The sequence below is a fragment of the Pseudomonas nicosulfuronedens genome, assembly GCF_005877905.1.
Lineage (GTDB): Bacteria > Pseudomonadota > Gammaproteobacteria > Pseudomonadales > Pseudomonadaceae > Pseudomonas > Pseudomonas nicosulfuronedens.
The window spans coordinates 1-222495 of sequence record NZ_SWDV01000002.1 but is presented as its reverse complement, the minus strand read 5'-3'; the positions used below and the strand labels follow the sequence as shown (position 1 = coordinate 222495).

Below are 222495 nucleotides of genomic sequence, written 5' to 3'. Positions count from 1 at the left end.
CTGCTCGACGTTCTCCCGGGCCTTCTGCGCGTCCAGTACCCAGGTGCGGTAGAAGTCGAACGGACAGTCCGCCACCCCCTTGTCGCCGTCACCGGAGTTGTAGACCCCGGTGTAGCCGCGGTGCAGCAGCTTGAACAGGTGGTTCTGCGACTGGTCGTTGGCCCGTGCATCGCGGATCTGCGAGACCGACAGCTGGGCGTACTGAATGCCCATCTCCTCTTCCCCGCATTCGCCGAGGGTGCGGCCGTCGAAACCGATGATCGCCGAGTGGCCGAAGTAGCTGTAAACGCCATCGAAGCCGGCAGCGTTGGCCACCGCCACGTAGCAGTTGTTGGCCCAGGCCATGGTCTTGGACATCAGCACCTGCTGCTCCTTGGCCGGGTACATATAGCCCTGGCAACGCACGATCAGCTCGGCGCCCTTCATCGCACAGTCGCGCCAGATTTCCGGGTAGTTGCCGTCGTCGCAGATGATCAGGCTGATCTTCAGGCCCTTGGGGCCTTCGCTGACGTAGGTGCGGTCGCCCGGGTACCAGCCCTCGATGGGGCACCAGGGAATGCACTTGCGGTACTTCTGCACGATCTCGCCCTGGTCGTTGATCAGTACCAGGGTGTTGTAGGGCGCCTTGTGCGGGTGCTCTTCATGGCGCTCGCCGGTGAGCGAGAAGATGCCCCAGGTCTTCGCCTCGCGGCAGGCCGCGGAGAAGATCGCGGTTTCCTCGCCGGGGATGGTCGCGGCGGTCGCCATCATCTCCTCGGGGTCGTACATGATCCCCATGGTGCTGTACTCGGGGAATACCACCAGGTCCATGCCCGGCAGGCCGAGCTTCATGCCCTTGATCATCTCGGCGATCCTGCGGGCGTTGTCCAGCACCTCGGCCTTGCTGTGCAGGCGCGGCATCTTGTAGTTGACGACGGCGACGCCGACCGTATCGGGGCTGCTGGAAATATCGCCATGGCGCATCGGGTGACTCCTTGGGAAACGGGCTGACAGGCAGCGCTGCGCGCGCCCATCGGCAGAGGGGGATTAGTGGCTGATCATCCAGGGCCGGGCCGCCGGGCTGGCCTTCAGTCCATGGGGGTTGGCCTTGGTGCGCTGCACCGGCTTGCTTGGCGCGCAGCAACTGCAACCAGCGCCGTGCTTGCGGTTGGCCTTGTACTCTTCGAGGGTCTGCGGGGCATGGCGCGACCGCTCGTTGGCTTCGTTGGCGCGGCGCTGACTGCCGGGCAGGGTCGCCAGACCCGGGGCGCTGAAGATCGCCCGTGCACTCTGCGTCTCGCAGTAGGGGCAGACGCAGGGCTGGTCGCGCTCGGACATGGGCCGCAGCAGGGTGAAGTCACCGCAGTTCGGGCAGTCATATTCATAGATCGGCATGGCGTGCTCCTGGCGACGAGGCGCGACCGTGGGCGGTCGCGCCCTGGGCGTCACTTGTCGTAGGCGATGGGCATGTCGATGCTGCCGTCCAGGTAGCGGGTCGGACCGGCGGCGCTGGGGTTGATGTCGAACTCGAAGATGTCCGTCGGCAGCCAGAGGGTGGCGCAGGCGTTGGGGATGTCGACCACCCCGCTGATGTGTCCCTGCACCGGCGCCGAGCCCAGCAGCGAGTAGCCCTGGGCGCCGCTGTAGCCGAACTTCTTCAGGTACTCGATGGCATTCAGGCAGGCCTGCTTGTACGCCAGGTTGACGTCCAGGTAGTGCTGCTTGCCGTCATCGTCCACCGAGATGCCTTCGAAGATCAGGAAGTTGTTGTAGGTGGGCACGATGGGGCTGGGCTTGAAGATCGGGTTCTTGATCCCGTACTTGGCCATGCCGCCCTTGATCAGCTCGACCTTCATGTGGACCCAGCCGGCCATCTCGATGGCGCCGCAGAAGGTGATCTCGCCGTCGCCCTGGCTGAAGTGCAGGTCGCCCACCGAGAGGCCGGCGCCGTCAACGTAGACCGGGAAGAAGATCTTCGATCCGCGGGACAGGTCCTTGATGTCGCAATTGCCGCCATGTTCGCGCGGCGGCACGGTACGTGCGCCAGTGGCGGCCGCCATGTCTCGCGAGGCGCCGGTCATCTTGCCCATGTGTGCGGTGCTGGCGAACGGCGGGTTGGCCAGTGGCGGCACGCGGGTCGGGTTGGTATCGATCAGTTCCTGCTCGCGGCGGTTCCACTCGGCAAGCATCTTGTGGTCCGGCAGGCAGCCAATCAGGCCGGGGTGGATCAGGCCGGCGAAGCGCACGCCGGGAATGTGCCGGCTCCGGGTGAACATGCCCTCGAAGTCCCAGATCGACTTCTGCGCGGACGGGAAGTAGTCGGTCAGGAAGCCGCCGCCGTTCTGCTTCGAGAAGAAGCCGTTGAAGCCCCACTGCGAGTCGGCCTTGGCGCCGATGTCGAGCAGCTCGACCACCAGCAGGTCGCCGGGCTCGGCGCCTTTCACCCCGACCGGGCCGGACAGGTAGTGCACGGTGGACAGGTCGACATCGCGCACGTCGCTGGCGTCGTCGTCGTTCCTGATCGCGCCGCCGGTCCAGTCGTAGGTCTCGAGGATGAAATCGTCCCCCGGCTTGACCCAGCAGGCCATGGGAATGTCCGGGTGCCAGCGGTTGTGGACTTGCTCGTTCTCGGTGGCGGCCTGGTTGAGGTCGACCTGGATCAGGGTGTCGGTCATCGCGCGGCTCCTTGCTGTGCCGGTTGCGGGAAGGTTCCGGGCCAGTCTCGGGGCTTGTATCGGCGCTGCAAATACGTCGGATAACGTATGCCGGAAGCCAGTGGTTGCACGGTCTCCGGCCATTTCCGCCCGGCGTGCGGAAGCGGCCGCCACGCTGTTGCATGGCGGCCGCCAGGAAGCGCTGCTCAGACCGACAGGTAGCGGCTGATGGTGGCCTCGTCGACCTTGTCGCGGGTCTCCTCGACCACGAATCGACCCTTCTCGATCACCAGGAAGCGGTCGGCGATGTCGAGGGTGAAGGACAGCACCTGTTCGGAGACCACGATGGTCAGGTCGCGCATGTTGCGGATCTCCTTCAGGGTGCGGGCGATGTCCTTGATGATCGACGGCTGGATGCCTTCGGTCGGCTCGTCGAGCAGCAGCACCTTGGGGTTGGTCGCCAGCGCGCGGGCAATCGCCAGTTGCTGCTGCTGGCCGCCGGAGAGGTTACCGCCCTTGCGGCCGCGCATTTCGTGGAGCACCGGGAAGAGTGCGAAGAGATCGTCCGGCACCTGTCCCTTGGCCGAGGCCGGGAGGCCCGTCTGGATGTTCTCCAGCACCGTCATGCTGGGGAAGATCATCCGCCCCTGGGGCACGTAGGCGATGCCGCTGGCGACCCGCTGGTGGGTCTCCTGGGCGGAAACGTCGCGGCCATCGACGCTGATCGAGCCGGCCCAGGTCGGCAGAATGCCCATCAGGCTCTTGAACAGGGTGGTCTTGCCCATGCCATTACGGCCCATCACCGCGACGATCTCGCGCTTGGCCACGTCCAGGCTGAGCTCGTGGAGGATGCGGCTCTGGCCGTAGCCGGAGACCAGGTTGCTGATCTGGAACATGCGGAACTCCTTGTGCCCGAAGCCGCTTGGCGCGGGTGGGAAGCCGTGCCACCGGCGGCGGCACGGCAGGCGATGGCGTCAGTGGCCGAGGTACACCTCGATCACCTTCGGGTTGCTTTGCACCGCTTCCATGCTGCCCTCGGCCAGCACCTTGCCCTGGTGCAGCACGGTGACACGGTGGGCGATGCTCTTGACGAACTCCATGTCGTGCTCGATGACCAGCACCGAACGACCCTGGCTGATGCGCTTGAGCAGTTCGGCAGTGGCCTGGCGCTCGGCCACGCTCATGCCCGCCACCGGTTCGTCGAGCATCAGCAGCTGCGGGTCCTGCATCAGCAGCATGCCGATTTCCAGCCACTGCTTCTGCCCGTGGGACAGCAGGTCGGCCTGGCGCTGCAGGTGCTCGCCCAGGCCGATCTCGGTCGCCACCTGTTCGACCCGCTCGATCACCTCTGCAGTGCGCTTGAAGAAGAGCGCGCCGAACACCTTGCGCCCCGCCGGGTAGGACATCTCCAGGTTCTCGAACACCGTCAGGTTCTCGTAGATCGAGGGATTCTGGAATTTGCGCCCGACGCCGGCCCGGACGATGTCGTACTCGCGCATCTTCGTCAGCTCGCGCCCCTCGAACTGGATGCTGCCAGCGGTCGCGCGGGTCTTGCCGCAGATCAGATCGAGCACGGTGGTCTTGCCGGCGCCGTTGGGGCCGATCACCACCCGCACCTCGTTGCGGTCGACATACAGGTTGAGGTCGTTGACGGCCTTGAAACCGTCAAAGGAGACGGTCAGGCCCTCGATGGCCAGCACCGGCTTGGGACTTTCGAAACCCGTCGGGGTCATGGCGTGGTCTCCAGCTCAGGGGATTTGCGCTCGGCGGCGGCCGGCGCGACCGGCTGCACCGCAACGGTCATGGCTTTGGGCTTGCGCCGAGCGAAGCGCGCCAGCCACTGGCGCCCGTGGCTGTCCCAGAGCCCGGCGAGGCCGTTGGGGAAGTACATGACGACCACGATGAAGAGCCCGCCCATCAGGTACAGCCACAGCTCCGGGAAGGACTCGGAGAAGTAGGTCTTGCCGAAGTTCACCAGCAGTGCACCGTAAACCGCGCCGAGCAGCGACAGGCGCCCGCCGACGGCAGCGAAGATGACCATCTCGATGGAGGGCACGATGCCCACGAAGGACGGCGACATGAAGCCCACCTGCAGGGCGAACATGGCGCCACCGATGGCCGAGAAGGCCGCGGCGACGCAGAAGACGAAAATCTTGAAGCTGGCCACGTCGTAGCCGGAGAAACGCACCCGCTCCTCCTTGTCGCGCATGGCCACCAGCAGCCGGCCGAGCTTGGACGCCAGCACGAAGCGGGCGAGCAGAATGCAGCCCAGCAGCAGCGCGGCGTTGACGAAGTAGAGGATGACCTTGGCGCTGTCCGGGCGGATGTCCCAGCCCAGCACCGTCTTCAGGTCGGTGATGCCGTTGACCCCACCGGTCAGGCCCTGTTGGCCGATGATGAGGATCGTCAGGATGGCAGCGATGGCCTGGGTGACGATGGAGAAGTACACATCCCCCACCCGGCGCTTGAACATCGCCAGCCCGATCACGAACGCCAGCAGCGCCGGTACCGCGACCACCGCCACCAGGGTGAAGCCGAAGCTGTGGAACGGCTGCCAGAGCCAGGGCAGTTCGGTGATCTGGTTCCAGTCCATGAAGTCCGGGATACCGGGAGTGGACTGGATCCTGGTGCTCTCCGGGTCCGAGGCCTCCAGCTTGAGGAACATCGCCATGCAGTACCCGCCGAGGCCGAAGAAGATGCCCTGGCCGAGACTGAGGATGCCGCCGTAGCCCCAGCACAGCACCAGGCCGACGGCGACGAAGGCGTAGGTCAGGTACTTGCCGACCATGTTCAGGCGGAAGGTGTCCAGCGCCAGCGGGAACACCACCAGGATCAGCGCGGCCAGCAACAGCAGGCCGATGGCGCCCTGCCTGCCGCCGAGCAGGTTGTCGATTGCCTTGTTCATTGCGCGCTCCCTACTTGCGGACTTTTGCCGAGAACAGCCCCTGGGGCCGCATCATCAGGATGAGGATCACCGCCGACAGGGTCAGCACCTTGGCCATCGAACCGGAGAGGAAGAACTCCATGATCGATTGCGCCTGGGCGATGCCGAAGGCCGAGGCGATGGTGCCGAGCAGACTGGCCGCGCCGCCGAAGACCACCACCAGGAAGGTGTCGACGATGTACAGCGAGCCCGAGGTGGGGCCGATGGAGCCGATGGTGGTGAAGGCCGCGCCGGCCACGCCGGCCACGCCACAACCGAGGGCGAAGGTCATGCGGTCCACGCGCTTGGTGTTGATGCCCACCGCACGGGCCATCAGCCGGTTCTGCATGGTCGCGCGAACCTGCAGGCCCCAGCGCGAGCGATAGAGCATGAGGAACAGGGTGATGGTCAGCAGCACGGTCAGGGCCATGACGAACAGGCCGTTCTTGGGGATGTCGATACTGTTGGAGGGGCTCCAGGAGCCCATGACCCACTCCGGCATCTCGGCGCTGACCTCACGGGCGCCGAACACCGAACGAAACAGCTGCTGCAGGATCAGCGACAGCCCCCAGGTGGCCAGCAGGGTATCCAGCGGCCGCTGGTAGAGGCGGCTGATCATCGCCCACTCCACCACCCAGCCAATGGCGCCGGCGACGAAGAAGGCGAGAATGATCGCGAAGAAAAAGTAGTACGGCTGCAAGGCCGGGAAGTAGTGCAGGGTCAGCGAAGACATCACGTAGGTGGTATAGGCCCCCACGGCGAGGAACTCGCCATGGGCCATGTTGATCACCCCCATCTGCCCGAAGATGATCGCCAGCCCCAGTGCCATCAGCAGCAGCACGCAGAACACCGACAGGCCGTTGAAGCCCTGCATCACGGCGATCGCGCCGAACTCGGATAACCATTCCATGAGGGTCTCCCGCAAAGGTGATGGGGCCGCCACGCCAGCGGCGGGCGGCCCCGGTCAGGCAAGGCTTACTGGTAGCCCTTGGGGAAGGGGTTAGGTTCGATCAGGTCGGCAGACTCGTGGACCACCTTGAAGGTGCCATCCGGCTGGACCTGCCCGATGCGCGAGCGGCTCCACAGGTGATGGTTGTCGTGGACCTTCACGTAGCCTTCCGGGGCGGTCTTGAGCTCCAGGCCCGGCGAGGCCGCGACCACCTTGTCGACGTCGAAGCTGCCGGCCTTCTCCACCGCCATCTTCCACAGCAAGGGGCCGAGGTAGGCGGCCTGGGTCACGTCGCCGATCACCGCGTCCTTGCCGTACTTGGCCTTGAACGCCTCGACGAACTTCTTGTTGTTGTCGTTATCCAGGGTCTGGAAGTACTTCATCGAGGAGTAGAAGCCGGCCATGTTCTCGCCGCCGATGCCGAGCATTTCATCCTCGGTCACCGAGAGGGTCATCAGGGTCTGCTTGGACGAGTTGATGCCGGCAGCCTTGAGCTGTTTGTAGAAGGCCACGTTCGAGCCACCGACCACCGCGGCGAAGACCACATCGGGCTTCTTCAGCTTGATCTTGTTGGTCAGCGAACCGAACTGGGTACCACCCAGCGGGTAGTACTCCTCGCCCACCACCTCGCCATGCAGCACGTTCTCGATGTGCTTGCGCGCGATCTTCATCGAGGTGCGCGGCCAGATGTAGTCCGAGCCCACCAGGTAGAAGGTCTTGGCACCCTTCTCCTTGGCCAGCCAGTCCAGCGCCGAGAGGATCTGCTGGGTGGCCTCCTGGCCGGTGTAGAAGACGTTCTTCGACTGCTCCAGGCCCTCGTAGAAAGTCGGGTAGTAGAGCAGGCCGTTGTCCTTCTCGAAGATCGGCAACACCGCCTTGCGCGAGGCAGAGGTCCAGCAGCCGAACACCGCGGCGACCTTGTCCGCCTCCAGCAGCTTCTTGGCCTTCTCGGCGAAGGTCGGCCAATCGGAGGCGCCGTCTTCCTGGATGATCTTGATCTGCCGGCCGAGCACACCGCCCTCGGCGTTGATCTGCTCGATGGCCAGGCGCTCGGCCTGGATCGCGCCGGTCTCGGAGATCGCCATGGTGCCGGTCGCCGAGTGCAGTTGGCCGACGGTCACTTCCTTGTCGGTCACCGCCAGGCCGGTGGTGTTGGCGGCATCCGCCATCCCCCCCTGGCTGAACACGCTGGCCGCCAGCAGGGACAATGCCGCGGCCCCCAGCGCCAGGCGCCGGGGAAGGCTGGGTTTCACAGCCGATGGTCTGTGCATCTTCTCGCTCCTCTAGGTGATGTACCGGTCGCCCCTTGTGGCCGGGGCTGCGGGGGTTCGCTGCGGAGAAAGGATGCGTCGCGGGCCGGGCGGCAGAACATACGCAGGATGACGTAACGGCATACGTCATCTGACGTACAGCTCGCGGCAACGGACTGGGGCATGCTCTGCCCATCACGCGCCCGCGCGGAGCAAGGTTGACGGGGTAGCGCGCTTCGAGGTGTCTGGCCCGGCCCCCGTGTGGGGGCACGGAACTTGCCTGATGCCCTTTTCCGCCACACCGCCAGGAGCGCCACCGTGCAGCACACCGGGACGCAACGCATCGCCAAGATCCGCCGCGACTACAACAGCTGGGTCGCCGACGAGACACTGGAGGACTACGCCCTGCGCTACACGCCCAGGTCGTTCCGCAAGTGGTCGGAGTTCCGTATCGCCAATACCGCGCTGGGCGCCGTCTCCTTCCTGGCGCTGGAAGCCATCGGCGGCGCCCTGGCGATCAGCTACGGCTTCACCAACACCCTCTGGGCGGTGCTGGCGGTGAGCCTGGTGATCTTCCTCACCGGCCTGCCGATCAGCTACTACGCAGCGCGCTATGGCGTGGACATGGACCTGCTGACCCGCGGCGCTGGCTTCGGCTACATCGGCTCGACCATCACTTCGCTGATCTACGCCAGCTTCACCTTCCTGTTCTTCGCCCTGGAGGCGGCGATCATGGCGCTGGCCCTGGAGCTGTACTTCCGCATCCCGCTGGCGCTGGCCTACGTGATCTGCTCGATCATCGTCATCCCGCTGGTCACTTACGGCATCACCCTGATCAACCGCCTGCAGATGTGGACCCAGCCGATCTGGCTGATCCTGCTGGTGCTGCCCTACGTCTTCGTCGTCGCCAAGAACCCCGGCGCGCTGGCTGACTGGACCACCTTCGCCGGCCGCGAGGGCGAGGCCGGGGCTTTCAACCTGCTATCCTTCGGGGCCGCCTGCACCGTGGGCCTGGCCCTGGTGACCCAGGTCGGCGAGCAGGTCGACTATCTGCGTTTCCTGCCGGAAAAGACCGCCCGCAATAGCCGCCGCTGGTGGGCAGCGCTGCTGATGGCCGGCCCCGGATGGATCATCCCCGGCGCGCTGAAAATGCTCGCCGGCGCCTTCCTCGCATTCCTCGCCCTGCAGCACGAGATCCCCATGGAACGCGCCGCCGAACCGACCCAGATGTACCTGGTTGCTTTCGGCTACGTGTTCGCCTCCCCCGCCTGGGCCATGGGCGCCATGGTGCTGTTTGTCATCGTCAGCCAGGTGAAGATCAACCTGACCAACGCCTACGCCGGCTCCCTCGCCTGGTCGAACTTCTTTGCCCGCGTCACCCACAGCCACCCCGGACGCGTGGTGTGGCTGGTGTTCAACGTGATGATCGCGCTGATGCTGATGGAGCTGGGCGTATTCGAAGCCATCGAGGAAGTCCTCGGGCTCTATGCCAACATCGCCATCGCCTGGATAGGCGCCGTGGTCGCGGACCTGGTGATCAACAAACCCCTGGGCCTGTCGCCCAAACACATCGAGTTCAAGCGCGCCCACCTGTACGACATCAACCCGGTGGGCGTCGGCGCCATGCTGCTCGCCTCACTGCTCTCCGGCCTGGCCCACGCGGGGCTGTTCGGCGCACTGGCACAGGCCGCTTCACCGGTGGTGTCCCTGGGCTCCGCGCTGGTCTGCGCACCGCTGCTGGCGTGGCTCACCGGCGGCCGCTACTACATCGCCCGCACCAGTGTGCTCAAGCTGGAGCACCCGCAGCAGACTCACCTGGATTGCGTGCTCTGTGCCAATGCCTTCGAGCGCGAGGACATCGCCTTCTGCCCCGCCTACGGCGCGCCCATCTGCTCGTTGTGCTGTTCACTGGACGCCCGTTGTGGCGACCTGTGCAAACCCAAGGCGCGCCTCGCGGCGCAGTTCGACGCCCTGCTGCGCTGGCTGCTGCCCAACACCTCGGTGCCGCACTTGCACACCCGCCTGGCGCACTACCTGGGCGTCCTCATCGTCATGGTCGGCCTGATGTTCTGCGCCCTGGCGCTGATCTACAGCCAGGTCTCCCAGGGCCTCCAGGGTGACGAGCGCCACCTGCTGTACCAGGGTTTCTTCAAGGCCTTCATGGTCCTCACCCTGTTCGCCGCGGCGCTGGCCTGGTGGGTGGTGCTGACCCGCGAAAGCCGTCACGTGGCACTGGAGGAGTCGAACCGGCAGACCGCCCTGCTGATGCAGGAAATCCAGGCCCACCGCAAGACCGACGAAGCCCTGCAGAAGGCCAAGGAAGCCTCGGAAGCCGCCAACGCCGCGAAGAGTCGCTACGTCACCGGGCTGTCCCACGAGTTGCGCACGCCGCTCAACAGCATTCTCGGCTACACCCAGATACTGCAGCGCGACCCGGCCAGCAGCAGTCGCCAACAGGAGGCCCTGGCGACCATCTACCGCAGCGGCTCGCACCTGCTGTCGCTGATCGACGGCCTGCTCGACGTGGCCAAGATCGAGGCCGGCAAGCTCAACCTGGAACCCACGGAAATCCCCTTCCCGGAGTTCCTCGAGCAGTTGCAGCAGATGTTCGCTCCCCAGGCCGGGGAGAAAGGCCTGAGCTTCCGCTTCGAATCCCAGGGGCGTATCCCGGCGGTGGTGCGCGGCGACGAGAAGCGCATCCGCCAGATCCTCATCAACCTGCTCGGCAACGCGGTGCGCTACACCGACCGCGGCGGCGTCACCCTGCGGGTGACCTATGCCCGCGAGACCGCTGCCTTCGAAGTCATCGACAGCGGTATCGGTATCCCCGAGGAGCAGCTGGAGCGCCTGTTCCAGCCTTTCGAGCGCGGCGACCCGTTGCGCCAGGACAGCGGCCTGGGCCTGGGCCTGACCATCACCCGCATGCTGGTCGCGCTGATGGGCGGCGCCCTGGACGTCAGCAGCAGGCCGGGCCAGGGCACCAGCTTCGTGGTCCGCCTGTTCCTCTCGGAAGTCCGCGTGCCGCAGGCGCTGGTCCACGTCGACCACAATATCGTCGGCTACCAGGGTCCACGGCGCCGGGTGCTGCTGGTGGACGACCACATCGAGCACCGCCGCGTGCTCGCCGGCATGCTCGAACCGCTGGGGTTCGACCTGGCCGAGGCCGGCAACGGCCAGGAAGCCATCCGCCAGGTGGCGCTGCTGCAGCCGGACCTGATCCTCATGGACCTGTCCATGCCGCTGCTCGACGGCCTGGAGGCCAGCACCCTGATTCGCCGCAACGGCCTTTCCACAGCCCCCATCATCGTCATCTCCGCCAACGCCTTCGCCGACGACCGAGAACGCAGCGTTGCCGCCGCCTGTGACGACTACCTGGCCAAGCCGGTGCACGTTCCCCGACTGCTGGAGAAGATCAGGCAACAGCTGGACCTGGAATGGCTGGAGCGCCATGACGAGCCTCCCGCCCCGCCGCCCGCCCGGCTGCAGGCACCGAGCGCGGCCAGCCTCGCCGAACTCCACGAGCTGGGCGCGCTGGGCTACGTGAAAGGCATCCTCGAGCGCCTGGACCGCATCGAGGTCGAGGAGCCGGCGAGCGCTGCCTACGTGGATACGCTGCGCAAGCTGGTCAAGCGCTTCCAGCTCAATGAGTTCAACCGTCGCCTCAAGGACACCCAGCAGCCAGCCGACCTGCCCCTGGAAGGAGAAAAACCATGAACGCCGCCCTGCAACCCGCCTCGACCGGCGTCGTGCTGATCGTCGACGACACCCCGGACAACCTGGCCCTGCTCTCCGACGCCCTGGACGCCGCCGGTTACATGGTGCTGGTCGCCATGGACGGCGCCAGCGCCCTGGAGCGCATGCAACGCCGCCGTCCGGACGTGGTCCTGCTGGATGCGGTGATGCCTGGCCTGGACGGTTTCGAGACCTGCCGGCGGATCAAGGCCCAGGCCGAGATCGCCGACATCCCGGTCCTGTTCATGACCGCCCTGACCGACAGCGAACACGTCGTCGAAGCCTTCTCCGCCGGCGGCATCGACTATGTCACCAAGCCCCTGAAGACCGACGAAGTGCTCGCCCGCGTGGCCGCGCACCTGAGGACCGCCCGTGAGCTCCAGGCCGCCAGGAGAACCCCCGCCAGCCGCCCGCAACTCACCGGCGAGCAGAACCTCAAGGCCCTCAGCAACCGCTATCAGCTGACCAGTCGGGAAGTCGAAGTCCTCCACTGGGTGACCTGCGGCAAGACCAACCGGGATATCGGCGACATCCTCGGCATGTCACCCAGAACGGTGAACAAGCACCTGGAACACGTCTACGTGAAACTGGGCGTGGAGACCCGCTCCGCTGCCGCCGTGCTGGCTATCGGCGCCTGCCGGTGAGAGGGGCCGGCTCCTCCGGGGCATCAGCACGTGCTCAAGCGGCCGCTGCCCGCCCCCTTTCAGGCTCCCGTGTCAGGGCATGGCTGACTGGCGGCTCCATCCCCGCCAAGCGTCCCGCCAGACCGCTCGCCGGCCAATGCGCCGCTGTCACGGGCCAGGCATAAGATCGGACTATTCCTCCGCCGGACCGTCGCCATGAAATGCTCGTCGCTCCTCCTGCTCGCCTTGGTGCTTACAACGCCTGCGCTTGCCCACGCGCAAGCGGCGGACTGGAAGCTCGCCAAGGACGAGGACGGCGTGCGCGTCTACCTCAGCGAAGTGCCCGGCTCACGCTACAAGAGCTTCCGGGGTGTCACCCTGGTGAAGGCCGATGTCGCCACCCTCGGCCACCTGCAGGAGAATCTGCGCGTCTCCTGCGCCTGGCTCTATGCCTGCGCGCAGATGCGCCTGCTCAAGTACAGCGACGAAGCCATCTGGGTCTACCTCGATACCAAACTCCCCTGGCCCGCCGCCCCGCGCGACCTGGTGCTGAAGGTGAGCACCGAGGAAACTCCCGACGGCGGCATGATCCGCCACCTGCAGGCCGCTCCGGACTACGTCCCACCGGTCAAGGATCGCATCCGCGTACCCAGCGTCTCCGGCACCTGGCAGATGGTCCCCAAGGGCCCGAGGCTCACCGAAGTCACCTACGAGATGCGCGGCGAGCCGGGTGGCAGCGTACCGTCCTGGCTGGCGAACCAGTTCGTGGTGGACGCTCCCTTCGAGTCGCTGCGCATGCTGAAAGTGGTGGCGGAGCACCAGGGCGTCCGCGACGGCGGCTACTAGGGCAACCGGCCGGAAGGCGCCGACTGCGGCGCTTGCCCGGACACCCGTCAGATGACCGAAGATTTGCCCGCAAAGCCCGTCTCTGCTAGTGTCGCGAGGTTTCCGAATACCCCCGCCGAGATGTCCGCATGGCCCGCAAGAAAGCTTCCCTCGACTTCGAACAGTCCCTCGCCGAGCTGCAAACGCTGGTGGAGCGTCTGGAAAGCGGCGAGCTGTCGCTGGAGGACTCGCTGGGTGCCTTCGAGCAGGGTATCCGCCTGACCCGTGACTGCCAGGCGGCGCTGACCCAGGCGGAGCAGAAGGTGCAGATCCTGCTGGAACGCGACGGCGAGCTGAGCGAAGCGCCCTTCGACCCGGAAGGCGAAGACGCATGATCTCGGCCTACCAGGCGCGCTGCCAGGCGCGTGTCGATGCTGCGCTGGAAAAACTCTTCGTCGCCCCCCGTGAAGAACTCACCCGTATCTACGCTGCCATGCGCTACAGCGTGGTCAACGGTGGCAAGCGCGTGCGCCCGCTGCTGGCCTACGCGGCCTGCGAAGCCCTCGGTGGTGAAGTGGAGCGTGCCGATGGCGCAGCCTGCGCGGTGGAGCTGATCCACGCCTATTCCCTGGTGCACGACGACCTGCCCGCCATGGACGACGACGATCTGCGTCGCGGCCAGCCGACCACCCACATCGCCTACGACGAAGCCTGCGCGATTCTCGCCGGTGACGGCCTGCAGGCGCTGGCATTCGAGGTGATCGGTAACGCACAACTCAATCCGCAGGATGCCCAGACCCGTCTGGACATGCTGATGATCCTCACCCGTGCCGCCGGTTCTGCCGGGATGGTCGGCGGGCAGGCGATCGATCTGGAATCCGTGGGCCGCAAGATCGACCAGGCCGCGCTGGAAACCATGCACCGACACAAGACCGGCGCGCTGATCGAAGCCAGCGTTCAGCTGGGTGCCCTGGCCAGCGGTCGCGCCAACGCCGATGCGCTGGAAGCGCTGCGCCGTTATGCCGAGGCCGTGGGCCTGGCGTTCCAGGTGCAGGACGACATCCTCGACGTGGAAAGCGACACCGCCACCCTGGGCAAGACCCAGGGCAAGGACCAGGCCCACGACAAGCCGACCTACCCCGCCCTGCTCGGCCTCGATGAAGCCAAGGCCTACGCCGTGGCCCTGCGCGACCACGCGCTGGCTGCGCTGGAGGGTTTCAGCGATAACGCCGAGCCGCTTCGCGCCCTCGCCCGCTACATCGTCGAACGCCGCAACTGATCCCCCGGCACGCGCATTGCGTGTGCAAATCCCGTGAATCACCCATTGCGATGAGCGCTGGCCGGTGCTTCACTGCACAACAGGGATTTCGTATACCATATCCGACACTAGCCACCTGACCGGACTGCATCGTGCCGCTACGCAACGCCCCCAACCTGGGTATCGTCCCCTCCGCCTCGGAGACCATCGCCAAGCACCTGCGCGAGGCGATCATTTCCGGCCAGATGGCGGAACACGAGCCGATCCGCCAGGACGACATCGCGCAGATCTTCAACGTCAGCAAGATCCCGGTGCGCGAGGCGCTCAAGCGCCTGGAGGCCGAGGGCCTGGTGGAGTTCCAGCGCAACAAGGGCGCGCTGGTGACGAAGATTTCCGAGCCTGAGCTGGCGCAGATGTTCGAGGTGCGCGTGGTCCTGGAAGTCCAGGCGCTGCGCCTGGCAATCCCGAACATGAGCGACGCAACCTTCGCCCGCGCCGAGAGCATCTGTGCCGAGTTCGTCGGCGAGGACGACATCGGCCGCTGGGCTGAGCTGAACTGGGAACTGCACGCCTGCCTCTACGAACCGGCGCAGCGGCCGTACCTGGTCGGGCTGATCCGCTCGATCCACGACAAGGTAGAACGCTACCTGCGCCTGCAGATGAGCATGTCCGACGGCAAGGAACGCGCCGACCACGAGCACCACGACATCCTCGACGCCTGCCGCGCCGGCGATGCCGACCGTGCCGCGCGCCTGCTGGAGGAACACATCAACGGCGTCTGCCGCACGCTCTACGAGCACCTGCCGAACCGGCCCACGCCGAGCTGAGCAAAACCATCCGCTGTGCCGATTTCATCATCGGCCCGGCGGAAAACCCTCAAGCTCCAATCCCCGCCCCGCGCCACCCTAGGGTCAACAACAAGACACCCCAGGGGGCAGCATGAAACGCATCCAGGTTCTCGATTCCCACACCGGCGGCGAACCCACGCGCCTGGTGCTCGATGGCTTTCCCGATCTGGGCAGGGGCAGCATGGCCGAACGCCGCGCGCTACTGGCCGAGCAGCACGACAGCTGGCGCGCCGCGACCGTGCTGGAGCCACGCGGCAGCGACGTGCTGGTCGGCGCGCTGCTCTGCGAGCCGGTGGACCCGAGCGCCTGTGCCGGCGTGATCTTCTTCAACAACACCGGCTACCTGGGCATGTGCGGCCACGGCACCATCGGCCTGGTGGTCTCGCTGGCGCACCTGGGCCGCATCGGCCCGGGAACGCACAAGATCGAGACGCCGGTGGGCACCGTCGAAGCAACCCTGCACGACGACCGCTCGGTGAGCGTGCGCAACGTCCCCTCCTATCGCTACCGCAAACAGGTGCCTGTCGACGTGCCCGGCCAGGGCCGGGTGCACGGCGACATCGCCTGGGGCGGCAACTGGTTCTTCCTGATTTCCGATCACGGCCTGCGCGTCGCTGGTGACAACCTGGACGAGCTGACCGCCTATACCGTCGCCGTGCAGAAGGCGCTGGAGGACCAGGGCATCCGTGGCGAGGACGGCGGACTGATCGACCACATCGAACTGTTCGCCGACGATCCCGACGCAGACAGCCGCAACTACGTGCTCTGCCCCGGCAAGGCCTACGACCGTTCGCCCTGCGGCACCGGCACCAGCGCCAAGCTGGCGTGCCTGGCCGCCGACGGCAAGCTCGCCTCCGGCGACAGCTGGCGCCAGGCCAGCGTGATCGGCAGCCAGTTCGAGGGCCGCTTCGAGTGGATCGGCGAGCCGGCCGAAGGGCGCATCATCCCGACCATTCGTGGCCGTGCCAACATCAGCGCCGAAGCCACCCTGCTGCTGGAAGAGGACGATCCCTTCGCCTGGGGCATCCGCCCGTGAGCGATGCCGACATCATCGTCATCGGCGCCGGCATCGTCGGCGCCGCCTGCGCCAATGCCCTCGCCCGACGAGGGCTGGACGTGCTGGTTCTGGATGCGCGCCTGCCCGGCGCCACTGCCGTCGGCATGGGCCACCTGCTGGTGCTCGACGACAACGCCGCCGAACTGGCGCTGAGCGACTACTCGTTGAAGCGTTGGCGCGAGTGGGGGCGCGACATGCCCGCCGAGTGTGCTTACCGCAGCAACGGCACGATGTGGCTGGCGGCCAACGACGAAGAAATGGCCGAAGCCGAGCGCAAGTTCGCGGTGCTGCGTGCCCACGGTGTGGCCGCCAGGCTGCTGAACAGCGCCGAGCTGCTGCGCGAAGAACCCGAGCTGCGCAGTGACCTGCACGGCGGGCTGGAGATCACCGGCGATGGCATTCTCTACGCGCCGCGCGCCGCCGCCTGGCTGCTGGAATCGGCACCGAAACCGATCCGCCAGCATCAGGCGAAAGTGGTGGAAATCGATGAACCCCGCGTGCGCCTCGACGACGGCCAGTGGCTGAGCGCCAAGGCTATCGTCCTGGCCAACGGCATCCAGGCCACGCAGCTCTGCGCCGACCTGCCCATCGAACCGAAGAAGGGTCACCTGCTGATCACCGACCGTTACCCCGGCAAGGTGCGCCGCACCCTGGTCGAGCTCGGCTACGTGACCAGCGCGCACAACGCCAGCGGCCCCTCGGTGGCCTGCAACATCCAGCCACGCCCGACCGGGCAGCTGTTCATTGGCGCCTCGCGGCAGTTCGGCACCACCGACCCGCAGGTGGAAGGCTGGATGCTGGCGAAGATGCTGCGCCGCGCCGTGGACTACATGCCCGGCCTGGCCAACCTCAACGTCATCCGCAGCTGGGCGGGCTTCCGCGCGGCCAGCCCGGACGGCATGCCGCTGGTGGGGGAACACCCGCAGCGCCCCGGCCTGTGGTTGGCGGTCGGCCATGAAGGTCTGGGCGTGACCACCGCCCCCGGAACCGCCGACCTGCTCGCCGCGCAGCTGTGCGACGAGCCACTGCCGCTGCCGGCCGAACCCTATTCCCCACGCCGCTTCCTCGGAGCCACCGCCCATGCCTGAGCTGATCCTCGATGGCCTTCCGCTGCGCGTCGCCGCTGGCACCACGGTCGCCGCCGCGCTCGCCCTGGGTGGCGACGGCACCTCGCGCACCTCGGTCAGCGGCCAGCGCCGCGCACCGCTGTGCGGCATGGGTGTCTGCCAGGAATGCCGGGTGACCATCGACGGCCAGCGCCGCCTGGCCTGCCAGACCCTGTGCCGCGACGGCATGCAGGTGGAGACGCATCCATGAGCGAAACGGCCGATATCGTCATCATCGGTGCCGGGCCGGCGGGCCTGTCCGCCGCTCTCGCCGCCGCCCCCAGCGGCGCGAGCATCGTCATCCTCGACGACAACCCGCTGCCTGGCGGGCAGATCTGGCGCGATGGCCCCAATGCCCACCTGCCCCGCGCTGCCATCGAGCTGCGCGAACGTGTCGAAGCCTGCGCCAACGTCCAGATTCACAACGGCACGCGCGTGGTGGCCTTGGCCGGCGAGCGCGGTCTGTTGCTGGAAGACTTCGAATGCGGCTGGCGGCTGGACTACCGCAAACTGATTCTCTGCACCGGTGCCCGCGAGCTGTTGCTGCCGTTCCCCGGCTGGACGCTGCCCGGCGTCACCGGTGCAGGCGGCCTGCAGGCGCTGGTCAAAGGCGGCATGCCGGTGGATGGGCAGCACGTGGTGATCGCCGGCAGCGGCCCACTCCTGCTCGCGAGCGCCGCCACTGCCCGAGCCAACGGCGCAACGATCCTGCGCATTGCCGAGCAGGCATCCTGGCCGGCGCTCGCGCGTTTCGCCCTGAAGTTGCCGCGCTGGCCGAACAAGCTGTTGCAGTCGTTCGGCCTGTACGACCCGGCCTACCGTGCCGACAGCCATGTAGTTGCCGCGCTGGGGACCGATCACCTGGAAGGCGTACGAATCAACCAGGGTGGCAAACTGAAGGAAATCGCCTGCGACCGGCTGGCTTGCGGCTTCGGTCTGATTCCCAACGTGCAGCTCGGCCAGGCACTGGGTTGCACGCTGGACGACAGTGCGATCCGCGTCGACGCCTGGCAGGCAAGCAGCCGCGACGGTATCTATGCCGCGGGCGAATGCACCGGTTTCGGCGGCTCGGAGAAAGCGCTGGTGGAGGGTCGCATCGCCGGCCACGCCGCCGTGGGGGAACACGACCGCGCCCGCGAACTCTGGTCGCAGCGCCAACGCTGGCAGGGCTTCGCCGTCGCACTGAAGCGCGACTTCGCCCTCGACCCGCGCCTGAACCAGCTGGCGCAACCGGACACCCTGGTCTGCCGCTGCGAAGACGTGCCCTACTCGGCGCTGGCCGGCAAACCGGACTGGACTGCCGCCAAGCTCGCCAGCCGCTGCGGCATGGGTGCCTGCCAGGGCCGCGTTTGTGGCGCGGCGGCCAAGCAATTGTTCGGCTGGCAACCGCCAACGCCGCGACCGCCCTACAGTCCGGCGCGGGTGGAAACCCTGCTGCAGCTCGCCGAAGACTGAAAACACAGGCCACGGATGGCGGATAACGCTTACGGCGTTATCCGCCCTGCGTCTGCCTCACACATCGCACCGTAGGGCGCATAAAGCGGCACGCTTTATCCGCCACCATTGCCCCGCTGACTGATTCGCCAGAGGCGTTGCGCGCCCTACGAGTTGACAGCGCCCCGCCACCTCGCCACTTTGCACGCTACCTTCCGCCATGTTCCGACAGCCGACCCGCTTGCCGATGCACGACCTGATCCCCCAGGGCGCCCGCGACCTGGACAGCCTGCTGCAGACCCTCGCGCAGATTTCCCCGCTGCTCGATGCCATGCCCGGCGTGGTGTTCTTCATCAAGGACACCGCGGCGCGCTACGTATTGGTCAACCAGACCCTGGCGCGGCGCTGCGGCGTGAAGGATGCCTGCGAGTTGCTCGGACGCACGGCCGAGGAGGTCTTCCCCTCGCGCTTCGGGCCGATCTACACCGAGCAGGACCGCCGCGTGCTGGAGACCGGCGGGCAGCTCAGCGACCAATTGGAGCTGCACCTCTACCCAGGCCGCCAGCCGGGCTGGTGCCTGACCCACAAGCTGGCATTGCGTGATGCGGAAGGTAACGTCATCGGCATGGCGGGCATTTCCAGCGACCTGCAGGCGGCACAGTCCACGCATCCGGCGTACCAGCGCCTGGCGACGGTGGATGCCTACATCCGCGAGCACTTCGACAAGCCGATCAATCTCGCCGAACTGACCGAGCTGGCCGGGTTGTCCGTCGCCCAGCTGGAACGCCACTGCAAGCGCATCTTCCAGCTCACCCCACGGCAGATGATCCACAAGGCGCGCCTGGGCGCGGCCACCCGCCTGCTCGGTGAAGACCTGCCGATCACCGAGATCGCCCTGCGCTGCGGCTACACCGACCACAGCGCCTTCAGCCGGCAGTTCCGCGCGCTCACCGGGCTGTCACCGACGCAGTACCGCGAGTCGCAATCCGCGCCCAACTGACAAGCCCCTGCACGCGAACGCTGGCATGAGCCGGGCACATCCGCCTCTCCTGCCAGATCCCCTCTCCCTAACCCTCTCCCTGAAGGGAGAGGGGACTAGATCGGAGCAGGTTGATGCCTCGGTGTCAGTCGGCACGGACAGCTCCCTCTCCCTTCGGAGCGGGGCGCGCAGCCAGGGCGGGGGAGAGGGAAATCCCAGGCACAGGCTTTCAGGGGAAATCAGCCACACACGGCGTTTTCCGCCATTAGCCGAGGCACGAATACGTAACCGACGGATAAAGCGTGCCGCTTTTTGCGCCCTACGGGTCTCCACCATCCCCGCCAAGTGCTCCCATTCGGGGCAGCGAAACGCGTTCCTGCTTCATTTGGTAACAGCGTTCGGAACATGGCTACAGGCAGTTCGGAACGCCCTGTAGTCCCCATCCCCACAACAGCGGGGCTCGCGACCGATTGGTCATGTCCGGGCCATTTCTGGCACATGCCTTGCTCATGAAAATATCGTATACGAAATCCATAATACAAAAATCGCTGCACAACACTGACTCAGAGAGGCCCCCATGAAATTCTCCCGAATTGCGCTAGCCCTCACCGCTGTGTTCCTCGTCGGCCAGGCCCAGGCCGACAAGCTCGACGACATCATCGAATCCGGCAAGCTGCGCTGCGCCGTGACCCTGGACTTCCCGCCCATGGGCTCGCGCGATGCGCAGAACAACCCGGTCGGTTTCGACGTGGATTACTGCAACGACCTGGCGAAAGTGCTGGGTGTTACCGCCGAAGTCGTCGAGACGCCCTTCCCGGATCGTATTCCCGCGCTGGTCTCCGGCCGCGCCGACGTAATCGTCGCCTCCACCTCCGACACCCTGGAGCGTGCCAAGACGGTGGCCATGACCATCCCCTACTTCGCCTTCCAGATGGTGGTGCTGACCCGCGAGGACACTGGCATCACCAAGTACGAGGACATCAAGGACCGTCCGGTGGGCAACACCAGCGGTACCTATGAAGCCATCGCGCTGGAGAAGGACGTGAAGAAATGGGGCGGCAAGGGCAGCTTCCGCGCCTACCAGAGCCAGAACGACACCATCCTCGCCGTCGCCCAGGGCCACATCGACGCCACCGTGGTCACCAACACCGTCGCCGCTTCCACCCTCAAGTCCGGCAAGTACAAGGGCCTGAAGGTCGTGGGTAACGCGCCCTACGTGATCGACTACGTGTCGCTGGCCGCCGCGCGCAACGAGTACGGCCTGATCCATTACCTCAACCTCTTCGTCAACCAGCAGGTCCGCACCGGCCGCTACGCCGAGCTGTACGAGAAGTGGGTGGGCGGCACCCCGGTCGATCTCACCGTTCCCCACGTGTACTACTGACAGCGGGTGCGACATGTCTTCGATGCAGGCTTCAAGGGTGCAGGACTCACGCCTGACAGGGCGGGTCCTGATGGGGGGTAGCGCCGAAGGGGCGCTACTGCCCGCCGACACCGGGCTGAGCTTCTGGGGTGGCGTCGAGCCCTTCAGCGGCGAGGTCATCGACCGCCACCATCCGCTCTCCGGCAGCTTCCTGCCCGGACGGGTGCTGGCGATTCCCAGCGGACGCGGCTCCTGCACCGGCAGTAGCGTGATGCTGGAGATACTGCTCAACGGCCACGCGCCGGCAGCGCTGCTGCTGGCCGAGCCGGATGAAATCCTCACCCTCGGTGTGCTGGTGGCGCAGGCGCTGTTCGGCCGCTCCATCCCGGTGCTGTGCGTAGGACGCGAGGGCTTCGAGCAGTTGTCTGCGGGCGGCTGGGCCCGCATCGAAGGCGATACCGTGACACTTACGGCCCAGCGCCCTGCCGATGGCTGGCAGGGCGTGATGGCCAGCGACGCCGGCCCACTGCCGGAAGGCCTGGCGCTGAATGCGGGCGATCATGAGCTGCTCGACGGCAAGCACGGCAAGGCTGCACAGGCCGCCATGCAGATCGTCCTGCGCATGGCCGCGCTGCAAGGCGCGAAGGATTTGCTCGATGTCGCCCAGGCGCACATCGACGGCTGCATCTATACCGGCCCCGCGAGCCTGCGCTTCGCCCGCCAGCTGGCGGACTGGGGCGGCAAGGTGAAGGTGCCGACCACCCTCAACTCCATCTCCGTGGACCATCGCCGCTGGCGTGAGCTGGGCGTCGACAAGGCTTTCGGCGAACCCGCTGCCGCCCTGGGCGATGCCTACATGGAGATGGGTGCGCAGATGAGCTACACCTGCGCGCCCTACCTTCTGGACAGCAAGCCGAGCCTCGGCGAACAGGTGGTCTGGGCCGAGTCCAACGCCGTGGTGTACGCCAACAGCGTACTCGGCGCGCGCACCCTGAAATACCCGGATTATCTGGACATCTGCATCGCCCTCACCGGGCGCGCACCGAACGTCGGCAGCCACCGCGACGAAGGCCGGCTGGCGACGCTGCGGATCGATGTCGAGCTGCCGGCCGAGCACGACGAGTCGATCTTCCCGCTGCTCGGCTACCACATCGGCGAGCTGTGCGGCTCGCGCATCCCGGTGGTCGACGGCCTGCAGCCGCTGGCGCCGGACAGCGATGCGCTGAAAGCCTTCGGCGCGGCCTTCGCCACCACCTCCGCCGCGCCGATGTTCCACATTGCCGGGGTCACGCCGGAAGCGCCGGACACCAGCACCGCCCTGGGCGGCATGGCACCGCAGCAACACCTGCGCGTCACCCCGGCGGACCTCATCGCCTCCTGGCGCGAGCTGGACCACGCCAGCGAACCCGGCGTGCAACTGGTATCCCTGGGCAACCCGCATTTCTCCGCCAGCGAATGCGCCGACCTGGCGAAACTGCTGGCCGGGCGCCGCAAGCATCCGGACGTCGCGCTGGTCATCACCCTCGGCCGCGCCGTGCAGGAAAAGGCCCGCGCCGCCGGCGACGTGAAGGTGCTGGAAGACTTCGGCGCGCAACTGCTCAACGACACCTGCTGGTGCATGATCGGCGAGCCGGTGATCCCGCCGCAGTGCACCACGCTGATGACCAACTCGGCGAAGTACGCCCACTACGGTCCGGGCCTGGCCGGGCGCCAGGTGCATTTCGGCAGCCTCGCCGCCTGCGTCGAAGCAGCCTGCAGCGGACGGGGTGACGGTGGCGTACCGCGCTGGCTGAGCGAGGGGGTACGCTGATGTTCAACTACAGCTTCCACTGGCGCTCGGCGTTCAAGGCCCTGCCGGACATGCTCGGCGGCGCCTGGGTGACCCTGGAGACGGCCGCGCTGTCGATGATCCTCGGCGTGCTCATCGCGCTGCTGTTGACCGTCATGCGGCAGATGAAGAACCCGCTGCTCAAGGGCTTCGCCGACACCTGGGTGTCGATTGCGCGCAACACCCCGTCGCTGTTCCAGATCTACATCCTGTACTTCGGCCTGGGTTCCTTCGGTCTGCACGTCAGCTCCTGGGTGGCCCTGCTGGCGGGGATCACCTTCAACAACGCCGGCTACCTGGCGGAGAACTTCCGTGGCGGCCTCAAGGCCGTGCCGGACACCCAGATGCGCGCCGCGCGGTCACTGGGCATGAGCGCCTTTCAGGCGTACCGGATGATCATCGTTCCGCAGCTGCTGCGCATCGTCTATTACCCCCTGACGAACCAGATGGTCTGGGCGGTGCTGATGACCTCGCTGGGCGTGGTGGTGGGCCTGAACAACGACCTCACCGGCGTGACCCAGGACTTCAACGTGCGCACCTTCCGCACCTTCGAGTACTTCGCCCTGGCGGCGGTGCTCTATTACCTCATCGCCAAGGTCATCGTGGTGGTCGCCCGCCTGCTGAGCTGGCGACTGTTCCGCTACTAGGAGAAGCACGCATGTTTTCCACGAGCTTCACCGCAGGCGACCTGATGTTCCTGCTGCAAGGGGCCTGGGTCACCGTCAAGCTGACCGTCGGCGCGATGCTCATCGGCACCCTTGCCGGCATCGTGCTCGGCTGGCTGCGCGCCACCTTGCCGCGCGCCACGATGCCGGTCGGCTGGTTCCTCGACATCTTCAGAAGCGTGCCGCTGCTGATCCAGTTCGTGCTGTTCAACTCGCTGAAAAGCATCGTCGGCCTGAACTGGAGCGCCTTCACCGTCGGCTGCCTGGTACTGGGCGTCTACGCGGCAGCGTTCTGCACCGAGATCATCCGCAGCGGCATCCTCGCCGTCGGCCCGAACATCCGCCGCGCCAGCCGCTCCCTGGGCCTGACCTACTGGCAGGACCTGCGCTACATCGTGCTGCCGCTGGCGGCGCGGGTGGCCTTCCCCGGCTGGCTGAACCTGGTGCTGGGGGTGATGAAGGACACCGCGCTGGTCATGTGGATCGGCATCGTCGAACTGCTCCGCGCCTCGCAGACCATCGTCACGCGCATCCAGGAACCCCTGCTGGTGCTGTGCATCGCCGGGGTCATCTATTACCTCATGAGTTGGGTCGTGGCGCGCCTCGGTGCCCGGCTGGAACAAAGGTGGCAGGAAAATGATTGAAATCGACAACGTGCACAAAGCCTACGGCGATCTGGAAGTGGTCAAGGGCGTGAGCCTGACCGTGAAGAAGGGCGAGGTGGTCTCGATCATCGGCGGCTCGGGCTCGGGCAAGTCCACCCTGCTGATGTGCATCAACGGCCTGGAACCGATCCAGCGCGGCAAGATCCGCGTCGACGGCATCGAGGTCCACGCCAAGACCACCGACCTGAACAAGCTGCGGCAGAAGATCGGCATCGTCTTCCAGCAGTGGAACGCCTTCCCGCACCTCACCGTGCTGGAGAACGTCATGCTCGCCCCGCGCAAGGTGCTCGGCCTGTCCAGGGACGAGGCCGAGGCCATGGCAGTGAAGCAGCTCAAGCACGTCGGCCTGGGCGACAAGCTCAAGGTATTCCCGCAGAAGCTCTCCGGCGGGCAGCAGCAGCGCATGGCGATTGCCCGTGCGCTCGCCATGTCGCCGGACTACATGCTGTTCGACGAAGCCACCTCGGCGCTCGACCCGCAGCTGGTGGGCGAAGTGCTCGACACCATGCGCCTGCTCGCCGAAGAGGGCATGACCATGGTCCTGGTGACCCACGAGATCCGCTTCGCCCGTGACGTGTCCGACCGCGTGGCGTTCTTCCGCGACGGGCTGGTGCACGAGATCGGCACGCCGGACCAGGTGATCGTCAACCCGCAGCGGGCGGAGACGGCGGAGTTCCTCCGCTCGGTGAACTGACCGCGCATCCATTGGCCCATTCGCACAGGAGACAGACATGCGTTCGAGCAAGATCATCCACGTGGTCAGTTGCCACGCCGAAGGCGAGGTCGGCGACGTCATCGTCGGCGGCGTCGCCCCGCCGCCCGGCGACACCGTGTGGGCACAGTCGCGCTTCATCGCCAGCGACAACGTGCTGCGCAACTTCGTCCTCAACGAGCCGCGCGGCGGCGTGTTCCGCCATGTGAACCTGCTGGTACCGCCGAAGGACCCGCGCGCGCAGATGGCCTGGATCATCATGGAACCGGCCGACGTGCCGCCGATGTCCGGCTCCAACTCGCTGTGCGTCAGCACCGTGCTGCTCGACAGCGGCATCCTGCCGATGCAGGAACCGCAGACGCGCCTGACCCTGGAAGCACCGGGCGGTCTGATCGAAGCCGTGGCCGACTGCAAGGACGGCAAGGTGCAGCGCGTGGAAGTACGCAACCTGCCCTCCTTCGCCGACCAGCTCGACGCCTGGATCGAAGTGGAAGGCCTCGGTTCACTGCAGGTGGATACCGCTTACGGCGGCGACAGCTTCGTGCTCGCCGACGCCCATGCCTTGGGTTTCACCCTGCATGCCTCGGAAGCCGCCGACCTGGTCGCCACCGGCCTGAAGATCACCCAGGCGGCGAACCAGCAACTGGGCTTCAAGCACCCGGAAAACCACGACTGGGCGCACATCTCCTTCTGCCAGCTGACCGCTCCGGTGGAACGCATCGACGGCGTGCTGCACGGCCGCAACGCCGTGGTCATCCGCCCCGGCAAGATCGATCGTTCGCCCTGCGGCACCGGCTGCTCGGCGCGCATGGCAGTGCTGCATGCAAAGGGCCAGCTGAAGGACGGCGAGCGCTTCGTCGGCCATTCGATCATCGATTCCAAGTTCCACTGCCGCATCGACGGCCTCACCAGCGTCGGCGGCAAACCGGCGATCCACCCGTGCATTTCCGGCCGCGCCTGGATCACCGGCACCCACCAGCACCTGCTCGACCCATCCGACCCCTGGCCCGAAGGCTATCGGCTGTCGGACACCTGGCCGAACGGTTACTGACGCTTCCCAAATTCAACCCTGATTCGCCGCGTAGCGGCACCCGACGACGAATTTTCAGGGAAGCCTCCCGGAACTTTCGTATACGAAATACGACAATTGGAGAGAAACATGAGCAAGAAGGTCAATTGGAGCGGCGTGTTCCCCGCGGTCACCACCCAGTTCAACGACGATTTTTCGGTTAACCTGGAGGCCACCCACCAGGTGATCTCCAACCTGGTGCGCGACGGCGTGTCCGGCCTGGTGGTCTGCGGCAGCGTGGGCGAGAACACCTCGCTGTCCATCGAGGAGAAGATGGCCGTCACCGAGGTCGCCAAGGACGCCTCCGGTGGCCGCGTGCCGGTGATCTGCGGCATCGCCGAGTTCACCAGCCATGGCGCCTCGCAAGTGGCCAAGGCGGTACAGAAGGTCGGCGTCGACGGCATCATGGTGATGCCCGCGCTGGTCTACTCCTCCAAGCCGCACGAGACCGCCGCGCACTTCCGCAGCGTGGCCACCAGCACCGACCTGCCGGTGATGGTCTACAACAACCCGCCGATCTACAAGAACGACGTCACCCCGGACATCCTCATCTCCCTGGCCGACTGCGAGAACATCGTCTGCTTCAAGGACAGCTCCGGCGACACCCGCCGCTTCATCGACGTACGCAATGAAGTGGGCAACCGCTTCATCCTCTTCGCCGGCCTCGACGACGTCGTGCTGGAAAGCATCGCAGTGGGTGCCGAGGGCTGGATTTCCGGCATGTCCAACGTCTTCCCGCAGGAAGGCGAAACCATCTTCCGCCTGTGCAAGGCCGGCCGTTATGAAGAGGCCATGCCGATCTACGAATGGCTGATGCCGATCCTCCACCTCGACGCCCGTCCGGACCTGGTGCAGTGCATCAAGCTGTGTGAGGAGATCGCCGGCCGCGGCACCGCCCTCACCCGCCCGCCGCGCCTGGCGCTGCAAGGCGCCGACCGCAAGCACGTGGAGACCATCATGGCCAAGGCGCTGGCGAACCGGCCGAAGCTGCCGGATGTCGGGCTGTAATCGCGACTTCCGGAAAGAGGGGCAGTCGGCGCGAACCGAAACTCCAAGGTTCACCCGCGCGTTCGATGCCCTCTCCCTAACCCTAGCTGCGCGCCCCGCTCCGAAGGGAGAGGGGACTGGTTCGGCGTGAGGGGGCAGAACGTAGTCCTCCTGACACCTTTCCTTCAGGAGTACTCGACAGCTCGAGCCACTCGGACACTCCCTCTCCCTTCAGGGAGAGGGCTGGGGAGAGGGGCTCTTCGCCGTACCGAAATCCAGCACCAGAGAGCCCGCCCATGACCGCCCAGAACTTCATCGCCGGCCAGCGCGTCGGCGCCGGCAATGTCCGCCTGCAGAGCCTCGACGCCAGCACCGGCGAAGCCCTGCCCCGTGACTTCCTCCAGGCCACCGAAGCCGAAGTCGACGCCGCCGCCCGCGCCGCCGAAGCGGCCTTCCCGACCTACAACGCCTTGTCGCCGGAACGCCGCGCACAGTTCCTCGACGCCATCGCCACGGAGCTCGAAGCCCTCGGCGACGACTTCATCGCCACCGTCTGCCGCGAGACCGCGCTGCCCGCCGCACGTATCCAGGGCGAACGGGGCCGCACCGCGAACCAGATGCGCCTGTTCGCCAGGGTGTTGCGCCGCGGCGACTTCCTCGGCGCGCGCATCGACCGCGCCCTGCCGGATCGCCAGCCGCTGCCACGCCCGGACCTGCGCCAATATCGCACCGGCGTCGGCCCGGTGGCCGTGTTCGGCGCCAGCAACTTCCCGCTGGCCTTCTCCACCGCCGGTGGCGACACCGCCGCCGCCCTCGCTGCCGGTTGCCCGGTGGTGGTGAAAGCCCACAGCGGCCACATGGCCACGGCGGAATGGGTCGGCGAGGCCATCATCCGCGCCGCCGAATCCACCGGCATGCCGGCCGGCGTGTTCAACATGATCTATGGCGCCGGCGTCGGCGAACCGCTGGTGAAGCACCCGGCGATCCAGGCGGTCGGCTTCACTGGCTCGCTCAAGGGCGGTCGTGCACTGTGCGACCTGGCGGCCGCCCGTCCGCAGCCGATCCCGGTGTTTGCCGAAATGAGCAGCATCAACCCGGTCCTCGTGCTACCCGCTGCCCTGGAATCTCGCTGCGAAAAGATCGCCCGCGAACTGGCGGATTCGGTGGTGATGGGCTGCGGCCAGTTCTGCACGAATCCCGGCCTGGTGATCGGCGTCGCCTCGCCCGCGTTCAGCCTGTTCGTCGCCAACCTGATCGCCGAGATCGGCCAGCGCCCGGCGCAGACCATGCTCAACGCCGGCACGCTGAACAGTTATGAAAAGGGCGTCTCCCGCCTGCTGCCCCATCCCGGCCTGCGCCACCTCGCCGGGCATCCGCAGGAAGGCCGGCAGGCATTCCCGCAACTGTTCCAGGCCAAGGCCGAGCTGCTGCTGGAGGGCGAAGAGCTGTTGCAGGAGGAAGTCTTCGGCCCCACCACCCTCGTCGTCGAAGTGGCCGATGAAGCCGAACTGCGCCGCGCGCTGGACGGCCTGCACGGCCAGCTCACCGCCACGCTGATCGCCGAACCGGACGATCTCTCACGCTTCGCCGCCTTGGTGCCAGTACTGGAACGCAAGGCCGGACGCCTGCTGATCAATGGCTACCCCACCGGCGTGGAAGTCTGCGACGCCATGGTTCACGGCGGCCCCTATCCGGCGACCTCCGACGCGCGCGGCACATCCGTCGGCAGCCTGGCCATCGACCGCTTCCTGCGTCCGGTGTGCTACCAGAACTACCCGGATGCGCTGCTGCCCGAGGCGCTGAAGGACGCCAACCCACTGGGTATCGCGCGGCTGGTGGATGGCGAGACGACACGCAACGCGGTGACTCGCTGAAGGTTCGTCGGCGCGGGAGTGAACTGTCGGCCAGTCCCGCGCCGATGCTCAGCCCCGGCCTTGCGCCGGGGCTTTTTTATTCGCGAAACGCCGCGAGGCATGGCTTTTCGCAGGGCGCATAACGCGCCAGCGCTATCCGCTACGAAGCCAGCGGCGGATAACCTGTTCCAGGTTATTAGCCCTACGTCCTGCCTACTCCAGCAGCTTGCGCAGATCGGCATACAGCGAATCGCTGATCTCCACGCCCTCTTTCAAGCTGCGTTCGCGCGCCGCGAAACGCCGCTGAGACGGCAGGCGCGCGCCCATGTCGACGATGGATTCGAACAGGGTTTCCGCCCGCGCCAGGTGCTGCGCAGCATCCGCACCGAGGAAGCGCGCCGGGTCGATGGCGATCAGCAATTCACCATGATACGGCGAAGACTTCGTCCCGGCGTCGAAGACCGTGGACTCGGCACTGGTCAGGTCGCCAATCAGCGGGCCGGCGATCAACTCGACCATAGTCGCCAGCGCCGAGCCCTTGTGCCCACCGAAGGTCAGCATGGCGCCGTCGAGCACGGCGCTCGCATCCGTACTGGGCTGACCTTCTGCATCGATACCCCAGCCCAGCGGGATGGACTTGCCCTCGCGCTCGTGCAGCTGGATTTCCCCGCGCGCCACGACGGTGGTGGCGAAGTCGAAGACGTAGGGATTCTGCCCGGCACGCGGCCAGCCGAAAGCGATGGGGTTGGTACCGAACAAAGGCCGCGTCCCCCCTGCCGGTGCCACGTAGGCCTGGGCCGGAGTCACCGCCAGCGCCACCAGACCCTGGGCGACGATCCGTTCGATCTCCACCCACAGCGCCGAAAAGTGCACGCAATGGTTGACCGCCATTGCAGCAATGCCCTGGCTCCGCGCCTTCTCCACCAGTTTCGGCAGCCCGAGGTCAAAGGCGCACTGCGAGAAGCCACCCTTGGCGTCTACCCGTACCAGCGCCGGGGCAGGCTCCGACAGGTGCGGCACGGCATCCAGCGAAACCTTTCCGGCACGCGCCGTATGGATGCAACCCAACAGCCGCCACACGCCATGGGAAGTGCAGCCGTCGCGCTCGCCGGCCAGCACCGTCTCGGTCACGCCCTGTACATGGGGCTCGCTGAAACCGTGGCGACGCAGGATCGCTTCGGACAATTCGCGCAGTTCTTCCAGGCTCAGTCGGGTCACACCATCCTCCTCGATTGCTACAAAAGACTGCGGCAATCCGCCGCTGGTCATCATCCTGCCTACAGTGGCGGCTGCCTCCAAGGCTCGCTTGCGTGCAATCGTCGGAAGCAACGACGATTTCGGCACAGCCTGACGACCGCATCCCGACCATCCGGTCGTCCAAAGGATTGGCCCTACGTTGCTTGGGCCAATCCGGAGCTTCGGGTAAACTTCCGCATCTTTGCCTCTCATAACGATCAGCCTGATGCCCACGACGTTCCACGAGATTCCCCGCGAGCGCCCTGCCACGCCCTTGCTCGACCGCGCCAGCACGCCGGTCGAACTGCGCCGGCTCGGGGAAGCGGAGCTGCTGACCCTCGCTGACGAACTGCGCCAGTACCTCCTGTACAGCGTCGGCCAGACCGGCGGCCACTTCGGCGCAGGCCTGGGCGTCATCGAATTGACGGTCGCCCTGCACTACGTCTTCGACACCCCGGACGACCGGCTGGTGTGGGACGTCGGCCACCAGGCCTACCCGCACAAGATCCTCACCGGTCGCCGCGAGCGCATGGGCAGCCTGCGCCAGAAGGACGGCCTGGCCGCCTTCCCGCGTCGTTCGGAAAGCGAGTACGACACCTTCGGCGTCGGTCACTCCAGCACCTCCATCAGTGCCGCCCTCGGCATGGCCATCGCCGCTCGGATGCAAGGTTCCAACCGCAAGTCGGTGGCGGTGATCGGTGACGGCGCGCTGACCGCCGGCATGGCCTTCGAGGCGCTCAACCACGCGTCGGAAGTGAAGGCCGACATGCTGGTGATCCTCAACGACAACGACATGTCGATCTCCAACAACGTCGGCGGCCTGTCCAACTACCTGGCCAAGATCCTCTCCAGCCGCACCTATAGCAGCATGCGCGAAGGCAGCAAAAAGGTGCTCTCGCGCCTGCCCGGCGCCTGGGAGATCGCCCGCCGCACCGAAGAGTACGCCAAGGGCATGCTGGTCCCCGGCACACTCTTCGAAGAACTGGGCTGGAACTACATCGGCCCCATCGACGGCCACGACCTGCCGACCCTGATCGCCACCCTGCGCAACATGCGTGACCTCAAGGGCCCGCAGTTCCTCCACGTGGTGACCAAGAAGGGCAAGGGCTTCGGGCCGGCCGAGATCGACCCGATCGGCTACCACGCCATCACCAAGCTCGAACCCGAAGGCGCTCCCGCCCACGCCGTGCCGAAGAAGGCTGGCGGGCCGAAGTACTCCAGCGTGTTCGGCCAGTGGCTGTGCGACATGGCTGCCCAGGACCCGCGCCTGGTCGGCATCACCCCGGCGATGAAGGAAGGCTCCGACCTGGTGGCCTTTGCCGACCGGTTCCCGGACCGCTACTTCGACGTCGCCATCGCCGAGCAGCACGCCGTGACCCTGGCGGCCGGCATGGCCTGCGACGGCGCCAAGCCCGTGGTGGCGATCTACTCCACCTTCCTGCAACGCGGCTACGACCAGCTGATCCACGACGTCGCGGTGCAGAACCTCGACGTGCTGTTCGCCATCGACCGCGCCGGACTGGTGGGCGAAGACGGTCCGACCCACGCCGGCAGCTTCGACCTCTCCTACCTGCGCTGCATCCCCGGCATGCTGGTGATGACCCCCAGCGACGAGAACGAACTGCGCAAGCTGCTCACCACCGGCCATCACTTCGAGGGCCCGGCGGCGGTGCGTTACCCGCGCGGCACCGGCCCGAACGCCACCATCGAGGCCGAACTGGCTCCGGTGGAGATCGGCAAGGGCGTGGTGCGCCGCGAAGGCAAGGCCGGCAAGGTCGCCTTCCTGGTGTTCGGCGTGCAACTGGCCGAAGCGCTGAAAGTGGCCGAGCAGTTCGACGCCACGGTTGCCGACATGCGCTTCGTCAAGCCGCTGGATGAGGAACTGGTACGCCAGCTTGCCGCCAGCCACGAGCTGCTGGTGACCGTCGAGGAGAACTCGGTGATGGGTGGCGCCGGCGCCGCCGTCAGCGAATTCCTCGCCCGCGAGAACCTCCAGCAGCCGATCCTGCACCTGGGCCTGCCGGACTACTACGTCGAGCACGCCAAGCCGGCGCAGATGCTCGCGGAGTGCGGTCTTGACGCGGATGGCATTCAGCGCGCCGTCGAACAACGCCTGAACCTGCTGAACCTCAGCGCCAGCCAGCAGCGCTGAGAGTCAGCCTGACGCTCCTCAGCCGAGGAGCGTCAGGGTATCCACAGCGATCATCTCTTCCTCGGCAGTCGGTACGACCAATACCCGCGGACTGCCAACCGCCTGAATCGCTCGCCCCTGGTTGCCCCGAGTCTGGTTGGCGCTCTCGTCCAGAGCAAAACCCAGAACCCGCAGATGCCCCACGGTCAGGCTACGGATCAGCGCCGAGTTCTCACCGATCCCACCGGTGAAGATCAGGCCGTCGATACGAGGCAGCGCACAGCTCATCGCTGCCAGCGACTTCGCCAGCCGATAGCAGAACACCTCGATGGCCAGGGTCGCTCCCGGGTGCCCTTCGGCTCGAGCCTGCTCCAGCGTACGCATATCGTTGGACAACCCGGACATCCCCAGAAGGCCACTTTCCTGGTTGAGCAGGCGATCGATTCGCTCGATCGACCAGCCCAAGGTACGCATCAGATGAATGTGCAGGTTGGGGTCGACGTCTCCGCTGCGAGTCCCCATCGCCAATCCCTCCAGCGGTGTCATGCCCATGCTGGTGTCACGGCTGCGACCGTCGACGATGGCGCAGGTCGAACTGCCATTGCCCAGGTGCGCCGAGAGCCAGCAGCTGTCGTCGATGGGCAGGTCGCAGAGCGCGGCGGCGCGCTGGCTGACGCAGCGGTGGCTGGTGCCATGAAAACCGTAGCGCCTCACTCCGTGCTCGCGGTACAGCTCATCCGGCAATGCATAACGGTAAGCGTGCTCGGGCAACGTCTGATGGAATGCCGTGTCGAATACCGCCACCTGCGGCATCGAGGGAAACAGCTGCAGAACCGCCTCGATGCCTGCCAGAGCGCCGGGATTATGCAAGGGGGCGAGGCCAATGGTGGCGCGGATGGTATCCACTACCTGGGGGTCGATTCGGCACGCCTGGGTGAAGTGCTCGCCACCATGCACCACGCGATGCCCCACGCCATATAGCTCACCTCCTGCAGCCAGGCGTGCCAGCGGCAATAGCCGGGCGAGGGCTTGTGCATAACCGGCGTGGGGAATCGGCAGGCAGTCTTCACTTTCGCGGTCACGCACCCGCAACAGCGCCTCTGCCGAGCCCAGTCGCTCGGCAATCCCGGACAGCAGAAAGTGGCTGCGGCCCTCCCCGATCAGGGCGAACTTGATGGAGGAGCTTCCACAATTGATGACAAGGACGTTTCTCTGGGACATCGTTGATTCCTGGGTAAAAAGTGCCCGTCGCGCCTGCGCTGCAGGCACGAACGGAACGATGGAGTGATTGACGGGAAGGCTGGCGGCTACCAGGCCGTACTGAGCCGCGCGCGCTCGGCGAGGGTGTGCGAAGGCCGGGCGCCGAAATGCGTCAGGTAGTCGCGTGAAAACTGACCCATGTGCCAGAAGCCCCAGGCCATGGCTGCATCCTGGACGGTGTTGAACGTTGAATAGGGGCTGCCCAGCTCTCGGTGCACGGCATTCAGGCGCACGGCCTTGAGGTAGTTCATCGGGCTTCTGCCGATCACCTCGAGGAAGCAGTTCTGCAGTGTGCGCTGGCTGACGTGCAGGCGCTGGCAGAGATCCAGCACCGTCACGTGATCACTGGGATTGTCGAGCACGTACTCGCGCGCCCGCGAGACGATCTGCCGCTTGCGCAGTGAAGTCACGGAGCAGTCCAGATCGACTGTCTGGGCTCCCTGCAACGCTGCCAGCAGGACCAGCAGCAACTCATGGCTCAGTTGCTTGCCGACCGCCGGTGTACCCATGCTTGCCGGGGCCTTGGCGGCGACCTCCAGGGCCTCGTCGATGTACATGCACAAGCGTTGCTTGTGGGCGGCATCCAGGTGCAGCACGGTGTGTTCTTCCAGCAGGCACAACGTCTGCGCCTGCCCCTGGAATTCCAGTTGTTCCTGCAACAACCCTCTGTCGACTACCAGGCCGAGGATGCCGTAGTCGTCCGGGGTGCTCAGCTCGAACTCCCGACCACCGGGCCTTACCGCAATGGACTCGGTGTCGATCTGCCGACGACCAATGTAGCCCTGGGCCTGTGTCGCGAAAGGAATGCCAAACCAGAAGGCGCCCGGCCAAACCATGCAGGACTGGTGCAGGGCGTGGCTGGTGCGTTCACGGAAGAACTGCAGCCCCTTCAGCCAGACCTCGTCCAACTCCCCCTGGAATGCCCCCGGCCTCAACTGGTCGTAAAGCTGCTGCCAGGCGGTGATGTGACAGGCATGGGCATAGACGTCCTCCGTACGACGCAGGCGAACACACTCGCTACGCCCCAGTGGCTCCTGGGCCGGGCCCCCCGTTCCTTGCTCCTGCCACAAGTGATGCAGGTCGATCTCGCGCTTTTTACTGCTCATGCTTGCCTTGCCACACCCCGACGGGGTCCACGACCAAATCTGGCGCTGAACGCCAACTTCATCTGCAAGGCACAACATTTCTTACTTGGATCAGCGACTCTTCGGTCGCCTGACAAGACTGTTTCAGTCAGCTAGAGCAGGTGCTGCCACAGGTCAACGTGCGGCCTGGGAACCGTCATGCTGTGAACCAGCAGACCCTTCTCACCGGCACTTTGCGACGCGACCTTGACCGCGGTCTCCACGTCGGCGACGTCGCCGGTCACCACCAGGTAGCATTTGCCGCCAATGCCGAAGGCCATGTGTACGCGCACCAGTACCACGTTGGCCGCTTTCACCGCGGCGTCCGCCGCTTCGATGCAGGCTGCCACACTGAAGGTTTCCACCACGCCCAGCGCCTGGGTGCGCTCCACCCGGGTCACGCCGCTGATCGCCGGCAACACCGATTCGTGGATATTGGGCAGAACGAAGCGATCGACCACCATGTGGCCGCCCGCCTCTTCTCCCGTGGCAACGGCCTGCTGCACCGCAGCGATCTGTCCGCCGACCATGGCAATGTACTTGCCGGGACAGATGGTCTTGGCCGAGAGCAGTTGCACATCGGCACTCTTGAGCATCAGGTCGGCGACCTGGACGCCACGGGCAATGCTGGTCAGCTCGATCAGGCCGATGGCGTGATACATGGAGATTCTCCTTGGGAAAGTGTGTCCGCGGTGGAGGCTGCAATGCGGATATGGCTGATACCGACCTCGATGACCTGGCCATCGATACTCGCGTGCAGCGGAACACCCAGCTGCCCTTCAGGGATGCTGGCGATGCATTGGCCGGCAACCACCGTCTGGCCCACGCCAACGCAAGGCTCGGCTGCAACGCCGATGTGCTGGCGCAACGGCAGGCTGACCTCACGCGGGGCGTCGTCCGTGACCTGCATCGGCGCCTTGTGGTTGAAGGCTTGCAGCTCCAGGCGGGAAATCAGCCGGCTGACCGGCAGCAGGCGGTACTCGGCCATCGGGTCGGCCGCGCGCAGCTCGCCTTCGTAGCGGGCGCCCTCGGCGCGCAGACGGCCCTTGAGCGCCTGATTCAAGCGCATCGGCGATATCTCCACCGGGCAGGCATAGGCCTCGCAGATACCGCACTCGGAACAGGTCAGCGCCGACAGCAATACACTGGGCTGGGCAATGTGCTGGTAATTGGTGGCGCGCACGATCAGGTGCGGCGGCAGTTCGTGACCGATCATGTGCCGTGGGCAGAGTTCGGTGCACAGCGTGCACTGCTCGCACACCGAACGTGCCATGGCCAGCACCGTGTCCATGCTCTGCCGGCGACGGCGGATCAGCAGGTGATCCTCGGGCAGCACCAGCAGGCCGCCGGTGGTCTTGGTCACCGGCTCGTCGAGGTCATCCAGCAGGTGCCCCATCATCGGCCCGCCATTGATGAAGGCGGGATTGCTCACCGTGCAGCCGCCAGCCAACGCCAGCGCCTCGCGCAGCGGCGTACCCAGCGGCAGGCTGAGCGTCAGCGGCTGGCGCACCGCGCCGTTCACCGTCAGGGTGCGCTGGGTGACCGGCTGCTCGAGCTCGACCGCGCGGGCGACGTTGATCAGCGTCTGCACGTTGCTCACCACCACGCCGATGGACAGCGGAAGCTGCGCCGGCGGTACACGCCGGCCAGTGGCCAGCCAGATGGTGATCACCTCGTCGCCGGCCGGATAGATGTCCGGCAGGATGTGCAACCGCACGCGCTCGGGGAGCAACGGCGTCAGGCGATCGATGGCGGCCTGGTATTTGGCCTTGAGCGCAATGATGCCTTCAGCGGCGCCGGTCGCAGCCATGCCGTACAGCAGCCCCTTGATCAACCACTCGGCCTGCTCATCGGCCATCTGCTGGTCGACCTTCAGCAAAGGCTCGCACTCCGCGCCGTTGACCAGGTAGATCTCGGCGCTGGCATTGAGCTTGACGTGAGTCGGGAAGCCGGCGCCGCCGGCCCCGACCACACCTGCCGCCGCTACCCGGCGCCGGATCAGCCCGGCATCCAGGTCGAGGATGCGGGTCATGTCGCACTACCTCCCGCACGCCGGTAGCGGCTGCCGCGCTTGCGCAACTTGCCGCTGACGCAGAGTTGCTCCAGCCAATCGCGAGCCACCTCCACTGGCACCTCGAACGCCGCCGACACCTCACTGGCACTGCAGCCGTGCTTGTGCTGCGCCAACAACGGCAGAAGCCCTTCCGGCACCTCGATCGGTTCCTCGGCAACGACCGCCGGCGCGCTGGCGCAAGCGGTTGGCGGAGGCGGAGATGGCTCCGCCAGCAGAGTGTCCAGCAGGTAGGCCGTGTCGTCCTCCGGCCGGCCGATTTCCTTGCGGCTGACCAGCGCGTTGGCGCGCAAGGCTACAGCTGCGCCAGCATCCAGTGCAGCGCGGCAGGCTGCGAGATCGCCCTCCACCACCAGGCTGACCAGCGCAGGATTGGTGAGTGCCTGGCGTAGCAGGCGAACCGAGGCCGACTTGAGCATGGCGTCAGCGGCCTCGATCCCGACGACCAGGCCACGAACTTCCAGCAGACCGATGGCGTTGAGCATTCCGCGTTCCTCCTCAGCGCAACTGGACAGGCTGCCGCGCAACGTCCAGGACGGCTTCGCGGAAGGCGTTGCAAGCGGCCAGGCAGGCCGCCTGGCTGCCACTGAGGAACGCGGCCGAGTAGTTGGTCTCCGAAGGCGGCGGTACGTAGGTCACCAGTTGCACGTCGGCAGCCTTGAGCGCCGCGTCGATGCCAAAGGTCGCTTCCAGCGGAGGCGCCACCAGGTAGGCGATGGGATCGCCCTCGGTGATCCCCGCGGTCTGCGCCAGGTAGCTGCCGGTGCGCGATACCACATGGGCGAGGAAGGCGATGTTCTCGGCATCGTTGGCCCAGCGGAACGCCGGGCCGTTCTCGATGGTGGCGACCATCGCATCGAGGCCGGCGCGCACCTCGGCAGGGTTCGGCCCGCCGAGCATGATCAGTACTTCGCCGGCGGTGGACGACGGGCCGTTGGCCGCGCCAGCGTAGAGCGAGCGGCCATAGACCACCTGCACCAGCGCCTGCTTGGTGGCTTCGTCGGCGGCGATGTAGGCCACATCGTCGGAGTCGACGCTGATCAGTCCGAGGCTGCGGATGTCATCGGGGAGTTTCAGTTCGCGGCGGAAGTCATCCTGCAGCGAAGCGATCAGGCGCATGGCCGTGACGCTGGGTTTGATCGGATCGAGCATGCTCATCGAATGTCACTCCCTTAACGGTTCAGTGCGATACCGGAGGCTTTCTTCTCCAGCATCCGCTTGGCCAGATCGACAATGACCGCTGCCGCTTCCACCGGCGGGGTGCCGCCGCGGTGGATGTTGGAGATGCAGGTACGGTCGGCTTCCACGGTGCCGGCCTGGGTCGGCTTGTACACCGCATAGCAGGACAGGCTTTCCGACTGGCCCAGGCCCGGACGCTCACCCACCAGCAGGATCACTACCTGGGCGCCGAGCAGTTCGCCGATCTGGTCTTCGACCTTGACCCGGCCGTAGCGCACGAAGAACGGCGTGCCGACATCCAGCCCGGCGCTTTTCAGGCCCTGCAGCAAGGGCGGAAGAATCTCGTCGAAGTTCGCCGTCACCGCATCGGTGGACAAGCCATCGGAGATCACCACCTGCACCTGCGGGTTCTTCCTGCACTCGGCCAACAGTGTGGCGATGGCCTTTTCGTCAAGGCGACGGCCCATGTCCGGACGGGTCAGGTACTGGTCCTTGGTTTCCACTTCCGATTGCACTTCGAGCAGGCCCTGCTGCTTCACCCACTCGGCAGAGACCTCCTTGAGTACGGTGTCCTTGGAGCGCGAGTGGTCCGCCAGGAAACGCAGCAGTGCCTGGGTGCGCGGACGCACGCCGGCACGCCCGAGGCAGACGCGCGCGGCGGTGGATTTGCGGAATTCCTGGAGCACCTCCGGGCGCTGCGCGTTGTCGATACCGATCCATTGCCGGGCCTCGGCGGAGCCCAGGTCCCAGGAGCACAGGCCATCCTCGACGCCAGCCTGAACGGGGGCCGCCTCCATTCCCGGGGCACCGGCCGGACTTGCCTTGAGCTCGTTCAATACGGAGCGAACGATGTCCTCGATCTGCTGCTGATGCATGTCAGTTCACCTTTAAAAGAAAATGGAGGGATCGCCGGCGCGCGCCGTCAGCCGGCCGTTGTGCATCAGCCCCATGCGCTCGAGCCACTGCTCGAATTCCGGTGCCGGACGCAGGCCGAGCAACTGGCGAATGGTGGCGGTGTCGTGGAAGGCGCTGGTCTGGTAATTGAGCATGATGTCGTCGCCCATCGGCATGCCGATGATGAAGTTGCAGCCAGCGGCGGCCAGCAGGATCATCAGGTTCTCGTTGGAGTTCTGGTCGGCGTCGGCGTGGTTGGTGTAGCAGCAGTCCACGCCCATGGAGAGGCCACTGAGCTTGCCCATGAAGTGGTCTTCGAGACCGGCGCGGATAATCTGGCGGTCGTTGTAGAGGTACTCCGGGCCGATGAAGCCGACCACCGTGTTGACCATGAACGGGTCGTAGTGGCGGGCCAGGCCGTAGTTGCGCGCTTCCATGGTCAACTGGTCGGCGCCGAAGTGCGCCCCAGCGGACAGCGCCGAGCCCTGGCCGGTTTCGAAGTACAGGCAGTTGCTGCCGGCGATACGGTTGTACTCGGCGCCCACGGCTCGTGCTTCGTCGAGCATGGCCAGTTCCACACCGAACTCGCGCAGCCCCTTCTCGCTGCCGCAGATGCTCTGGAAGATCAGCCCGCCCGGTGCGCCCCGGCGAATGGCCTCGACCTGGGTGGTGACGTGCGCCAGCACGCAGCCCTGGGTCGGAATCTCGAACTTGTCGATGGCCTCGTAGAGGGTGCCCAGTACCCGGGTGGTGTTCTCCACGTTGTCGGTCACCGGGTTGACCCCGATCACCGCGTCGCCGATGCCGTAGGACAGCCCCTCGTACAGCTGCGCAGCGATGCTCTTCACATCGTCGCGGGTGTCGTTGGGCTGCAGGCGGGCGCTGAAGTGGCCGGGCAGGCCGATGGTGTTGTTGGCGCGCTTGACCACCGGGATCTTCTTCGCGCCGTAGATCAGGTCGGTGTTGGAGCAGATCTTCGCCACCGCCGCGACCACCTCGGAGCTCAACCCCTTGCGGAGGAAGGCAATGGCATCGGTGTCGGTGCTGTCGGCGAGGATGTACTCGCGCAGCTCGCCGATGCTCCAGTTCGCCACACGGGCATAGGACGTCTCGTTGATGCCGTCCTGGATCAACCGCGTGACGCAGTCCTCCTCATAAGGGATGACCGGGTTCATGCGGATGTCGGCGACGGTCAGTTCCGAAAGCACCTGCTTGGCCGCGACACGCTCCTGGGCAGTGCTCGCGGCAACTCCTGCGAGAATGTCGCCTGAGCGTGGCTCGTTGGCCTTGGCCAGGACTTCCTTGACGCTACCGAACTGGTAGATCTTGCCGAACAACTGAGTCTTGAGTTTCATCGTCACTGCCTTGGGAAAGAGAAAGCTCAGGAAGGAAAAGCCAGGGACTTGACGGTGACCGGGAGGATCTCGCCGTCGAAGATCGGGCTGCCGATATCGATGTAATCGCCATCGCCGGTCGCGACCTCGTCGATCACCGCCAGGGCCCGCCCGGCCAGGTGCGGCTGGAGCAACATGCCCAGCGCCTTGCCGAGGTCCTGGCTGGCGACAACCAGCAATGGATGGGGATTGGGATGCCGGCGCTGGAACTCGCTGAGTTCCGTCACGCAGCGTTGCAACGCCTGGTAGGCGATGGGCAGGTCGTCGGCCAGGGCCAGGGCATAGAGGTCCTCGCTGGCGCGCAGGTCCATCTGCGCCAGGCGGGCGCTCCAGGCCTCGACCGATGCCTGGCCGGGCACACCATGGATGACCGGGATGTTGCGCAACGGCAGGTGCAGGTCGCGCAACCAGATGGTGCTACCCGACAGCGACAGGCTGTGAGCGCCGGCGCCGATCACCGTGGCGCGCACGGTCTGTTTCGGCTCGCGGACCGGCAGGCTGGCGAGTCCCGCGTCCTCGCGCAGCGCGTTGGCCAGCAAAGGGCCGATATCGCCGTAGCGCAACGGCGCCTCGTCGCGATCATGGTAGTAACACTGCCCGACGCCGCCGGAGAGGGTCACCGCGTGCAGCGGCGCCGTGGCCGGCAGCGGAGCGGTCATCAGCAGTTCGTGCGCCAGCGGTGACAGCTCGCCGCTGATCACCTCATGAAGCAAATGGGCCATGCGCCGGGTCAGCGCGCGCAACTGCTCGGCGCTCAACCCACGGGCCTCGTCAAAGCCGGGAAACAGCTCACGGCAGATGGCGCGTGCAGGGGCGTGCAGGTGCCTGACCCGCCCCTGGCCATCGAGCTCCACCAGGTGCCCGCCGACGTTCAGGCAGGCCGAGGCGACCACCCGGCCGGCCTCGAACAGCGCATAGTTGGCGGTGCCGCCACCGATGTCGATGTTCAGAACGCGGCTGGCGCTTTGCGCCGACAGCTCGGCGGCACCGGCGCCGCGCCCGGCGATCACCGACTCCAGGTGCGGCCCGGCGCTGGCAACCACGAAGTCACCGAGCCGCTCGGCCAGCTTCAGCACGGCTGGACGGGCATTGCGCGCCTTGGAGGTTTCACCGGTGATGATGATCGCGCCGGATTCGATGTCCTCCGGCACCAGCCCTGCCGCTTGATATTGCGCAAGAATGAAGTCGAGCAGCTCGTCTTCGCGCAGATGCCCCTCGAAGTCGATCGGCGTGAAAGTCACCGGGCTGACGTAGGTGACCTCCCGCGAAGCGAACTCGTAGTGCGGCACCTGGGAAAGCGAGGCACGGTTGACCAGCACCAGCCGGGAGAAGATCACCTGGGTGGTGGTGGTGCCGATGTCGATGCCGACGCTGCGCAACTCCTTCCTGCTCATCGCCGCGCTCCTATTTGGCCGGCAGCGATGCGGGCGCATCGGCGTCGATGGCGAGCGGCTCGGACCTGGGCACGATCATCATCGCCACGATCACCGCAGTGACGCCGCCGATCAGCTTGCCGACGATCATCGGGAAGATCATCGCGGACATGTTCGCGGCGGTGAAACCGAGGTGGTCGCCCAGGGCGAAGCCAGCGGACACGGCGAAGGCGCAATTGATGACCTTGCCGCGGTTATCCATCTTGCCGAACATGCCGAACATCGGGATCACGTTGGCCAGGCTGGCGACCATGCCGGCGGCGGCATCCTTGTTCATCCCCAGCAGGCTGCCGACCTTCATCAGCGGTGTGCCGAACCAGCGGGTCAGCAACATCACCATGGGATAGGCGCCCAGCAATACGCAGGCGATCGAGCCGATCACCTCGATGGCGCGCATCACCTCGCCCGGCTTGTCACCGGCGCTCATGAAGATCGGATCGATACCGGGGATCAGCGTCCAGCCAACGGTGTACTGCACCACGGCGGCAGCCAGGCCGACGGTGATCACGCCGACGAGGATCTTGGCGAACACTTCGAAGCCGGCAATGATCTTTTCCGGGCAGAACTTCAGGCCCAGGGCGATCAGGCCGGCGACGATCAGCACCGGGATCATGTTGATCAGGATCATCGCCAGGGTGAACTCGACCGGCAGGCCGTTGACCTCGATGTTCGAGACCATCGCCACCAGCCCACCGGCGATGCAGCCCAGCGGAATGGTGACGATGCCAGCCAGCGTGCCAAGGGCCAGGTAGCGGCGGTCGCCCGGCTCGATGATGCCCAGCGCCACGGGAATGATGAACACCAGGGTCGGGCCCATCATCGCGCCGAGGATCAGGCCGGAGTACAGCCAGGCGGCGGTGTCGCCACCGGCCAGTTCCTTGGCCAGGAAGAACGCGCCCATGTCGTTGGCCAGCAGGGTGCCGGCAAACATGGCCGGGCTCGCCCCAACACTTTCATACAGCGGGATCACCAGCGGGCCGAGCAGGTGCGCCAGTACCGGCGCCAGCGCGGTGATACCGACCATCGCCAGGCCCAGGGCGCCCATGGCCATGAAGCCTTCTTCGAACTGCGAGCCGGCCCCCTCGATGCCCCGTCCGACCTTGCCCAGGCCGATGAAGCCGAGAATACGCTCCGACCCACCAAACTGACTGAATACCCTGTCCACCGCTGCGATCAGCAGGAAGACCATCATGATGACCATGATGATTTCGTTGATGCTCATGACTGCTACTGCTCCTGAACGTCTCTTGATTCCGTTGGGCAGCCGCCTCAGCGCTGCCAGGCATCCTGGTAGATGCCGATGATTTGTTGTGCCGTGGCAGTGCGCGGGTTTCCGGCCAGGCAGTTGTCCTGCAGCGCAACCTCGGCAAGGGCGGCGAAGTCCTCGCGCAGCACGCCGAACGACGCCAGTGGGCGACCCGCACCGACTTCGTCGATCAGCTGCTGCACGGCACCAATGCTGTCGCTGGCATCCAGCTCACGGCGGGTCAGCGCACAACCGATCTCGGCGTAGGCGCGCTTGCACACCAGTTGGTTGAAACGCATGACGGCCGGCAGCATCAGCGCGTTGGCCTGCCCGTGAGGGATGCCGTAGCGCGCGCCGAGCGGGTGGGCAGTGGCATGGCAGAGCCCCAGCCCGGAGTTGGAGAAGGCCATTCCGGCCATGTAGGAAGCGAGCATCATCGACTCGCGCGCAGCGACGTTGCCGCCCTGCCCCACTGCCAGCGGCAGCGCCTCGCCGATCAGCGTCACGGCGCGCAGGGCCAGGCCCTGGGTCAGAGGCGTGGCGGTCGGCGACACATAGGCCTCCACCGCATGGGTCAGCGCATCGATACCGGTAGTGGCGGTCACGGCCGGCGGCACGCCAACGGTCAGACAGGCATCGATGATCGCCAGGTCAGGAATCAGGTCGGTGTGCACCAACACCTGCTTCACCCGCCGAATGCTGTCGGTGATGACCGCCACATTGGTGGCTTCGGAGCCGGTGCCGGCGGTGGTCGGTACGGCGATCAGTGGCACTCGGCGGCGCAACGGCTGCCCTTCCTGTCCCAGGCCATTCAGCGCACAACCCAGGTTGGCTGCCAGCATCGCGGTGACCTTGGCGGCATCCAGCACCGAGCCGCCACCGAAGGCCAGCACGCCGTCACAGGCGGTGGCGAGCAATTGCCGGCCCGCCGCTTCCACGGTTTCGCTGTGTGGCTCACCGCCGGGATAGACCAGGCATTCGAAGGCCACGCCGGCATCGTCCAGCGAGCGGAACAGCCCTTCGTCGAGTCCCTGCTGGTGCAGCAGACCATCGACCATCACGAACACCCGGCCGATGCCGCAGGCCCTGATCGCTTCTCCAGCGCGCGCGATGGCACCGGCGCCGATGTAGGTGCTGGGTGGCACGCGGAACTCACGCACGGCCCGGGCGTTGAGCATGTCCAGGGCACGGTAGATCACCCGGCCGACATCCTGCTGCTTCATGGTGAAACTCCTGACGCGGCTTGCAGGCCACAACTGGCAATGGCCAGTGGGGTCGTGAAGAGAGGGGGCGCCGGCAGCAGCACCCGCTGCTGTGGAAACGCCTGGGCGAACAACGCCTGCACGCCGGGCAGGGTGCAGGAGCCGCCGGACAGGTAGATTTCGTCGACGTCGAAGCCGCGCAAGTGTTGGCGGACGATGTCGGTCATCTTCTCGAACACCGGGCGCACCAGCGGCCAGAGCGCTTCGCCTTCACGGCGTTTACGCTGCTCGGCCTCTTCCAGGGCAATGCCCAGGTGGCCGGCCAGCACCAGGCTGACGTGGTGACCACCAGTGGGCTCGTCGGCGGAATGAATGACCTGGCCGTCACGCACCACCGCTACGCCAGTGGTGCCACCACCGATGTCGACCACCGCGGCACTCTTCAGCCGGAGCATCCGTGCCACGGCTGAGGGCTCGTCGATCACGCAGGTGACATCCAGCCCGGCCGCTTCCAGCACGTTGATCGAGATGCGTGGCTCGGTGCCCGGAGGGAAGGAGGTCGCCGCCTGGGTGAAGCGCACGCCCAACTGCTCCTGCAGGCTGTCGAGTTGCCGGCGGACGAGCGTCACCGCACCGTAGAAATCCCAGACCACGCCATCACGCACCACATCCGCCCAGTCCAGGCGCACAGCAACCGGTATGCCCTGGGTGTCGAGTACCATCGACACCACGTCGCAAGTCCCCAGGTCGATGCCCAGGCTCAGCGGCCCCGCGACGATGTCCGTCACGGCGGGTTCAGCCTGGCAAGCGGCGGCGCGCCGCAAGCGGGGTGACAGCCAGTGCTGCAGATCGCGTTGCATGGCCGCCTCAGACGATTCGCAGTTGATCGACCATGACGCACCGACGCAGGCGCACGAAGGTGCGCGCCGAGGTCACGCCCTCGCCGGTGGGTGTGGTGATGGTCATGGTGGTCCAGCCCTCCCCACCAAAGCCCAGGCCCGCAATGCACGGCCCGTTCTTGACGAAGATGCTGGTGTCGATGGCGTTGGCCATGCGATCGAGGTTTTCCAGATTGCGCGAGTGCATGGCAGCGGTGTGGTGGCAGCCACCTTCGAGCGTCACGGCCAACTCGATGGCGCGCTCGACGCTGGCGACCCGCACCATAGGCAGCACTGGCATCATCAGTTCGGTGACCGCAAACGGGTGCTCGGCACTGGTTTCCACCAACAGCAGACGCGTGTCGGCAGGCACTTGCAGGCCGATGGCGGCGGCGATCTTCGCCGCGTCGCGGCCGACCCAGTCGCGGGACACAGCACCACGGCCCTGGGCGTCGATCTTCGGCAGCAGCACCGGTAGCAGCTGCGCTGCCTGGGCCGCTGTCAGCTCCACCGCCTGATGCTTGAGCATCTCGGCCTTGAGACGGTCGGCCACGCTTTCGACGACGATCAGCACCTTCTCGTCGGCGCAGATGATGTTGTTGTCGAACGAGGCGCCAAACACGATGTCGCGCCCGGCGCGCGCCAGGTCGGCGGATTCGTCCACCACCACCGGCGGGTTGCCGGCACCGGCGGCGATCAGGCGTTTGTCGGTGTGCTTGCGCGCCGCCTCGACCACGGCCTCGCCACCGGTGACCACCAGCAGCCCGATGCCCGGATAACGGAACAGACGCTGCGCAGTTTCGATGTCCGGACTCTGTACGGTGGTGATCAGATTGGCCGGCGCGCCCGCTTCGACCAACGCTTCATTGAGCAGGCTGACCGTGCGCTGGGATACCCGTTTGGCCGCCGGGTGCGGGGCGAACACCACCGAGTTGCCGGCGGCGATCATGCTGATGGCGTTGTTGATCACCGTGGCCGCCGGGTTGGTCGACGGCGTCACCGAGGCGATCACGCCCCAGGCGGCATTCTCGATCAGGGTCAAGCCGTGGTCGCCGGTCAGCACCTGCGCCTGCAGGCATTCGGTACCCGGGGTATGACGAGCCTGGGCGATGTTCTTGGCGATCTTGTCGTCCACCCGGCCCATGCCGGTTTCTTCCACCGCCAGCTCCGCCAGTTCACGGGCATGGCGTTCACCGGCGCCGCGAATGGCGGCAACCGCGGTGTTGCGCATGGCGACCGAATGCAGAGCCTTTTGTGCGTGGCGAGCGGCCGCCACGGCGTCGTCGAGTTCGATGAAGACGCCCGGTGCACAACTGGCACCGGGCGCGGAGGCTGCAGCGGCCGTGGAGGTCGCCCCTATCGAGGCGAGTACCGCCTTGACTACCTGTTCGATTTCCTTCGGGTTGATATCCACGTCGTGCCTCACTCAAATTCAGGATGAATCCGTCCGCTCCGGCTGGACGGGGCCAGCGGAGAAGCCGTTTCGAAATTCGGGGTGCGCCGTCTTGGCGCGCTTACTTGCGGTAGAACACTTCGCCGTCCAGCACCGCCTCATCGACGATGCCGACCACGCACAGATCTATGGGCGCGCGCCCGTCGCTGCTGGCCTGCCGTGCGGAGCTCCCGCTGGCCAGCAGGACCCATTCGCCGTTGCCGGCGCCGATGGCATCGCTGGCGACCAGGCGCTCGCCGTCGGGTCGGCCTTCACCGTCCAGTCCCTGGACCAGTAACAACCGATCGAGCCCCAGGCCCGGATGCTTGACGGTGCAAACCACCTGCCCCACCACCATTGCCAGTTTCATTCGTCATTCCTTGCCATGCCGCTGGCCGGCGCCGCCCTGTATCGCAGGGACGGCTCCGGGGCGGCGAGGTGCATTCACCGATGGCGGAGCACCAACACGTTGGTACACCGCACACTCGGATCATCAATCCAGCGAACCACCGGTCAGCTTGATCGGGAAGACTTCTTCCAGGTCCGAATGCGGACGCGGAATCACCTGCACCGAAACCACCTCACCGACGCGCTGTGCCGCGGCGGCACCGGCATCAGTGGCGGCCTTGCACGCGGCGACGTCGCCACGCACCATCGCGGTGACCAGGCCACCACCGATCTGCTTGACCCCGACCAGCTTGACCCGGGCGGCCTTGACCATGGCGTCGGACGCTTCGATCAGCGCCACCAGGCCCTTGGTTTCAATCATGCCTAACGCTTCCATCACACTCTCCTCGAACAATCACCCTTGCGGGACTGCATCCGAGTGGCTGACCACTCGACTCACCCCCGGGACGGCGGGGGCCACCGTATGGCTCGAACCGGCCGCTCAGGCGACTCGGTTCACAGCAGCGGCTCCACCGCCCATCTTTCCGGCGAGCAGAACCATCTGAATCATTTCTTCCGTACTACAGCCACGGGACAGGTCGTGCAGCGCGGCGCGCATGCCCTGAAGCATCGGCCCGATGGCGCGATAGCCGCCCAGGCGCTGAGCGATCTTGTAGCCAATGTTGCCGGCCTCCAGGCTGGGGAAGACGAACACATTGGCCGCCCCCTGCAGCGGGCTGGAGGGCACCTTCAGGGCGGCGACCTGGGGCACGAAAGCCGCGTCGAACTGCAGTTCGCCATCCACACACAATTGCGGCGCGCGTTCGCGTACCAACGCGCACGCCGCGCGCACGGCCTCGGCATCGGGATGGCGGGCGCTGCCATGACTGGAGAAGGAGAGCATCGCCACCTTCGCCGGCTGGCCGGTCACCCGCTCGAAGCTGGCAGCCGAGCTGAGGGTGATATCCGCCAGCTGCTCCACCGTCGGCCGCGGGATCACGCCGCAATCGGCGAACGCCAGCGGCTGTCCGCCATCGGGCGGCAGCATGAAGAACACCGAAGACAGTGTGCGGTTACCCGGTTCCAGACCCACCACTCGCAGACCTGCGCGCAGCACATCGGCGGTGGAACTGAGATTGCCGGCAATGCACAGGTCGACCAGACCGGCCTCGAGCATGGCCGCGCCGAACCCAAGCGGTGAACGCAGCGACTCACACGCCTGCTCCGGGGTCAGCTTCGACTGCCGCTGCAACAAGGACTCGACAAAGGCATCGATCCTGGGCGAGTGCTCGGGGTCGAGCACGGGTACCTCGCCCAGACGCACGCCCTGCTCCAGGCAATAGCTGCGCAGGGCGAAGGGGTTGCCCAGGAGCAGTGGCTGTGCCAGCCCTTCGCGCTTGAGATACTGCGCCGCCTCGATGGCGCGGCGATCCAGGCCATCAGGGAATACCACCCGCGGTGGATCAAGCCGGGCGGCCCGGCGGCACTCGTCGAGCAGGCTCATGAGCGATCTCCTTGCAGGCGTTGCAGCAGCACTTCTCGACTGGGCCAAGGCTGGCCGCGCTGGTGCAGGACACTGAGCAGCATCGCCACATAGAGCGCACTGGAAAGCCGATTGAGTGCGTGCAGCAGATCCTTGCGCTGCAGTTGGTAGCCGGGTCCGATGAACACCTCGGCGGCACAGACCTCGACTTCGCGCACCTTGGCGCGCAACAGGTTGAGTTGTGCGCAGGCACGCCCGTGCGCCAGCTCCGGCACCAGATGGTCATGCCCGAGGTACTTCAGCGGCGCATGGGACAATCGGTGCAGCTCGCCATCATCGAGCCCGCCGATACTGAAACCAGGCAACGACTCACCCAGCACATCAGCGCGCATCACCTGGCCCAGCACCGAGCGCAGGTCACCCAGCCAGGCGACCAGTTCCTGAGGTTCGCGCAGCTCCACCTGCAACCACACCGCGAGGGCGATGGCCGCATCGAGCTGGGCGCGCAAGCGCAGGCGCGGATCGTTCTTGGCCACCAGCTCGCGGGCGTTCAGGTGGGTCATGCCCTCGGGCTTGTGCTCGGCCGGCTGGTGACACAGCTGGCAGCAGGCAACGACGCTTTCCGCCTGACCGGTCAGCCCGTGCACCGGCTCCGGCTCGGCGCCATCGCCGGCCTGGTTGTCGCGGAACAGGCGCCCTTGCTCGTCGTGGTACTTCACTGTCAGCCGGCGCGCCTCGATCAGCGCACGCGCCGCCGGGGTCAAGCGGGCGTCGGCCGGCAGGTGCAACTCGGTACCTTCGCTCAGGCCATGTCGCTCACGCAGCCAGGTCTCGGTGATGAAGGTGCTCATCGCCTCACTGCTCCTGCCAGTTGGCCGGCCAGGCCACATAGAGGAAGCGCACACGGGTCGGCGTACCGAACTCGATGCGGCTGCCCTTGGGAATGAACAGCAGGTCGCCGGGCCGGCCAACCAGGGTCTCGCCGTACTGACGAATGTGCAGCTCACCCTCGAGTACCAGGTCCACCTCGTCGTAGTTCAGCGTCCACGGGAAGAAAGCGTTTTCCCACTGCATGAAGCCGGCGCCCATGCTGCTGCCATCCTCGGTACCGACCACGTCGGTGATGCCGATCTGGCAACCGCCCTCGACGCCGTCGAGCAGGCCGAAACGCACGCTGTCGCCCTTCACCAGCTTGATGCCGCCAGCACCGGTGCGCGACTCGAATCCCGACGGTTCCGGACTCGCTGTCATGCCACCCGCCCGAGCCGCCTTGCGCACCAGTTGTTCAACCAGTGCCGCATCGGCATCGGCAGGAAGACGCTCCAGCACGGCTGCGCGGATGGCCGCAATCTGGTCCTCGCTGGCAAGCGCGGAATCGTTGACCGCCTCGGTGTCTTTCATGGCCGTACCATCCCCAGGCTGCACGGCCTCACCGGCGATGCGCTCGATGATCTCCAGCCCTGCTTCCTCGGCGATCATCCGCGCCTCGGGCGTCAGAATGCAGCGCGGCAGCTCGACTTCGAGCGAACGCTGCCCGGCGGCAATCGCCTCGCGCACGGAGCCCGCGGTAATCAGCTTTTTCATGGATACTTTTCCTCAAGCGGAGCGCGTCCGTGCAACACCTGGCGCAGACGCTCGATACTGGTGGGGTCGTCCTGGGCGACGCGCAGGATCTCGCCATGGATGCCGTGCCGCCGCATCAGGGACTCGGCCGCATCCGGGTCCGCGTCGGCCAGGTCGCACTTGCTGATCACACCGACCAGGCGCTTGCCCGAGTGAATGTCGAGCAGTCCCGGCGGCAAACGACACTCCGGCTCATTGGCCGGATGCACGTAGACCAGGGTGTCCACGTTGTCGGTGCTGGTAATCAAGGCCCGGTACAGCCGTGGATGACTGATGAACTCGCCGGGGGTATCCATCGCACCGCACAGGTCGAAGTCCAGGGCCTGGGTCTTGCGCGGCGTTTCGCGGCGGCCGCGCAGGGCGTTGAACAAAGTGGTCTTGCCCGCTCCCACGCCGCCGACCAGGGCATATCGATGGGTCTGCATGCTCAACTCCGGGTCACCGGGCAAATGGTGTAGGCGAGCAGGCGGTCGAGGTTGGCGCAGGTACGCTCCAGCGCTTCTTCCACCGCACCGACGCTGCCATAGAGGACCAGTGCGCCGCTGAAGCGATCGAGGAAGCCGATCTGCACATTGGCGGCCTTGGTGGCGAAATCACCCGCGATCATCGCCGTCTCGCCGGGGGTGAGCGTCATGATGCCGATGGCCTCGGCGCCAGGGACGCCGATCTTGCTCGACAGGTCTTCCTGCGGATGCGCAATCAGGTGTGCCAGGGTCACCTGCTTGCCTGGCACAAACTCCTGAATGATTCGTTCTCTGCTCATCGGGCGCACCTCTTGTCCATGAACAAAAGGCTAACCAAGGGGGGCAGACCAGCCCTATCGAAAATCGGCAAACTTTTCAGCGGATCGACAGAGTTCGAGTGAGCCATCGCGCCCATGGGCACGACCTGGGCGATTTCGTCGCAGCCCGCAATAGGTCGGCAAAGCCCCTGCCAGATGGGCTGGCGGCGAGTCGTCGGAAAGCGTTGGCACAGCGCAGCACGAGCCGTCGATCGCCGCTGCCCTTGCTCATCGCAGACCTTGATCGTATGGTTCGCCCCGTTTTCGTTCGAGGTAACGGGAAGCAGGTGAAAGACCTGCGCTGCCCCCGCAACGGTAACCGACGCGATCCTTCATGGATTGCAGCATCGCCAGTAGCCACTGCACGACTGTGGGAAGGCGGCGATGTGACGTCGGCAGCCCGGAGACCGCCCTCGACACGCCCCGACAGGTGTTGCGGAGGGCCGCACCGTCAAGTGCGGCCTGCCGCCCTTGCCACGCCCTCCTCGAAAGTCATCCGACCGCTTTTGAGGACGTTCCATGAAACTGACCCGACTCGCCCTGGCCACCAGCCTGCTGCCCGGCATGGCCTTCGCCACTGGCGACATCTACACGCTCTCCGACCAGGTGATCACCTCCGCGCGCCAGGCCCAGCCGCGCGCCGAAGCCACCTCGGCCAACAGCGTATTCACCCGTGCCGACATCGAACGCCTGCAGGTGCGCAGCGTCCCCGCCCTGCTCGCCCGCGTGCCCGGCGTGCAGATGGGCAGCTCCGGCGGCGTGGTCTCGTACTCCGTGCGTGGCACCAGCACCGCGCAGACCCTGGTGCTGGTGGACGGCCAACGTGTCGCCTCGGCCAGCAGCGGCATCGCCCGCCTGGACTACCTGAGCATCGACAGCATCGAGCGTGTCGAAGTGACCCGTGGCCCGCGTTCCGCGCTGTACGGCGCCGATGCCATCGGCGGCGTCATCCAGATATTCACCCGCCGCGGCGAAGCCGGCCTGCACCCGGAAGTGCGCCTGGCCGCCGGCAGCCACGGCACCTTCGAGCGCAGCCTGAGCCTCTCCGGCGGCGACGAACAGACCCGCTACAACCTGGGTGGCAGCCTGGACGAGAGCCAGGGCTGGGACCGCACCAGCGACAACGTTGGCGCCGACAACGACCACGATGCCCAGCGCAACAAGGCCGTGCACCTGAACCTGGACCATCGCTTCAGCGAGGACTGGAAGGCCGGCCTGAACCTCAACGACCAGCGTGGCAAGAACGAATACGACGACGCCTACAACTTCGAGCCGGGCTCGCCCCGCGACGAATTCCGCGTCAGCAGCTACAGCGCCTACCTCGACGGCCAGATCACCTCGATGTGGAACAGCCGCCTGGAGCTGGGTCGCAGCTACGACCGCAACAAGGCCGTGGGCGCCGCCGACAGCTGGAACAACGGCACGCTGGAAACCACCCGCCACTCGGCGAGCTGGCTCAACCGCCTGCAACTGGACGAAGCCAACCAGCTGGCCCTGGGCGCCGACTGGTACGAAGACAAGGTCGACGGCACCACCGATTTCGCCGAGGACCAGCGCAGCAACCGCGCCTTCTTCGCCCAGCACAGTTTCAAGGGCGACAGCTTCGGCACCGAGCTGGGCATCCGTCACGACAACAACCAGGCCTATGGCAGCCAGAACAGCTGGAACGCCGCCTTCAGCCTGCCGGTGGGCGACAGCCAGACCTGGATTGCCAGCTACGGCGAAGGCTTCCGCGCGCCGACCTTCAGCGACCTCTACTACCCCGGCGCGAGCAACCCGGACCTGAAGGCCGAGACCTCGAAGACCTACGAGCTGCAATGGCGCGGAGACTTCTCCGGCACACACCTGGAAGCCTCGCTGTACCGCACCGAGATCGACGACCTGATCGCCTGGGACAGCAGCAGCAACCAGCCGGAGAACATCAACAAGGCACGTATCAATGGCTTCGAGGCCAGCGTCGCCCGCGAGGTACTGGGCTGGCAGGCCGCGCTCGGCCTGAGCCTGATCGACCCGCGCGACCGCGACACCGGCCACACCCTGCCCTACCGCGCGCGCCGCACCCTGAGCCTGGACCTCGACCGCCAGTTCGGCGCCTTCGGTGTCGGCGGCACCTGGCGCGCGGTCAGCCAGCGCTACGACGACGCCAACACCCGCGAGCTGTCCGGCTACGGCGTGCTCGACCTGCGCACCAGTTGGTTGGCCAGCAATGAAATTCGCTTCGACCTGAAGCTGGATAACGCCCTGGATCGCAACTACACCCTGGGCGACTACCTGCGCCCGACCAGCCCGAGCGACTACATGGGCGAAGCCCGCCCCTACCGCGAACCGGGCCGCACCGCGCTGCTGGCGGTGACCTGGACGCCGGAGCTGTAACTCACGTCCGAGCCACCTGGCTCTTCGTAGGATGGCGTGGAGCGCAGCGATACCCATCGTGCCTGGCACTGCCAGCATGGGTATCGCCTAGGCTCCACCCATCCTACGGATCGAGGTTCACACATATGCCAGGAGCGCGACCAAGGGGCGCTCCTACCGGGAACCTCGGTGCTGGCGGCTGTTCGCGAGCAAGCTCGCTCCTACAGGGTTGGCGTGCAGGGATATCCCTGAGCTCCCCGGTTTGCTCATCGTAGGAGCGAGCTTGCTCGCGAACCCGCAAGGCAGCGGACTCAGACCAGGACGCCCGCCATCCGCCCAAGCTCCGCGCAGTCCTGCGCGTGCCAGTCGGTCAGCTCGGGCCAGGGGTTCTCTTGTAGATGGTCGGCCAGATTGACCAGCGCGCTGTGCGCGCCGGCGGCACGGGCGCAATCGAGATCGAAGCGGTAATCGCCGACCATCAGCATCCGCTGCGGCGCCACATCCCAGCGCGCGGCCAGGCGCAGCAGGCCGTCCGGGCTGGGCTTGGGGTCCGCCTCGCCACGGCCGAGAACATCCTCGGTGAGGAAGCAATCGCCGATGCCGATGGCGTCCAGTGTGATCAGCGCCAGCTCATGGGCATTGCGAGTGAGGATGCCGAGCCGGTAACCCGCGCCGTGCAGCGCGCGCACCAGTTCCACCGCGCCCGGCGCGGCCTTGGACGCCACCGCCAGCTCGCGCTCATGCTCCAGCAGCCAGGCGTGCTTGGCTGCTGCCTCATCTTCCGGCAACGCGGCCAGGTGGGTGAGGATGTCGTGTTCCTGGGGAATCCCCAGCGCCCGCTTGATCGCCGGGAAGTCGTGCACCGCCAGGGTCAGGGTGCCGTCCATGTCGAACACCCAGTGGCGAATCTCTCCCAGCGACAGGGCGAGCGTCATGCCCAGTCCTCGCGGCGGCGGATCAGGCCTTCCTGGGTCGAGGATGCGACCAGCTGGCCGTCACGGTTGAAGATGCTGCCGCGCACAAAGCCACGGCCGTTGCCGGCCCAGGGGCTGTCGATGGCGTAGAGCAGCCATTCGTCCGCACGCAGGTCGCGGTGGAACCACACGGAGTGGTCGATGGTGGCGACCTGCATGTCCTTCTGCCAGACCGAGCGGCCGTGGGGCAGCAGCGAGGTGGTGAGGAAACCGAAGTCCGAGGCGTAGGCGAGGATGTACTTGTGCAGTGCCGGGATGTCCGGCAGCTTGCCGTCAGCGCGCAGCCAGAGGTACTTGATCGGCTCGCCGACGGTGGGTTCGTAAGGGTCGTTCTGGGTGACCGGACGGATCTCGATGGGCTTGGGATAGAGCAGCTTGTCGCGGATGCGTTCTGGGAATTTCTCCGCGCCGGCCTTCTTCAGTTCCAGGTCGGTAGGCAGGTTCTCCGGGCCGACCACGTCGGGCATGGTGATCTGGTGCTCGAAGCCTTCCTCGTCGGTCTGGAACGAGGTGCTCAGGGCGAAGATCGGCTGGCCCTTCTGGATCGCGGTGACGCGGCGGGTACTGAAGGTGCCGCCGTCACGCACGCGATCGACCTGGTAGACGACCGGCTTGCTGGCATCACCCGGACGCAGGAAGTAACCGTGCATCGAATGCACGTGGCGCTCCGCCTCGACGGTCTGGCTGGCCGCCGACAGCGCCTGGCCGAGTACCTGCCCGCCGTACAGCTGGCGGAACCCGAGGTCCTGGCTCGTGCCGCGGAACAGGTTCTCTTCGATCTGTTCCAGGCTCAGCAGAGCCACCAGGTTGTCCAGGATCTGGGTCATGCGCGTTGTTTCCTCAATTGCGGTCTTGCTGAAGTGGGAGTCGGCGCGGCGCGCTGTAGGCGGGAAGGCTGGTGAGCCGTTCATCCCAGACCGCGCAGCCGATGGTGAAATGATAGAGGCTGACCGGGCAGTCCGAACTCCCGCCCAGCAGTTCTTCCAGCGCCGGATCGAAATAGCAGCCGATGCCGGTGCCGGAAATTCCCGCAGCCTCGGCTTCCAGGTAGAGCATTTGGCCGATCTGGCCGGCCTCCCAGTACAGGCGCGGATAAGTCCATGCCCCCTCGGCCAGCGCAGCGTCGAGATCGGCGAGCATGGCAAAGGCGACGCAGCCGTCACTGGCGATGTCCTGCCCGCAGGAGAGGAAAGCCGACAGCCCGCGCGCATCGCCGGACAGCAGGCGGTACAGCGGCAGGCCGCTTTCCTCCACGCTCTGCCACAGGTAGTCCTCGCGCAGCCCACCGGCGTCGCGGCCACTGCGGCCCAGCCAGTACAAGCCGGGTTCCAGGCCCTGGACGCGGTGGATGAACAGCAGCAGGTCGATGCGCGCCGGTTCGCCGGTACAGGCGAAGGGCACGGGCGAGCGCTCCGGCATCAGGCGGCGCAGCCAGGCATACAGCAGCTCGGCGTGAATGCCGCTGCGGCCGTCCATGGACTGCGCGCTGCGGCGGCGGTGGAGGATCGGGCGCAGCGGCAGGCCGGGGTTATCCACAGCCGCTTCCAGCTGCGACGCGGCCCATTCGCCAGCCGGCAACGCAGGCGCGCGGCACAGCGCGTGCACGCGCTCCAGCTCCGGCCAGTGGCGATAGTCCCGCGACAGGCGATTGGGCGTTCCGGCCAGCGGCAGTTCGGCGAGGCCCTTGAGCAGGTTGTTGGGCAGCGGGAATTCGGCGGGTTGTGCCGGGCCGATCCACAGCAGTGCGTCGGCGAACTCGTGCTCGCTGAAACCATCACGGTCGAGACCGATCAGCGCATCCAACCGTGCCTCTGCAACACCGCGCAACAGGCGCACTTCCCAGCCCTGGATCGCCGCGGCGATGCTCAGGCAGGCCAGCGCGTGGCCGAGGTCGTGATTGCAGTAGCGATAGGCGCGCTCGCCGTACTTCCAGGCCTCGCGCCAGGGGATGCTCGCCAGCGCCAGCAGGAAACCGCCAGCGGGCAGAGCGTGGTTCAGCTGTTCGGCCAGCGGCGTGGGCAGCTCGGCACGCACCTCCAGCACATGCTCGTCGGCGCTGTAATGAGCCAGCAGCGCGGCGTTATCCACAGCCCCGGCAGGCAGCAGCAGATAGGCCTCGGTCGGGTGCAGGTTGCCACTGGACGGATTGACCCGCAGCGCCCAGCGGTTGCCGCCCGCTTCCTTCCACGCCGAGATAGCCAGGCTGTCGTAGAGCAATTGCGAAACGCTGGCCAGATCAAGCGGCGCTGGCTGGCCGATGGGGCCGGCAAATGCTTCGTCATACCCCGGCGACTCTTCCTGCGGCCGATGCAGCAGCTCGACGCAACGCGCGCCGGCATAACGGCGGAAGGCAGCCGGCTGAGTCGCCCAGTCGAGCTGGCCGGGGCCGGGGGCGAAGCGCTCGGGGCGGTGGCTACTCAGTTGGTGAAAGGCGCGCACGCCCTCTTCCGGCGTCATGGGCGGCGAATCCGGTACAGCACATGCGGGCGCAGGGCGTGGCCTTCGGGCAGGCGCGGATGCTCGAAATCACCAGCCTCGTCACGCTGCATGCCCAGGCGCTGCATCAATCCTTGCGAGGGCAAGTTGGCCGGCACGGTGAAGGCCACGACCTCGTCCAGCTTCAACTGGTCGAATGCAAAGTCCAGCGCCGCACGGGCCGCTTCCAGCGCATAGCCCTGGCGCCAGTAGGCAACATTGAAGCGCCAGCCGATCTCCACCGCCGGGGTGAACGCCGCTTCGAAGGAGACCCGAGCCAACCCGAGTACGCCAATGAATGCTCCGTCACTGCGGCGCTCGACGATCCACTGACCGAAGCCCTGCTCATCGAAATGCTGGAGGATTCGCGCGGCCAGCAAATCGCTTTCCTCACGGCTCATGCAGGCAGGGAAATGGCGCATCACCTCGGCGTCGGCATTCAGCGCGGCGAAGGGCACCAGGTCGTCGTGGCGCCAGGGACGTAGCAGCAGGCGCTCGGTGGTCAGGCTGGGAAAATCCATGGGCGGCATCGCGGTTCATCAGAGAAGACCATGATACCCGTCCCCACGGCTGTAGGGCGCAATCCGTCAGACCAGGCGCAATCGATTCAGCACAAAGCACCTTCATCTGGTATTTTTCTCCTACCTTCGCTGTCGGTCACTGCCTTGACCGTGCTCACGCAGACAGCCGCGCCGCCATGGCGCACCTCAAAAAAGACCAAGGAACTCCCATGACGACCTCCACCACCGGACTGCAACGCAGTACGGCCCTGGTGCTTTTCGCATTGGCTGTCGGCGGCTTCGCCATCGGCACCACCGAATTCGCCACCATGAGCCTGCTGCCCTACTTCGCCCCGGCACTGGGCATCGATGCCCCGACCGCCGGTCATGTGATCAGCGCCTACGCCCTGGGCGTAGTCGTCGGTGCACCACTGCTGGCGGTGCTCGGCGCGCGCCTCCCGCGGCGCACCCTGCTGGTGCTGCTGATGGCGCTGTTCGCTGTCGGCAACGGCCTGAGCGCCCTGGCGCCGACCTACCACTGGATGCTGCTGTTCCGCTTCATCAGCGGTCTGCCCCACGGCGCCTATTTCGGCATCGCCGCGCTGGTCGCCGCCTCCATCGTGCCGCCGCACCGGCGCACCGTGGCGGTCGGGCGGATGTTCCTCGGCCTCACCGTCGCCACCATCATCGGCGTGCCGCTGGCCAACTGGCTGAGCCAGGCCGCGGGCTGGCGCTGGAGCTTCGCTCTGGTTGCCGCGCTGGGCGTGCTGACCATGATCTGCGTGCGCCTGCTGGCCCCCTACTCGCCCGCCGAGCCGAACTCCAGCCCGCTGCGCGAGCTGGGTGCGCTCAAGCGCGGGCAGGTCTGGCTGACCCTGGGCATCGGCGCCATCGGCTTCGGCGGCCTGTTCGCGGTGTACACCTACCTGGCCGATATCCTCGGCGCGGTGACCCACGTCTCGCCGAGCATCGTGCCGCTGGTGATGGCGGTGTTCGGTATCGGCATGACCCTGGGCAACCTGTTCATTCCGGTGCTCGCCGACCGTGCCGTGATGCCCACCGCCGGTGGACTGCTGGTGTGGAGCGCGGTGGTGCTGGCGATCTTCCCGTTCACTGCCGGGAACATCTGGACCATCTCGATCTGCGTGTTCTTCGTCGGCTTCGGCGGCGCCCTCGGCACCGTCCTGCAGACCCGCCTGATGGACGTCGCCGAGGACGCCCAGGGCCTGGCCGCGGCACTGAACCACTCGGCGTTCAACTTCGCCAACGCGCTGGGCCCGTACCTCGGCGGCCTGGCCCTGGCGGCGGGCTACGGCTGGACCTCGCCAGGCTGGGTCGGCAGCCTGCTGGCCATCGGCGGCTTCGTGCTGTGGTCGGTGTCGGTGGCTACCAGCCGCGGCGAACAGCGCAACGCAGCAGCCTCCAACGAAGGCTGATACGCGAGCTCGAATGCGATGTGGCCGGCGCAATGCCGGCCCTTTCGCCTGTGCGCCACGACGACGTACCCTGTGCAGCACATTCCCGATCCGCCGACGCCATGCCGCTGCCCCTGGTCTACCACGACGACTACAGTCCGCCCTTTCCGGACAACCATCGTTTTCCCATGGAGAAGTTCCGCCTGCTGCGCGACCACCTAGTGGACAGCGCCCTGGTGCAGGACGAGCAGCTGCTGCGCCCGGAACTCTGCCCTGTGGATATCCTCGCCCTGGCCCACGACCGCAACTATATCGAGCGCTATTGCAGCGGCGCGATGGAGCGCGAGGAACTTCGCCGCCTTGGCCTGCCCTGGACTGAAGCGCTGGCGAGGCGCACGGTGCGCGCAGTGGGTGGCTCGCTGCTGACGGCCGAACTGGCACTGCAGAACGGCCTGGCCTGCCACCTCGCCGGCGGCACGCACCACGCACACCACGACCACGCCTCGGGCTTCTGCATCTTCAACGACCTGGCAGTGATCAGCCTCTACCTGCTGGAAAGCGGCAAGGCCAACCGGGTGCTGATCTTCGACTGCGACGTGCACCAGGGCGACGGCACCGCGCGCATCCTGGAGAACGTACCGGATGCCGTGACCGTGTCTCTGCACTGCGAGAAGAACTTCCCCGCGCGCAAGGCGCAGAGCGACTGGGACATTCCCCTGCCACTGCACCTGGGTGACGCGGAGTACCTGAAGGTGGTGCAGGAAGCGCTGGACTACCTGTTGCCGCTGTACCAGCCGGACATCGTGCTCTATGACGCCGGCGTGGATGTGCACAAGGACGACGCCCTGGGTTACCTGCAACTCACCGACGCGGGACTGGCGGCGCGGGACGAGCACGTCATCCGCCGCTGCCTGTCCAGCGATATCCCAGTGGTGGGCGTGATCGGCGGTGGCTACGACAAGGACCGCCAGGCGCTGGCCCGGCGCCATGGCATCCTGCACCACAGCGCCGCGCGGGTGGCGCGCGAGTTTCAGTTGGCCCGGTAACGCGAGTTGTTGGTGTCCATTCGCGTGGGCAGGCGCTGCTGCTCCCAGCGCGCCAGTTCATGGGCGGAGAACCCCAGCAGCGCGGCAGCCCGCGGGCGGCACTCGTCGCCGTAACTCCTCTCGCAAAAGCGCATCACCTGCTCGGGCACATGGTGCTGCAGCAGTTCCTGGGCGCGCAGCGGCCCCGCGAATTGCAGGTAACGCGGCAACAGGCGGCTCCAGTTGGTGAAGACATAGAGGTTGTGCAGGGCGATCTGTATCGACAGCAGCTCCAGTACCCGCTGTTCGAACTTGACCTTCGAACCCTGCAGGTTCTTGTTCAGGCGCACCACCATATGGGCCACCGCCTCGTTGAGGAGGGTGCGGATCTCCTCGCTGGGCAGGCTACGGATGACAATGTCGAGGCCATTCACCCGGACGCGGGTGTCGCTGCCCTCCACCCACAGGTGGGCCTCATGAGAGCGAAGGTAATCACGGACTTTCATCGACAGTCGGACCAAGGTTGCAAGAGGCCCGCATGCTGATGGATTCACAAAAGCGCCAACATCGGCGCAATCCCGATCCCCTGTAGGAATTCTCGTAACCCCTATCCATCATGGCTTGGAGCCCCGCTGTGCGGCTTTTCCACGATAACTGTGAGGCGGCCTGTGGATAAGCTGCGGAAAAACGCCTGCCGCGCCCAACGACACAGGCTCCGCGAGAACTGGACAAAAAATGAGCAACCGGCGCGCCGCACCGCTGCGCTAGAATTGCGGCCTTTCCCGCCCTCCTTCGCCTGGCCTCCTGCATGACCGATCTCCGCCCGCTCGCCTCCCGTACCACGATTGTCATCGGCGGCGGCCCCGCTGGCCTCATGGCGGCCGAAGTCCTGGCTGGCGCCGGCGTGCAGGTACAGCTGTTCGATGCCATGCCCTCGGTCGGGCGCAAGTTCCTGCTGGCTGGCGTGGGCGGCATGAACATCACCCACTCCGAGGAGCGCGAACCCTTCCTGTCGCGCTACGGCCAGCGCGCGCCGAGCCTCGCGCCGCTAATCGACGCCTTCGACAACCAGGCGCTGTGCGCGTGGATTCATGGCCTGGGGATCGAGACCTTCGTCGGCACCTCCGGCCGCGTCTTCCCCACCGACATGAAGGCCGCGCCGCTGCTGCGCGCCTGGCTCAAACGCCTGCGCGAAGCCGGCGTGGTTATCCACACCCGCCACCGCTGGCTGGGCTGGGACGCCGAGGGCGCGCTGCTGATCGACGGGCCGGAAGGCCAGCGTAGCCTGACGGCCGATGCCACTGTGCTGGCCCTCGGGGGCGGCAGCTGGCAGCGCCTGGGCTCGGACGGCGCCTGGGTGCCGCTGCTGGCCGAACGCGCGGTGGATATCTCGCCACTGCGCCCGGCCAACTGCGGCTTCGAGGTGGCCGGCTGGAGCGAGTTCTTCCGCGACAAGTTCGCTGGCGCGCCGGTCAAGCCGGTGGCGCTTTCGCTGCCCGGGGGAACGCCACGCCAGGGGGAGTTCGTGGTCACAGCCGGCGGCATCGAGGGCAGCCTGGTCTACGCGCTGTCCTCCGGCATCCGCGAGTCCATCGAGCAGACCGGCAGCGCCACCGTGCACCTGGACCTGCTGCCCAGCCGCAGCCTGGAGCAGGTCGCCAAGGCTGTCGCGCAGCCGCGCGGCTCCAAGTCCATGGCCAACCACCTGCGCGGCCGACTCGGCCTGGACGGCGTGCGCGCCGGACTGTTGCGCGAGTTGTCCACAGCCGCCGACTACGCTGATCCGCAGCGCCTCGCCGAACGGATCAAGGCACTCCCGCTGACCGTGGTGCGCACCCGCCCGCTGGATGAAGCCATCAGCAGCGCCGGCGGGGTGACCTTCGAGGCACTGGACGAGCACCTGATGCTCAAGGTGCTGCCGGGCGTGTTCTGCGCCGGCGAGATGCTCGACTGGGAAGCGCCCACCGGGGGCTATCTGCTCACCGCCTGCTTCGCCAGCGGCCGTACGTCCGGATTGGGCGCGCTGAAGTGGCTCGAAGCCCAAGGCTGAGCGCTGCACTTTATGGAACGACAGTGCTAGATTCTCGACTCCCACCCAGGAGTCGCCTGCATGCCGCTGACCTTTCGCCGCGCCCGCCCCGATGATGTCGACGCCGCCATCCCGCTGATCTACAGCTCCGGCCCCGACGCCTTCGACTACGCCTTCGCCCGCCCCGGCCGCAACAGCGCCCAGGACTTCCTGCGCTACGCCTTCGTCCAGGGTGGCGGCCAGTTCGGCTGGCGCCAGCACTGGGTCGGCGAACAGGACGGCCAGGTGGTGGCGGCCGGCACGGTGTTCGGCGGCGAGGCGAACCTGGGCTACCTACTGGCGGCTACGCGGCAGATCCTCGGCTACTTCGGACTGGGATCGGCGGGGGTGATACGCCGTGGCCTGCAACTGGAGAAGATCATCTGCCCGCCGCCGCGCCGGACGCTGTACCTCGCGCATCTGGGCGTCACGCCGACGCTGCGCGGCGAAGGCCTGGGCAGCCAGCTGATCGATCACTTCCTGCAAATGGGTCGCGACGCCAACCTGCCCATTGCGGCGCTGGACGTTTCGGTGGCCAACCCCAAGGCCCAGGCGCTCTATGAACGCCTGGGTTTCAGCGTGCAGGTAGAGCGCGTCTCGACCCTGCCGGGCGTTTCCAGCCACCGCTACATGCAGCGCCAGCTCTGAGGTAGACTCCCGGCCAGCCGCCCGCCAGAGGCGACCGGCCCGCGTTGAGGGCACCGTCGAAAAGCCTGCTCACGACTTACCAGGAAGGTTGCCCATGAGCACTGCCAGCGTTGAACTGAAAGTCTTCGTCCCCGCCCGCGATTTCACGCTCTCCCAACAGTTCTATAAGGAGCTGGGATTCCTCTCGCCGTGGAACTCCGAGGAACTCGCCTACTTCCACCATGGCGACCACTGCGCCTTCCTGCTGCAGAACTACTACGTCAAGGAATTCGCCGAGAACCTGATGCTGCACCTGCTGGTGGAGGATGCCGACGCCTGGTACGCGAAGGTCCGCGACTCCGGCCTCGCCGAGCGCTATGGCGTGCGCCTCGGTGCACTGGAAGACCAGCCGTGGAAGATGCGCGACTTCACCCTGCACGACCCGAGCGGCGTGCTCTGGCGGATCGGGCATAACCTCGACTGAGATGTGTCGCGGGTGGTGCTCGTCGGGTACTGCAGTGTACTGGGTTGACCCTCGATCCCTCTCCCCTGCCCTCTCCCTGAAGGGAGAGGGGGCTTGTCCGTGCCGAGCGAGATTAGATTTCAGCCGGCTACCCTATGCTAGCCGGCTGACTCCGGAACACCCGACTCTGCCCAACGGTTCCCTCTCCCTTCAGGGAGAGGGTTAGGGAGAGGGGCGAAGCCCGGCCGAACCCCCCGGGTGACTGGGAGTAAGCAAGATCGCTCCTACAGTGATGCCGCTACTTCAGGTACCAGCCCCAGGGCTGATCGGAGACATACTCGGTCACCTGCTTCACCTCCAGGTAGTTCTCCAGCCCCCACACGCCCAGCTCGCGGCCGATGCCACTCTGCTTCATGCCACCCCAGGGCGCCTGGGTGAAGGTGGGCTGCGAGCAGTTGACCCAGACGATCCCCGCGCGCAGCCCGTCGGCTACCCGCGCGGCGCGTTGCGGATCACCCGACATCACCGCGCCGGCCAGGCCGAAGCGGCTGTCGTTGGCCAGGCGCAGGGCCTCGGCCTCGGTCTTGAAGCGCTTCACACAGAGCACCGGGCCGAAGATTTCCTCGCGCCAGATCAGCGCGTCCTCGGCCGGTTCGTCGAAGATCGCCGGCTCGATGAACCAACCCTGCTCCAGCCCCGCCGGGCGCTTGCCACCGGTGAGCAACCGGGCGCCGCCCGCGCGGCCTTTTTCGACGAAGCCGAGTACCTTTTCGTGCTGTCCCTGGCTGACCAGCGGCCCCAGCAGCACGCCCGGCTGCAGGCCGTCACCGATGGTGATGGCGCGGGTCGCTTCCACCAGCCGCTCGATCAGGCGCGGGGCGATGCCCTCCTGCACCAGCAGGCGCGAGGTGGCGCTGCATACCTGCCCCTGGTTCCAGAAGATGCCGAACAGGATCCACTCCACCGCCGCCTCGACATCGCTGTCGTCGAAGACGATGAAGGCCGATTTGCCGCCCAGCTCCAGGCTGACGTTCTTGATGTCCTGGGCCGCCGCCGACATGATCCGTGAGCCGGTCGGCACGCTGCCAGTGAAGGCCAGCTTGTCCACGCCCGGATGCTGGCTCAGCGGCCTGCCGGCCTCTGCGCCGAGGCCGGGCAATACATTGAGTACGCCCGCTGGCAGGCCCACGGCGTCCGCCGCGGCGGCCAGTTCCAGGGCGCTCAGTGGTGTCAACTCGGATGGTTTGAGCACGCAGGTCGCACCCGCCGCCAGGGCTGGCGCGACCTTCCAGGCCGCCATCAGCAGCGGGTAGTTCCAGGGAATGATCTGCCCGGCCACACCCACCGGCTCCTGGCGGATGCGGCAGCGGAAGCGCTCGTCGGGCAGCGCCAGGACCTGGTCCTGGCGCTCGTCCAGTTCCCGCGCCAGGTCGGCGTAGTAGCGGAAGCAGCCGATAGCGTCAGCCACGTCCCACTGCGCCTCGGGCAGCGGCTTGCCGTTGTCGCGCACTTCCAGTTCGGCCAGGGTGTCCTGGTTGCGCGCAAGCTCCTCGGCCAGCGCCTCCAGCCATTCGGCGCGCTCGCTGCCGCGGCTCTGCCCCCAGCCGCGATTGAACGCGGTACGCGCCGCGCGCACGGCATGGTCGACGTCTTCCTCGGTCGCCGCCGGCACTTCGCGCAGCGGCTGGCCGGTGGCGGGGTCGAAGCTGGTGAAGCGACCGCCCAGGTCCGGCCTGACCCACTGCCCGTTGATGTAGAGCTGGTCACGCATGCTCGCGTCTCCTTGAAGTCGGCCCTCAGGCGGCCTGAACGCCGGTGCGGCGGTTCTGCAGGTAGCGGGAGGTGAACAGCAGCGCCAGCGAGGCGCAGATGATCACCGTGGAGATGGCGTTGATCTCCGGCGTGATGCCGCGACGGATCGACGAGAAGATGTAGATCGGCAGCGTGGTCTCGGAGCCGGCGACGAAGAAGGCGATGATGAAATCGTCGAAGCTGAAGGTGAACGCCAGCAGGAAGCCCGCCAGGATCGCCGGGGCAATCTGCGGCAGGGTCACGCGCCAGAAGGTGTCCAGCGGTGGCGCATAGAGGTCGGCGGAAGCTTCCAGCAGCGACTTGTCCATGGCTTCGACGCGGGTGCGGACGATCACCATCACCAGCGCCATGGTAAACAGCGAGTGCGCCGCCACCACGGTGCCGAAGCCCATGTTGAGTTTCGGCAGGCCGATGTCCAGCAGCGCCAGCAGCGGGTTCACCACGTCGAACAGGGTGATGAAGGCGATCAGCGTCGCAATGCCGATGACGATGCCCGGCACGATGATCGCGCAGTAGGTCAGCGCGTCGAACAGCAGGCGCACGCGCTTGCCCACGCGTTGCAGGCCGAACACCGCAAGGGTGCCGAACAGTGTGGCGATCAGCGCCGAGCAGAAGGCGATCAGCGCGCTGTTGCCCAGCGCTTCCATGATGAACGGGTTGCCGAAGGCACGACCGAACCACTGCACCGAGCAGCACTGGAAGCTCAGCCCGCTGCGCCCGGCGTTGAAGGCGAAGAGCATGATCAGCGCGATGGGCGCGTAGAGGAACAGGTAGACCGAGGTGGAGTAACTGCGCAGCCACATCTCAGAGCACTCCGTCGTTGCGTGAGCCGCCGTAGCGCGCCACGAGTTTCAGGTAGACGCCGATGATCACCAGCATCATCGCCACCAGGGTCATCGCCACCGCGCTGCCGAAGGGCCAGTTGCGCGATTGCAGGAACAGGTCGACCAGCGCGTTGCCGACGAAGAACACCTTGCCGCCGCCGAGGATCGCCGGGATCAGGAACTCGCCCATGAGCAGGATGAACACCAGCATCACCCCGGTGATCACCCCCGGCGCGGACAGCGGCAGGGTGATCCGGCGGAAGGTCTCGAAGGCACTCGCGCCGAGGTCACCGGAAGCTTCCAGCAGGCGCTTGTCGAGTTTTTCCAGGGTCACGTAGATGGGGAACACCATCAGCGGCAGGTAGCCGTAGACGATGCCGATCAGCACCGCGTACGGCGTGTTGATCAGGCGCACGTCGGCGATGCCGAAGCTCTCCAGCAGTGCCGGAATGCCTTTGCCGCTGAGGATGAAGATCCAGGCGTAGGTGCGGATCAGGAAGCTGGTCCAGAACGGCACGATCACCAGGGTCAGCAGCAGCGACTTGTTGCGCCGCACCTTCACCGCCAGGAAGTAGGCCAGCGGGTAGGCTGCCAGCAGGCACGCGAGAGTGCCCAGCGGCGCCAGGGTCAGGGTGTTCCAGAAGGCCTGGGCGCGGGAACCGAGGTTCAGGTAGTTCTCCAGCGTCAGCCCGCCGCCGTAGCCGCCCACGGCGCTGCGCTCGCCGAAGCTGAAGACCAGGATGATCACCAGCGGCATCAGCAGAAGCAGCAGGAACCACAGGGTGGACGGCAGGAGCAGCAGGAGCGTGACGCGCCGGCCGAGGCTTTTCGCACGCGAGACCGTGGGTGTCGCCTGGGTCTGCGGCAACGGGGCGCTGACAGCGATGTTCATGTTCGATTCCCTACGCATGGAATTACGCAGCTCCCCTGTAGGAGCGAGCTTGCTCGCGAACGCTTCTCCCGTCAGCTCGGAGGCTGGGCGGGTTCGCGAGCGAGCTCGCTCCTACAAAGAGGCCGTCAGGCGGCCTTGAACCGCGCCATCAGTTCGGCGCGCGCCGGGCTGGTGAGGGTCGCCGCGGCGCCGAACTCCAGCGGCGAAAGACGCTCGGCTGCCGGGTACATGATCGGGTCGTCGAGCATCTCCTTGGAGAGCAGCGCATCGACGCGCTTGTCCCCGCTCGGGTAGCCGTGGGAGAGCACCTCCAGCTTGTTGTGCTGCGGGTCGAGCAGGTAGTTGATGAAGGCGTAGGCGGCATCCTTGTGCTCGGCCCCCTTGGGAATGGCGAAGAAGTCGCTCCAGATCTCGCCGCCCTCCTTGCCCAGCACGAAGGTCATGTCCGGGTTGTCGCGATGCAGCTGCGAGGCATCGCCGGTCCAGGCCATGGCCATCCAGGCGTCGCCGTTGCGCATTGAAGGCTGGATGTCGGAGTTGATCGCGAACAGGTGCGGCTTGGCCTGGATCAGCAGCTTCTCGGCCTCGGCCAGTTCCTTCGGGTCCAGCGAGTTGAAGCTGTAGCCGTAATACTTCAGCGCGTTGCCGATGGCGGTGAGCTGGTAGTCGTGGACGATGGTGCGGCCCGAGGCGCTGGTCAGCGTCAGGTCCCAGAATTGTTTCCAGGAGTCCGGGCTGCCCTTCACGCGACTGGCGTCATAGACGATGCCGGTGGTGCCCCAGTTCTTCGGCACCGCGTAGACCTTGCCGTCCACCGTGCCCTGGGCCATGAAGCGCTCCTCGAAGGCCTTGGGGTCGAAGTTGGGAATGCGCGAGAGGTCCAGCGGCTCGATCAGCCCGAGCTGCACATAGGTACTGATGGTGTAGTTGGTCGGCACGAAGACGTCCCAGCCGCTGCCGCCGGCCTGCAGCTTGGCGAGCATCTCCTCGTTGGAGCCGAACACGTTCATCTGTACGCGCGCGCCCGTGGCCTTGGCGAAGGCGTCGAAGTTTTCCTGGCTGTGGTAGTTCGGCCAGGTGGCCAGCGCCAGGCGGTCACCGATGTTGCTGCCCTCGGCCGCGTAGGCCTTGCCGGTCAGCAGGCCGGGGGTATTGGCGGCGACCACCGCCATCGCCAGGCCGAGACCGGTCTTGCCAAGGAAATCGCGCCGCGTGATGGAGCCGTTTTCCCAGCTGCGCATCGTCTTGATGAAGCTCTTCTTGTCCATCGTCACTCCCCGCCTGTCTGCTGATTGTCGTTATGGTTGGATCGTCGAACTCAAAGGGCCATGGCCAGGCCGCTGGCCTGGTTCCAGCCGACCTGTACCGGCGCACCGTGCTCGAAGGCCTCGGACTCGCCTCCTGCCTTGCGCGGCACACGTACGCAGACGATGCCGAAGGCGTCGGTGCGCACGCGGTACTCGGTGAGGTTGCCCAGGTAGATACGGTCTTCGACGCGGCCCTTCAGGCGCACCTCGCGCTGCAGCTCCGAGTCGGCGGCGGCGATGCCGACCAGCTCGGGGCGCACGGCGATGCAACCCTCGGCCTGGGGCGCCAGCGCAGGGCCGGTGGGCGTCGGCGGGCTGCTCAGTTCCAGCCCGGCCGGGGTGCCCAGGACCACGCGGCCGGAATCAAGTCGGCGCACGGTGCCGGAGAAGAGGTTGGACTCGCCGATGAAGTCCGCCACGTAGCGGCTCGCCGGGGTCTCGTAGAGCGCCTCGGGGGTGGCGGTCTGGATGATCAGGCCGTCCTTCATGATGCTGATGCTGTCGCTCATCGACAGCGCTTCTTCCTGGTCATGGGTGACCAGCACGAAGGTGATGCCGACCTCGCGCTGCAGACGCAGCAACTCGGACTGCATCTCCTTACGCAGCTTGCGATCCAGCGCCGCCAGGGGCTCGTCGAGCAGCAGCACGGTGGGCTTGTTGACCAGCGCGCGGGCCAGCGCCACGCGCTGTTGCTGGCCACCGGAAAGCTCGTGGGGCTTGCGCGTGCCGAAGCCGGACAGGCGCACCATCTCCAGCGCCTCGTCGGCCATGCGGCGCTGCTGCGTACGGTCCGGGCGCGGCGTGCGGTAGCGCAGGCCGTAGGCGATGTTCTCGGTCACCGTCAGGTGCGGGAACAACGCGTAGTGCTGGAACACCATGTTCACTGCGCGCTGGTGCGCCGGCACCCCGGCGACGGCTTTACCGGCCAACAACACTTCGCCTTCGCTGGGCTGCTCGAAGCCGGCGATCATCCGCAGGGTGGTGGTCTTGCCGCAGCCCGAACTGCCGAGGAAGGAATGGAAGGCGCCGCGCTTCACCCGGAAGCTCAGCCCGTTGACCGCCGGCACGCTGCCGTAGCGCTTGACCACGTTGCGGAATTCGATATCGAAGTCCTGACCGCTCTCCATCACCGCGCGCTCCCACTTTGTTCTTGTTGGGGCTCAAGCTAGCAACGGGGCTTTCGGGGTGTATATATCCCTCGGGGGATAGATGCGTAGTCACCGTCACACCCTGTAGGAGCGAGCTTGCTCGCGAACGGGCTTTCCACTGACGCCGGCGTCGAACGGTTCGCGAGCAAGCTCGCTCCTACGAAGAGCCGCGTACGTAATCACGTAGGGCGCATAACGCCCCAAGCGTTATCCGCCGCGCGGATCGCAGCCAAAGACAACGGCGGATAACCGTGAACGGTTATTCGCCCTACGGGTTGCCAACACTCAACCCGCCGCGAGCATCCCACCCGCCGCATCGCGCCCCGCCAGTTCACGGATGAACAGCCCGAGCAGCTCCGACTGGCTGCCGATGCCGAGCTTGGCGTAGATGTTCTTGCGGTGGATCTTCACCGTACCGGGGCTGATATCCAGCTGCTCGGCCACCGAAGCGCTGGAGTGGCCACGCAGCAGAAGCTGGACGATCTCCTGCTCACGGGGCGTGAGCAGCTGGGCGCCGAACTGGTCGAAGGCCTCGCGGATCTGGTAGTCCAGGTCCTGTGCCGGGCGCGGTTGCGCACGGCGCAGCTCCCAGGCCTCGCGTACCACCTGCTCGACCACCGGCCGCGCGCACTCCAGCAGTTGCATCTCGTCACGGCTGTAGGCGGGACTGGAGGTCTTGCGCATCAGCGAGAGCACGGCGGTGGCGCCATCGGCAAGGTCGATGAAGAAGGCAATCTCCTCGGTCAGGCCGGTCTGCTGGTAATACGTCTGGTAGTACTCGCCCAGGTAGAAGTGGTCCGGCGCGAACTGCCGCAAACGCCACAGGCCGGGCGCCTGGTGGCGGGTGCAGGCGAGGTAGAAGGGATCGAGCAGGTACGGGCCGGCCTGGTAGTCCTCGACGTAGACATGCCGGATGTCCGCCGGGAAGCTGTCGAACAGGTCCAGTGGTCGGTGGTTGCCTTCGTAGACGAAGAGCACGAAGTTATCCACCGCGCAGACCTGCTGCAGCCATTGGCTGAGGCCGAGCAGGCTCGGGCGACCGGCGGCCAGCGGGAGCAGATGGGCGACTCCGCCGGTCCAGGCTTTGAGTTCCTTGTGGCGCATGGGCTGTCGTTCTTGTTGTGTGCGCAATGGGCACACTATAGGCGTTCGGGATTCCACACGGAAATGCAGCTTTTGCGCCACACCCCGCAAGGCCCCGCCGCGCCTGAAGACAACCCCGATTCAGCCCAAGGCCGCGCACCGCGATGGAGCAGGCGCGCGCCTTATCGGCTCAGGGGCGACGACCGCCCTTGCCGCCCGGCTTTGCAGCAGGCGATTTGCCGGCGGGAGACTTGCCGCCGGCCGGTTTACCACCGAGGCCAAAGCCCGGGGCCTTGCGCACCGCCTTGACCTGCGGCTTGTCATCCAGCAGCGAGCCGAGGTGAACCTTGCCCGGCTTGCCTTCGGGCACCTTGGGTTGCTTGGGCTTCTTCGGCTTCTTCAGTACCTGGCCGCCCAGCGTGGTCTGCGGCACCCGGTGTTCGGCTTCGAACCCATCCTCTTCACGACGCTGCAACAGTTGCCCGATCAGCGTCTCGATGGCCGCCAGCTGCTGCACTTCATCGGCGCAGACCAGCGAGATCGCCTGACCGCTGGCGCCAGCGCGACCGGTGCGGCCGATGCGGTGCACGTAATCCTCGGGGACGATGGGCAGGTCGAAGTTGACCACCAGCGGCATCTCCTCGATATCCAGGCCGCGCGCGGCGACGTCGGTGGCGACGAGGAAATCCACTTCGCCGGCCTTGAACCGCGCCAGCGCGCGCAGGCGTGTCGGCTGCGGCTTGTCGCCGTGGATCGAGTCCGCGCGAATGCCTTGCTTGTGCAGCACGTCGACCAGCTCGTCGACGCCCTTGCGGGTCTTGGCGAACACCAGCGCCTGGCGCCAGCCCTGCTCACGCAGCAGGTGCAGGAACAGCTCGGCCTTGCGCTTCTTGTCCACGGTGACCAGGTGCTGCTTCACCGTCTTTGCCGCCGTATTGCGCGGCGCCACGTCGATGGTCAGCGGGTCACGCAGCAGCTCGCGGGCCATCTGCCGAATGGCGTCGGAGAAGGTCGCGGAAAACAGCAGGGTCTGCCGGCGCCTTGGCAGCGCGGCGAAGACTTCGTCCAGCTCGCGGGCGAAGCCCAGGTCGAGCATGCGGTCGGCCTCGTCCAGCACCAGCACCTGCAGCTGGGTGAATTTCAGGGCGTTCTGCCGATACAGGTCGAGCAGGCGGCCGGGCGTCGCCACCAGTACATCGACACCCTTGCGCAGCTTCATCATCTGCGGGTTGATGCTGACCCCGCCGTACGCCACGGCGGTGCGCAGCGGCACATGCTGGCCGTAGGCGCGGACACTCTCATGGACCTGCTCGGCCAGCTCGCGGGTCGGCACCAGTACCAGGGCGCGGATCGAGTTGGCGGCCACCTGCGGGCCTTCCTGCAGCAGCCTCTGCAGCAGCGGCAGGGCGAAGCCGGCGGTCTTGCCGGTGCCGGTCTGGGCGGCGGCCAGCAGGTCGCGCCCCTTGAGCACCGCAGGGATGGCCTGGGCCTGCACCGCCGTCGGATTCTGGTAGCCGAGCCCGTCGAGGGCGTGCAGGAGGGGATCGATCAGGCCAAGGGAGGCGAAGGTCATGGAGCGCTCGCAAAAACGATTTGGAATGGGCGGCATTGTAGCCGCAAGGGTCAGGATCGCAGCAGCAGCGAGCCTTCGACGGGCACGTAGCGGCTGGCCGCGCGGATCAGCGCCTGGGCGGTAAGGCCCGGCACGCCGTAGGCAGTGGCATCGGTGCCGCCGGCACGGACGCGGTCGAGCAGCAGGTCGAAATCACCGTCGCCGGAAGCCAGGACGATCTCGTCCACGTTTGGCGCGGCGTCGAGGATGTCGATGGTGATGCCCACGTCCCAGTCACCCTTGGCCGAGCCGTCGGCGCGCTGGATGTAGGGCTTGAGCTTCACGGTGAAGCCAAGCTTGCGCAGGATCTGCTGGAACTGCTGCTGCCTGGCATCGCCACGGTCGATGGCATAGGCGTAGGCCTGGACGATAGTGCCCTGGGCACTCAGCTCGGCCCACAGCGCAGCGTAGTTGAAGTGGCAGCCGTAGGCCTGACGCACGGTGTAGTAGAGGTTCTGCACGTCGGCGAACAGGGCGATGGTCTTCAACGGTGACTCCGGGACTCGAACAGCGGGGGCGCATTATCGGCACAGCGACGCGCCCCCGCCAGTCCCGGCGGGCGGGTCAGCTTGAGCGTGCGCTCAGCTGAACATATCGCCGTCGTCACCGCCGAAGAAGCCGGAGTCGTCACCGAAGCTGCCGCCGTCGTCGTAATTGGCGTCACTGAAGTTGTTGTCGGCATAGCGGTCGCCACCCCCGAAGGAATCGTCGCCTCGGGAGTCATCGAAGCTCGAGGGCTCCGGCTGTACCGGCTGCTCCTGGATCACCTCGACGATCTCCTGGGGCTGGCTGCTGTGGAACAGGCTGGTCAGCGCATTCGCCACCATCACGCCACCGGCCACGCCCGCTGCGGTCTGCAGGGCACCGCGCAGGAAGCCGCCGCCCTGGGGCGCGGCTTGCGCAGGCTGAGCAGGTCTGAAGTCGTTCGGATTGCTGCTCGCAGGGGTATTGGCGTAAGCCGCATTGCCGCCGGGTTGCGAGAAGCGCGTCTGGCCCCAGCCATCCGGGCGTTGCTGCGGTTGCGCCGGGCGCGGATCCTGGCTCTGGCCGCCGCCGAACAGCCCAGCGAGGAAGCCGCCGCTGCTCGGGCGCTGTTCCTGCGCCCTGGCCTGCTGCGCTTCCAGCTCCTTGACGCGCTGGTCCAGGCGCTTGATCGCCGCTTCCTGGATCAGCATCGCCTGGGCCATGTAGTACGGCGCAGCCGGCTGTTGCACCAGGTGCCGGTTGATCTGTGCTTCGGCGTCGACGTCGCGCGGCGCGGTCTGCGCCTCGGCGTCACGCAGGCGGGTGAACAGACCATCGATCAGGGATTGCTCTTCGGAATTCATGGCAGACCTCGAGTGAGCGGGTGGTTCGGCAGAACATTGCCTTTCCAACATTGGATCGGCTCGCAAAAAAACAAGTTCCGATCGCAGAATTCTGGCGTCTTCAGCTGAGGGTTTGCTTAAGTTAGAGTCGAAGCCCTCGGACAGTATCGGGTTACTGATGAATCCCCTTTCCATCCTCCGCGACACCTGGTTCTTCTTCTCCCGTCACCTCGGCATCCTGGTGCCGCTGTGCCTGCCCTGGATCGTCATCGAGACGTTGGTCCAGCAGCAGATCAACGTCGCCGCCGGCCCGCAGAACTTCGCGCCCTGGGGCATGGCCGCGGGCCTGGTGTTCTACCCGATCTACACCGCCAGCCTGATCCTCTACATGATCGACGCCGGCGAAGGCGTCGAGCGGGGCGTACGCGAACTGTGGAGCGCAGCCCTGCGGCTGTGGCCGGCCTTCGCCCTGCTCTCGGCGATCACCTCGCTGCTGATCGTGATCGGCCTGTACCTGATGGTCCTGCCGGGCATCTTCGTCATGATCAAGCTGGCCTTCGCCGAATTCCTCCTGGTGCAGCGCGGCCGTTCGCCCATCGACGCGATGCGCGAGAGCTTCGCGCTGACCACCGGGCATTTCTTCCTGCTGCTGATGACCTCCCTGGCCATCCTCGCCCCGGTGTGGATCGCCGAGGGCTGGATCACCGAGGCCGGCAAGGACGCGCCGGTCCTGAGCGTGGTCCTGCACTCGCTGAGCGGGTTCTTCCAGCTGCTGCTGACGGTGGCCGCCTACCGCATCTTCATCCTGCTCGGCCGCGAAGCCGCCTGAGCGGCAGCAAGTCGCAACAAATCCCCCGGCACACAACGGGCCGGGGTTCTACGCTGGAGTCTCCTTTCCCCGAGTATGGAGACTCGCCGTGAGCGACTTCCCGCCCAGCTGCCTTTCGCACATTTCCATCGGCACCAACGACTATCCCCGCGCCAAGGCGTTCTACGACGCCGTGCTGCCGGCCCTGGGCTGCCAGCCGATCATGGAACACCCCGGCGCCGTGGCCTACGGCCGCGTGTTCCCCGAGTTCTGGCTGCAGACGCCCATCGACGGGCGCCCGGCCTCTGTCGGCAACGGCACGCATTTCGGCTTCATGGCCAATTCCCGCGAGGACGTGGACGCTTTCTACCGCGCCGCGATTGCCGCTGGCGCCACCGACGAGGGCGCCCCCGGTCCGCGTCCGCTCTACGGCGCCCCCTACTACGGCTGCTTCGTCCGTGACCTGGACGGGCACAAGATCGAGGCGTCGTTCTGGGACATGGCGCTGGCGGGTGGAGGTTTCGATACCCACTCCCACTGAGGGGTGGCAAGGGGCTTCATCTGTAGAAAAGCTAATGTCCCGGCCTGAGCCCCGACATCTTCGGCACCAGCAGCTTCTCGAACAGCCGGGGGAAAAACCGCGCCAGCAGGCGCGCACGCCAATTGACGTTGGACAGCACCAGCAGTCGCCGACGACGCAAGGCCCCCTGGTAGATCGCCTCGGCCACGTCGCGCGGCGAGGCCACTTCCGCGCCCAGCACCACGGCTGGCTGGCGAATCACCGAGCCGTCGCCCACCAGGGCGTTCTTGCGCAGATCGGTGGCGGTAAAGCCCGGGCAGGCCAGGGTGATCGCCACGCCGGTGCCGTCCAGCTCCATGCGCAGCGTGTCGAACAGCCCGTGCAGCGCGTGCTTGCTGGCGTTGTAGGCGCTGCGGTAGAGCAACGGGGCGAAGCCGGTCAGCGAACTGAGCACGACGATCTGCCCGTGCCGCGCCAGCAGGCTGGGCAGCGCCGCCTGGGTGCAGTGCAGCGCACCATAGAAGTTCACTGCCATCACCCGCCGGAACACCGCCAGCTCGGTCTCGATGAACAGGCTGCGGTGGGTGATGCCAGCGTTGTTCACCAGCACGTCGATGCCGCCGAAGCGCTCGACGGCAAGCGCCACTGCACGCTCCACCGCCTCAGCGTCGGCGATGTCGCAGCGCAGGCCGAGGGCTTCGACGTTCAGGTGCTCGCGCAAGTGCTGCACCAGGCTGTCCAGCGCCGCCTGATCGAGGTCGAGGATCACCGGGTGCGCGCCGGCCTGGGAAAAGCGCAGCACCAGCGCGCGGCCGATACCGGAACAGCCGCCGCTGACCAGCACCACCTTGCGCCGGTAGGTCGAATGGGAGAAGAGTGTGCGGGGCATGGCAGTCTCCCGAAGCCCGCAGGGCGCGATGTTGACGTCTTGCGAACTACATCTCACAAGGTTTCAGGATAATTCCCACATCAAACACGGAGGTGAAATACAAAGTCGCAACCACTATCCTCTGGACCCAACAAGCATAGCCCCTGGTCACCCATGAGCCTCTCGCTTCGCCACCGCTTCCTCTTCGTGCTGCTCATCGCCCTGCTGCTCGCCGTCACCGCCGCCGCCTGGCTGCTGGCCTGGCACCCCGCCGAGCGTGAAAGCGTCGCCGCGCAGTGCCGCGCACCCGCGCCGCAACTGCAGCCGGGGCAGGCGCTGAAGGTGATGACCTGGAACGTCCAGTACCTGGCCGGCAAGCGCTACATCTTCTGGGACGACCTGCCCGACACCACCGGTCCCGACGACAGCCCCAGCCCCGAGGACATCGCCTACAGCCTCGACGAAGTGGTGCGGGTGATTCGCGACGAGGCCCCGGACATCGTCCTGCTGCAGGAGGTAGACGACGGTGCCGCCGCCACCGGCAAGCAGGACCAGCAGGCGCTCATCGGCGATCGCCTGACCGACCTCTACCCCTGCTCCACCGCCGCCTTCGACTGGAAAGCGCGCTTCGATCCGAACCCCCATGTTTTCGGCAGCGCCGGGCGTAAGCTGGTGACCTTCAGTCGTTTCCAGATCACCGGCGGCGAGCGCATCGCCCTGCCGCAGCGCTCATCCATCCCGCTGCTGCACCTGTTCGCCCCGCAGCCGGCGATGCTTCAGAGCGACCTGCCGATTCGCGGCGGTGGCCAGCTCAGCGTGATCAACACGCGCCTGGAACGCCCCAACGGCGACAACACCCCACAGCGGCAGGTCGAGGCCGTCGAGGCCCACCTGAACACCCTGCAGGCCGCCGGCCGCCCCTGGCTGCTCGGCGGCGACCTCGGCCTGCTGCCGCTGGGCCAGTACCCCTACCTGCCGGAAGTGCTGCGCGAGCCCTACCGCGCCAACAGCGAACTGAACCTGCTGGCGGCGCGCTTCCCAGTGGTCCCGGCGGTCGAGGAATCCAGCGGCGCCGACCAGGAGAAGTGGTACACCCACTTCCCCAACGACCCGCGCGTGCACAAGCCCGATCGCACCCTCGACTACCTGTTCCACAGCACCAGCCTGAACCGCCTGGATGCCGGCGTACGCAGCCACGACACCCTGCGCATCTCCAACCACCTGCCGCTATCCGCGCGCTTCCTGCTACCTCACTGAGCGCTGCGGCACATCGCCGCCAGTGGAGGCTGGACAAGCGCGATGTGGCAGTCGCATGCTCGGCTCGCTTCGAACAAAAACGATAACGAGCATCCAGGCCATCCATGCATTTGCGCCGTCTCGCCGGGCTGATCCTCGCCCTCTTCTGCCTCAACGCCCTCGCCGTCGACAGGCCCACGCTGGCCGACCGCCTGCCGCACCCGCTGCCGGCCTTGACCGTGGGCTACTACGAATTCCCGCCCTATACCTACACTGCCCCGGATGGCAGCACCCGAGGCAGCGGCGCCGAGATGGTCCGGCGCATCCTGCTCAAGGCCGGTTACCGCGCCGACTTCCGTCCGCTGCCCAGCGCCCGCCTGTACCTCGGCCTGCAGGACGGCAGCGTGCAGCTGTGGGCCGGCGCACCGGGCAAGGTCGAGCTGGCCGACAGCACCCTGGAGTGCGAGCGCGTGCTCGGTCACGTTGAGCTGAACCTCTACCGCATGCCCTCGCAAAACTCTCCGAAAATACCGGATGGGCTGACCGGCAGCCGCGTCATCCTCATCAGCGGCTACAGCTATTGGCGCCCCATCACCGAGATGCTGGCCGACCCCAAGCTGCAACTGGAAATCCATCGCACCAGCACCCACGCTGCTGCCTTACAGATGCTCGAACGCGGCCGCGGCGATTACCTGATCGACTACCAGACCCCGGTGGAGCAGGCACGCCGGGAACTGAACATGGCGCCACTGGCCTTCGACAGCCTGTACAGCGTGCCGACCAAGCTCATCGTCTCCCGCCACGCTCCCGACGCCGAAGGTCTGCGCGCGCAGCTGGACCGCGCCTACGACGACCTGGTGGCGGCGGGCTACGAAATGAAATTGCCCTGAACGGCGTTTCGCACAGGCGCGACCGTCTTCCATTCGCGGGCGTAACCGCAGGGCGCATAACCTGGAGCAGGTTATCCGCCGGCCATCAAGCAGCGGATAACGCTGGCGCGTAATGCACTCTACGCTACGGGACTGGAATGCCGCGCCCACGAGCGATGGGTATCGCTTCGCTCCACGCCATCCTACGGAGCGAACGCTCCACGCCCGAGCTATCCCTTGCGCGGCTTCGCCCGTGCCGTTGGCTCGGCGATCAAGGGATCGTCCGGCCAATAGTGCTTGGGGTATCGGCCCTTCAGATCCTTCTTCACTTCCGCATAGGTGCTACGCCAGAAGTTGGCCAGGTCCTGGGTGACCTGCACCGGACGCTGCGCCGGGGATAGCAGGTGCAACTTGACCGCCACCCGGCCACCCGCGATGCGCGGCGTATCGGCCAGGCCGAACAGCTCCTGCAGGCGAACGGCGAGCACCGGCGGAAACTCGCTGTAGTCCAGACGGATATTCGAGCCAGACGGCACCTGCAGCGTGCGCGGCGCCAACTCGTCCAGCCTTGGCGGCAGCGGCCAGGGCAGCAGCGCATGAAGAATCCCGCTCAGCTCCAGGTTGGCGAAGTGCGATAGCCGCGAAACCTTGCCAAGGTAGGGCAGCAGCCAGTCTTCCAGCGAAGCCAGCAGCGCGGCGTCGCTGACGTCCGGCCACTCGCTCTCGCCCTTGCCGTCCAGATCGAGCCGGCGCAGCAAGGCAATGCGTGCCTGCCACTGGCGCAGCTCCGGCGTCCACGGCAGCAGCTCCAGTCCCTTGCGCCGCACCAGCCCAAGCAGCGCACGGCTGCGGGCCTCGGCGTCGAGGTTGGGCAGCGCCTCGGTGGACAGCACCAGCTCGCCGACCTTGCGCTGACGCTCGGCGCGCAGCACGCCTTCGCGCTCGTCCCACTCCAGCTCATCGTGGACGCTGACCTGTTCGGCGAGGATGGTCTCGAACAGTGCCGGCTCCAGCGCCGCTGCCAGGTAGATGCGCTCCTCGCGCTGGCCCTGGCGGCTGCCGAGGTCGGCGATCACCAGCCAGGCTTCTTTCATCAGCGCGTCCGGCTCGCCGAACAGCGCGGCGCGGCCGTTGGCCAGGCGGTACTCGCCACCGCCAGCGCGACGCTGCCGGGCGATGCGGTCCGGGTAGGCGAAGGCCAGCAGGCCGCCCAGCCAGCGCGGATGATCGGGGTCGGCCACCGGCTCGCGGGCCGGGCCGCGCAAGTAGCCCTTGAACTGCCGCGCCAGCTGGCGAACACGTTGCACCGCGCCACGGCTGGCGCGCGGGCCGCTCTGCTCGCCGGCCAGTAAAGCGATGCGATGATGCAGGTCGGCATCGTTGCCGCGCAGGATGTCACGCTCACCGAGCAAAGCCGCCAGATCACAGGCCAACTGCCCCAGCCCCAGCGCATGGCCGCGCAGCAGCAGATGGGCGATACGCGGGTGCGCCGGTACTTCGGCCATGGCCTGGCCGTGGGGCGTGAGGCTGCCGCCACCGACACGGGAAGCGAGCGCACCAAGGCGCTCCAGCAGATCCTGGGCCTGGGCATAAGCGGCGGCGGGCGGCAGGTCGAGCCAGGCCAGTTCCTGCGGAGCGACGCCCCAGCGCGCCAGTTGCAGGGCCAGGCCAGCCAGGTCGGCCTGGAGGATTTCCGCCGTGCCGTAAGCCGGCAGTTGATCGTGCTGTGCCTCGGACCACAGGCGATAGCAGGCGCCCGGTTCCAGGCGCCCGGCACGGCCGGCGCGCTGGGTGGCGGAGGCACGGGAGATACGCTGGGTGTCCAGTCGGGTCATGCCACTGCCCGGATCGAAGCGTGGCACCCGCGCCAGCCCGGCATCCACGACAACGCGCACGCCGTCGATGGTCAGGCTGGTCTCGGCAATGTTGGTCGCCAGCACCACCTTGCGCTTGCCCATCGGTGCGGGCTCGATGGCGGCGCGCTGGGCGTCGAGGTCGAGTTCGCCGTGCAGCGGGCAGATGAGGACTTCGGGACGACCGGCCAGTACCTCGCCCAGCTGTTCGGCGACGCGGCGAATCTCCGCCTGGCCGGGGAGGAACACCAGCAGGCTGCCGGGCTCATCCGCCAGCGCCTGTTGCACTGTCTGCACCACACGCGGCTCGATGAACTCGCCGGCCTGCCACGGGCGCCCCCAGCGGATGTCCACCGGGAACATGCGGCCTTCGCTGCGCACCACCTGCGCGTCGTCGAGCAGCACGGACAGGCGCTCGCCTTCCAGCGTGGCCGACATCACCAGCACCTTGAGTGGCGGCTCGTCGCGTAGCAGCGCGCGACCGTTGAGGGTCAGCGCCAGCGCGAGGTCGGCATCCAGCGAGCGCTCGTGGAACTCATCGAAGATCACCAGCCCCACGCCCTCCAGCGCCGGGTCGTCCTGCAGGCGGCGGGCGAGGATGCCTTCAGTGACCACCTCGATGCGCGTCTTCGATCCCACCCTGCTGTCCAGGCGAATGCGGTAGCCGACGGTCTCGCCGACCTTTTCACCCAGTTCCGTGGCCAGTCTTTCGGCGGCGGCGCGGGCAGCCAGGCGGCGCGGTTCCAGCATCAGGATCGACTGTCCGTCCAGCCACGCCTCGCCCAGCAGCGCCAGCGGCACGCGGGTGGTCTTGCCGGCACCGGGAGGCGCTTCCAGCACCACTTCGTGGCGCGCGGCCAGGGCCTGGCGCAGGGCGGGTAGGACGCTGTCGATGGGAAGGGCGTTCATGCCGGCTCCTGGAACTCGAATTTCATAAGGCGGTAACCCGGAATACGCGGGGGGCGGCGATTATAGCGGGCGAACCGCGGCGCCAACTCGGCAGTCAATAGAAGCAACGAGAACGCCGGCTAGTGCGAAACTGCCAGCAGCCGTTCAGGACTCGTTGTTATAGTTGTCCGCATCATCCTCCCGGAGGTTTTTTCATGCGTCTTGCCACCCGAGTCTCCTGTGCAGTTCTGAGCGCCGCCCTGTTCAGCCAGCTGACGGCCTGCGGCACCCTGTTCTACCCTGATCGTCGCGGCCAGATCGACGGCCGCATCGACCCGGCTGTCGCCGCCCTGGATGCCGTCGGCCTGTTGTTCTACGTCATCCCGGGCCTGATCGCCTTCGGCGTAGACTTCGCCACCGGCGCGATCTACCTGCCCGATGAGAAGTACTCGGTCGCCCCGGAGAAGCTCAAGGATGCCGTGAGTGAAGACGGCACCGTGGACAAGGCTAAACTCAAGGCGATCCTCGAGCGTGAAACCGGCCGCAGCCTGCCCCTGGACGACCCGCGTCTGCTCCAGCGCAGCGGCAGCCTCCAACAACTCGCCAGCCTGGGCCTGCGCCCGGAGGCCTGATATGCACGGCGCTCTCGCTTCACACCTGCAACAACTCCTGGCGTACCACCAGTGGGCCTACGAACGCATCCTGGAGGCCGTCGCGCCCCTGGATGAAGAGGCCTACCGCGCACCGCGCGGGCTGTTCTTCGGCAGCCTGCACGGCACCCTCAACCACCTCGCGGTGGTCGATCGCATCTGGTTCGCCCGCGTGCAGCGAGAGCCCTGGCAGTTCGAACGGCTCGACGCCGAGGCCGCGCCTGATCGGGCCGGTCTCGCCGATTTCCTCAATGACGGCGTCGGTGCCTGGCGCCTGTGGCTGAGCAAGCAGAGCGACGCCACCCTCGGTACCCAGCTGGACTATCGCAACATGGCCGGGCAGGAACACCGCCAGAGCCTGGCGAACATCGTCCAGCACCTGGTCAACCACGGCACCCACCACCGCGGCCAGATGAGCGCTGCGCTCACCACGCTGGGCCAGAAGGCGCCGCTGCTGGACTACATCTACTTCCTGCCCAACCGCCTGGACACCTGATGCTCAAGCACGCCAGCCACGCCCACCTGATGCGGCTGGCGACCTTTGCGTCGCTCGGCGTCGCCACCACCCTGATCGTCGCCAAGGCCATCGCCTGGTGGCTCAGCGGGTCGGTCAGTCTGCTCGCCGGCCTCACCGACTCGCTGCTCGACGGCGCCGCGTCCTTCCTCAACCTGCTGGCGGTGCACTACGCCATTCGCCCGGCGGACGACGACCACCGCTATGGCCACGGCAAGGCGGAATCGCTGTCGGGGCTGGCGCAGGCGCTGTTCATCGCGGTCAGTGCCGTACTGGTCGGCGCCCAGGCCATCGACCGCCTGCAGCACCCCGAACCGGTGGAAGCCGTCGGCTGGGGCATTGCGGTGATGGTCCTGTCGCTGGTGCTCACCGCTGGCCTGCTGATGGTGCAGGGCTACGTGGTGAAGATCACCGGCTCCAACGCCATCCGCGCCGACTCCCTGCACTACCGCTCGGATCTGCTGCTCAACAGCAGCATCCTGGTGGCGTTGCTCCTCGCGCAGTTCGGCTGGCAGCAGATGGACGCCATCTTCGGCCTGGGCATCGCGTTCTACATCCTCTGGAGCTCCTTCCAGATCGCCCGCGAATCGGTCGCGGTGCTGATGGACGAGGAGCTGCCGCCGGACGTCAGCACGCGCATGCTCGAACTGGTGCGCGAAGTGCCCGGCGTGCTCGGCGCCCATGACTTGCGCACGCGGATTTCCGGCACGCACTGGTTCGTCCAGTTGCACCTGGAGCTGCCCGGCGAGCTGTCACTGTCGAAAGCGCATCATCTGTGCGACGAGGCGGTGCTGGCGATCCACAAGGAGTTTCCGCGGGCCGAGGTGCTGGTGCACGCCGACCCGCAGGAAGTGGTAGGCAAGGAAACCATCAGCTAGAGGGCATCAGTTGACGCTGTAGCCGCGTCCGCTCAGGCAGGCGCCCAGCGCGCGGCGGTAGTTGTCGGCAACGTAGGCCGGGGGCGCATAGCTCGCCAGGGCCGGGTCGAAGCCACTCTGATCGGCGGCCCAGCGGTGGCATTCGTAGCGGTCGCGGGCCTGCTGGTCCGGGCCTTGGTTGTACATCGGGTAGGCGATCACGTCATAAGCCGACTGCGCCACGCTGGCCACCTGCTGCGGCGGCTCCACCACTTCGTAGTCCTGCGAGCTGGCCTGCCACAGGTAGTAGGTACCGGCGGCCAGGAAGTAGCCGATGCTGCCGATCCACACCTGCTCGGCGTAGGACGGCAGATAGCGTACGCGCACGCCATAAGGTGGCGTCACCACTACATAGCGTGAGCCGTAAGGGCGGTACCAGTAGCCATCGTTGAAGTAGTAGTCGCTGCCGCGATAAGGCACGCGGTAATGGCCGCTCGGCATGGAATTGACCACATAGCCCGGCCGCCAGTAGGACGGATGCGGGCCCCAGTTGCCGTGGGAGGGCGGCGGACGACCCTGCCAGCCGGCCGATGGCGGGCGATTGCCGCCCTGCCAGCCGGTGCTGCCGTGGTCGTTGCTCGGCGGGCGGCCTTGCCATTGCCCACCGTTGTTGCCTGGCGGACGACCCTGCCATTGGCCGCCGTTATTGCCCGGCGGACGATCGTGGTCCTGGCCACCACTGTTGCCCGGCGGATGGCCCTGCCACTGGCCGCCATTGTTGCCCTGTGGACGGCCATGGTCCTGGCCCCCACTGTTGCCCGGCGGACGCCCCTGCCACTGGCCGCCGGTATTGCCCTGCGGACGGCCGTGGTCCTGGCCACCATTATTGCCCTGCGGGCGCCCCTGCCACTGGCCACCGTTGTTGCCCTGCGGACGACCGTGCTCCTGGCCTCCATTGCCGCCCTGAGGACGGCCCTGCCACTGGCCGCCATTGTTGCCCTGTGGACGACCATGCTCCTGGCCTCCATTGCTGCCCTGCGGACGCCCCTGGGACGGCCCGCCGCCTGCCGCCGGACGGCCCTGCATATCGGGACCGTCGGCTGCCAGCGCCTGGGCCGCGACGGCCAGAGAAAGCACAGCGAACGAGGCGAACCGCCCGAGACCCGACTTCATGGATTCCTCACTTCGGCAATGGCCGAAACCGTGATGTGACATTGCCATAGACCACGGCGCGAAGCCGCCATTGCAGGGTGCTGGGTAAAGTCAGGGTAAAGATGGGGGGTAAATCGCGGGCAAGAAAAAAGGGAGACTCGTCAGCCTCCCTTCCGGAATCTCGTCCTGCTCGTCGCTGTTGGCGCCGGCTCACCTCGCTCCACCTTCTGGGCAGTGCGTAGCCCGGTGGCCGGCGCGATCCTGTGGGGTCGGCGGGCCGCGAAGCGCCTGATTGGGCGGATCGCAGGGGACGTGATGTCCGGGCTGTGAATCTGGGAGAAATAGTAAAGCGACAAGGCAAGGAAATGATTGCTAAGATTGCTCATACAGGCACCACCTGAGCAACAAATACCTAAAAATTACGCCACAAGCGCAATTCAATAGAATAACGAGGCTTTCATGGACAAGCTGGACCGCTACGACCTGCGCATTCTTGCCGAACTGCAACGCGACGCACGCATCTCCAACCAGGAGCTGGCCGAACGCATCGGCCTGTCGCCCTCGCCCTGCTCGCGGCGGGTGAAGCAGCTCGAGGACGACGGCTACATCGTCCGCCAGGTCGCCCTGCTCGACAGCAAGAAGCTCGGCCTGAGCCTCACCGCCTTCGTGCTGATCGGCATGGACCGTCATACGCCGGAGCGTTTCGAGCACTTCCAGCAGATCATCGGCAAGTGCCCCGAGGTACTGGAATGCAGCCTGGTGACCGGGATGGACGCAGACTACCAGCTCAAGGTCATGGTGCCGGACATGGAGCACTACCAGCACTTCCTGCTCGGCACCGTGACCCGTATCGAAGGGGTCACCAGCGTGCGCTCGAGCTTCGTGCTGCGCAATGTGCTGGCGAGCACCGAGTTGCCGCTGGATCACCTGCGGGCCTGATCGGCTTTCTGCAGGACCGAGGGGGGCGCCTAGCCCTTGCTCGCGAACGTGGCCTCCTGGCACGCCGGTGCGGTTCGCGAGCAAGCTCGCTCCTACAACCTGCGCCCCTGCGACACAGCGGCGCACCCTGCCTCCCGCCGAACGAAATCGATACCGCAGATTTCCCCGCCAGCCGTGCCGCGGCGCGAACTTTTGCGGCATTGCGCCCGCCGCGCAGGAGGAACTGTTCAATTTATGAACGGCTCTGAACGACAAAGCGCCGCATGCGTATAATGCGCGCCTTCTTCACCACCACCGCGCCCCGGCGTCCCTCGGATAACCTCCGTACCGGGCAGGAGCTGTAATGAACGAAAGTTTCGAAGACTGGATGATGTATGGCCTGGTGACCGGCCTGATCCTGTTCATGGCCTTCATCGTCTGGGACCTCGCCAAGAAGTCCAAGGCCGGCCGCATGGGCACCATGGTTCTGTTCTTTGCTCTGGGCCTGGGCGTGCTCGGCTTCCTGATCAAGTCCGTGGTCGTCGCCGGGCTCGAAGGCGGCTTCTGACCCGCACCCCCGCCCCGAGTTTCAGAGCTCGGGGCTGACTTCCCGCCACTGCCCCGGCTGCAGCCCATCCAGCTGCCACGGCCCGATGCGCACGCGCACCAGGCGCAGCGTGGGCAGGCCGACTGCCGCCGTCATCCGCCGCACCTGCCGGTTGCGCCCTTCGCGGATCACCAGCTCCAGCCAGGCCGTCGGGACCGACTTGCGAAAACGCACCGGCGGGTCGCGCTCCCACAGCCGCGGCTCCTCCAGCCGCCGGGCCTCCGCCGGCAGGGTCGGGCCATCATTGAGCTGCACGCCCTTGCGCAGCTGATCGAGCTGTTCTTCGCTCGGCTCGCCTTCCACCTGCACCCAATAGGTCTTCGGCAGCTTGTGCTTCGGGTCGGCAATGCGCGCCTGCAAGCGACCGTCATTGGTCAGCAGGAGCAAGCCTTCGCTGTCGCGGTCCAGGCGGCCCGCCGGATAGATGCCCGGCACATCGACGAAATCCTTCAACGTCGCGCGGCCCTCGCTGTCGTTGAATTGCGTCAGCACGTCGAACGGCTTGTTCAGCAGGATCAGCTTCGGTTGCGCCGGCGGCGCCTTGGCCACACGGCGAGGCGCGAGACGGCTGGCGGGACGACGATTGGCGGGACGCGGAGGACGAGACATGGCGAAAAGACTGGTAACCGAGGTTGGGGGTACGGCGAATGCCCGGCATGCTAGGTTGTGCCGAGTCCTCATCGCAAGAGCACGCACGAGCATGCCCATGAGCCACCCCACCTGGCTGATCACCTTGCAGAACCTCAGCGGTCGCCTCGGCGCCCGCTATCGCGGCCCGCAATCCGAACATTTCGACGGTAGCCGCTTCCACAACCTCGACCGCCAACCGCACAACGGCCTGCGCGCCTTTCTCAAGTGGCAGCGTGAACGCGGCCGCCAGCAAGAGTGGATTGCCCAACCCGGCCCGGATGCCCGCCCGGAGACACCAGCCCGCGTCGAGGGTGACGAACTGCGCGTCACCTACATCAACCACGCCACCCTGCTGATCCAGCACCGCGGCCTGAATATCCTCACCGACCCGCTCTGGTGCGAACGCACCAGCCCGTTCAGCTTCGTCGGTCCCAAGCGCGTGCACCCGCCGGGCCTGGCGCTGGACGAGCTGCCACCGATCAACCTGATCCTGGTCAGCCACAACCACTACGACCACCTGGATATCCACAGCCTGCGCGAGCTGGCCCGGCGCTTCCCGTCCGCGAAGGTGGTGACCGGCCTGGGCAATGGCGAGCTGATCCGCGCCTGCGGCTTCACTGATATCGCCGAGCTGGACTGGTGGCAGAGCCTGCCGATGCCCGAGGGCATGCTGCTCACCGGCGTGCCGGCGCAGCACTGGTCGGCGCGCTCGCGGCGCGACACCAACCGCACGCTGTGGATGGGCTTCGTGCTGGAGTCGCCGGATGGCCCGCTGCTGTTCCCCGGCGATACCGGGCTGGGCGAAGAGTTCGGCCTGATGCACGAGCGCTTCGGCCCCATGCGCTTCGCCGCCCTGCCCATCGGCGCCTACGAACCGCGCTGGTTCATGCGCCACCACCACATGAACCCGGACGATGCGGTGCAAGCGCACCAGCATCTCGACTCACAATGCAGCATGGCGATCCACTTCGGCACCTTCCGCCTGAGCGACGAAGGGCAGTTCACGCCGGTCAGCGACCTGGCGGCGGCGTTGCAGAAGCGAGGCGTGGCCGCGGAGCGTTTCCGCGCGCCGAAGCCGGGCGAACAATGGCTCGTCCCACCTATGCCAGACGCATCGCTGTAGGAGCGAGGGGGAGGCCATCGTTCTTGCTCGCGAACGTGCCTTCCGGCGGCTTGGGTGCTGGGCGGTTCGCGAGCAAGCTCGCTCCTATAGAAAACGTCAGATCGGTAGGCGCATAACCTGGAACAGGTTGTCCGCCGGCCCTTCTCGGCGGATAACGCTGGCGCGTTATTCGCCCTACGAAAAATCCCCTTGGGTCAGTGCTCGCGGACGCGCTTGCTGCAGCAATTGCGATAACGCTTGCCACTGTTGCACGGGCAAGGTTTATCACCCCGACCGCCCAGCTCCAGCCAGCTTTCCAGGCGCTGGCGCATGGACTCACGGACTTCCCGGCGCTCGTCGTCCAGCTGCGGTTTGCTCAGCTCGCGGCTGAGCCAGAGGTAGTCCTCCAGCAGTTCGTCACGCTCCAGCGCGTGCCACTGCTCGGCCAGCGGCACACCTTCGTAGCGACGTTTCGGGTCGGGCAAGAAGGCGATGGCTTCGCCACCCGGCAGCACATTCCACAGGCGGCCCTGAGCGTCGCGCCAGCAGGCGCTGAAACGGGCGCGCAAGGCCAGGCCGGGCCACTCATCCAGGCACCAGCCATCCACCCGTTCGCCGCCCAGCCCTGCCACTGCCTTGCCCACGGAGAACCAGGGCTCGCCGGCAATGCTGTCGGGCAGAGGGAGCGGCGCGGCAACTTCGGGCGTGCCGTTTTCCACCAGTCGGCGGGCAAAACGGCGCAGAGGGTTGGTGAGGTGAGAAGGAGCGCGAAACGGCATGGGATCACCAGCGGAAAAGGTCGGCGAAGGTCCGACCGGAGGGACGCGCCACGGTTCCCCGTGGCGCGGGAGGCGAGCATTCTAGGCTCGCCTCGGGTGGCGTCAACGCGCTCGGTTCAATAGCTGCGAGTGGAGATGGGCTTGGCCTCGGTGCTCAGCTCACGCAGTAGATCGTCGAGCAGTGCGGAGGCGCCGAAACGCAGGTGCTCCGGCGTGATCCACGCGGCACCCAAACGCTCCTCCACCAGCGTCCGGTATTGCAGTGCGTCGGCCAGGCTGCGCAGCCCACCGGAGACCTTCAGCCCGACCTTGCCGCCCTCTTCCTCGATGATTTCAAGCATCACTCGCACGGCTTCGGGCGTGGCATGCGTGGCCGCCTTGCCGGTACTGGTCTTGAGGAAATCCGCGCCGCCGGCGATGGATTCGCGGCAAGCCGTGCGGATCAGCTCCGCATCGTCCAGCTCGCCGGTTTCCAGGATGACCTTCAGGCGATGGTAGGGACCACAGAGTGTCTTGCAGGTACGAATCAGCTCCTCCGCACCGGTGGCCTCGCCCGCCTTGAGCTTGCGCCAGGGATAGACCAGATCGATTTCATCAGCGCCTTCGGCGAGGGTCTTGCGCACCTCCTCCACCACATCCGCCAGCGGCGCATTGCCGGCGGGGAAGTTGCACACGCTGACAACCTTCACCGAGCGCCCGCCCAGGGTGTTGAGCGTGCGCCGAGCGACGTGTACCAGCTTCGGCCACACGCACACCGCCGCCACTTCGCCATAAGGCGTCAGTGCACGGCGGCAGAGGTCCACGGTGCTTTGCAGGTCATCGCCGGTATTCAGCGAGGTCAGGTCCAGCAGAGCGAGCACACGGCCCGCCGGGGTCTTGCGAGGATCGGTCATCGGCAACACTCTCCTTCGGCTTTCTTCAGGCAGCCGGGGCAACCACCATCGCCCCGGCAGGCACTCCGCGCCCTGTCGCAGATCAGCGGAACGGCGGCTCGTCGAAGCTGCGCAGTTTGCGCGAGTGCAGCGAGTTGAGCTGGGTACGCAACAGGTCGACGGCGGCGATGCCGATGGACAGGTGCTGGCTCACTGCGCGCTGGTAGAACGCCGTGGCCGCGCCGGGCAGCTTGATCTCGCTGTGTAACGGCTTGTCCGAGACACACAGCAACGTGCCGTAGGGCACCCGCAGACGGTAGCCCTGGGCAGCGATGGTGCCGCTTTCCATGTCCACCGCAATCGCCCGCGCCAGGTTGATCAGCGGGCGCTCCTGGGCCCAGTGCAGCTCCCAGTTTCGGTCGTCGTAGGTGAGCACGGTGCCGGTGCGCAGGCGACGCTTGAGCTGATCGCCGCGCTCGCCGGTCACCAGCGCGGCCGCTTCCTGCAACGCCAGTTGTACCTCGGCCAGTGCCGGGATCGGAATGTGCGGCGGCAGCACGCGGTCGAGGATACCGTCGCGGCGCATGTAGGCGTGGGCCAGCACGTAATCGCCGATGGTCTGCGACTGCCGCAGGCCGCCACAGTGGCCGACCATCAACCAGCAGTGCGGGCGCAGAACGGCGAGGTGGTCGGTGATGTTCTTCGCATTGGACGGGCCGACGCCGATGTTCACCAGGGTCACGCCGTCGCCATCCTCGGCGATCAGGTGGTAGGCCGGCATCTGGAAGCGGTGCCATTCGACGCTGGCGACGATGGCGTTGGCTTCGCCCGCGTCGGTGCCGCGCTCGATGATCACATTGCCCGGCAACACCATGCGCACGAAGCGCGGGTCATCGCGCAGGCGCTCCAGGCCCAGGTGAATGAACTGATCGACGTAACGGTGGTAGTTGGTCAGCAGGATCCACGGCTGCACATGGCGCCAGTCGCTGCCGGTGTAATGCACCATGCGGCGCAGGGAGAAGTCGGTGCGCGCGGCGTCGAACAGCGCCAGCGGCATCGGGTCGGCGCCTTCCCATTCATACAGGCCATCCGCCACCCCATCGGAGGTGGCCGACAGATCGGTACTGGGGAACACCCGCGCCAGCTCGGCGGCCGTTACGCCGGAACCACCCAGTTCGTCGCCGCTTTCCACCACATAAGGGTAAGGAATGTTCTGCTGGCTGACGCCGACTTCCACGCGCACGGTGAAGTCCTCCATCAGCGGGCGCAGCTGTTCCAGCAGGTATTTGCGGAAGGCCTTGGGCTGGGTGATGGTCACCGCGTAGGTGCCGGGCACCTGGACCTTGGCGTAGGCGCGAGTAGTGGACGGCACTTCACCCTGGCACAGGTAGGTCACCCGCAGCAGCGGGTAGCGGAATTGCTCGCGCTGCTGCGCGTCGGGAACTTCACGGTCCTTCAGGTACCGCTTCAGCGCCTGGTTCAGGGCGCCGGTGGCGCGCTCGTGGAGCACGGCCAGTTGATCGACGGCCTCTTCGGCGGTCTGCGCGACGAAGAACTCGTCGCCAGTCGTATGACTCATGGTGGGCATCCTGTCTGAACGATCAGCTCCATCTTGCCTGCTTCCGTCACAGAAAGGGATGACAGATTCGGAACCGGCAGGACGAGCGGAAGCGTTGAAGAAAGCCTATGACAGAATCCGTGCCCGCGAGTGCGGATGACAGCCCGAATTACCGGGCGACCTTCCGTTTTCGTATATCGCGTGTCGGGGCATCTCAAGCTGCCGGAGGGGCCTTGTTTATCGAGGTGTCGCGGCTAGATTGACCGCGCTGCGGTCAATCCCGCAGTCGGGTTTGACGGCCTGATCAATTAGACGCGCTTGCGTCTTGCGACGCCTATGACGGTGGTGAACACCTTCGTATGCCTTGTCCGTCTGCATTATTGCAGTCACGTTCAATGGCAGGTCGCGCAGGGAGACCCTCCTCTGGATGGGATCTGCCGGTTTGTCTGATTGCCGGTCCGTCAACCCCGCGCGGTCTGCCACCCTTCGATTGACGGCGGAGGGAGGCAGGAACTTTTGATCCAATCAGATGAGTTCCTTTCATGAACATTGACGTTCACATTCCTTCAGTTTTCATGCGACACCAACGCCCGCTTCGGGCCCTGATAATTGAGGACCAGCCTTGGTTCGCCGCCCGCGACCTTGGCGGCCTGATCGGCCACGACGCCGAACAGTATGTCGCTCACCGTCTCGATACCGACCTGCGACAGAAAGTCCGCCTACAGACCCAGACAAGCGAGGAAGACGCTTGGATAGTCAGCGAGGGCGGCTTCTTCTTTCTGCTGACGCGCTACCGACACCCGGAAAACCGCAGCTTGCGCCAATGGATAACTCAGGAAGTCATCCCCGCCCTGCGCGGCCCCACCCTCCCCGTCCAGCAACCGCGCCGCTCCCTGCTGCGCTGGGAAAGCCGCGACATCGCCCTGCTGGAATGGAACGACCAACTCTGGGTGCGCTACAGCGACGTGCCGCAGTTGCTGCAACCCAAACCCGATACAACTTCACGCGCCGGCTGGTGGCGCGAGCTGCGTTCTCGAACGGGTATCTGAATGTGAAACATACCTCCAGGGTTATTTCATGACTTGAAATATACCCCTGGAGGTATTTAAATCATCAACAGGAAAGGATGAGACCGTGCAGAGCAGGGAACTGATCAAGGAACTGGAAACAGCAGGGTGGACGCTTCAACGGATTACCGGCAGCCATCATGTCTTCACCCACCCCGGCTGCCTTCACTCGGTCCCCGTTCCTCATCCGAAGAAGGACCTCCCCATCGGCACGGTACGCAGCATCAAGAAGCGAGCCGGCCTGATTTGATCCATCACCCTCAGGAGGCTGACATGCAATACCCAATCGCCATCGAGTGGGGCAACGACGACACGGCCATCGGCATCCACATTCCGGATATTCCCGGGGCAGTCACTGCCGGAGACACCTACGAAGAGGCCTATGCAGCGGCCGTCGAAGTTGCGCACCTGATGCTCGAAGAAATTGCTGGAGCCGGCGAGGACGTCCCGTTGCCGACCAGTGTCGCGGCTCACCGCAGCCATCCTGATTTCGAAGGAATGGGCTGGGGTCTGCTGGAGATCGATGTCACCCCGTACCTGGGCAAGACCGAGAAGGTCAACGTCACCCTGCCCGGCTACATCATCCAGCGCATCGACAACCATGTGCGCCTGCACGGCGTGAAGAGCCGCTCCTCCTTCCTGGCATCTGCAGCGCTGGAAAAGCTCACCCGCGGCACGTGACCGTGAACGGGCGGGGCAGGACTTCCCCGCCCTCCCGGGCTCACGCCAGATGCGGCGTCGAGCGCGCTACCAGCGCTTCCACATCCACCCCGCGCGGCAGGGTGCCGTAGACACGGCCGCCGTCGTCCAGGCGGCTGGCGATGAAGGCGTCGGAGACCACCGAATTGCCCGCTTCGAGCAGCAGCTTGGCCTGCAGCGCTACGGCGACATTCTCGGTGAGCTGGCGGGCGCGGTACTGGATGTCCTGGGTGTCGGCGAAGGAGGCCTTGAGGTTGCCGATGAACGAGGCCAGTCGCGCGTCGCCGTGGCCGTCGCCGAGTTCAGCGAACAGCGCGTCGAGCACGCCGGGCTCCTTCGACAGCGCGCGCAACACGTCCAGGCACTGCACGTTACCCGAGCCTTCCCAGGTGGAGTTGACCGGCGCTTCGCGGTACAGGCGCGGGAGGATGGTGTCCTCGACGTAGCCGGCGCCACCCAGGCATTCGGCGGCTTCGTTGATCATCGCGGGGGCGCGTTTGCAGATCCAGTATTTGCCCACGGCGGTGACCAGGCGGGCGAACTTGTCCTCCTGCTCGTCGTGCAGATGGTCCAGGGCACGGCCCATGCGCATGGTCAGCGCCAGCGCGGCTTCGCTTTCCAGGGCAAGGTCGGCCAGCACATTCTGCATCAGCGGCTGCTCGGCCAGCAGGCGGCCACCGACCTGGCGGTAGGCGCAGTGGTGCGCGGCCTGGGTCAACGCCTGGCGCATCAGGGAGCTGGAACCGATCATGCAATCGAAGCGGGTCATGGCGACCATCTCGATGATGGTCGGCACGCCACGGCCTTCCTCACCGACCATCCACGCCAGCGCGCCTCGGTACTCCACCTCGCTGGAGGCGTTGGACCAGTTGCCCAGCTTGTTCTTCAGGCGCTGGATGTAGAACTCGTTACGGCTGCCGTCCGGGCGGTGACGCGGCAGCAGGAAGCAGGTCAGCCCCTTGTCGGTATAGGCCAGGGTAAGGAAGGCATCGCACATGGGCGCCGAGCAGAACCACTTGTGGCCAACCAGTTCGTAGGCCTGGCCCGGGCCGGGAATGCCCACCGGATAGGCGCGGGTGGTGTTGGCGCGGACGTCGGTGCCGCCCTGCTTCTCGGTCATGGCCATGCCGATGGTGGCGCCGGCCTTCTGCTCGATGGGCAGGTTGCGCGGGTCGTATTCGGTGGAGAGGATCTTCGGTAGCCACTTCTCGGCGACGTCCGCTTGCAGGCGGATCGCCGGCACGCTGGCGAAGGTCATGGTCAGCGGGCAGCCGGTGCCGGCTTCGGCCTGGCTGTGCAGGTAGCTGAGGCCCGCGCGGGCAACCTGGGCACCGGCGCGCGGGTCGGTCCAGGGCATGGAGGGAATGCCGGCCTCGATGGAGGCACGCATCAGCTCGTGATAGGTCGGGTGGAATTCGATCAGGTCGACACGGTGACCATAGCGGTCGTGCGACTTGAACACCGGCTTGTTCTCGTTGGCCAGGAAACCCGCCGCCATCAATGGCCCGCCGGCCAGCGCACCGTAAGCGTCGAGCTTCTGCTCGGCGAAGCCGCCGTCATAGCGACGCACCCACTCCTGCAGCGGCAGGTCGATGCGATAAAGGTTGGCACCGTCCAGCGGCGGCACCTGGTTGGTCACTTCATGGGTTTCGGCGTACTGGTGCAGGCTCATGGCGGGTCCTCCGTGGCGGTTGTGGGCGAGGCAGGCTTTGGCAGAACAGATGGGCGCGCCCCGACGGCGCGCAGGCAGAAAGTCACGAGGGCGTCACTGACGTCCTCCAGGGAAACCCTGGATTGCCCGGCATCGCGCGCGGCTCGAGCCGGTGGCGAGAGCGGGCCGATCAGAGCCTCGGCGATGGCGCCGACCAGGCAGGCGGCGGTCAGTTGCACCGGCTGCGGCTGGAATTCGCCGGCGGCGATGCCCTGCTCCAGCAGGGTGACAAACAGCGCGGCGTAGGCTTCGCGGTAGATCAGGCGCTGCTCGTCCACTTCCGGGTCCACCGGCTCGGCGATCAGCGCAAAGGCCAGTTGGCGGCTACCCCAGGCACGGGCGGCGAACTGGTGCAGGCCTCGGCTCAGGCGTTCGGATGCGCTGCCGGAAGCTTTCAGCAAAGTGCCCAGGGTATCGACTTCATGCTGGCTGGCGCGGGCAAAGACTTCGGCGGCCAGTTCGCCCTTGCCGCTGAAATGCCGGTAGAGGCTGCCGGTGGCGATGCCGGCGTCATCGGCCAGGCCCTGCATGGTCAGCGCGGTGAAGCCGCCATCGGCAACCCGCGACAGCGCCAGCGCGAGGATGCGCTCACGCTGTTCGCCGTCCTTTTGCAGGCGGGCCGGGGTTTGCCGGTAAGCCATGATCTGAATCCTGATTCACTGCATGAAAAGCAGTGAATCACGGTTCAGACTTTGGCGGAAAGGGACATTCCCGCCACGGGCAGAGCGATTCTGGCCAAACCGCCACTGCCCGCCCTGCAGGTTAATAGAGAGGGGATTACCAGAGCGGCATCTGGTAGCTGACGATCACCCGCGTCTCGTCGATATCGTTGCCAAAGTCGCTGCGGAAGGCACCGTTGCGCACCTTGAAACCGAGGTTCTTGAACGGGCCGTTCTGCACCACGTAGCCGATGTCGGTGTCGCGCTCCCACTCCTTGCCGCGTCCCTGGCCGTTGAGCAGGTCGATGTGGTCGCCCTGCAGGTAACGGGTCATGAAGGTCAGGCCGGGCAGGCCGAGGCCGGCAAAGTCGTAGTCATAGCGCGCCTGCCAGGAGCGCTCGTCCTTGTTGGCGAAGTCGCCGATCTGCACGAAGTTGGTCAGGTACGGGTCGGTGCCGCTGAGGTAGGCGAAACCGGTGTCGCCGGACATACGCTGGTAGCCGACGCCGAAACCGCTGCCACCGATGCGGTAGGTGAACAGCGCGTTGAGCGCGCGGTTGTCGACATTGCTGCCGCCATCGTCAGTGGAGCGCGCCCAGCGGATGTCGGACTTGAGCGATTGGCCCTCGGTGATCGGCAGGGTGTGCACCACACTCAGGTAGTGCTGGCGGTAGAAGTTCTCCAGGCCGCCGTAGTGGTAGCTGGTGCTGAGGTTGTCGGTCCAGCGGTAGGTGCCGCCGGCGAGATTGAAGCGGTCGCTGCTGGTGTGGCTGCCCAGCACGATGTTGCGCTTGTTGCCACGGGTCATCGACAGGTCTTCCTCGTTGGTCGAATCGCGTTGCTTCACCTGGCGCAGCTGGCCGAGCTGCCCGGTGAGGCCGTCGATCTCGTTGATCTCGGCGAGGCCGCCCTGGAAGGTCTGCGGCGCCAGGCGGGTGTCGTTGTACTGCACTACCGGCAACTTCGGCAGCAACGTGCCGACCTTCAATGTGCTTTTCGAGGCGCGCAGCTTGGCGGTCAAGCCAAGGGAGCTGTAGTCGTCGGCGGCGCGCTTGTCGCTGGCCGAGTACGGCAGCAGGCCGGAACCGGTGCGGTCGGGGCTGGAGTCCAGCTTGATCCCCAGCAGGCCGAGCGCATCGACGCCCACGCCCACCGTGCCCTCGGTGTAGCCCGACTCGAAGCGCAGCAGGAAACCCTGCGCCCACTCCTCGGATTTCGACTGCGCGGCACCGCTCTGGCGGTAGTCGCGGTTGAAGTAGAAATTGCGCAGTTCCAGGTTGGCCTTGCTGTCCGCGATGAAGTCCGCGTGGGCGAACAGGGGCAGGCAGGCGAAGCTCGACACGAGCGCCCGTACGGGAAGATTTTTCATTGTTGTTGTCTCTTCGTCAGGTGAGGTGAAGGCGGCGCCGCTCCTGAAGGCGCCGCGCTTGGGATCAATCGGAGAGCAGGCCCTCCAGTCGTTTGCGGATCAGGCCCTGCGCCTGCTCGACGATGCCGCGTAGCAGTTCCTCGCAGGTCGGTTCGTCATCGATCAGGCCCTGGACCATGCCTGCCGACCAAATCCCCAGGTCGGTGTCGCCCTGCTCGTAGACCGTGCGCCCGCGCAGCCCGCTGACCAGCGTGGCGATGTCGGCGTAGGTGGCGCTGCCGCGTGCCTCGATGGCCAACACCTCCTGGCTGATGGCGTTGCGCGCGACCCGTGCGCTGTTGCGCAGCGAACGCATGATCACGTCGGTGGAACGCTCGTCGGCGGCACGGATCGCCGCCTTGACCTGCGGGTGGATCGGGCATTCGCGGGTGCTGAGGAAGCGCGTGCCCATGTTGATCGCGTCGGCCCCCAGCGCCAGCGCCGCCACCAGTCCCCGGCCGTCGGCGAAACCGCCGGAGGCGATGATCGGCACGCTCAGACGGTTGGCCGCCGCCGGCAGCAGGACCAGGCCGGGAATGTCGTCCTCCCCCGGATGGCCAGCGCACTCGAAGCCGTCGATGGATACCGCATCCACCCCCAGTTGCTCGGCCTTGAGCGCATGGCGCACGGCGGTGCATTTGTGGATCACCTTGATCCCGTGCTGGCGGAACTCGGCGATGTGTTCACCGGGGTTGTTGCCGGCGGTCTCGACCACGCGGATGCCGCCCTCGATGATCGCCGCGCGGTACTCGGCGTAGGGGATCGGCTTCTGCGTCGGCAACAGCGTGAGGTTGACGCCGAAAGGCTGGTCGGTGAGTTCACGGCAGCGCGCAATCTCGTCGGCCAGCGCCTGCGGGGTCGGCTGGGTCAGCGCCGACAGCGTCGCCAGCCCACCGGCGTTGGCCACCGCCGCCGCCATCTCGGCGCGCCCCACCCACTGCATGCCGCCCTGCATGATCGGGTGCCGCACGCCGAAGGTTTCGGTGAATCGGGTCTTGAACATGCGCCTGCCTCCGAAAGGTCAGATCGGGTCCCAGGAGAACACGTCCGGGCTGCGCGCCAGGTCCATGAAGCTGCCGCGCAATGCCGGCATGCCGTGCTCGGCGATGCTCTGCGGGGTCCAGCCGTTGTCGCTGTGCACGCTGCGCAGCGGGCGGCTCTGGCTCATCAGGAAGATCTCGTGGTTGCGCGCGGCGAACACCTGGCCGTTGACCGCGCTGGCAGCATCCGAGGCAAGGTAGACGGCCAGCGGCGCGTTCTTGTCCGGGGTCATGCGCTGGAGGTTTTCCACCCGCGCCTTCTGCTCCGGCGTCTCGGCCGGGATGGAGTCGGTCATGCGGCTCCAGGCGAAGGGTGCGATACAGTTGGAACGCACGTTGTAGCGCTGCATGTCGAGGGCGATGGACTTGCTCAGGGCAACGATGCCGAGCTTGGCTGCCGAGTAGTTGGCCTGGCCGAAGTTGCCGATCAGCCCCGAGGTGCTGGTCATGTGCACAAAGGCACCGCTGTTCTGCGCGCGGAAGTGCTCGGCGGCGGCGCGGCTGACGAAGAAGCTGCCGTTGAGGTGCACGTTGATCACCGACAACCAGTCCTCGGCGCTCATCTTGTGGAAGATGGTGTCGCGCAGGATGCCGGCGTTGTTCACCACGATGTCGACGCGGCCGAAGGCGTCGATGGCGCTGGAGACGATGCGTCGCGCGCTGTCCCAGTCCGACACGCTGTCGGTATTGATCGCACCGTCGCCGCCACGCTGGCGGATCAGCCCGAGGGTTTCCTCGGCCGGGGACGCCGAGCCGCCCTCGCCCTGCAGGGACACGCCGATATCGTTGATCAGTACCCGCGCGCCACTGTCGGCCAGGGCCAGGGCAATCTCGCGGCCGATGCCGCCACCGGCGCCGGTGACGATCGCTACCTTGCCTTCGTTGAGTCGTTGGGTCATCGCTAATTCCTTACTGTTCGGTTCGTTCAATCGGAGAATTCGTTGCGCGCAGATCAGCTCGGCAGGCCGAGCACGGCCTTGGCCAGGATGTTGCGCTGGATCTCGTTGGTGCCGCCGTAGATGGTGGTCGGCCGTGACTGGATGAAGATGCCCGCCGGGTGCAGCTCGGGATCGTCGGCGAAGGGGTTGAGCAGGGCGGAGTCCACGCCGGCGATCTCCAGTCCCAGCTCGCTGATGCGCTGGTACAGCTCGGACTGGTGGATCTTCAGCAGGGAAACGTCCGGGCCCAGCTCCTCGCCACGCCGCAGGCGTTCGGCGAAGCGTTCGTAGAGCGCTTTGTGGCAGTCCAGGTCCATGCTCAGTGCGGCGAAGCGCTGGGAGAACACCGGGTCGTCCCACAGACCCTGGTGACGCGCCAGGCGCACCAGGCGTTCGAGGGCGAAGGTGGCCTGCTTCGGCGAGCCGAGGAAGATGCGCTCGAAGCCCAGCAGCGCCTTGGCCATGCCCCAGCCGTGGTTGACCGCGCCGACGAGGTTCTCCTCCGGCACGCGCACGTCGTTGAAGAACACCTCGCAGAATTCGCCCTGCAGTTCGAGGTTGAGGATCGGCCGAACCTCGACGCCGGGGCTGTCCATCGGCACCAGCAGGAAGCTGATGCCCTGCTGCGCCTTGGCGCTACGCTCGGTGCGCGCCAGCACGAAGATCCAGTTGGCCTCGGTGCCCATGGTGGTCCAGGTCTTCTGGCCGTTGATCACCCATTCGCCGTCACGCAGCACCGCCTCGGTGCGCAGGCTGGCCAGGTCGGAGCCGGCGTTGGGTTCGCTGTAACCCTGGCACCAGATGTCTTCGCCACTGAGGATGCGCGGCAGGAAGCGCTCGCGCTGGGCGTCGGTGCCATAGCGGATCAGCAGCGGACCGAGCATGGTGATGCCGCTGTCGGGCAGGCGCGCGCAGCCGTAGTTTTCCATCTCCTCGATCATGATCAGCTGCTTGCCGGCGGACAGCCCCATGCCGCCGTGCTGCACGGGCCAGCCGGGGCACAGCCAGCCCTGCTGCGACAGCGCCTGGTACCACTCCCAGGTGTCGTCGCGGCCCAGGCGGTGGGCCGGATTGCGGATGCGTTGCGGGTAGTTGGCGGCGACCCAGTCGCGCACCAGTCGGCGGAATTCGTCATCGCCCAGGGCGTTGTAATCGGTCATGTCACTGCTCTCTTGATTACTGGCCCCGGAAATTCGGGGAACGTTTTTCGAGGAAAGCCGCCTTGCCTTCGGCATGGTCGGCGCTGAGGAACAGCTGGCTCTGGAAATCGCCCTCGCGTTCGAGCAGCAGTTCCAGGCCATCGGCGAGCAATGCCTTGGTCAGCGCCAGCGCCAGCGGTGCCTGCTGCTCGACCTTCGCGGCCAGCGCGAGCGCGGCATCCAGCGCGGCACCGGGTGCACAGAGCTGATCCACCAGGCCAATGCGCAGCGCTTCCTCGGCTTCGATCACCTGGCCGAACATCAGCACCTGCCGGGCGCGGCCGATGCCGATACGGGCCGGCAGGGTGTGCAGCTGGCCGAGGTCGGCGAGCAGCCCGACCTTGCCGAAGCCGGCGGCGAAGCGTGCCGTGCCGCCACATACCAGGCTGTCGCAGGCCAGCGCCACGGACAGCCCGGCACCCACCGCCCAACCTTCGATGGCGGCGATGATCGGCTTACCCATGCGCAGCATCTGGCGGATCAGGTCGGCGTTCTTCTGCATGCGCACGCGGCCGGCGTTGAGGTCGGTGACGTGCATGTCGCTGAGGTCACCGCCGGCGCTGAAGACTTCCGCCGAGCCAGTGAGCACCACGCTGCGCACGGCGGGATCGGCATCCGCCTCACGCAGTGCTTCGAGCAACTCGGCACGCAGCGCGGGGGACAACGCATTGCGCCGCGCCGGATTGTTGAAGCGCAGCAGGCGCACCGAGCCATGGCTTTCCTGCAGCAGCATCTCGCTCATCACGCCACCTCCGCATGCAGCAAGGCGATGTAGCGCGCCCGGTGGAAGGCCAGCGAGCCCTGGCTGTTGAGCAACACCATGGCGCGGCGCAGGAACAGGCCGATGTCGGCCTCGTCGGTGTAGCCGATGCCGCCGTGCAGCTGAATCGCCTGGCGGGTGACCAGCATGGCGGCCTCGGCTGCACGTACCTTGGCGGTGGACACCAGGCGCTGCACCTGCGCGGTCGGTGCGCCGTCGTCCAGCGCGGCGGCCGCTTCGCCGACGATGGCGCGGGCCAGTTCGATCTGCAGTTTCAGGTCGACCATGCGGTGCTGCAGCGACTGGAAGCTGCCGATCTCACGGCCGAACTGGCGGCGTACACCGAGGTAGTCGCGGGTCTGTTCGAAGGTCGCATCCATCAGGCCCACCAGGTAGGCGGCGCAGGCCAGTGCCGACTCATCGAGCGCCGCGGGCGTGGCTTCGACAAGCTTCGCCGGCGTGCCGTCGAAGCGCAGACGCGCGAGGTGGCCGCCGTCCTGGGTCGGTTCCTGGTGAACACTCAATCCCTCGGCATTGCGCTGCACCAACGCGAGACCGGTGTTGCAGGCGACCAGCCACGCGTCGGCGGCAGCCCCCAGCGCCACATGGGCGATCTCGCCGCGCAACTGGCCGTCGCGCAGTACCGGTAACGCAGCGCCCGCTTCGTAGCCGATACCGGCGGGCAGGATCAACCGCTCGCCAGCCAGCAGCGCGTCGCGCTCGTCAGCCGGCAGTAATGGCGCCACCAGGCTCGCCTCGATCAGCGGCTCGGGCAGCAGGCCGCGCCCGAGCTCTTCCAGCAGCGCGGTGTACTCGGCCATGCCCAGGCCGCTGCCGCCCAGCTCTTCGGCGAGGCGCAGGCCCGGCCAGCCCATGGCGCAGACTTCACCCCAGGCGTCGCGGTCCACGCCCGCCGACTGGAAGCGCAGGCGGCGCACCCGCCCCAGGTCGCCGCCGCGCGGGACCAGGGAGGCGGCGCTGTCACGGATCAGCCGCAGGCGCTCTTCGCGTTCCTCGGCCATCGCGGTGTGGTCGGTCATTTCATCATTCCCGTGTCGGTTGAACAGCTCCGGCCGCTACGGGCCGGTACTTGAAACTGCCGGTGGCGCTGGCGATCAGCTCGCCGGCCTCGTCGTAGATATCCGCCGCGCAGAAGCACAGCGTGCGGGTGCGCTTGAGCAACCGGCCGACGGCGTTGATCTCGCCGCGGGTGCTGCCCATGAAGTGGGTGGCCATGTCGATGGTGACCATCGAGCAACCCGGCATCTGCGCGCGGATGGCCCCGGCCATGGCGGCGTCGAGCACGCTCATCAGCACGCCGCCGTGGAAGCTGTCGATGTAGTTCATCAGCTCCGGACGGTGGCGCAGGCGCACCCGCACCACCTCGCCATCGACCCAGCGCTCCAGGCCGAGGAACTCCTGGAAGGTGTATCGATCGCGGGGGAACATGTCCGGCCCGGGCGCATTGGCAGCGCAGGTGAGATCGGTCATCGCAGGCTTTCCTCCGTGACGGGTTGGCCCAGCGGGCGGGCAGTGCTGTGCGTCGACGCAGGCGCAGGCGCGCTGGGCTGCGCCGTGCGCGCCTCGCGGTTCGGGTCATACAGCCGGTTGGGGATCAGCAGCGCGGGGATCAGGCCGGTGATGACGTAGGTGATACCCATCACCAGGAAGCCCGCGCCGATGGACACGTGGGAGGCCAGCAGGCCGATGGCCGCCGGGGCCACCGCCGCGCCGATGCGGCCGAGGTTGTAGGAAGTGCCCACGGCAGCGCCGCGTACCTGGGTGGAGAAGCTCTCGGTCATGTAGGTGGCCAGCACGCCCACCGGCACGCCGTAGATGAAGCCGAACAGCGCGAGGATCCAGACGATGTTGTCCGGCGTGTGCCAGAACACGATCACCGGCATGAAGATGGCGGTGCCGATGGCGCCGGCGGCGAAGGTGGCGCGGCGGCCGAAGCGGTCCGAGGCGATGCCGGCGAGCACCTTGCCGAGGATCATCGCGGTGTAGGTGCCGACCATGTAGCCGGTCATGGACTTGAAGTTCATGCCCAGCTCGCTCTCCAGGTACGAGGGCATCCAGTTGTTGGTGCCGTAGTAGCCGAACAGCAGGAAGCACGAGGTGAGGCTCCAGAGCACGAACATCCGTCGGGTGGACGGGTCGACCAGCAACTGGCGCATGCCGCCGCTGCTGGCCGCCTGGCGGGCGGCGCCGGCAGCACGCTGTTGCACCCGTTGCGCACGAGCGGCCAGCCACGACGGCGACTCCGGCACCCAGGGCCGCAGCGCCAGGCAGATCAGCGCCGCGCCGATGGCGGTGAAGAACAGCGCACGCCAGCCGTAATCCGGGATGATCTGTCCGGCGAGTACGGTCGCCACCAGGTAGCCCACGGTCCAGCCGGCCTGCATGGTCGCCAGGATGGTGGTGCGGTACTTGGCGGTGACGAACTCGGACATCAGGATGTTGCAGGCCACGAACAGCGAGCCCAGGCCCAGCGAGGAGACGAAGCGGATCAGCGCGAAGGCCCAGTAGTTGTGCGCCAGGCCCAGCAACGCGGTGCCGACGGAGAACACCAGGATGGTCCAGGTCACCACGCGCACCCGACCGAAGCGGTCGCACGCCCAGCCACCATAGATGCCGCCGATGGCCATGCCGGCCAGGGTGATGCTGCCCAGCGACCCGGCCTCGAAGTTGGACAGGCCGAACTCAGCCTTGAGGCTGTTCAGGCTGTAGGCGAGGAACATCAGGTCCGCGCCGTCGGCGAGCAGACCCAGGAAGCAGAAGAAGAAGGCGATCACCAGGGTCCGCCGCGGTATCGCGGAGCCCTGGGCCAAGCTGTCGGATGCGTTCATTGTTGTTGTTCTCGCAGGTGAGTTGAGGTCGTCTTCGCGCTAGGCCATCCCGGCTGTTTCTCCGCTGTCCGGGGTTAGGCGTACGCGGCCGTTGTCGAGCACCACCACGTCGCGTTCGACGACGCGGGTGCGGAAGGAGCCGTCGTTCCAGATTTCGGTACGCAGGGTTTCGCCGGGGAACACCGGTGCGGAGAAGCGCACCTGCAGGTGGGCGAAGCGCTCCGCGCGGTAGTCGGCGTAACCGCGCAGCAGCGCGTGGAAGGCCACGCCGAGGGTGCACAGGCCATGCAGGATCGGCCGCGGAAAACCACCGCGGGCGGCCGCTGCAGGGCTGGCGTGGATCGGGTTGTCGTCGCCGTTGAGGCGGTAATGCAGCGCCTGTTCGGGGCGTGTCGGCAGGTCGATGACCAGGTCCGGCGCCTGTTCGGGCAAACGGTGCGGCTGGCTCAGCGACTGGCTGTCGCCACCGAAGCCGCCGTCCCCGCGCAGGAAGGTGGTGCCACGGGCGATCGCCAGCACCTCGCCGCTCTGCGCATCGCTGACGACCTTCTCGCTGTAGAGCAGCGCGCCCTTGCCGGCGCCCTTGTCCACAAGCCCCGTGACACGGGTGCGGCCAATCACTTCACCTTCCACCGGCAGCGGCTTGCGCCATTCGATGCTCTGCTCGCCGTGGACCAGGCGCAGGGCATCGACGCCGGTGTCCGGGTTGCCCAGCCAGAAGCCGGGATGGCCGAGCACCACGGCCATGCAGGGCAGCGCCTGGAGCTCACGATTGGCATCGACGAAGGTCAGCTGGTGCTCGTCCAGCGGGTCAGCCCCCAGCCCCACCGACAGCGCGTAGAAAGCACTGTCGTGACGGCTGAAGCGCTGCCGCACCTCGGGAATCGGGTAGTTCAGCAGGTGCTCAGGATTCAGCGCCATGGGCCACCTCCTCCACTTCCAGCACCGCATCGGCGGCCCAGGCGCCCTGCCCCTCGGGCATGGCGAAGACCGGGTTGAGGTCCACCGAGCGCAGGCGCGGGCCAGCCTCGGCGGCGAACTGCGAGAGCTGCGCGAGCACCCGTGACAGCGCCTTGATGTCGGTCACCGGACGACCCCGTGCGCCCAGCAGCAGCGGCGCGCCCTTGATGCTGCGGATCATCTGTTCGGCCTCATCGACGCCGAACGGGCAGCGACGGAACACCACGTCCTTGAGCACTTCGACGAAGATGCCGCCAAGGCCGAACACGGCCACCGGACCGAACTGCGGGTCGCGCTGGATGCCCATGAAACACTCCACGCCGCCCTGCAGCTGACGGGCCACCAGCACGCCGTCCAGGCGAGCACTCGGCGCATGTTCGGCAGCGCGTTGCAGCAACAGCTCATAGCCCTCACGCACAGCCTGGGCGCTGTTCACATTGAGTAGCACGCCGCCGATTTCCGATTTGTGCAGGATGTCCGCCGAGGCGATTTTCAGCACCACCGGGAAGCCGATCTGCTCGGCGAAAGCAGCAGCTTCCGCCGCACTTTTCAGCACCCGCTCGGGCGCCGATTCGATGCCGGCGCGCGCCAACAGTTGCTTGGCTTCGGCCTCACCGGGCGTGCTGGCCGGCAGCTCCACGCCACCGGGTACGGGAATCCTGCGCAGCGGTCGGGCGAAGGCTTCGCCCAGCTGGCCCATGGCCTGGATGGCGCGCACCGCACGGGTCGGGTCTTCGAACAGGGCGAAGCCGGCCTTCTGGTACGGCGCCAGCTCCTCGCCCTCGCCCATCACCGACACCACGAACAGGCGGTCCGGGTGATCGACCTTGATCCGCGCGAACTGCTCGGCCAGGCGAGGGCCGATGGAGGCGGCGGTACCGGCCTGAGTGAAGAAGGCGATCAGCGAGCGGTAGCCGCCGTCCACCACCATGGACTCGGTAAAGTCGTGGACCAGGCTCAGGTCGTTGAGCGCCTGGGCGGTGCAGTCCACCGGGTTGAGCGGCGAGGCATAGTGCAGGCGCTGTTTCAGGCGCGCCTGGGCCGCTTCCGGCATCGGCGGCATGGGCAGGCCGACGTCCTCGGCGGCGTCGCTGACGATGATGCCGGCGCCGCCGCTGACGGTGATCATCCCCAGGCTGTTGTTCACCGGGTAGATACGCTGGGTGGCGAGGTAGGCGATGTCCACCAGCTCCTCGGTGGTGCGCGCGCGGACCACAGCGTAGTCGGCCAGCACCGCGTCGAGCACCTTGTCGTCGCCCGCCAGGGAGGCGGTGTGGGACATCGCCGCGCGGCCGCCCAGCTCGCTGCGCCCGACCTTGTGCAGGATCACCGGTTTGCCGGCGCGATGGGCCGCTTCCAGGGCGGCAAGGAAGCTGTCGACGTTGCGGATGGATTCGGCATAGGCCATCACCACGTCGATCTCCGGCGACTCCACCAGCCAGCCGATGGCGTCGCCCAGGGTGACGTCGGCCTCGTTGCCGGTGGCGACGCAGATCGGCGTGCCCAGCCCACGCTGCCGTGACAGGCCGAGCAGATGCGCGCCGTAGGCACCGGACTGGGTGGCGATGCCAACGCGCCCAGCCAGCGGGATGCCGCGCTCCAGGCTGGTGGAAAAGAAGGCGTAGTAGCCCAGGTTGGCGTTGAACACGCCCAGCGCGTTCGGCCCCAGCAGGCGCATGTTGGCTGCGCGTGCAGCCTCGACGATGGCGTCCTGCATGGCCACACCTTCCTCACCCACTTCGCTGAAGCCGGAAGAGAACACGATGGCGCTGCGCGCACCCTTTCGGCCCAGCGCCTGGACGGTCTCCAGCACTTGTGGCGCGGGCACCGCGATGATCGCCACGTCCGGCGCTTCGGGCAGCGCATCGACGCTGGCGTAAGCCGGAAGGCCCTGGATCTCGGTGCGGTTGGGGTTCACCGGGAGGATGCGACCGCTGAAGCCGTTGCGCAGCATGTAGGCGATGGGGCGACCGCCGATGCGGTGCGGGTCGCTGGAGGCGCCGACCACCGCGACCGAGCGCGGCTGCACCAGAGGGGTGAGACTGGAGAAACCGGAGTGTTGCAAGTGACTCACTGACATGACGTTCCACCTGAACAAGTAGCGGGTGCCGGCCGTTTGTGGGCCGGCGCGAGGGCGAGCGCGTCCACGGTGGGCCGTCTGTAACGGCCACCGGGAGCGTCGAACCCGAATCTCAGAGCACGTTCTGGGTGCCGAGCAGCGCGGTGACCTGGCTGGACAGCGTGCCGCCGTTGCCGTGCAGCAGCGCCACGTCGGCTTTCTTCAGCTGGCGTTCACCGGCCTGACGGCGCAGCTGGGTGACTGCCTCGATGATCAGGAACATGCCGTACATGCCCGGATGCACACAGGACAGCCCGCCGCCGTTGGTGTTCACCGCCAGCTCGCCGCCGGGGGCAATGCGCCCACCCTGGACGAAGCGGCCGCCCTCGCCCTTCGGGCAGAAGCCGAGGTCTTCTAGGAACAGAATCGTGTTGATGGTGAAGGCGTCGTAAGCCATCACCAGATCGATGTCCGAGTGCTTCACCCCGGCCATCTGCATTGCGCGCGGCCCACTCTCGGATGCGGCGGTGACAGTGAGGTCGGGCATGGCAACGATGGAGCGGTGCCATTGCGCACCGGCCGCGCCGAGGAAGTAGATCGGCGCCTTGGGCAGGTCCCGCGCGCGGTCAGCACGCACCATCACGCAGGCGCCGCCGCCATCGGTGACCAGGCAGCAGTCGGCCTTGCTCAGCGGATCGCTGACCATCCGCGCGGCGAGCACGTCATCGATGCTCAGCGGGCCACGGGCGAAGGCTTCGGGGTTGAGGTTGGCCCAGCCACGCGCCGCCACGGCCACTTCGGCCAGGTGCTCGCGGGTGGTGCCGTATTGATGCATGTGCCGGCTGGCGGCCAGCGCATAGGCGGTGATCGGGTGGCGCGGCTGGTAAGGCGTCTCGTGCCACTGCGGCTCGCTCATCGACACCAGCTTGCCGCCAGCCGTGCGCTGGTTGGAGCCGTAGCAGATCAGCGCCGCGTCACACAGGCCGGCCTCCAGGGCCAGTGTCGCCTGCAGCAGGTGCAACTCGAAGCTGGAGCCGCCGACGTTGGTGCCGTCGACGAATTTCGGCTTGATACCCAGGTATTCGCAGACCGAGAGGGTCGGGAAGGCGTGGGAGCTGGTGGCCGAGAATACGGCGTCGATGTCCGAGAGCTTCAGTCCGGCATCGGCGATGGCCTTCATCGAGGCCTGGCCGAGCAGTTCCATGGCGCTGTAGCCGTGGGCTTCGCCGATACCGGCGCTGCCGATGCCGACGATGGCGGTCTTGCCGCGCAGGACCTGGCTCATGGCTGCACCTCCGCCAGGGGCTCGAAGACAACGACGGCACCACTCTCCTGCTGGGCGATACGCGCCTTGACGCGGGTGCCGATGGGCAGGCTGAGGTGTCCTTCGATGCGCGACATCATGCGCACGCCTTCGTCGAGGTCGACCAGGGCGACGTTGTAATCACCGCTGCGGGCGCGGTTGACGGTCAGGGCATAAAGGGTGCCCAGGCCACTGGCGGGGACCCATTCAAGGTCCGTTTCGCCGCTGCCGGGCACCTGGGTGCGCGGGTAGAACACGTGCCGGCCGGTGGAGGCGCTGCGCTGCAACATGAAGCGACCCTGGGCAAGGAAGGCGAGGTACTGCGCCTCGGGCCCTGGCATGTTGCGGTCGGGGAAATCCACCATTGAGGTTTCTCCTTTGTTCTTGTTCTGCCTTTGTTGCAAAGTGCGTTACCGCCCATGCCAAGCCAGCTTCACGGAAGCCGTTGCAGGCGTCGCAGGGTCAGAATACATTCACAATACTGAATGTCAATCAGAATACAGAATATGACAACTGAAAAAACCGTCGAAGAAGCCAGCAACAAACGCACCGGCAACGCCAAGGATGTCGGCGCCGTGGTGAATGCCATCCAGATCCTGCGCCACCTGGCCAATGCCGAAGGCCCCGAAGGCGCGACCGCCATCGCCCGCGCCACCGGCATCAGCCCGAGCACCACCTTCAATATCCTGCGCACGCTGAGCAACGAGGCACTGACTTCGTTCGACAACGAAACCAAGACCTATCGCCTGGGCCTGGGCCTGTCGGAGCTGGCGGTGAGCTTCATCGGCCGCAGCTACGCCGACCTGATCCAGCCGGAGCTGGAGCGCCTGAGCACCAGCCACAGCATCCTGATCACCCTGTGGCAGGTCACCGACGATGCGCACATCCGCGTGATCGCCGTGTCTGCCCCGGCCGTAGCGCACGTCAACGTTGCCGTCGGCTCGCGCCTGCCGGAACTGGTGGGCGCCGCCGGACGCTGCATCGCCAGCCTGCGCAATCTTCCCGAGGATGAACTGCGCCGCCGCCTGACTCGCGTGCGCTGGGAGACTCCGCCCAGCTTCGAGGAGTACCAGCGCGACGCCCGCGACGCCCTGGAGCAGGGCTGGGCCATCGACCAGGACCACCTGTACCGCGGCGTCAGCATGGTCGCCAGCGCGATCACCGATCACGACCGGCAGCCACGCTTCGTGATCTCCGGCATCGGCATCAGTGCCCAGCACGACCGCGAGAAGCTGGAGCAGATTGGCGCCAGCCTGCACGAGACGGCTCGCTTCATCAGCCGCTCGCTGTTCCCGCAGACCGGCCCCACGGAATAAGCCAACAACCATTCATCATATGAAATGACATTCATGTGAATGGATGATTTCAACGAAACCAGCGGAGCTGACGCAAAACCGCACAACGAAACCTCGCGCGCCAGCTCCCGCGTCGCGACATTCCCGATGCGACTGATGGCAGCGATATTCGCCGCCAGGGGCCCACAGCCGCGACTATCGCCGGTATCATGGCAAGTCTTGATGGAGTCCTGGCGGTGACCATCCCGCGGAGAACACCGTTCCCGCCGCAAGCCCGAATCCCTGTGCGATCCGGGCAGCCCGCCGCCAGAGCCCGCCAAACCCTCTGCCCGGATGCTCGCCGGCCTTGCATGGCTCGCGGCAGCCGCAGGTAATCCCATTGAATGAGGCAACCATGGAACAGAAAGACATCGATTGGGGCACGCTCGGATTCGATTACATCAAGACCGACTTCCGCTACATCTCCCACTGGCGCGATGGTCTGTGGGACGACGGCAAGCTGACCGAAGACAACACCCTGCACATCAGCGAGGGCTCCTCCGCCCTGCACTACGGCCAGCAGTGCTTCGAAGGCCTGAAGGCCTACCGCTGCAAGGACGGCTCGATCAACCTGTTCCGCCCGGACCAGAACGCCGCGCGCATGGCTCGCAGCTGCGCCCGCGTACTGATGCCGCAAGTGTCCGAAGCGCAGTTCATCGAAGCCTGCAAGCAGGTCGTGCGCGCGAACGAGCGCTTCATTCCCCCCTACGGTTCCGGCGGCGCGCTGTACCTGCGCCCGTTCGTGATCGGCGTTGGCGACAACATCGGCGTGCGCCCGGCTCCGGAATTCATCTTCTCGGTGTTCTGCATCCCGGTCGGCGCCTACTTCAAAGGCGGCATGAAGCCCCATGACTTCGTGATTTCCACCTACGACCGCGCCGCGCCCAACGGCACCGGCGCCGCCAAGGTCGGCGGCAACTACGCCGCCAGCCTGATGCCAGGCGCCCAGGCCAAGAAAGACGGCTTCGCCGACTGCATCTACCTCGACCCGGCCACCCATAGCCGCATCGAGGAAGTGGGCTCGGCCAACTTCTTCGCCATTACCCACGACAACGAGTTCGTCACCCCGCGCTCCAGCTCGGTACTGCCGGGCATCACCCGCCTGTCGCTGATGCAGCTGGCCGAGCAGCGCCTGGGCCTGAAAGTGGTCGAAGGCGACGTGCAGATCGACGACCTGGCCCGCTTCAAGGAAGCCGGCGCCTGCGGTACCGCGGCCGTGATCACCCCGATCGGCGGCATCCAGTACAAGGACAACCTGCACGTATTCTTCAGCCGCGAAGACGTCGGCCCGGTGACCCGCCGCCTCTACGAAGAGCTGACCGGCATCCAGAAGGGTGACGTGGAAGGCCCGGAAGGCTGGGTCGTCAAGGTCTGAACCTGACCGCTCGCTGAAACAGAAACGCCGCGGTGCCGAAAGGGATCGCGGCGTTTTTCATCAGGGAGCGCACGAGCACAATGGCTCCACACCATAGAGACAGCTTGCTCGCGAACAGATACCGCGCGAAAGACAGTTGCTCCCGCGCAGCCCCCGGCATCAGGCAGGACTCGACAGCGCCGGCTGGCACAGCAGCCAGTCGTGCAGTAGCGCCTGCAGCTCCTCGAACTTCACCGGTTTGGCCATGTAGTCGCTCATCCCAGCAGCCAGGCAGCGCTCGCGGTCGCCGCTATGGCTGTGGGCGGTGATCGCCAGCACCGGCAGGTCGGCGCAGCGCGGCAGTGTACGGATCGCCCGGCAGGTAGCGAAGCCATCCATCACCGGCATCTGGCAATCCAGCAGCACGGTGTCGACGGCCTCTCGCCGCAGCAGCTCGATGGCTTCGGCACCGTTGTCGGCCGTACGGACTCGATAACCGAGCTTGAGCAACATGCCGCGGATCACCAGCTGGTTGATGGCGTTGTCTTCCACCACCAGCACGGTGCACTGGTCCGGGCTGCGCAGCACCTGGCCGCCCGCGCGACGCGGCGGCGGGGCAATGCTCTGCACCGGCTGACCGACCTGCAGCTCCAGGGCAAAGCGACTGCCCTGCCCCGGCACGGATTCGTGGCTCAGCGTGCCGCCCAGCAGCGCGACCAGCTTGCGGGTCAGCGCCAGGCCAATACCGAGGCCGCCGTATTCGCGAGTCAGCGATCCGTCGAGTTGGAAGAAGCGCTGGTAGAGCGCGCCATCCGGCGGAGTGGAGAAGCCGATACCGCTGTCCTGCACTTCAACGCGCAGCGCCAGCCCTTCATTGTTCGGGACACCGCCAACCCGCAGGTGCACGCCACCCTGATGGGTGAACTTGATGGCATTGTCGATCAGGTAACCCAGCGCCTGGGTCAGCTTGCCGGCATCGCCTTCGAGGGTGTCGGGCAGACTCTCGTCCAGCTGCAGGACGAAGCGCAGCCCGCGCTCTTCGGCACGCGGCGCGTACTGAGCACGCAATCCGTCGCACAAGCCGCGCAGACTGAACGGCTCGCGACGCGGGTAAAGCTTGCCGGCCTGCAGTTCGATCAGCGCGAGGATGTCGTTGACCATGCGCATCATGTCGCGCGCCGATCCGGTGGCGGTCTTGTGGTACTGGGCAAGCTCGATGTCCATGGGCACCGTCTGCATCAGCTCCAGCGAACCGATCACCCCGCTCATGGGCGTACGCAACTCGTGGGTGACGGTCGCGAGGAATTCGTCCTTCAGGCGGTTGCTGCTGGCCAGTTCCAGGTTCAGCTGCTCCAGCTTGCGGCTGGTTTCCTGGAGGATACGCGTGCGCTCTTCCTTCATGGCGTTGATGCGATCCGCCAGCGCCAGGGACAACAGGCCAACCTCCAGCGCCGAACCGATCTGGCTGGCGTACATGGTGAGGAAGATGTTCGGCAGGAACCCCAGCACCATCAGTGTGTTGATGACCCCGCCGAGCAGGAAGGCGCTCCAGGCGAAGATGAAGTAGCGCGCCACGCGCATGCCACGCAGCCAGGCGACGATGCCGGCGGTGAAGATGACCACGGTGAACGCCAGCGCCAGGTAGGTAGCCAGCCGCAGGGCGATGGCGTAGCTGACGGTCAGCGCCAGCACCATTACCAGCGCGCCGATGCCCATCAGCACGCGCAGGATGCGGTCGATCCACAGGCTGTGCTCGCGGGTATGCAGGAAGCTGCGGGCGAACTGGCAGCCGAACAGACCGGCCGAGCCGATCAGGAACGGCGTGGCAGCGTTGGCCCACCAGGGATTGCTGGGCCAGAAATACTCGATGCCCGCGCCATTGACCGAGATCTGGTAGAAGCCGAACGAGGCTATATAAAGGATGTAATAGAGGTAGCTGGTGTCGCGGACGCTGAGGAAGATGAACAGGTTGTAGATCAGCATCACCAGCAGCACGCCATAGATGATGCCCAGCACATAGATGCGCTGCGGCTGCTCCTCCAGGTAGGCCTTGGACGACCAGAGCGTCAGCGGCGCCTGGATCGAGCCCTGGCTTTCCAGGCGCAGGTAGACGCGCAGCGGCTTGCCCGGCTCCAGCTTGAGGTCGAACAGGTAGTTGTTCTGGCGGATCGGCCGGCTGTCGAACGGCAGGGTATCGCCGGTGCGCTGGGCCAGCTTGAAGCCGCCCTGGCCGTCGGGCAGGTACAGATCGAGCTTGTCCAGTGGCGGGTAGGCAAGCTCCAGCAACCAGTTGGCCGGATCGCTCGAGGCCTTGGGCTGGTAGTCCAGGTCCAGGCGCAGCCAGAACACCGAGCGCGAATAGCCGGCATTGAGCACGTCACGTTCATGGTGGCGGAAGCTGGCGGCCAGCGCCGGCGAGCTGATCTCGGCGATATCGGCCGTGCCGCGCACGTCCTCGAAGACATCCATCGCCCGCCCCAGGGGCAATTGCCCGACGTGCTCGTCGAAGCTGATGGCGCTCGCCACTGGCGAGAGGATGAGAAGGATCAGGAAGATCAGCCAGTGCCGCATGGTGCCCCGCAGTGCCACCGACAGCTGCGCCGGAGATCCCCATCCCCTGCTTTGGCGCGCCGTGGAGGCGTTGTGTTGGAATCGGCGAACTCTAGCACAGGCCTTGTGCCACGTGGCATTCGACCATCCGGGCAGGACTCGGCCGGGCGATGCGCATCGGACCGCTCGGTCAGCTCAGCGCCGCGATTTGGTGATAAGCTCCCGCGCCATGAAAACACCTGCCTCCCGTCCCGTAGTGCTCTGCCTGTCCGGCCACGACCCCAGTGGCGGTGCCGGCCTGCAGGCCGATATCGAAGCCCTGATCGCCCAAGGCTGCCACGCGGCGCCGACCGTCACCGCGCTGACCGTTCAGGATACCGTCAACGTTTCCGACTTCCGCGTGCTCGACCGCGAGTGGGTGCTGGCCCAGGCCAACGCCGTGATCGCCGACCTGCCGGTGGCTGCGGTCAAGCTGGGCATGCTTGGCTCGGTGCAGATGGTCGACACAGTCGTCGAGATCATGCAGTCCCTGCCGGGCATCCCGCTGGTCTGCGACCCGGTGCTGCGCGCCGGCGGCGGGGGCTCGCTGGGCAAGGACGACGTCGGCTACGCCATGCGCGAACGCCTGCTGCCGATTGCCGCAGTGGCTACCCCCAACCTGCCTGAAGCGCGCATCCTCGCCGAACTGCCCGAGGGCACGGCGGACGAGTGCGCCGACAAGCTGCTGCCTTATATCCAGACCCTGCTGATCACCGGCGGCCATGGCGACGAGTCCGAGGTGCACAATCGCCTGTACACCCGCGACGGACAGCGCCACACCTTCACCTGCCAGCGCCTGCCCGGGAGCTACCACGGCTCGGGCTGCACCCTGGCGAGCACCCTCGCCGGCCGCCTGGCCCTGGGCGAGGAACTGGTGAGCGCAGTGCGCAGCGCCCTGGACTACACCTGGCGCACCCTGCGCGATGCGGAAGCGCCCGGCCACGGCCAGTACGTGCCACGCCGCCTGCCGCTGGACTATTGCAACTGATTCACTGATCAATCGCACGAAGATCGAGGCACTGATGAAACTGCGCGGACTCTACGCCATCACCGACAGCCAGCTGCTCGACGGCGGCCGCCTGCTGCCCTACGTCGAAGCCGCCCTGAAGGGCGGCGCCAAACTGCTGCAGTACCGCGACAAGTCCGACGACGCCTCGCGCCGCCTGCGCGAGGCCGAGGCCCTGCGCGACCTCTGCGCGCGCTACGGCGCCACGCTGCTGATCAACGATGACGCCGAACTGGCGGCGCGCCTGGGCGTCAGCGTACATCTGGGGCAGACCGACGGCTCGCTGGCCGCCGCCCGCGCCCTGCTCGGCCGCGATGCCGTCATCGGCGGCACCTGCCACGCCAGCCTCGACCTGGCCGAGAAGGCCATCGCCGAAGGCGCCAGCTACGTCGCCTTCGGCCGCTTCTTCGCCTCCCAGACCAAACCCGGCGCCTCCGCCGCCAGCCTCGAACTGCTGGAGCAGGCCAGGGCCCGCTTCAACGTGCCGCTGGTGGCCATCGGCGGTGTGACCCTGGATAACGCACCCGAGCTGATTGCCCGTGGCGCCGACATGATTGCCGTGATCCACGCCCTGTTCGCCGCCGACACCCCGGCCGAAGTCGAACAGCGCGCCCGCGCCTTCAGCCAACTCTTCGAAACCCGCTGAGCGCCAAGCGCCCAGCCCTTCACAGCTTCGCGAGGTACACCATGTCCCGTTCCGAAACGCTTTTCGCCAATGCCCAGAAACACATCCCCGGTGGCGTGAACTCGCCGGTACGCGCGTTCAAGAGCGTTGGCGGCACTCCGCTGTTCTTCAAGCACGCGGAAGGCGCCTACGTGGTGGACGAGGATGACAAGCGCTACGTCGACTACGTCGGCTCCTGGGGCCCGATGATCCTCGGCCACAGCCACCCGGAAGTCCTCGACGCCGTGCGCAAGCAGCTCGACCACGGCCTGTCCTACGGCGCGCCGACCGCGCTGGAAGTGGAAATGGCCGACCTGGTCTGCTCCCTGGTGCCGTCCATGGACATGGTTCGCATGGTCAGCTCCGGTACCGAAGCCACCATGAGCGCCATCCGCCTGGCCCGTGGCTACACCGGCCGCGATAGCATCATCAAGTTCGAGGGCTGCTACCACGGTCACTCCGACAGCCTGCTGGTGAAAGCCGGCTCCGGCGCCCTGACCTTCGGCGTACCGAACTCCCCCGGCGTGCCGGCAGCCTTCGCCAAGCACACCCTGACCCTGCCCTACAACGACATCGCCGCCGTCGAGAAGACCCTGGCTGAAGTCGGCAAGGACGTGGCCTGCATCATCGTCGAGCCGGTCGCCGGCAACATGAACTGCGTCCCGCCGGCTCCAGGCTTCCTGGAAGGCCTGCGCAGCCTGTGTGACCAACACGGTGTAGTGCTGATCTTCGACGAAGTGATGACCGGCTTCCGCGTCGCCCTGGGCGGCGCTCAGGCGCACTACGGCATCACCCCGGACCTGTCGACCTTCGGCAAGATCATCGGCGGTGGCATGCCGGTGGGCGCCTTCGGGGGCAAGCGCCAGATCATGGAGCAGATTTCCCCGCTCGGCCCGGTCTACCAGGCCGGCACCCTGTCGGGCAACCCGCTGGCCATGGCCGCTGGCCTGACCACCCTGCGCCTGATCAGCCGCCCCGGCTTCCACGACGAGCTGACCACCTACACCACCCGCATGCTGCAGGGCCTGCAGGAGCGCGCCGACGCCGCCGGCATCCCCTTCGTGACCACCCAGGCGGGTGCCGCGATGTTCGGCCTGTACTTCACCGGCGCCGATGACATCGTGACCTTCGACGACGTGATGACCAGTGATGCAGAACGCTTCAAGCGCTTCTTCCACCTGATGCTGGACGCCGGCATCTACCTGGCCCCTAGCGCCTTCGAGGCCGGCTTCACCTCCATCGCCCACGGCGAAACCGAGCTGAAACTGACCCTGGACGCCGCCGAGCGCGCTTTCGCCGCCCTCAAGTAAGCCGCCCCTCGCGAAGGCGCCCGTCCGGGCGCCTTCCGCTCTGCCCCGACGCTTTCGGGGCTTTATACCCGCGTTATACCCACCCCACCGCCGCAGCCGTTTCCAGCAAAAAAACAGAAAAGAAGGTAAAGACTTTGTAAGGAAGCGCCCGCTTATTTCATAATGTGAAGGCTGGCGCATTTCGCTGGCCGGGTTTTACCCGCCCCGATCCTGGAGGCCGCTTCTCCCCATGTACCGTTCCGGTCGCACCCTGCTGGGCTGCCTGTTGCTCGCACTGCCCCTGTTCACTCAGGCGGGCGGCAACTCGCTGCTGATTCCAGCCACCGGACGCTGCACCTTGAACACCGTGCCCGAACAGCTGCAACAGGCCCTGGCCAGCTGCCAGCAGGCCGCCAATGCCGGCGACGCCCAGGCACAGTTCGAACTGGGGGAATTCTTCTACACCGGCGAGCGCGCCCCACGCGACTTCCAGGCCGCCCTGCACTGGTACGAGAAGGCTTCGCTGCAAGGCCACGCCGACGCGCAGCTGCGCCTGGGCACCATGTTCTTCCGTGGCGAAGGCGTGAAGGCCAACAATGTGCAGGCCTACATCGTGCTGAAGATGGCCGCGGTCAACGGCGCCGAAGACGCCATGGACAGCGCCGACCTGGTCGCCGAGCAGATGAACAAGGACGAGCTGGACATCGCCACCAAGGTCCTCGGACAGATTTTCCGCAACTACCTGATCGAACTGCAGACCGCCGGCAACTCACCGTTCTCGCCACTGCCTTAAGACGGCGTCGAACCCTCGTACTGGCGCCACGCACGGTCCAGCAAATACAACCCCGCCACCAGACAGATCAGCCCCAGCGGCATCGCAAGGTAATTGTCCCGCTGGCGTTGCTGCGCAATCTCATCGAACGAGCGAATGCTGACGTTGCTCGCGAGCAGCCCCCAGACGGCAGCCCTGTCACCACCTGACGCGGGCCTCGCATAGCGCACAGTGATCGGCAGTGCCGAGTGTAGATGGCTCAGCACGCGGGTTACGTCACCCGCACTCTTGGGATAGAAGAATCGCAGATCGTGTCCTTCGAGGCCGAAAGACAGAGAGTTTCGCGAGGACTCAACCCAGGAGACGGTCCCCGTCAGCGACTCCAGGGACGCCCGATCGGGAAATCCTCGTTGCGGGGAGAAGCCAAAGACCAGCCAGCAACTGAGCGCCAGCAGGAGAGCGGCCGACGCAGCAGATGGAAGCCAGACTCGAACCCGGGCCCACCCGAAGAGCGTCAGTTGTCCTTGCTCGGCATCGGCATGGGGAACGGCATCACATTGCCGCTGGGCTTGGCCTCGCTGATCTTCGCGGTGCCCAGACGCTCCACTTCGTCGATGCGGATGATCGAGTGCAGCGGCACGAAGCTGCGGATGACGCCGTCGAACTGCGCCTTGAGCTTCTCCTCGCTGGGGTCCACCACTACCTGGGTGCGCTCGCCAAAGACGAACTCCTCGATCTCCAGGAAGCCCCACAGATCGCTCTGATAGATCTGCTTGGCGTACATCTCGTACACCTGGCCCTGGTTGAGGAAGACCACCTTGTAGATCGGGTTCTCGCGCTTGCTCATGAACGAAGGATGACAGCTTTGCAAAAAGGGCACGCAGCATAGCACAGACAGCCGCCCCTCAAGCCCGCCGCTGGTAGATGCCCGCCCCGGGGCTTATAATAGGCGGTCATTTTTTAACCAACCCAAGACAGGTTCCATGGCCAAGAAGCTTTTCATCCAGACCCACGGTTGCCAGATGAACGAGTACGACAGCTCGCGCATGGCCGACCTGCTGGGTGAGCACCAGGCCCTGGAGATCACCGAAAAGGCCGAAGAAGCCGACGTCATCCTGCTCAATACCTGCTCGATCCGCGAGAAGGCCCAGGAGAAGGTGTTCTCCGAGCTGGGCGCCTGGCGCACGCTGAAGCAGCAGAACCCCAACCTGGTGATCGGCGTCGGCGGCTGCGTGGCCAGCCAGGAAGGCGCCGCGATCCGCGAGCGCGCGCCCTACGTTGACGTAGTGTTTGGCCCGCAGACGCTGCACCGCCTGCCGGAAATGATCGACGCCGCCCGCACCACCCGCAAACCGCAGGTGGATGTGTCCTTCCCGGAAATCGAGAAGTTCGATCGCCTGCCCGAGCCCCGTGTCGACGGCCCCACCGCCTTCGTCTCGGTGATGGAAGGCTGCAGCAAGTACTGCACCTTCTGCGTGGTGCCCTATACCCGTGGCGAGGAAGTCAGCCGCCCATTCGACGACGTGCTGGCCGAAGTGATCCACCTGGCCGAGAACGGCGTGAAGGAGGTCACCCTGCTCGGCCAGAACGTCAACGGCTACCGCGGCCCTACCCATGACGGCCGCATCGCCGACTTCGCCGAGCTGATCCGCGTGGTCGCCGAGGTCGATGGCATCGAGCGCATCCGCTACACCACCTCGCACCCACTGGAGTTCTCCGACTCGCTGATTGCCGCCCACGCCGAAGTGCCGCAACTGGTGAAGTTCGTCCACCTGCCGGTGCAGGCCGGTTCCGACCGCATCCTCGCAGCGATGAAGCGCAACCACACCGCGCTGGAGTTCAAGTCGCGCATCCGCAAGCTTAAGGCCGCGGTGCCGGACATCTGCATCAGCTCGGACTTCATCATCGGCTTCCCCGGAGAAACCGAGAAAGATTTCGAACAGACCCTGAAGCTGGTGGAAGACGTCGGCTTCGACTACTCGTTCTCCTTCATCTACAGCTCACGCCCGGGTACCCCGGCCGCCGACCTGGCCGACGACACCCCGGACGATGTAAAGAAGCAGCGCCTGCTGATCCTCAACAGCCGCCTCAACCAGCAGGGCTTCGAGATCAGCCGACGGATGGTCGGCACTATCCAGCGCATCCTCGTCACCGACTACGCCAAGCGCGACCCCGGCCAGTTGCAGGGGCGCACCGAGAACAACCGCGTGGTCAACTTCCGCTGCGACAATCCACGCCTGATCGGCCAGTTCGTCGACGTGGAAATCTACGAGGCGCTGCCCAACTCCCTGCGCGCGACGCTTGTGGAAGCAAGTCACTGACAACCGACCGTTGATTGACCTGTTGGCGACTGAACTTTCGTACTCGGTCGCGTGGGGTTATTCTTCGACCATCTCCCTTTGAAGCACGGCGACTTAGACAACACCTTGAACGCCCCCCTGGATATTCATCGTTTCATGCTCGAGCCCTTCGAGGCCCGCAGCTTCGCCAACCTGTGCGGCCAGTTCGACGAACACCTGCACCAGATCGAGAAGCGCCTCGGCATCGAGATCCGCAACCGCGGCAACCAGTTCGAACTGGTCGGTGACCCCGAGCGCACCCAAGCGGCCGAAAACCTCCTGCAGCGCCTCTACCGCGAAGTGCAGAACGGTACCGAGATGACGCCCGACCTGGTTCACCTGTTCCTGCAGGAGTCAGGGCTGGAAGAACTCGCCGTGGAGCCCGTCGCCCCACTGGTCACGCTCAAGACTCGCCAGGCGCACATCCGCCCGCGCGGTGCCAACCAGCAGCGCTACGTGAAGGCCATCCTCGACCACGACATCAACTTCGGCATCGGCCCGGCCGGCACCGGCAAGACCTATCTCGCCGTGGCCTGCGCCGTGGACGCCCTGGAGCGCGAGCAGATCCGCCGCATCCTGCTGGTACGCCCAGCGGTCGAGGCCGGCGAGAAGCTCGGTTTCCTGCCTGGCGACCTGTCCCAGAAGATCGACCCCTACCTGCGCCCGCTGTACGACGCGCTGTACGAAATGCTCGGCTTCGAGACCGTGGCCAAGCTGATCGAACGCCAGGTGATCGAAGTCGCACCGCTGGCCTACATGCGCGGCCGCACGCTGAGCAACAGCTTCATCATCCTCGACGAAAGCCAGAACACCACGATGGAACAGATGAAGATGTTCCTCACCCGGATCGGCTTCGGCTCCACCGCGGTGATCACCGGCGACGTCACCCAGGTCGACCTGCCGAAAGGCACGCGCTCCGGCCTGAAGCACGTGATGGAAGTGCTGCGCGACGTTCCCGGCATCAGCTTCACCCACTTCAAGTCCAAGGACGTGGTGCGCCATCCGCTGGTGCAGCGCATCGTCGACGCCTACGATGCTTACGAGAATCGCCTGACCGGCGTAGAAGGCCAGGGCAACAAGCATGCTTGAACTGGACCTGCAGGTCGCTTCCGAAGCGACCGACCTGCCGAGCGAAGCTGACTTCAGAAAATGGTGCGAGCTGGCCTTGCGCCAGCGCTCGAATGATTCTGAACTCACCATCCGCGTGGTGGACGAAGCCGAAGGGCGCGAACTGAACAAGACCTGGCGACACAAGGACTACGCCACCAATGTATTGTCCTTCCCCGCCGATGTTCCCGATGAGTTGCTGGACATCCCGCTGCTCGGCGACCTGGTGATCTGCGCCCCCGTAGTCACCCGCGAGGCCGCCGAACAGGGCAAGTCCGCCGAGGCCCACTGGGCCCACCTCGTCATCCATGGTTGCCTCCACCTGCTCGGCTACGATCACATCGATGATGCCGAAGCCGAGGAAATGGAAGGCCTGGAACGGGAATTGCTGGCCGAACTGGGTCACCCGGACCCGTACGCGGCCGATGAAGAATAAAAGCCACCGAGCAAGGAAAAGATGAGCGAAGATCGATCGAGCAATGGGCACAAGTCGTGGTTGGACAAGATCACCCAGGCTTTTGCCCATGAGCCGAGAAACCGCCAGGAGCTGCTGGAGCTGCTGCGCGAAGCCCACGTCAACAAGCTGCTCGACAGCGAAGCGCTGTCCATCGTCGAGGGGGCGATCCAGGTCGCCGACCTGCAGGTGCGCGACATCATGGTGCCGCGCTCGCAGATGATCAGCATCAAGGCCACCCAGACGCCGCGTGAGTTCCTGCCGGCGATCATCGAGGCGGCGCACTCGCGCTACCCGGTCGTGGGTGAGAGCCTCGACGACGTCATGGGCGTCCTGCTGGCCAAGGACCTGCTGCCGCTGATCCTTCACGACGACACGCATGCGTTCAATATCAAGGACCTGCTGCGGCCGGCCACCTTCGTGCCGGAATCCAAGCGTCTGAACGTGCTGCTGCGCGAGTTCCGCGCCAACCACAACCACATGGCCATCGTCATCGACGAGTACGGCGGCGTGGCGGGGCTGGTGACCATCGAGGACGTGCTGGAGCAGATCGTCGGCGACATCGAGGACGAGCACGACGTCGAGGAAGACAGCTACATCAAGCCGCTGCCCAGCGGTGACTTCATCGTCAAGGCGCTGACCCCGGTGGAAGCCTTCAACGATTTCTTCGGCGCGGAATTCTCCGACGAGGAATTCGACACCGTCGGCGGCGTGGTGATGAGCGCCTTTGGCCACCTGCCCAAGCGCAACGAAACCACCGAACTGGGTGGCTTCCGCTTCCGCGTGCTCAACGCGGACAGCCGCCGGCTGCACCTGCTGCGCCTCACCCCGCTGCAGGATTGAGCCACTGCGCACCCTGTAGGAGCGGGCCACGCCTGCGATCGCGGACAAAGTCCGCTCCTACGGGAACGCGCTACACGCTCCTCGCTTACCTCCTACAGAAAGACCTGCAACATACCGCCGCACTCAGCTCATGGCTTTTGGCTTTCATCCCCATAGCCTACCGTTCGTCTCTCCATTACTCTTGCGCATCGCTTAACCGCAACAAGGATTTCCGATGCGCTGGATCACCCGCCCCGGCCTGCCAGGCCATCTGCTCGCCCTGGCCGCTGGCGCGCTCACGCCGCTGACCCTGGCCCCGTTCGGCTACTGGCCGCTGGCGGTGCTCTCGCTGGCCCTGTTCTACCTCGGCCTGCGCGGTACGACCGCAGGCTCGGCGCTCTGGCGTGGCTGGTGGTACGGCTTCGGCGCCTTCATCGCCGGCACCAGCTGGATCTACTTCAGCATCCACAACTTCGGCGGCGCGTCCGGGCCGCTGGCTGGCTTCCTGGTCGGCGGTTTCAGCGCTGGCGTGGCCTTCTTCTTTGCTCTGCCGGCCTGGGTCTGGGCGAAATTCTTCCGTCGCAACAACGCGCCGGTCAGTGACGCGCTGGCCTTCGCCGCCTTGTGGGTGGTGCTTGAACTGTTCCGCAGCTGGTTCCTCACCGGCTTCCCCTGGCTCTATGCCGGCTACAGCCAGCTGGAAGGCCCGCTGGCCGGCCTCGCCCCGCTGGGCGGCGTCTGGCTGGTGTCCTTCGCCATCGCCCTGAGCGGCGCGCTGATCGTCAACATCCCGGCCCTGACCCGGCGCCCCGCGCGCCTGCTCACCGGCCTGATCCTGCTGATCGCCCCCTGGGCCGTGGGCCTGGGCTACAAGGGCCACGCCTGGACCACCCCGGCCGGCGCACCGCTGAAGGTCGCCGCGCTGCAGGGCAACATCGCCCAGGAAATGAAGTGGGACCCGAAGGCCATCACTCACCAGCTGGAGCTGTACCGCGACCTCACCGCCGAGCAGCACGACGTCGACCTGATCGTCTGGCCGGAAACCGCCGTGCCGATCCTCAAGGACCAGGCCACCGGCTACCTGGAGATGATCAATGGTGTCGCCACCGCCAAGAAGGCCGCGCTCATTACCGGCGTGCCGGTGCGCGAGAAGACGGCAGAGGGCATCCGTTACTACAACGGCATCACCGTAGTTGGCGACGGCAGCGGCAACTACCTCAAGCAGAAGCTGGTGCCCTTCGGTGAATACGTCCCACTGCAGGACCTGCTGCGCGGCCTGATCGCCTTCTTCGACCTGCCCATGTCCGACTTCGCCCGCGGTCCGGCCGACCAGCCGCTGCTCAAGGCCAAGGGCTACTCCGTGGCGCCGTACATCTGCTACGAAGTGGTCTACCCGGAGTTCGCCGCCGAGCTCGCGGCGCAGAGCCAGCTGCTGCTGACCATCAGCAATGACGCGTGGTTCGGCACCTCCATCGGCCCGCTGCAGCACCTGCAGATGGCGCAGATGCGCGCCCTGGAAGCCGGTCGCTGGATGGTGCGCGGCACCAACAACGGCGTTACCGCGCTGATCGACCCGTTCGGCAAGCTGGCGGTGCAGATTCCGCAATTCCAGCAAGGCGTGCTGCGTGGCGAAGTCGTACCGATGCAGGGCCTGACACCCTACCTGCAATGGCGCGTCTGGCCACTGGCGATCCTCAGCGCCGTGCTGCTGGTATGGGCGCTGGTCCGGCGCCGTACGCATCCGGAAGAACGCCGGCTGTTCGGCTGACTCCCACGAAAGGGGCCTCATCGCGAGGCCCTTTTTCATCATGGGAGCCAGGTTCGCGAGCAAGCTCGCTCCTACAAAAGCGAGCTCGGACCTGTAGGAGCGAGCTTGCTCGCGAACAGCCCAAATCCGGGTCTATCGGTAGAACAACCGATACCCCACCAGCCCAATCGCCTCGTTCAGCAGCTGCCCGCTCTGCCAGATCGCCCGCCCCTCCGGCAGCCAGCCGCCCCCGGGCACGGCATCGTCCGTACCGATATAGCCCGAGGGTGCCGCTACCACTTCCAGCCCGGCCTTCTCGAAGCTCCAGATCGAGCGCGGCATATGAATGGCACTGGTGACCAGCACCACCCGCTTGATCCCCGCTTCGCGCAGCATGTCGGCGCTGAATCGCGCATTCTCCCAAGTCGTGCGGCTGCGTCCCTCCTCCCAATGCACCGGCACGCCATAATCGTCCAGCAGGCTCTGCGCCATGATTCGCGCCTCGCTGGGCGGTGTGCCGTAATGCAGGCCGCCGGAGGTCAATACCGGCAAGCCACTGGCCTTGGCCAGGCGCGCCGCATAGCGAATGCGCTCGCGGGCCATCAGGCCGGGCTGGTCCGCATCCCAGGCGCGATCCCCGCGCACCCTGCCGGCACCCAGCACCACAATGGCGTCGGCGCGTTGTGCCAAAGCCGCCCAGTCCGCCTGCTTCAGAGCATCCTGCTGCTCCAGCTGGCGCGCGCCCCACTCCACCGTCACCGGCAGGCTCATCACCAGCAGGCCGAGGAAGCCGGAAAAGAAGCAGAACACCGATAAGCGCGGACAACGCCGGCGCAGCACGAAACCCAGGAACAGCAATAGCAGCAGCAATCCCGGCGGCATGAAAATCTGTTTGAGGATGAAGCGGATAGGCATTGGCGACTCCTTGTCGAGGCGCCAAGCCTAACGGATCGGGGAAATGTCAGCGTGCCTTCGCGTTACGGAACAGCTGCGAGCCGCAGGATGTGCAGGGCAACACGCCCTGGTTGCGACTCCAGGCCACCGGCGAACCACACAGCGCGCACTGCAGTTGCTGAGGCCGCGGCACCAGGCGCAGACGGCTGGGAGGTGCGGATTGACGCACATGGCGCGCGGCGCGGGCCGGTGCGCGCTCCAGCATGGCGAGTTCTTCCGCCGCGGCATGCCAGCCGCGCAGCCAGTTCACATCCTGGTCCAGATAAGCCCTGATCAACGCCATCTCGGCACTGCTCAAACCGCGCAACTCCAGTTCCACGGGGCACTCGTCACGTAATCGCTCAGCGGTGTCGGCCTCATCCAGGGCCAGCGCGAGCCGTTGCAACAACCGTTCATACAGACCGGAACCCGAAGCACTTGCGCGATGCAGCTCAGCCATCAGTCACCTCAAGACAGGCGGAAACCTCCCGCCCTCAGGCAAAGCTTAGCGGCCCACCCCGTGCCACACCGAGCGCGCGACAAACGGCGCGGGCTACCGGCTCGGGTGGGGGTCATGTATGCTACGAGGCTTTCTGTAGCCGCCCGACCCTTGTTTTCTCAGGGGCTGGTGAAGCGGAGGGCCACTCGACCTCCCCGGCCGCACAATTCTCTTCCGTACAGGTTCAAATCGCGCCATGCACGAGCAATATCAGCCTCTCGAGATCGAATCCCAGGCCCAGAACTTCTGGAACGAACACAACTCTTTCCGCGTCGACGAAGTCGCCGGCAAGGAGAAGTTCTACTGCCTGTCGATGTTCCCGTATCCGAGCGGCAAGCTACACATGGGGCATGTGCGCAACTACACCATCGGTGACGTGATCAGCCGCTACCACCGCATGCAGGGCAAGAACGTCCTGCAGCCGATGGGCTGGGACGCGTTCGGCATGCCGGCGGAAAACGCCGCGATGAAGAACAACGTCGCACCGGCGGCCTGGACCTACGACAACATCGCCTACATGAAGTCCCAGCTCAACAGCCTGGGCCTGGCGATCGACTGGTCCCGCGAAGTCACCACCTGCAAGCCGGACTACTACCGCTGGGAGCAGTGGCTGTTCACCCGCCTGTTCGAGAAGGGCGTGATCTACCGCAAGAACGGTACCGTGAACTGGGACCCGGCAGACCAGACCGTACTGGCCAACGAGCAGGTCATCGACGGCCGTGGCTGGCGTTCGGGCGCGCTGATCGAAAAGCGCGAAATCCCGATGTACTACTTCAAGATCACCGCCTATGCCGAAGAGCTGCTGTCCAGCCTCGACGACCTGCCGGGCTGGCCGGAACAGGTCAAGACCATGCAGCGCAACTGGATCGGCAAGTCCCGCGGCATGGAGATCGCCTTCCCCTATGACCAGGCTTCCATCGGCGAAGCCGGCCAACTGAAGGTCTTCACCACCCGCCCGGACACCCTGATGGGCGCCACCTACGTCGCCGTGGCCGCCGAGCATCCGCTGGCCACCCTGGCCGCCGAGCGCGATCCATCGCTGCAGGCGTTCATCGACGAGTGCAAGCGCGGTGGCGTCGCCGAAGCCGACATCGCCACCCAGGAGAAGAAAGGCGTTGCCACTTCCCTGTTCGTCGAGCACCCACTGACCGGCGACAAGCTGCCAGTGTGGATCGCCAACTACGTCCTGATGACCTACGGCGAAGGCGCCGTGATGGCCGTGCCGGGTCACGACGAGCGCGACTTCGAGTTCTCCAACAAGTACGGCCTGCCCATCGTCCAGGTCATCGCCAAGGTAGAAGGCGACAACGACTTCGAAGCCGGCACCTGGAAAGAGTGGTACGGCCTTAAGGACGAGAGCGTCGTCACCGTCAACTCCGGCAAGTACGACGGCCTGGGTTACCAGGCTGCGTTCGATGCCATTGGTGCCGACCTCGCCGCCAAGAGCCTCGGCCAGCAACGCACCCAGTTCCGCCTGCGCGACTGGGGCATCAGCCGCCAGCGCTACTGGGGCTGCCCGATCCCGATCATCCACTGCGACAGCTGTGGCGACGTGCCGGTACCGGCCGACCAGCTGCCGGTGGTCCTGCCCGAAGACGTGGTGCCGGACGGCGCTGGTTCGCCGCTGGCCAAACTGCCCTCGTTCTACGAGTGCAGCTGCCCGAAATGCGGCCAGCCGGCCAAGCGCGAAACCGACACCATGGACACCTTTGTCGAGTCCTCCTGGTACTTCGCCCGCTACGCCTGCCCGCAGTTCGAAGACGGCATGCTGGACAAGAAGGCCGCCAACTACTGGCTGCCGGTCGACCAGTACATCGGCGGTATCGAACACGCGATCCTTCACCTGCTCTACGCGCGCTTCTTCCACAAGCTGATGCGCGACGAAGGCCTGATCGACTCCGACGAACCGTTCAAGAACCTGCTGACCCAGGGCATGGTGGTCGCCGAGACGTACTATCGCGTCGCCGCCAACGGTGGCAAGGAATGGTTCAACCCGGCGGACGTGGAAGTCGAGCGTGACGCCAAGGCCAAGGTCATCGGCGCACGCCTGAAGACCGACGGCCTGCCGGTGGAAATCGGCGGCACCGAGAAGATGTCCAAGTCCAAGAACAACGGCGTGGACCCGCAGGCCATGATCGACGCCTACGGCGCCGACACCTGCCGCCTGTTCATGATGTTTGCCTCGCCGCCGGACATGAGCTGCGAATGGTCCGACTCCGGCATTGAAGGCGCCAACCGCTTCCTGCGCCGCGTCTGGCGTCTGGCCCAGGCCCACGTCAATGCAGGCCCCGCCGGCGCCGTGGACAAGTCCGCGCTGGACGACGCGCAGAAGGCCATTCACCGCGCCATCCACCTGGCCATCCGTCAGGCCAGCCAGGACGTCGGCCAGCACCACAAGTTCAACACCGCCATCGCCGCCGTGATGACCCTGATGAACGTACTGGAAAAGGCTCCGACCGAATCCGCCGCCGACCGCGCCCTGCTGCAGGAAGGCCTGGAAACCGTCACCCTGCTGCTCGCCCCGATCACCCCGCACATCTGCCACGTGGTCTGGGAAGAGCTGGGCAAGGACGGCGCCGTCATCGACGCCAGCTGGCCGCAGGTCGACGAAGCCGCCCTGGTGCAGGACAGCCTGCAACTGGTGGTTCAGGTCAACGGCAAGCTGCGCGGCCACATCGAAATGCCCGCCAGCGCCAGCCGCGAGGAAGTCGAAACCGCCGCACGCGCCAACGAAAACGTGCTGCGCTTCACCGACGGCCTGACCATCCGCAAGGTCATCGTGGTGCCCGGCAAGCTGGTCAATATCGTCGCCAACTAAAAGCAACGCTGGAAAAGACCCATTCGCCCGTGGCACCTTCGCCACGGGCATACCGGATCAACAGGAGTGAGGGAAGCTTGATGAAACGTATCCTGACCAGCCTCGCGCTGATCGGCCTGGCCAGCGTGCTGAGCGCCTGCGGTTTCCAACTGCGTGGCCTGGGCGATACGAACTTTGCGCTCAAGGAGATCGACGTGAGCGCGCGCAACGCCTATGGCGACACCGTCACGCAGCTCAAGCAGGTGCTTGAAGGCAGCGGCGTGAAAGTCGTCTCCCGTGCGCCGTACCACCTGATCCTCGCCCGCGAAGACGTGACCCAGCGTAGCGTCAGCTACACCAGCTCGGCGCGCAGCGCAGAAAACGAACTGACCAACACCCTGAGCTACGAGATTCGCGGCAGCGACAACCTGCTGCTGCTCGCCAATCAGGTGCAGGTCCGCAAGGTCTACGTGCAGGACGAGAACAACCTGATCGGTTCCGACCAGGAAGCCCAGCAGATCCGTGCCGAAATGCGCCGCGACCTGGTCCAGCAGATGGTTACCCGCCTGCAGCTGATCACCCCGGCCCAGCTCGACGACCTGCAAGCCAAGGCGGAAGCCAAGGCCAAGGCCGAAGCGGACGCGATGAAGGCCGCGGACGAGGCTGCCAAGTCTCAGCCGCAGCAGTCGCCGATCGAATTTCCGAAGCAGTAAGCGACAAGGGGCCGGCCAACCGGCCCCTTTCTCATCATGAAGCTCAATCCCGGACAACTCGCCAAGCACCTGCAAGGCAACCTCGCGCCCGTCTACGTGGTCAGCGGCGACGAACCGTTGCTCTGCCAGGAAGCCTGCGACGCCATCCGTGCCGCCTGCCGCCAGCGTGATTTCGGTGAGCGCCAGGTGTTCAACGCCGAAGCCAACTTCGATTGGGGCCAGCTGCTTGAGGCCGGCGCCAGCCTTTCGCTGTTCGCCGAGAAGCGCCTGATCGAACTGCGCCTTCCCTCCGGCAAGCCTGGCGACAAGGGCGCGGCAATTCTCCAGGAATACCTGCAGCGTCCGCCGGAAGACACCGTCCTGCTGGTCAGCCTGCCCAAACTCGACGGCAGCACGCAGAAGACCAAATGGGCCAAGGCCCTGATCGACGGCGACGCCGCCCAGTTCATCCAGATCTGGCCCATCGACGCACACCAGTTGCCGCAGTGGATCCGTCAGCGCCTGTCCCAGGCCGGCCTCGCCGCCAGCCAGGAAGCGGTTGACCTGATCGCCGCGCGCGTCGAAGGCAACCTGCTGGCCGCCGCCCAGGAAATCGAAAAGCTCAAGCTGCTTGCCGATGGCCAGCAGATCGACGCCGACACCGTGCAGGCTGCCGTGGCCGACAGCGCGCGCTTCGACGTCTTCGGCCTGATCGATGCTGCCCTCAACGGCGAAGCCGCCCACTGCCTGCGCATGCTCGAAGGCCTGCGCGGCGAAGGGGTGGAACCCCCGGTCATCCTCTGGGCCCTGGCCCGGGAAATCCGCGTGCTCGCCAGCCTCGCCCAGCAGTTCAGCCAGGGCGTCCCGCTCGACAAGGCCTTCAGCCAGGCCCGCCCGCCCATCTGGGACAAACGTCGCCCGCTGATGAGCAAGGCCCTGCAACGGCACACCACGCAGCGCTGGAACCAGATGCTGCAGGACGCCCAGCTGATCGACGCACAGATCAAGGGCCAGGCCCCCGGCAACGTCTGGAACAGCCTCGCCCGCCTCGCCCTGCTGGTCGCCGGCCAGCGCATCAGCCTGCCTTCGGCCTGATTGCAACGCCTCACGACCAGAGTGGCCGAGAGGCCATCGCGGACAAAGTCCGTGTCTACGCCGCGCCCGGTAGGATCGAACTTGCTCGCGAACCCGCCCAGCGCCCGGAATTTCAGGACCGCGCCGGCACTGCCCGGTGCTCCTGGCCTTCCGCCCTATCCAGCGCCACACCGCGAGTATCGCGCCCGGTACTGATCAGCACGCAGATGAGCACCGCCACGACCCCGGCAACCACGGCCATCGCCGTCCCAAAGCTGTAGCTCCTGGCGATCTCCGCCTGCAGTGGCGCATTGACCGAAGCGATCAGGTTGCCCAGTTGATAGACGAACCCCGGCAGCACCGCGCGAGTGCCCACCGGCGCCAATTCGTTCAGATAGGCGGGAATCACACCCCAGGCGCCCTGCACCATGAACTGCATCAGGAAGGCGCCGACGCCCAGCGCCACCGCGCCGTGGCTGAATGCCCACAATGGCAGCACCGGTAGCGCCAGCAGCGAGCCGCAGATGATGGCCTTCTTCCGCCCGATACGCTCGGACAGACTGCCGAACAGAATGCCTCCCAGGATCGCCGCGATGTTATAGACCACCGCGATCAGGCTGACCGTCTGCGTATCAAACCCGTGCTGCACCTTCAGGAAAGTCGGGTAAAGGTCCTGCGTGCCATGGCTGAAGAAGTTGAAGCAAGCCATCAACAGGACCGCGTACAGGCACAACTTCCACTGGCTGCGCAGCACCGGCCACAGCGGCGTCGACTCCTTGCGCTCGCGTGCCGCCTGCCAGATCGGCGATTCCGGCACCTTGAACCAGATGAACACCACCAGCACCACCGGCAGGCAACCGACGATGAACATCCCACGCCAGCCCAGCGCTTCAAAGAACAGGCCATAGATGATCGAAGCGATCAGGTAGCCCGCCGGGTAACCCGCCTGGAACAACCCCGACACCATCCCCCGCGAACGCTCGGGAATGGTCTCCATCGCCAGCGAGGAAGCCACGCCCCAGATGCCTCCCATCGCCACGCCGTAGACCACGCGCAGGATCAGGAAGGTCTCGAGGTTCGGCGAAAAGGCCGAGGCCAGTTCCAGCACCGAGTAGATCAGGATGTTGACCATCAGGACCGGTCGCCGGCCATAACGCTCGGCAGCGCGTCCGAACAGCAGCGCGCCGATGGGCCGCACCGCCAGGGTCAGCAGGATCGCCAGCGACACCTGCGGCAGGTCCACCTGGAAGGTCTGCGCGATATCGGTGAGGACGAAGACCAGGAGGAAGAAGTCAAAGGCATCCAGCGTCCAGGCGAGCACCGAAGCGATCACCACATTGCGCTGGGTCGGGGACCATTGCTGCATGACACATCTCCAGCCGGGGGCGTCGCGGTCCCTGCACACCGAGGCAATAGTTAGTCAGCTACCAAGCTAACCGAGCCAGCGAACCAGCCACAGTCGCGCCTCTGAAAAAATCTGTTACAGAAATAGCGACAATCCGCCACAGGCCAGGGTTCGATGAATCCGTGAGGCGCCTCCCCCCGGCTCCAGAACGGATCAGCGCAACGCCGCTCCTGACTCCTGCGACGCGAGACGCGCCTTTCCCCGCTCCTCGGTCGGCCGATCCAGCGCCAGTTCGTAAAGCTGCCGAGCTTCGCTGACCAGCGGCGAGAGTGCCGATGCCAGACGCGACGTCGCGCGGATCAGGCCAGGATCGGAGTCGTCCTCCAGCAGGCAAAGCAGGTCTTCCACCGCCGTCAGGCGCCGCAACGCGGCGTCGCGCAACTGCTCGACCGACGCCAGGGCATTGATGAACATCACGTCTTCGTAGGGGCGGGATTCCAGCGGAACGGGAAGGAACTCAGTCATGGCGCACCTCCGGGGACGGTGCAGTAGGACAGAAAGAACCAGGGTGGGGCGCGAGAGTAAAAGGGGGATAGTGCATGCTGCGACACCTTTCTAGATTAAGGAGCCGCCACCGCTCATTGCGACATGAGTTGGGGTGGCGGACCGTGCTCGGGTCGCAATCCGGCGGAAAGGCGCACAACACCGGTCGGGCAAAGGCCCACCTCACACGGCCCGCCATAGAACACCAACGCAGCAGGATACGAACTCATCGTGCTACAGGTGATTTGGCGTTACACGTGCGCCAGACTCCTATCGGGTTGCGACACCCGGCCACGGGATTGACCGTGGCAGGCGGAATCTAGCGAGCACGCACGTAGGCCCTCAAGGCTAAAAGAAGGTAGGAGATTTCACTGTTCCGACAGCTCAAATCCGGACGTTTCGCCGCATAGCGTGGCCCGGTTCACCTCTTAGGAAACTGCCCACAGACATTCTGAAGGCCAAGCTCCCCTGTAGGAGCGGGCCACGCCCGCGATCGCGCCCATGGGGCGCTCCTACAAGCCAGCCCCGAAGTCTCTCATCACGTGAAAGCGGGCTTGGTTCGAGAGGGATTCCGCCTCATTCCCACTCCCGCACCTGACGCACCTCCACGCAACCCAGCCGCCCCGGCGGAATTTTCGCAGCAATGCGTTCGGCCTCTTCCATGCTCTGCGCCTCGATCAGGTAGAAGCCGCCCAACTGTTCCCGCGTCTCGGCAAACGGCCCATCGGTGACCGCAAGCTTTTCACCTTGCCCGCGCAACGTGCGCCCGGTCGGCGTCGGCAACAGCGCATTGGCCGCAATGTAGTTGCCGCTGCGGCGCAGTTGCTCGCTGTAGGTCATGCAGTCATCGACGATGCCACGCAGTTCGGCTTCCGGCAGCTCAGAGGCCTTGCGCTCGTCGAAGTAGATCATGCAGAGAAACTTCATCACCCTTGCCCTCGTTCTTGTCTGTCATATCAGAAAGGTCCGTCGTCCCAGCGTAGCCCCGAACGCCAACCGCTCGCCTTGGCCTGCCGGCCGATAGACCAGCGGCATGGACAAGCGTCCCAGATAGGCGGAAGATGCGCGCGCCGGCAACGGCGCCGGCTTCAACGAGGAAAGACCCATGGCGAAGAAATCCAAACGGCCAAACAAGGCCAAGTCCCTGATTGCGCAACCGCTGTTCCGCAGCCGCCAGGAACAACCGCTCAAAGGCAAAGGCAGCTACCGCCGCGAAGCCACCCGTAACTGGGAGGCTTCTTCGCTTCTGGCGGCCTGAAATCCTCAGAAAACCTGAACCACCCCCGCTCTTTCGCTTTCAACCGGACAGCCAAGCCCTGGAGGTCTGCACATGAAAGCACCCCTGATAGTCGCCATCCTCGCCCTTCCCTTCAGCCTGTCCGCCCATGCGTTCTGCTCCGACCAGGAAGCCGAAGCCAAGGGCAAGCAGGTCGCCGCCAAGGTCACCGAAGTCACCCGCAGCGATCCCCAGCGCGCGCAGAAGCTCAACGAAAAACTCGCGGAAATGAAGAAGTCCCGCTCCAGTGAGCAGCGCCCCGACGACTGCGCCGCCTATGACGACATGCTCAAGGAACTGAACCAGAGCGCACCCAATGTCGATCAGGAAAGCGGTGGCAGCCCAGGCAATAAATGATGCCCTTGTAGCGGCGGGCCAAGCCCTCGACTGAGCCCCCAAAGCCCCCGCACAAGACTTAAAAGTGCACCGCCCGACGACCGCCCCGGCGCCGGAGGGAATTTTGCCGCCGCTGCAACATCGAATCTGCTGACCCGCCGCCTCTGTCGAACGCAGACGCGTCAAAAACGCCATGTTAAGGTGGCCCCTCCCCTGCCAGTTCCCGAGGAGAGCAATGCGCAAGCCTGTTTCACCTGTTGTCGGCCAACGTTGCCTGCTCATCGCCGCACTGTCCCTGGCCAGCTTCGGCCTGTTGACCTCCTGCACCGAGCCGCCGCCCAAAGGCGCCGCCGTCGAGCATGCTCAACCCACGCAGAGCTTCGCCCAATGGCGCGACGGCTTCCGCGCGCAAGCGCTGGCCGCCGGCATCAGCCCGCAGACCTTCGATCAGGCGTTCGAAGGCATCGAGCCGGATGACTCGGTGGTGACCGCCGACCGCAGTCAACCCGAGTTCACTCGCCCCGTCTGGCAGTACCTGGAAAGCGCCGTCTCCCCGGCGCGAGTGCGCAATGGTCAGGACCGCCTACTGCAGAACGCGGAGGTGCTGCAACGCATCGACACGGCTTACGGTGTGGACCGCGAAGCAGTGGTAGCGATCTGGGGCATGGAAAGCAATTTCGGCCAGCAGATGGGCAGCAAGAACGTCATCCGCTCCCTCGCCACCCTCGCCTATGAAGGTCGCCGCCCAGACTTCGGTCGCGACCAGTTGATCGCGGCGCTTCGGATCATCCAGCACGGTGACGTGCCAGCCGGCAACATGATCGGCTCCTGGGCCGGCGCCATGGGGCAGACGCAATTCATTCCCACCACTTACAACCAGTACGCGGTGGACTTCGACGGCGACGGCCGACGCGATATCTGGGGCTCGTCCCCGGACGCCCTTGCCTCCACCGCCAATTACCTGAAGACCTCCGGCTGGCAGCGCGGCCAGTCCTGGGGCTTCGAAGTGCGCCTGCCGCCAGGCTTCGACTACTCCCAGGCGGACATGGACATCCGAAAACCGATGAGCGAATGGCTGCGTCAGGGCATAAAGGTGGCCGGCGGCAATCTGCCGAGCGACCCACAAGCCAATGTCTCGCTACTCCTGCCCGCCGGTTACCGCGGCCCTGCGTTTCTGGTGACAGACAATTTCCGCGCCATCCTCAAGTACAACAACTCGACATCCTATGCCCTCGCCGTCGGCCTGCTGGCAGACAGCTTCAAGGGCGGCGGAAAACTGGTGGCGAACTGGCCGGAGGAGGACATTCCGTTGAGCCGCTCTGAGCGCATCGAACTGCAACAATTGTTGGTACAGCGGGGGTATCAACCGGGAACTGCCGACGGCATCATCGGTGCCAACACACGCAAGGCGATCCGTGCCTTCCAGCAATCGATCGGATCACCGGCGGACGGCTATCCGACCCCGTTCCTGCTGGAGTTGCTCCGACAGAAAAGCTGAATGAAAAAGGTGCCCTCGGGCGCCTTTTTCATTCAGGAGTTGGCCATTCAGCCGATCTTGGTACCGTGCGCCTGCTGATCGGCGTGGTACGAGGAACGCACCAGAGGGCCGGAAGCAACGTTCTTGAAGCCCATCTTCTCGCCTTCCTCGGCGAACCAGGCGAAGGTGTCCGGGTGGACGAAGCGCTGCACCGGCAGGTGGTTGCGCGAGGGCTGCAGGTACTGACCGAGGGTCAGCATGTCGATGTCGTGCTCGCGCATGCGGTGCATGACTTCGATGACTTCCTCGTCGGTCTCGCCCAGGCCGAGCATCAGGCCGGACTTGGTCGGTACGTGCGGAACCATCTGCTTGAACTTCTGCAGCAGGTCCAGCGACCACTCGAAATCGGAGCCCGGACGGGACGACTTGTACAGGCGCGGTACGGTTTCCAGGTTGTGGTTGAAGACGTCCGGCGGCTCGTTGGCGGTGATTTCCAGGGCGATGTCCATACGGCCGCGGTAGTCCGGGACCAGGGTCTCCAGCTGCACGCCGGGGGACAGCTTGCGGATTTCACGCAGGCAGTCGGCGAAGTGCTGGGCGCCGCCGTCACGCAGGTCGTCGCGGTCCACCGAGGTGATCACCACGTACTTCAGGCGCAGGTCGGCGATGGCGATGGCGAGGTTGGTCGGCTCATCGACGTCCAGCGGCTTCGGACGACCATGGCCGACGTCGCAGAACGGGCAGCGGCGGGTGCAGATGTCGCCCATGATCATGAAGGTCGCGGTGCCACCGGAGAAGCACTCGCCCAGGTTCGGGCAGGAAGCTTCCTCGCAAACGCTGTGCAGCTTGTGCTTGCGCAGCAGTTGCTTGATACGGTCGACCTCGGGAGAAACAGGGATGCGCACGCGAATCCAGTCGGGCTTCTTCGGCAGTTCGTCGGTGGGGATGATCTTCACCGGAATACGCGCGACCTTCTCTGCGCCGCGCAGCTTGACGCCAACTTCCACCTTGCCCGGCTTGGCGGCCGGGGCAGCCTGGCCGGAACTCTCCACAACAGTGCTCATCTAGGTTGGATCCCGCCCATTAGGGTCTTCTGTGCCGCGTAGCCAAGGCGTTCGACGAGTTCGCCACGCAGGCGCTCGCGCACATCGGCCAATGCGATGGGGCCGGCCAGCTGACTCAGCTGGGTCATGGCCATACCTGCGTAACCGCAGGGATTGATGCGTCGAAAGGGTTCCAGGTCCATGTCCACGTTAAGGGCCAGGCCATGGAAGGAGCGGCCATTGCGGATGCGCAGGCCAAGGGATGCGATCTTCGCGCCGTCCACATAGACGCCCGGTGCGTCGGGTTTGGACACAGCCGTGACGCCGTAGCTGTCGAGCAGGCCGATGAGACTCTGCTCGATGCGCGAGACAAGGTCACGCACGCCAATGCCGGAGCGACGCACGTCGAGCATCAGGTAGGCGACCAGTTGGCCGGGGCCGTGGTAGGTCACCTGGCCGCCGCGGTCGACCTGGACGACCGGGATATCACCGGGGAACAGCACGTGCTCGGCCTTGCCGGCCTGGCCCTGGGTGAATACCCGCTCGTGCTCGAGCAGCCAGACTTCATCGGGCGTGACGGCTTCGCGCTCGGCGGTGAAGCGCTGCATGGCGTGCCAGGTCGGCTCGTAAGGGAGGATACCCAGCTCACGAAAGCCCAGCGTTTCGCCCATCAGAGCACCATGTGGACGCGGCCGGTGGCGCGCAGGTCTTTATGGATGTTCTGCAGTTGGTCGACGCCGGTGGCAGTGATCAGCACCTGCACGGACAGGAAGCGGCCGTTGCGGCTGTCACGGGTGACCAGGGTGGTGATGTCGAGCTCCGGCGCATGGCGCTGGATGACTTCGATGACCAGATCGGAGAAACCTTCGCCGGCATCGCCGATGACCTTGATCGGATAGCGTTCGCAGGGGAACTCGATCTTCGGCGCGGGTTGTTCTGTGGTATCGACAGAATCAGGGGTATCAGTCATGGCTCTCGCGGGCGTGTGGCCCGCCTCCGCATGAGCGTCCGGGATGGGGGCGCTCCGGGTGGATCGGACGACGGCCGCCGGGCCACGGGGGGACCAGGCAGTCGCAGGCGGGCATTTTACCCGAGTTTGCGACTGCGCGGGCGGGTCAATCCCGGTCTTGTATACAAAAGTGCAAGACCGGGACGGGCGGTCAGTTGAACAGGCCGAAGAAGAACAGGCGGATGCTGTCCCAGATACGGCGGAAGAAGCCGCCTTCTTCAACGGCGTTCAGCGCGACCAGGTCGGAGGTGCGGACCACCTTGTCACCCAGCTTGACCTCGACCTTGCCGATCACCTGACCCTGCTGGATCGGCGCCATCAGGTTCGGCTCGACGACCATGTTGGCCTGCAGCTGCTTGAGCTGACCGCGCGGCACGGTCATGGTCAGGTCCTCGGACAGGCCGGCTTTGACTTCATGCTCGGAGCCTTTCCAGACCATGGCCTTGGTCAGCTCGGCGCCCTTCTTGTAGAAGGTCTGCGATTCGAAGAAGCGGAAGCCGTAGGTCAGCAGCTTCTGGGTTTCGGCGGCGCGAGCCTGTTCGCTGTTGGTGCCGAACACCACGGCGATCATGCGCTGACCGTCACGCACGGCGGAAGCCACCAGGCAGTAGCCGGCTTCGTCGGTGTGGCCGGTCTTCAGGCCGTCGACGGTCTTGTCGCGCCACAGCAGCAGGTTGCGGTTGGGCTGCTTGATGTTGTTCCAGAAGAACTCTTTCTGCGCGTAGATGGCGTAGTGGGTCGGCTCGCCGTAGATGATGGCGCGAGCCAGCGTGGCCATGTCCTTGGCGGACGAATAGTGGTCCGGGTTGGGCAGGCCGGTGGCGTCCATGAAGTGGGAATTGGTCATGCCCAACTTCTGCGCGGTGGTGTTCATCATGTCGGCAAAAGCGTCTTCGCTGCCGGCGATGTGCTCGGCCAGGGCGACCGAGGCGTCGTTGCCCGACTGGATGATGATGCCGTGCAGCAGGTCGCTCACCGAGACCTGGGAGCCGACCTTGATGAACATGCGCGAGCCGCCGGTGCGCCAGGCGTGTTCGCTGACGGTGACCAGGTCGGATTCGGCGATGCGGCCGCCTTCAATTTCCTTGGTGGCAATGTAGGCGGTCATCAGCTTGGTCAGGCTGGCGGGCGGCAGGCGCTCGTCGCCGGCGTTTTCAACCAGGATGTTGCCGCTGGCGCCGTCCATCAGCACCCAGGCCTTGGCCGCGAGCTGCGGGGCGGCGGGAACGACTTCAGCTGCCCAGCTGGCCACGGGGGCGCTGAACAGCACGAGCAAGGACAGGCGTTTGGCGAAGTTGAAGATGTTCATCCGTCTCTCTGGGGTTTACTAATGGTCAAACACTCCCCCGCGGGGGAACTCGTGAGGCGGCCTCTACGTGCCGCTATTGCACGTGCGGTGGAAACTCAGTCCAGGCGCACGAGCTTGGGTTGGCCAAGGTTGGCCACGCGGATGCTGTCCTGCATCCGACTTGCTTCATCCTGCGTTCCGATCGGTCCCAGGCGTACCCGGTACAAGGTCTGCTGGTTGACCACGACCGAGCTGATAAAGGATTTCGCCCCCGTCAGGCCGCCGACCTTCTCCTTGAGAAGCTCCGCAGCGTCCGGGTTGGCGAAGGCACCCACCTGGAGATACAGGCCATCGGCTGGTAATGAAGCGTTTTTTTTTGAGTCGATCTGGACCGGCGCCACTGGCGCGGCGTGTTGCGCTGGCGGAGGCGTGTAGGTTTCGATGGGCTGGGCCATGGCGACCGCCTGCGGCTGCGCGACGGCAGGCTGCGAGGCCATCTTCGGCAGGGCCATGATCATCGGCGGCTGCTTGCCCTGGGAGGCCCACCAGCGGTCGGGGTCGATGCCTTCGACCTTGACGTGGGCGGTGCCGGTCTCGGCGTAGCCCAGCTTCTTGGCGGCGGCGAAGGACAGGTCGATCACCCGGTCGGAATAGAACGGGCCACGGTCGTTGACGCGGACGATGACGCTCTTGCCGTTGTCCAGGTTGGTCACGCGCACATAGCTGGGCAGCGGCAGGGTCTTGTGCGCGGCGGTCATGCCGTACAGGTCGTACTGCTCGCCGTTGGCGGTGGCCTGGCCATGGAACTTGGTGCCGTACCAGGAGGCCGTACCGACCACGTTGTAGGTGTTCGCGTTGTTGAGCGGGTAGTAGGTCTTGCCCAGCACGGTGTAGGGGTTGTTCTTGAACGGCCCGTTGTGCGGCATCGGCACGGCATCGGGGATGCGCGAGACGTCCACGTCCCACCAGGGCGCTCCATCGCGGTGCGGCCGGTTGTAGTCGTACGGGCCGGAGATACCGCTGCTGACCTGCGGCTGCGGTTGCGGCGCGCGGTTACCGGTGCAACTGGCGAGGAACACGGTGCTCAGGCCAACGCAGGCGGCCAGCGACCAGAGGCCGGGACTTGCGATTCGCTTGCTCAATGGACACCTCGTGCCTTGGCGATCTCGCCGGCCAGCTGATGGACCGCCATGGCATACATGGCGCTACGGTTGTAACGGGTGATCACGTAGAAGTTCGGCAGGCCGACCCAGTACTCGGTGCCCTGTGCGCCTTCCAGGCGCATGGCGGTCACCATCAGGTCGTCGCGGATCACGTCATGGGTGCGCCAGCCCTGGGAGCGTAGCTGACCAAGGTTCAGCTGCGGCTCCAGGCCCTGGGTGAGCGCGTCTTCGGCGGTGGAGGTGCCGATTTCCGCCTGCGTCACCACCGGCTCGCCGGTATGCCAGCCATGCTGTTTGAAGTAGTTGGCGACGCTGCCGATGGCATCGGTGGGGTCGCTCCAGATATTGATGTGGCCGTCGCCGTCGAAGTCCACGGCGTAGGCGCGGAAGCTGCTCGGCATGAACTGCGGCAGCCCCATGGCGCCGGCGTAGGAGCCGGTCAGGCTGAGCGGGTCGACCTGCTGTTCGCGGGCCAGCAGCAGGAACTGCTTGAGCTCCTTGCGGAAGAAGTCGGCGCGCGGCGGGTAGTCGAAGCCCAGGGTGGACAGTGCGTCCATCACCTTGAAGTTGCCGGTGTTGCGGCCGAAGAAGGTCTCCACGCCAATGATGGAAACGATGTACTGGGCCGGCACGCCGTATTCCTGTTCGGCGCGAGCCAGGGCCTCGGCGTTCTGGTTCCAGAAGTCCACGCCGCGGTTGATACGCGCGTCGGTGACGAAGATCGGGCGGTATTCCTTCCAGGTCTTCACCCGTTCGGCCGGGCGAGAGATAGCGTCGAGGATGGACTGCTTGCGCTCCACGTCGTGGAAGACGCCCATGAGCTGTTCGCCGGCGAAGCCGTAGTCGCGGGTCATCTCGCTGACGAACTCGGCGACCTGGGGCGAACCATCGTAGTCGCCCGCGTGGGTTGCGCCGGACATGCCGATCGCCCCCGCGATTCCGACCCAATGCACCCCCCTGGCAGCCCAGGCGCGCAGTACTTGCATTCCTTTCTTCACTCTTGTCATCAAACCTGGGCGATCCACTTCCGGTGGGTGTGGATCGACATCAAAACGCCGAACCCTGACATCAGGGTCACCAGCGAAGTTCCGCCGTAACTAATGAAGGGCAGCGGCACCCCCACCACTGGCAACAATCCGCTGACCATACCAATGTTGACGAACACATACACGAAGAAGGTCATGGTGATACTGCCGGCGAGCAACTTGCCGAACAGCGTCTGCGCCTGCGCCGTGATCACCAACCCCCGGTAGATCACCAGCAGGTACAGCACCAGCAGGAGGCACACCCCGACCAGGCCGAACTCTTCGCCGAGCACGGCAATGATAAAGTCCGTATGGCTTTCGGGCAAAAAATCCAGATGGGACTGCGTGCCCAGCAGCCAGCCCTTGCCGAAGACGCCGCCCGAACCGATGGCCGCTTTTGACTGGATGATGTTCCAGCCGGTGCCCAGCGGGTCGCTTTCCGGGTCAAGGAAAGTCAGTACGCGCTGCTTCTGGTAATCGTGCATGACGAAGTACCACATACCCACGGCGACCGGCACCGCAGCCGATACGGCCATGATGATCCAGCGCCAGCGCAGGCCGCCAACGAACAGCACGAAGGAGCCGGAAGCCAGTACCAGCATGGCCGTTCCCAGGTCCGGCTGCTTGAGGATCAGCACGAAGGGCACGACGATCAGCGCAAGCCCCACCACGCTGTGCTTGAAGCCCGGTGGCAGTGAACGCTTGGACAGGTACCAGGCAATCGTCATCGGCATCAGCAGCTTCATGAACTCCGCCGGCTGGAAGCGGATCACCCCGGGAATGTTGATCCAGCGGGTTGCGCCCATGGCGTTGTGGCCCATCACGTCCACCACCACCAGCAGCGCCACGCCGATCAGGTAGCCCAGCGGCACCCAGCGGGCGAGGAAGCGCGGCTCGATCTGCGCCAGCACGAACATCGCGCCCAGGCCCAGGCCGAACGACGAAGCCTGCTTGATCAGCAGGTCCCAGCTCTTGCCGCTGGCGGAGTACAGGACGAACAGGCCGACCGAACCGAGGGTGACCAGCAGCAGGAGCAGCAGGCCGTCGATGTGCAGGCGCTGCAGCAGGCTGGAGCGCCGCTTCATGACGTCTTCGCTGGACAGCGTGCGGTCGAAGTTTCCGTTCATGGTCATGGTTTGGGCGCCTCCGCCGTGGCCTGCGGTGCGTATTCGGGTTTGAGCTTGCCGGTCTCGTCGAGCAACCAGGCGTCGGTCACGGCCTTGAGCACGGGGGCGGCGACGCCGGAGCCGGACTCGCCGTTCTCGACCATTACCGCCACGGCGATCTGTGGGTTGTCCGCCGGAGCGAAGCCGACGAACAGGGCGTGGTCGCGGTGGCGCTCGAGCAGCTTGGAGCGGTTGTACTTCTCGCCCTGCTTGATCGCGACGACCTGTGCGGTACCGGACTTGCCGGCGATGCGGTAGACGGAAGTGGCTCCGACCTTGTGCGCAGTGCCGCGTGGCCCGTGGACCACCTGCTGCATGCCGTAGTCCACCAGGTTCCAGTTGTTCGGGTCCTTGAGCTTGATATCCGGCATCGGGTCCTCGTCGACCGGCGGCTTGCCGTCGATGGTCTTGGCCAGGTGCGGACGAATCCACTTGCCCTTGTTGGCCAGCAGCGCGGTCATCTGCGCCAGCTGCAGCGGCGTGGCCTGCATGTAGCCCTGGCCGATGCCGAGAATCAGGGTTTCGCCGGGGAACCAGGCCTGGCGGCGCAGGGCACGCTTCCACTGGCGCGATGGCATCAGGCCTTCGGCTTCGCCGAACATGTCCAGGGCGACCCGCTGGCCGAAGCCGAATTCGCTCATGTAGTCGTGCAGACGGTCGATCCCCAGCTTATGGGCCAGATCGTAGAAATAGGTGTCGTTGGAGCGCATGATCGCCGTTTCCAGGTTCACCCAGCCGTCGCCCGTGCGGTTCCAGTTGCGGTACTTGTGGTCGTAGTTCGGCAGTTGGTAGTAGCCGGGGTCGAACACGCGGCTGGCCGGGGTCACGACACCCGCATCGAGGCCGGCGATAGCCACGGCCGGCTTCACCGTCGAGCCGGGCGGGTACAGGCCGCGCAGCACACGGTTATACAGCGGGCGGTCCTCGGAATCGCGCAGGGCCGCATAGTCCTTGAAGCTGATGCCGGTGACGAACAGGTTGGGGTCGTAGGCGGGCTGGCTGACCATTGCCAGCACTTCGCCAGTGGACGGCTGGATCGCCACGATGGCACCACGTCGGCCGGCCAGTGCGGTTTCCGCGGCAGCCTGCAGCTTGCTGTCGATGCTCAGTACGATGTCGCGGCCGGAGACCGGCTCGGTGCGTTTGAGCACGCGCAGGACGCGGCCGCGGGCGTTGGTCTCGACTTCTTCGTAGCCAACCGTGCCGTGCAGCGCGTCCTCGTAGAATTTTTCCACGCCGGTCTTGCCGATGTGGTGGGTGCCCGAATAGGCCACCGGGTCGAGCTTCTTCAGTTCCGCCTCGTTGATCCGCCCGACATAGCCGACCGAGTGGGCGAAGTGTTCGCCCAGCGGATAATGGCGGACGAATTGCGCGGCCACGTCGACGCCGTTCAGGCGGTACTGGTTCACCGCGATACGGGCGATCTGCTCCTCGGACAGCTCGAACATGATCGGCACTGGCTCGAACGGCCGGCGCCCCTGTTTCATGCGTTTCTCGAAGATCGCCTTGTCTTCCTCGGTGAGGCCGAGGATGTCCACCAGGGTCTTGAGCGTGTCCTGCAGGTTCTCGGTGCGCTCGCGGGTAATGGTCAGGCTGAAGCTGGGACGGTTATCGGCGATGATCACCCCGTTGCGGTCGAAGATCAGCCCGCGATTGGGCGGAATCGGCTGCACGTGGACGCGGTTGTTCTCCGACAGCGTCGAGTGGTAGTCGTACTGCGTCACCTGCAGGTGATACATGCGCGCCACCAGCACCAGGGCGAGCAGGAAGATCGCCACCCCGCCGACGATGACGCGGGCGCGGACCAGACGGGCGTCCTTCTCGTGGTCCTTGAGCTGTATCGGCTGCGGCATCGAAAACGGCTACGACTACTTGTGGTAGGGGTGCCCGGACAGAACCGTCCAGGCGCGGTAGATCTGCTCGCCGACCAGGATCCGCACCAGCGGGTGCGGCAGGGTCAGCGGCGACAGCGACCAGCGCTGCTCGCTGCGCGCGCAGACCTCTGGCGCCAGGCCTTCCGGCCCGCCGACCATGAGGTTGACGGTGCGCGCGTCCAGGCGCCAGCGATCGAGCTCCTGCGCCAGCTGGGGGGTGCTCCAGGGCTTGCCTTCGACTTCCAGGGTGACGATGCGTTCCCCAGGCTGGACCTTGCTCAGCATGGCCTCGCCTTCCTGGCGGATCAGCCGCGCCACGTCGGCATTCTTGCCGCGCGTGTTGAGCGGGATCTCCACCAGTTCCAGGGACAGCTCCGAGGGCAGGCGCTTGACGTACTCCGCCCAGCCCTCTTCCACCCAGCGCGGCATGCGCGAGCCGACCGCGATCAGACGCAGACGCACGGCAGGCTTACTCGGCGCTGTGCGAAGCGCGGCTCTGCTCGGCGCCCTGCCACAGGCGCTCCAGGTCGTAGAACTGGCGAGTGGCCGGCTGCATGACGTGGACCACGACGTTGGCCAGGTCGATCAGGACCCATTCGCCGCCTTCCTGGCCTTCGCTGCCGATCGGGCGCACGCCCTGTTCCTTGACCTTTTCCAGGACGTTGTCGGCCAGCGACTTGACCTGACGGCTGGAGGCGCCGGTGGCGATGACCATGGCGTCGGTGATGCTGGTTTTCTCACGCACGTCGATGACGACGATGTCCTGCGCCTTGAGATCTTCCAGAGCGGCGATGGCCAGCTCGACCAGTTGTTCGGTTTGCATTGAATGACTCTCTAACTTGATCAGTGAGACGCCTGGTACAGGCCGTGCGCCTCGATATAGTTCAATACCGCATCCGGCACCAGGTAGCGCACGGAGCGCCCCTGCGACAGGAGTTGGCGGATCTGGGTGGCGGATACTGCCAGCGGCGTCTGCCAGACGAAGGTGATCTGCCCGGCGGGGCCGGTCATCGCCTTCGGGTCGGCAACACTGCGCGCCGCCAGCAGGTCGCGCAGGTCTTCCGGCGGCTCGCTGTCGGCATCCGGGCGCTGCAGCACGACGATATGACAGTGCTCCAGCAACTCTTCCCAGCGATGCCAGGCCGGCAGGCCGCAGAATGCGTCCCAGCCGACCAGCAGGAACAACTGGTCCTGCACCTCCAGCTCCCCACGCAGCGACTCCAGGGTGTCGATGGTGTAGGAGGGTTTGTCACGCTTCAGCTCGCGGTCGTCGACCACCAGCGGGTCTACGCCGGCAGCCGCCAGCTCGACCATCGCCAGCCGCTGTTCCGGTTTCACCTGGGGGGTGTCGCGGTGCGGCGGGCGGAAGTTGGGGATCAGGCGCAATTCGTCGAACTCGAACTGCTCGGCCATCTCCAGCGCACTGCGCAAGTGGCCGATGTGCACCGGGTCGAAGGTGCCGCCGAACAGACCGACCCGTCGGGAACGCGCCTTGTTCATCAGGTCCGCACGTGTCCGTCGCCGAACACCACGTATTTCTCGCTGGTCAGACCTTCCAGGCCGACCGGACCGCGGGCGTGCAGCTTGTCGGTGGAAATACCGATCTCGGCGCCCAGGCCGTACTCGAAGCCGTCGGCGAAGCGGGTCGAGGCGTTGACCATGACCGAGGCCGAGTCCACTTCGGTGAGGAAGCGGCGGGCATCGGTGAAGTTCTCGGTGATGATGGCGTCGGTGTGCTGCGAGCCATAGGTGTTGATGTGCTCGATCGCCGCGTCGAGGCCGTCGACGATACGGATCGACAGGATCGGCGCGTTGTACTCGGTGCGCCAGTCTTCCTCGGTGGCTTCCAGCACGTCGGCGCCCAGCAGCGCGCGGGTGGCGGCGTCGCCACGCAGTTCCACGCCCTTGTCGCGGTAGATGGCAGCCAGCGGCGGCAGCACGCGGTCGGCGATGCCGGCGTGCACCAGCAGCGTCTCCATGGTGTTGCACGGTGCGTAGCGCTGGGTCTTGGCGTTGTCGGCGACACGGATCGCCTTGTCCAGGTCGGCGGCAACGTCGATGTAGACATGGCAGATGCCGTCCAGGTGCTTGATCACCGGCACCTTGGCATCGCGGCTGATGCGCTCGATCAGGCCCTTGCCACCGCGCGGAACGATGACGTCCACATACTCGGGCATGGTGATCAGCGCGCCGACGGCGGCGCGGTCGGTGGTTTCCACGACCTGCACGACGCTGGCGGGCAGGCCTGCTGCGGCCAGGCCCGTCTGGATGCACGCGGCAATCGCCTGGTTGGAGTGGATCGCCTCGGAACCACCGCGCAGGATGGTCGCGTTGCCCGACTTCAGGCACAGGCTGGCGGCGTCGATGGTCACGTTCGGACGCGATTCGTAGATGATGCCGACCACACCCAGGGGCACGCGCATCTTGCCCAGCTGGATGCCGGACGGCACGTAACGCATGTCGCGGATCTCGCCGATGGGATCCGGCAGCGTGGCGACCTGGCGCAGACCTTCGATCATGTCGTCGATGCGCGCCGGGGTCAGGGCCAGGCGATCGAGCATGGCTGGCTCCAGACCATTGGCACGGCCATTGGCCAGATCCTGTTCGTTGGCTTCGGTCAGCTGGGCGCGGGCGGCGTCCAGGGCATCGGCTGCGGCCAGCAGGGCTTGGTTCTTCTGCGCGGTCGTGGCGCGCGCGACAACGCGCGACGCTTCACGGGCGGCGCGGCCCAGGCGGCTCATATAGTCGAGAACGGACTCGGTCATGATCAAACGCGTCTGCGTGAGGGAAATGCGCAAGTATAGCGGGAGCGCCCCCTCAGCGGCCAGCCACAGCAGCCGGCCGGTCAGCGACGCGCCGCACGTAACGCTTACCCGCCTCAACACCCCGCCCCATCGGTGAAACGGTGACATCCGCAGGCTCCCTGGCCCCTTACGCCGCCCGAAGGTTGGGTAACCAAATTCGTATCGGCTGGTTACTTTGCAAGCATGGCTAGTTGCCCCCGCAGTGCTCGCATGCCAGGGACTCAGGCCAGGGAAGAACAACAAGAGGCGGTCCACCGCCGGAGAACTGCCATGCGCTATCGCACCGATTACAGCGCCCAGTCCCTGACCGCCGCCCCGGCGGTGCTGGAACTGGACGGTTGGCAACTGCACTACCAGGCCTTCTCCTCCAGGGAAGATGACACTCGCCCGCCAGTCCTGCTGCTGGGCGGCGCGTTCCAGAGCTTCCGCTCTTTCGCCAGCGAGGTTTCCGAGCTGCTCGCCGGGCACCCGGTGATCCTGCTGGACCTGCCCAGCCAGGGCGGCAACCTGCAACTGGCGCCGCAGCTGAGCCTGGAGGACCTGGCCGACCTGATCGCCGCCTTCGCCGAAACGTTGCAACTGCCACCGCTGATGCCCATCGGGCTGTCCTACGGCTCGGCCCTGGCCGCGCTGTTCGCGGCCCGCCACCCGGCGCGCTGCGGACGCCTGCTGCTGGCCGGTATCACCGCCTTCGGCCGCCCCGGCGCCCGCGCCTTGCTGGTGGAAGCCCTGGCGCGCCTGGAACTGGGCGAGCAGACGCCCTTCGCCCACGGCGTGCTGACCGGCCTGATCAACCCGCTACGGCTGGCCGACACCGGTGTTTCCCCGGTATTCCGCAAGGCCCTGCTGCGCCAATTGCAGCGCCTGACCCCGGCGGAGATCGAACGCTACCGGCAGAACAGCCAGCGCCTGCTGGCCTTCGGCGGCTTCGACCGCCACCCGCAATGCCCGACCCTGGTGCTGGCGGGCGAGTACGATCACTTCACCCAGCCCTGGGAGCACGCCGAGTTCGCCCATGCCTGCACGGACGCCGAATTTGCGCTGATCCACAACGCCGACCACCTGGCCCAGTTCGAACGCCGCGACGCCTGCGCCCGGCTGTACAACCCCTTCCTGCGTGGCGAACCGCTGCCGCGCAGCGCCGCCGGCAGCACGCGCTTCCAGCGCCAGCAGTTGCTGCATCTGGAACGCCGCTTCGAGCCGCGCCTGGCGCCGGCCGACACCCACGCCGTGTTGCGCAACGATGCAGGCGGCGAATGGCGCTGCGAGCTGGCGGAGCTGGGGTATTTCGGCGGACTGATCCGCGTCGCGCTGCCGCTGGATCGCCCGGCGCGCGGCTGGAAGATGGTTGCCGCCGGGCTGCCGGAGCTGGATATCCTGCCGCTGCGCTACAGCGGCGACGGCCTGGCCTTCATCTTCGCCCACGGCGACCCGCAGGCCAGCGCGGCGCTGGCGGCGATGGTGGTGCCGATGCAGCAGGGGGCGTTTGCGGCCTGAGCAGAAACTCTCATGATCCAGATTTCGGCTCCCGGCGCATGCCCTCACCCTCTCCCGGAGGGAGAGGGGACTGTTCGGCATGAGGCGAAACTACAGTATCAGCCGGCACAATCGGCCCCCTCTCCCTAAGGGAGAGGGCTGGGGTGAGGGGGATACCCCGGCACAGACCTCTGGCATCGGCACTGTTCGCGATCAAACTCGCTCCTACAAAGAGCGACCCCGGTGCATCCGGAAACTTGTAGGAGCGAGCTTGCTCGCGAACCGCCCCACCCGCAGCACTTACACCTGCGCCTCAATCACCCGCACCAGGCTCGGCATCCGCCCTTTCGGCAGGCCCAACCCCGCGCCGTCCACCTGTGGGTCGAGCACGTTTACCCGGCCGAATCCGCATCCAACGAATGCTTCCTCGATTTCAGCGGCACTGCGGTAATGCAGCGGATAGCCACCACGGGTCAGTTTGCCGATCAGCCCGACACCCCAGCGGATCTGCCGGTAGCGCGGGTGCTCGCGCAGATCGGGGTAGAGTTCGGTCAAGTAGGTCGCTTCCGGGAACACCCGCAGCGCTGAGCTCAGCCGACGCCAGAAGTTCTCGATCACCGGGCGCTGGAAGTAATTCACCAGCCCCTCGGTGATTACCGCCACCGGGCGGTCCGGGTCCAGTTCGCAAAGCAGCGCGGCGAGGGTCTGCTCGCCCTGTTCGGCAAGGATATCCACAGCCCGCACGCGATGCTTGCCGTCCAGCCAGCCCTGCTCCTGGAGCAGCGCGGATTTGCGCGCCGCCATCGGTGGCAGGTCGGCCTCGAGATAAGTCAGCTGGGGATAGCGCTCGCGGAAGCGCCGCCCGCGGGGAGAAAGTCCGCAAGCAATCTCCACCACCTGGGTAACACCGCGCAATTCGATGGACTGGGTCAGCCGGGCATCGATCAGCAGGTGACGTTGTAACAGGAAATCTTCGATATTCAGCCCGAAGCCGATCCGCGCGCCCCAGTTGATCGGTGCCACGCAGCTGTGCACCCAGCGGCCGAACGCCGTGGCGAAGGCTGGGTCGGCCAACTGGTGGCGATACCAGACGTAACCGGTGTAGTGCGCGCTGGGGGTGATATGGGCGCTGTCGGCCCGGATCCGTTCAGCCATGCTTAAGAATCTTGTTGTTATGATTCCCCAGCCTAAGACCGGCCCGAGAACCGCGACAATCCGATGCCCGCCGAACCCAACCTAAGTTTGCCCTGGCCAGAGGCCAACCCGCTGCCGGACGCCTTCTTCAACCGCGACGCCCTCACCGTCGCCCGCGACCTGCTGGGCAAGGTGGTCCGCCACCGGGTCGGCGACCTGTGGCTGTCAGCACGGATCATCGAGACCGAGGCCTATTACCTCGATGAGAAAGGCAGCCACGCCTCCCTGGGCTACACCGAAAAGCGCAAGGCGCTGTTCCTCGATGGCGGGCACATCTACATGTATTACGCCCGCGGCGGCGACTCCCTGAATTTCAGTGCCGGCGGGCCCGGCAATGCGGTACTGATCAAGTCCGGCCACCCCTGGATGGACCGCATTTCCGGCGATGACTCGCTGGCCCGCATGCGCCAGCTCAACCCCGCCGCCGACGGCAGCGAACGCCCGCTGGGCAAGCTGTGCAACGGCCAGACCCTGCTCTGCCGCTCGATGGGCCTGAAGGTCCCGGACTGGGACGCCCAGCGCTTCGACCCGCAGCGCCTGTTCGTCGACGACATCGCCGAGCAGCCCTCGCTGGTCATCCAGGCTGCGCGTCTGGGCATTCCCCACGGCCGCGACGAACACCTGCAATACCGCTTCGTCGATGCCGCCTTCGCCAACTTCTGCACACGCAACCCTTTGCGCCGCGGACAGGTCGAAGGCCTCGACTACCACCTGCTCGGAACCCAGGACGACTCCCGCCGATGATCGATCTCGCCGCCTTCAACGCCTGGATGGCGACCCACCCGCAATGGCTCGCCCTGGTCCTGTTCCTGGTTGCCTTCCTCGAATGTGCCGCCGTCATCGGCATCATCCTGCCCGGCGTGGTCATGCTCTTCGCCATCGCCGTACTGGCCGGCAGCGGCGCCCTGGGCCTGGGGGAAACCCTGGCGCTGGCGTTCTTCGGCGGCTTGCTGGGCGACCTGTCGTCCTACTGGATCGGCCGCCACTTCCACCAGGACATCCGACGCTTGCCGGTGCTGCGCCACCACCCGGAATGGATGGCCGCGGCCGAAGGCTTCTTCCACCGCTATGGAGTCGCCAGCCTGCTGGTGGGCCGCTTCATCGGCGCATTGCGGCCGTTCCTGCCAATGATCGCCGGCATGCTCGACATGCCCTTCGGACGCTTCCTGGCAGTCTCCATCGTGGCTGCCGCCGGCTGGTCCATCGCCTACCTGGTGCCCGGCTGGGCGACCGGCGCGGCCATGCGTCTGCCGCTGCCCGAAGGATTCTGGCCGGAAGCCGGGGTGGTCGCCGCCTGCGTCGCCGCGGTGCTGGCCCTGATCATCCACGCTGAGCTGCGCAAGGAGCGCAACGCCCCGCTGATCGGCGCCATTGGCTGTTTCGCGCTGCTGATCGGCATGCTGATCGGCTGGCCGCACCTCGATGCCCTGGACAAGGGCCTCATGGCTCTAGTGCAGGAACACCGCCATGCATGGCTGGATCACATCATGGTGGCTGTCACCCGTGTCGGCGACTTCCGTACCCAGTTCATAGCCGGCGCGCTGCTCGCCCTCCTGCTGGCCGCCCTGCGGCTGTGGCGGCACGCTTTCTTCGCCGCTGGCACCATGGTCGGTACGGCGCTGCTCAATACCACGCTCAAGCACTTCTTCGGCCGCGCGCGCCCGGAAGTGATCGCCGACCCGCTGTCCGCCTTCAGCATGCCCAGCGGGCACAGCTCGGCGTCCTTCGCCTTCTTCCTGGTACTCGGCGTGCTGGCCAGCCGGGAGAAATCCCCGCGCGTGCGCCTGACCTGGATGCTGCTGGCGGTGATTCCCGCCGCCAGCATCGCCCTGTCGCGCGTGTACCTGGGCGCCCACTGGCCCAGCGACATCATCGCCGGCGCCCTGCTCGGCGCCTCGGTGTGCGCCGCCAGCCTGTGGATAAGCCAGCGCCGCAGCGAGCTGCCGGCCCTGACGCCGCGCATCTGGTGGAGCCTGCTGCCGACCGCCATGGTCCTGCTGGCGGTCGCCAGCGCCTGGGGCCTGTCGGCAGCCATCCACCGCTACACGCCGCTCTGACCCGGCATCAGGCCCAGGGGCGCTCGCGCATCAGGTCGGCGCAGCGCAACTGCACGAACTCGCGCAACTGGGTCACCGCCCGGCTGAGCTGGGCGCGGTGGGTGCAGAACAGGTTCATCGGCGTGGCTTCGCCCAGGTAGTCGGCCAACGCCACTTCCAGCCGGCCGGCACACACATCGGCCGCCACGTCCAGCCAGGACTTGTAGACCAGCCCCTGCCCCGCCACCGCCCAGCGCCGAACCACATCGGCATCGTCGCAAAGGCGATCGCCGCGCACCGTCACTTCGTGCTGCCTGCGGCTGTCGCTGAAACGCCAGCGCTCGTGGGCACGTCCGCCCAGCATGTACAGCAGGCAGTTGTGTTTCTGTAGCTCGTCCGGGTGCGCCGGCTTGCCATGGCGCGCGAAGTACTCCGGCGCGGCGCAGAGCACCCGACGATTTTCCGGAGCCAGCGGCAGCGCCACCAGGTTCGAATCGCCCGGCAGGCCCAAGCGGAAAGCCACGTCCACCGGCTGCCGGTAGAGGTCGGCCTGGCGGTCGCTGATCAGCAGGCGCAGGTTCATCCGCGGGTGCAGCGCCTGGAATTCGTCGAGCCAGGGCAACAGCACGTTGCGACCGAAATCCGACGCTGCCGAAACCTGGAAGTTGCCGGCGATCTCGCTCTTGCCGCCGGCCAGCAGCTGGCGGCCGTCGTCCAGGCTCTGCAACGCCGCACGGGCGTGGGCCAGATACAGCTCACCCTCGGCGGTCAGGCGCAGGCTGCGGGTGGAGCGGGCGAACAGGCGCACGTCCAACTCGTTTTCCAGGCGTTTGAGCGCCGCGCTGGCCACCGCCGGTGACAGCTCCAGCTCACGAGCGGCGGCGGAAAGGCTGCCGCGCTCGGCGGTGCGGACGAAGATCTGCAGGTCGTCGAAACGCAGCATTTTCAAAAATCCTTTGAAAGAGACTCTCTACTTACGCGGTTTTTCTTCCCGAAGAAAGAGAGCAGCATGCCTTCACTTTCAACGCACCTGCCCCACCAATCTGGAGATACCCGGATGAGCCTGACCCTGATCGCCATCATTCGCGCCAAGCCCGGCCATGCCGACAGCCTGCAGGAGCGCCTGCACGGCATGCTCGCGCCGTCCCGCGCCGAGGCGGGCTGCCTGCAGTACGACCTGCACCGCGATATCAAGGACGCCGAGCTGATCTACATGATCGAGCAATGGCAGAGCGAAGAAGCCCTGGCCGAGCACGAGGCCAGCCCGCACTTCCAGGCCTTCGTGAAGGCCGCCGAAGCCGACCTGGCGGAGCTCGACATCCGCCTGATGAACCGCATCGACTGATCGTTCAAAACGAATAGGAATTCCCATGAAAGCCATCGGCTACACCCAGAGTCTGCCCAGCAACGATGCCAATTCCCTGCTCGACATCCAGCTGCCCGACCCAACGCCCGGCCCGCGTGACCTGCTGGTGGAAGTGCGCGCCATCTCCGTCAACCCGGTGGACACCAAGGTGCGCCAACGCGCTCAACCTGCCGAAGGCCAGTACAAGGTGCTCGGCTGGGATGCCGCCGGCGTGGTCCGCGCGGTGGGCAACGAGGTCAGCCTGTTCAAGCCGGGCGACAAGGTCTGGTATGCCGGCGACCTGACTCGCCCCGGCAGCAATGCCGAACTGCAGCTGGTGGACGAGCGTATCGTCGGCGCGATGCCGACCAGCCTGGATTTCGCCCACGCCGCCGCCCTGCCACTGACGACCATTACTGCCTGGGAACTGCTGTTCGACCGCCTGCAGGTGGCCGAGGGCAATGCGAGCAAAGGCCAGAGCCTGCTGATCGTCGGCGCCGCCGGCGGTGTGGGCTCGATCCTCACCCAGCTGGCACGCCAACTCACCGGCATGACCGTGATCGGCACCGCCTCGCGCCCGGAAACCCAGGAATGGGTACGCAACCTTGGCGCGCACCACGTGATCGATCACCGCAAGCCGCTGAGCGAAGAGCTCAAACGCATCGGCGTCGGCGAAGTCACCCACGTGGCCAGCCTCAACCAGACCGGGGAGCACCTCGCCGAGATCGTCGCCAGCCTGCGCCCGCAGGGTCGCCTGGCACTGATCGACGACCCGCTGAACCTCGACGTGCGCCTGCTCAAGCAGAAGAGCCTGTCGCTGCACTGGGAGTTCATGTACACCCGCTCGATGTTCCAGACCGACGACATGATCGAGCAGCACAAGCTGCTGCAGCGCGTGGCCGGGCTGATCGACAGTGGCGTGCTGAAGACCACCCTGGGCGAGCACTTCGGCAAGATCGACGCCGCCAACCTGCGTCGCGCCCATGCGCTGCTGGAAAGCAACACGGCCAAGGGCAAGATCGTGCTGGAAGGGTTCTGATCGCCGTAAAGGCGGCCCTACGAAACCGTTAAGCACAGGACGTAGGGCGAATAACGCCTATGGCGTTATCCGCCATCCTGGCGGATAACCCGTTCCGGGTTATGCGCCCTACGGTCTGCTCTTTGTCGCTGGGCACAAAGGTTCGCGAGCAAGCTCGCTCCTACAAAGAGCGCACTAGTGCTTCCGACTACCTATAGGAGCGAGCTTGCTCGCGAAACCCAGCCAACTCAGTCGTCCGCCTTGGCGCCAGCGAGCAACCGGCAGAGCTTCTCGGTGGCGTCGAGCATCGCGAAGCTCGGCTTCTCCAGATCGCGATCCGGCACCACCCAGAGCTGCTTGAGCCTCGTGGCGCTGAGCTGCTGCATGCGGGTCCAATCACGCAGCTGATCCTCGCTGGCCGCCAGGATCACTTGCGGATCGCGCGCCAGCACGGCTTCCTGACCAACCTGCGGTGCCGGCAGGTCGAGGTCGGCGAACAGGTTGCGCCCGCCACAGACTTCCAGCGCCTCGCTGATGATCTGCCGGCCACCGACGGTATAGAGCGGGCGGTCCCACACCTGATAGAACACCCTGAGCGGCTGCTCGCGGCGGTACTGCGCCCGCAGCTGCACCAAGCGCGCATCGAAGGCTTCCGCCAGCTCACGCCCCTGCTCCGCCCGCCCCAGGTGCTCGCCCAGCTCGCGGAACTGCTGGGAGATATCCTCCAGACGGTGCGGATCGGCCACATAGACCGGGATACCTGCGGACTTCAGGCGTTGCAGCTGTGCTTCGGGCACGGCGCCGGGCCAGACCAGCAGCAGGTCCGGCTGCAGGGCGAGAATCTGTTCGAGGTTGACCTGGCCGTAGCGGCCGACGGACGGCAGACTTTTCAGAGATTCCGGACGCGGCCCACCATCGAGCAGGCCGGCCAGCCGGTCGGCGGCACCCAGTTCGAGGACCATGTCGGTGAGCGAGGGCGCCAGGCTGACCACCCGCTCCGCTGCGGCAACGGGCAGGCCGGCGAACAACAGGAGCAGGCAGAGGAAGTGGCGCATCAGGCCAGTTGGCGCGGCAGGCGGTAGAGCCAGAGGATAACCAGACTGGCGAAGCCCAGCAGCAGGACCGGCACGCCGTGCAGGTCGACCAGCACCGCCAGGGCACCGATCCAGGCCGGCAGGCTGCCCACCAGCGCGCCACGGCGCTGTGCGGCGCCCAGCGCTTGCCAGGCAGCCGGCTCGTCGGCGTTATCTCGCGCCTTGCCGGTGGCAATCAGCGCGTGCTTGTAGCGACGGAACAGCGGCAGGGTAAGGAACATCGACAGCAGTCCGACGACGAACACCGGTGTCGCCAGCGTATCGCCGAAGGGCGCCTCGCCCACCAGCGCCAGCATCAGGTGCTGCGGCGCCAGCGCAAGCGCCAGCAATAGCCACCAGAGCAGATTCAGCCGGCGCCGGGCAGCGGCGCGATTCACGAAGCGGATGCCTCGGCCTCGGCTTCGCCCTGATGCATGTTGCCCAGCATGTGGCCCAGCTTGCCTGCCTTGGTCTGCAGGTAGCGCTTGTTATGCGGGTTCAGGCCCTTCTGCAGCGGCACGCGCTCGGCAACGGTCAGGCCATAGCCTTCGAGCGCCTTCACCTTGCGCGGGTTGTTGGTCATCAGCTTCAGCGAGCAGATGCCCAGGTGCTTGAGCATCGGCAGGCACATGGCGTAGTCACGCTGGTCGGCGCCAAAGCCCAGGGCCAGGTTGGCTTCCACGGTATCGGCACCTTCGTCCTGCAGGGCGTAGGCGCGGATCTTGTTGAGCAAGCCGATGCCACGACCTTCCTGACGCAGGTACAGCAGGACACCGCGGCCTTCCTTGGCGATGGCCGACAGTGCGCCCTCGAGCTGGAAACCGCAGTCGCAGCGCAGGCTGAACAGCGCATCGCCGGTGAGGCATTCGGAATGCAGACGCCCCAGCACCGGCTGGCCGTCATCGAGCTTGCCCATGGTCAGGGCGACGTGTTCCTTGCCGGTTTCCTCGTCGAGGAAGCCATGCATGGTGAATTCGCCGAAAGGAGTGGGCAGCTTGGAGGCGGCGACGAAAACGACAGACACCGGAAACTCCTGAAAGATTTATCTAAGGAAAGAAGGCCGGCATTGTAACAGCTGCGTCGTCCGCACCGTCATTGCGAATTCTGCAAGATAAGCATCGATGCGGTTGATAGAAGCCGCGCGATCAGTGCTTGGCCTGGATGTACATCATGCCCTGGTCTTCGCGCCAACCGACGCGGTTGAGATAACTCATGCCCAGCAGAATATCGGTGGGGAAATCGCCTTCGAGCACCACCGCCTCAACCCCTAGCACCTCGACACCGCCGAGCTTCACGCTGTTGAGGGTCACCCGCCAGCCCTTGGCCGTACCGCTGGCGGTGGAGGCCATCATGGGCGTACCGCCGGCGCGGTAATCCAGCCCCAGGCGCCGGGCCTGACCTTCGTTCATGGCGATCGAGGTCGCGCCGGTATCCACCAGGAACTGCGCATTCTGGTTGTTGATCGTGCCGGCCACCCAGTAATGGCCACCGGTACCGCGGGCGATACTCGTCTCGGCGTTCGCGGCCGGCGTGGCGTAACCTGCACTGTTGTACTCGCGGCTCAGTTCGTAGGTCTGCTCGACCCCGCCGACGCGGAGCACCGCCTTGTGGCTGTCGGCGCTGACCACCTGGACGCCTTCCGGACCGGTCTGGCCCACCTTCAGCAGCTTGCGCTGGCCGTCGATATTGAGCACTGCGGCACCAGGGAACAGACCCACTACCTGCACCTGAGGCGCCGCCACGGCGGCGAGGGAGCAGATGGACAGGCAGATCAGGGCAGACAGGCGCATGGCGATCACTCCTTGGGCGGCAGCAGGGGTTTCAGCGGGGCATAGGGCCAGTGCCAGCGGGCGAAGATGCGCTCCAGTTCGCCGCTGTGGTAGAGCGCCTGCATGCGGGAATCATAGAGCTTCGCCAATGCCCGCCCACGGTCGTTGTTGGCGAAGCCAAGATACAGCGGAATCGAACCCACATCGGTGATGTGGTAGACGCTGGCGTCGACACCCTTGGCCTCGATCATCTCTTCCAGCTCGGGCCGTGCGTCGATGAAGTAGTCGATGCGGTGGCCGTCGAGCATCGGCAGGGCGGAGCTGCGCCGCTGCAGCTCGTTGCGCTGCTTGAGGTGATCCAGGTAGCGGTCGAACGCATAGCCACGCATCCATGCCAGGCGATAGCGGTCGAGCGTGGCCAGGGTTGGCTGGGGCGAACTCTTCAGGCCCAGCGCGCCGATGGGGTCGACGTCATAGGGCCAGTGCGGATAGATGATGTGGTCGATTTCGTTGCGGTAGGAGCCAACCCACGCGTCCGCCTCGCCGCGTTGCACCAGCCCGACCGAGCGCACGTAGGGCTCGCTGCGCAGGCTCAGGCGGACGCCTTCGGGCTCATAGATGGCCCGCAGCAGGTCCCAGGCCAGACCACGGCCGTCGGCCTGGCTGTAGTTGACCCAGACCTCGCTGACCACTCGGACCTCGGCAGGCAGCCCGGCAGGTGCTTCGGCGGCCAGGGCCGACGTCAGGGAAATCGCCGGCAGCCAGCACAGGCAGAGGAGCAGGCACAGCAGTCGGCGCATCGATCTTCCTCAGATCAGCCAGTGGGCCCAACCCCATGTCAGGCCTTGCATCACCAGCCAGGCGAAAACGCCGGCCAGCACATCGTCCAGCATGATGCCGACGCCACCATGGACGTTGCGGTCGATCCAGCTGATCGGCCAGGGCTTGGCAATGTCGACGATGCGGAACACCACGAAACCGACCAGCAGCCACCACCAGCCCTCCGGCACCAGCCAGAGGGTGATCCACATGCCGACCATCTCGTCCCAGACGATGCCTTCGTGATCGTGTACACGCAGGTCGTCGGCCACCTTGCCGCACAGCCAGAAGCCGAACAGCATGGTGATGCCCAGCATCAGCCAGTAACCCCAGTCCGGCAGCATCTGCCAGAGTGGTATGAAGGGTAGCGCAACCAGCGAACCCCAGGTGCCCGGCGCCTTGGGCAGGGTGCCCGAGCCGAAGCCGAAGGCCAGGAAGTGCCAGGGATTGCTCCATACCGAATGGGGTACGGGTTGGGCCGGGGCCTGGTTGGGGTGTTCTGTCACGGTCACTCCATGAAATGCAGGTAGCCGCCCTGACGCGGCGTGATGTCGGCGCCGGCGCCATCGAGCACACGGACGCCGGAACCGGCTTCCACCCTACCGACCACACGCAGGGCCGGCCAGTTCGCCGAAAGTGCCGGCAGATGCTCGGCAGGCAGAGTGAAGGCGAGCACATAGTCGTCACCGGCGCCCAGCTTGAGCTGCTGAGCGCGCTCGGCGCCCAGCAGGGCTTCCAGCGCGGGGCTTTCGGGCAGTTTGTCGGCTTCGACGATGAGCGCCACGCCCGAGGCGCGGGCGATGTGTCCGCAGTCGGCAAGCAGCCCGTCGGAAATATCCAGCGCCGCCGAGGCCTTGCCACGCAGCGCCTGCCCGAAGTCCAGTTGTGGCTGCGGCGACCAGTAGCGCGCCAGCAGCGGCTCGGCGACGGACGGTTCAGCGGTCATCTCGCCCAGCACCAGCGGCAACGCCCCGCCCGCCTCGCCCAACGGACCACCGACACACAGCAGATCGCCCGGGCGTGCTCCAGCGCGAGTCAGCGCCTGTCCGGCCGGCACGCCGCCGAACACGGTGACGGTCATCGCCAGCGGACCGCGGGTGGTGTCGCCGCCGATCAGCGCCAGCGCGCATTCCTGCGCCTTCTGGTTCAAGCCACGGGCGAAACCTTCCAGCCAGGCCGGATCGGCCTCGGGCAGGGTCAGGGCAAGGGTGAAGCCGATGGGTGATGCGCCCATGGCCGCCAGGTCGCTGGCGGACACCGCCAGGGCACGCTGGCCGAGCAGGAAGGGATCGCAGACGGTGGGGAAATGCACACCGACGACGAGCGTGTCGGTGGAAATCGCCAGCTGTTCGCCGGCCTTGGGAGCGAGGAGCGCGCAGTCGTCGCCGATCCCCAATGCCACTGCCTCGCCGCCGGCCGCACAGGCGGCCGAGGCGAAGTAGCGACGGATCAGCTCGAACTCACCCATGCCTCAGCGCTTGGCGCCACGCAGTTCGGCGGCGCGCAGGCGCGGAGCGAGCTTGTCCAGCACGCCGTTGACGAACTTGTGTCCGTCGGTGGCGCCGAAGGTCTTGGCCAGCTCGATGCCTTCGTTGATGACGACCTTGTAGGGCACGTCCAGGCGGTTGCGCAGCTCGTAGGTGGCCAGGCGCAGGATCGCCAGTTCGACCGGGTCGACCTCTTCCAGGGCGCGGTCCAGGCAGGGAGTGAACTCCTCGTCCAGATCGGTCTTCAGGCGCGGTACGCCGTGCAGGATCTCGTGGAAGTAGGCACCGTCCACATCGCTGAAATCGTTCTCGGTGCGGAAGGACGCCTCGATCTCGTTGAGCGGCTGGCCAGCCATCTGCCAGGAGTACAGGGCCTGCACCGCGAGGCTGCGGGCCTTGCGACGCATGGCGATCTTGTTCGGCTTGGCGGGCTTGGCCGGCTTGCTGTCCGGAGTAGTGCTGTCCTGGCTCACTTGGCCTCCAGCTGCGACAGCAGGCTCACCATTTCCAGGGCGGACAGGGCAGCTTCGGCGCCTTTGTTGCCGGCCTTGGTGCCGGAGCGCTCGATGGCTTGTTCGATGGAGTCGACAGTCAGCACGCCGAAGGCGACCGGCACGCCGAACTGCAGGGAAACCTGCGCCAGACCCTTGGTGCACTCACCGGCCACGTATTCGAAGTGCGGGGTGCCGCCACGGATCACCGCGCCGAGGGCGATGATGGCGTCGAACTCGCCGCGCTGGGCGACTTTCTGCGCGACCAGCGGGATTTCGAAGGCGCCCGGAGCACGGATCACGGTGATGTCGCTCTGGGCGACGCCGTGGCGCACCAGCGCGTCGATGGCGCCTTCCACCAGGCTTTCCACCACGAAGCTGTTGAAGCGGCCAACCACCAGGGCAAAGCGGCCTTTGGGGGCGATGAAGGTACCTTCGATGGTCTTCAGGGTCATGGGCAAGTCTCACTGTTAAAGAGCCGGAGCGTCCGATGACGCTCCGCAAATAGGGTAGAAGAACGGCACCGCCGTGCCAGGGCACGGCGGCGAGGTTCATTCAGCGGGCAGGTATTCTACTACTTCGAGGTCGAAACCGGATATCGCATTGAAGCGCATCGGTGCCGACATCAGGCGCATCTTGCGCACACCCAGGTCGCGCAGGATCTGCGACCCGGCACCCACGGTGCTGTAGGTAGTGGTCGGTTTCTGCGCCGGCGCCGGGGTGTTGGTGATCTCGCGGACGTGCGCCAGCAGATCATCACCGCCGACCTGGTGGCCCAGCAGCAGGACCACGCCGGTGCCGGCCTCGGCCACCTTGGCCATGGCCGCGCGCAGGCTCCAGCGGCCCGCCTGGTTGACCATCAGCAGGTCGCGCAGCGGGTCGGGGTTGTGCACGCGCACCAGGGTCGGCTCTTCCGGGCAGACCTTGCCCAGGGTCAGCGCCAGGTGCACGTCGCCTTCCACGGAGTCGCGGTAGGTGATCAGGTTGAACTGGCCCAGCTCGGTATCCAGCGGCTGCTCAGCGAGGCGCTCGACGGTGCGCTCGTGGATCAGGCGGTAGTGGATCAGGTCGGCGATGGTGCCGATCTTGATGCCGTGCTGCTGGGCGAACTCTTCCAGTTCCGGGCGACGGGCCATGGTGCCGTCGTCGTTCATGATCTCGCAGATCACGCCGGACGGCTCGAAACCGGCCATGCGCGCCAGGTCGCAGGCCGCTTCGGTGTGGCCGGCGCGAGCCAGCACGCCGCCGGGCTGCGACATCAGCGGGAAGATGTGGCCGGGGCTGACAATGTCGGCGGCGACGGCGTTCTTCGCGGCGGCGGCCTGCACGGTGCGCGCGCGGTCAGCGGCGGAGATGCCAGTGGTGACGCCTTCGGCGGCCTCGATGGAAACGGTGAACTTGGTGCCGAAGCCGGAACCATTGCGCTGCACCATCAGCGGGATGCCGAGGCGCTCGCAGCGCTCGCGGGTCATCGGCATGCAGATCAGGCCACGGGCGAAGCGGGCCATGAAGTTGATGTCTTCGGTGCGGACACACTCGGAGGCGATGATCAGGTCGCCTTCGTTCTCGCGGTCCTCGTCATCCATGAGGATGACCATCTTGCCCTGACGCATGTCGTCGAGCAGTTCTTCAATGCTGTTGAGTGCCATACGGGGAAGAGCCTTATCAGTGTTTCATGAAGCCGTTTTCGGCCAGGAATGCTTCGGTGATGCCGCCAGCGCCGGCCGCGGGGTCCGCCGCCTTGTCGCCGAGCAGCAGGCGCTCCAGGTAACGCGCCAGCAGGTCGACTTCGAGGTTGACCAGGCGACCACCACGGTAGTCGGCCATGATGGTCTCCTGCACGGTGTGCGGGACGATGGTCAGCTCGAACTCGGCGCCGTTGACCGCGTTCACCGTCAGGCTGGTGCCGTCCACGGTGATCGAGCCCTTGAGCGCGATGTACTTGGCCAACTCGCGCGGTGCGCGCACGGTGAACTGGATGGCGCGGGCGTTTTCCTCACGCTTGACGATCTCGCCGACGCCGTCGACGTGGCCGCTGACCAGGTGGCCGCCCAGGCGGGTGGTCGGGGTCAGGGCCTTTTCCAGGTTCACCCGGCTGCCGATCTTGAGCTGCGCGAAGGCGGTGCGGGCCAGGGTCTCGCGACTGACATCGGCCCAGAAGCCGTCGCCGGGCAGCTCCACCGCCGTCAGGCAGATGCCGTTGACCGCGATGCTGTCGCCGAGCTTGACGTCGGCGAGGTCGAGCTTGCCGGTCTTCACGTACAGGCGCACGTCACCGCCTTTCGGGGTGATGGATGCGATGGTGCCGATGGATTCGATTATGCCGGTGAACATGAGGCCTCCCGCACGGTAAGAGCGGTTGGCTGGCATGCCGGCGAAGTAACGCAATGGTGCATACAAGCGAACTCCTGTTTTTCGTTAAAAAACAGGGCGTATCGGATCGAAGGGACTTCTCGGACGCGTGCAGGCACGCTCCGATGGCTCATCCCGTTCTCTCTTCATCCGGACTATGACCGTCGGCCCCGGAATCACACCGGGTCTGCTGACCTTGCCCATCCGGCGAACCGGTCTGGACAAGCGCTCGCGGGCTAGACGCATTGCGCGCCATTACCGCCGGTGGGGACTTGCACCCCGCCCTGAGAACGTCAATCGCGGTCGTTACAGCGTCGACCGCGTGTGGCGTTTTACCACAGGTGGCCGCGAGTCGGAAGTTTCGGCTTGACCCCGAGCGCTCCTCGCGGGCTCAGCGGCAAGCCGGGAAAGGCGGAATCAGACGGGCCTGGCGGTGACCAGCCAGTCGTCACCCACAGCGCGGATATCGACGATCTTCAGCTCACGGGATTCGCTCATGCGCTCCAGCGGCAGCTCCAGCAAGGGGCGTGCGGAAGAGCCGAGCAGCTTGGGCGCCATGAAGATGCTGTACTCGTCCACCAGACCGAGGCGGGCGAAGGCACCGGCCAGGCGCGGGCCGGCCTCCACCAGCACCTCGTTGACGCCACGGCGGCCGAGCTCGCTCAGCAGCGCCAGCAGGTCGACCTGGCCATCGAGGCCGGCGAGGTTCAGCAGTTCGTGGCCGACCACGGCGTAGTTCGGGTCGTCCTGGGTGCTCACCACCAGCGCGGGGCCGGCCTGGAAGAAGGTCGCGGTCAACGGCACGCGCAGGCGTCCATCGATCAGCACGCGCATCGGCTGGCGCCGGGAGGCCAGTTCGGTCTGGTCGGCATCCAGGCCCAGCTCGTCCGGGCGCACGGTCAGGCGGGCGTCATCGGTCATCACGGTATCGGCGCCGGACAGCACCACACTGGATTGCGCACGCAAGCGCTGCACGGCGCGGCGCGCGGCCGGGCCGGTGATCCACTGGCTCTCGCCGCTGGCCATGGCGGTACGGCCATCCAGGCTCATCGCCAGCTTCACGCGGACAAACGGTAAACCGGTTTCCATGCGCTTGAGGAAGCCCTGGTTCAATGCGCGGGCTTCGTTTTCCAGCACACCGGAGCGCACGTCGATGCCGGCTTCGGCGATGCGCCGCATGCCACTGCCGGCAACCTGCGGGTTCGGGTCCTGCATGGCCGCGACGACGCGAGCGAGGCCGGCACCGATCAGTGCATCGGCGCACGGCGGCGTGCGACCGAAGTGGCTGCAGGGCTCCAGGGTGACGTAGGCGGTGGCACCACGGGCCTTGTCGCCAGCCTGGCGCAGGGCGTGGACTTCCGCATGGGGCTCGCCGGCGCGCACGTGCCAGCCTTCACCGACTACCTCGCCATCGCGGACGATGACGCAGCCGACGCGCGGATTGGGATGGGTCGTGTACCAGCCCTTGCGGGCCAGCTCGATGGCGCGGGCCATCCAGAGTTCGTCCAGGCTTTCCATGGGGTCCATGGCACTCATTCCTTCGACGGTTCGCGGGCCAGGCGCTCGATTTCCTCGCGGAATTCGTTGAGGTCCTGGAAGCGGCGATAGACCGAGGCGAAACGGATGTAGGCGACTTCGTCGAGCTTCTGCAACTCGGCCATCACCAGCTCGCCCAGCACCCGCGACTTGATCTCGCGCTCGCCGGTGGCGCGCAGCTTGTGCTTGATATGCGCCATCGCCTCTTCCAGCCGCTCGATGCTCACCGGGCGCTTCTCCAGCGCGCGCTGCATGCCGGCGCGCAGCTTGTCCTCGTCGAAGGGCTGGCGGCTGCCGTCCTGCTTGATCAGGCGCGGCATGACCAGTTCGGCGGTCTCGAAGGTGGTGAAACGCTCGCCGCAGGCCAGGCACTCGCGGCGCCGGCGGACCTGGTCGCCCTCGGCGACCAGGCGCGAATCGATGACTTTGGTGTCGTGGGCGCCGCAGAAAGGACAATGCATGGCGAGTCTTGGGCAGTCTTGTCGGAGGAATAGGTAAGAGGCTCATGGTAGCGCATCGACTGGCCGAATAAACCCCGCTCCCACGAGACAGGCCGCAGGCATTAGGCTATACAGGCGCCCGCCTGGAATCTGTTGCGATGGAGCCCGCCATGTTCGCCCGCCTGCTCTGCCTGTCCCTTACCGTCCTGCTGGCCGCCTGCGCCAGCGAGAAACCCGCGCCGGTCACCCAGCCGGTCGCCGTCACGAAAAAGCCCTCTTCCCCGCTGGACGAGCCCGTGCCGGCCAACCTGCGCGCCCTCAGCGGCCAGCTCAGCAGCTCCCAGGGCTTCCTGCCGGCCGGCAGCGAAGTGGAGCTGGCGCTGCTGGTGATCGACCAGCGCGACCGCCCGCAGCAACTGCTCTCCAGCGAGAAGATGATCGCCACCGGTCAGGCGCTGCCGTTCCGCGTGGTATTCAACCCGCAATCCTTCCCGGCCGGCGCCCGCGTCGAACTGCACGGCCGCGTCTCGCAGTCCGGCCAGCTGGCCTGGCGCCTGCCGCCGGTGCGCATCACCCAGCCGGAAACCCGTGCCCTCGGTGAACTGCGCCTGGAGCGCGCGCCGTGACACCGCCGCTTTCCCTGCAGAACGCCCTGGGCGAACTGCTCGGCGACGCACGCCTGTCCGCTGAAACATTGCCCGGCACCGACATCCGCCTCTGGCTGATCGACGCGCAGAACATGGACCGCGAGTTCAGCCCCGACGAAACCCGGCGCATCCTCGAAGAGCCGCCCTACTGGTGCTTCTGCTGGTCCAGCGGGCTGGTGCTGGCGCATTGGCTGGCGGAAAAGCCCGAATGGGTACGCGGCAAGCGCGTGCTGGATTTCGGCGCGGGCTCCGGAATAGCCGCCATCGCCGCGGCCAAGGCCGGCGCTGCCGAAGTGGTGGCCTGCGACCTCGACCCGCTGGCGCTGGACGCCTGCCGCGCCAATGCCGAGCTGAACGGCGTGGAGCTGAGCTACTCGACGGACTTTTTCCAGGAAGAGGACCGCTTTGACCTGATCATCGTTGCCGACGTGCTCTACGACCGCGCCAACCTGCCGCTGCTGGACGAATTCCTCGGCCGTGGCCGCGAAGCCCTGGTGGCCGACTCGCGCGTCCGCGACTTCAGCCATCCGCTGTACCAGCGCCTGGGGATTCTCGACGGCTGCACCTGGCCGGACCTGGCCGAGCCGGCCGAATTCCGCCACGTCAGCCTGTATCACGCGCAACGAGACTGAGCCGGACTGGCATTCGCAGGATGGTGTGGAGCGAAGCGATACCCATCACTCGCCGCTCCAACAGCATGGGGCTCGCCTAGGCCCCATCCAGCCTGCGGGCAAGCGCCTTTTCCTGCCGGGCAGCAACCGCGGGTTGTTTCCGTCAGGCAGCGCCCCCACTTATAGTGGCAATCACCTTCATCGCCCCACTCGATTCGAGATTCCCCATGAGCGATACGCCCTACATCTTCGACGCCAGCATCGCCAACTTCGATCAGGTCGTCATCGAGAACTCCTTCCACAAGCCGGTCCTGGTGGACTTCTGGGCCGACTGGTGCGCCCCGTGCAAGGCGCTGATGCCGCTGCTGGCGCAGATCACCGAGTCCTACCAGGGCGAGCTGCTGCTGGCCAAGGTCAACTGCGACGTCGAGCAGGACATCGTGATGCGCTTCGGCATCCGCAGCCTGCCCACCGTGGTGCTGTTCAAGGACGGCCAGCCGGTGGACGGCTTCGCCGGCGCACAGCCCGAATCGGCAATCCGCCAGATGCTCGAACAGCACGTGCAGCCGCCCGCCCCGGCTGCCGGCAATCCGCTGGAACTGGCGCAGGCCGCCTTCAACGAAGGCCGCTTCGCCGAAGCCGAGGCGCAACTCAAGACGCTGCTGGGCGAGGACAACACCAACGCCGCCGCGCTGATCCTCTACGCCCGCTGCCTCGCCGAGCGCGGCGAGCTGGGTGAAGCCGAGACCGTGCTCGAGGCGGTGAAGAGCGACGACCACAAGCAGGCACTGGCCGCCGCCAAGGCCCAGCTGACCTTCCTGCGCCAGGCGGCCGACCTGCCCGACGCCGCCACGCTGAAGACCCGCCTGGCCGCCGACGCCAACGACGACGAGGCGACCTACCAGCTGGCCGTCCAGCAACTGGCCCGCCAGCAGTACGAGGCGGCGCTGGACGCCCTGCTCAAGCTGTTCGTGCGCAACCGCAGCTATGGCGAGGACCTGCCGCGCAAGACGCTGGTGCAGGTGTTCGACCTGCTGGGCAACGACCACCCGCTGGTGATCGCCTACCGCCGCAAGTTGGCGAACGTACTGTACTGACCGCCGCGCCGCTGGCAGGCATAACCGTGTAGGAGCGAGCTTGCTCGCGAACCGAACCCCGCTGCAGGGCTGTTCGCGAGCAAGCTCGCTCCTACAGATATCCGGCGACGCGTTACCGTAGGGCGGATAACGCTGGCGCGTTGTTCGCCCTACCAGATCGCTTCTACTCCTCGATCCAGTTGAAGACCTGCACGCCCTCGCGCACCTCGATCTTCACCTTCGGGTTGTGCCGCAGCCGCACCAGCAATCCCTTCGCCGCCGCCGCACTGCCGGCCAGCGCCTCCAGCTCGTCCATCAACTGCGGCCCTTCGCAGCTGCCACTGCGCTGCAACAGGTCCTGCGCGGCCAGCCACAGCCTGTCTGCCGGAGCCGGGGCGGCCACTGGCGCCGCCGGGGCGGCCGGCGCCACCACCGCCTTCGGCAGGTTCTGCGCCAGCTTCGCCCAGTCGGCGTCATCCATTTCCACGGTCAGGTCCACCGGCCAGTCACCGATGGTGCCCTTGATTCTGAGCATCGCCTTCTCCTCGCACTGTTTCGCGCATGCTCCCACGGCATCGGCGCTACGCCAAACACACGCTAAGCTGGCCTTAATTTTTCATCTGTTATAACGTAACAAAATCATTCATCAGACTGGAGTCTCCCATGCGCCCCCTGCTGCTCGCTGTCGCCCTGCTGCCCCTCGCCGCCCAAGCCCACGACGAACATGAACACGGCAGCCTCGGCAAGCACGAGCATGGCGTCGCCCAGCTCAACGTCGCCCTCGACGGCAAGACCCTGGAACTGGAGATGGACAGCCCGGCGATGAACTTCGTCGGCTTCGAGCACGCCGCCACCAGCGACGCCGACAAGGCCACGGTCGTCGCCGTGCAGGCCCAGCTCAAGCAGCCGCTGCAACTGCTTGCCCTCCCCGCCTCGGCCAAGTGCAGCGTGCAATCGGTGGAGCTGTCCAGCCCGCTGTTCGGCGATGCGCCCAAGGCTGAAGAGGATCACGACCACGCGGATGGCGACCACGACGAGCACGAAGGCCATCATCACGCCGACATCGACGCCCACTACCTGCTGACTTGCGCCCAGCCGCAGGACCTCGCCAGCCTCGACTTCTCTCCGCTGTTCAAGCGTTTCCCGGCCACCCAGAAGATTCAGGTACAACTGATCGGCCCGAGCGGCCAGCAAGGTGCAGAATTGACTGCCGCCAACCCCACCCTGAACTTCTGATCACGACGCGCTGAAATGACTGCACTGCTCGAACTCGACAACCTCGGCTTCGCCTGGCCTGGCCAGGCGGAGCTGCTGGACATCCCCGCCTTCGCGCTGGCCGCTGGCGAAACCCTGTTCCTCAAGGGCCCGTCCGGCAGCGGCAAGACCACCCTGCTCGGCCTGCTCGGCGGCGTACAGCGCCCCCAGCGCGGCAGCGTGAAGCTGCTTGGCGAGGACATCGCGCAGATGAAATCGGCACGCCGCGACCACTATCGCGTCGATCACACCGGCTACATCTTCCAGCAGTTCAACCTGCTGCCGTTCCTCTCGGTGCGGGAGAACGTCGAGCTGCCCTGTCATTTCTCCCACAGTCGCGCCGAGCGAGCGACCCTGCGCCACGGCAGTGTGACCAAGGCCGCCGAGGCATTGCTGAAACACCTGGGGCTGGGTGACGCGGCACTGATCGAACGCCGCGCCGACAGCCTGTCCATCGGCCAGCAGCAACGGGTCGCTGCGGCCCGCGCGCTGATCGGCCAGCCGGAACTGGTGATCGCCGACGAACCCACCTCGGCACTGGACGCTGACGCCCGCGAGGCCTTCCTCCAACTGCTGTTCGCCGAGTGCCGCGAGGCCGGTGCCAGCCTGCTGTTCGTCAGCCACGACCAGAGTCTGGCGCCGCTGTTCGACCGCAGCGTCTCCCTCGCCGACCTCAACCGCGCCGCCCGCGCTCCGGGAATCTGAGCATGTACCTGTTGCGCCTGGCGCTCGCCAGCCTGTCCAACCGCCGCTTCACCGCCCTGCTGACCATCTTCGCCATCGCCCTCTCCGCCTGCCTGCTGCTGGCGGTGGAGCGCGTACGCACCGAGGCCAAGGCCAGCTTCGCCAGCACCATCTCCGGCACCGACCTGATCGTCGGCGCCCGCTCGGGCTCGGTGAACCTGTTGCTCTACTCGGTGTTCCGCATCGGCAACGCCACCAACAACATCCGCTGGGAAAGCTACGAGACGGTGACCCACAGCCCGCTGGTGAAGTGGGCGATCCCGATTTCCCTGGGCGACTCGCACCGTGGCTACCGCGTCATGGGGACCGACACCGGCTACTTCGAGCATTACCGCTTTGGCCGCGGGCAGATGCTGGAACTCGCCGAGGGCCGGCCGTTCGGCCAGGACCTCTTCGACGTAGTACTGGGTGCGGAAGTCGCCGAAGCGCTGCACTACAAACTCGGCGACAAGATCGTCCTCGCCCACGGCGTCAGCACCATCAGCCTGGTTCAGCACGACGACAAACCCTTCACCGTGGTCGGCATCCTCAAGCGCACCGGTACGCCGGTGGACCGCACCCTGCACATCTCGCTGCAGGGCATGGAGGCGCTGCACGTCGACTGGAAGAACGGCGTCCCCGCACGCGGCACCGACCGCGTCAGCGAGGACCAGGCGCGCACCATGGATCTGCAACCCAAGGCGATCACCGCCTTCCTGCTGGGCCTGAAGAGCAAGGTGGCGACCTTCACCCTGCAGCGGCAGATCAACGAATACGACGGCGAGCCGCTGATGGCGATCCTGCCGGGCGTGGCGCTGCAGGAGCTATGGGGACTGATGGGCACGGCGGAAAAGGCGCTGTTCGTGGTCTCGCTGTTCGTGGTGCTGACCGGCCTGATCGGCATGCTCACGGCGATCCTCACCAGCCTCAACGAGCGCCGCCGCGAGATGGCCATCCTGCGCTCGGTGGGCGCGCGGCCCTGGCACATCTTCAGCCTGCTGGTGGCGGAGGCCTTCGCCCTGGCGCTGGCGGGCGTGGCATTGGGCGTCGGGCTGCTCTATGCGGGCATCGCCGGCAGTCAGGCCTTCGTGCAGGCGAACTACGGTATCTTCCTGCCATTGGCGCTGCCCAGCGCCTATGAATGGTCACTGCTGGGCGGCATACTCCTGGCCGCGCTGCTGATCGGCTGTGTGCCGGCGTGGCGTGCCTATCGGCAATCGCTCGCCGATGGCTTGTCGATCCGGCTCTGAACCAGCCCCGTGCAAGCCATCCCCGTACAGAGAAGTCCCATGCGCCGTCTGCTGTTCCTCCTGCTGCTCGCCACCAGCGCCGCCGTCTGGGCGGCGCCGCGTGAGCTGACCTGGCCCGAGCTGATCCCCGAGGGCGCCCCACCGCCCCCGCCGCCGGTGCCGCTGCACGATATGTCCAAGCTTTCCGATGTACTCAATTCGGAGAGTGGCCCGGCAGTGAAGCAGCAGATACCCAACGCACCCGTGGTAGCGCAGTTGGACGGCCAGGAAGTGAAGATGCCGGGCTACATCGTGCCCCTGGAAGTGGAGGAAGACGGCCAGACCGTGCGCGACTTCCTGTTGGTGCCCTATTACGGCGCCTGCATCCACGTACCAGCACCGCCATCCAACCAGATCGTCTATGTTCGAGGCGGCAAGGGCGTAAAAGTCGACGAGCTTTATCAACCCTTCTGGATCATCGGCAAGATGAGCGTGAAGGCGATGGAAAGCGATCTTGCCGAGGCCGGCTACCAGATGCAGGCCAGCAGCATCGAACCCTACGAGTACACCGGCCAGTAATGGTGCGGCGCTTTGCCGCACGCCTTGACCCTCTGCGGTCTGGGGTCTTTATTGAGCCAGGTCAAAAGTGTGCTTTTAGCGCTCTCTACTATTCTGAGCACCAACACTTATACCAAAGAGATATTGGAGCTCATCATGCGTAAGTCCTGGCTCACCGCCTCGCTTCTCTCCCTCGCCGTCGCAGCGCCGATCGCAGCCCAGGCCGCCGACATTCGCGGCCACCAGGCTGGCGACTTCCTGGTACGCGGCGGTTTCGCCACCGTAGCGCCGAATGACAGCAGCTCCGACATCAAGCTCGATGGCGGCAAGGTCAGCGGCACCAAGGCGACCGTCGACAGCGACACCCAACTGGGCCTGACTTTCGCCTACCTGCTCACCGACAAGATCGGTATCGAGCTGGTTGCCGCCACCCCGTTCAACCACCAGGTCGACGTGAAAGGCCTGAACCGCGCCACCGGCCTGACCGGCCTGGACGGCAAACTGGCCGATATCAAGCAGCTGCCGCCGACCGTGCTGCTGCAGTACTACCCCATGGGTGGTACCAACTCCGCCTTCCAGCCCTACGGCGGCCTGGGTATCAACTACACCACCTTCTTCGACGAAGACCTGGCGAGCAACCGCAAGGACCAGGGCTTCAGCAACCTGAAACTGCAGGACTCCTGGGGCCTGGCCGCCGAACTGGGCATGGACTACATGCTCAACGAACACGCCTTCGTCAACGCCGCGGTCTGGTACATGGACATCGACACCAAGGCCAGCGTCGACGGCCCGTCCGCTCTGGGCGTACAGAAAACCAAGGTTGATGTCGACGTCGACCCCTGGGTTTACATGGTCGGTTTCGGCTACCGTTTCTGACGGAGCAAACATGAAAAAGGCGCCCAAGGGCGCCTTTTTCACTTTCAGGAAACCGGTATGTACCTCGAACTCAAAGCTTTGCACGTCAGCCTGGCGATCATCAGCACCCTGCTCTTTCTCCTGCGCCTGGGACTGAGCTGGTGGGGCAAGCGCCCTTCGGGCTGGCAGCGCGGACTGCCCCATCTGATCGACACCCTGCTGCTGCTCAGCGCCCTGGGCCTGGTGCACCTGGCGATGCCCTGGCCGCTGCCGGTATGGTTGCAGGCGAAGATCGGCCTGCTGGTGCTCTACATCGTGCTGGCGGCCTTTGCCCTGCGCAGCGCATCGAAACCGCGCAAGGCGCTGCTCAGCGTGCTCGCCCTGAGTTCGCTGGCCAGCATCTTCTACCTGGCCGTCAACAAGCCCTGGTGGTGATCAGCTGGGCCAGGCCCTCTGCCAACGGCGTGGGGGTATCCAGGCTGTAGCGCTCCAGCAGGCGGCGGTTGTCCGCGCGGGAGTGGCGGATATCACCGTGGCGCGCCGGCTGGTAGGTAACCGGCGGCAGCCCGCCGGTGAGCTTGCCGATCTCGGCCAGCAACTGGTTGAGGCTGGTGGACTGGTCGAGGCCGACGTTGATCGCCGACTCGGCCACGTCATTCGCCAGCAGCGCCGTCATCAGCAGCTTCACCAGATCACCGACATAGATGAAGTCGCGAGTCTGCTCGCCGTCGCCGAACACGGTGATCGGCAGGCCCTGCTCGGCGCGCCGGGCGAAGATGCTGATCACCCCGGAATAGGGCGAGGACGGGTCCTGGCGCGGGCCATAGACGTTGAAGAAACGAAAGATCGCCGGCTCCAGGCCGTGTTCGCGACGGTAGAAGTCCAGGTAGTACTCGCTGGCCAGCTTGTCCGAGGCATAGGGCGTCAGCGGCGCCTTCACCACGTCCTCGTCGATGGCGGAGCCTTCGCCGTTCTGCCCGTAGACGGCTGCGCTGGAAGCGAACAGCACTCGATGGATGCCTTCCTGGCGCATCGCCTCGCAGAGATTCAGGGTGCCGATGAAGTTGGCGCGGTGGGTGCCCACCGGGTCTTCCACCGAAGCCTGCACCGAAGCGATGGCCGCCAGGTGCACGACGCCCTGGCAACCGCTCACCGCACCGCGCAAAGCGGCTTCATCGGCGACGTTACCGACTATCAGTTCGACGCGGCTGTCGAGGTTCTCGCGCTTGCCGGTGGACAGGTCGTCCAGCACGCGTACGGCAAACCCCTGCGCCAGCAGGGCGTCGGCCAGGTGGGAACCGATGAACCCCGCGCCGCCGGTGATGAGGATGGGCTGCGCGGAGGGAATGAGGCGATCAGACATGGCGGTAGTAACGGTCCAGCAGGGCGGGCAGGCCGGCGCGCCAGGCGCGCGGCTTGATACCGAAGGTATGGAGGATCTTCTTGCAGGCGAGCACCGCATGCTGCGGTTCGTCACCGGCGTCCGGGCGCGCGGCGTGGGCCTGCGGGCTCGGTTCCTGGACGGCCAGGGTATGGAAGGCGCGGGCCTCGCCGAGCACCACCTGACCCAGGGACAGGGTGGTCGTGGCCTCCAGGCCGCCGTAGTGGTAGGTACCCCACAGCGGCGACTGGCAGTCGAGTTGCTTGAGCACGGAGAGGATCACCCGCGCGGCGTCATCCACCGGGGTCGGGTTGCCGCGCCGGTCGTCGGCGAGGAACAGCACCTGCTCCTTCTCGGCTCTCCCGAGGAAGCGGCCAAGCACGCCGTCGGCGCTGTCATCCAGCAGCCAGCCGAAGCGCAGCAGCACATGGCGCGGGCAGGTCGCCCGCACCCACTGTTCCATACGCCACAACGCCTGGCCGCGCGGGCCCAGGGGCAGCGGCTCGTCCTTCTCGCTGTAGGCGGTGGCGCGGGCGCCATCGAACACGCGGTAGCTGGACGGCTGGATCAGCAGGATCTCGTGGTGCTGGCAGAGTTCCGACAGACGCTCCACCGCGCGCTCCTGGCTGGCCAGGCGAGCGGCGTCGACGGCCTCGGCCTGGAACCAGTCGAAGTAGTAGGCGAGGTTGATTACCGCGTCGGGGCGGGTCTCGTCCAGCAGGACGGTGAGGCTGGAGGCGTCCCAGCCCTGTTCGGGCGGCCGGGGGGCGAGGAAGCCGATGTCTTCCTCGGCACCAAGGCGGATCAGCGCCTGTCCAAGGGCATTACCGCCACCCAACAGCATCAGGCGCATGCGCATATTCTGGGGGTCACTCGAATCCGTGGGTTACCCCGGCGCACGCGGCGTCGGGGATGATGCCCGCATTTTTCCTGCCCCCCGGCACAGCGTCAAGCTTGGCCGACCCGCTGCAGCCTTGGCCGCGAGCGGCGGTGACGCGCTAAGTGCGACGACGGAACAGCGGACGCGGCTCGATCACCGAGCGGCCATAGAGCACGCTCAGGCCCGCCAGCCCCTTCAGCGCGTCTTCCACGGACTTGTCCTCACGCACGGCAAAGGCATCGAAACCACACTGGCGCAGGTGTGCCAGCTGGTCGCGCAGCACATCGCCCACCGCGCGCAACTCCCCGCGCCAGCCCAGACGGCTGCGCAGCAGGTAGGCCAGGCTGTAGCCGCGACCGTCGCGGAAGCTGGGGAAGTCGATGGCGATCAAGGCGGGCTCCTTCAGGCGCCAGATCAGGTCTTCGGGATCGTCCTCCGGCGCCAGCCACACCCCCGCATTCTGTAGGAGCGAGCTTGCTCGCGAACCGACCAGCTCCGGCGTCTCGGGAGCACTCTGTTCGCGAGCAAGCTCGCTCCTACCAGAGCTGAGCGCGAGCCAGTCCTTCAGCGGCAGGATCAGGTTGCCTTCGGGTAACTCGTCCGGTACTTCGCGCAGCAGAGTCCAGGGGTCATGCGGCGCTATTTCGGCCACACCGTCACGCAAGCGAATCAGATTCTTCATGCCGGCACCTCCGCCTGGCGGTAAACCCGTGCCTTGAAAGGCTCCAGGCCGATGCGTTCGACCGTTTCGACGAAGCGCTCGCCCGCGCCACGCTGCTCCACGTAGGTCTGCACCAGCGCCTCGATCACGTCCGGCACCTCGGCGGCGCTGAACGACGGGCCGATCACCTTGCCCAGCGCGCTTTTCGTACCCTGCGCGCCACCCAGGGTGATCTGGTACCACTCGCTGCCGTTCTTATCGACGCCGAGGATGCCGATGTTGCCGATGTGGTGGTGACCGCAGGCGTTCATGCAGCCGGAGATATTCAGGCTCAGGTCGCCCAGGTCGTGCAGGTAGTCCAGGTCTTCGAAGCGCTGCTGGATGCCCTGGGCGATGGGGATCGACTTGGCATTGGCCAGCGCACAGAAATCGCCGCCGGGGCACGCGATGATGTCGGTCAGCAGCCCCTGGTTCGGCGTGCCCAGGCCAGCCGCGCAGGCTTCCCGCCAGAGCGCATGGAGATCGGCCTTGCGTACGTCCGGCAGTACCAGGTTCTGTTCATGGGCGACGCGGATTTCGCCGAAGCCGAAGCGCTCGGCCCAGTCGGCCACCCGCTCCATCTGCTCGGCCGTCGCATCCCCCGGCGGCGCCTCGGCACCCGGCTTGGTGGAGAGCACCACGCTGGCATAGCCCGGTACGCGGTGCGGGCGCACGTTGCGCGACACCCAGCGAGCGAATGCCGCATCAGTGGCCAACGCCGTCCCGAAAGCAAGATCGTCAGAAGGCGCGTAGACCGGCGGATCGAATGCCGCCGCGACGCGCTGGTACTCATCGAGCGTCAGCTGCGCCTCGCCATCGCGCAGGTGCTGCCACTCTTCCTCTACCTCGCGGGAGAACGCCTCGATGCCCAGCGCCTTCACCAGGATCTTGATCCGCGCCTTGTACTTGTTGTCGCGCCGGCCATGGCGGTTGTACACGCGCAGGATGGCCTCGACGTAGGACAGCAGGTGCCACCAGGGCAGGTCGTCGCGAATCACCTGGCCGAGCATCGGCGTGCGCCCCAGCCCGCCGCCGACCAGCACTTTCAGTCGCAGCTCGCCATCCTCGGCGCGGCGCAGGTAGAGGCCGATGTCGTGCATCATCACTGCCGCACGGTCTTCTTCGGCGGCGCAGAGGGCGATCTTGAACTTGCGCGGCAGGAACAGGAATTCGGGGGTCACCGTCGACCACTGGCGGAGGATTTCCGCCAGCGGGCGCGGATCGAGAAACTCGTCGGCGGCGACACCGGCGAAGGCCTCGGTGGTGATGTTGCGCACGCAGTTGCCGGAAGTCTGGATGGCATGCATCTCGACATCTGCCAGGCGTTCGAGAATGTCCGGCACGCGTGCCAATTCGACCCAGTTGAACTGGATGTTCTGCCGCGTGGTGAAGTGACCGTAGCCGCGGTCGTGCTCGCGGGCGATCCAGGCCAGGATGCGCATCTGCCCGCTGGACAGGGTGCCGTAGGGAATCGCCACGCGCAGCATGTAGGCGTGCTTCTGCAGATACAGGCCGTTCTGCAGACGCAACGGCAGGAACTCCTCTTCGCTCAGCTCATCGCTCAGGCGGCGCTGCACCTGGTCACGGAACTGCGCCACCCGCTCGCGCACCAGGGCGCGGTCGTAATCATCGTATCGGTACATCGCCAGGCCACCTTCGGGACGTTGCGTAGCGGCCTGCTTCTGTCGTCGAGCGCGCTACTTTGCGGTTGACCGAATAGTGGCCGGCGCCTGCTGCGCAAAACAGCGGCAGATCGCGCGGGAAAAACCGGATCAGATGCGCCCCGCGCCTGTCCCGGCGGGCCTGCGACCGGTTGCCGCAACAGGCCCGATCAGCCGCCCCATCGCCCAGCACGCCGAGCCCGTGGCGCCGCGGGGCGGAGCGATCTTCGTCATCTGATATGGTTTTTTCCGGCGGACCTGAATCTGTTTCGGGTGCAGACCGATTCGTACAGTCGCGGCGCCTCTTCTGCCTGATGGGCCACGATAATGAGCGAAAGAATCCCCGCGAAGGTCATCGAGATCGACGCACCGCAACGCTTCACCCCGCCACCGAAACCGCTGTCGGCGGTGACCCCGACGGTTTACACCAAGCGCTTCGCCGGGCGTTTCCGCGACCTGCGCCGGCTCGGCGGCGGCCTGCTGTTCCTGCTGTTCTTCGGCACCCTGTGGCTGCAGTGGAACGGCCGCCAGGCGGTGCTCTGGGACCTGCCCGAGCGCAAGTTCTACATCTTCGGCGCGACCTTCTGGCCGCAGGATTTCATCCTGCTCTCGGCGATTCTGATCATCGCCGCCTTTGGCCTGTTCTTCATTACGGTGTTCGCCGGCCGCGTCTGGTGCGGCTACACCTGCCCGCAGAGCGTGTGGACCTGGATCTTCATGTGGGCCGAGCAGGTCACCGAGGGCGACCGCAACCAGCGCATGAAACTCGACAAGGGCCCGGCCAGCGCCGAGAAAGTCCTGCGCAAAAGTGCCAAGCACGGTCTCTGGCTGCTGATCAGCCTGGCCACGGCGATCACCTTCATCGGCTACTTCACGCCGGTGCGGCCGCTGGTGATGGACCTGCTCACCTTCAAGCTCGACCTGGAAAGCACCTTCTGGGTCGCCTTCTTCGCCGCCGCCACCTACGCCAACGCCGGCTGGCTGCGCGAGCAGGTATGCATCCACATGTGCCCGTACTCGCGCTTCCAGAGCGTGATGTTCGACAAGGACACCCTGATCATTTCCTACGACGCGGTGCGCGGCGAATCCCGTGGCGCACGCAAGAAGGACGCCGATCCCAAGGCCCTGGGCCTGGGCGACTGCATCGACTGCCACCAGTGCGTGCAGGTCTGCCCCACCGGCATCGACATCCGCGACGGCCTGCAGATTGCCTGCATCGGCTGCGCGGCCTGCATCGACGCCTGCGACTCGGTGATGGACAAGATGGGCTACGACCGCGGGCTGGTGCGCTACACCTCCGAGCGTGCGCTCGAAGGCGGCAAGACCCACCTGCTGCGCCCGCGCCTGATCGGCTATGCGGCGGTCCTGCTGGTGATGATCGGCGCCTTCGTCTGGGCATTGGAGGCGAGGCCGCTGATCAACCTCGACGTGGCCCGCGACCGTGGCCTGTTCCGCGAGAACGCCGCCGGCGAGATCGAGAACATCTACAACCTCAAGCTGATCAACAAGACCCAGCAGCCGCAGCATTACCACCTGAGCCTCGCCGACGGCGCCGGCTACCGCCTGCAGGGCGTGCCGGAGCTGATGCTGCAACCAGGCGAGATTCGCGACTTCGCCGTCTCGGTGGCCAGTGAGGCGCAGAGCAGCGCGGGTGGTTCGGTGCCGCTGCACTTCCGCGTCAGTGACGGTAATGAGGAGATCGACGCCGCCAGCACCTTCGTCTCGCCGAGGCGCTGAGCATGGCCAGGGAGCTTGGCGTGACCTCGGCGCAGCGCCTAGAGTGGGCGGACTCTTCCGCCCCCCAGGCCGCCGTGCAGGACAAGATGAAGCGCTACGAGAAATTCGCCGACGAGATTGCCGGCCTGATCCGCAGCGGCGTGCTCGCCCCCGGCCAGAAGGTCCCCTCGGTGCGGCACGCCAGCCGCACCTACGGGGTCAGCGCTTCCACGGTGTTCCAGGCTTATTACCTGCTGGAGGATCGCGGGTTGATCGTCGCCCGCGCGCGCTCGGGCTACTTCGTCCGCGAGCACGTGCAACGGGCCCTGGCCGAACCGGAGATCGCCCGCCACGACGCGCAGACCACCGAAGTGGACGTCAGCGAACTGGTGTTCTCGGTGCTCAGTTCGATCAAGGACCCGGACACCGTGCCCTTTGGCTCGGCCTTCCCGGCGCCGGAACTCTTCCCCCTTCCACGCCTGGCCCGCTCCATGGCCCACGCCGTGCGTGACATGGACCCGCGCTCGGTGGTCGCTGACCTCGCCCCCGGCAGCCACGCGCTGCGCCGGCAGATCGCCCTGCGCTACATGGTCGGCGGCATGCCGCTGCCGGTGGAGGAACTGGTGGTCACCAACGGCGCGCTGGAAGCGCTCAACCTGTGCCTGCAGGTGGTCACCCAGCCGGGCGACCTGGTCGCCATCGAAGCACCGGCCTTCTACGCCAGCCTGCAGGTACTGGAGCGGTTGAAGCTCAAGGCTGTGGAAATCCCTGTACACCCGCGCGAAGGCATCGACCTCGACGTGCTTGCCGACAGCCTGGCGCGCTTGCCGATCAAGGCCTGCTGGTTCATGAGCAACTTCCAGAACCCGCTGGGCGCGAGCATGAGCGAAGACAAGAAACGCGCCCTCGCCGCCCTGCTGAGCCAGCACCAGGTGCCGCTGATCGAGGACGACGTCTACGCCGAACTGTACTTCGCCGCCCAGGCGCCCAAACCGGTGAAGGCGTTCGACAGCGAAGGGCTGGTGATGCACTGCAGTTCCTTCTCCAAGAGCCTGGCGCCAGGCTATCGGGTCGGCTGGGTGGCCGGCGGACGCTACGCCGAGCAGATCGAGCGGCTCAAGCTGATGACCAGCCTGTCAGCCTCGGTGCCGGCCCAGGCGGCCATCGCCGATTACCTGCAGCACGGCGGTTACGACCGCCACCTGCGCAAGCTGCGCCACGCGCTGGAAAGCCAGCAGCACGCGATGCTCGCCGCCGTGGCCCGGCACTTCCCCGCCGCTACCCGCGTCACCCGGCCCAGCGGCGGCTACTTCCTGTGGCTGGAGCTGCCCGAGCAGATCGACGCGCTCAAGCTGTTCCAGCTCGCCCACGCCCAGGGCATCAGCCTGGCGCCGGGGCCGATCTTCTCGGCGACGCGGCGCTTCGGCCACTGCCTGCGGCTGAACTATGGGCACCCCTGGACGACTGCCAGCGAACAGGCCATGGAAACCCTCGGACGGATCATTCATTCGCTGCAGGGCTGACGAGCGCCGCAGGACTGATCCGCACATTCGGACACGATCTGTATCTGTGCGGCACTTTGTCGCAGGCCTACCCTGTCAGGCAGGAAACCCGGACGAGGGAAGCTGCCATGGATGCCGAAGACCTGATGATCCTGCTCACGGTGTGCGCCGCACTCGGCGTGCACCTGTGGATACGCTGGTACCTGCGGCGCGGCATGGCGCCGCGCGGGGAGCAGTGGCTGGCGTGAGAACACCGACATGCTGAAGATGAACGCCCTGGTGCCGGAACTGATCGTCGCAGACCTGACGAGAAGCCTGCACTTCTACTGCGAGGTGCTCGGTTTCGCCATCGAGTACCAGCGCCGCGAAGACGACTTCGCCTTTCTTTCCTTTGGCGACAGCCAGCTCATGCTGGAGCAGGACTGGCATTCCGACTCGCCATGGAGCGTGCGCCCACTGGACCCTCCACTGGGACGAGGCGTCAACTTCTCCATTCGCTGCCCCGATATTCAGGCGCTGGTGAGTTCGCTGAACGAGGCGCGCATCTCGCTACGCAAACCCGTCGAGGAGCGCTGGTACCGGCAGGACGAACAGTTGTACGGCGAGCGCAATTTCCTCGTCCAGGACCCGGACGGCTACCTGTTGCGCTTCGCCCAGAGTCTTGGATCGCGGCCCCTGCCAGCCGAGTGATTTCGCTACGGCCGATACAGGTGCGCATGCTCCGCGCTGTACAGCGACGAATCGGCAAACCCTTCCGCCCCCAGCACCCTGCCCACCAGGATCAGCGCCGTACGCCGGAAACCCTTGGCTTCTGCCTTGGGCAGGATGTCGCCGAGGGTGCCGGTGACCTGGTCCTGGTCCGGCCAGCTGGCGCGGTGGATCACCGCAATGGGGCAATCCGCGCCGTAGTACGGCAGCAACTCTGCAACGATATTGGCCAACTGGCCGACGCCCAGGTGAATGGCCAGGGTCGCGCGGTGCTGCGCCAGTTCGGCGAGGGATTCGCCTTCCGGCATGCGCGTCCGGCTGGCGTAGCGGGTGAGGATCAGCGTCTGCGAGATATCCGGCAGGGTCAGCTCACAACCCAGGATCGCCGCGCAGGCGGAAGTCGCGGTAACACCGGGGATGATCTCGTAGGCGATGCCCAGGTCGCGCAGGTGGCGGATCTGCTCGCCGATGGCGCCGTACAGCGAGGGATCACCGGAGTGCACCCGTGCCACGTCCTTGCCCTCGGCATGGGCCTGCGCCAGCAGCGCGACGATCTCGTCCAGGTTCAGTTCGGCAGTATTCACCACGCGTTCGGCGCTGTGCCCTTCCAGCACCGCAGGCGGCACCAGTGAGCCGGCGTAGAGGATCACCGGGCAAGTGCGGATCAACCGCTGTCCCTTGACCGTGATGAGTTCGGGATCGCCGGGGCCGGCGCCGATGAAGTAGACCGTCATGACAGCTCCTGTGCGGATTCGACGGGGATGAAGGCCAACGCGCAGGTGGCTTGGTCGCTGCGCCGTTTTCCCACCAGCAGGCGTGCCGGCGCGCTGCCCTGGGCCTCGGCCTGCAGCAGCGCGGCAGCCTCGGCGACGCTGGCGCTGCCAGTGGCCGCGCGCACGGTTTCGGAGGGATCGCTCAGGCGCTTCTCGCACGCTGCCAGCTGTTGGGGCGTGAACAGCCCCAGTGGCAGATCGAGTGCGGCGGCCAGCGCCAGCAGCCCTTCCTCGTCGGCCTTCAGCGTGGCACTGGCCAGCGCGGTGAGGTGCGACTCGTCGAGCCCGGACTCGGCCAACGTCGCGCGCAGCAACTCGCGCAGTTCATCGAGCGAGCAGCCACGGCGGCAACCCAGGCCGGCAACCAGCGTCATTCCCTACCTCCACAAAACAAAACCCCGCAGGCGGCGGTGCCGGCTGCGGGGGCGAGCATAACGCGCGAATCAGGCCGACGGCGCGAAGCGACGGAACAGCCAGGCCGCGACCAGGCCCAGGGCTGCCCAGAACACCGCGTTGGTGACCAGCGAGGCGATGATGAACTCGTGGGCCAGGCTTTCCGGTGCAAGGCTGGAATGCACTTCCGGCTGCGGCGCACCGATCACATGCGGTACCACCAGCAACGCGACACCGACGGCCTTCAGTGCCCAGTGACGGCCGAACACCAGCAGCGCGAGGCCAACGGCAGTGGCGGCGGCGGTGCCGATCCACCAGGTCTGCCGCAGGGTCAGATCGGCGGCGGCGGTACCAGGGACTTCCGGCGGCAGGCCCAGCGAAGGTGCCAGGGTGAACACGGCGAAACCGGCCAGCCCCCAGAGCAGGCCTTCGGAAGTCTTGCCCGGCTCACGCAGGGTGAACAGGCCGGCCAGCATCAGCGCGAAACCCACGGCGACCACCAGGTTGCCACCGGTGGTGGAGAGGATGCGCTGCCAGCCGTCTTCTGGCTCCCAGGCTTCGTCATCATGGTGGTGGCCGGCGGCGGCGCCCTCGGCATGCTCGTGGGCATGTTCTTCGACCAGCGCGGCGGCCGGCTCGGCTTTCTCGAAAGTCTCCGCCTTGAGGATCAGCGGGGATACCCACAGCAACTGGACCACGGTGAGTACCAGCGCCGCGATCAGACCGGCGAAACCGGCGGTCTGGGCGATACGTTTGATCATTGCAATTCTCCAGGCGAGACGAGGCCTCGAACGCTGCAAAAGCGCGACCGAGAGTGCCTCGAATTCGCTGCGCTTACGCGCAGGCGGTGCACATTAGTGGCAGGGGAAACCGGCGCTATGGCGGGTGTCGTGCGCGGCGTTGTGGACCGCATCCAGATGCGAGAAGCCGGCGAAGTACACCAGCAGCGCGCCCAGCAGGCTGGCGCCAACGGCCAGGCTGATGCGCTTGGAAAGGGGGATGGAAGTGCTCGACGCGTGCGTCAGGGTGCTGCTGGACATGAACGTTCCCTCTGAAGATCAAAGTAAGAGAACGCAGAGGTTGAACGCATTCGAACGCGCCGGAACGGTCGCGCCACGGCCTGCGCCCGCCCACCGCGGGTTTGCCAAAAAACGAAAGCTCCAGGCCGGTCTCCGGGCTTGCGACGTTGGCCGGTGGCCAAGCGGGTCAGTCTTCCCATGCGTCAGCACAGTGACTACTGATGACCCTACGATCGCTTACCGTTGCGGGGGCAGCGCCGGACTGGTCCTTGCGGACGCACCGGCTTCCCGTTTCACCTCGCGCGCGTGGCGCGAGACACCTGGAACCGCGCTAGCTGACCACGGCAGTCGACAGGCGTCAACCGATCCCCGGCGATTGACCGTCCCGCCTGCGCTGCGTAGCCTTCCCTGCTTCGAGGTTCTCCGGCGCTGGCCGGAGCTAAGAGGGAACGTGGAAATCTTCGGATGCGCCACGGCTGCCCCCGCAACTGTGAACAGCCTGTCTCTTCACGCGCCACTGCCGATTCGGGCGGGAAGGCGAGGAGACGCCAAAGGGCTGTGAGCCAGGAGACCTGCCTCGTGCAGCATCAAGACAACCGGGCGGGGTGATCCGGTGGCGACCTTCGTTGCGCGGCGAACCCGCGCGCGCGCCCTTCATCCGCCCGCCAACTTCCGCTTGCGAGGCGCGCATGAAAACCCTGGCCAAACTTCCCGTCACCATCGTCACCGGCTTCCTCGGCGCCGGTAAGACCACCCTGCTCCGCCACATGCTGGACAACGCCGAAGGCCGCCGCATCGCGGTGATCGTCAACGAATTCGGCGAGCTGGGCATCGACGGCGACATCCTCAAGCAGTGCTCCATCGGCTGCAGCGAAGAAGAGGCGGTCGGCCGCGTCTTCGAACTGGCCAACGGCTGCCTGTGCTGCACCGTGCAGGAAGAATTCTTCCCGGTGATGCGCGAGCTGGTGGCACGTCGTGGCGACCTCGACCAGATCCTCATCGAGACCTCCGGCCTGGCCCTGCCCAAGCCGCTGGTGCAAGCCTTCCAGTGGCCGGAAATCCGCAACGCCTGCACCGTGGATGCGGTGATCACCGTGGTCGACAGCCCGGCCGTGGCCGCCGGCACCTTCGCTGCCCACCCCGAGCAGGTCGACGAGCAGCGCCAGCAGGACCCGAACCTGGACCACGAATCGCCGCTGCACGAACTCTTCGAAGACCAGCTGGCCAGCGCCGACCTGGTGGTGCTGAACAAGGCCGACCTGCTCGACGCCGAAGCACTGGCACGCGTGCGCGCCGAAGTCGCCGAGGAGCTGCCGCCGGCGGTGAAGATCGTCGAAGCCAGCTCCGGCCAGCTGCCGCTCTCGGTGCTGCTGGGGCTGAACGCCGAGGCCGAGCTGCACATCGACAGCCGCCCGACACACCACGACCACGAAGGCCATGAAGATCATGACCACGACGAGTTCGACTCCTTCCATGTCGACCTGCCGGAAGTGGAAGAACGCGCCCTGCTCGAGGCGTTGAACGCGCTGGTCGAGCGCCACGCCGTGCTGCGCATCAAGGGCTTCGTCGCCATCCCCGGCAAGCCCATGCGCCTGCTGGTGCAGGGTGTCGGCAAGCGCTTCGACAAGCACTTCGACCGCGCCTGGCGCAGCGACGAAACCCGTGGCACGCGCCTGGTGGTGATCGGCCAGGAACTGGACCAGGTGGCCATCAGCAACGAGCTGCGTACCGCCCTTTCCTGATATCGGCGTAGGGTGGCGTGGAGCGCAGCGATACCCACCGCCAATGATGGGTATCGCTGCGCTCCACCCATCCTACGCAGAGCTAACCTCGCACGCCGAACCGCCCCTCTCCCGTCAAGGAGAGGGCTGAGGAGAGGGTGTTACCACCGAGCGAAAAGGCCTGATCCATGCACCTGCTGCGCACCCAACCCGGCGGTTTCGTCCCCGACGACGGCATCGCCCACCTGGCCCAGACGCCCGCCGATCTGGTGATTCTCTGCAGCGGCGACTCGCACCTGGCACTGCTCGCCGAGGCCGCCCGCGAGCTGCCGGAGGACTACCCGAGCCTGCGGCTGGCCAACCCGATGCAGCTGCAGAACCACGCCTCGGTGGACCTTTACGTCGACGAAGTGCTGCAGCACGCCAAGGTCATCCTGATCTCGGTACACGGCGGCATCGGCTACTGGCGCTACGGCATGGAGCAGTTGGTGGCGTTGGCCGAGCGCGGCGTCACGCTGATCGCGGTACCCGGCGACGACAAGCCCGACCCCGAACTCAGCGCGCTGTGCAGCGTCCCGCCGCAGGATGCAGAGCGCCTCTGGCAGTACCTGCGCCAGGGCGGGATGGACAACGCCCGGCACCTCTTCGCCAGCCTCGCCACGCGCCATCTGCAACGCGACTATCCGTGGAGCGAGCCGCAAACGCTGCCCCGCGTCGCGCTCTACCATCCACAGACCGGCCGCTGCGACCTCGCCCGCTGGCAGGCCGACTGGAATCCCGAGTGCCCAGTCGCCGCGCTGCTGTTCTACCGCACGCATCTGCAAGCGGCGAACACCGGCTTCATCGACACCTTCTGCGATCGCCTGCTGGCCCAGGGCATCAACCCGCTGCCCATTGCCGTGGCCAGCCTCAAGGAAGCCGCCTGCCTAGAAGCAGTGGAAAACCTGCTCGATAGCGCCGACGCCGAACTGATCATCAACACCACCGGTTTCGCCCAGTCGAACCCGGAGGCGCCACAGGACCGGCCGTTCCGCCGCGACGTGCCGGTGCTGCAAGCGATCTGCTCGCTGGACAACCTCGACCTCTGGCGCGCCAACCCGCAAGGCCTCGGCCCGCGCGATCTGGCCATGCACATCGCACTGCCGGAGCTGGACGGCCGCCTCATCACCCGGCCAATCAGCTTCAAGGGCCTGGCCTGGCGCAGCGAGCGCAGCCAGAGCGACGTGGTCTGCTACCTGCCGCACCGGCCGGGCATGGACTTCGTCGCCGAACTGGCGCGGCGCTGGATGCTGCTGGCGCGCAAGGCCAACGCCGACAAGCGCGTGGCGCTGATCCTCGCCAACTATCCAACCCGCGATGGGCGCATCGGCAATGGCGTCGGCCTCGACACGCCGGCCGCCGCCTTGAACATCCTGCGTGCGCTGGAGGCCCAGGGTTATCCGGTCGCCGGCCTGCCCGCTTCCGGCACGGCGCTGATCCAGCAACTGCTCGGTGGTGTCAGCAACGACCTCGACAGCCTCGACCTGCGCCCCTGCGCGCAGAGCCTGGCGCTGGACGACTACCTCGCCTGCTTCGCGCGCCTGCCCGAAGCCAACCAGCAAGCCGTGCGCGAGCGCTGGGGAGAGCCGCAACAGGATCCGATGTTCCGCAGCGGCCGGATGATGGTCGCTGGCCTGCGCTTCGGCCTGGGCTTTGTCGGCATCCAGCCAGCACGTGGCTACCAGCTCGACGCAGCAGCGATCTACCACGATCCGTCATTGGTGCCGCCCCACGGCTACCTCGCCTTCTACTTCTGGCTGCGCGAAGTGTTCGGCGCCGATGCGGTAATCCACGTCGGCAAGCACGGCAACCTCGAATGGCTGCCCGGCAAGGGCGTCGGGCTCTCGGAGGAATGCTGGCCCGACGCGATCCTCGGCCCGCTACCCAACCTCTACCCGTTCATCGTCAACGACCCCGGCGAAGGCGCACAGGCCAAGCGCCGCGCCCAGGCGGTGATCATCGACCACCTGATGCCGCCGCTGACCCGCGCGGAAAACTACGGCCCGCTGCGCGACCTCGAACGCCTGGCCGACGAGTACTACGACGCCTCGCTGCTCGACCCGCGCCGCGCCAGCGAACTGCGTGGCGACATCCTCACGCTGGTGCGTGAGACCGCGCTGGACCGCGAGCTGGGCTTGCAGTTGAGTGACGATCCGGAAAGCTGGCTGCCGCAGCTGGACGCCTACCTGTGCGACCTCAAGGAATCGCAGATTCGCGACGGCCTGCACGTGTTCGGCGAGTCGCCCGTGGGCGAGTTGCGCCGCGACACGTTGCTGTCGCTGGTGCGCATCCCGCGCGGCGATGGGCGTGGCGGCAACGCCAGCCTGCTGCGCGCGCTGAGCGAAGACCTGAAGCTCGGCCGCGACCCGCTGGACGCCGCTTTCGCCGAGCCGTGGGAAGGTCCGCGCCCTGATTCGCTGACCGCCGTCAGCGACGAACCCTGGCGCAGCAACGGCGACACCCGCGAACGCCTGGAGCTGTTCGCCCTGCGCTTGATCGACGGCTCGGTCAGCGCACCCGGCAGCGCCAGCGCGGCGGTGCTCGCGCAGCTTCAGCAGCAGATCGCGCCGACGCTCGACGCCTGCGGCGCCAGTGAAATCGGCCACCTGCTCGCCGGCCTCGGCGGCCGCTTCGTTCCGCCCGGCCCCAGCGGTGCGCCCAGCCGCGGGCGGGTCGATGTGCTGCCCACCGGGCGCAACTTCTTCACCGTGGACGTGCGCAACCTGCCCACGCCCACCGCCTTCCGCCTCGGCTTCCAGTCGGCCAGCCGACTGCTCGAGCGCCACCTGCAGGACCACGGTGACCACCTGCGCCAGCTCGGCCTGTCGGTGTGGGGCACCGCGACCATGCGCACCGGCGGCGACGACATCGCCCAGGCGCTGGCACTGCTCGGCGTGCGCCCGGTGTGGCAGGCCGGCAGCCAGCGCGTGGAAGACTTCGAGATCCTGCCGATCACCCTGCTCGACCGCCCGCGGGTCGACGTGACGCTGCGGGTCTCGGGCTTCTTCCGCGATGCCTTCGCCAACCTGATCCGCCTGTTCGATGCCGCTGTGCAGGCTGTCGCCGCGCTGGACGAGCCGGATGATCTGAACCCGCTGGCGGCTCGCGTGCGTGCTGATCAATCGCGCCTGCTGAGCGAAGGTCTGGACGTCGACGAAGCCCGACGCCAGGCAGGCTGGCGCATCTTCGGCGCACAGCCCGGCGCTTACGGTGCCGGCGTGCAGGGCGTAATCGAATCACGCCAGTGGGACAGCCGCGCCGACCTCGCCGAGGCCTACCTCAACTGGGGCGGCTACGCCTACGGCGCCGGCGACGACGGTACCCCGGCGCGCGAGCGCTTCGCCCAGCGCCTGTCCGGCCTGCAGGCGGTGCTGCACAACCAGGACAACCGCGAGCACGACATCCTCGATTCCAACGACTACTACCAGTTCCAGGGCGGCATGCTCGCCGCCGCCGAGGTCATCCAGGGCCAGGCGCTGGCCAGCTACCACGGCGACCACAGCCAGCCGGACAACCCGCGCGTCCGCACCCTCAAGGAAGAACTGGGCCGCGTGGTGCGCTCGCGCGCGGTGAACCCGAAATGGATCGCCGGCATGAAGCGCCACGGCTACAAGGGCGCCTTCGAACTGGCCGCCACGGTGGATTACCTGTTTGCCTTCGACGCCACCAGCGAACTGGTCGACGACCACCAGTACCGCCTGCTGGCCGACGCCTACCTGCTGGACGACGACACCCGCGAGTTCATCCGCCAGCACAACCCCGAAGCCCTGCGCGACATCGCCGAACGCCTGGTGGAAGCGCAGCAGCGCGGGTTGTGGGAAGAGCCGGGGGACTATCGGGAGACGCTGGAGAACCTGCTGGTGGACAGCGAGGAACAGTGAGGAATTTCCAGTTTTCGTAGGATGGCGTGGAGCGAAGTGATACCCATCAATTCCTGCGCCAGCAGCATGGGTATCGCTTAGGCTCCACCCATCCTACAAACTGAAGAAGCCAGTTGCCCCCACACAAAACGCACCTCCAGTGCGGTATGGCGCATTGACGTGTAGGAGCGAGCTTGCTCGCGAACCCGCCCAGCCTCGGAGCCGCCGGGAAAATCGTTCGCGAGCAAGCTCGCTCGTACAGAAAAACCTCAGCCCCGACGCAGGCGCTGCGCCGCATTCAGCAACAGCACCTCGGTGCCGCTCCAGCCCAGGCAGCCGTCGGTGATCGATACACCGTAGCGCAGCTCACCGGACAGCGGTTGGCAGCCGTCGAACAGGTGGCTCTCCAGCATCACGCCGCGCAGCGATGCGTCGCCAGCCAGGCGCTGGTCGAGCACGCTGTCCAGTACCGCCGGTTGGCGCAGCGGGTCCTTGCCGCTATTGGCGTGGCTGCAATCGACCATGATGTTCGGCTCGAGGCCGAGCTTCTCCAGGCCCTGGCGAATCTGCTGCACGTTGGCCGCGTCGAAGTTCGGACCGGCGTGGCCGCCACGCAGGACCAGATGGGTGTCCGGGTTGCCCTGGGTCTGTACCAGCGACGGTCGGCCCTGCGCATCGATGCCGAAGTGCTGGTGCGGATGCGCTGCCGAGCGCATGGCGTCGGTGGCGATGCCGATGCTACCGTCGGTGCCGTTCTTGAAACCCACCGGCAGGTCGAGGCCGCTGACCATCTCGCGATGCACCTGGGATTCGCTGGTGCGTGCGCCGATGGCGGCCCAGCCCAGCAGGTCGTCGAAGTAGCCGGCCACCAGCGGTTGCAACAGTTCGGTGGCGATCGGCAGGCCGCGTTCGAGCATGCCCAGCATCAGCCGGCGCGACAGTTCGAGGCCGCCGGCCATGTCGCCAGTGCCGTCCAGCTGCGGATCGTAAACCAGGCCTTTCCAGCCGATGGTGGTACGCGGTTTCTCGACGTAGGCGCGCATCACCAGCAGCAGCTGGTCGCTCACCTGCGGCGCCAGTTCGGCGAGGCGGTCGGCGTATTCGAGGGCGGAGACGGGGTCGTGCAGCGAGCAGGGACCGATCACCACCAGCAGGCGCGGGTCACGGCCATCGAGGACGGCGCGAATCGCTTCTCGGCCTTCGCGGACGCGGTGGGCCATGGCGGCGGACAGCGGCAGACGCTGGCGCAGTTCGGCGGGGCTCGGCAGCGGCTGTTCGCGGCGGCGAGCGGAAGGCAGCGGCAGGTCGAGGACTTCGGCGGTAGCTGCGTGTTCTGGGCGGATCAGGGTGGAGGTGGAGGCGTTCATCTGACTGACATCCTTGGCCGGCGCGGCGGTCTTTCCGCGCTCGGCGCTCTATCTAAGTGTTCGTGGCAAGGCTCGTTGGGTGGCACGCAGCGCGCTGCTAAATCGCCAGTCGGAGTTGCGGTAATAGCGGTAATCAGTGGTGTAGGCGGTCATGTCTCGATCCTCTGTCTGAGCGTGTTGGCTCGGTTCAATGCGTTGGGCCTTGTGGGCCGGAAAAACAAAAACCCCGGTCGGGTTGCCGACCGGGGTTTTGGGAAACTGTCTGGTTGGCGACCCTGCTTGCTAGGGCGCCTGTGGGGTATCAGGCGCGCCTTTGGCTAAACCAATACCCATAGAAGAAATAGCCGGCAGCCGCGGCCAGAACCTGCGCGCGAGCAACCACGGAGCCGATGGCACCGAGGCGGGCGAGGGACTGGATGGACAGGCTGGACGGCATGATGTTCTCCGTGGAAGTGGAGTCAAGTTACTGCATCGCGACGCATCGTTCAATGACTTGGCTCTATCGTTCTGATGGACATTGGTCGCACCTCCTACTCTCGGTTCGCTACCATGCACGGACGAAATCCGCAGGAAATCCCCATGAGCGCCCTTCCCCATTTCCCACTGGCTGCCGTCGTTGGCGCCGATGAGCTGAAGCTGGCCCTGTGCCTGGCGGCCATCGATCCGGCCATCGGCGGCGTGCTGATCGAAGGGCCGCGCGGCATGGCCAAGTCCACCCTGGCGCGCGGCGTGGCCGACCTGCTGGATGGCGGGCGCTTCGTCACCCTGCCGCTGGGCGCCAGCGAGGAGCGCATTGTCGGTACCCTCGACCTGGATGCGGCGCTGGGTGAAGGCCGCGTGCAGTTCTCCCCCGGCGTGCTGGCGCATGCCCACGGCGGCGTGCTCTATGTGGATGAAGTGAACCTGCTGCCCGACCACCTCGTCGACCTCCTGCTCGATGTGGCCGCCAGCGGGGTCAACCTGATCGAGCGCGACGGCCTGTCCCACAGCCATCCGGCGCGCTTCGTACTGATCGGCACGATGAACCCCGAAGAAGGCGAACTGCGCCCGCAACTGCTGGATCGCTTCGGTCTCAAGGTGCAACTGGAAGGTACGCCCGCGCCGACCGAGCGAGCCGAAATCGTCCGCCGGCGGCTGGCTTTCGATGCCGACCCGCAGGCGTTCCTCATTCAGTGGCAAGGCGCACAGCAAGCGCTGCAACAGCGCTGTGTCGATGCGCGCCAGCGGCTGGCGTCGATTGCGCTGGATGACGTGGCGCTGAATGACATCGCCCAGCGCTGCCACGCCGCCGGCGTAGACGGCCTGCGCGCTGACCTTGTCTGGCTGCGCGCTGCCCGCGCTCATGCGGCATGGCGCGGTGCGAACGCTATCGAGGCGCAGGACATCGATGCCGTCGAGCACTTCGCCCTCGCCCATCGCCGTCGTCACACACCGCCCCAACCAAGCACGCCACCGCAGTCCTCTTCCAGCCAATCCGAGGCCCCCGCCAACACCTCGAACGGCGAAGGCCAGTGGGGCGAGCTGCCCGCCCAGAACGTGGCCATGGGCGAACGCCGGCAACTGACGGGCTGGCCAAAAAAGCCCTGAGCATCCGCCCGCGCCCGGCCCCAGGCGCGGATGCCAACCCCAGACCCGGCCAGCTTGCCGGCGGCCGCAGCGGCGCCCGCCAGCCGGGCGCGCACGGCCGTATCGACTGGCCCGCCACCCTGCGCAACGGCCGCCCGCAACACCGCGCCGACCTCGTGCTGCGCGCCCGCAGTCGCAAGCCCGGCGAACTCTGGCTGGTGATAGTCGATGCCTCCGCCAGCACCCGCCGCCATGGCGCGCTCGCACAGGCCAAGGGGCTGCTCGCCGACACCTTCGAGCAGGCCTACCGGCAACGCGCACGCCTCGCCCTACTACACGCCACTGGCACACAAGCGCGCTGGTTATGGCAGGGCCAGAAGGCCTCGAGTCAATTGCAGGAGTGGCTGGAGCAGCTCGGCGCGGGCGGCGGTACCCCGCTGATCGAGGCGCTGCAACAAGCCCGCGAATGGCTGGACAAACGCCAGCGGCAGCAGTCAGGTGAGCGCCAGCGCCTGCTGGTGCTGACCGATGGCCGCCTGCGCGACTGGCCGGAGCTGCAACCGTTGAACTGCCCGACGCTGCTGGTGGATATCGAGGGGGGAGCCGTCAGGCTCGGACGGGCGCGGAAACTGGCGCAAGAACTTGACGCCGAGTATCGGCCGATCAGCGACCTGGCAAGCAAAGCTCGCTGATTTGACCGCTGCATTGCATGGCCCGGATCAAGGCTCGCCGTTGCGCCCATGCAACAGGAACCCCGGCCGCTCGCTCAGCCGCTCGTAGTACGACGCCACGGCTGGCAACTCCGGACGTTGCAGGGGCGTCAGGTACCAGCGATTCACCGACAGGCCGAGCACGACATCGGCGAGGCTGAAACAGGCGCCGCTGACGAACGCGCCGGTACGCTCCAGCTGGCGGTCCAGCAGGGCCATGCAATGGTTCCACTGCGCCTCGCTCAGGGCGATGGCGGACTCGTCGGCATGGCTGGGGCTGTTACGCACACGGGCCATGAACACATAGCGCCAGGCAGTGTTCAGTTCGGTGGCCTGCCAGCCCATCCACTGCTCCACTAGCGCGCGCTCGTGCGGTGAGGTGGGCAGCAATTCGCCCTGGGGATACTGGGTGGCGAGGTAGCTGCAAATGGCATTGGATTCCCAGAGCACGAAGTCGCCGTCGACGAGGACCGGCACCATGGCGTTGGGGTTGAGCGCAATGAACTCCGCCGAAGCAGTGGAGCGAAAGCCCGTGCCCCAGTCTTCCCGTTCGTAGGCCAGGTTCAGTTCGGCGCAGGTCCACAGCACCTTGCGCACGTTGATCGATGAAGCGCGGCCGAGGATTCGCAGCATGGGGTCACTCCCTGTGATAACCGGGGCTCAGCATAGGGGCTGGCGGGGCGGCGGAGAAGCGCGGTCTTGACGCAACCGCGAGCTTGCCCTCGAATCGCTACGAAGCTGTGAACACCCGCGGCGCAGGACGTTCCGTCAATCGGCGGCGAGGGGCTCCAGCGCCTGCCAGAGCGCCTCGATGCTGTCGAACTCGCGATCCACTTCCGGCAACCCCGGCCGCGCCAGGATCAGCACCGGCACACCACGCTCGCGGGCGACCTGCAGCTTCGGCTCGGTGGCCTGGCTGCCGCTGTTCTTGCTGACCAGCACGTCGGTGCCCAGGCGGGTGAGCAGCTCGCGCTCGCCCTCCAGAGTGAACGGCCCGCGCGCGCCGAGCACGTCGGCGCGAGCGTTGCCAGGCAGGCTTTGCAGGCAGCGCACGGTCCAGTGCTGATGGGCGGGGATCTCGTCCAGGTGCGCCAGCGGCTCACGGCCCATCGTGAATAGCGGTCGGCGGAACGCTTGCAGTGCAGCGATCAGCGACGACCAATCAGCAACGTCACACCAGTCATCCAGAGGCCCTGCCTGCCAGCCGGGACGCCGCAGCGCCCAGCACGGCACGTCGGCCAGTTGCGCGGCGCGGGCGGCGTTGGCGCTGATCTGCGCGGCGTAGGGATGGGTGGCGTCGAGCAGCAGGTCAAAACCTCGCTCGCGGATGAACCCGGCAAGCCCTTCGGCGCCACCGTAGCCACCGACACGCACTTCGCAGGCCAGATCGTCCGGCACCTTGCCCAGGCCGGCAAGGCTGTACAGATGCTGTGGCCCCAGACGGCGCGCAATGGCCAGCGCCTCACCAATGCCGCCCAGCAGCAGGACGCGCTTCATCGTACCTCCAGCGCTTCGCCCACCAGGTTGCCCTGGCGGTCGATGGCGAAGACTTCCAGCGTGACTTCCAGGGGCACGATGCGCCGGGCAAAGGCCAGCGCGCGGGCGCAAACGGCATCCCCCAGGGCGATGCCTTCGGCGCGACAAAGCGCCAGCGCCTGCTGGCTGGTGTTGGCTTCGCGCATGCGTTGTTGCAGCTCCGCCGAGGCGCCTATGGCCGCCGCCCACTCGGCCAGCTGCGGCAGGTCGATGCTGGAGTGACGACTGTGCAGGTCCATGTGGCCGGCGGCGAGCTTGCTGATCTTGCCGAAACCGCCGCAGACACTGAAACGTTCCACCGGCACCTTGCGCAGGTGCTTGAGCGCGGCACCGGCGAAGTCGCCCATCTCGATCAGCGCAGTGTCGTCGAAGCCGTAGCGACGGCGCATGGCATCTTCGCTGGCATTGCCGGTGCAGGCGGCGAGGTGGCGGAAGCCGTTGGCGCGGGCAACATCGATGCCCTGCTGGATCGAGGCGATGTAGGCCGAGCAGGAGAACGGCCGGACAATGCCGGTGGTACCGAGGATCGACAGGCCGCCGAGGATGCCCAGGCGCGGATTCATGGTCTTGAGCGCCAGCTCGGCGCCGCCCTCGATGTTGATCGTGACGTCGAAGCCGCCGGCATAGCCGCACTCAGCCGCCAACGCAGCGAGGTTGCCTTGCATCATCTGCCGCGGCACCGGGTTGATCGCCGGCTCGCCCACCGCCAGCACCAGCCCCGGCTTGGTGACGGTGCCGACGCCTTCTCCAGCGTAAAAGCGCACGCCCGGCTCATCGCTCAAGGCGACGCGCGCGAAGACCAGCGCACCGTGGGTCACGTCCGGATCGTCGCCGGCATCCTTCAGCGTACCGGCTTCGGCGCCGCCAGCGATGAGGCGGCAGAACTCCAGGCGCAGGGTCGCGCTGCGCTCTTTCGGCAAGGCGATCTGCGCGGCGTCCAGCGCCTCACCGGTGAGCAGCAGACGCGCCGCCGCCAGGCTGGTGGCGGTGGCGCAGCTGCCGGTGGTGTAGCCGCTACGTAGCGGGCGGGGTTCTTCCGGGGTTTCGTCACGCATGACTACGCGCACCGCAGGATGGGTGGAGCGAAGCGATACCCATGCAGTCGTGGTACGAAAAACGCTTCATTCCTTCCAGACTTCCAGCAGGGTGATCGGCAACGCCGCGCGCCAGGTATCGAAGCCGCCGAGCGGCTGGGCCTGGGACACCGACAGGCGGGTCAGCTCGCCGCCGATGCGCGCGCGCCAGCTCAGCAGCATGGACTCGCTCTGCAGGGTGACGGCGTTGGCCACCAGTCGACCACCCGGCTTGAGCTGCTCCCAGCAGTGTTCGAACACACCCGGCAGGGTCACACCACCGCCGATGAAGATCGCGTCGGGGCGCTCCAGCCCCTGCAAGGCTTCCGGCGCGGCGCCGCAGACCAGTTGCAACGCCGGCACGCCGAGGCTGTCGCGGTTGAAGCGAATGTGTTCCTGGCGCCCGTCGTTGGCTTCGATGGCCAGCGTGCGGCAGCTCGGATGCGCGCGCATCCATTCGATGCCGATGGAGCCGCAGCCGGCGCCGACGTCCCAGAGCAGCTCGCCGGGCCTGGGCGCCAACCGCGCCAGGGTCACGGCGCGCACGTCACGCTTGGTCAGTTGGCCGTCATGGCGGTAGGCATCGTCCGGCAAACCGCTGGTCAGCGGCAGGCGAACCGCATCGACACCCGCGACGCAGTGCACAGCCACCAGGTTCAGCGCAGCGGTCTCGCTCTGCGACCAGTCGCTGGCAAGCCCGTCGATGCGTCGCTCCGCCTCACCGCCGAGGTGTTCCAGCACACTGAGGCGACTCGCGCCGAAACCTCGTTCGCGCAGCAGAGCGGCAATGGCGGTCGGGCTGCCGCCATCGTTGCTGAGGATCAGCAGCCTGGCGCCGTCATGGATCTGCGCGTTGAGTGCGGCCAATGGGCGCGCCACCAACGACAGCAGCGTGCAGTCCTGCAATGCCCAGCCCATTCGTGCCGCCGCGAGAGAAGCGGAGGATGGCGCGGAAAGCACGAGCATTTCCTCGGACGGAATCTGACGGGCAAGGCTGGCACCGACGCCGAACAGCATCGGGTCGCCGCTGGCCAGTACGCAGGTTGGTTCGCCACGCCGGCGCAGCACCGGTTCCAGGCTGAACGGGCTCGGCCAGGCCTGGCGACGGGCGCCCAGGCAATGCGGCAGCAACTCCAGCTGGCGGGGCGCGCCAATCACTTCACTGGCGGCGAGCAGGGCGCGGCGCGCGGCCTTGCCGAGGCCGGCATAACCGTCCTCGCCGATGCCGACGATGGTCAGCCAGGGCGTCATGAAAATTCCTCGGGGTGCGACGATTGATCCGACGGGCAGGCTTTTCCTGACATCGGGCAAAGCAGGCATAATACCCGCTTCGTCGGTGCTCGTAGGACGCTTCGCCTTTGTGGCGAGGTTTCTCAGAGCCGAAGAGGGAACACGGTTAAGCCGTGGCTGCCCCCGCAACTGTAAGCAGCGAGTCCGCGCAATGCGGCGACACGAGAACGAGGTTCCGTGCCGCCGGCCAGGCCACTGGGAAACCGGGAAGGCCGCGCTGGATGAGGACCTGCCAGCCAGGAGACCTGCCGACGAAACCAGTCGCGCGTGCAGACATCGAGCGGGGTGTATCGGTGTCGTGAAATCCCCCTGGGGGGATTCGCAGGTCACCGCGACCCAGCCCTGGTGACCTCCGTGCAAGACTCCTCAGCCCTGCCCGTCCGTCCGCACCCATGCCCCGGCCTGCTGCGCATCGTGGCCTCCCGCGATGGCGGCATCTGCCGTATCAAGCTGCCCTGTGGGCAACTCGACGCCCGCGCCGCGCGCGCCATCGCCCAGGCCGCCGAACGCCATGCCGACGGCGTGCTGGAAGCGACCAACCGCGCCAACCTGCAGATTCGCGGCGTGCAGGCTGGCGCCGAACATGCGCTGAGCCAAGAGCTGCTGGCCGCCGGCCTCGGCCCTCGTGAGCTGGCCTCGGACGATGTGCGCAACCTGCTGGTCAGCCCGGCGCTGGGCCTGGATGCCTCGGCGATGTTCGACCCTGCGCCACTGGCCGGGCAGTTGCTCGACCTGCTGGAGCGCACCCCGCGCTTCCACGGTCTGTCTCCCAAGTTCGGCATTCAGCTGGACGCCGGTGAAGCGCTGGCAATGCTGGAGCACCCCAACGACCTCTGGCTGTCGGCCATGTCCGACGACGCGGCACCGCTGTTCGCCTTCGGTCTCGCCGGCTGTCCGCCGCAGCGCGAGACGGATCGTCCCGCCCTCGCCGCCGTTTCTGCCGAGCAAGTACCGCTACTGGTGGAAAGCCTGCTGCACCTGTTCCTCGATCTCGCCGGCGACGGCCAGACGCGCATGCGCCACCTGCGCGAGATGCTCCGCGACGAAGTGCTGCTGGAGCGCCTGCAGCAACGCCTGCCTTTCCAGTTGCACCTCGGGCCGGCTGTGGATAACTGGCGACGTCCTGCACCGCGAGCATTCGGCCATCTCGGGATTCAGCTACAGCGCCAGCCGGACCGCGCCATGGTCGGTGCGGGATTCGTCCTCGGACGCCTGGACAGCACCACGCTGTTCGGCCTGGCCGACCTCGCCGAGCGCTTCAGCGGCGGACAGCTGCGTCTGACGCCCTGGCAAAGTCTGATCCTCCCTGGCGTGGCACCCACCGATGTCGCCGTCGTCCTCGGCGCGCTGGCCAACCTCGGCCTGGTGATCGACGCCGCTCAACCGCTCTCGCGCATCGTCGCGTGCAGCGGCTCCACGGGTTGCGCACGCGGGCTGGCCGACACCAAGGCCGACGCCCTGCGCCTGGCCACACGCCTGCGCCACGCAGCCCAGGCCGGCGTGCACCTGTGCGGCTGCCCGCGTTCCTGCGCCGCCGCCCACGTTGCCCCCTACACCCTGCTGGCCGTCGCCGACGGCCGCTATGACCTGTTCCGCCGCGCCGATGGCGTGGCCGGCTTCGGCCTGCCGCTGGCGCGCAACCTTTCCCTCGATGCCGCGGGCGATCTGCTCGCCGCACCTGGAGCTTCCACCGATGCTTGATTACATCCGCGACGGCCAGGCGATCTACCGCCAATCCTTCGCCACCATCCGCGCCGAGGCCGACCTCAGCGCCGTCCCCGCCGACCTCGAGAAACTCGCCGTGCGGGTGATCCACGCCTGCGGCATGGTCGACGTCGTGCAGGATCTGCGTTTCTCCGCCGGCGCCGGGGCCATCGGCCGTGCGGCGCTGGCCGCTGGCGCGCCGATTCTCTGCGATGCGCGAATGGTCGCCGAGGGCATCACCCGCGCCCGCCTGCCGGCACACAACGGGGTGATCTGCACCCTCAATGATCCGGACGTTCCGGAACTCGCCCGCGAGCTGGGCAACACCCGCTCGGCGGTGGCGCTGGAACACTGGCGCGAGCACCTGGAAGGCAGCGTGGTGGTGATCGGCAACGCGCCGACCGCCCTCTTCTACCTGCTGGAAATGCTCGATGCCGGCGCCCCGAAACCGGCGCTGATCCTCGGTTTCCCGGTGGGCTTCGTCGGCGCCATGGAGTCCAAGGATGCCCTCGCCGCCGACAGCCGTGGCGTGCCCTACGTGATCGTGCGCGGACGCCGTGGCGGCAGCGCGATGGCCGCTGCGGCGGTGAACGCCCTGGCCACGGAGGTGGAGTGATGACCGGCCGCCTCATCGGCCTGGGCGTCGGCCCGGGCGACCCGGAACTGCTGACCCTCAAGGCCCTGCGCCTGCTGCGCGCCGCCCCGGTGATCGGCTACTTCGTGGCCAAGGCCAAGCACCACGCAGGTCTTGGCGGCAACGCCTTCGCCATCATCGAACAGCACCTGCTCGATGAGCAGCAGCGCCTGCCGCTGGTCTACCCGGTGACCACCGAGAAGCTGGAGCCGCCACTGACCTACGAAGGCGTGATCAGCGACTTCTACGACACCGCCGCCGAGCAGGTGGCGATGCATCTGAACGCCGGCCGCGACGTGGCCGTGATCTGCGAGGGCGACCCGTTCTTCTACGGCTCGTACATGTACCTGCATGACCGTCTTTCGGAACGCTATGACACCGAAGTCGTACCCGGCGTCTGCTCGATGCTCGGTAGCGCGGCGGTGCTCGGCGTGCCGCTGGTGTATCGCAACCAGAGCCTGTCGGTACTCTCCGGCGTGCTCCCAGAAGACGAGCTCAAGCGCCGCCTGGCCGACGCCGATGCGGCGGTGGTGATGAAGCTCGGCCGAAACTTCGACAAGGTCCGCCGCGTGCTGCGCGAGCTGGGCCGTGACGGCGGAGCCCATTACGTCGAGCGCGCGACCATGCGCGAGCAGCGCATCGTCGCGCTGGACGACGTCGATCCGATGGCTTCGCCGTACTTCTCGATGATCGTCATCCCCGGCCAGCGGTGGAACGGCTGATGCGCGCCGCCATCGTCATTCTCGGCCAGGGCGCCCTGGCCACGGCCCGACGCCTGCAGGGCGCTTATCCACAGGCGCGCGTGATGGGTCTGAAGGATCGCGTCGAAGGCGCCGATGAGTCCTACGCTAACTTCGGCGAGACCTTGCGCCGCCTGTACCGTGATGACACCCCGATCATCGCCCTGTGCGCTGCCGGTATCGTCATCCGCACCCTCGCTCCGTTGCTGGTAGAGAAAGGCGCAGAGCCGCCGGTCCTGGCCGTGGCCGAAGACGGCAGCGCCGTGGTGCCGCTGCTCGGTGGGCTCGGCGGGGTAAACCGCATGGCCCGCGAGATCGCCGCCAAGCTGAACGTGGCGCCCGCCATCACCACCAGCGGCGAGTTGCGCTTCGGCGCCTGCCTGCTCGACCCGCCGCCGGGCTATGCGCTGGCGGACATCGAGCAGGGCAAACGCTTCGTCTCCGACCTGCTGGGCGGTGACACCCTGCGCATCGAGGGCAACGCACCCTGGCTGGACGAGCTGGACCTGCCGCTGGCCGAAGATGCCGCACACACCCTGCGCATCGACGCCCGTGCCGAGGGCATCGGGCAGCATGAGCTGCGCATCCATCCGCGTATCGTCCTCGCCCATGTCACGCTGGTGGACTCGCAACTGCCCGAGCGCATCCGCCAGGGCCTGGCGCAGGCCGGCCTGGCCGAGGCGTCGCTGGCAGCACTGATCGCCCCGCGCTGTCGGATGGCCGATCCAGCACTGTCCATGGCTGCCGCAGAGTTGAATGTTCCGCTGCGCTTCGTCGAGCAGGACGCGACGCTGCCAGCGGAAGTGCTGCACGGCGATTCCTTCCATCTGCACCGCGCCGCCACTCCGCTGGAAGCCCAGAGCATCGGCCAGCCGCGCGGACGTCTTAGCGTGATCGGTCTCGGCCCCGGCGCCAGCGACTTCATGATTCCCGCCGTACGCCGCGCGCTGGACGAAGCCCAGGACCTCCTCGGCTACGAAACCTACGTGAAGATGGCCGAGCCGCTGCGCGACGACCAGGTGCGCCACTGCACCGACAATCGCGAGGAAATGCAGCGCGCCCGTCACGCCTTCGAACTGGCTGCCAGCGGCCGGCGCGTGGCGGTGATTTCCTCCGGTGACCCCGGCGTGTTCGCCATGGCCGCCGCCGTGATGGAAGCCCTGCACGAGAGCAGCGATCCGCACTGGCATGGCGTGGAGCTGGAGATACTGCCAGGTGTGTCCGCTGCGCTGGCCGCCGCGGCCAAGGCCGGGGCACCGCTGGGACATGACTTCTGCCTGATTTCTCTGTCGGACAACCTCAAGCCCTGGGAGACCATCGAGACGCGCCTGGACCATGCCGGTGCCGCCGACCTGGCCATGGCTTTCTACAACCCGATCTCCAAAGCGCGCCCCTGGCAGCTGGGGCGCGCGCTGGAAATCGTCCGCCACCACCGCACGCCGGAAACCCTGGTGGTGCTTGGCCGTGACATCGGCCGCCCGGCGGAGGCGCTGCGCGTCGTCACCCTGGGCGAACTGGTACCGGAGATGGTGGACATGCGCACCCTGGTGATCATCGGCTCGTCCCTGACCCGGCGCTTCCCCCGTGCCGGCGGTGGCGACTGGGTGTACACGCCGCGCTGGTACCGCTGAACCCGGGCGTTTCACGCCAATTCTGCCTATTGGCGCCCGCGTAGGATGGCGTGGAGCGAAGCGATACCCATCGATAGCCTGGCTGTCAGGCTGATGGGTATCGCAAGCTCCACCCATCCTACGAACTGGTATCACTGAACCCGGGCGCCGAACCCTGTAGGAGCGGGCCATGGGGCGCTCCTACAGGGAATCGCCCACGGCTCAGACACATCTTGCAAATGGCCAGCGCCTTGTTGAAAATGCGATAAATTATCATTTACAAGCTCTGCGCACCCATGTCCTCGACCTTCGACGTCCAGTCGCTCTACAGCGACCATCACGGCTGGCTGCACAACTGGCTTCGCGGCCGATTGGGCAATGCCGCCGATGCCGCCGACCTGGCCCAGGACACGTTCCTGCGCGTATTGCTCAGACCCGAGCGCGTCGAACTGCACACACCACGCGCGTTCCTACGCACCGTCGCCCGCGGCCTGGTCATCGACCACTGGCGACGCCAGGAGCTGGAGCGCGCCTACCTCGACTCCATCGCCCATCTGCCGGAAGCGCAGGTGCCCTCAGCGGAAGACCGGCACAACATCCTGCAATTGCTGGAAAACATCGCCCGTCTGCTCGACGGCCTCAAGCCGAAGGTGCGCAAAGCCTTCCTGCTGGCTCAGTGCGAAGGCATGCCCCACGCGCGAATCGCGGAGGAACTGGGCGTCTCGGTACGCTCGGTGGAGCGCTACATCGCCGAAGCGCTGTTCCACTGCTACCAGCTGCGGTACGCCGAGTGAGCGGCGCCAGCGCAACGCCCGATCCACGGGTGGTGAAACAGGCCATCCAATGGACCCTGCGCCTGAACGGCACGGCCGATCCCGAACTGCTCAGCGCCTGCGAACATTGGCGCCAGGCCAACCCCGAACACGAAACCGCCTGGCTGCGGGTGCAGGCGCTGAACAGCGAACTGGCCAGCGGTTACCAAGCCGTGCCCGGCGCCCGTGTGGCGCTGGAGACGCTGGAAAACACCACCCAGCGCCTGCAACGGCGCCAGGCGCTCAAGCTGCTCTCGACCTTCGCCATCGGCGCCTCCGCGCTGTGGCTGGCCCGCGATGTCACGCCCTGGCAGCGCTGGATGGCGGACTTCAGCACGGGGATCGGCGAACGCCAGCGCTTCACCCTGGCGGACGGCAGCATCCTGCAACTGAACACCGACAGTGCGGTGAACGTGCGCTTCGATCCGAGCCAGCGACTGCTGATTCTGGAGCGCGGTGAAATCCTCCTGAGCACGGCCAAGGATGCCGCGCGACCGCTGCGGGTGAGCAACCGCGACGGCCTGTTCGAGGCGCTGGGCACGCGCTTCGTGTTGCGCCAGGACGAACGCTCTACGCGCCTGAGCGTGGAGGACGGCTCGGTGGCGATCGCCCCACGTGTTCGCGGCCAGACCACCGCCATCGCCGAAGCCGGGCAGACCTACGAGATCAACGGCGACAGCGCACTGCTGGCCGAGCGGAGCAACATGGACAGCGCCGCCTGGACCGACGGGCTGATCGTCACCCGCGACATGCGCCTGGCCGATTTCCTTGCGGAAATTGGCCGCTATCGCCACGGGCATCTGCAGTGCGATGCGAGCGTGGCCGACCTGCGCCTGTCCGGGGTATTCCGCCTGGACGACACCAACCAACTGCTCGCCCTGCTGCCGCAGACCCTGCCAGTACGGATAGAGAAACGCACGGACTGGTGGGTGACGGTCACCGCGCGGGGCTGAATGGGAAGATCGGCGCTCGGCCCAGCCCCCTCTCCCCCGCCCTGGCTGCGCGCCCCGCTCCGAAGGGAGAGGGAGTTATCCGTGCGAACGGAAAGCACTGCGCCCACCGGCGAGCAAAGGCGTATCACCCCACTCCGATCAGTCCCCTCTCCCTTCAGGGAGAGGGAGAGGGGCCCTTGCCCGAGCCTCAAACCAAGCCACCGACAAGATCGCCGCCAAATAATATTTCTTCGCAATCGCGAATTATTTCTGTCGGGTTTCGCCGCCTCGGCCGGCAAGGAGGAATAACCCGATCATTTCCCTTGTCCACGGAAGCCCCTCCATGCGAGCCGTCCACGTCCCGACCAACTCTCCCGCCCTGCCCCGCGCCAGCCGGCTGGCCCACGCCGTGCGCGGCGCCCTGCTCTGTGCAAGCCTGGGCGCCAGCCTGCCGCTGAACGCCGTTGCTGCGGACGCCAGCGCCATCACCAGCAGCCGCGGCTATGCCATTCCGGCCGGCCCGCTGGGCGAGGTGCTGAACGCTTTCGCCCGCGAAGCGGGAATCACCCTGTCGGCTACCCCGGAGCAGACCCGCGGCCTGAACTCGGCTGGGCTGAACGGCACCTACTCGGTGGACCAGGGCCTGGGCCGTCTGCTGGTGGACACCCCGCTGGAAGCAGTGGATCAGGGCAACGGCAACTACGTACTGCGCCCGGCCGCGCCGACCGACGTACTGGCCATGCCGGCCAGCGACGTATTCGCCCTCGGTAATGCGCTGGGCGAGGAAGACGGCTACCTGGCAACCCACAGCCAGATCGCCACCAAGACCTCCAAGTCCCTGCTGGAAACCAGCCAGAGCGTCTCGGTCATCACCCGCGAGCAGATCGACGACACCGCCTCGAAGACCGTGCAGCAAGCCATGCGCTACACCCCCGGTATCTTCACCGGCCAGGTCGGCGCGTCGAACCGCTACGACTATGTGGTGATGCGCGGCTTCGCCGACAACAGCGTGGACAACATCTACCTCGACGGCCTGAAGGCCATGGGCGATAGCGGCACCTTCAGTTCGATGCAGATCGACCCGTACTTCCTCGAGCGCATCGACGTGCTCAAGGGCCCGTCCTCGGTGCTCTACGGCCGCAGCCTGCCCGGCGGCCTGGTGGCGCTGACCAGCAAGAAGCCGCTGTACGAGGACTACCACCAGATCACCGGCACCGTCGGCAACATGGGCCAAAAGGAAATGGGCTTCGACTTCAGCGGCCCGCTGGATGAGGAAAAGCGCATCGCCTACCGTCTGGTCGGCCTGGGCAAGGGCTCGGACACCCAGTTCGACCACGTCAAGGAAGAGCGCTACGCCATCGCCCCAACCCTGGCCATCGACTTCACCGACGACACCACGCTGACCCTGCAGGGCTACCTGCAACACGACCCGAACGGCGGCTACCACGGCGGCGTGCCGGCGGACGGCGCGCTGTACCACCACAACGGCCAGAAGATCTCCCGCGAGTTCTTCGACGGCGAGCCGAGCCAGGACGACTTCGACCGCACCCAGCGCATGTTCGGCTACCAGCTGGAGCACCGCTTCGACGACGTGTGGACCGCGCGGCAGAACTTCCGCTACCTGGATTCCGACGTCGACCTCTCGCAGGTCTACGCCTACGGCTGGACCGCACCGGACCAGAACACCCTGAACCGCTACTACTCCGGCGCCAGCGAGCACCTGCAGGCGTACATCATCGATAACATGGCCCAGGCCGAGTTCAACACCGGCGCCGCCAAGCACACCCTGCTGATGGGCCTGGACTACCAGAAGCGCCGCACCACCGTGGACTGGCGTTCCGGCTCGGTGGCGCCGCTGGATGCCTTCGACCCGCACTACGGCAACGACGCCATCAGCTACTACCCCGACGACAACCACACCCGTCGCCTGGAACAGACCGGCGTCTACCTGCAGGACCTGATCGACATCGACCACTGGCGCTTCTCCCTGGGCATGCGCGAGGACTGGGTGACCGTCGAGGACAAGAACCGCAGCAGCGGCAGCAAAGCCGACGACGACTGGAAGAAATTCACCGGACGCATCGGTGCGCTGTACCTGTTCGACAACGGCATCGCGCCGTACATCAGCTACTCCGAGTCGTTCAACCCCAACGCCTACTCCGACCAGTCCGGCACGCCGCTGGAGCCGACCGAGGGCAAGCAATGGGAAGCCGGCCTGAAGTTCCAGCCCGAGGGCAGCCGCAGCCTGTACACCGCGTCGATCTTCCACATCACCCAGGAGAACGTCGCCTCGAAGGAGCCGCAGGACAACTTCTACACCTCCGTGGGTGAAGTGCGTTCCCAGGGCTTCGAGCTGGAAGCCCACACCCAGGTCACCGACAACCTCAAGGTACTCGGCAGCTACACCTACACCGACATCACCTACACCAAGTCGCTCGACGGCAACCAGGGTCACACCCCTAACCAGGCGCCCAAGCACATGGCCTCGCTGTGGGCTGACTATGGCTTCAACGCCGGCCCGCTGGACGGCCTGACACTCGGTGGCGGCGCCCGCTATGTCGGCGAGACCTGGGCGGACAAGGAAAATACCCTGCGCGTACCGGACTACACCCTGGTGGATGCACGCATCGGCTACGACCTGTCTCGCGTTGGTCTGAAGGGTCTGGATGTCAGCCTCAACGCCAACAACCTGCTGGACAAGGACTACGTGGCGTCCTGCTACAGCCTGGATTTCTGCTACTTCGGCGAGAAGCGCAACGTCACCGCGACGGTGAACTATCAGTTCTGATCGCCCGTCACCCGGCGCTTTTTGTAGGAGCGAGCTTGCTCGCGAACGGGGTTTCCGGCGGCACCGATGCTGGGCGGTTCGCGAGCAAGCTCGCTCCTAAAGGGATTTCGGACTCATAAGCCCCGTGGCGCGGCCGTCGCCACGGGGCTTTTTTGCTTTTTAGAACTCCGCCGCGTGGCGGTAACGCGCTTCCAGCTCCAGGGAAATGCGATAGGCCTGCGCCTCGCCTTCGGTGTGGAAGATGCCGACCAGCAGGCCTTCCTGGTGCACATCCCAGCAACGCCCACCGATGGCGCGGAACTCGCGGGATTTGTGGTCGTCGTCACGCTCGGTCACTGTAATGCTCATGTCTTTTCTTCTCCGGTTTTGCCGTACATCAAGGCAATTCCAGAATCATTTAATTAGCTAGCTAATTAAATAGATACTTTCGAGAAAGACCTTTACGAAGATTCGCCAAAACGAGCGTCCCAGAAACGCAAAAGCGCAGCTCGAAGGCTGCGCTCTTGGTGACGGAACCGTACGACTCAGAACGGAATGTCGTCGTCGAAGCTGTCGTAGTCCGGAGCCGGTTGCGGCGCGGGCTGGGACTGTTGCTGCGGCGCAGGACGCTGGGCCTGCTGCGGACGCTGCTGCGGCTCGCGGGGAGCGCGCGGAGCATCGTCACCACCGGCGCCCGGACGGCCACCCAGCAGCTGCATGTTGCCGTTGATGTCGACCACGATCTCGGTGGTGTACTTGTCCTGACCGTCCTGACCCTGCCACTTGCGGGTACGCAGGCTGCCTTCGACATAGATCTGCGAGCCCTTGCGCACGTACTCGGCGACGATTTCCGCCAGGCGACCGAAGAACACCACGCGGTGCCACTCGGTACGCTCCTGCTGCTGACCGGTCTGCTTGTCCTTCCAGCTCTCGCTGGTGGCCAGGGTGACGTTGGTCACCGCGTTGCCGTTGGGCATGTAACGGGTTTCCGGATCGCCACCGACGTTACCCACCAGAATGACTTTGTTAACCCCACGGGCCATGACGCTCTCCTAAAGGCTTCAGCACGTCGCCTGCTCGGCGCCGGCAAGGCGCTCGAGGGACGTGCGATCAACTTGTTGGGAATCCACTTTGACATAAGCGGCCGCTTCTTCAGCGACCACCATCACATCGCTCACACCGGGCAATGCCTTGAAACGCTCAGCCAACGAAGCATCGCGCAGCGCCTCATCGGACAGAGGCAGGCGAATACTCGTTACATAAGGCGGTTCACGCATGGTAACAGCAATCGCCAGCCAGATGGCAGCCAGCACCGCGCAGCCGATGAACACCCCGTCGAGCCCGCCATGCTGGTACATCCAGCCACCCAGGATGCCGCCTACGGCAGCGCCGAGGAACTGGCTGGTGGAGTACACGCCCATCGCCGTGCCCTTGCCGCCGGCCGGCGACACCTTGCTCACCAGCGACGGCAGCGAGGCCTCCAGCAGGTTGAACGCGGTGAAGTAGACGATGATGCCGAATACCAGTTCCTTGAGGCTGTTGCCGAACTCCCAGAAGAACAGCTCGCAGAGCATCAGGGTCGCCACGGCGCCGGCCAGCACGCGCTTCATCTGGCGCTTTTTCTCGGCGTAGATGATGAACGGGACCATGCCGAAGAAACCCACCAGCAGCGCGGTCAGGTAGACCCACCAGTGTTCTTCCTTGGGCAGCCCGGCGCGCTCCACCAGGGCCAGCGGCAAGGCGACGAAGCTGGCCATGAGGATCGCGTGCAGGACCAGGATGCCGGCGTCCAGGCGCAGCAGCTCGCCGTTCTTCAGGGTCGGCAGTAGCGACTGCTTGGCCACGCTGGACTCGCGGTGCTGCATGCGGTGGTCGGGCGTGGGCACGAAGAACAGAATGATCAGCATGCCCACCAGGGCCATGCCGGCGGTGAACCAGAACAGACCGTGCAGGCCGAACCAGTGGGTCAGCACGGGGCCGGCGACCATCGCCACGGCGAAGGACACACCGATGCTCATGCCGATCATCGCCATGGCCTTGGTGCGGTGCTGCTCGCGGGTGAGGTCGGAGAGCATCGCCATCACGGCCGCGGAAATCGCCCCGGCGCCCTGCAGGACACGGCCGGCGATGATGCCCCAGATGGAATCGGCATTGGCCGCCAGCGCGGCGCCAGCGGCGAACACCAGCAGGCCGACGATGATGATCGGGCGACGGCCGATGCGGTCGGACAGCGTGCCCAGCGGAATCTGCAGGATCGCCTGGGTCAGGCCGTAGGCGCCAATGGCCAGGCCGATCAGTGCCGGGGTGGCGCCGGCCAGGTCCTGGCCATAGGTCGCCAGGACCGGCAGGACCATGAACATGCCGAGCATGCGGAACGCGAAGACCAGCGACAGGCCGGCGGCCGCACGGGTTTCGGTGCCACTCATGCGCTCAGTGTGGGAATCTTGCATAAGCCCCTCATGAAAAGAAAAAACGGGAATGCGCTGGATTGCCCCCGTGGCATCGCGCCCCCGGGCCCTGCAGGGCCGGTTGTCGCCAACGCCGAAAAATAGCCGCGCATTCTACCAGCCCAACGGTCCAAGGGCACACACGCGCTACTTTGCCGCGTGCCGGAAACGCCCCGTATAATCGATAGTTTTCGCCCGCCATGCGAGGCCGCAGTGGACAAGATCCTCATCCGTGGGGCACGTACCCACAACCTGAAGAACATCGACCTGACCCTGCCGCGCGACAAGCTGATCGTGATCACCGGCCTGTCGGGTTCCGGCAAATCTTCCCTGGCCTTCGACACCCTCTACGCCGAGGGCCAGCGCCGTTACGTGGAATCCCTGTCGGCCTATGCCCGGCAGTTCCTCTCGATGATGGAAAAACCCGACGTCGACACCATCGAAGGCCTGTCGCCGGCGATTTCCATCGAGCAGAAATCCACGTCCCACAACCCGCGCTCCACCGTGGGCACCATCACCGAGATCTACGACTACCTGCGCCTGCTCTATGCGCGTGTCGGTATCCCGCGCTGCCCGGACCACGACATCCCGCTGGAGGCGCAGACCGTCAGCCAGATGGTCGATCAGGTGCTGGCGCTGCCCGAAGGCCGCAAGCTGATGCTGCTGGCTCCGGTGATCCGCGAGCGCAAGGGCGAGCACCTGGCGGTGTTCGAAGAGATGCGCGCCCAGGGCTTCGTTCGCGCCCGCGTCGACGGCAAGCTCTACGAGCTGGATGAAGTGCCCAAGCTGGACAAGAAGCTCAAGCACTCCATCGATATCGTGGTCGACCGCTTCAAGGTTCGTGGCGACCTGCAGCAGCGCCTGGCAGAGTCCTTCGAGACGGCGATCAACCTGGCCGACGGCATCGCACTCGTAGCCCCGATGGACGACGAGGAAGGCGAAGAGATGATCTTCTCCGCCCGCTTCGCCTGCCCGATCTGCGGGCATTCCATCAGCGAGCTGGAACCCAAGCTGTTCTCCTTCAACAACCCGGCCGGCGCCTGCCCGACCTGCGACGGCCTGGGCGTGAAGCAGTTCTTCGACGCGCGGCGGGTGGTCAATGGCGAGCTGACCCTGGCCGAAGGCGCAATCCGCGGCTGGGACCGGCGCAACGTCTACTACTTCCAGATGCTCGGCTCGCTGGCCGGGCACTTCGGCTTCAGCCTGGAAGAGCCCTTCCAGGACCTCGACCCGGACCACCAGAAGTTCATCCTCAACGGCTCGGGCCGCGAGAACGTCGAGTTCCGCTACCTCAACGACCGGGGCGACATCGTCAAGCGCGCGCACCCGTTCGAAGGCATCCTGCCGAACCTGGAGCGCCGCTACCGCGAGACCGAGTCGGCCACCGTGCGCGAGGAACTGGCCAAGTTCCTCAGCACCCAGCCCTGCCCGGACTGCCACGGCACCCGCCTGCGCCGCGAGGCGCGCCACGTGTGGGTGGGCGACAAGACGCTGCCGGCGATCACCTCGATGCCGGTGGGCACCGCCTGTGAGTACGCCGAGAGCCTGACCCTCACCGGTCGCCGCGGCGAGATCGCCTCGAAGATCCTCAAGGAAATCCGCGAGCGCCTGCAGTTCCTGGTCAACGTTGGCCTCGACTACCTGACCCTGGACCGCAGCGCCGACACCCTGTCCGGCGGCGAAGCCCAGCGCATCCGTCTGGCCAGCCAGATCGGCGCCGGCCTGGTGGGCGTCATGTACATCCTCGACGAACCCTCCATCGGCCTGCACCAGCGCGACAACGAGCGCCTGCTGGGCACCCTGACCCACCTGCGCAACCTGGGCAACACGGTAATCGTGGTCGAGCACGACGAGGACGCCATCCGCCTCGCCGACTACGTCGTGGACATCGGTCCCGGTGCCGGCGTGCACGGCGGCCAGATCGTCGCCGAGGGCACGCCGCAGCAGGTGATGGACCATCCGGACTCGGTCACCGGCGCCTACCTGTCCGGGCGTACCAAGATCGTCGTGCCGGCCGAGCGTACCCCGCGCAACAAGAAGCAGTTGCTCAAGCTCAAGGGCGCGCGCGGCAACAACCTGCAGAACGTCAACCTGGAGATCCCGGTCGGCCTGTTCACCTGCATCACCGGGGTGTCCGGCTCGGGCAAGTCGACGCTGATCAACAACACCCTGTTCCCGATCACCGCCACTGCGCTCAACGGCGCCACCACGCTGGAAGTCGCGCCTCACGATTCGTTCGACGGCCTGCAGCATCTGGACAAGGTGGTGGACATCGACCAGAGCCCCATCGGCCGCACGCCACGCTCCAACCCCGCGACCTACACCGGGCTGTTCACACCGATCCGCGAGCTGTTCGCCGGCGTGCCGGAAGCCCGTTCGCGCGGCTACGGCCCGGGGCGCTTCTCGTTCAACGTCAAGGGCGGCCGCTGCGAAGCCTGCCAGGGCGACGGCGTGATCAAGGTGGAGATGCACTTCCTGCCGGACATCTACGTCCCCTGCGACGTGTGCAAGGGCAAGCGCTATAACCGCGAGACCCTGGAAGTCCGCTACAAGGGCAAGAGCATCACCGAGGTGCTGGACATGACCATCGAGGATGCGCGCGCGTTCTTCGATGCCGTACCGGCCATCGCCCGCAAGCTGCAGACGCTGATGGATGTCGGCCTGTCCTACATCAAGCTGGGACAGAGTGCGACGACACTGTCCGGCGGTGAGGCGCAGCGGGTGAAGCTGTCTCGCGAGCTGTCCAAGCGCGATACCGGCAAGACCCTGTACATCCTTGACGAGCCGACCACCGGCCTGCACTTTGCGGATATCCAGCAATTGCTCGACGTGCTCCATCGCCTGCGCGACCACGGCAACACCGTGGTGGTCATCGAGCACAACCTGGACGTGATCAAGACCGCCGACTGGCTGGTCGACCTTGGCCCCGAGGGCGGCTCCAAGGGCGGCCAGATCATCGCCACCGGCACGCCGGAGCAGGTCGCGGAGCTGGCGGCATCGCACACCGGGCACTTCCTCAAACCGCTGCTGGAGCGTGATCGGGCCTGATCCGCAGCCGCATGAAAAAGCCCCTGTCGCCTTCCGGCGCAGGGGCTTTTTCTTGAGCCTTTGTAGGAGCGGGCCATGCCCGCGACACGCGCGAATAGCGCGCGCCTGAATCAGAGCTGCGACTGCAGGTAATTCTCCAGACCCATCTTGGCGATCAGGCCGAGTTGCTGCTCCAGCCAGTAGGCGTGGTCTTCCTCGGTGTCGGTGAGCTGCACGCGCAGGATATCGCGGGTGACGAAGTCCTTGTGCTTCTCGCACAGGGCGATGCCCTTGGCCAGCGCGGCGCGTACGTGGCGCTCCAGCTTGAGGTCGGCCTCCAGCATCTCCGGCACGGTCTTGCCCGGATGGATGTCGTCCGGACGCATGCGCGGGGTGCCTTCGAGCAGCAGGATGCGGCGCAGCAGGGCGTCGGCGTGCTGGGTTTCCTCTTCCATCTCGTGGTTGAGACGCTCGTAGAGCTTGGTAAAGCCCCAGTCCTCGTACATGCGCGAGTGGATGAAGTACTGGTCGCGAGCGGCCAGCTCACCGGTCAGCAGCGTGTTGAGATAATCGATAACCTCGGCGTGGCCTTGCATCAGCCTTCTCCCTGGGACGTGACAGCGAATTAAACGGCGCTATGGTCGCGACTGGCCATGACCGGGGTCAAGTCCGCAATGCCCCACAAACGCGACCGCCCTCCGAAGAGGGCGGCCGTTTACAGGCTGAAGTTTAGTCCAGCTTCAGGCCCAGTGCCTTGGCGACACCTTCGCCGTAGGCCGGATCGATCTTGAAGAACAGCGCCAGTTGGCGACGCTGGATCGCCTCCGGCACACCAGCCATGTCACCGGCGATGTTCTCGTACAGACGCTCCCGCTGAGCTTCGTCGAACAGGCGGAACAGCGCGGCCGGCTGGCTGTAGTAGTCATCGTCCACGCGGTGGTTCCAGTGATCAGCGCTGCCTTCCAGGGTCAGCGGCGGCTCGGAATAGTCCGGCTGCTCCTGCCACTGGTTGAAGCTGTTCGGCTCGTAGGTGACGGTCATGTCAGCGTTATTGCCGTCCACCCGCATGGCCCCGTCGCGGTGATAGATGCGCGGGTTGTTGCGCGCAGCGTTCACCGGGATCTGGTGGTGGTTCACCCCCAGGCGGTAGCGGTGCGCATCACCGTAGGAGAACAGGCGGCCCTGAAGCATCTTGTCCGGCGAGAAACCGATGCCGGGGACGATGTTCGCCGGACTGAACGCGGATTGTTCGACCTCGGCAAAGTAGTTCGCCGGATTGCGATTGAGCTCGAAGTAGCCGACCTCGATCAGCGGGTAGTCGCCGTGCGGCCAGACCTTGGTCAGGTCGAACGGGTTGTAGCGGTAGGTCGCTGCTTCCTTCTCCGGCATCACCTGCACATACATCTTCCAGCGCGGGAAGTCGCCGCGGTCGATAGCGTCATACAGGTCACGCTGCGAGCTTTCGCGATCGGCGCCAACCAGCTTGGCGGCTTCCTCATTGCTCAGGTTCTCGATGCCCTGCTGAGTCTTGAAGTGGAACTTGACCCAGAAGCGCTCGTTGCCGGCGTTGATGAAGCTGAAGGTATGGCTGCCGAAACCATGAACGTGGCGGTAGCTGCGCGGCAGGCCACGGTCGCTGAAGTCGATGGTCAGTTGATGCAGCGCTTCGGGCAGGTGCGAGAAGAAGTCCCACTTCAGCGTGGCATTGCGCAGGTTGGTGCGCGGGTCGCGTTTCACCACGTGGTTCAGGTCGGGAAACTTCAGCGGGTCGCGGAAATAGAAGACCGGGGTGTTGTTGCCGACCAGGTCCCAGTTGCCTTCCTCGGTGTAGAACTTCAGGGCGAAGCCGCGGATATCGCGCTCGGCGTCGGCAGCCCCACGCTCGCCGGCAACCGTGGAGAAGCGCAGGAACAGGGGAGTCTGCTTGCCGACCTCGGCAAACAGCTTCGCGCGGCTGTAGCGGGTGATGTCGTGGGTGACGGTGAAAGTGCCGTAGGCGGCGGAGCCCTTGGCGTGCATGCGACGCTCGGGGATCACCTCACGATCGAAGTGCGCAAGCTTCTCCAGGAACCAGACGTCCTGCAGCAGCATCGGGCCCCGCGGGCCGGCGGTCTGGACGTTCTGGTTATCAGCGACCGGCGCTCCGGCAGCAGTCGTCAGGCGGGTGTTGTCACTCATCGTTACTCTCCTCAACGGCGGGGTGTTGGAAGTCCGACACTGCACATGGACGGTGAGTGCGGCCCAACATCCCAATCGGACAATTAAGCGCTTCCATCGGCTATGCGGCTGTTGATCCAGCTCAGCTAGCAGTAGAAGTCGACGCCGTTAAGGATCGGTGACAATGGGATGGATCAGCCAATTCATTGATTCGAGCTGATCGATAGATAAAAACTTTTCGATAGGCGATAAAAAACCGGGCACAAGGCCCGGTTTCTTATAAGGCGTAAACCTTACTCTGCAGCTTCTACTGCTTGGCCGCCAACAGCGCGGTCAATCAGTTCGACGTATGCCATGGGGGCATTGTCGCCGGCGCGGAAGCCGCACTTCAGGATGCGCAGGTAGCCGCCCGGACGGTTGGCATAGCGCTTGCCCAGTTCGTTGAACAGCTTGCCTACGGCTTCTTTCGAACGGGTACGGTCGAAAGCGAGACGACGGTTGGCAACGCTATCCACTTTAGCCAGGGTGATCAGCGGCTCGGCAACGCGACGCAGTTCCTTGGCCTTGGGCAGGGTGGTTTTGATCAGTTCGTGTTCGAAGAGCGACACAGCCATGTTCTGGAACATAGCCTTGCGGTGCGCGCTGGTGCGGCTCAGGTGACGACCACTTTTACGATGGCGCATGGTTCAATTCCTTTCCAAACTTTACGTTCGGTAGCTACGACGATCAGGCAGTAGCCTTGTCGTCTTTCTTGAGACTTGCCGGCGGCCAGTTGTCGAGGCGCATACCGAGGGACAGACCGCGAGAGGCCAGAACGTCCTTGATTTCGGTCAGGGACTTCTTACCCAGGTTCGGCGTTTTGAGCAGCTCTACTTCGGTGCGCTGAATCAGGTCACCGATGTAGTAGATGTTCTCTGCCTTCAGGCAGTTGGCCGAACGGACGGTCAGCTCAAGGTCATCGACCGGACGCAGCAGGATCGGATCGATCTCGTCTTCCTGCTCTTCAACAACAGGCTCGCTGTCGCCTTTGAGGTCCACGAACGCTGCCAGCTGCTGTTGCAGGATGGTAGCGGCGCGACGGATAGCCTCTTCAGGGTCCAGGGTGCCGTTGGTTTCCAGATCGAGGACCAGCTTGTCCAGGTTGGTACGCTGTTCGACACGGGCGTTTTCGACCACGTAGGCAACACGACGTACGGGGCTGAACGAGGCATCGAGCTGAAGACGGCCAATGCTACGGCTTTCGTCTTCATCGCTCGAGCGGGCATCAGCCGGCTCGTAGCCACGGCCACGAGCGACTTTCAGCTTCATGTTCAGCGCGCCGTTATCGGCCAGGTGGGCGATAACATGGTCACCGTTGACGATCTCGACATCATGATCCAGCTGAATATCGGCAGCGGTCACCACACCCGAGCCCTTTTTCGCCAGGGTCAGCGTCACTTCGTCACGACCGTGCAGCTTGATAGCCAGGCCTTTCAGGTTGAGCAGGATCTCGATGACGTCTTCCTGCACACCTTCGATGGCGGAGTACTCGTGGAGCACGCCGTCGATCTCGGCCTCGACTACTGCACAGCCAGGCATGGAGGACAACAGGATGCGACGCAGCGCGTTGCCCAGGGTATGGCCGAAACCACGCTCGAGAGGCTCGAGAGTGATCTTGGCGCGGGTTTGGCTGACCACCTGCACATCGATGTGGCGGGGGGTCAGGAACTCATTTACCGAACTCTGCATGGATGCACCTATTTTCTAGCCCTTACTTGGAGTAGAGCTCGACAATCAGGTTTTCGTTGATGTCGGCGGACAGATCGGCACGAGCCGGGACACTTTTGAAGGTGCCAGCTTTCTTGTCGGAGTCCACTTCGACCCACTCAACGCGACCGCGCTGGGCGCACAGGTCCAGAGCTTGGGCGATACGCAGCTGGTTCTTCGATTTCTCGCGAACAGCAACTACGTCACCGGCTTTGACCTGGTAGGACGGTACGTTTACGGTCTGACCGTTGACGCTGATGGTCTTGTGGGACACCAGCTGACGGGATTCGGAACGGGTGGAACCGAAGCCCATACGGTAGACGACGTTGTCCAGACGGCACTCAAGCAGCTGCAGCAGGTTTTCACCCGTGGAGCCCTTGCGGCGGGACGCTTCCTGATAGTAGCCACGGAATTGACGTTCCAGAACGCCGTAGATGCGGCGAACTTTTTGTTTCTCGCGCAGCTGCAGACCGTAGTCGGACAGGCGACCACGACGCTGGCCATGCTGGCCGGGAACTTGTTCTGCCTTGCACTTCGAGTCGAGGGCACGAACGCCGCTCTTCAGGAAGAGGTCAGTGCCTTCGCGGCGGGACAGTTTGCACTTGGGACCAATGTAACGAGCCATTTCTCACTGTCTCCTATTACACGCGACGCTTTTTCGGCGGACGGCAGCCGTTATGCGGGATCGGGGTTACGTCGGTGATGCTGGCGATCTTGTAACCGCAGGCATTCAGCGCACGAACAGCCGACTCGCGACCCGGGCCCGGGCCCTTGACGTTGACGTCAAGGTTCTTCAGACCGTATTCCAGAGCAGCCTGGCCGGCACGCTCGGCCGCTACCTGGGCAGCGAACGGGGTGCTCTTACGCGAGCCACGGAAACCCGAACCACCAGAGGTAGCCCAGGACAGAGCGTTGCCCTGACGGTCGGTAATGGTAACGATGGTGTTATTGAAGGACGCGTGGATGTGCGCGATCCCGTCGACCACCGTCTTTTTGACTTTCTTGCGAGGACGAGCAGCAGGTTTTGCCATGACTAGATTCCTAAGCGATTACTTGCGGATCGGCTTACGCGGGCCCTTACGGGTGCGCGCGTTGGTCTTGGTGCGCTGACCGCGAACCGGCAGACCACGACGATGACGCAGACCGCGGTAGCAACCGAGGTCCATCAGACGCTTGATGTTCATGTTGATTTCGCGACGCAGGTCACCTTCGGTGGTCAGCTTGGCCACCTCGGTACGCAGCGAATCAATCTGCTCTTCGCTCAGCTCTTTGATCTTTACAGCCGGGCTGATGCCGGTGGCTGCACAGATGCTCTGTGCGGTAGTGCGACCAACACCATAGATGTAGGTCAGCGAGATAACAGTGTGCTTGTTATCCGGAATGTTTACGCCTGCAATACGGGCCATTCAGAAAAACTCCAATTGACAGCTACCCGGCGCCCAGGGAGCCAAGAAAGGGCGCGGATATTAGCGCTGTAAAAACAAATAATCAACCCGGCAGCACACTAGCTGCCGGGTTATAACGCGTGGTTCACACTCAGCCTTGGCGCTGCTTGTGACGCGGCTCCGCGCTGCAGATCACACGAACGACGCCTTCGCGACGGACGATCTTGCAGTTACGGCACAGCTTCTTAACCGATGCACGAACTTTCATCAGTGACTCCTCGAACCTTACGGATTAGCGCAGCAGACCGCTGCCATAGCCCTTCAGGTTGGCTTTCTTCATGAGGGATTCGTACTGGTGAGAAACGAGGTGCGATTGTACTTGAGCCATAAAGTCCATCACAACCACGACCACGATCAGCAACGAGGTCCCGCCAAGGTAGAACGGTACGTGGGCAGCTACGACCAGGAACTGGGGCAGCAGGCACACAGCCGTCATGTACAGGGCACCGAACATGGTCAAACGGGTCAGCACGCCATCGATGTAGCGAGCCGACTGTTCACCCGGACGAATACCCGGAATAAATGCACCGGACTTCTTGAGGTTTTCCGCCACGTCCTTCGGGTTGAACATCAGCGCTGTATAGAAGAAGCAGAAGAAAACGATCCCTGCACTAAACAGCAGAATGTTCAGCGGCTGACCAGGAGCGATCGCTTGCGCGACGTCCTGCAGCCAACCCAGGCCTTCCGACTGACCGAACCAGGCACCCAGGGATGCCGGGAACAGCAGGATGCTGCTGGCGAAAATCGCGGGAATGACACCCGCCATGTTCACTTTCAGCGGCAGATGGCTCGTTTGGGCGGCAAACACCTTGCGACCTTGCTGGCGCTTGGCGTAGTGCACGGCGATACGACGCTGACCCCGCTCGATGAACACCACGAACGCGATGATTGCAACGGCCAGCAGGCCGATGGCGATCAGGGCGAAGATGTTGATGTCACCTTGACGCGCGGACTCGAAGGACTGACCGATTGCTCGGGGCAGGCCTGCGACGATACCGGAGAAGATCAGCATGGAGATGCCGTTGCCGACACCCCGCTCGGTGATCTGCTCACCCAGCCACATCATGAACAGTGCACCCGCCACGAAGGTGGTGACCGACACGAAGTAGAAGCCGAAGTCGTTGGAGAAGGCCACGCCCTGGCTACCCAGACCAATGGACATGCCAATGGCCTGGACGAGTGCCAGGACGAGAGTTGCGTAGCGGGTGTACTGGCTGATCTTGCGACGCCCAGACTCACCCTCTTTCTTCAACTGCTCCAGCTGCGGGCTGATAGCGGTCATGAGCTGCATGATGATCGATGCCGAGATGTACGGCATGATCCCCAGTGCAAAGATACTCATGCGCTCCAGCGCGCCGCCGGAAAACATGTTGAAGAGGCTAAGAATGGTCCCCTCGTTCTGCCGGAACAGTGCCGCCAAGCGATCGGGGTTGATGCCCGGGACTGGGATATGCGCGCCGATCCGATAGACGATGATCGCCAGGAACAGGAAACGCAGACGTGCCCAGAGCTCGGACAAACCACCACCGTTGCTCAGCGCAGAGAGAGCACCTTGCTTAGCCATTTAGTCCTCGATTTTGCCGCCAGCTGCTTCGATAGCCGCACGAGCGCCCTTGGTGGCGCCGATGCCTTTCAGGGTGACTGCGCGAGTAACTTCGCCCGACAGCATGACTTTCACACGCTGTACGTTCTGGTTAATCACGTTGGCATCCTTCAGGGACTGCACGGTTACGACATCACCCTCGACCTTGGCCAGTTCGGAAGTGCGCACTTCTGCACGATCCATGGCTTTCAGCGAGTTGAAGCCGAACTTCGGCAGACGACGGTGCAGCGGTTGCTGACCACCCTCGAAGCCCGGAGCGATGGAGCCACCGGAGCGGGAGGTTTGACCTTTGTGACCACGGCCACCGGTCTTGCCCAGACCGCTACCGATGCCACGGCCCGGACGGTGCTTTTCGCGACGGGCACCCGGCGCGGAACGCAGATCGTTCAGTTGCATGGATTAACCCTCCACACGCAGCAGGTAGTAAGCCTTATTAATCATGCCGCGGTTTTCAGGAGTGTCCTGAACTTCGACGGTGTGATTAATGCGACGCAGGCCGAGGCCTTTGACGCAAGCCTTGTGATTGGCCAGACGGCCGTTCAGGCTCTTGATCAGGGTAACTTTGACAGTTGCCATGGTTAGAGAATCTCCTCGACGCTCTTGCCACGCTTGGCCGCTACCGACTCAGGGGACTGCATGTTCTTCAGGCCCTTGAAGGTTGCGTAGACCACGTTCACCGGGTTGGTGGAGCCGTAGCACTTCGCCAGAACGTTCTGCACACCGGCCACTTCCAGGACAGCACGCATGGCGCCGCCGGCGATGATGCCGGTACCTTCCGAAGCCGGCTGCATGTACACCTTGGAGGCGCCATGGGCGGACTTGGTCGGGTACTGCAGGGTGGTGCCGTTCAGATCAACCTGGATCATGTTGCGGCGAGCAGCTTCCATTGCCTTCTGGATAGCGGCCGGCACTTCACGCGCCTTGCCACGACCGAAGCCAACACGGCCCTTGCCATCGCCAACCACGGTCAGCGCGGTGAAGGCGAAGATACGGCCACCTTTTACGGTTTTGGCGACGCGGTTCACTTGAACCAGCTTCTCGATGTAGCCTTCGTCGCGCTTTTGATCGTTGTTTGCCATAACTTAGAACTCCAGACCGCCTTCACGAGCGGCATCAGCCAGGGCCTTGATACGACCGTGGTACTTGAAGCCAGAACGGTCGAACGCCACCTGAGTGACGCCGGCAGCCTTGGCGCGTTCCGCGACCAGTTGACCAACTTTCTTGGCTGCGTCGACGTTGCCGGTGGCAGCTTCGCGCAGTTCTTTGTCCAGGGTCGAGGCGCTGGCCAGGACCTTGCCGCCGTCGGCTGCAATGACCTGGGCGTAGATGTGCTGGGAGGAGCGGTACACGCAGAGGCGTACGGCTTCCAGTTCGCGCATCTTCAGGCGAGCCTTGCGAGCGCGGCGCAGACGGGTTTCTTTCTTGACGCTCATTTGCTATGCCCTACTTCTTCTTGGCTTCTTTACGAAGGACGACTTCGTCGGCGTAACGCACGCCCTTGCCTTTGTACGGCTCCGGCGGACGGAAGTCGCGGATTTCCGCGGCAACCTGGCCAACCAGCTGCTTGTCGATACCCTTGATCAGGATGTCGGTCTGGCTGGGGGTTTCCGCGACGATGCCGGCAGGCAGTTCGTAATCAACCGGGTGGGAGAAGCCGAGAGCCAGGGACAGCACTTGGCCTTTGGCCTGCGCCTTGTAACCAACACCAACCAGCTGGAGCTTGCGCTCGAAGCCCTGGCTGACGCCGATTACCATGTTGTTGACCAGAGCGCGGGTGGTACCGGCCATGGCACGGGTCTGCTGGTCGCCGTTACGCGCAGCGAAACGCAGCTCACCGTTGTCCTGAATGACTTCGACGGACGGATGTACTTTCAGCTCGAGAGCGCCTTTGGCACCCTTGATCGAAAGTTCCTGACCAGCCAGCTTGATTTCAACGCCGGCAGGCAGAATGACGGGGTTCTTAGCAACGCGAGACATGCTGATTCCCCTTAGAACACAGTGCAGAGCACTTCGCCACCGACGCCAGCGGCACGGGCAGCACGATCAGTCATCACACCTTTGTTGGTGGAGACGATCGAAACGCCCAGGCCGCCACGAACTTTCGGCAGCTGGTCTACGGATTTGTACTGGCGCAGGCCAGGACGGCTGATTCGCTTCACTTCCTCGATGACAGGCTTGCCTTCGAAGTACTTCAGCTCGATCGACAGCAGAGGCTTGGCCTCGGCGGTGACTTGGAAATCCGCAATGTAGCCTTCGTCCTTGAGGACTTTGGCGACTGCCGCTTTCAGCTTGGAAGACGGCATGCTCACGACGGTCTTCTCAGCCATCTGGGCATTACGGATGCGAGTTAGCATGTCTGCTAACGGGTCCTGCATACTCATGGGCTTAATGCTCCTGATACAAAAGATAAGCCTTCAACTTCATAACTCGCCCTCAAAACGCCGGACGAACTAAAACCCGGACTCGGGGGAGCCGGGTATTCTAGAGATCGCTTAAAAACGAATCAAGCCCCACGAAGGGGCTTGATTCGCAAAGCGATCAACGGAACCGTTGCCAGCTCCGTCTAACACTTACCAGCTGGCTTTCACCAGGCCCGGTACGTCACCGCGCATTGCTGCTTCACGCAGCTTGTTACGGCTCAGGCCGAACTTGCGGTAGTAACCGTGCGGACGACCGGTCAGGCGGCAACGGTTACGCAGGCGGCTGGCGCTCGCGTCACGCGGCTGCTTCTGCAGGGCGACCTGGGCATTCCAGCGATCTTCAGCCGAAGTGCTCGGATTAGCGATGATCGCTTTCAGCTCAGCACGCTTTTTGGCGTACTTGGCTACCGTTTGCTGACGCTTCAGCTCACGGTTCTTCATGCTCTCTTTAGCCATGGTCCTACTCCAATCAGTTGCGGAACGGGAATTTGAAGGCGCGCAGCAGGGCACGACCTTCATCATCCGAACGCGCGGTGGTGGTCAGAGTGATATCCATACCGCGGAGGGCATCGATCTTGTCGTAATCGATTTCCGGGAAGATGATCTGCTCTTTGACGCCCATGCTGTAGTTGCCACGGCCGTCGAAGGACTTGGCGTTCAGACCGCGGAAGTCACGAACGCGCGGCAGGGAGATCGACAGCAGACGGTCCAGGAACTCGTACATGCGATCGCCACGCAGGGTGACTTTCACGCCGATCGGCCAGCCTTCACGAATCTTGAAGCCAGCGATGGACTTACGAGCGTAAGTCACGACCGGCTTCTGACCCGCGATCTTTTCCAGATCAGCTACGGCGCTCTCGATGACTTTCTTGTCGCCGACAGCTTCGCCAAGACCCATGTTCAGGGTGATTTTGGTAACGCGCGGAACTTCCATCACGTTCGCCAGCTGAAGCTCTTGCTTCAGCTTGGGAGCGATTTCCTTCCGATAAATTTCTTTCAATCGTGCCATGGTGATCTACCTAGCTCCCTCAAGCCTGAACCGGTTTCTGGGTCGACTTGAAGACACGAATCTTCTTACCGTCTTCGACTTTGAAACCAACGCGGTCAGCCTTGTTGGTTTCAGCGTTGAAGATGGCGACGTTGGAGACGTGCAGAGGCGCCTCCTTCTCGACGATCCCGCCTTGCTGGTTGAGCATGGGGTTGGGCTTGGTGTGGCGCTTGACCAGGTTCACACCGCCAACGACCAGACGGTCGTCAGCCAGAACCTTGATCACTTTGCCACGCTTGCCCTTGTCCTTGCCGGCAATGACGATGACTTCGTCGTCACGACGAATTTTTTGCATGACGGCTACTCCTTACAGCACTTCTGGGGCAAGGGAGACGATCTTCATGAACTTCTCAGTACGAAGTTCACGAGTCACGGGCCCGAAGATACGGGTGCCGATCGGCTCCTGCTTGTTGTTCAGCAGGACGGCGGCGTTGCCGTCGAAGCGAATGATGGAACCGTCGGTACGACGTACGCCGTGCTTGGTGCGAACGACCACGGCAGTCATTACCTGGCCCTTCTTCACCTTGCCACGCGGAATTGCTTCCTTGACGGTGACCTTGATGATGTCGCCAATGCCGGCGTAACGGCGGTGGGAACCGCCGAGCACCTTGATGCACATTACGCGACGCGCGCCGCTGTTATCAGCGACTTCGAGCATGGATTGAGTCTGAATCATCTTCTATCTCCGACCCTTAGACTTCAACCGCGCGCTCGACGATGTCAACCAGAGTCCAGGCCTTGGTCTTCGCCAGAGGACGGGTCTCGCGGATGGTGACCAGGTCACCAATGCGGCACTGGTTGGTTTCGTCGTGGGCGTGCAGTTTGGTCGAACGCTTCACGTATTTGCCGTAGATCGGGTGCTTAACGCGGCGCTCGATCAGAACGGTGACGGTCTTGTCCATCTTGTCGCTGACGACGCGGCCAGTCAGCGTACGGACGGTTTTCTGAGCTTCAGCCATGATTACTTACCTGCTTGCTGGTTGAGCACAGTTTTCACGCGAGCGATGTCGCGCTTAACCTGCGAGAGCAGGTGAGACTGCCCCAACTGGCCAGTTGCTTTCTGCATGCGCAGATTGAACTGGTCGCGCAGCAGGCCGAGCAGTTGCTCGTTCAGCTGCTCAACGGATTTTTCACGAAGTTCATTCGCTTTCATCACATCACCGTCCGCTTAACAAAGGAGGTGGCGAGCGGCAGCTTTGCAGCAGCCAGGGCGAATGCCTCACGCGCCAGCTCTTCGGATACACCCTCGATCTCGTACAGGACCTTGCCCGGTTGAATCTGGGCAACCCAGTACTCGACGCCGCCCTTACCTTTACCCATACGTACTTCCAGGGGCTTCTTGGTAACAGGCTTGTCGGGGAATACGCGAATCCAGATCTTGCCGCCACGTTTTACGTGACGGGTCAGCGCACGACGTGCGGACTCGATCTGACGCGCGGTGAGACGGCCGCGGCTGGTTGCCTTGAGGGCGAACTCGCCGAAGCTGACTTTGGAACCGCGATGAGCCAGGCCACGGTTGTGACCGGTCATTTGCTTGCGGAACTTCGTACGCTTAGGTTGCAGCATTTGCGTACTCCTTACTTAGCAGCTTTTTTACGAGGAGCGGGCGCTTGGGGCTTGAGCTCTTCCTGGCGGCCACCGATGACCTCACCTTTGAAGATCCAAACCTTCACACCGATCACACCGTAGGTGGTGTGCGCTTCGTAGGTTGCGTAGTCGATGTCGGCACGCAGGGTGTGCAGGGGCACACGACCTTCGCGATACCACTCGGTACGAGCGATTTCAGCGCCGCCCAGACGACCGCTTACCTGGATCTTGATGCCTTTGGCACCAATGCGCATGGCGTTCTGTACAGCGCGCTTCATGGCGCGACGGAACATAACGCGACGCTCCAGCTGCTGAGCTACGCTTTGCGCAACCAGCATACCGTCGAGTTCCGGCTTGCGGATCTCTTCGATGTTGATGTGCACCGGCACACCCATTTGCTTGGTCAGGTCCTGACGCAGCTTCTCAACATCTTCACCTTTCTTGCCGATCACGATGCCGGGACGAGCGGTGTGGATGGTGATGCGTGCGGTTTGAGCCGGACGATGGATATCGATACGGCTTACGGACGCGCTTTTTAGTTTGTCTTGGAGATACTCACGTACCTTCAGGTCGGCGAACAGATAATCGGCGTAAGTGCGCTTATCTGCGTACCAAACGGAGGTGTGCTCCTTGACGATACCCAGGCGGATGCCATTGGGATGTACTTTCTGACCCATCTGATCGACTCCGTTACTTGTCCGCAACCTTGACAGTGATATGGCAAGACCGCTTGACGATGCGATCAGCACGGCCTTTGGCACGCGGCATGATGCGCTTGAGCGAACGACCTTCGTTGACGAAGACGGTGGAGACTTTGAGATCGTCTACATCGGCGCCTTCGTTGTGCTCGGCGTTGGCAACGGCCGACTCCAGCACTTTCTTCATGATCTCGGCGGCTTTCTTGTTGCTGAAAGCCAGGAGGTTGAGCGCGTCGCCCACCTTCTTCCCGCGGATCTGGTCGGCGACCAAGCGGGCTTTCTGGGCGGAGATACGAGCGCCCGAGAGCTTAGCGGCTACTTCCATCTTCCTTACCCCTTAACGCTTGGCTTTCTTGTCCGCAGCGTGCCCACGATAAGTGCGGGTAGCAGCGAACTCGCCGAGTTTGTGACCGACCATGTCTTCGTTGACCAGAACCGGCACGTGTTGACGGCCGTTGTGGACAGCGATGGTCAGACCAACCATGTGCGGCATGATCATAGAACGGCGCGACCAGGTCTTGATCGGCTTGCGGTCGTTCTTTTCTACCGCCACTTCGATCTTCTTCAGCAGGTGAAGATCGATAAAAGGACCTTTTTTCAGAGAACGTGGCACTGTCGTATCCCTCTATTTACTTGCGGCGACGGACGATCATGTTGTCGGTACGCTTGTTCGCGCGAGTCTTCTTACCCTTGGTCTGAAGACCCCACGGCGATACCGGATGACGACCAGCAGAGGTACGACCTTCACCACCACCGTGCGGGTGGTCGACCGGGTTCATGGCAACACCACGAACGGTCGGGCGAACGCCACGCCAGCGTTTGGCACCGGCTTTACCCAGCGAACGCAGGCTGTGCTCGGAGTTCGAGACTTCACCCAGGGTCGCACGGCAGTCAGCCAGGACTTTGCGCATCTCACCGGAACGCAGACGTACGGTTACGTATGCACCTTCACGGGCAACCAGCTGAGCCGAAGCGCCAGCGGAGCGAGCGATCTGAGCGCCTTTGCCAGGCTTCAGTTCGATACCGTGGATGGTGCTACCAACCGGGATGTTGCGCAGCGGCATGTTGTTGCCAGCCTTGATCGGAGCGCCGATACCGGAGATCAGTTGATCGCCAGCCACCACGCCTTTGGGGGCGATGATGTAACGACGCTCGCCGTCCGCATATTTCAGCAGAGCGATGTGAGCAGTACGGTTCGGATCGTATTCGACGCGTTCAACGATGGCAGGAATGCCATCCTTGTTGCGACGGAAGTCGACCAGACGATAGTGCTGCTTGTGGCCACCACCGATATGACGGGTGGTGATACGACCGTTGTTGTTACGGCCGCCCGACTTGGACTTCTTCTCGAGCAGGGGAGCGAACGGAGCACCTTTGTGCAGGTCCTGGTTCACTACCTTGACGACGAAACGACGACCAGCGGAAGTCGGTTTGCATTTAACGATTGCCATGATGCACCCCTTTACTCAGCGCCAGCTGCGAAATCGAGATCCTGGCCCGGCTGGAGAGCGATGTACGCTTTTTTCCAGTCGTTACGCTTGCCCAGGCCGCGAACGGTACGCTTGGTCTTGCCCTGAACGTTCAGGGTGGTGACGCGACGTACTTTCACGCCGAACAGGCTTTCTACGGCCTTCTTGATTTCCAGCTTGGTTGCATCAGTGGCAACCTTGAAAACGAATTGGCTGTTGCCGTCCGCCAGGCCAGTGGCCTTCTCGGAGATATGCGGGCCCAGCAGCACTTTGAATACGCGTTCCTGGTTCATGCCAGCAGCTCCTCGAACTTCTTCACGGCGGACACGGTGACCAGCACCTTGTCGTAGGCGATGAGGCTGACCGGATCGGAAGCCTGGACGTCACGCACATCGACGTGGGCCAGGTTGCGAGCTGCCAGGTACAGGTTCTCATCGACGCCTTCGGTGACGATCAGTACATCTTTCAGGCCCAGGCCTTCCAGCTTGCTGACCAGACCTTTGGTCTTCGGTGCATCGACAGCGAAGTCGGCAACGACAACCAGACGATCCAGACGAACCAGCTCGGAGAGGATGGAGCGCAGAGCCGCGCGGTACATCTTCTTGTTGAGCTTCTGGGAGTGATCCTGGGGCTTGGCCGCGAAGGTCGCGCCGCCGCCACGCCAGATGGGGCTACGGATGGTGCCAGCACGAGCACGACCAGTGCCCTTCTGACGCCACGGCTTCTTGCCACCACCGGAGACTTCGGAACGAGTTTTCTGAGCCTTGGTGCCCTGACGGCCGCCAGCCATGTAGGCTACGACTGCCTGGTGAACCAGGGTCTCGTTGAATTCGCTACCAAAAGTACGCTCGGAAACCTCGATCGCCTGAGCGCCATTTACATTCAGTTGCATCTCAGCTTCCTCTCTTAACCGCGAGCCTTGGCTGCCGGACGCACCAGCACATCACCACCGGTAGCGCCGGGAACGGCACCTTTGACCAGCAGCAGATTGCGCTCTGCATCGACACGCACGACCTCAAGGGATTGAACGGTTACACGCTCAGCACCCATGTGGCCCGACATTTTTTTGCCCTTGAACACTCGACCAGGAGTCTGGCACTGGCCGATGGAACCCGGGACGCGGTGGGAAACGGAGTTACCGTGGGTGTTATCTTGACCACGGAAGTTCCAGCGCTTGATGGTACCGGCGAAGCCTTTACCCTTGGACTCACCGGTAACGTCTACCAGCTGGCCTGCCTGGAACAGATCGACAGAGATGGAATCGCCTGCCTTGAACTCCTCTTCGCCCAGACGGAATTCCCACACGCCGCGACCGGCGGCGACATTCGCCTTGGCAAAGTGACCGGCTTGCGCCTTGGTCACGCGAGAAGCACGACGCTCGCCAGCAGTGACCTGCACAGCGCGATAGCCATCGCTTTCTTCGTTTTTGAACTGGGTGACGCGATTCGGCTCGACCTCAATGACCGTGACCGGAATAGAGACACCATCTTCGGTGAAGATGCGGGTCATGCCGCACTTACGACCGACAACACCAATTGTCATCTTTAGAACCTCTTTAGTGTACGGGGCTTTCACCCGCTATGGCCGCCCATTTCAGAGCGTTACACGACCAATGCCGAAGGCATTAGCCGAGGCTGATCTGTACTTCGACGCCAGCAGCAAGGTCGAGCTTCATCAGCGCGTCGACGGTTTTGTCGGTCGGCTGAACGATGTCGAGAACACGCTTGTGGGTACGAATTTCGTACTGGTCACGAGCGTCCTTGTTGACGTGCGGGGAAATCAGCACGGTGTAACGTTCCTTGCGGGTCGGCAGAGGAATCGGACCACGCACCTGAGCGCCAGTACGTTTCGCGGTTTCCACGATTTCCTGGGTAGATTGGTCGATCAGGCGGTGATCAAAAGCCTTCAACCGAATACGGATTTGTTGATTTTGCATTTGACCTCAGACTCCAAGTTGCCATTCCCAACGGACGGACTCCGCCCGTTAAAAGGAGGCGCAATTGTACGGATGCTCCTGGGGGGTGTCAATATTTAACCAACTCAACGAAAAAGGGACCCCGAAGGGTCCCTTTTTCTGGAGCGGATCAGCGATTACTCGATGATCTTGGCAACCACGCCGGCGCCAACGGTACGGCCGCCTTCGCGAATCGCGAAGCGCAGGCCATCTTCCATGGCGATCGGAGCGATCAGGGTGACAACCATTTTCACGTTGTC

General features: G+C 65.8%; 232 protein-coding genes and 5 riboswitches (1 of these 237 only partly in view). Of the genes, 85 read left to right on the top strand and 147 right to left on the bottom strand.

Features of this window, described 5'->3' with window-relative positions; genetic code table 11:
• From FAS41_RS03200 to urtA, 8 genes are all read right to left on the bottom strand, one after another.
• On the bottom strand, positions 1-963 hold the 5' portion of the coding sequence (locus FAS41_RS03200) for an aliphatic amidase (protein ID WP_138520212.1). The gene continues 81 nt to the left of window position 1, outside the view; 963 of the gene's 1044 nt are visible here — the first part of the coding sequence; the start codon lies at positions 961-963; its stop codon lies off the left edge, out of view.
• 63 nt (positions 964-1026) lie between these two features.
• Positions 1027-1374 (bottom strand): FmdB family zinc ribbon protein, encoded by a 348-nt coding sequence (locus tag FAS41_RS03195; protein ID WP_138520211.1) that lies wholly within the window; start codon positions 1372-1374, stop codon positions 1027-1029.
• Positions 1375-1424: 50 nt separating this feature from the next.
• Complete coding sequence (gene fmdA / locus FAS41_RS03190) at positions 1425-2654, bottom strand: formamidase (protein ID WP_138520210.1); 1230 nt, start codon at positions 2652-2654, stop codon at positions 1425-1427.
• 185 nt (positions 2655-2839) lie between these two features.
• Entirely contained in the window at positions 2840-3529 is a 690-nt protein-coding gene (gene urtE, locus FAS41_RS03185) for an urea ABC transporter ATP-binding subunit UrtE (protein ID WP_088421330.1), read from the bottom strand.
• Between the two features lie 78 nt (positions 3530-3607).
• Positions 3608-4366 (bottom strand): urea ABC transporter ATP-binding protein UrtD, encoded by a 759-nt coding sequence (urtD, locus tag FAS41_RS03180; protein WP_088421331.1) that lies wholly within the window; start codon positions 4364-4366, stop codon positions 3608-3610.
• Positions 4363-5538: an urea ABC transporter permease subunit UrtC gene (gene urtC, locus FAS41_RS03175; RefSeq protein WP_138520209.1), complete on the bottom strand. Its 1176-nt coding sequence runs from the start codon at positions 5536-5538 to the stop codon at positions 4363-4365. Before urtC ends, urtD begins: the two co-directional genes overlap by 4 nt.
• A gap of 10 nt (positions 5539-5548) precedes the next feature.
• Positions 5549-6466, bottom strand: coding sequence for an urea ABC transporter permease subunit UrtB (gene urtB / locus FAS41_RS03170; RefSeq protein WP_171049424.1), 918 nt, complete (start codon positions 6464-6466; stop codon positions 5549-5551).
• Positions 6467-6531: 65 nt separating this feature from the next.
• Positions 6532-7776 carry an urea ABC transporter substrate-binding protein gene (gene urtA / locus FAS41_RS03165; RefSeq protein WP_138520208.1) on the bottom strand — a complete coding sequence of 415 codons (1245 nt, stop codon included), beginning with the start codon at positions 7774-7776 and terminating at the stop codon, positions 6532-6534.
• A 297-nt stretch (positions 7777-8073) separates the two neighbouring features.
• On the opposite strand from urtA, the gene FAS41_RS03160 reads away from it, so the two are divergent.
• From FAS41_RS03160 to FAS41_RS03070, 19 genes are all read left to right on the top strand, one after another.
• Positions 8074-11469: a hybrid sensor histidine kinase/response regulator gene (locus tag FAS41_RS03160; protein WP_138520330.1), complete on the top strand. Its 3396-nt coding sequence runs from the start codon at positions 8074-8076 to the stop codon at positions 11467-11469.
• Positions 11466-12131 carry a response regulator transcription factor gene (locus tag FAS41_RS03155; protein WP_138520207.1) on the top strand — a complete coding sequence of 222 codons (666 nt, stop codon included), beginning with the start codon at positions 11466-11468 and terminating at the stop codon, positions 12129-12131. Before FAS41_RS03160 ends, FAS41_RS03155 begins: the two co-directional genes overlap by 4 nt.
• A gap of 195 nt (positions 12132-12326) precedes the next feature.
• Positions 12327-12956 (top strand): START domain-containing protein, encoded by a 630-nt coding sequence (locus tag FAS41_RS03150; protein ID WP_138520206.1) that lies wholly within the window; start codon positions 12327-12329, stop codon positions 12954-12956.
• A 128-nt stretch (positions 12957-13084) separates the two neighbouring features.
• Positions 13085-13330: an exodeoxyribonuclease VII small subunit gene (locus FAS41_RS03145; RefSeq protein WP_024764669.1), complete on the top strand. Its 246-nt coding sequence runs from the start codon at positions 13085-13087 to the stop codon at positions 13328-13330.
• Positions 13327-14214 carry a (2E,6E)-farnesyl diphosphate synthase gene (ispA, locus tag FAS41_RS03140; RefSeq protein ID WP_138520205.1) on the top strand — a complete coding sequence of 296 codons (888 nt, stop codon included), beginning with the start codon at positions 13327-13329 and terminating at the stop codon, positions 14212-14214. Before FAS41_RS03145 ends, ispA begins: the two co-directional genes overlap by 4 nt.
• Positions 14215-14345: 131 nt before the next feature.
• The gene (locus FAS41_RS03135; protein WP_138520204.1) at positions 14346-15020 is read left to right on the top strand and encodes a GntR family transcriptional regulator; all 675 of its coding nucleotides are present in this window, start codon (positions 14346-14348) and stop codon (positions 15018-15020) included.
• A 112-nt stretch (positions 15021-15132) separates the two neighbouring features.
• Positions 15133-16077 carry a 4-hydroxyproline epimerase gene (locus FAS41_RS03130; RefSeq protein ID WP_138520203.1) on the top strand — a complete coding sequence of 315 codons (945 nt, stop codon included), beginning with the start codon at positions 15133-15135 and terminating at the stop codon, positions 16075-16077.
• On the top strand, positions 16074-17186 hold the full coding sequence (locus tag FAS41_RS03125; protein WP_138520202.1) for an NAD(P)/FAD-dependent oxidoreductase: 1113 nt from the start codon (positions 16074-16076) through the stop codon (positions 17184-17186). Before FAS41_RS03130 ends, FAS41_RS03125 begins: the two co-directional genes overlap by 4 nt.
• Complete coding sequence (locus FAS41_RS03120) at positions 17179-17415, top strand: 2Fe-2S iron-sulfur cluster-binding protein (RefSeq protein ID WP_138520201.1); 237 nt, start codon at positions 17179-17181, stop codon at positions 17413-17415. Before FAS41_RS03125 ends, FAS41_RS03120 begins: the two co-directional genes overlap by 8 nt.
• Positions 17412-18659, top strand: coding sequence for an NAD(P)/FAD-dependent oxidoreductase (locus FAS41_RS03115; protein ID WP_138520200.1), 1248 nt, complete (start codon positions 17412-17414; stop codon positions 18657-18659). Before FAS41_RS03120 ends, FAS41_RS03115 begins: the two co-directional genes overlap by 4 nt.
• 199 nt (positions 18660-18858) lie before the next feature.
• Entirely contained in the window at positions 18859-19638 is a 780-nt protein-coding gene (locus FAS41_RS03110) for an AraC family transcriptional regulator (protein ID WP_177421675.1), read from the top strand.
• Between the two features lie 556 nt (positions 19639-20194).
• Entirely contained in the window at positions 20195-21001 is an 807-nt protein-coding gene (locus tag FAS41_RS03105) for an ABC transporter substrate-binding protein (protein ID WP_138520199.1), read from the top strand.
• Between the two features lie 70 nt (positions 21002-21071).
• Positions 21072-22790: a cis-3-hydroxy-L-proline dehydratase gene (gene lhpI / locus FAS41_RS03100; protein ID WP_138520198.1), complete on the top strand. Its 1719-nt coding sequence runs from the start codon at positions 21072-21074 to the stop codon at positions 22788-22790.
• The gene (locus tag FAS41_RS03095) at positions 22790-23455 is read left to right on the top strand and encodes an amino acid ABC transporter permease (RefSeq protein ID WP_024764661.1); all 666 of its coding nucleotides are present in this window, start codon (positions 22790-22792) and stop codon (positions 23453-23455) included. Before lhpI ends, FAS41_RS03095 begins: the two co-directional genes overlap by 1 nt.
• A gap of 11 nt (positions 23456-23466) precedes the next feature.
• Positions 23467-24117: an amino acid ABC transporter permease gene (locus FAS41_RS03090; protein ID WP_138520197.1), complete on the top strand. Its 651-nt coding sequence runs from the start codon at positions 23467-23469 to the stop codon at positions 24115-24117.
• Positions 24110-24832: an amino acid ABC transporter ATP-binding protein gene (locus tag FAS41_RS03085; protein ID WP_138520196.1), complete on the top strand. Its 723-nt coding sequence runs from the start codon at positions 24110-24112 to the stop codon at positions 24830-24832. The genes FAS41_RS03090 and FAS41_RS03085 overlap by 8 nt, the downstream gene beginning before the upstream one ends.
• 37 nt (positions 24833-24869) lie before the next feature.
• Positions 24870-25901, top strand: a complete 1032-nt coding sequence (locus FAS41_RS03080) for a trans-3-hydroxy-L-proline dehydratase (RefSeq protein ID WP_138520195.1) — start codon at positions 24870-24872, stop codon at positions 25899-25901.
• 108 nt (positions 25902-26009) lie between these two features.
• Positions 26010-26927, top strand: a complete 918-nt coding sequence (locus FAS41_RS03075; protein ID WP_138520194.1) for a dihydrodipicolinate synthase family protein — start codon at positions 26010-26012, stop codon at positions 26925-26927.
• A 275-nt stretch (positions 26928-27202) separates the two neighbouring features.
• Positions 27203-28780 (top strand): aldehyde dehydrogenase (NADP(+)), encoded by a 1578-nt coding sequence (locus FAS41_RS03070; RefSeq protein WP_138520193.1) that lies wholly within the window; start codon positions 27203-27205, stop codon positions 28778-28780.
• A gap of 192 nt (positions 28781-28972) precedes the next feature.
• Here the strand turns inward: FAS41_RS03070 and FAS41_RS03065 are convergent, their stop codons facing one another.
• Positions 28973-29977: an Ldh family oxidoreductase gene (locus FAS41_RS03065; protein ID WP_138520192.1), complete on the bottom strand. Its 1005-nt coding sequence runs from the start codon at positions 29975-29977 to the stop codon at positions 28973-28975.
• A gap of 244 nt (positions 29978-30221) precedes the next feature.
• Here FAS41_RS03065 and dxs point away from each other — a divergent pair, with 244 nt between their 5' ends.
• Positions 30222-32147, top strand: coding sequence for a 1-deoxy-D-xylulose-5-phosphate synthase (gene dxs, locus FAS41_RS03060; protein WP_138520191.1), 1926 nt, complete (start codon positions 30222-30224; stop codon positions 32145-32147).
• A gap of 18 nt (positions 32148-32165) precedes the next feature.
• Here dxs and FAS41_RS03055 read toward each other — a convergent pair whose 3' ends face one another.
• The 20 genes from FAS41_RS03055 to eutS all read right to left on the bottom strand — a co-directional run bounded on the left by FAS41_RS03055 (position 32166) and on the right by eutS (position 50495).
• A complete protein-coding gene (locus tag FAS41_RS03055; protein WP_138520190.1) occupies positions 32166-33347 on the bottom strand; it encodes an acetate/propionate family kinase in 1182 nt (393 codons plus the stop codon).
• Between the two features lie 86 nt (positions 33348-33433).
• A complete protein-coding gene (gene eutR, locus FAS41_RS03050; protein ID WP_138520189.1) occupies positions 33434-34492 on the bottom strand; it encodes an HTH-type transcriptional regulator EutR in 1059 nt (352 codons plus the stop codon).
• Between the two features lie 131 nt (positions 34493-34623).
• Positions 34624-35172 carry a BMC domain-containing protein gene (locus FAS41_RS03045; protein WP_138520188.1) on the bottom strand — a complete coding sequence of 183 codons (549 nt, stop codon included), beginning with the start codon at positions 35170-35172 and terminating at the stop codon, positions 34624-34626.
• Complete coding sequence (locus tag FAS41_RS03040; RefSeq protein WP_138520187.1) at positions 35151-36542, bottom strand: 4Fe-4S dicluster domain-containing protein; 1392 nt, start codon at positions 36540-36542, stop codon at positions 35151-35153. Before FAS41_RS03040 ends, FAS41_RS03045 begins: the two co-directional genes overlap by 22 nt.
• Positions 36539-37066 carry a BMC domain-containing protein gene (locus FAS41_RS03035; RefSeq protein ID WP_138520186.1) on the bottom strand — a complete coding sequence of 176 codons (528 nt, stop codon included), beginning with the start codon at positions 37064-37066 and terminating at the stop codon, positions 36539-36541. The genes FAS41_RS03040 and FAS41_RS03035 overlap by 4 nt, the downstream gene beginning before the upstream one ends.
• A 13-nt stretch (positions 37067-37079) precedes the next feature.
• The gene (eutL, locus tag FAS41_RS03030; RefSeq protein ID WP_138520185.1) at positions 37080-37739 is read right to left on the bottom strand and encodes an ethanolamine utilization microcompartment protein EutL; all 660 of its coding nucleotides are present in this window, start codon (positions 37737-37739) and stop codon (positions 37080-37082) included.
• 14 nt (positions 37740-37753) lie between these two features.
• On the bottom strand, positions 37754-38635 hold the full coding sequence (gene eutC, locus FAS41_RS03025; protein ID WP_138520184.1) for an ethanolamine ammonia-lyase subunit EutC: 882 nt from the start codon (positions 38633-38635) through the stop codon (positions 37754-37756).
• 12 nt (positions 38636-38647) lie between these two features.
• On the bottom strand, positions 38648-40009 hold the full coding sequence (locus tag FAS41_RS03020; protein WP_138520183.1) for an ethanolamine ammonia-lyase subunit EutB: 1362 nt from the start codon (positions 40007-40009) through the stop codon (positions 38648-38650).
• 26 nt (positions 40010-40035) lie between these two features.
• Positions 40036-41442 carry an ethanolamine ammonia-lyase reactivating factor EutA gene (locus FAS41_RS03015; protein WP_138520182.1) on the bottom strand — a complete coding sequence of 469 codons (1407 nt, stop codon included), beginning with the start codon at positions 41440-41442 and terminating at the stop codon, positions 40036-40038.
• Positions 41443-41452: 10 nt separating this feature from the next.
• Positions 41453-42703: an ethanolamine utilization protein EutH gene (eutH, locus tag FAS41_RS03010; RefSeq protein WP_138520181.1), complete on the bottom strand. Its 1251-nt coding sequence runs from the start codon at positions 42701-42703 to the stop codon at positions 41453-41455.
• Positions 42704-42750: 47 nt separating this feature from the next.
• A complete protein-coding gene (locus FAS41_RS03005; protein ID WP_138520180.1) occupies positions 42751-43950 on the bottom strand; it encodes an iron-containing alcohol dehydrogenase family protein in 1200 nt (399 codons plus the stop codon).
• On the bottom strand, positions 43947-44789 hold the full coding sequence (gene eutJ / locus FAS41_RS03000; RefSeq protein WP_138520179.1) for an ethanolamine utilization protein EutJ: 843 nt from the start codon (positions 44787-44789) through the stop codon (positions 43947-43949). Before eutJ ends, FAS41_RS03005 begins: the two co-directional genes overlap by 4 nt.
• Before the next feature lie 7 nt (positions 44790-44796).
• Positions 44797-46221, bottom strand: a complete 1425-nt coding sequence (locus FAS41_RS02995) for an aldehyde dehydrogenase family protein (protein ID WP_218939099.1) — start codon at positions 46219-46221, stop codon at positions 44797-44799.
• Between the two features lie 100 nt (positions 46222-46321).
• A complete protein-coding gene (eutN, locus tag FAS41_RS02990; protein ID WP_138520178.1) occupies positions 46322-46609 on the bottom strand; it encodes an ethanolamine utilization microcompartment protein EutN in 288 nt (95 codons plus the stop codon).
• A 123-nt stretch (positions 46610-46732) separates the two neighbouring features.
• Positions 46733-47023, bottom strand: a complete 291-nt coding sequence (gene eutM, locus FAS41_RS02985; protein WP_138520177.1) for an ethanolamine utilization microcompartment protein EutM — start codon at positions 47021-47023, stop codon at positions 46733-46735.
• 105 nt (positions 47024-47128) lie between these two features.
• Complete coding sequence (locus FAS41_RS02980; RefSeq protein WP_138520176.1) at positions 47129-48130, bottom strand: phosphate acetyltransferase; 1002 nt, start codon at positions 48128-48130, stop codon at positions 47129-47131.
• Positions 48127-48960, bottom strand: coding sequence for an ethanolamine utilization cob(I)yrinic acid a,c-diamide adenosyltransferase EutT (gene eutT, locus FAS41_RS02975; RefSeq protein ID WP_138520175.1), 834 nt, complete (start codon positions 48958-48960; stop codon positions 48127-48129). Before eutT ends, FAS41_RS02980 begins: the two co-directional genes overlap by 4 nt.
• A 4-nt stretch (positions 48961-48964) precedes the next feature.
• Positions 48965-49693, bottom strand: coding sequence for an ethanolamine utilization acetate kinase EutQ (eutQ, locus tag FAS41_RS02970; protein ID WP_138520174.1), 729 nt, complete (start codon positions 49691-49693; stop codon positions 48965-48967).
• Complete coding sequence (locus tag FAS41_RS02965; protein ID WP_138520173.1) at positions 49690-50157, bottom strand: EutP/PduV family microcompartment system protein; 468 nt, start codon at positions 50155-50157, stop codon at positions 49690-49692. Before FAS41_RS02965 ends, eutQ begins: the two co-directional genes overlap by 4 nt.
• A gap of 2 nt (positions 50158-50159) precedes the next feature.
• On the bottom strand, positions 50160-50495 hold the full coding sequence (gene eutS / locus FAS41_RS02960; RefSeq protein WP_138520172.1) for an ethanolamine utilization microcompartment protein EutS: 336 nt from the start codon (positions 50493-50495) through the stop codon (positions 50160-50162).
• Positions 50496-50749: 254 nt separating this feature from the next.
• Positions 50750-50942: riboswitch (cobalamin riboswitch) on the top strand.
• 90 nt (positions 50943-51032) lie between these two features.
• On the opposite strand from eutS, the gene FAS41_RS02955 reads away from it, so the two are divergent.
• Entirely contained in the window at positions 51033-52886 is a 1854-nt protein-coding gene (locus tag FAS41_RS02955; protein ID WP_138520171.1) for a TonB-dependent receptor domain-containing protein, read from the top strand.
• Positions 52887-53176: 290 nt separating this feature from the next.
• Here the strand turns inward: FAS41_RS02955 and FAS41_RS02950 are convergent, their stop codons facing one another.
• Genes FAS41_RS02950 through FAS41_RS02935 form a run of 4 tightly spaced genes read right to left on the bottom strand, consistent with a single transcriptional unit; the run spans position 53177 to position 56835 of the window.
• Positions 53177-53788: an HAD family hydrolase gene (locus FAS41_RS02950; protein WP_138520327.1), complete on the bottom strand. Its 612-nt coding sequence runs from the start codon at positions 53786-53788 to the stop codon at positions 53177-53179.
• An 8-nt stretch (positions 53789-53796) separates the two neighbouring features.
• Complete coding sequence (tesB, locus tag FAS41_RS02945) at positions 53797-54666, bottom strand: acyl-CoA thioesterase II (RefSeq protein ID WP_138520170.1); 870 nt, start codon at positions 54664-54666, stop codon at positions 53797-53799.
• A gap of 13 nt (positions 54667-54679) precedes the next feature.
• Complete coding sequence (locus FAS41_RS02940; protein WP_138520169.1) at positions 54680-56296, bottom strand: nitroreductase family protein; 1617 nt, start codon at positions 56294-56296, stop codon at positions 54680-54682.
• Positions 56293-56835, bottom strand: a complete 543-nt coding sequence (locus FAS41_RS02935; RefSeq protein WP_138520168.1) for a GNAT family N-acetyltransferase — start codon at positions 56833-56835, stop codon at positions 56293-56295. Before FAS41_RS02935 ends, FAS41_RS02940 begins: the two co-directional genes overlap by 4 nt.
• A gap of 209 nt (positions 56836-57044) precedes the next feature.
• On the opposite strand from FAS41_RS02935, the gene FAS41_RS02930 reads away from it, so the two are divergent.
• A complete protein-coding gene (locus tag FAS41_RS02930) occupies positions 57045-58250 on the top strand; it encodes an MFS transporter (protein WP_138520167.1) in 1206 nt (401 codons plus the stop codon).
• Between the two features lie 101 nt (positions 58251-58351).
• Positions 58352-59275, top strand: a complete 924-nt coding sequence (locus FAS41_RS02925; protein ID WP_138520166.1) for a histone deacetylase family protein — start codon at positions 58352-58354, stop codon at positions 59273-59275.
• Here the strand turns inward: FAS41_RS02925 and FAS41_RS02920 are convergent.
• Positions 59260-59760 carry a hypothetical protein gene (locus tag FAS41_RS02920; protein WP_171049423.1) on the bottom strand — a complete coding sequence of 167 codons (501 nt, stop codon included), beginning with the start codon at positions 59758-59760 and terminating at the stop codon, positions 59260-59262. The two genes, FAS41_RS02925 and FAS41_RS02920, sit on opposite strands and share 16 nt — an antisense overlap.
• Positions 59761-60062: 302 nt before the next feature.
• On the opposite strand from FAS41_RS02920, the gene FAS41_RS02915 reads away from it, so the two are divergent.
• The 3 genes from FAS41_RS02915 to FAS41_RS02905 all read left to right on the top strand — a co-directional run bounded on the left by FAS41_RS02915 (position 60063) and on the right by FAS41_RS02905 (position 62433).
• A complete protein-coding gene (locus FAS41_RS02915) occupies positions 60063-61304 on the top strand; it encodes a TIGR03862 family flavoprotein (protein WP_138520165.1) in 1242 nt (413 codons plus the stop codon).
• Positions 61305-61364: 60 nt separating this feature from the next.
• Positions 61365-61970, top strand: a complete 606-nt coding sequence (locus tag FAS41_RS02910) for a GNAT family N-acetyltransferase (RefSeq protein WP_138520164.1) — start codon at positions 61365-61367, stop codon at positions 61968-61970.
• A gap of 94 nt (positions 61971-62064) precedes the next feature.
• Positions 62065-62433, top strand: a complete 369-nt coding sequence (locus FAS41_RS02905; RefSeq protein ID WP_138520163.1) for a VOC family protein — start codon at positions 62065-62067, stop codon at positions 62431-62433.
• 277 nt (positions 62434-62710) lie between these two features.
• Here the strand turns inward: FAS41_RS02905 and FAS41_RS02900 are convergent, their stop codons facing one another.
• The 9 genes from FAS41_RS02900 to FAS41_RS02860 form a co-directional block, all read right to left on the bottom strand.
• Positions 62711-64183, bottom strand: coding sequence for an aldehyde dehydrogenase family protein (locus FAS41_RS02900; protein WP_138520162.1), 1473 nt, complete (start codon positions 64181-64183; stop codon positions 62711-62713).
• A gap of 25 nt (positions 64184-64208) precedes the next feature.
• On the bottom strand, positions 64209-65027 hold the full coding sequence (locus tag FAS41_RS02895) for an ABC transporter permease (RefSeq protein ID WP_024764643.1): 819 nt from the start codon (positions 65025-65027) through the stop codon (positions 64209-64211).
• 1 nt (position 65028) lies between these two features.
• Positions 65029-65940 carry an ABC transporter permease gene (locus FAS41_RS02890; RefSeq protein WP_138520161.1) on the bottom strand — a complete coding sequence of 304 codons (912 nt, stop codon included), beginning with the start codon at positions 65938-65940 and terminating at the stop codon, positions 65029-65031.
• A gap of 125 nt (positions 65941-66065) precedes the next feature.
• Entirely contained in the window at positions 66066-67208 is a 1143-nt protein-coding gene (locus FAS41_RS02885) for an ABC transporter substrate-binding protein (protein ID WP_138520160.1), read from the bottom strand.
• 50 nt (positions 67209-67258) lie between these two features.
• Positions 67259-68374 (bottom strand): ABC transporter ATP-binding protein, encoded by a 1116-nt coding sequence (locus FAS41_RS02880; RefSeq protein ID WP_138520159.1) that lies wholly within the window; start codon positions 68372-68374, stop codon positions 67259-67261.
• A gap of 306 nt (positions 68375-68680) precedes the next feature.
• Positions 68681-69499 (bottom strand): helix-turn-helix transcriptional regulator, encoded by an 819-nt coding sequence (locus tag FAS41_RS02875; protein ID WP_138520158.1) that lies wholly within the window; start codon positions 69497-69499, stop codon positions 68681-68683.
• A gap of 169 nt (positions 69500-69668) precedes the next feature.
• The gene (rhlE1, locus tag FAS41_RS02870) at positions 69669-71051 is read right to left on the bottom strand and encodes an RNA helicase RhlE1 (RefSeq protein WP_138520157.1); all 1383 of its coding nucleotides are present in this window, start codon (positions 71049-71051) and stop codon (positions 69669-69671) included.
• 50 nt (positions 71052-71101) lie between these two features.
• Positions 71102-71578, bottom strand: coding sequence for a LabA-like NYN domain-containing protein (locus FAS41_RS02865; protein ID WP_138520156.1), 477 nt, complete (start codon positions 71576-71578; stop codon positions 71102-71104).
• Between the two features lie 93 nt (positions 71579-71671).
• Positions 71672-72418 carry a DUF2076 domain-containing protein gene (locus FAS41_RS02860; protein ID WP_138520155.1) on the bottom strand — a complete coding sequence of 249 codons (747 nt, stop codon included), beginning with the start codon at positions 72416-72418 and terminating at the stop codon, positions 71672-71674.
• Positions 72419-72575: 157 nt separating this feature from the next.
• Here FAS41_RS02860 and FAS41_RS02855 point away from each other — a divergent pair, with 157 nt between their 5' ends.
• The gene (locus FAS41_RS02855) at positions 72576-73226 is read left to right on the top strand and encodes a YciC family protein (protein WP_138520154.1); all 651 of its coding nucleotides are present in this window, start codon (positions 72576-72578) and stop codon (positions 73224-73226) included.
• A gap of 88 nt (positions 73227-73314) precedes the next feature.
• Positions 73315-73746, top strand: coding sequence for a VOC family protein (locus tag FAS41_RS02850; protein WP_138520153.1), 432 nt, complete (start codon positions 73315-73317; stop codon positions 73744-73746).
• Between the two features lie 31 nt (positions 73747-73777).
• Here the strand turns inward: FAS41_RS02850 and FAS41_RS02845 are convergent, their stop codons facing one another.
• On the bottom strand, positions 73778-74614 hold the full coding sequence (locus FAS41_RS02845; protein WP_138520152.1) for an SDR family oxidoreductase: 837 nt from the start codon (positions 74612-74614) through the stop codon (positions 73778-73780).
• Positions 74615-74767: 153 nt separating this feature from the next.
• Between FAS41_RS02845 and FAS41_RS02840 the strand changes: the two genes are divergently transcribed.
• Complete coding sequence (locus FAS41_RS02840) at positions 74768-75850, top strand: endonuclease/exonuclease/phosphatase family protein (RefSeq protein ID WP_138520151.1); 1083 nt, start codon at positions 74768-74770, stop codon at positions 75848-75850.
• Between the two features lie 104 nt (positions 75851-75954).
• A complete protein-coding gene (locus FAS41_RS02835; protein ID WP_138520150.1) occupies positions 75955-76719 on the top strand; it encodes a substrate-binding periplasmic protein in 765 nt (254 codons plus the stop codon).
• Positions 76720-76928: 209 nt separating this feature from the next.
• Here FAS41_RS02835 and hrpB read toward each other — a convergent pair whose 3' ends face one another.
• On the bottom strand, positions 76929-79460 hold the full coding sequence (gene hrpB, locus FAS41_RS02830; protein ID WP_138520149.1) for an ATP-dependent helicase HrpB: 2532 nt from the start codon (positions 79458-79460) through the stop codon (positions 76929-76931).
• A 194-nt stretch (positions 79461-79654) separates the two neighbouring features.
• Between hrpB and FAS41_RS02825 the strand changes: the two genes are divergently transcribed.
• The 3 genes from FAS41_RS02825 to FAS41_RS02815 are packed head-to-tail and all read left to right on the top strand — an operon-like array spanning position 79655 to position 81481.
• Entirely contained in the window at positions 79655-80071 is a 417-nt protein-coding gene (locus FAS41_RS02825) for a polyribonucleotide nucleotidyltransferase (RefSeq protein WP_138520148.1), read from the top strand.
• 1 nt (position 80072) lies between these two features.
• Positions 80073-80585 (top strand): DinB family protein, encoded by a 513-nt coding sequence (locus FAS41_RS02820; protein WP_138520147.1) that lies wholly within the window; start codon positions 80073-80075, stop codon positions 80583-80585.
• Positions 80585-81481 carry a cation diffusion facilitator family transporter gene (locus FAS41_RS02815; RefSeq protein WP_138520146.1) on the top strand — a complete coding sequence of 299 codons (897 nt, stop codon included), beginning with the start codon at positions 80585-80587 and terminating at the stop codon, positions 81479-81481. Before FAS41_RS02820 ends, FAS41_RS02815 begins: the two co-directional genes overlap by 1 nt.
• Positions 81482-81487: 6 nt before the next feature.
• On the opposite strand, the gene FAS41_RS31285 is transcribed toward FAS41_RS02815, so the two are convergent.
• On the bottom strand, positions 81488-82633 hold the full coding sequence (locus FAS41_RS31285; RefSeq protein WP_280054795.1) for a DUF6515 family protein: 1146 nt from the start codon (positions 82631-82633) through the stop codon (positions 81488-81490).
• A gap of 438 nt (positions 82634-83071) precedes the next feature.
• Here FAS41_RS31285 and FAS41_RS02800 point away from each other — a divergent pair, with 438 nt between their 5' ends.
• Together FAS41_RS02800 and FAS41_RS02795 are read left to right on the top strand one after the other, a co-directional pair.
• Entirely contained in the window at positions 83072-83551 is a 480-nt protein-coding gene (locus FAS41_RS02800; protein WP_138520145.1) for an Lrp/AsnC family transcriptional regulator, read from the top strand.
• 343 nt (positions 83552-83894) lie between these two features.
• On the top strand, positions 83895-84098 hold the full coding sequence (locus tag FAS41_RS02795) for a DUF2788 domain-containing protein (protein WP_015475469.1): 204 nt from the start codon (positions 83895-83897) through the stop codon (positions 84096-84098).
• 21 nt (positions 84099-84119) lie between these two features.
• Here the strand turns inward: FAS41_RS02795 and FAS41_RS02790 are convergent, their stop codons facing one another.
• Positions 84120-84686, bottom strand: coding sequence for a pseudouridine synthase (locus FAS41_RS02790; protein WP_138520324.1), 567 nt, complete (start codon positions 84684-84686; stop codon positions 84120-84122).
• 151 nt (positions 84687-84837) lie between these two features.
• Here FAS41_RS02790 and FAS41_RS02785 point away from each other — a divergent pair, with 151 nt between their 5' ends.
• A complete protein-coding gene (locus FAS41_RS02785; protein ID WP_138520144.1) occupies positions 84838-85890 on the top strand; it encodes an MBL fold metallo-hydrolase in 1053 nt (350 codons plus the stop codon).
• Positions 85891-86084: 194 nt separating this feature from the next.
• Here the strand turns inward: FAS41_RS02785 and FAS41_RS02780 are convergent, their stop codons facing one another.
• From FAS41_RS02780 to amn, 3 genes are all read right to left on the bottom strand, one after another.
• Complete coding sequence (locus FAS41_RS02780) at positions 86085-86648, bottom strand: hypothetical protein (protein WP_138520143.1); 564 nt, start codon at positions 86646-86648, stop codon at positions 86085-86087.
• Positions 86649-86764: 116 nt separating this feature from the next.
• The gene (deoC, locus tag FAS41_RS02775) at positions 86765-87541 is read right to left on the bottom strand and encodes a deoxyribose-phosphate aldolase (protein WP_138520142.1); all 777 of its coding nucleotides are present in this window, start codon (positions 87539-87541) and stop codon (positions 86765-86767) included.
• An 82-nt stretch (positions 87542-87623) separates the two neighbouring features.
• Positions 87624-89108 carry an AMP nucleosidase gene (gene amn / locus FAS41_RS02770; protein ID WP_425467692.1) on the bottom strand — a complete coding sequence of 495 codons (1485 nt, stop codon included), beginning with the start codon at positions 89106-89108 and terminating at the stop codon, positions 87624-87626.
• Between the two features lie 545 nt (positions 89109-89653).
• Between amn and FAS41_RS02765 the strand changes: the two genes are divergently transcribed.
• The 3 genes from FAS41_RS02765 (at position 89654) to FAS41_RS02755 (ending at position 90826) form a co-directional block, all read left to right on the top strand.
• Positions 89654-90127 (top strand): BRO-N domain-containing protein, encoded by a 474-nt coding sequence (locus FAS41_RS02765; protein ID WP_171049422.1) that lies wholly within the window; start codon positions 89654-89656, stop codon positions 90125-90127.
• Positions 90128-90212: 85 nt separating this feature from the next.
• Entirely contained in the window at positions 90213-90395 is a 183-nt protein-coding gene (locus tag FAS41_RS02760; RefSeq protein WP_138520139.1) for a type II toxin-antitoxin system HicA family toxin, read from the top strand.
• A 23-nt stretch (positions 90396-90418) separates the two neighbouring features.
• Positions 90419-90826, top strand: a complete 408-nt coding sequence (locus FAS41_RS02755) for a type II toxin-antitoxin system HicB family antitoxin (RefSeq protein ID WP_138520138.1) — start codon at positions 90419-90421, stop codon at positions 90824-90826.
• A gap of 40 nt (positions 90827-90866) precedes the next feature.
• Here FAS41_RS02755 and FAS41_RS02750 read toward each other — a convergent pair whose 3' ends face one another.
• The 14 genes from FAS41_RS02750 to FAS41_RS02685 all read right to left on the bottom strand — a co-directional run bounded on the left by FAS41_RS02750 (position 90867) and on the right by FAS41_RS02685 (position 106095).
• Complete coding sequence (locus tag FAS41_RS02750; protein ID WP_138520137.1) at positions 90867-92516, bottom strand: acyl-CoA dehydrogenase family protein; 1650 nt, start codon at positions 92514-92516, stop codon at positions 90867-90869.
• Positions 92513-93196, bottom strand: coding sequence for a TetR family transcriptional regulator (locus FAS41_RS02745; protein ID WP_138520136.1), 684 nt, complete (start codon positions 93194-93196; stop codon positions 92513-92515). Before FAS41_RS02745 ends, FAS41_RS02750 begins: the two co-directional genes overlap by 4 nt.
• Before the next feature lie 136 nt (positions 93197-93332).
• Positions 93333-94583 (bottom strand): OprD family porin, encoded by a 1251-nt coding sequence (locus FAS41_RS02740; protein WP_138520135.1) that lies wholly within the window; start codon positions 94581-94583, stop codon positions 93333-93335.
• Between the two features lie 64 nt (positions 94584-94647).
• A complete protein-coding gene (locus tag FAS41_RS02735) occupies positions 94648-95625 on the bottom strand; it encodes an NADH:ubiquinone reductase (protein ID WP_138520134.1) in 978 nt (325 codons plus the stop codon).
• A gap of 18 nt (positions 95626-95643) precedes the next feature.
• Positions 95644-96561 carry an SDR family NAD(P)-dependent oxidoreductase gene (locus tag FAS41_RS02730; protein ID WP_015475457.1) on the bottom strand — a complete coding sequence of 306 codons (918 nt, stop codon included), beginning with the start codon at positions 96559-96561 and terminating at the stop codon, positions 95644-95646.
• 53 nt (positions 96562-96614) lie between these two features.
• Positions 96615-97760 carry an acyl-CoA dehydrogenase family protein gene (locus FAS41_RS02725; protein ID WP_138520133.1) on the bottom strand — a complete coding sequence of 382 codons (1146 nt, stop codon included), beginning with the start codon at positions 97758-97760 and terminating at the stop codon, positions 96615-96617.
• A gap of 16 nt (positions 97761-97776) precedes the next feature.
• The gene (locus tag FAS41_RS02720) at positions 97777-98532 is read right to left on the bottom strand and encodes an enoyl-CoA hydratase/isomerase family protein (protein ID WP_171049431.1); all 756 of its coding nucleotides are present in this window, start codon (positions 98530-98532) and stop codon (positions 97777-97779) included.
• Positions 98533-98540: 8 nt separating this feature from the next.
• A complete protein-coding gene (locus FAS41_RS02715) occupies positions 98541-99599 on the bottom strand; it encodes an acyl-CoA dehydrogenase family protein (protein ID WP_138520131.1) in 1059 nt (352 codons plus the stop codon).
• A 4-nt stretch (positions 99600-99603) separates the two neighbouring features.
• Positions 99604-100008, bottom strand: coding sequence for a PaaI family thioesterase (locus FAS41_RS02710; protein ID WP_171049430.1), 405 nt, complete (start codon positions 100006-100008; stop codon positions 99604-99606).
• Between the two features lie 38 nt (positions 100009-100046).
• Positions 100047-101408 (bottom strand): MFS transporter, encoded by a 1362-nt coding sequence (locus FAS41_RS02705; RefSeq protein ID WP_138520129.1) that lies wholly within the window; start codon positions 101406-101408, stop codon positions 100047-100049.
• 39 nt (positions 101409-101447) lie between these two features.
• Positions 101448-102329, bottom strand: a complete 882-nt coding sequence (locus FAS41_RS02700) for a MaoC/PaaZ C-terminal domain-containing protein (RefSeq protein ID WP_138520128.1) — start codon at positions 102327-102329, stop codon at positions 101448-101450.
• Complete coding sequence (locus FAS41_RS02695; protein ID WP_138520127.1) at positions 102313-104448, bottom strand: acetate--CoA ligase family protein; 2136 nt, start codon at positions 104446-104448, stop codon at positions 102313-102315. Before FAS41_RS02695 ends, FAS41_RS02700 begins: the two co-directional genes overlap by 17 nt.
• Positions 104449-104560: 112 nt before the next feature.
• Entirely contained in the window at positions 104561-105712 is a 1152-nt protein-coding gene (locus FAS41_RS02690; protein ID WP_138520126.1) for a thiolase, read from the bottom strand.
• Positions 105709-106095 (bottom strand): Zn-ribbon domain-containing OB-fold protein, encoded by a 387-nt coding sequence (locus tag FAS41_RS02685; RefSeq protein ID WP_138520125.1) that lies wholly within the window; start codon positions 106093-106095, stop codon positions 105709-105711. The genes FAS41_RS02690 and FAS41_RS02685 overlap by 4 nt, the downstream gene beginning before the upstream one ends.
• 141 nt (positions 106096-106236) lie before the next feature.
• On the opposite strand from FAS41_RS02685, the gene FAS41_RS02680 reads away from it, so the two are divergent.
• Entirely contained in the window at positions 106237-107046 is an 810-nt protein-coding gene (locus FAS41_RS02680; protein WP_138520124.1) for an IclR family transcriptional regulator, read from the top strand.
• 373 nt (positions 107047-107419) lie between these two features.
• Complete coding sequence (locus FAS41_RS02675) at positions 107420-108439, top strand: branched-chain amino acid aminotransferase (RefSeq protein WP_138520123.1); 1020 nt, start codon at positions 107420-107422, stop codon at positions 108437-108439.
• A gap of 159 nt (positions 108440-108598) precedes the next feature.
• Here FAS41_RS02675 and FAS41_RS02670 read toward each other — a convergent pair whose 3' ends face one another.
• Complete coding sequence (locus FAS41_RS02670) at positions 108599-110989, bottom strand: hybrid sensor histidine kinase/response regulator (protein WP_138520122.1); 2391 nt, start codon at positions 110987-110989, stop codon at positions 108599-108601.
• A 208-nt stretch (positions 110990-111197) separates the two neighbouring features.
• Here FAS41_RS02670 and FAS41_RS02665 point away from each other — a divergent pair, with 208 nt between their 5' ends.
• The 4 genes from FAS41_RS02665 to FAS41_RS02650 all read left to right on the top strand — a co-directional run bounded on the left by FAS41_RS02665 (position 111198) and on the right by FAS41_RS02650 (position 114759).
• Positions 111198-111995 carry a hydroxymethylpyrimidine/phosphomethylpyrimidine kinase gene (locus FAS41_RS02665; RefSeq protein ID WP_045215075.1) on the top strand — a complete coding sequence of 266 codons (798 nt, stop codon included), beginning with the start codon at positions 111198-111200 and terminating at the stop codon, positions 111993-111995.
• A 34-nt stretch (positions 111996-112029) separates the two neighbouring features.
• Positions 112030-112659 carry a thiamine phosphate synthase gene (gene thiE, locus FAS41_RS02660; protein ID WP_138520121.1) on the top strand — a complete coding sequence of 210 codons (630 nt, stop codon included), beginning with the start codon at positions 112030-112032 and terminating at the stop codon, positions 112657-112659.
• 41 nt (positions 112660-112700) lie between these two features.
• A complete protein-coding gene (gene hemL / locus FAS41_RS02655) occupies positions 112701-113987 on the top strand; it encodes a glutamate-1-semialdehyde 2,1-aminomutase (protein WP_138520120.1) in 1287 nt (428 codons plus the stop codon).
• Positions 113988-114216: 229 nt separating this feature from the next.
• The gene (locus tag FAS41_RS02650) at positions 114217-114759 is read left to right on the top strand and encodes a tetratricopeptide repeat protein (protein ID WP_017521798.1); all 543 of its coding nucleotides are present in this window, start codon (positions 114217-114219) and stop codon (positions 114757-114759) included.
• Positions 114760-115252: 493 nt separating this feature from the next.
• Here the strand turns inward: FAS41_RS02650 and FAS41_RS02645 are convergent, their stop codons facing one another.
• Positions 115253-115585, bottom strand: a complete 333-nt coding sequence (locus tag FAS41_RS02645; protein WP_138520119.1) for a DUF1820 family protein — start codon at positions 115583-115585, stop codon at positions 115253-115255.
• A 136-nt stretch (positions 115586-115721) separates the two neighbouring features.
• Between FAS41_RS02645 and miaB the strand changes: the two genes are divergently transcribed.
• The 5 genes from miaB to lnt all read left to right on the top strand — a co-directional run bounded on the left by miaB (position 115722) and on the right by lnt (position 121228).
• A complete protein-coding gene (miaB, locus tag FAS41_RS02640; protein WP_138520118.1) occupies positions 115722-117059 on the top strand; it encodes a tRNA (N6-isopentenyl adenosine(37)-C2)-methylthiotransferase MiaB in 1338 nt (445 codons plus the stop codon).
• 105 nt (positions 117060-117164) lie between these two features.
• Positions 117165-118166, top strand: a complete 1002-nt coding sequence (locus FAS41_RS02635; RefSeq protein WP_138520117.1) for a PhoH family protein — start codon at positions 117165-117167, stop codon at positions 118164-118166.
• Positions 118159-118620, top strand: coding sequence for an rRNA maturation RNase YbeY (gene ybeY / locus FAS41_RS02630; RefSeq protein WP_138520116.1), 462 nt, complete (start codon positions 118159-118161; stop codon positions 118618-118620). The genes FAS41_RS02635 and ybeY overlap by 8 nt, the downstream gene beginning before the upstream one ends.
• A 21-nt stretch (positions 118621-118641) precedes the next feature.
• Complete coding sequence (locus FAS41_RS02625) at positions 118642-119481, top strand: CorC family transporter (protein WP_138520115.1); 840 nt, start codon at positions 118642-118644, stop codon at positions 119479-119481.
• A 214-nt stretch (positions 119482-119695) separates the two neighbouring features.
• Complete coding sequence (gene lnt, locus FAS41_RS02620) at positions 119696-121228, top strand: apolipoprotein N-acyltransferase (RefSeq protein ID WP_138520114.1); 1533 nt, start codon at positions 119696-119698, stop codon at positions 121226-121228.
• Between the two features lie 132 nt (positions 121229-121360).
• On the opposite strand, the gene FAS41_RS02615 is transcribed toward lnt, so the two are convergent.
• Together FAS41_RS02615 and FAS41_RS02610 are read right to left on the bottom strand one after the other, a co-directional pair.
• On the bottom strand, positions 121361-122122 hold the full coding sequence (locus tag FAS41_RS02615) for a YdcF family protein (protein WP_138520113.1): 762 nt from the start codon (positions 122120-122122) through the stop codon (positions 121361-121363).
• 46 nt (positions 122123-122168) lie between these two features.
• Positions 122169-122600 (bottom strand): hypothetical protein, encoded by a 432-nt coding sequence (locus tag FAS41_RS02610; RefSeq protein WP_138520112.1) that lies wholly within the window; start codon positions 122598-122600, stop codon positions 122169-122171.
• Positions 122601-122835: 235 nt separating this feature from the next.
• Here FAS41_RS02610 and leuS point away from each other — a divergent pair, with 235 nt between their 5' ends.
• The 3 genes from leuS (at position 122836) to holA (ending at position 127223) form a co-directional block, all read left to right on the top strand.
• Complete coding sequence (leuS, locus tag FAS41_RS02605; protein ID WP_138520111.1) at positions 122836-125457, top strand: leucine--tRNA ligase; 2622 nt, start codon at positions 122836-122838, stop codon at positions 125455-125457.
• Positions 125458-125537: 80 nt separating this feature from the next.
• Positions 125538-126149: an LPS-assembly lipoprotein LptE gene (locus FAS41_RS02600; RefSeq protein ID WP_138520110.1), complete on the top strand. Its 612-nt coding sequence runs from the start codon at positions 125538-125540 to the stop codon at positions 126147-126149.
• A gap of 36 nt (positions 126150-126185) precedes the next feature.
• Positions 126186-127223, top strand: a complete 1038-nt coding sequence (gene holA, locus FAS41_RS02595; protein ID WP_138520109.1) for a DNA polymerase III subunit delta — start codon at positions 126186-126188, stop codon at positions 127221-127223.
• 112 nt (positions 127224-127335) lie between these two features.
• Here holA and FAS41_RS02590 read toward each other — a convergent pair whose 3' ends face one another.
• The 3 genes from FAS41_RS02590 to FAS41_RS02580 all read right to left on the bottom strand — a co-directional run bounded on the left by FAS41_RS02590 (position 127336) and on the right by FAS41_RS02580 (position 130017).
• A complete protein-coding gene (locus FAS41_RS02590; protein WP_138520108.1) occupies positions 127336-128568 on the bottom strand; it encodes an MFS transporter in 1233 nt (410 codons plus the stop codon).
• A 192-nt stretch (positions 128569-128760) separates the two neighbouring features.
• Positions 128761-129072 carry a hypothetical protein gene (locus FAS41_RS02585; RefSeq protein WP_138520107.1) on the bottom strand — a complete coding sequence of 104 codons (312 nt, stop codon included), beginning with the start codon at positions 129070-129072 and terminating at the stop codon, positions 128761-128763.
• A gap of 594 nt (positions 129073-129666) precedes the next feature.
• The gene (locus tag FAS41_RS02580; protein WP_138520106.1) at positions 129667-130017 is read right to left on the bottom strand and encodes a YciI family protein; all 351 of its coding nucleotides are present in this window, start codon (positions 130015-130017) and stop codon (positions 129667-129669) included.
• 178 nt (positions 130018-130195) lie between these two features.
• On the opposite strand from FAS41_RS02580, the gene arfA reads away from it, so the two are divergent.
• From arfA to FAS41_RS02565, 3 genes are all read left to right on the top strand, one after another.
• A complete protein-coding gene (arfA, locus tag FAS41_RS02575; protein ID WP_138520105.1) occupies positions 130196-130348 on the top strand; it encodes an alternative ribosome rescue factor ArfA in 153 nt (50 codons plus the stop codon).
• A gap of 72 nt (positions 130349-130420) precedes the next feature.
• Positions 130421-130723, top strand: a complete 303-nt coding sequence (locus FAS41_RS02570) for a hypothetical protein (protein WP_138520104.1) — start codon at positions 130421-130423, stop codon at positions 130721-130723.
• Positions 130724-130937: 214 nt separating this feature from the next.
• Positions 130938-132200 (top strand): lytic murein transglycosylase, encoded by a 1263-nt coding sequence (locus FAS41_RS02565; RefSeq protein ID WP_138520103.1) that lies wholly within the window; start codon positions 130938-130940, stop codon positions 132198-132200.
• Between the two features lie 47 nt (positions 132201-132247).
• Here FAS41_RS02565 and lipA read toward each other — a convergent pair whose 3' ends face one another.
• The 12 genes from lipA to FAS41_RS02505 all read right to left on the bottom strand — a co-directional run bounded on the left by lipA (position 132248) and on the right by FAS41_RS02505 (position 143512).
• Positions 132248-133243, bottom strand: coding sequence for a lipoyl synthase (gene lipA, locus FAS41_RS02560; protein WP_138520102.1), 996 nt, complete (start codon positions 133241-133243; stop codon positions 132248-132250).
• Positions 133240-133893: a lipoyl(octanoyl) transferase LipB gene (gene lipB, locus FAS41_RS02555; RefSeq protein WP_138520101.1), complete on the bottom strand. Its 654-nt coding sequence runs from the start codon at positions 133891-133893 to the stop codon at positions 133240-133242. Before lipB ends, lipA begins: the two co-directional genes overlap by 4 nt.
• The gene (locus tag FAS41_RS02550; protein ID WP_017521820.1) at positions 133893-134192 is read right to left on the bottom strand and encodes a DUF493 domain-containing protein; all 300 of its coding nucleotides are present in this window, start codon (positions 134190-134192) and stop codon (positions 133893-133895) included. Before FAS41_RS02550 ends, lipB begins: the two co-directional genes overlap by 1 nt.
• 190 nt (positions 134193-134382) lie before the next feature.
• On the bottom strand, positions 134383-135540 hold the full coding sequence (locus FAS41_RS02545) for a D-alanyl-D-alanine carboxypeptidase family protein (RefSeq protein WP_138520100.1): 1158 nt from the start codon (positions 135538-135540) through the stop codon (positions 134383-134385).
• Between the two features lie 95 nt (positions 135541-135635).
• The gene (locus tag FAS41_RS02540) at positions 135636-136661 is read right to left on the bottom strand and encodes a septal ring lytic transglycosylase RlpA family protein (RefSeq protein WP_138520099.1); all 1026 of its coding nucleotides are present in this window, start codon (positions 136659-136661) and stop codon (positions 135636-135638) included.
• Complete coding sequence (mltB, locus tag FAS41_RS02535; protein ID WP_138520098.1) at positions 136658-137680, bottom strand: lytic murein transglycosylase B; 1023 nt, start codon at positions 137678-137680, stop codon at positions 136658-136660. Before mltB ends, FAS41_RS02540 begins: the two co-directional genes overlap by 4 nt.
• Before the next feature lie 8 nt (positions 137681-137688).
• Positions 137689-138792, bottom strand: a complete 1104-nt coding sequence (gene rodA, locus FAS41_RS02530) for a rod shape-determining protein RodA (protein ID WP_138216950.1) — start codon at positions 138790-138792, stop codon at positions 137689-137691.
• 44 nt (positions 138793-138836) lie between these two features.
• Positions 138837-140726 carry a penicillin-binding protein 2 gene (gene mrdA, locus FAS41_RS02525; RefSeq protein ID WP_138520097.1) on the bottom strand — a complete coding sequence of 630 codons (1890 nt, stop codon included), beginning with the start codon at positions 140724-140726 and terminating at the stop codon, positions 138837-138839.
• Positions 140727-140741: 15 nt separating this feature from the next.
• The gene (gene rlmH, locus FAS41_RS02520; RefSeq protein ID WP_015475414.1) at positions 140742-141209 is read right to left on the bottom strand and encodes a 23S rRNA (pseudouridine(1915)-N(3))-methyltransferase RlmH; all 468 of its coding nucleotides are present in this window, start codon (positions 141207-141209) and stop codon (positions 140742-140744) included.
• A gap of 7 nt (positions 141210-141216) precedes the next feature.
• The gene (gene rsfS / locus FAS41_RS02515; RefSeq protein ID WP_138520096.1) at positions 141217-141570 is read right to left on the bottom strand and encodes a ribosome silencing factor; all 354 of its coding nucleotides are present in this window, start codon (positions 141568-141570) and stop codon (positions 141217-141219) included.
• Positions 141571-141590: 20 nt separating this feature from the next.
• Positions 141591-142247 (bottom strand): nicotinate-nucleotide adenylyltransferase, encoded by a 657-nt coding sequence (gene nadD / locus FAS41_RS02510; RefSeq protein ID WP_138520095.1) that lies wholly within the window; start codon positions 142245-142247, stop codon positions 141591-141593.
• The gene (locus tag FAS41_RS02505; RefSeq protein ID WP_138520094.1) at positions 142247-143512 is read right to left on the bottom strand and encodes a glutamate-5-semialdehyde dehydrogenase; all 1266 of its coding nucleotides are present in this window, start codon (positions 143510-143512) and stop codon (positions 142247-142249) included. Before FAS41_RS02505 ends, nadD begins: the two co-directional genes overlap by 1 nt.
• Before the next feature lie 309 nt (positions 143513-143821).
• Between FAS41_RS02505 and FAS41_RS02500 the strand changes: the two genes are divergently transcribed.
• On the top strand, positions 143822-145048 hold the full coding sequence (locus tag FAS41_RS02500) for an alpha/beta fold hydrolase (protein ID WP_138520093.1): 1227 nt from the start codon (positions 143822-143824) through the stop codon (positions 145046-145048).
• A gap of 279 nt (positions 145049-145327) precedes the next feature.
• Here the strand turns inward: FAS41_RS02500 and FAS41_RS02495 are convergent, their stop codons facing one another.
• Complete coding sequence (locus FAS41_RS02495) at positions 145328-146182, bottom strand: class I SAM-dependent methyltransferase (protein ID WP_138520092.1); 855 nt, start codon at positions 146180-146182, stop codon at positions 145328-145330.
• A gap of 63 nt (positions 146183-146245) precedes the next feature.
• On the opposite strand from FAS41_RS02495, the gene FAS41_RS02490 reads away from it, so the two are divergent.
• The gene (locus FAS41_RS02490; protein ID WP_138520091.1) at positions 146246-146965 is read left to right on the top strand and encodes a DNA-3-methyladenine glycosylase; all 720 of its coding nucleotides are present in this window, start codon (positions 146246-146248) and stop codon (positions 146963-146965) included.
• Positions 146962-148278 (top strand): bifunctional DedA family/phosphatase PAP2 family protein, encoded by a 1317-nt coding sequence (locus FAS41_RS02485; protein WP_138520090.1) that lies wholly within the window; start codon positions 146962-146964, stop codon positions 148276-148278. The genes FAS41_RS02490 and FAS41_RS02485 overlap by 4 nt, the downstream gene beginning before the upstream one ends.
• 7 nt (positions 148279-148285) lie before the next feature.
• Here the strand turns inward: FAS41_RS02485 and FAS41_RS02480 are convergent, their stop codons facing one another.
• On the bottom strand, positions 148286-149200 hold the full coding sequence (locus tag FAS41_RS02480; RefSeq protein ID WP_138520089.1) for a LysR family transcriptional regulator: 915 nt from the start codon (positions 149198-149200) through the stop codon (positions 148286-148288).
• 114 nt (positions 149201-149314) lie between these two features.
• Between FAS41_RS02480 and FAS41_RS02475 the strand changes: the two genes are divergently transcribed.
• Both FAS41_RS02475 and FAS41_RS02470 read left to right on the top strand, forming a co-directional pair.
• Positions 149315-149602 (top strand): putative quinol monooxygenase, encoded by a 288-nt coding sequence (locus FAS41_RS02475; protein WP_138520088.1) that lies wholly within the window; start codon positions 149315-149317, stop codon positions 149600-149602.
• Positions 149603-149627: 25 nt separating this feature from the next.
• Complete coding sequence (locus FAS41_RS02470; RefSeq protein ID WP_138520087.1) at positions 149628-150641, top strand: zinc-binding alcohol dehydrogenase family protein; 1014 nt, start codon at positions 149628-149630, stop codon at positions 150639-150641.
• 227 nt (positions 150642-150868) lie between these two features.
• Here FAS41_RS02470 and FAS41_RS02465 read toward each other — a convergent pair whose 3' ends face one another.
• From FAS41_RS02465 to nrdR, 13 genes are all read right to left on the bottom strand, one after another.
• Positions 150869-151675 (bottom strand): cobalamin-binding protein, encoded by an 807-nt coding sequence (locus FAS41_RS02465; protein WP_138520086.1) that lies wholly within the window; start codon positions 151673-151675, stop codon positions 150869-150871.
• On the bottom strand, positions 151675-152091 hold the full coding sequence (locus FAS41_RS02460) for an MFS transporter (RefSeq protein ID WP_138520085.1): 417 nt from the start codon (positions 152089-152091) through the stop codon (positions 151675-151677). The genes FAS41_RS02465 and FAS41_RS02460 overlap by 1 nt, the downstream gene beginning before the upstream one ends.
• Positions 152088-152717 carry a GTP cyclohydrolase II gene (gene ribA / locus FAS41_RS02455; RefSeq protein WP_138520084.1) on the bottom strand — a complete coding sequence of 210 codons (630 nt, stop codon included), beginning with the start codon at positions 152715-152717 and terminating at the stop codon, positions 152088-152090. The genes FAS41_RS02460 and ribA overlap by 4 nt, the downstream gene beginning before the upstream one ends.
• Positions 152718-152838: 121 nt before the next feature.
• Positions 152839-153483, bottom strand: coding sequence for a retropepsin-like aspartic protease family protein (locus FAS41_RS02450; RefSeq protein ID WP_138520083.1), 645 nt, complete (start codon positions 153481-153483; stop codon positions 152839-152841).
• Between the two features lie 5 nt (positions 153484-153488).
• Positions 153489-154262 carry a substrate-binding periplasmic protein gene (locus FAS41_RS02445; protein ID WP_138520082.1) on the bottom strand — a complete coding sequence of 258 codons (774 nt, stop codon included), beginning with the start codon at positions 154260-154262 and terminating at the stop codon, positions 153489-153491.
• Between the two features lie 9 nt (positions 154263-154271).
• Entirely contained in the window at positions 154272-154787 is a 516-nt protein-coding gene (locus FAS41_RS02440; protein ID WP_138520081.1) for a phosphatidylglycerophosphatase A family protein, read from the bottom strand.
• A gap of 2 nt (positions 154788-154789) precedes the next feature.
• On the bottom strand, positions 154790-155749 hold the full coding sequence (thiL, locus tag FAS41_RS02435) for a thiamine-phosphate kinase (protein ID WP_138520080.1): 960 nt from the start codon (positions 155747-155749) through the stop codon (positions 154790-154792).
• Positions 155750-155752: 3 nt separating this feature from the next.
• The gene (gene nusB, locus FAS41_RS02430; RefSeq protein ID WP_246084806.1) at positions 155753-156175 is read right to left on the bottom strand and encodes a transcription antitermination factor NusB; all 423 of its coding nucleotides are present in this window, start codon (positions 156173-156175) and stop codon (positions 155753-155755) included.
• A 62-nt stretch (positions 156176-156237) separates the two neighbouring features.
• Positions 156238-156714, bottom strand: coding sequence for a 6,7-dimethyl-8-ribityllumazine synthase (gene ribH, locus FAS41_RS02425; protein ID WP_015475395.1), 477 nt, complete (start codon positions 156712-156714; stop codon positions 156238-156240).
• Between the two features lie 96 nt (positions 156715-156810).
• Positions 156811-157908 carry a bifunctional 3,4-dihydroxy-2-butanone-4-phosphate synthase/GTP cyclohydrolase II gene (gene ribBA / locus FAS41_RS02420; RefSeq protein WP_138520078.1) on the bottom strand — a complete coding sequence of 366 codons (1098 nt, stop codon included), beginning with the start codon at positions 157906-157908 and terminating at the stop codon, positions 156811-156813.
• 16 nt (positions 157909-157924) lie between these two features.
• Positions 157925-158593, bottom strand: coding sequence for a riboflavin synthase (locus FAS41_RS02415; RefSeq protein WP_081517123.1), 669 nt, complete (start codon positions 158591-158593; stop codon positions 157925-157927).
• Positions 158594-158744: 151 nt separating this feature from the next.
• Positions 158745-158907: riboswitch (FMN riboswitch) on the bottom strand.
• Positions 158908-159028: 121 nt separating this feature from the next.
• A complete protein-coding gene (gene ribD, locus FAS41_RS02410) occupies positions 159029-160129 on the bottom strand; it encodes a bifunctional diaminohydroxyphosphoribosylaminopyrimidine deaminase/5-amino-6-(5-phosphoribosylamino)uracil reductase RibD (protein WP_138520323.1) in 1101 nt (366 codons plus the stop codon).
• Between the two features lie 14 nt (positions 160130-160143).
• A complete protein-coding gene (gene nrdR, locus FAS41_RS02405; protein ID WP_017521848.1) occupies positions 160144-160608 on the bottom strand; it encodes a transcriptional regulator NrdR in 465 nt (154 codons plus the stop codon).
• 137 nt (positions 160609-160745) lie between these two features.
• Between nrdR and FAS41_RS02400 the strand changes: the two genes are divergently transcribed.
• The 3 genes from FAS41_RS02400 (at position 160746) to trxA (ending at position 162942) form a co-directional block, all read left to right on the top strand.
• Positions 160746-161213 carry a YbaY family lipoprotein gene (locus FAS41_RS02400; RefSeq protein ID WP_138520077.1) on the top strand — a complete coding sequence of 156 codons (468 nt, stop codon included), beginning with the start codon at positions 160746-160748 and terminating at the stop codon, positions 161211-161213.
• Positions 161210-161866 carry a class I SAM-dependent methyltransferase gene (locus FAS41_RS02395; RefSeq protein ID WP_138520076.1) on the top strand — a complete coding sequence of 219 codons (657 nt, stop codon included), beginning with the start codon at positions 161210-161212 and terminating at the stop codon, positions 161864-161866. Before FAS41_RS02400 ends, FAS41_RS02395 begins: the two co-directional genes overlap by 4 nt.
• A gap of 206 nt (positions 161867-162072) precedes the next feature.
• Complete coding sequence (gene trxA / locus FAS41_RS02390) at positions 162073-162942, top strand: thioredoxin (RefSeq protein ID WP_138520075.1); 870 nt, start codon at positions 162073-162075, stop codon at positions 162940-162942.
• 163 nt (positions 162943-163105) lie between these two features.
• On the opposite strand, the gene FAS41_RS02385 is transcribed toward trxA, so the two are convergent.
• Positions 163106-163456: a hypothetical protein gene (locus tag FAS41_RS02385; RefSeq protein WP_138520074.1), complete on the bottom strand. Its 351-nt coding sequence runs from the start codon at positions 163454-163456 to the stop codon at positions 163106-163108.
• Positions 163457-163584: 128 nt separating this feature from the next.
• On the opposite strand from FAS41_RS02385, the gene FAS41_RS02380 reads away from it, so the two are divergent.
• From FAS41_RS02380 to FAS41_RS02355, 6 genes are all read left to right on the top strand, one after another.
• Complete coding sequence (locus FAS41_RS02380) at positions 163585-164157, top strand: DUF2796 domain-containing protein (RefSeq protein ID WP_138520073.1); 573 nt, start codon at positions 163585-163587, stop codon at positions 164155-164157.
• Positions 164158-164172: 15 nt separating this feature from the next.
• On the top strand, positions 164173-164880 hold the full coding sequence (locus tag FAS41_RS02375) for an ABC transporter ATP-binding protein (RefSeq protein WP_138520072.1): 708 nt from the start codon (positions 164173-164175) through the stop codon (positions 164878-164880).
• A 2-nt stretch (positions 164881-164882) separates the two neighbouring features.
• Complete coding sequence (locus FAS41_RS02370; RefSeq protein WP_138520071.1) at positions 164883-166148, top strand: ABC transporter permease; 1266 nt, start codon at positions 164883-164885, stop codon at positions 166146-166148.
• A 39-nt stretch (positions 166149-166187) separates the two neighbouring features.
• Positions 166188-166706 carry a DUF3299 domain-containing protein gene (locus tag FAS41_RS02365; protein ID WP_138520070.1) on the top strand — a complete coding sequence of 173 codons (519 nt, stop codon included), beginning with the start codon at positions 166188-166190 and terminating at the stop codon, positions 166704-166706.
• 135 nt (positions 166707-166841) lie between these two features.
• A complete protein-coding gene (locus FAS41_RS02360) occupies positions 166842-167561 on the top strand; it encodes an OmpW family outer membrane protein (RefSeq protein ID WP_138520069.1) in 720 nt (239 codons plus the stop codon).
• Between the two features lie 57 nt (positions 167562-167618).
• On the top strand, positions 167619-167975 hold the full coding sequence (locus FAS41_RS02355; protein WP_138520068.1) for a SirB2 family protein: 357 nt from the start codon (positions 167619-167621) through the stop codon (positions 167973-167975).
• Here the strand turns inward: FAS41_RS02355 and FAS41_RS02350 are convergent.
• From FAS41_RS02350 to FAS41_RS02335, 4 genes are all read right to left on the bottom strand, one after another.
• On the bottom strand, positions 167956-168903 hold the full coding sequence (locus FAS41_RS02350; protein WP_138520067.1) for an NAD-dependent epimerase/dehydratase family protein: 948 nt from the start codon (positions 168901-168903) through the stop codon (positions 167956-167958). The genes FAS41_RS02355 and FAS41_RS02350 overlap by 20 nt on opposite strands.
• The gene (locus FAS41_RS02345) at positions 168896-169780 is read right to left on the bottom strand and encodes a sugar nucleotide-binding protein (RefSeq protein ID WP_138520066.1); all 885 of its coding nucleotides are present in this window, start codon (positions 169778-169780) and stop codon (positions 168896-168898) included. Before FAS41_RS02345 ends, FAS41_RS02350 begins: the two co-directional genes overlap by 8 nt.
• A gap of 139 nt (positions 169781-169919) precedes the next feature.
• Positions 169920-170483 (bottom strand): DUF934 domain-containing protein, encoded by a 564-nt coding sequence (locus FAS41_RS02340; RefSeq protein ID WP_138520065.1) that lies wholly within the window; start codon positions 170481-170483, stop codon positions 169920-169922.
• Positions 170480-172144, bottom strand: a complete 1665-nt coding sequence (locus tag FAS41_RS02335; RefSeq protein WP_138520064.1) for a nitrite/sulfite reductase — start codon at positions 172142-172144, stop codon at positions 170480-170482. Before FAS41_RS02335 ends, FAS41_RS02340 begins: the two co-directional genes overlap by 4 nt.
• 345 nt (positions 172145-172489) lie before the next feature.
• Here FAS41_RS02335 and ccoG point away from each other — a divergent pair, with 345 nt between their 5' ends.
• The 3 genes from ccoG (at position 172490) to FAS41_RS02320 (ending at position 176070) form a co-directional block, all read left to right on the top strand.
• The gene (gene ccoG, locus FAS41_RS02330) at positions 172490-173899 is read left to right on the top strand and encodes a cytochrome c oxidase accessory protein CcoG (RefSeq protein WP_138520063.1); all 1410 of its coding nucleotides are present in this window, start codon (positions 172490-172492) and stop codon (positions 173897-173899) included.
• Positions 173900-173985: 86 nt separating this feature from the next.
• The gene (gene mapR, locus FAS41_RS02325) at positions 173986-175401 is read left to right on the top strand and encodes a GntR family transcriptional regulator MpaR (RefSeq protein ID WP_026079353.1); all 1416 of its coding nucleotides are present in this window, start codon (positions 173986-173988) and stop codon (positions 175399-175401) included.
• Positions 175402-175638: 237 nt separating this feature from the next.
• Entirely contained in the window at positions 175639-176070 is a 432-nt protein-coding gene (locus FAS41_RS02320; protein ID WP_138520062.1) for a bleomycin resistance protein, read from the top strand.
• 5 nt (positions 176071-176075) lie between these two features.
• On the opposite strand, the gene cobM is transcribed toward FAS41_RS02320, so the two are convergent.
• From cobM to FAS41_RS02300, 4 genes are all read right to left on the bottom strand, one after another.
• Positions 176076-176822 (bottom strand): precorrin-4 C(11)-methyltransferase, encoded by a 747-nt coding sequence (gene cobM, locus FAS41_RS02315; protein ID WP_138520061.1) that lies wholly within the window; start codon positions 176820-176822, stop codon positions 176076-176078.
• Positions 176819-177235, bottom strand: a complete 417-nt coding sequence (locus FAS41_RS02310) for a cobalamin biosynthesis protein (RefSeq protein ID WP_138520060.1) — start codon at positions 177233-177235, stop codon at positions 176819-176821. Before FAS41_RS02310 ends, cobM begins: the two co-directional genes overlap by 4 nt.
• A gap of 69 nt (positions 177236-177304) precedes the next feature.
• The gene (locus FAS41_RS02305; protein ID WP_138520059.1) at positions 177305-178015 is read right to left on the bottom strand and encodes a CbtA family protein; all 711 of its coding nucleotides are present in this window, start codon (positions 178013-178015) and stop codon (positions 177305-177307) included.
• Between the two features lie 93 nt (positions 178016-178108).
• On the bottom strand, positions 178109-178294 hold the full coding sequence (locus FAS41_RS02300) for a CbtB domain-containing protein (protein WP_138520058.1): 186 nt from the start codon (positions 178292-178294) through the stop codon (positions 178109-178111).
• Between the two features lie 106 nt (positions 178295-178400).
• Positions 178401-178612, bottom strand: a riboswitch (cobalamin riboswitch).
• Between the two features lie 62 nt (positions 178613-178674).
• A riboswitch (cobalamin riboswitch) is annotated at positions 178675-178867 on the top strand.
• 95 nt (positions 178868-178962) lie between these two features.
• Between FAS41_RS02300 and cobW the strand changes: the two genes are divergently transcribed.
• Both cobW and cobN read left to right on the top strand, forming a co-directional pair.
• Positions 178963-180015, top strand: a complete 1053-nt coding sequence (cobW, locus tag FAS41_RS02295; protein WP_138520057.1) for a cobalamin biosynthesis protein CobW — start codon at positions 178963-178965, stop codon at positions 180013-180015.
• A gap of 167 nt (positions 180016-180182) precedes the next feature.
• Positions 180183-183914: a cobaltochelatase subunit CobN gene (cobN, locus tag FAS41_RS02290; protein ID WP_138520056.1), complete on the top strand. Its 3732-nt coding sequence runs from the start codon at positions 180183-180185 to the stop codon at positions 183912-183914.
• A gap of 248 nt (positions 183915-184162) precedes the next feature.
• Here the strand turns inward: cobN and FAS41_RS02285 are convergent, their stop codons facing one another.
• Both FAS41_RS02285 and FAS41_RS31280 read right to left on the bottom strand, forming a co-directional pair.
• Positions 184163-185260 (bottom strand): 3-deoxy-7-phosphoheptulonate synthase, encoded by a 1098-nt coding sequence (locus tag FAS41_RS02285; RefSeq protein ID WP_138520055.1) that lies wholly within the window; start codon positions 185258-185260, stop codon positions 184163-184165.
• 301 nt (positions 185261-185561) lie between these two features.
• Positions 185562-185696 (bottom strand): hypothetical protein, encoded by a 135-nt coding sequence (locus tag FAS41_RS31280; protein WP_256205205.1) that lies wholly within the window; start codon positions 185694-185696, stop codon positions 185562-185564.
• A 143-nt stretch (positions 185697-185839) separates the two neighbouring features.
• On the opposite strand from FAS41_RS31280, the gene FAS41_RS02280 reads away from it, so the two are divergent.
• Both FAS41_RS02280 and FAS41_RS02275 read left to right on the top strand, forming a co-directional pair.
• Positions 185840-186847: a magnesium chelatase ATPase subunit I gene (locus tag FAS41_RS02280; RefSeq protein ID WP_138520054.1), complete on the top strand. Its 1008-nt coding sequence runs from the start codon at positions 185840-185842 to the stop codon at positions 186845-186847.
• Positions 186829-187518 (top strand): vWA domain-containing protein, encoded by a 690-nt coding sequence (locus tag FAS41_RS02275; RefSeq protein WP_246084805.1) that lies wholly within the window; start codon positions 186829-186831, stop codon positions 187516-187518. Before FAS41_RS02280 ends, FAS41_RS02275 begins: the two co-directional genes overlap by 19 nt.
• A 27-nt stretch (positions 187519-187545) precedes the next feature.
• Here the strand turns inward: FAS41_RS02275 and FAS41_RS02270 are convergent, their stop codons facing one another.
• The 4 genes from FAS41_RS02270 to cbiE all read right to left on the bottom strand — a co-directional run bounded on the left by FAS41_RS02270 (position 187546) and on the right by cbiE (position 191396).
• A complete protein-coding gene (locus FAS41_RS02270) occupies positions 187546-188169 on the bottom strand; it encodes a glutathione S-transferase family protein (protein ID WP_138520052.1) in 624 nt (207 codons plus the stop codon).
• A gap of 135 nt (positions 188170-188304) precedes the next feature.
• Positions 188305-189033 carry a cobalt-precorrin-6A reductase gene (locus FAS41_RS02265; protein WP_138520051.1) on the bottom strand — a complete coding sequence of 243 codons (729 nt, stop codon included), beginning with the start codon at positions 189031-189033 and terminating at the stop codon, positions 188305-188307.
• Positions 189030-190127, bottom strand: a complete 1098-nt coding sequence (locus FAS41_RS02260) for a cobalt-precorrin-5B (C(1))-methyltransferase (RefSeq protein ID WP_138520050.1) — start codon at positions 190125-190127, stop codon at positions 189030-189032. Before FAS41_RS02260 ends, FAS41_RS02265 begins: the two co-directional genes overlap by 4 nt.
• A 66-nt stretch (positions 190128-190193) precedes the next feature.
• The gene (gene cbiE, locus FAS41_RS02255) at positions 190194-191396 is read right to left on the bottom strand and encodes a precorrin-6y C5,15-methyltransferase (decarboxylating) subunit CbiE (RefSeq protein ID WP_138520049.1); all 1203 of its coding nucleotides are present in this window, start codon (positions 191394-191396) and stop codon (positions 190194-190196) included.
• A gap of 66 nt (positions 191397-191462) precedes the next feature.
• A riboswitch (cobalamin riboswitch) is annotated at positions 191463-191702 on the top strand.
• A gap of 78 nt (positions 191703-191780) precedes the next feature.
• On the opposite strand from cbiE, the gene cobG reads away from it, so the two are divergent.
• From cobG to FAS41_RS02220, 7 genes are all read left to right on the top strand, one after another.
• On the top strand, positions 191781-193136 hold the full coding sequence (cobG, locus tag FAS41_RS02250) for a precorrin-3B synthase (protein ID WP_425048986.1): 1356 nt from the start codon (positions 191781-191783) through the stop codon (positions 193134-193136).
• Positions 193129-193755: a precorrin-8X methylmutase gene (locus FAS41_RS02245; RefSeq protein WP_138520047.1), complete on the top strand. Its 627-nt coding sequence runs from the start codon at positions 193129-193131 to the stop codon at positions 193753-193755. Before cobG ends, FAS41_RS02245 begins: the two co-directional genes overlap by 8 nt.
• A complete protein-coding gene (locus FAS41_RS02240; protein ID WP_138520046.1) occupies positions 193755-194495 on the top strand; it encodes a precorrin-2 C(20)-methyltransferase in 741 nt (246 codons plus the stop codon). The genes FAS41_RS02245 and FAS41_RS02240 overlap by 1 nt, the downstream gene beginning before the upstream one ends.
• Entirely contained in the window at positions 194495-196144 is a 1650-nt protein-coding gene (cobJ, locus tag FAS41_RS02235; protein WP_138520045.1) for a precorrin-3B C(17)-methyltransferase, read from the top strand. Before FAS41_RS02240 ends, cobJ begins: the two co-directional genes overlap by 1 nt.
• Positions 196145-196419: 275 nt before the next feature.
• Positions 196420-196917 (top strand): sigma-70 family RNA polymerase sigma factor, encoded by a 498-nt coding sequence (locus FAS41_RS02230; RefSeq protein WP_138520044.1) that lies wholly within the window; start codon positions 196420-196422, stop codon positions 196915-196917.
• Positions 196914-197888: a FecR domain-containing protein gene (locus FAS41_RS02225; protein ID WP_218939098.1), complete on the top strand. Its 975-nt coding sequence runs from the start codon at positions 196914-196916 to the stop codon at positions 197886-197888. The genes FAS41_RS02230 and FAS41_RS02225 overlap by 4 nt, the downstream gene beginning before the upstream one ends.
• Positions 197889-198210: 322 nt before the next feature.
• Entirely contained in the window at positions 198211-200655 is a 2445-nt protein-coding gene (locus FAS41_RS02220) for a TonB-dependent siderophore receptor (RefSeq protein WP_138520043.1), read from the top strand.
• 159 nt (positions 200656-200814) lie between these two features.
• On the opposite strand, the gene FAS41_RS02215 is transcribed toward FAS41_RS02220, so the two are convergent.
• The 3 genes from FAS41_RS02215 to FAS41_RS02205 all read right to left on the bottom strand — a co-directional run bounded on the left by FAS41_RS02215 (position 200815) and on the right by FAS41_RS02205 (position 203084).
• The gene (locus FAS41_RS02215; RefSeq protein ID WP_138520042.1) at positions 200815-201003 is read right to left on the bottom strand and encodes a hypothetical protein; all 189 of its coding nucleotides are present in this window, start codon (positions 201001-201003) and stop codon (positions 200815-200817) included.
• Positions 201004-201179: 176 nt separating this feature from the next.
• Positions 201180-201677 (bottom strand): single-stranded DNA-binding protein, encoded by a 498-nt coding sequence (gene ssb, locus FAS41_RS02210; protein WP_017521888.1) that lies wholly within the window; start codon positions 201675-201677, stop codon positions 201180-201182.
• An 18-nt stretch (positions 201678-201695) separates the two neighbouring features.
• Entirely contained in the window at positions 201696-203084 is a 1389-nt protein-coding gene (locus FAS41_RS02205) for an MFS transporter (protein WP_138520041.1), read from the bottom strand.
• Between the two features lie 210 nt (positions 203085-203294).
• On the opposite strand from FAS41_RS02205, the gene uvrA reads away from it, so the two are divergent.
• Positions 203295-206129 (top strand): excinuclease ABC subunit UvrA, encoded by a 2835-nt coding sequence (gene uvrA, locus FAS41_RS02200; protein ID WP_138520040.1) that lies wholly within the window; start codon positions 203295-203297, stop codon positions 206127-206129.
• A 110-nt stretch (positions 206130-206239) separates the two neighbouring features.
• Here the strand turns inward: uvrA and bfr are convergent, their stop codons facing one another.
• The 31 genes from bfr to FAS41_RS02045 form a co-directional block, all read right to left on the bottom strand.
• Positions 206240-206704: a bacterioferritin gene (bfr, locus tag FAS41_RS02195; RefSeq protein ID WP_138520039.1), complete on the bottom strand. Its 465-nt coding sequence runs from the start codon at positions 206702-206704 to the stop codon at positions 206240-206242.
• Positions 206705-206837: 133 nt separating this feature from the next.
• Positions 206838-208286: a catalase KatA gene (katA, locus tag FAS41_RS02190; protein WP_138520038.1), complete on the bottom strand. Its 1449-nt coding sequence runs from the start codon at positions 208284-208286 to the stop codon at positions 206838-206840.
• 272 nt (positions 208287-208558) lie between these two features.
• On the bottom strand, positions 208559-208948 hold the full coding sequence (rplQ, locus tag FAS41_RS02185; RefSeq protein WP_015475338.1) for a 50S ribosomal protein L17: 390 nt from the start codon (positions 208946-208948) through the stop codon (positions 208559-208561).
• Positions 208949-208991: 43 nt separating this feature from the next.
• Positions 208992-209993 (bottom strand): DNA-directed RNA polymerase subunit alpha, encoded by a 1002-nt coding sequence (locus tag FAS41_RS02180; RefSeq protein WP_009617182.1) that lies wholly within the window; start codon positions 209991-209993, stop codon positions 208992-208994.
• Positions 209994-210015: 22 nt separating this feature from the next.
• Complete coding sequence (rpsD, locus tag FAS41_RS02175; RefSeq protein WP_138216857.1) at positions 210016-210636, bottom strand: 30S ribosomal protein S4; 621 nt, start codon at positions 210634-210636, stop codon at positions 210016-210018.
• A gap of 16 nt (positions 210637-210652) precedes the next feature.
• On the bottom strand, positions 210653-211042 hold the full coding sequence (gene rpsK / locus FAS41_RS02170) for a 30S ribosomal protein S11 (protein ID WP_003093689.1): 390 nt from the start codon (positions 211040-211042) through the stop codon (positions 210653-210655).
• A gap of 18 nt (positions 211043-211060) precedes the next feature.
• Positions 211061-211417 carry a 30S ribosomal protein S13 gene (rpsM, locus tag FAS41_RS02165; protein ID WP_024767079.1) on the bottom strand — a complete coding sequence of 119 codons (357 nt, stop codon included), beginning with the start codon at positions 211415-211417 and terminating at the stop codon, positions 211061-211063.
• A 130-nt stretch (positions 211418-211547) separates the two neighbouring features.
• Positions 211548-211664 (bottom strand): 50S ribosomal protein L36, encoded by a 117-nt coding sequence (rpmJ, locus tag FAS41_RS02160; RefSeq protein WP_014854209.1) that lies wholly within the window; start codon positions 211662-211664, stop codon positions 211548-211550.
• Between the two features lie 24 nt (positions 211665-211688).
• Positions 211689-213020, bottom strand: coding sequence for a preprotein translocase subunit SecY (gene secY / locus FAS41_RS02155; RefSeq protein WP_024767080.1), 1332 nt, complete (start codon positions 213018-213020; stop codon positions 211689-211691).
• Positions 213021-213455 (bottom strand): 50S ribosomal protein L15, encoded by a 435-nt coding sequence (rplO, locus tag FAS41_RS02150; protein ID WP_138216856.1) that lies wholly within the window; start codon positions 213453-213455, stop codon positions 213021-213023.
• Between the two features lie 3 nt (positions 213456-213458).
• A complete protein-coding gene (gene rpmD / locus FAS41_RS02145; protein WP_009617174.1) occupies positions 213459-213635 on the bottom strand; it encodes a 50S ribosomal protein L30 in 177 nt (58 codons plus the stop codon).
• Between the two features lie 2 nt (positions 213636-213637).
• Entirely contained in the window at positions 213638-214138 is a 501-nt protein-coding gene (gene rpsE / locus FAS41_RS02140; protein ID WP_009617173.1) for a 30S ribosomal protein S5, read from the bottom strand.
• 3 nt (positions 214139-214141) lie between these two features.
• The gene (gene rplR / locus FAS41_RS02135) at positions 214142-214492 is read right to left on the bottom strand and encodes a 50S ribosomal protein L18 (RefSeq protein WP_017521897.1); all 351 of its coding nucleotides are present in this window, start codon (positions 214490-214492) and stop codon (positions 214142-214144) included.
• Positions 214493-214502: 10 nt separating this feature from the next.
• Positions 214503-215036, bottom strand: a complete 534-nt coding sequence (rplF, locus tag FAS41_RS02130) for a 50S ribosomal protein L6 (RefSeq protein ID WP_015475332.1) — start codon at positions 215034-215036, stop codon at positions 214503-214505.
• An 11-nt stretch (positions 215037-215047) separates the two neighbouring features.
• Positions 215048-215440 (bottom strand): 30S ribosomal protein S8, encoded by a 393-nt coding sequence (gene rpsH, locus FAS41_RS02125; RefSeq protein ID WP_015475331.1) that lies wholly within the window; start codon positions 215438-215440, stop codon positions 215048-215050.
• A gap of 189 nt (positions 215441-215629) precedes the next feature.
• Positions 215630-215935 carry a 30S ribosomal protein S14 gene (gene rpsN, locus FAS41_RS02120; protein WP_045215313.1) on the bottom strand — a complete coding sequence of 102 codons (306 nt, stop codon included), beginning with the start codon at positions 215933-215935 and terminating at the stop codon, positions 215630-215632.
• A gap of 13 nt (positions 215936-215948) precedes the next feature.
• Entirely contained in the window at positions 215949-216488 is a 540-nt protein-coding gene (gene rplE, locus FAS41_RS02115; protein ID WP_017521899.1) for a 50S ribosomal protein L5, read from the bottom strand.
• 19 nt (positions 216489-216507) lie between these two features.
• Positions 216508-216822, bottom strand: coding sequence for a 50S ribosomal protein L24 (rplX, locus tag FAS41_RS02110; protein WP_045215317.1), 315 nt, complete (start codon positions 216820-216822; stop codon positions 216508-216510).
• Positions 216823-216834: 12 nt separating this feature from the next.
• On the bottom strand, positions 216835-217203 hold the full coding sequence (gene rplN, locus FAS41_RS02105) for a 50S ribosomal protein L14 (protein ID WP_017521901.1): 369 nt from the start codon (positions 217201-217203) through the stop codon (positions 216835-216837).
• A gap of 16 nt (positions 217204-217219) precedes the next feature.
• Positions 217220-217486 (bottom strand): 30S ribosomal protein S17, encoded by a 267-nt coding sequence (gene rpsQ / locus FAS41_RS02100; RefSeq protein ID WP_009617165.1) that lies wholly within the window; start codon positions 217484-217486, stop codon positions 217220-217222.
• A gap of 2 nt (positions 217487-217488) precedes the next feature.
• On the bottom strand, positions 217489-217680 hold the full coding sequence (gene rpmC, locus FAS41_RS02095; RefSeq protein ID WP_003093720.1) for a 50S ribosomal protein L29: 192 nt from the start codon (positions 217678-217680) through the stop codon (positions 217489-217491).
• Positions 217680-218093: a 50S ribosomal protein L16 gene (rplP, locus tag FAS41_RS02090; protein ID WP_009617163.1), complete on the bottom strand. Its 414-nt coding sequence runs from the start codon at positions 218091-218093 to the stop codon at positions 217680-217682. Before rplP ends, rpmC begins: the two co-directional genes overlap by 1 nt.
• Positions 218094-218104: 11 nt before the next feature.
• Entirely contained in the window at positions 218105-218791 is a 687-nt protein-coding gene (gene rpsC, locus FAS41_RS02085) for a 30S ribosomal protein S3 (RefSeq protein WP_024767387.1), read from the bottom strand.
• 13 nt (positions 218792-218804) lie between these two features.
• Positions 218805-219137: a 50S ribosomal protein L22 gene (gene rplV / locus FAS41_RS02080; RefSeq protein WP_015475325.1), complete on the bottom strand. Its 333-nt coding sequence runs from the start codon at positions 219135-219137 to the stop codon at positions 218805-218807.
• Between the two features lie 12 nt (positions 219138-219149).
• Entirely contained in the window at positions 219150-219425 is a 276-nt protein-coding gene (gene rpsS, locus FAS41_RS02075; RefSeq protein ID WP_017521902.1) for a 30S ribosomal protein S19, read from the bottom strand.
• Between the two features lie 16 nt (positions 219426-219441).
• Complete coding sequence (rplB, locus tag FAS41_RS02070) at positions 219442-220263, bottom strand: 50S ribosomal protein L2 (RefSeq protein ID WP_024767388.1); 822 nt, start codon at positions 220261-220263, stop codon at positions 219442-219444.
• A gap of 11 nt (positions 220264-220274) precedes the next feature.
• The gene (gene rplW, locus FAS41_RS02065) at positions 220275-220574 is read right to left on the bottom strand and encodes a 50S ribosomal protein L23 (RefSeq protein ID WP_015475322.1); all 300 of its coding nucleotides are present in this window, start codon (positions 220572-220574) and stop codon (positions 220275-220277) included.
• The gene (gene rplD / locus FAS41_RS02060) at positions 220571-221173 is read right to left on the bottom strand and encodes a 50S ribosomal protein L4 (protein ID WP_017521904.1); all 603 of its coding nucleotides are present in this window, start codon (positions 221171-221173) and stop codon (positions 220571-220573) included. Before rplD ends, rplW begins: the two co-directional genes overlap by 4 nt.
• Positions 221174-221187: 14 nt before the next feature.
• On the bottom strand, positions 221188-221823 hold the full coding sequence (rplC, locus tag FAS41_RS02055) for a 50S ribosomal protein L3 (protein WP_024767389.1): 636 nt from the start codon (positions 221821-221823) through the stop codon (positions 221188-221190).
• A gap of 82 nt (positions 221824-221905) precedes the next feature.
• Positions 221906-222217 carry a 30S ribosomal protein S10 gene (rpsJ, locus tag FAS41_RS02050; protein ID WP_003243886.1) on the bottom strand — a complete coding sequence of 104 codons (312 nt, stop codon included), beginning with the start codon at positions 222215-222217 and terminating at the stop codon, positions 221906-221908.
• Between the two features lie 155 nt (positions 222218-222372).
• On the bottom strand, positions 222373-222495 hold a 123-nt coding region (locus FAS41_RS02045), incomplete at its 5' end, for an EF-Tu C-terminal domain-related protein (RefSeq protein ID WP_484297935.1).

Bases quoted from the DNA above. Each gene is read 5' to 3' on its own strand.
- FAS41_RS03195 (WP_138520211.1), bottom strand. From the start codon at position 1,374: ATGCCGATCTATGAATATGACTGCCCGAACTGCGGTGACTTCACCCTG.
- fmdA (WP_138520210.1), bottom strand. From the start codon at position 2,654: ATGACCGACACCCTGATCCAGGTCGACCTCAACCAGGCCGCCACCGAG.
- urtE (WP_088421330.1), bottom strand. From the start codon at position 3,529: ATGTTCCAGATCAGCAACCTGGTCTCCGGCTACGGCCAGAGCCGCATC.
- urtD (WP_088421331.1), bottom strand. From the start codon at position 4,366: ATGACCCCGACGGGTTTCGAAAGTCCCAAGCCGGTGCTGGCCATCGAG.
- urtC (WP_138520209.1), bottom strand. From the start codon at position 5,538: ATGAACAAGGCAATCGACAACCTGCTCGGCGGCAGGCAGGGCGCCATC.
- urtB (WP_171049424.1), bottom strand. From the start codon at position 6,466: ATGGAATGGTTATCCGAGTTCGGCGCGATCGCCGTGATGCAGGGCTTC.
- urtA (WP_138520208.1), bottom strand. From the start codon at position 7,776: ATGCACAGACCATCGGCTGTGAAACCCAGCCTTCCCCGGCGCCTGGCG.
- FAS41_RS03155 (WP_138520207.1), top strand. From the start codon at position 11,466: ATGAACGCCGCCCTGCAACCCGCCTCGACCGGCGTCGTGCTGATCGTC.
- FAS41_RS03150 (WP_138520206.1), top strand. From the start codon at position 12,327: ATGAAATGCTCGTCGCTCCTCCTGCTCGCCTTGGTGCTTACAACGCCT.
- FAS41_RS03145 (WP_024764669.1), top strand. From the start codon at position 13,085: ATGGCCCGCAAGAAAGCTTCCCTCGACTTCGAACAGTCCCTCGCCGAG.
- ispA (WP_138520205.1), top strand. From the start codon at position 13,327: ATGATCTCGGCCTACCAGGCGCGCTGCCAGGCGCGTGTCGATGCTGCG.
- FAS41_RS03130 (WP_138520203.1), top strand. From the start codon at position 15,133: ATGAAACGCATCCAGGTTCTCGATTCCCACACCGGCGGCGAACCCACG.
- FAS41_RS03120 (WP_138520201.1), top strand. From the start codon at position 17,179: ATGCCTGAGCTGATCCTCGATGGCCTTCCGCTGCGCGTCGCCGCTGGC.
- FAS41_RS03115 (WP_138520200.1), top strand. From the start codon at position 17,412: ATGAGCGAAACGGCCGATATCGTCATCATCGGTGCCGGGCCGGCGGGC.
- FAS41_RS03110 (WP_177421675.1), top strand. From the start codon at position 18,859: ATGTTCCGACAGCCGACCCGCTTGCCGATGCACGACCTGATCCCCCAG.
- FAS41_RS03105 (WP_138520199.1), top strand. From the start codon at position 20,195: ATGAAATTCTCCCGAATTGCGCTAGCCCTCACCGCTGTGTTCCTCGTC.
- lhpI (WP_138520198.1), top strand. From the start codon at position 21,072: ATGGGGGGTAGCGCCGAAGGGGCGCTACTGCCCGCCGACACCGGGCTG.
- FAS41_RS03095 (WP_024764661.1), top strand. From the start codon at position 22,790: ATGTTCAACTACAGCTTCCACTGGCGCTCGGCGTTCAAGGCCCTGCCG.
- FAS41_RS03090 (WP_138520197.1), top strand. From the start codon at position 23,467: ATGTTTTCCACGAGCTTCACCGCAGGCGACCTGATGTTCCTGCTGCAA.
- FAS41_RS03085 (WP_138520196.1), top strand. From the start codon at position 24,110: ATGATTGAAATCGACAACGTGCACAAAGCCTACGGCGATCTGGAAGTG.
- FAS41_RS03080 (WP_138520195.1), top strand. From the start codon at position 24,870: ATGCGTTCGAGCAAGATCATCCACGTGGTCAGTTGCCACGCCGAAGGC.
- FAS41_RS03075 (WP_138520194.1), top strand. From the start codon at position 26,010: ATGAGCAAGAAGGTCAATTGGAGCGGCGTGTTCCCCGCGGTCACCACC.
- FAS41_RS03070 (WP_138520193.1), top strand. From the start codon at position 27,203: ATGACCGCCCAGAACTTCATCGCCGGCCAGCGCGTCGGCGCCGGCAAT.
- dxs (WP_138520191.1), top strand. From the start codon at position 30,222: ATGCCCACGACGTTCCACGAGATTCCCCGCGAGCGCCCTGCCACGCCC.
- FAS41_RS03055 (WP_138520190.1), bottom strand. From the start codon at position 33,347: ATGTCCCAGAGAAACGTCCTTGTCATCAATTGTGGAAGCTCCTCCATC.
- eutR (WP_138520189.1), bottom strand. From the start codon at position 34,492: ATGAGCAGTAAAAAGCGCGAGATCGACCTGCATCACTTGTGGCAGGAG.
- FAS41_RS03045 (WP_138520188.1), bottom strand. From the start codon at position 35,172: ATGTATCACGCCATCGGCCTGATCGAGCTGACCAGCATTGCCCGTGGC.
- FAS41_RS03040 (WP_138520187.1), bottom strand. From the start codon at position 36,542: ATGACCCGCATCCTCGACCTGGATGCCGGGCTGATCCGGCGCCGGGTA.
- FAS41_RS03035 (WP_138520186.1), bottom strand. From the start codon at position 37,066: ATGCTCAACGCCATCGGTCTGCTGGAAGTTCGTGGCCTGGTCGTCGGG.
- eutL (WP_138520185.1), bottom strand. From the start codon at position 37,739: ATGAGCATGCTCGATCCGATCAAACCCAGCGTCACGGCCATGCGCCTG.
- eutC (WP_138520184.1), bottom strand. From the start codon at position 38,635: ATGCATCAGCAGCAGATCGAGGACATCGTTCGCTCCGTATTGAACGAG.
- FAS41_RS03020 (WP_138520183.1), bottom strand. From the start codon at position 40,009: ATGAAACTCAAGACTCAGTTGTTCGGCAAGATCTACCAGTTCGGTAGC.
- FAS41_RS03015 (WP_138520182.1), bottom strand. From the start codon at position 41,442: ATGAGCAGGAAGGAGTTGCGCAGCGTCGGCATCGACATCGGCACCACC.
- eutH (WP_138520181.1), bottom strand. From the start codon at position 42,703: ATGAGCATCAACGAAATCATCATGGTCATCATGATGGTCTTCCTGCTG.
- FAS41_RS03005 (WP_138520180.1), bottom strand. From the start codon at position 43,950: ATGAAGCAGCAGGATGTCGGCCGGGTGATCTACCGTGCCCTGGACATG.
- eutJ (WP_138520179.1), bottom strand. From the start codon at position 44,789: ATGCAACGCGATCTGCAGCACTGGCTGTCACCCCGCTTGCGGCGCGCC.
- eutN (WP_138520178.1), bottom strand. From the start codon at position 46,609: ATGAAACTGGCAATGGTGGTGGGGCAGGTGGTTTGCACCGTCAAGCAT.
- eutM (WP_138520177.1), bottom strand. From the start codon at position 47,023: ATGGAAGCGTTAGGCATGATTGAAACCAAGGGCCTGGTGGCGCTGATC.
- FAS41_RS02980 (WP_138520176.1), bottom strand. From the start codon at position 48,130: ATGAGCCTGCTCGACGAGTGCCGCCGGGCCGCCCGGCTTGATCCACCG.
- eutT (WP_138520175.1), bottom strand. From the start codon at position 48,960: ATGAGCACCTTCATCACCGAGACCTGGCTGCGTGAGCGACATGGCCTG.
- eutQ (WP_138520174.1), bottom strand. From the start codon at position 49,693: ATGAAAAAGCTGATTACCGCGGGCTCCGTGCGCGAGGCGATTGCCGCC.
- FAS41_RS02965 (WP_138520173.1), bottom strand. From the start codon at position 50,157: ATGCAGACCCATCGATATGCCCTGGTCGGCGGCGTGGGAGCGGGCAAG.
- eutS (WP_138520172.1), bottom strand. From the start codon at position 50,495: ATGAGCAGAGAACGAATCATTCAGGAGTTTGTGCCAGGCAAGCAGGTG.
- FAS41_RS02955 (WP_138520171.1), top strand. From the start codon at position 51,033: ATGAAACTGACCCGACTCGCCCTGGCCACCAGCCTGCTGCCCGGCATG.
- tesB (WP_138520170.1), bottom strand. From the start codon at position 54,666: ATGACCCAGATCCTGGACAACCTGGTGGCTCTGCTGAGCCTGGAACAG.
- FAS41_RS02940 (WP_138520169.1), bottom strand. From the start codon at position 56,296: ATGACGCCGGAAGAGGGCGTGCGCGCCTTTCACCAACTGAGTAGCCAC.
- FAS41_RS02935 (WP_138520168.1), bottom strand. From the start codon at position 56,835: ATGGATTTTCCCAGCCTGACCACCGAGCGCCTGCTGCTACGTCCCTGG.
- FAS41_RS02930 (WP_138520167.1), top strand. From the start codon at position 57,045: ATGACGACCTCCACCACCGGACTGCAACGCAGTACGGCCCTGGTGCTT.
- FAS41_RS02925 (WP_138520166.1), top strand. From the start codon at position 58,352: ATGCCGCTGCCCCTGGTCTACCACGACGACTACAGTCCGCCCTTTCCG.
- FAS41_RS02920 (WP_171049423.1), bottom strand. From the start codon at position 59,760: ATGAAAGTCCGTGATTACCTTCGCTCTCATGAGGCCCACCTGTGGGTG.
- FAS41_RS02915 (WP_138520165.1), top strand. From the start codon at position 60,063: ATGACCGATCTCCGCCCGCTCGCCTCCCGTACCACGATTGTCATCGGC.
- FAS41_RS02910 (WP_138520164.1), top strand. From the start codon at position 61,365: ATGCCGCTGACCTTTCGCCGCGCCCGCCCCGATGATGTCGACGCCGCC.
- FAS41_RS02905 (WP_138520163.1), top strand. From the start codon at position 62,065: ATGAGCACTGCCAGCGTTGAACTGAAAGTCTTCGTCCCCGCCCGCGAT.
- FAS41_RS02900 (WP_138520162.1), bottom strand. From the start codon at position 64,183: ATGCGTGACCAGCTCTACATCAACGGGCAGTGGGTCAGGCCGGACCTG.
- FAS41_RS02895 (WP_024764643.1), bottom strand. From the start codon at position 65,027: ATGTGGCTGCGCAGTTACTCCACCTCGGTCTACCTGTTCCTCTACGCG.
- FAS41_RS02890 (WP_138520161.1), bottom strand. From the start codon at position 65,940: ATGAACATCGCTGTCAGCGCCCCGTTGCCGCAGACCCAGGCGACACCC.
- FAS41_RS02885 (WP_138520160.1), bottom strand. From the start codon at position 67,208: ATGGACAAGAAGAGCTTCATCAAGACGATGCGCAGCTGGGAAAACGGC.
- FAS41_RS02880 (WP_138520159.1), bottom strand. From the start codon at position 68,374: ATGGAGAGCGGTCAGGACTTCGATATCGAATTCCGCAACGTGGTCAAG.
- FAS41_RS02875 (WP_138520158.1), bottom strand. From the start codon at position 69,499: ATGCGCCACAAGGAACTCAAAGCCTGGACCGGCGGAGTCGCCCATCTG.
- rhlE1 (WP_138520157.1), bottom strand. From the start codon at position 71,051: ATGACCTTCGCCTCCCTTGGCCTGATCGATCCCCTCCTGCACGCCCTC.
- FAS41_RS02860 (WP_138520155.1), bottom strand. From the start codon at position 72,418: ATGAATTCCGAAGAGCAATCCCTGATCGATGGTCTGTTCACCCGCCTG.
- FAS41_RS02855 (WP_138520154.1), top strand. From the start codon at position 72,576: ATGAATCCCCTTTCCATCCTCCGCGACACCTGGTTCTTCTTCTCCCGT.
- FAS41_RS02845 (WP_138520152.1), bottom strand. From the start codon at position 74,614: ATGCCCCGCACACTCTTCTCCCATTCGACCTACCGGCGCAAGGTGGTG.
- FAS41_RS02840 (WP_138520151.1), top strand. From the start codon at position 74,768: ATGAGCCTCTCGCTTCGCCACCGCTTCCTCTTCGTGCTGCTCATCGCC.
- FAS41_RS02835 (WP_138520150.1), top strand. From the start codon at position 75,955: ATGCATTTGCGCCGTCTCGCCGGGCTGATCCTCGCCCTCTTCTGCCTC.
- hrpB (WP_138520149.1), bottom strand. From the start codon at position 79,460: ATGAACGCCCTTCCCATCGACAGCGTCCTACCCGCCCTGCGCCAGGCC.
- FAS41_RS02825 (WP_138520148.1), top strand. From the start codon at position 79,655: ATGCGTCTTGCCACCCGAGTCTCCTGTGCAGTTCTGAGCGCCGCCCTG.
- FAS41_RS02820 (WP_138520147.1), top strand. From the start codon at position 80,073: ATGCACGGCGCTCTCGCTTCACACCTGCAACAACTCCTGGCGTACCAC.
- FAS41_RS02815 (WP_138520146.1), top strand. From the start codon at position 80,585: ATGCTCAAGCACGCCAGCCACGCCCACCTGATGCGGCTGGCGACCTTT.
- FAS41_RS31285 (WP_280054795.1), bottom strand. From the start codon at position 82,633: ATGAAGTCGGGTCTCGGGCGGTTCGCCTCGTTCGCTGTGCTTTCTCTG.
- FAS41_RS02800 (WP_138520145.1), top strand. From the start codon at position 83,072: ATGGACAAGCTGGACCGCTACGACCTGCGCATTCTTGCCGAACTGCAA.
- FAS41_RS02795 (WP_015475469.1), top strand. From the start codon at position 83,895: ATGAACGAAAGTTTCGAAGACTGGATGATGTATGGCCTGGTGACCGGC.
- FAS41_RS02785 (WP_138520144.1), top strand. From the start codon at position 84,838: ATGCCCATGAGCCACCCCACCTGGCTGATCACCTTGCAGAACCTCAGC.
- FAS41_RS02780 (WP_138520143.1), bottom strand. From the start codon at position 86,648: ATGCCGTTTCGCGCTCCTTCTCACCTCACCAACCCTCTGCGCCGTTTT.
- deoC (WP_138520142.1), bottom strand. From the start codon at position 87,541: ATGACCGATCCTCGCAAGACCCCGGCGGGCCGTGTGCTCGCTCTGCTG.
- amn (WP_425467692.1), bottom strand. From the start codon at position 89,108: ATGCCCACCATGAGTCATACGACTGGCGACGAGTTCTTCGTCGCGCAG.
- FAS41_RS02765 (WP_171049422.1), top strand. From the start codon at position 89,654: ATGCGACACCAACGCCCGCTTCGGGCCCTGATAATTGAGGACCAGCCT.
- FAS41_RS02755 (WP_138520138.1), top strand. From the start codon at position 90,419: ATGCAATACCCAATCGCCATCGAGTGGGGCAACGACGACACGGCCATC.
- FAS41_RS02750 (WP_138520137.1), bottom strand. From the start codon at position 92,516: ATGAGCCTGCACCAGTACGCCGAAACCCATGAAGTGACCAACCAGGTG.
- FAS41_RS02745 (WP_138520136.1), bottom strand. From the start codon at position 93,196: ATGGCTTACCGGCAAACCCCGGCCCGCCTGCAAAAGGACGGCGAACAG.
- FAS41_RS02740 (WP_138520135.1), bottom strand. From the start codon at position 94,583: ATGAAAAATCTTCCCGTACGGGCGCTCGTGTCGAGCTTCGCCTGCCTG.
- FAS41_RS02735 (WP_138520134.1), bottom strand. From the start codon at position 95,625: ATGTTCAAGACCCGATTCACCGAAACCTTCGGCGTGCGGCACCCGATC.
- FAS41_RS02730 (WP_015475457.1), bottom strand. From the start codon at position 96,561: ATGACCCAACGACTCAACGAAGGCAAGGTAGCGATCGTCACCGGCGCC.
- FAS41_RS02725 (WP_138520133.1), bottom strand. From the start codon at position 97,760: ATGACCGATTACAACGCCCTGGGCGATGACGAATTCCGCCGACTGGTG.
- FAS41_RS02720 (WP_171049431.1), bottom strand. From the start codon at position 98,532: ATGCTGCTGCAGGAAAGCCATGGCTCGGTGCGCCTGCTGCGCTTCAAC.
- FAS41_RS02715 (WP_138520131.1), bottom strand. From the start codon at position 99,599: ATGACCGACCACACCGCGATGGCCGAGGAACGCGAAGAGCGCCTGCGG.
- FAS41_RS02710 (WP_171049430.1), bottom strand. From the start codon at position 100,008: ATGTTCCCCCGCGATCGATACACCTTCCAGGAGTTCCTCGGCCTGGAG.
- FAS41_RS02705 (WP_138520129.1), bottom strand. From the start codon at position 101,408: ATGAACGCATCCGACAGCTTGGCCCAGGGCTCCGCGATACCGCGGCGG.
- FAS41_RS02700 (WP_138520128.1), bottom strand. From the start codon at position 102,329: ATGGCGCTGAATCCTGAGCACCTGCTGAACTACCCGATTCCCGAGGTG.
- FAS41_RS02695 (WP_138520127.1), bottom strand. From the start codon at position 104,448: ATGTCAGTGAGTCACTTGCAACACTCCGGTTTCTCCAGTCTCACCCCT.
- FAS41_RS02690 (WP_138520126.1), bottom strand. From the start codon at position 105,712: ATGAGCCAGGTCCTGCGCGGCAAGACCGCCATCGTCGGCATCGGCAGC.
- FAS41_RS02685 (WP_138520125.1), bottom strand. From the start codon at position 106,095: ATGGTGGATTTCCCCGACCGCAACATGCCAGGGCCCGAGGCGCAGTAC.
- FAS41_RS02680 (WP_138520124.1), top strand. From the start codon at position 106,237: ATGACAACTGAAAAAACCGTCGAAGAAGCCAGCAACAAACGCACCGGC.
- FAS41_RS02675 (WP_138520123.1), top strand. From the start codon at position 107,420: ATGGAACAGAAAGACATCGATTGGGGCACGCTCGGATTCGATTACATC.
- FAS41_RS02670 (WP_138520122.1), bottom strand. From the start codon at position 110,989: ATGCGGCACTGGCTGATCTTCCTGATCCTTCTCATCCTCTCGCCAGTG.
- FAS41_RS02665 (WP_045215075.1), top strand. From the start codon at position 111,198: ATGAAAACACCTGCCTCCCGTCCCGTAGTGCTCTGCCTGTCCGGCCAC.
- thiE (WP_138520121.1), top strand. From the start codon at position 112,030: ATGAAACTGCGCGGACTCTACGCCATCACCGACAGCCAGCTGCTCGAC.
- hemL (WP_138520120.1), top strand. From the start codon at position 112,701: ATGTCCCGTTCCGAAACGCTTTTCGCCAATGCCCAGAAACACATCCCC.
- FAS41_RS02650 (WP_017521798.1), top strand. From the start codon at position 114,217: ATGTACCGTTCCGGTCGCACCCTGCTGGGCTGCCTGTTGCTCGCACTG.
- FAS41_RS02645 (WP_138520119.1), bottom strand. From the start codon at position 115,585: ATGAGCAAGCGCGAGAACCCGATCTACAAGGTGGTCTTCCTCAACCAG.
- miaB (WP_138520118.1), top strand. From the start codon at position 115,722: ATGGCCAAGAAGCTTTTCATCCAGACCCACGGTTGCCAGATGAACGAG.
- ybeY (WP_138520116.1), top strand. From the start codon at position 118,159: ATGCTTGAACTGGACCTGCAGGTCGCTTCCGAAGCGACCGACCTGCCG.
- FAS41_RS02625 (WP_138520115.1), top strand. From the start codon at position 118,642: ATGAGCGAAGATCGATCGAGCAATGGGCACAAGTCGTGGTTGGACAAG.
- lnt (WP_138520114.1), top strand. From the start codon at position 119,696: ATGCGCTGGATCACCCGCCCCGGCCTGCCAGGCCATCTGCTCGCCCTG.
- FAS41_RS02615 (WP_138520113.1), bottom strand. From the start codon at position 122,122: ATGCCTATCCGCTTCATCCTCAAACAGATTTTCATGCCGCCGGGATTG.
- FAS41_RS02610 (WP_138520112.1), bottom strand. From the start codon at position 122,600: ATGGCTGAGCTGCATCGCGCAAGTGCTTCGGGTTCCGGTCTGTATGAA.
- leuS (WP_138520111.1), top strand. From the start codon at position 122,836: ATGCACGAGCAATATCAGCCTCTCGAGATCGAATCCCAGGCCCAGAAC.
- FAS41_RS02600 (WP_138520110.1), top strand. From the start codon at position 125,538: ATGAAACGTATCCTGACCAGCCTCGCGCTGATCGGCCTGGCCAGCGTG.
- holA (WP_138520109.1), top strand. From the start codon at position 126,186: ATGAAGCTCAATCCCGGACAACTCGCCAAGCACCTGCAAGGCAACCTC.
- FAS41_RS02590 (WP_138520108.1), bottom strand. From the start codon at position 128,568: ATGCAGCAATGGTCCCCGACCCAGCGCAATGTGGTGATCGCTTCGGTG.
- FAS41_RS02585 (WP_138520107.1), bottom strand. From the start codon at position 129,072: ATGACTGAGTTCCTTCCCGTTCCGCTGGAATCCCGCCCCTACGAAGAC.
- FAS41_RS02580 (WP_138520106.1), bottom strand. From the start codon at position 130,017: ATGAAGTTTCTCTGCATGATCTACTTCGACGAGCGCAAGGCCTCTGAG.
- arfA (WP_138520105.1), top strand. From the start codon at position 130,196: ATGGCGAAGAAATCCAAACGGCCAAACAAGGCCAAGTCCCTGATTGCG.
- FAS41_RS02570 (WP_138520104.1), top strand. From the start codon at position 130,421: ATGAAAGCACCCCTGATAGTCGCCATCCTCGCCCTTCCCTTCAGCCTG.
- FAS41_RS02565 (WP_138520103.1), top strand. From the start codon at position 130,938: ATGCGCAAGCCTGTTTCACCTGTTGTCGGCCAACGTTGCCTGCTCATC.
- lipA (WP_138520102.1), bottom strand. From the start codon at position 133,243: ATGAGCACTGTTGTGGAGAGTTCCGGCCAGGCTGCCCCGGCCGCCAAG.
- lipB (WP_138520101.1), bottom strand. From the start codon at position 133,893: ATGGGCGAAACGCTGGGCTTTCGTGAGCTGGGTATCCTCCCTTACGAG.
- FAS41_RS02550 (WP_017521820.1), bottom strand. From the start codon at position 134,192: ATGACTGATACCCCTGATTCTGTCGATACCACAGAACAACCCGCGCCG.
- FAS41_RS02545 (WP_138520100.1), bottom strand. From the start codon at position 135,540: ATGAACATCTTCAACTTCGCCAAACGCCTGTCCTTGCTCGTGCTGTTC.
- rodA (WP_138216950.1), bottom strand. From the start codon at position 138,792: ATGAAGCGGCGCTCCAGCCTGCTGCAGCGCCTGCACATCGACGGCCTG.
- mrdA (WP_138520097.1), bottom strand. From the start codon at position 140,726: ATGCCGCAGCCGATACAGCTCAAGGACCACGAGAAGGACGCCCGTCTG.
- rsfS (WP_138520096.1), bottom strand. From the start codon at position 141,570: ATGCAAACCGAACAACTGGTCGAGCTGGCCATCGCCGCTCTGGAAGAT.
- nadD (WP_138520095.1), bottom strand. From the start codon at position 142,247: ATGAACAAGGCGCGTTCCCGACGGGTCGGTCTGTTCGGCGGCACCTTC.
- FAS41_RS02505 (WP_138520094.1), bottom strand. From the start codon at position 143,512: ATGACCGAGTCCGTTCTCGACTATATGAGCCGCCTGGGCCGCGCCGCC.
- FAS41_RS02500 (WP_138520093.1), top strand. From the start codon at position 143,822: ATGCGCTATCGCACCGATTACAGCGCCCAGTCCCTGACCGCCGCCCCG.
- FAS41_RS02495 (WP_138520092.1), bottom strand. From the start codon at position 146,182: ATGGCTGAACGGATCCGGGCCGACAGCGCCCATATCACCCCCAGCGCG.
- FAS41_RS02490 (WP_138520091.1), top strand. From the start codon at position 146,246: ATGCCCGCCGAACCCAACCTAAGTTTGCCCTGGCCAGAGGCCAACCCG.
- FAS41_RS02485 (WP_138520090.1), top strand. From the start codon at position 146,962: ATGATCGATCTCGCCGCCTTCAACGCCTGGATGGCGACCCACCCGCAA.
- FAS41_RS02480 (WP_138520089.1), bottom strand. From the start codon at position 149,200: ATGCTGCGTTTCGACGACCTGCAGATCTTCGTCCGCACCGCCGAGCGC.
- FAS41_RS02475 (WP_138520088.1), top strand. From the start codon at position 149,315: ATGAGCCTGACCCTGATCGCCATCATTCGCGCCAAGCCCGGCCATGCC.
- FAS41_RS02470 (WP_138520087.1), top strand. From the start codon at position 149,628: ATGAAAGCCATCGGCTACACCCAGAGTCTGCCCAGCAACGATGCCAAT.
- FAS41_RS02465 (WP_138520086.1), bottom strand. From the start codon at position 151,675: ATGCGCCACTTCCTCTGCCTGCTCCTGTTGTTCGCCGGCCTGCCCGTT.
- FAS41_RS02450 (WP_138520083.1), bottom strand. From the start codon at position 153,483: ATGCGCCTGTCTGCCCTGATCTGCCTGTCCATCTGCTCCCTCGCCGCC.
- FAS41_RS02445 (WP_138520082.1), bottom strand. From the start codon at position 154,262: ATGCGCCGACTGCTGTGCCTGCTCCTCTGCCTGTGCTGGCTGCCGGCG.
- thiL (WP_138520080.1), bottom strand. From the start codon at position 155,749: ATGGGTGAGTTCGAGCTGATCCGTCGCTACTTCGCCTCGGCCGCCTGT.
- nusB (WP_246084806.1), bottom strand. From the start codon at position 156,175: ATGCGTCGCAAGGCCCGCAGCCTCGCGGTGCAGGCCCTGTACTCCTGG.
- ribH (WP_015475395.1), bottom strand. From the start codon at position 156,714: ATGACCCTGAAGACCATCGAAGGTACCTTCATCGCCCCCAAAGGCCGC.
- ribBA (WP_138520078.1), bottom strand. From the start codon at position 157,908: ATGGCACTCAACAGCATTGAAGAACTGCTCGACGACATGCGTCAGGGC.
- FAS41_RS02415 (WP_081517123.1), bottom strand. From the start codon at position 158,593: ATGTTCACCGGCATAATCGAATCCATCGGCACCATCGCATCCATCACC.
- ribD (WP_138520323.1), bottom strand. From the start codon at position 160,129: ATGGAAAGCCTGGACGAACTCTGGATGGCCCGCGCCATCGAGCTGGCC.
- nrdR (WP_017521848.1), bottom strand. From the start codon at position 160,608: ATGCATTGTCCTTTCTGCGGCGCCCACGACACCAAAGTCATCGATTCG.
- FAS41_RS02400 (WP_138520077.1), top strand. From the start codon at position 160,746: ATGGAGCCCGCCATGTTCGCCCGCCTGCTCTGCCTGTCCCTTACCGTC.
- trxA (WP_138520075.1), top strand. From the start codon at position 162,073: ATGAGCGATACGCCCTACATCTTCGACGCCAGCATCGCCAACTTCGAT.
- FAS41_RS02385 (WP_138520074.1), bottom strand. From the start codon at position 163,456: ATGCTCAGAATCAAGGGCACCATCGGTGACTGGCCGGTGGACCTGACC.
- FAS41_RS02380 (WP_138520073.1), top strand. From the start codon at position 163,585: ATGCGCCCCCTGCTGCTCGCTGTCGCCCTGCTGCCCCTCGCCGCCCAA.
- FAS41_RS02375 (WP_138520072.1), top strand. From the start codon at position 164,173: ATGACTGCACTGCTCGAACTCGACAACCTCGGCTTCGCCTGGCCTGGC.
- FAS41_RS02370 (WP_138520071.1), top strand. From the start codon at position 164,883: ATGTACCTGTTGCGCCTGGCGCTCGCCAGCCTGTCCAACCGCCGCTTC.
- FAS41_RS02365 (WP_138520070.1), top strand. From the start codon at position 166,188: ATGCGCCGTCTGCTGTTCCTCCTGCTGCTCGCCACCAGCGCCGCCGTC.
- FAS41_RS02360 (WP_138520069.1), top strand. From the start codon at position 166,842: ATGCGTAAGTCCTGGCTCACCGCCTCGCTTCTCTCCCTCGCCGTCGCA.
- FAS41_RS02355 (WP_138520068.1), top strand. From the start codon at position 167,619: ATGTACCTCGAACTCAAAGCTTTGCACGTCAGCCTGGCGATCATCAGC.
- FAS41_RS02350 (WP_138520067.1), bottom strand. From the start codon at position 168,903: ATGTCTGATCGCCTCATTCCCTCCGCGCAGCCCATCCTCATCACCGGC.
- FAS41_RS02345 (WP_138520066.1), bottom strand. From the start codon at position 169,780: ATGCGCATGCGCCTGATGCTGTTGGGTGGCGGTAATGCCCTTGGACAG.
- FAS41_RS02340 (WP_138520065.1), bottom strand. From the start codon at position 170,483: ATGAAGAATCTGATTCGCTTGCGTGACGGTGTGGCCGAAATAGCGCCG.
- FAS41_RS02335 (WP_138520064.1), bottom strand. From the start codon at position 172,144: ATGTACCGATACGATGATTACGACCGCGCCCTGGTGCGCGAGCGGGTG.
- ccoG (WP_138520063.1), top strand. From the start codon at position 172,490: ATGAGCGAAAGAATCCCCGCGAAGGTCATCGAGATCGACGCACCGCAA.
- mapR (WP_026079353.1), top strand. From the start codon at position 173,986: ATGAAGCGCTACGAGAAATTCGCCGACGAGATTGCCGGCCTGATCCGC.
- FAS41_RS02320 (WP_138520062.1), top strand. From the start codon at position 175,639: ATGCTGAAGATGAACGCCCTGGTGCCGGAACTGATCGTCGCAGACCTG.
- cobM (WP_138520061.1), bottom strand. From the start codon at position 176,822: ATGACGGTCTACTTCATCGGCGCCGGCCCCGGCGATCCCGAACTCATC.
- FAS41_RS02310 (WP_138520060.1), bottom strand. From the start codon at position 177,235: ATGACGCTGGTTGCCGGCCTGGGTTGCCGCCGTGGCTGCTCGCTCGAT.
- FAS41_RS02305 (WP_138520059.1), bottom strand. From the start codon at position 178,015: ATGATCAAACGTATCGCCCAGACCGCCGGTTTCGCCGGTCTGATCGCG.
- FAS41_RS02300 (WP_138520058.1), bottom strand. From the start codon at position 178,294: ATGTCCAGCAGCACCCTGACGCACGCGTCGAGCACTTCCATCCCCCTT.
- cobW (WP_138520057.1), top strand. From the start codon at position 178,963: ATGAAAACCCTGGCCAAACTTCCCGTCACCATCGTCACCGGCTTCCTC.
- cobN (WP_138520056.1), top strand. From the start codon at position 180,183: ATGCACCTGCTGCGCACCCAACCCGGCGGTTTCGTCCCCGACGACGGC.
- FAS41_RS02285 (WP_138520055.1), bottom strand. From the start codon at position 185,260: ATGAACGCCTCCACCTCCACCCTGATCCGCCCAGAACACGCAGCTACC.
- FAS41_RS31280 (WP_256205205.1), bottom strand. From the start codon at position 185,696: ATGCCGTCCAGCCTGTCCATCCAGTCCCTCGCCCGCCTCGGTGCCATC.
- FAS41_RS02280 (WP_138520054.1), top strand. From the start codon at position 185,840: ATGAGCGCCCTTCCCCATTTCCCACTGGCTGCCGTCGTTGGCGCCGAT.
- FAS41_RS02270 (WP_138520052.1), bottom strand. From the start codon at position 188,169: ATGCTGCGAATCCTCGGCCGCGCTTCATCGATCAACGTGCGCAAGGTG.
- FAS41_RS02265 (WP_138520051.1), bottom strand. From the start codon at position 189,033: ATGAAGCGCGTCCTGCTGCTGGGCGGCATTGGTGAGGCGCTGGCCATT.
- FAS41_RS02260 (WP_138520050.1), bottom strand. From the start codon at position 190,127: ATGCGTGACGAAACCCCGGAAGAACCCCGCCCGCTACGTAGCGGCTAC.
- cbiE (WP_138520049.1), bottom strand. From the start codon at position 191,396: ATGACGCCCTGGCTGACCATCGTCGGCATCGGCGAGGACGGTTATGCC.
- FAS41_RS02245 (WP_138520047.1), top strand. From the start codon at position 193,129: ATGCTTGATTACATCCGCGACGGCCAGGCGATCTACCGCCAATCCTTC.
- FAS41_RS02240 (WP_138520046.1), top strand. From the start codon at position 193,755: ATGACCGGCCGCCTCATCGGCCTGGGCGTCGGCCCGGGCGACCCGGAA.
- cobJ (WP_138520045.1), top strand. From the start codon at position 194,495: ATGCGCGCCGCCATCGTCATTCTCGGCCAGGGCGCCCTGGCCACGGCC.
- FAS41_RS02230 (WP_138520044.1), top strand. From the start codon at position 196,420: ATGTCCTCGACCTTCGACGTCCAGTCGCTCTACAGCGACCATCACGGC.
- FAS41_RS02220 (WP_138520043.1), top strand. From the start codon at position 198,211: ATGCGAGCCGTCCACGTCCCGACCAACTCTCCCGCCCTGCCCCGCGCC.
- FAS41_RS02215 (WP_138520042.1), bottom strand. From the start codon at position 201,003: ATGAGCATTACAGTGACCGAGCGTGACGACGACCACAAATCCCGCGAG.
- ssb (WP_017521888.1), bottom strand. From the start codon at position 201,677: ATGGCCCGTGGGGTTAACAAAGTCATTCTGGTGGGTAACGTCGGTGGC.
- FAS41_RS02205 (WP_138520041.1), bottom strand. From the start codon at position 203,084: ATGCAAGATTCCCACACTGAGCGCATGAGTGGCACCGAAACCCGTGCG.
- bfr (WP_138520039.1), bottom strand. From the start codon at position 206,704: ATGCAAGGCCACGCCGAGGTTATCGATTATCTCAACACGCTGCTGACC.
- katA (WP_138520038.1), bottom strand. From the start codon at position 208,286: ATGAGTGACAACACCCGCCTGACGACTGCTGCCGGAGCGCCGGTCGCT.
- rplQ (WP_015475338.1), bottom strand. From the start codon at position 208,948: ATGCGCCATCGTAAAAGTGGTCGTCACCTGAGCCGCACCAGCGCGCAC.
- FAS41_RS02180 (WP_009617182.1), bottom strand. From the start codon at position 209,993: ATGCAGAGTTCGGTAAATGAGTTCCTGACCCCCCGCCACATCGATGTG.
- rpsD (WP_138216857.1), bottom strand. From the start codon at position 210,636: ATGGCTCGTTACATTGGTCCCAAGTGCAAACTGTCCCGCCGCGAAGGC.
- rpsK (WP_003093689.1), bottom strand. From the start codon at position 211,042: ATGGCAAAACCTGCTGCTCGTCCTCGCAAGAAAGTCAAAAAGACGGTG.
- rpsM (WP_024767079.1), bottom strand. From the start codon at position 211,417: ATGGCCCGTATTGCAGGCGTAAACATTCCGGATAACAAGCACACTGTT.
- rpmJ (WP_014854209.1), bottom strand. From the start codon at position 211,664: ATGAAAGTTCGTGCATCGGTTAAGAAGCTGTGCCGTAACTGCAAGATC.
- secY (WP_024767080.1), bottom strand. From the start codon at position 213,020: ATGGCTAAGCAAGGTGCTCTCTCTGCGCTGAGCAACGGTGGTGGTTTG.
- rplO (WP_138216856.1), bottom strand. From the start codon at position 213,455: ATGCAACTGAACGATCTGCGTTCCGCGCCGGGTGCCCGTCGCGAAAAG.
- rpmD (WP_009617174.1), bottom strand. From the start codon at position 213,635: ATGGCAACTGTCAAAGTTACCCTGATCAAGAGCCTGAACGGCCGTCTG.
- rpsE (WP_009617173.1), bottom strand. From the start codon at position 214,138: ATGGCAAACAACGATCAAAAGCGCGACGAAGGCTACATCGAGAAGCTG.
- rplR (WP_017521897.1), bottom strand. From the start codon at position 214,492: ATGAGCGTCAAGAAAGAAACCCGTCTGCGCCGCGCTCGCAAGGCTCGC.
- rplF (WP_015475332.1), bottom strand. From the start codon at position 215,036: ATGTCTCGCGTTGCTAAGAACCCCGTCATTCTGCCTGCCGGCGTTGAA.
- rpsH (WP_015475331.1), bottom strand. From the start codon at position 215,440: ATGAGTATGCAGGACCCGTTAGCAGACATGCTAACTCGCATCCGTAAT.
- rpsN (WP_045215313.1), bottom strand. From the start codon at position 215,935: ATGGCTAAAGAGAGCATGAAGAACCGTGAGCTGAAGCGTCAGCAAACG.
- rplE (WP_017521899.1), bottom strand. From the start codon at position 216,488: ATGGCACGATTGAAAGAAATTTATCGGAAGGAAATCGCTCCCAAGCTG.
- rplX (WP_045215317.1), bottom strand. From the start codon at position 216,822: ATGCAAAAAATTCGTCGTGACGACGAAGTCATCGTCATTGCCGGCAAG.
- rplN (WP_017521901.1), bottom strand. From the start codon at position 217,203: ATGATTCAGACTCAATCCATGCTCGAAGTCGCTGATAACAGCGGCGCG.
- rpsQ (WP_009617165.1), bottom strand. From the start codon at position 217,486: ATGGCTGAAGCTCAGAAAACCGTCCGTACGCTGACTGGCCGCGTCGTC.
- rpmC (WP_003093720.1), bottom strand. From the start codon at position 217,680: ATGAAAGCGAATGAACTTCGTGAAAAATCCGTTGAGCAGCTGAACGAG.
- rplP (WP_009617163.1), bottom strand. From the start codon at position 218,093: ATGCTGCAACCTAAGCGTACGAAGTTCCGCAAGCAAATGACCGGTCAC.
- rpsC (WP_024767387.1), bottom strand. From the start codon at position 218,791: ATGGGTCAGAAAGTACATCCCAATGGCATCCGCCTGGGTATCGTCAAG.
- rplV (WP_015475325.1), bottom strand. From the start codon at position 219,137: ATGGAAGTAGCCGCTAAGCTCTCGGGCGCTCGTATCTCCGCCCAGAAA.
- rplB (WP_024767388.1), bottom strand. From the start codon at position 220,263: ATGGCAATCGTTAAATGCAAACCGACTTCCGCTGGTCGTCGTTTCGTC.
- rplW (WP_015475322.1), bottom strand. From the start codon at position 220,574: ATGAACCAGGAACGCGTATTCAAAGTGCTGCTGGGCCCGCATATCTCC.
- rplD (WP_017521904.1), bottom strand. From the start codon at position 221,173: ATGCAACTGAATGTAAATGGCGCTCAGGCGATCGAGGTTTCCGAGCGT.
- rplC (WP_024767389.1), bottom strand. From the start codon at position 221,823: ATGACAATTGGTGTTGTCGGTCGTAAGTGCGGCATGACCCGCATCTTC.
- rpsJ (WP_003243886.1), bottom strand. From the start codon at position 222,217: ATGCAAAATCAACAAATCCGTATTCGGTTGAAGGCTTTTGATCACCGC.